Below are 223,520 nucleotides of genomic sequence, written 5' to 3'. Positions count from 1 at the left end.
TATGGGGTTCGATGCAGGACCTTTCGACCGTGTTCGCCTTCGCCGACATCACCATGACCTGCCTGGCCTTCGTCAACCTGGTGGCCCTGGCCCTGCTGTTCAAGGTCGGCCTGCGCGTGATGCGCGACTACGACGAGCAGCGCCGCGCCGGCGTCGACCAGCCTGTGTTCGACTCGCGCAAATTCGCCGATCTGGACCTGGACCTGAAGGCCTGGCCCGCCGAACCCGCGGCCACCGCCCAGGCCGAGCCGCAAGGCGTGCCCACAGCGCAACGCTGACGGGTCAACGATGGGCGCATCCTCTGCACCCGTCGATTACAGTTCGATAAATGTGCGAGCGGGTTTGCCCGCTCCCACAGGAACTCACCGTTTCGGAGAACCCCATGCACCCTTCGACCCACCCTGCCGCCCAGCACGTCATGGTGCTCTACACCGGTGGCACCATCGGCATGCAGGCCAGCGCCGACGGCCTGGCCCCGGCGTCCGGCTTCGAAGCCCGGATGCGCGACTACCTCGACACCCGTCCCGACCTGCCGGTACCGGCCTGGCGCTTTCGCGAAATGGCGCCGCTGATCGACAGCGCCAACATGACCCCCGAGTACTGGCAGCGCCTGCGCGAAGCGGTGGTCGAGGCCGTCGAGAGCGAGGGCTGCGACAGCGTGCTGATCCTGCATGGCACCGACACCCTGGCCTACAGCGCCGCGGCCATGAGCTTCCAGTTGCTGGGCCTGCCGGCACGGGTGCTGTTCACCGGTTCGATGCTGCCGGCCGGCGTGCCCGACAGCGATGCCTGGGAAAACCTCAGCGGTGCGCTGCTGGCCCTCGGCCGTGGCCTGGCACCCGGCGTACACCTGTACTTCCATGGCGAGCTGTTGGCGCCGACCCGCTGCGCGAAGATCCGCAGCTTCGGTCGACACCCGTTCGCCGCCTTGCGACGCAAGGGTGGCGGCACCCAGGTCGAGGCCATCCCGCCAAGCCTGGACTACCGCCAGGCCCGCCAGCCGGCCAAGGTCGGCGTGTTGCCGCTGTTCCCCGGCATCGGCGCCGAAGTGCTCGATGGCGTGCTCGCCAGCGGCATCCAGGGCCTGGTGCTGGAATGCTTCGGCAGCGGCACCGGTCCCAGCGACAACCCGGCGTTCCTGGCCAGCCTCAAGCGCGCCCGGGACCAGGACATCGTGGTGGTGGCCGTGACCCAGTGCCATGAGGGCGGGGTCGAGCTGGACATCTACGAGGCCGGCAGCCGCCTGCGCGGGGTGGGCGTGTTGTCGGGCGGCGGCATGACCCGCGAGGCCGCCTTCGGCAAGCTCGATGCCCTGCTGGGCGCCGGATTGCCGGCCGCCGAGGTACGGCGCCTGGTCGAACTGGACCTGTGTGGCGAGCTGAGCTGAAGCTCAGGCTCCGGAGCCGGTAGCGACTGCGCTAGCTGCCGGCTCGACGACGAACAGAGGGTGGCGGCCAGGTTACTTCTTGACCGGGTAATCCTGGCCCCAGACCCGCACCGAGCTCGAACTCTCGATCGGTCCTTCGAACACGAACTTCTGCCGCACTGCCGCCTTGGCCGGGATGGTGACTTCATCCGGGTTGTCGAGGCTGACAGTCAGGTTGTTGGCGTAACCGTCCTGGTCGATCGCCAGCAGGGCACCGGTCTGCTTGAGGTTGATCAGCCGCAACTGGCTGTCGCTGCTGTTCTTGAAACCCAGGGTAACGTTGAAGCTGTCGCCGACGGCTTCGGTCTTCAATACCTGGACATCGACGCGACCCTTCATTTGCTCACGGGAGGAAATGATCGAGGCACCGTCGACGCCTTGCGCCGATTGGCGACCATCGAGCACGCCTTCGCTGACGCCACCCAAGAGGTTCTTGCCTGCCGAAATGGCTGACGAGACGGCTGACTTGGCAGAATCCTTGAGGGTGCTTTCGCTGCCTGGCCCAGCCTCGGCCAGACACAGCGAACTCAGGAGCAAGCCGGACACCAGGAGCAGGGAACGCGCAGGAGTGAGGGTCATACATAGTCCTTTATCGAGGTTGCTGCACCGCCACCTCTGGCGGTGAATGGCAGGCAGGTTGCACCAATCAAAGCACCAAGTCACTAACCACGCACCCCCCGAAATGCCCCATGCCGCTGGCAGGCAAACGGCAGGTCCTGGCGTGGGCGGCATGCAACTTGCTCCGGTCAAGGGTCTTTCCCAGGCCGGAATCTGCGCATGCTGCATTCGCACCTCACCACCCTCAATGCGGTTTCCCTGATCCTCAACACCTTCAAGGACCAGGGTCAGGGCAGCGACGCGTTGTTGGCCGGCAGCGGTATAAACCCCGCCGACCTGAGCCGCGCCGATACCCGCATCACCACCAGCCAGGAGATGCTGGTGTGCGCCAATGCCGTGGCCTTGCAGCGCGATATCGGTCTGGAGCTGGGCCGGCGCATGCACGTGTCGTCCTACGGCATGCTCGGCTACGCCCTGCTCACCAGTGCCACCTTAGGTGACGCTTTGCGCCTGGCGCTGCGCTATCCGGCGCTGATGGGAACACTTTTCGAGCTAACCCTGGAAGCCGACGGCCCGCGTATCTGGCTGACGGCCGCCGACTATCGCGAATGCCCGGCCCTGGCCGCGTTCAACACCGAGTTCTGCCTGGCCTCGATGAAGGTCATCTGCGACGACCTGCTGGGGCATCCGCTGCCGCTGATCGGCGCGCGCTTCGACTACCCCGCACCGGACTACCAGGCACGCTATCGCGAGCGTTTCGACTGCCCCCTAGAGTTCGATGCCGCCAGCAATGCCTTTGCCTTCGACCGCCACTGGCTCGACCAGCCGCTGCCCCTGGCGGACGTGATCACCCACCAGGCCATGGCCGAGCGCTGCCGCAAGCAGAACACCGAGTTCACCGGACGCCAGGCCTGGCTCGGGCGCATCCGCCAGCTGCTGGCAGCACAGTTGGACGCCGCTCCCGGCCTGGACGGGCTGGCCCAGCAGATGAACTGCTCGGCCCGGACCCTGCGCCGACACCTCAAGGAGCTGGGTTGCAGCTACCAGGAACTGCTCGACGAACTGCGCTTCGAGCGGGCCAAGCAGATGCTCTGCCAGGACCAGTTGCCGATCTACCGCATCGCCGAGGCCCTGGGCTTCAGCGAGACCGCGAGCTTTCGCCATGCCTTCATCCGCTGGAGCGGCGTGGCGCCGAGCCAGTTCCGGCCCTGAGACAAACCCCGGCATGAAGGCGCCAATTGCATTACATTGCCGGCCTTTCATACCGGCAAGGGACGGCAGCGTTGAATCTATCCACAAGCAGCACCGCCAGGCATATCGGCCTTCGTCGAATTGGCCTGGCGCTGCTGATGCTCGCCGCAGCACCCGTCGCCCAGGCATTCGACCTGGCGAAATTCAAGTGGTGGGAGATGTCCAGCCACTTCGCCCTCGACGAGCCGGAAACCGCCACCGACCACAGCGAGTACCCCGGCCTGCTCAACGACATCGCCTACCGGGCCAATTGAAGGTCGCAGCGCCCCTGGACAACATCCCCCAGGGCCGGGCCATCGAAGGTTATCGGTTGTATTGCGGCATGCGCCTGCAACGCCAGATGAGCATCCCGCCCCGGGTACTGCAGCGCCTGGGCCTGCAATCTGCCAACCCACAGGCGTGCCAGGGTTTCTGGCCGTTGGTGGCCGCCGTGGGCCAGCGCTGCGAGAAAAAGGGCTATGCCCTGCTGCTGGAGGCCATCGCCCGGAAAAAACGCGAGGACATGCTCCAGGTCCTGCAACGCTTTGCGCCGCCACCGCCGGCAGACTGAAGCCACTGGCGCCCCGCAATGGGGCGCCACGCCCCTTCAAGGGGCGAATTGCGGTCATGCAATCTGGCCATATCGATCCTCTTTTGGCCGTTCCTGCCGTTCTCCGAAACCCCGCCTCCCGCAAGACTGTGAGCCACCGAATCAGCCTGCGGAGAACAAGAAAATGCTGACGATCTACTCGGACGATCACCATCTGCACCACGGCCGTTGCGAACTGATAGACGGGCAACTGATGCCCTGCTTCGAAATGCCCTCCCGGGCCGACCACGTGCTGGACCGAGTGAAGTACCGCAACCTGGGGCCGGTGGAGGCGCCCAAGGACTTCGGCCTGGAGCCGATCCAGCGCGTCCACAGCCGCGAGTACCTGGAGTTCTTCAAGGGCGCCTGGGAGCGCTGGGCAGCCAAGGGCATCGACGGCGACCTGCTGCCCTACACCTGGCCGGCGCGCACCCTGCGCAGCGTGATCCCCAGCAGCCTGCACGGCCAGCTCGGCTACTACAGCTTCGACGGCGGCGCGCCGATCACCGCCGGCACCTGGCAAGCAGCCTATAGCGCGGCCCAGGTCGCCCTGACCGCCCAGGCGGTGATCCAGCGCGGCGCCCATAGCGCCTTCGCCCTGTGCCGGCCACCGGGACACCACGCCGCCAGCGACCTGATGGGCGGCTACTGCTACCTGAACAATGCCGCCATCGCCGCCCAGGCCTTCCTCGACCAGGGCCATGGCAAGGTGGCGATCCTCGATGTCGACTACCACCATGGCAACGGCACCCAGTCGATCTTCTACGAGCGCAACGACGTGCTCTTCACCTCGATCCACGGCCATCCGGAAGCCGAGTTCCCGTTCTTCCTGGGCTATGCCGACGAGTGCGGCGAAGGCGCTGGTGAAGGCTACAACTTCAACTACCCGCTGGCCGCCGGTAGCGGCTGGGACGCCTGGAGTGCGGCGCTGGAGCGGGCCTGCGGGGAAATCGAGCGCTACGGTGCCGATGTCATCGTGGTCTCCCTGGGGGTCGACACCTTCAAGGAAGACCCGATCTCGCAGTTCAAGCTCGACAGCCCGGACTACCTGGCCATGGGCAAGCGCATCGCCGCCCTCGGCAAACCGACGCTGTTCGTCATGGAAGGCGGTTATGCCGTCGCGGAAATCGGCATCAACGCCGTGAACGTACTCGAAGGCTTCCAGAGCGCCCAGTAAGGAACCCGCAACATGCCAAGACTCCAACGCCTCATTGCTCCCGCCCTGTGCGCCTGCCTGCTGGGCACCGCCGCTCACGCCGAGGAACGCACCCTGCGGGTGTACAACTGGTTCGACTACATCACCCCCAAGGCCCTGGAAGATTTCAAGGCCCAGAACAGCCAGGTCAAGCTGGTGTACGACATCTTCGATACCAACGAAGCCCTGGAGGCCAAGCTGCTCACCGGCAACTCCGGGTATGACGTGGTAGTGCCGTCCAACGTGTTCCTGGCCAAGCAGATCGAGGCCGGGGTGTTCCAGCCCCTGGACCGCAGCAAGCTGCCCAACTGGAACCACCTGGACCCCAAGCTGATGCAGCTGATCGAGGCCAACGACCCGGGCAACCGCTTCGCCGTGCCCTACATGTACGGCACCATCCTGATCGGCTTCAACCCGGACAAGGTCAAGGCGGCCCTGGGCGAGCAGGCACCGGTGGACAGCTGGGACCTGATCTTCAAGGAGGAGAACATCAGCAAGCTCAAGCAGTGCGGCGTGGCGCTGCTGGATTCGCCGTCGGAGATCCTGCCCCTGGCCCTGCAGCACCTGGGCCTGGACCCCAACAGCCATAAGCCGGCGGACTACGAGAAGGCCGAGGCCCTGCTGCTGAAGATTCGCCCGTACATCACCTACTTCCACTCGTCCAAGTACATGGCCGATATCGCCAACGGTGACATCTGCGTGGCGGTGGGCTACTCGGGCAGCTTCTCCCAGGCCGCCAACCGCGCCCGGGAAGCCAAGAACGGCGTGACCGTGGACATGCGCCTGCCCAAGGAGGGAGCGCCGATCTGGTTCGACATGCTGGCGATCCCCAAGGGCGCGAAGAACCCGGAAGACGCCTACACCTTCATCAACTACTTGCTGCAACCCCAGGTGATTGCCCCGGTCAGCGATTTCGTCGGGTATCCGAACCCGAACAAGGACGCCACCGACAAGGTCGACCCGGCGATTCGCAACAACCCCAACCTCTACCCCACCGCGGCAGCCATGAACACCCTCTACACGCTCCGGCCGCTGCCCCGTGATGCCGAGCGGGCGCGGACCCGGGCCTGGACCAAGATCAAGGCCGGGACCTGATCGCTACCCCTGTGGCTTGCTCGCAGCGGATTGCGCAGCAAGCCAAGGCCGGCTAGCCGCTTGTGCCTGACACCCCGCGAGAACCGATTCACGAGTGCTACGCAGCCGTACGGGAGCAAGCGCGCTCGCCACCACCCGCCATCAGCAGCCAGTCAGGCCCTGGGGCGCCCGTTCCTCGGCGAAGAACCAGGGCCGCAACCGTACCCCCACGCCATTGCCGATGAACGCCGCCACCAGCCACAACCAGCCGTGCAGGCTGCCGGAGGCGATGCCACTGAAATAGGCGCCGATGTTGCAGCCATAGGCCAGGCGCGAGCCGTAGCCCAGCAGCAAGCCGCCGATCACCGCCGCCACCAGCGACCGGGCGGGAATCTTCAGGCTCGGGGCAAAGCGTCCCGCCAGGCCGGCAGCCAGCAAGGCCCCCAGGACGATGCCGATGTCCATGACGCTGGTGATGTCTTGCCATACCGGGGCCGCCAGGGCCTTGGCATTCGCCGCGCCTTGCCAGAACACCCACTGGCTGACATCCAGGCCCAGCCCGCCAGCGAGCTTGGCTCCCCACAGGGCGAATGCCGAAGTGATGCCCCACGGCCGCCCGGCCAGGGCCAGGGTGGCGAAGTTCAGCAGAGCCAGGGCCACCGCGCCCCAGACCAGCGGCCAAGGGCCGCGCAGCAGGCGCCGCCAGCCTTGGTGCGTACTGCCCACGGGCGCTTCGAGGCTGCCATGGCGGCGTTTTTCCAGGACCTGGGTCAGCATCGCGATCAGGGCGAACAGGCACAGGCTCAAGCCCAGGGCCGGGCCCACGCCGAAGCTCTGGACGATGGAGATCGGCGGCAGCGAAGGCAGGGCGAACCACCAGTCCACATGATGGGTGGCGATCAGCGAGCCGCAGATGAAGAACACCAGGGTCACCAGCATCCGCGCATTGCCGCCACCGACGGTGAACAGGGTACCGGACGCGCAACCGCCGCCCAGCTGCATGCCGATGCCGAAGATGAAGGCCCCGAAGATCACCGATACCCCGGCCGGCGCCACCAGCCCGGTCACCGGCTGGCCGAACAGCGTGCCGGCACCCAGGGCCGGGAAGAACAGCAGCGCCGCCAGCGCCAGCATCACCATCTGCGCGCGCAGGCCCGCGCCACGCCGGTCGCGGATGAACACCCGCCAGGCCGAGGTGAAGCCGAACGCCGCGTGGTAAAGGACCAGGCCCAGGGCCGCCCCCAGGAGCAACAGCAATACCTGGCGCGCGCCCACCTCCACTTGCAGGAACAGGGCGCCGGCCACCAGGAGCAGCAAGGCGAACAACGGCGCACTGAACTTGCGTTCAGGCGCCAGGGAAAGGGACTGGCTCATAGGGGGTCTCGAAAGGGAAATGCCCGGAAGTATACCCGTCAAACCCGCCAGGCCCGGCGCAGGCGCGCCACGGCGGCGCGGATCTCGGCCTCCGGCACCGCCGCGAACCCCAGCACCAGGCCGGCCCGCTGGTCCTCGGGCGTTACGCTGTCGGGCAGCCAGTAGCGGCTCAGGGCGCTGACCTCGACATCGACGCCGGCGGCCTGGGCCTGCAGTTCCTGCTCCCGGGCCAGGCTGTCGACGCGCACCGTCAGGTGCAGCCCTGCGCTCACCCCGGGCAGCGGCCCGACCCCGTCGATGGCCTCGGGCCAGGCTTCGAGCAGGGTATTGCGCCGGCTCAGGGCCGCGCGCCGCATGCGTCGGATATGCCGCTGGAAATGCCCGGCGGCCATGAACTCGGCCATCACCGCTTGGGTACTGACTTCCGAATGGCGCATTTCCACTGCCCGCAGCCGCACACACGCCTGTACCAGGTGCGGCGGCAACACCAGGTAACCCAGGCGCAGCGCCGGAAAGGCCACCTTGCCGAAGGTGCCGACATAGATCACCCGCCCCTGGCGATCCAGGGCCGCCAGGGGCGCCAGGGGTGCACCGCTGTAGCGGTACTCGCCGTCGTAGTCGTCCTCGACCACCCAACCCTGGGTCCGCTCGGCCCAGGCCAGCAACTCCAGGCGCCGGGCCAGGCTCATGACCACCCCGGTGGGGTACTGGTGGGCCGGCGTGACATAGGCCACACGGCAATTCTGCAGTCGTTCCAGCTGGCGGCAATCGATGCCCTCCTGGTCCACTGCCACGCCGTGCAGTTGCGCACCGGCCATGGCGAAGGCGTGGCCGGCGGCGCGGTAGCCCGGGTTTTCCACAGCCACGGGGTCGCCGGGCTCCACCAGCAGTTGTGCACAAAGGCTGATGCCCTGTTGCGCGCCACTGGTGATCACAATTTGTTCAGCCGTGCATTGCAGGCCCCGGGTACTGCGCAGGTAGGCGGCGATCATGCTGCGCAGGCGCGCCTCGCCAGCCGAATCGCCATAGCACAGGTGGCGCAACTCTGGCTTGCGCCAGAAAGCCGCATTCAGCTTGGCCCAGACCTCGAACGGGAACAGGTCGAAGGCCGGCACGCCGACCCTGAACGCTCGGGGCGGACCGCTGGGATGGGTGCTCAGATGATGTTTTTGCAGGCGCTGCAAAGTGCTGTTTGAGACCAATCCACTGGATGTAACCACAGGTAAATCGACGGATTTTGTGGATAAGTCTGTGGGTAAGTCTGTTGAAAAGCCTGTGGATTGTTTTGTGGATAATTTCTTGGCCGGCAATCGGGTTTGCGGCAACTGGGCCACGTAGGTGCCGTCGCCGACCCGTGCTTCGATGAAGCCCTCGGCATACAGCTGGTCGTAGGCCCGGACCACGCTGTTGCGCGAGAGGCCCAGGGCGCTGGCCAGTTCACGGCTGGCCGGCAAGCGCGTACCGCCAGCCAGGCGCCCGTCCAGCACCCGCTGGCTCAGGGCCTGGTAGAGCTGGCGGCTGAGGCCCTGGCGGCGGTCCAGCACGATGCCGGCAGGGTTGAAGGACAGCGGAGGCAAGGCACTGTTCATTGGCACGCACCCAGGGAATTGGACCCATGAAATAGAACGGAAATGGCTCTTACCATGAACCATTGGCCTGCCTAGGATGCAGCCAATCGCCAAGGATTTTCCACATGTACCTACCTCGCGCTTTCGCTGACCAAGACCTCTCCCGCCTGCACCAGGTAATCCATGACGGCCGCCTGGCCACCCTGGTGACCTGCGGTGCCCTGGGCCTGCAGGCCAGCCACCTGCCGCTGCTGCTGGAGGCCGGCCAAGGAGCCAATGGCACCCTCTATGGCCACCTGGCCAAGGCCAATCCGCAGTGCGCGGAGCTGGCCGCCGGTGCCGAAGCGCTGGTGATCTTCGAAGGCGGCGATGCCTACGTCAGCCCGTCGTTCTATCCGAGCAAGGCCGAGCACGGCAAGGTGGTCCCGACCTGGAACTACGTGGCGGTGCATGCCTACGGCCAGGCCGAGGTGTTCCACGACCCGCAGCGCCTGCTCAAGCTGGTCGGGGCCCTCACCGAGCGCCACGAAGCTGGCCGCCAGCAACCCTGGAAGGTCGAGGACGCCCCCGCCGACTATATCGACGGCATGCTCAAGGCCATCGTCGGTTTCGCCCTGCCGATCCAGCGCCTGGAAGGCAAGCGCAAGCTCAGCCAGAACCGTGACGCCCGGGACATGGCCGGGGTCCGCGAGGGCCTGGCGGCCAGCGCCGACCTGCGCGACCAGCAGCTGTCCCAGCTGATGCGCTAATACTTCAACAATCAAGGAGCCTTCATGAGCCAGATCCAGATCCGCCCCGTCACCGCCGCCGACCACGCCGCCTGGCTGCCCCTGTGGCAAGCCTACCTGCGGTTCTACGAGACCGAACTGGCGGATGCCGTGACCCAGAGCACCTGGCAGCGCTTCCTGGATGCCAGCGAGCCGACCCATGCCGCCCTGGCCTGGGAGGGCGTACGCGCCGTGGGCCTGGTGCATTTCATCTACCATCGCTCCAACTGGAGCATCGAGAACGCCTGCTACCTGCAAGACTTGTTGGTGACTCCAGAACAGCGCGGTACCGGGGTCGGTCGCAAGCTGATCGAGTTCGTCTACGCCCAGGCCAGGCAGGACGGCTGCGCCAAGGTCCACTGGCTGACCCACGAAACCAACGCCACGGCCATCCAGCTCTACGAGCGCATCGCCGAGCGCCCGGGCTTCATCCAGTTCCGCAAACCTCTGTGAACCTGCCCAGGAGCCATTGAATGTCGACTTCCCTCACCGATTGGCAAGGCGTCCCCGTGCCTTCGGCCACCCTCTTGCAAGGGCGCTTCATCCGCCTGGAGAAACTCGATCCGGCGCGCCATGGCGATGAGCTGTTCCAGGCCTTGCAAGGCCCGGACGCCGACCCTGTGCTCTGGGACTTCCTGCCCTACGGCCCCTACCCCGAGCGCCCGGCCTTCGACGCCTGGCTGGCGGGCCATGGACGAAGCAGCGACCCGTACTTCTTCACCGTGATCGATCTCGCCACAGGCCAGGCCCAAGGGGTGCTCAGCCTGATGTCCATCGTCCCGGCCCACGGCCGCATCGAGATCGGCCACGTGACCTTCGGCGCACCGATGCAGCGCTCGCCCAAGAGCACCGAGGCGGTGTACCTGCTGGCCCGGGAGGCCTTCGCCATGGGTTACCGGCGCCTGGAATGGAAGTGCAACAATGCCAACGCCCGCTCGCGCTATGCCGCGGAGCGGTTGGGGTTCAGTTTTGAAGGGGTGTTTCGCCAGCATATGGTGGCCAAGGGGCAGAACCGCGACACCGCCTGGTTCTCGATCCTCGATTCGGAATGGCCGGCCATCGCCCGGGGCTTCGAGCTGTGGCTTGGCGATGAGAACCAGAGCGGTGCGGGGCAGGTGAAAGGCTTGGCGGAGTGCCGGGGGGTAATCCCTGGGGCAGGCGGGGTTTGAGCTGACGCCATCGCGGGCAAGCCTCGCTCCTACAGAACCGTGTCGTACGCAACATTAAGGTTCGACGCAAACCTGCAGGCGCGAGCGGGCGGCGATCCGACTTGCCCGCGAGGCTTTTTCAGGCCAGCTGCCGCGCCAGCACGGCAATGTGTTCCGGCCCGATGCCGCAGCAGCCGCCCAGATGGCTGGCGCCGCGTTGCTTCCAGTCGATCGCCCACTGCAGGTAGCCCGGTGGGTCGAGGTCTTCGCGCAGCGGGCAGAGGCCATCGTTGGCCGTGGCCTCCTTGGGCTGCGGCGGGAAAGCGTTGGCATAGGCGCCGATATGGATCTGTGCCCCCAGCCGCTCGAAGGTGGCCCGCGCCGCATCGATCGCCGCACCTACCACTTCCGGCTGGCTGCAATTGAACAACAGGGTCTGTACTCCCAGTTCCGCGGCCACCGCCGCCGCTTCCGCCACCGGCTCGCCGGAGCGCAGGCGTGGCACCTCGTCGGGGTTCTCATCGTGCAGGGTGAACGACAGCCAGAAAGGCTTGCCGTCCCTGGGCAGGCCGGCATGGATCGCCCGGGCCTCGGCCGTGGAACTCTGGGTTTCCGCCAGCCACAGGTCGACATGCGGGGCCAGGCCGTTGACCAGCGGCGCCAGCACTTCGGCGGCACGGCCGGCCTCGAACAGGTCCGGCCGATAGGAACCGAACAGCGGCGGCAAGGAACCGGCGACCCGTACCGGCTTGCCGGAAGCCTGTACCGCACGCCGCGCCAGCTCACCGGCCAATGCCGCCAGGGCCTGCCCCTCTGCGGCAAAGCGCTCCTCGCCGATGTGGAACGGCACCACCGCATAGCTGTTGCTGGTAATCACATCGGCACCGCTCTCGATGTACGCCGCATGCACCGCTTCCACCGCCTGCGGCGCCTCGCTCAGCGCTAGCGCCGACCATTCGGGCTGGCGAAACGGCGCCCCCCGACGTTGCAACTCACGCCCCATGCCGCCATCCAGAATTACCCTGCTGCCTGTGCTCATATGCTTTTCACTCATATTCTTATGAAAATAACTCACTACCTGAGCCGTTCTTATAACTATTTAATACGCACCATTCAGTTAATAACAACCTTTTTTCCGCTCGGTATCGCCCATGACCTTCAAACCTCTACTGGCCCTTGGCCTGACGATTCTCGCTGCCTCCAGCCAGGCTTTCGCCGGCGCTACGTTGGACCGTATCGAGCAGAAGAAAGAGCTGGTGGGGGTGTTGATGGAAAGCTACCCGCCCTTCTCCTTCCTCAATGAGCAGAACCAGCTGGACGGCTTCGACGTCGAGGTGGCCAAGGCCGTGGCCGACAAGCTCGGGGTCAGGCTGCGCCTGGAGACACCCTCCTGGGACGTGATCGCCGCCGGCCACTGGAGCGGGCGTTATGACATTTGCATCTGCTCCATGACCCCGAGCAAGGCCCGCGCCGAAGTCTTCGACTTCCCGGTGCAGTACTACGCCTCGCCGGCGGTGATAGTGGTCAATGCCAAGGACCAAAGCATCCACGGCGCCAAGGACCTTAGCCACAAGAAGGTCGGCCTGACCGCCGCCTCCAGCTACGAGGGCTACCTGAACAAGAACCTGGTGATCGAAGGCGCCGAGGACACCCAGCTGCAATACCCCTTCGAGCAGGTGCAGATCGCCCCCTACGACACCGACAACGTGGCTTTCCAGGACCTTGGCCTGGGCCCCGGCGTGCGCCTGGATGCGATTCTCACCAACTTGGTCACCGCCCAGCCGCGCCTGAACCAGGACCCACGCTTCAAGCTGGCCGGCGAACCGCTGTACGCCGAGCCCAACGCGGTGGCCATCGAGAAAGGCGACGCACAGTGGCATGCCAAGGTGCGTGAGGTCTTCGCCCAGCTCAAGCAGGACGGCACCCTGAGCCGGCTCTCGCAGAAATGGATCGGTGCCGATATCAGCCAATGACTGCCTATACGCCCCCACCGCCCCCCGTGGTCGAATCCCGGCTCAGGCGCCTACTGGGCTTTCGCGCCCGCCTGTACCTGACCTGGGCGGCAATGCTGGGGTTGTTCGCCAGCTTCTTTCTCGGCTTCGAACTGAAGTTTTCGATCATCCTCGACAAGCTGCCCAACCTGATCGGTCTGCACCTGTCTCCCAGCGGCTTTCTCCAGGGCGCGGCGCTGACCCTGTTCCTCTGCGCCTGCTCGATAGTCGCTTCGTCGCTGCTGGGTTTTGCCACGGCTCTGGCGCGTTTGTCTGCGAGCGCTGTGGGCTTCGGCATCGCCAGCTTCTACGCCTCGTTCTTTCGCGGCACGCCGTTGCTGATCCAGATCCTGTTGATCTACCTCGGCCTGCCGCAGCTGGGGGTGGTGCCGGGCGCCATTACCGCGGGCATCATCGCCCTGTCGCTGAACTACGGTGCCTACCTCAGCGAGATCTTTCGCGCCGGCATCCTCGGCGTGCCCCTGGGCCAGCGCCAGGCCGCATTGGCCCTGGGCATGAATGAACGGGTGATCTTCTGGCAGGTGACTCTGCCCCAGGCCATGCGCAGCATAGTTCCACCGGCCACCAACCAGTTCATCTCGATGCTCAAGGACTCATCGCTGGTCTCGGTGATGGGGGTCTGGGAGGTGATGTTTCTCGCTCAGTCCTATGGCCGCTCCAGCTACCGCTACATCGAGATGCTCAGTACCGCGGCGCTGATCTACTGGCTGCTGTCGATCGGCCTGGAGCTGATCCAGGCGCAGTTGGAAAAGCACTACGGCAAGGGCTACGCCCGGCGCGGCTGAGGGTCAGTCGCGCGGCGGCGCTGCCGGGCCGCGCTCCAGTTCGTCGAGCCATGAACGGGCGCGGCTGGCCTTCTGCACCCTGGCCACCCCCATCTGCAGGCCGAAGGGCTTGAACACCGCATTCAGCGACTTGAGCGTCGGATTGCCGTCGTCGTGCTCGATATGCACCAGGGTCCGCAGGGACATTTTGCACATGCGGGCAAACTGGCTCTGGTGCAGGCCGGTGACTTCGGTGCGCAGGCGCCGCACCGCATCGCCCAGGGACAGGCGACCGGCGGCCAGCTCCTGCTGGATATCGTCGATCAGCGCACCCCGTTGTTCCAGGCTCATGTTCATCGCAAGCCCCACTCCTTCAGGCGTTGGTCCAGATGGCGCAGGTGAATGCGCGGATGGTTCAGGGTCACGGCGGGCAGGCCGCCAGCGCTCAGCAGGTCCGGCAGGGCCCGCAGGCGCTCGGCATCCTCGCGCAGCCGGCTCAGGGCGGCCTCGGGATCGGTCAGCGGTTTCAGGCTGGCGCAGACCAGGCGCCAGTCCACATCCCCCGCCACTTCCATGCGCCCGGGCCATTTGAGAGTGCGGGTGATGCCTTGCGCGTCCATGACCCTAGGCGCCAGGTCGTAGATCGGCGCCAAGCGCACAGCGTTGTCGCCGCGCACCACCGCGATGCTGCGCCCGTGGTTATCCGGGTTGCCGAGGATCTTGTTCAGCAGATCACGCCGCAGATAGTCCGCCACCAGTTCGGGGATCGCGGCTTCCTGGCCTGCGGCACGCCACACATCGGCAAGGATGCCCAGCACCTCGGTATGGCGCATGCCCTGGCCATGTCCCACCAGCCCGGCCAAGGAATAGATCGACTCCAGTGCCAGCCGCTCGACCCCTGCCGTCGTCACCCGACGATCGAAGCGCTGCATCCACAGGCTCGGCTTATCGGCCTCTTCCAGGGCCAGGCCCTGGGCCGGCACCGTGTCGATACCGAGCTGCTGCAGGGCCCGGTAATAGTGGAACTCGCTTCTGAGGATATCGCCGTCGTGCTCTGTAGCCGGGTTACGCGGCAGTTTCACCCGCCAATGGGCAACTGCCGCGCCATCGTCCATCAACACATCGGGGTAGAACAGGCCGTCACGCCCCTGAGTCAGCAGCAGATCGTTCGCAGCACCGCCCAGGGCCACGCGCTGCTCGTGGGCGTACTCGAGGAAGCGATTGTCGAACTGGCTCACCTGATCGCGGGAGAAGCCCCGCAGCGGACGCCGGCCCAGAGCCGCCAGCGACTCCTTGATCCGCAGATTGCCAAGCGGCGCAGCGCTGCAACGGGCCAGCAGGAACAGCTCGGCACCCACGCCATCCGGTCGCTCGTGGCCGATCTGGTCGAGGGCAAAACGGGCTGCCGCACCACTGGGGGCCAGGTCGTAGAGAAAGGCCGGGGCCCGCTCTTCCCGCCATGGTTCCCAGCCCAGCGGCACCTGTGCACTGACGGATCGCGCCAGCGGGCTGGCCACGGCATCGAGGTTGTGCACCAGGTACTGCTGCACATAACCGAAGTGGCAGGGACTGGCGAAACCTGCTTCAGGCCGCTCGAAAGCCAGGGTCATGGCGTCGTTCCATGCCCCTGCGTGGTGGAGTTGTAAGGTCAGCCGCAGCACCGAAACACCTGCACTTTAATGCACATATTGATAATAGCTATTTTGATTTATGCATTTTAATGCATGAATTACCAATATTAACCAGCTTAAATGTAGTAAAAAGCATTTTGCTTTTCACCCGAAAACCGCTCGGAACGCCGCCATTCGAGCCTTCATCGCCCCGGAGCACAGGCAAAAAAAGGAGGGCCGTAGCCCCCCCGAGGTAAACAGTTGCCGCTGAGGAGCTGAACTCAGCCCTCGATCTCGATCAGGATTTCGCCCGGGTTGACCCGGTCGCCCTTGGCCACGTGAATCGCCACGACCTTGCCGGCGATGGCCGCCTGGACTTCGGTCTCCATCTTCATGGCTTCGGTGATCAGCACGGCCTGGCCGGCCTTGACCACGTCGCCTTCCTTGACCAGTACATCGACGATATTGCCCGGCATGGTGGTGCTGACATGGCCCGGCGCGCTGGCTGGCTTGCGCTTGCTGCTGCCGCCGCCGACGAACTCGTTGAGCGGCTCGAACACCACTTCTTCCGGCATGCCGTCGATGGACAGGTAGAAGTGGCGCTTGCCTTCGGCCTTGACGCCGACACCGGTGATGTCGACACGGTAGGTCTCGCCGTGGACGTCGATGACGAACTCGGTCGGCACGCCCTCGCCGCCCGGCTTGCTGACGCCGCCCGCTTCAGGAATCGGCAGCAGCACTTCGGGAACCAGAGTGCCGGCCTCGCGCTCTTCGAGGAACTTGCGCCCGATGTCCGGGAACATGGCGTAGGTCAGCACGTCTTCCTCGGACTTGGCCAACGCGCCGATCTCGCCGCGCAGCTTGGTCATTTCCGGCTTCAGCAGGTCGGCCGGGCGCACGTCGATCACCTCTTCGCTGCCGATGGCCTGGCGCCGCAGTTTCTCGTCCACCTCGCCCGGGGCCTTGCCGTAGCCGCCTTGCAGGTACAGCTTCACTTCGTTGGTGATGGTCTTGTAGCGTTCGCCAGCCAGCACGTTGAAGAACGCCTGGGTGCCGACGATCTGCGACGTCGGGGTCACCAGCGGCGGGTAGCCCAGGTCGTGACGGACCCGCGGGATCTCCGCCAGCACTTCGTTCATGCGGTTGAGGGCGCCCTGCTCCTTGAGCTGGTTGGCCAGGTTGGAAATCATCCCGCCCGGCACTTGGTTGACCTGCACCCGGGTGTCCACCGCGGTGAACTCGCTTTCGAACTGGTGGTACTTCTTGCGCACGGCGTAGAAGTACAGGCCGATCTCCTGCAGCAGCTCCAGATCCAGGCCGGTGTCGAACTCGCTGCCCTTGAGGGCCGCGACCATGGACTCGGTGCCCGGGTGGCTGGTGCCCCAGGCGAAGCTGGAGATCGCGGTGTCGATATGGTCGGCGCCGTTTTCCACCGCCTTGAGCTGGCACATGGCGGCCAGGCCGGCGGTGTCGTGGGAATGGATGAACACCGGCAGCGACTGCTCGGCCTTCAGCGCCTTGACCAGCTCGCCAGTGGCGAACGGCGTCAGCAGGCCAGCCATGTCCTTGATCGCCACCGAGTCGCAACCCATGGCTTCCATCTGCTTGGCCTGGGCCACGAAGGCCTCGATGGTGTGCACCGGGCTGGTGGTGTAGGCGATGGTGCCCTGGGCGTGCTTGCCGGCGGCCTTCACCGCTTCGATGGCCACGCGCAGGTTACGCACGTCGTTCATGGCGTCGAAGATGCGGAACACGTCGATGCCGTTGACCGCCGCCTTGGCCACGAAGGCCTTGACCACGTCGTCGCTGTAGTGGCGGTAGCCCAGCAGGTTCTGGCCGCGCAGGAGCATTTGCAGGCGAGTGTTGGGCAACGCTGCGCGCAGCTGGCGCAGGCGCTCCCACGGGTCTTCCTTGAGGAAGCGCACGCAGGCGTCGAAAGTCGCGCCGCCCCAGACTTCCAGCGACCAGTAGCCGACTTTGTCGAGCTTGTCGCAGATCGGCAGCATGTCTTCGGTGCGCATGCGGGTAGCCAGCAAGGACTGGTGGGCGTCACGCAGGATGGTGTCGGTAACAAAGATCTTCTTGGACATTCTTATCTCCTCTTAGCAACAAGCTTCAGGCTGCAAGCTCCAAGACAAAGCCGGTCTGCTTTGTCCTGTCGCTTGTGGCTCGCAGCTTGCGGCTGCATTCATAGGCCTGCGTGGGCGGCGATGGCGGCAGCGATGGCCAGGGCCAGCTCTTCGGGTTTGCGCTTGATCGAGTAGTTGGTCAGTTCCGGGTGGCTTTCGACGAAGCTGGTGTTGAACTGGCCGCTACGGAACTCCGGATTGCGCAGGATTTCCTGGTAGTACGCCGCGGTGGTCTTGACCCCCTGCAGGCGCATGTCGTCCAGGGCACGCAGGCCGCGGTCCATGGCTTCTTCCCAGGTCAGTGCCCAGACCACCAGCTTCAGGCACATGGAGTCGTAGAACGGCGGAATGGTGTAGCCGGTGTAGATCGCCGTGTCGGTGCGCACGCCCGGGCCACCGGGGGCGTAGTAGCGGGTGATCTTGCCGAAGCTGGGCAGGAAGTTGTTCTTCGGGTCTTCGGCGTTGATCCGGAACTGCAACGCGTAGCCTCGGTGGTGGATGTCTTCCTGCTTGACCGAAAGCGGCAGGCCCGAGGCGATGCGGATCTGCTCGCGGACGATGTCGATGCCGGTGATTTCCTCGGTGATGGTGTGTTCCACCTGCACCCGGGTGTTCATCTCCATGAAGTACACCTCGCCATCGGCGAGCAGGAACTCGACGGTGCCGGCGTTCTCGTAGTTCACCGCCTTGGCCGCGCGCACCGCCAGGTCGCCGATGTAGGCGCGCTGCTCGGGGGTCAGCTGCGGGCTCGGGGCGATCTCGATGAGTTTCTGGTTGCGGCGCTGGATCGAGCAGTCGCGCTCGAACAGGTGGACCACGTTGCCGAAGCTGTCACCAAGGATCTGCGCCTCGATGTGCTTGGGATTGACGATGCATTTCTCCAGGAACACTTCCGCCGAGCCAAAGGCCTTGGTGGCCTCGGAGATCACCCGGGGGAAGTTCTGTTCCAGTTCCTCGCGGCTGTTGCAGCGGCGGATACCACGGCCGCCGCCACCGGAGGTGGCCTTGAGCATCACCGGATAACCGATGCGGTCGCCTTCACGCAGGGCTTCGTGGATATCGGCGACGTTGCCCTCGGTGCCCGGGGTCACCGGTACGCCGGCCTGGATCATGCTGCGACGGGCTTCGGTCTTGTCACCCATGCGCCGGATCACATCCGCGGCCGGGCCTATGAACTTGATTCCACGTTCGGCGCAGATGTCCGCCAGTTCGGCGTTTTCCGAAAGGAAGCCGTAGCCAGGATGCAAGGCATCGCAGCCGGTCTCCACCGCCAGGTTCACCAGCTTGCGCGGATTGAGGTAGCCGGCCAGGGGCTCGGCACCGATGCTGTGGGCTTCATCCGCGCGCTTGACGTGCAGCGCATGGCGATCGGCGTCGGAGAAGATCGCCACCGAACGGATGCCCATCTCGGCGCAGGCACGCACGATTCGCACGGCAATCTCACCACGGTTGGCAATCAGGATCTTTTTTATCACTTGGAGGTACCCTTGAGCCGTTGGAACAAACGACCCGCTAGACCGAGTCGGCGCGTGACCAAATGTTTCAAGCCAGTCGCAGCGACACACTAGCTCCGCGAAGGGATTAACAAAAATCAATAATTATTGGGATAACCATAAGTAAAGACTTATAGTTTTGCCTCCAGCCCCGGCTCGAGCCCTTGAAGCATGCGTAAATCCTTGATGCGCCTGACATTGCGCCAGCTGCAAATCTTCAACGAAGTCTGCGATCTACGCTCCTACAGCCGGGCCGCCGAGGAGATGTCCCTGACCCAGCCTGCGGTCAGCCTGCAGATCCGCCAGCTCGAGGAACTGATCGGCCAGCCGCTGTTCGACTATGTCGGCAAGAAGCTCTACATGACCGAAGCCGCCGAAGCCCTGCAACGGGCCAGCCGGGACATCTTCGGGCGCCTGGAGAACCTCGACATGCAGCTCTCCGACATGCAGGGCTCGCTGCAAGGCCAGCTCAAGCTGGCGGTGGAGTCCAGCGCCAAGTACTTCGTGCCGCACCTGTTCGCCGCCTTCAAGCGCCAGCACCCGGAAGTCCACCTGCAACTGACCGTGGTCAACCGCGCCCAGGTGATCCGCCGCCTTTCCGACAACCGCGACGACCTGGTGATCATGTCCATGGTGCCCCAGGACATGGAGCTGGAATTCCTGCCATTCCTGAACAACCCGATCGTCGCCGTGGCGCCCCCGGACCACCCCCTGAGCCACATGGGAGCCCTGCGCCTGCAAGACCTGGAACCCTACACCCTGGTACTGCGCGAGCAGGGCTCGGGCACCCGCCTGGCCTGCGAGGAGTACTTCAAGGAGAAGCGCGTGCACTTCACCCAGATCCTCGAAGTGTCGTCGGCAGAAGCGCAACGCGAGTGCGTCCGGGCAGGCCTGGGCGTGGCCTTGTTGACGCGCCACGCCCTGAACCTTGAGTTGGCGACCGGCGGCTTGATCGAATTGCCGGTCGAAGAGCTGCCATTGCTGCGCAGCTGGTGCCTGGTACAGGCCAAGGCCAAGCGCCTGTCACCGGTAGCGCATGCGTTCCTGGGATTCATCCGCAGCGAACGAGTGCAGATCAGCGGGCTGGTTGAGCGGTTTGACGGGAAGCTGCCGGAGCGGCCTGCCAGTAATTGACGGCATCCTGCTCGGGGTAGTCGTTGATCTCCTGTTGCAGGCGCCGCAGTTCGAAGCGGTGCTCGATCGCACGGCGAAATTCCATGCGGCGCTGGTCTTCCTGCTGACGACGGGTCTTGACTGCGCTGTTGCTCTCTTCGTAAGGCCGGGCCATTTCGAGTCTCCCAATGCGAGTACGGAAGCGTCACGATGCGCCAAGCCGATGACAGTTGTACGTCACTGGAGTAACAGAACGATGAAGCTTGCAGCGTCCGACAAGCGGCTGCCCGGCCGCACTCAATGGGTCCGCTGCGAATCGTGCCGGTAACGATCCGGACTCAAGGCTTGGAGGATGAGTTTCTTGCGGGCGTCCGATAACCGGTAGTACGCATGCAAGTGGGGGTTCAGCTGGAAGTACAGCTTGCGGCCACCGAACAGCGTTAGCGCGTACAGACGTTCATCGCGCAGGACTTCATAGGGTGTGGCGGTGTGCATGCTCAATACCGAGCGCTCCCGGTCCTTGCTCTTGATCGCCTTGCAGATCAGCTTGCCGAACGGGGCCTCATCGCCATTCTCCCCAAGCAACTGGAAGAACGCTCCCATGAATCCGTCGAGCTTTTTCAACGGATTGCAAAAACTCTCGAGAGGAACTCGGGTCAGTTCAGACATATCGCTGTTGAATTCCCTGATCGAAGAGAACACTGCCTGTAGCGAGGTCTGCCATTCAGGCGAGTCATTGGATGAAAGAAAAACCGTGGAAAAGTTCATGCGCAGTTCAAGGATTTGTCGCTCAGATTCAATTCTTTTGCTGATCCAGGGGTTCAAGCATCCGTAGTGCAGGGGCTTTTCCTGCGAAATCTCAAGCGCAATGACATAGGACGCGGCGAAAAACCCCAGATGCCCCAACTGCTGTTTTTCCGCGTACGGCAAGACGCTCCGATAAAGCTCCAGGGCTCGCACAGTCTCGCCTTCCTCCAGGGCCAGGGCGGCCCGTGCCTGCAACCCAAAGGCCGCGAACAGCGGGTAGTCCGGATGCCGTTGCAGCCTGGCGAACGCCTGCTCGATCACCACGGGGTCCCGGGGGACTTCCTCAGTGGCCAGGATAAGCTGGTAGAGAGGTTCGAATTCCTCGATCGAGCAGGCGGCGATCTGCTGTAAAAAGTTATCGAATATGTGCTCAAAGTAAGGATTTCCATCGGCATCCAGCAAGCGGGAAGCAATGAACCCCTTGAACAGTCCGATATGCGCAACCAGTAGGCGATCCGGCTTTCGACGCCTGCAGACACCCTCGTAGTGATGACGAAAACGTTCGACCAACGTGCTCTTCGAATCGACCTGGGCAGCGCTGTACATCTTGGAAAAACGGTTGAGGGCCGTCGCCGCCCGGTACGCGCCGCCAATGGTGTCCAGCAGTTCCTGCTGCTGCGCCGCGGTTAGCTTGCTGGATGAAATCTCCGCCCCGAGGCTCTCGATCTCGGCGTTGATCGTGGAGAGTTTCTTATGGGATTTGTCGCTGGTCTTATCCAGGGCATAGAAAAAATCCGCAGCTTCCACCGTGGCTGGAACCAGGCTTTTTACGTAGGCCTTCAGGGAGGAAGCCTGCAGGTCGCCAGCCCCGTGGCTGACCAGCAGTGTGTGGAAATGATGGAGCGTCGTTCGAGGAGAGAGCTTGTCACCCAACCGATGCAAGAGTACCGCCAGTTGCGGTAGCACCCACGTATCCAGGAACCGGGCTATTCCCGTTGGGTAGTCCTGGTAAGTGATGATCGGACGTGATTTCAGTATCGAGAAGATATGTTCGTATTGGCTCAGATAGTGCTGGAGCCTGGCGGCCAGCGCCTGGTCATCCTGCACCAGATACCTGAGCAAATCCGCTAGCAATCCCTGCTTAACGCCATTCGATTCCCGGTAGTACAGCTTCTGCTTGGCCTCATAGGACCTGAGCCCGGAAAAACCATCGGCAGTGCAAGTAACCAGTCCTGCTCCCCAGCACAACACCTCGAAGACTTCAAAATACGCTGGAATCCTGACCATCGACTGCCGCTCCCTGAAAAATGGACATCGCCTCCCCGGATTTCCGGTCAACCGGAAAATAGCCGCTCTCTATTATCGCCCTCGCAGTACCGAGCTGGACAAACCCATCCCTGTTTCCTTTTGGAGAGCATCGCCATGACCACCCCCGAACACGAAAAAACCCCCGGCGCAGCACCTGCCGGGCAATCCACGATCTTCAACCTGGACAAAGAGGCGGCCCTCGCTGCCGCTCGGAACCAGGAGCCGGCGCCCGACGCTGCGGCCGACCCCGAGGAAGTCGATGAAATCATCGACGAGATTGCCGAGCACCAGGATCTGCTGGAAAGGATCCACGCCAACCTGAGCGCCAAGCAGCGGCGCATCGACGACCTGACGGACGACGACACTGACTACGAAGGTTATGGCGAAGAGCTGGTACGGCTGGAGGAGGCCAACGAGCAATTGCTGGCCGCGCAGAGGCTGCTGGATTGCAAACCGGACATCGCCGCCGTGCGCCAGGCGCGCGGCCTCAGCGAAGACGCGGCAGGCACCCTGGCGGAAGTGAAGCCGGACGACCTCGATGACCAGGACGACGCCTCGTTGCCCTAGCCGCGATGCTGCCGGCTCAGTCGTCCAGGGCTTTGACCGCCTTGGGTGACAGGCGCAGGCTGCGCAAGCTGCGCTTCACGCTCTTGAGGTGGTTGACCAGGCTCGGCCCGCGGGCCATGGCGACGCCCATGGCCAGGACGTCGATCACCACCAGGTGGGCGATGCGCGAGGTCAGCGGGGTGTAGATCTCGGTGTCCTCGTGCACATCGATGGCCAGGTTGACCGTCGACAGCTCGGCCAGCGGCGTCTGGCTCGGGCACAGGGTGATCAGGTTGGCCCCGCTCTCGCGCACCAGGTTGGCGGTGATCAGCAGGTCCTTGGAACGCCCGGACTGGGAAATGCAGATCGCCACGTCGGTGGGCTTGAGGGTCACCGCCGACATCGCCTGCATGTGCGGGTCGGAATAGGCTGCCGCGGTCAGCAGCAGGCGGAAGAACTTGTGCTGGGCATCCGCCGCCACCGCGCCGGAAGCGCCGAAACCGTAGAACTCCACCCGCTGGGCCTGGGACATCAGGCTCACGGCCCGCTGCAGCTCCACCGGATCGAGCTTCTCGCGAACCTCCATCAGGGTATGCAGGGTGGTATCGAAGATCTTCAGGCTGTAGTCGGCGACCGAGTCATCCTCATGGATCGCGAACTGGCCGAAGCTGGCCCCGGCCGCGAGGCTCTGCGCCAGCTTGAGCTTCAGGTCCTGGAATCCCGAGCAACCGATGGCCCGGCAGAAACGCACGATGGTCGGCTCGCTGATGCCCACGCTATGCGCCAGGTCCGCCATGGAGCTGTGCATCACGGCCGCAGGATCGAGGAGCACATGATCGGCGACCTTGAGCTCCGATTTGCGTAACAGATGACGAGACTGGGCGATGTGCTGCAACAGGTTCAAGGGCGGGGACTCACGGTTATCGGCAGGTGCCGGAGGATGTAGCGAGCTTGTAGTTATACTACAGGAAACGCCTTTTTGCCTGCTCAATGCATCAGGAAATTACCCGCCTACCCCCATATTCAGCTGGGTACGCCCTATGTAGCCGTTTTTTCGCGTGGCCCAGGCCGCTAGCAGGACTGGGCCTGCAACAGCAGTGCAAGGCCCTGGGCGTCCACCGGACGGCTGATCAGGTAACCCTGCACTTCGTCGCATCGTTCGGCCCGCAGGAAGGCCAACTGGGCCTGGTCCTCGACGCCCTCGGCCACCACCTTCAGGGACAGCCCGTGGGCCATGGCGATGATCGCCCGGGTGATGGCCGCATCCTCGCCGCCTTCGGCCAGGCCGCGGATGAACGCCCGGTCGATCTTCACGTAATCCACCGGGATGCGCTTGAGGTAGCTCAGGGACGAATACCCGGTGCCGAAGTCGTCGATGGCCAGCTTGACCCCCAGGTCGCGCAGTTGCTGGAACGTCGCGATGATGTGCTCGACACTGTCCAGCAGTTGGCTTTCGGTCAGCTCCAGCTCGAGGAGGTGCGGCTCCAGCCCGGTTTCCTCCAGTACCTGGCGCACCAGGCTCACCAGCTTGCCCTGGCGCAGCTGGTACACCGAAAGGTTCACCGAGATCCGGATCGGCTCCAGGCCCTGCTGCCGCCATTGGCAAGCCTGGCGACAAGCCTGGCGCAGCACGAACTCGCCGATCGGGCCGATCAGCCCAGTCTCCTCGGCCAGGCCGATGAAGTCCCCCGGCGGCACCCGCCCCAGCACCGGATGCTCCCAACGCACCAGGGCCTCGGCGGCGTTGAGCCGACCTGTGGCCAGGCACAGCTTGGGTTGGTAGAAGACCATCAACTGGTCGTCCTCGATGGCCTTGCGCAGTTGGTTTTCCAGTTGCAGGCGCTCCAGGGTGCTGGCTTGCAGGCTCTCGGTATAGAACTGGAAATTGTTGCCGCCCAGGTGCTTGGCATGGGCCATGGCCATGTTCGCCTGGCTCACCAGCGCGGCGACCTCCCTGGCGCTGTCCGGCAGCATGCTGATGCCCATGGAGGCGCTGACCACCAACTCATGGCCTTCGATGGTGATCGGCAGGCGCAACTTGCTCAGCAGCCGCGTCGCGACCCGGGTCAGGCTCGACAGGCTGCCATAGGCATCGAACAGCACGGCGAATTCGTCCCCGGATAAACGGGCGATGGTGTCGGCCTCCGGCAGGGCGTTGACCAGCCGCCGGGCCATTTTCTGCAGCAGCTGGTCGGCCACTTCATGGCCCAGGCTATCGTTGAGCAGCTTGAAGCGATCCAGGTCGATATGCAGCAGCGCCAGGCTGCGTCCGCCCTGGCGCACCCGCTGGTGGGCCTCGCGCAGGCGTTCGCGAAACAGCGAGCGGTTGGCCAGGCCGGTGAGCTCGTCATAGTGGGTAAGGTAGCGCATGCGCTCCTCGGACTCCCGGCGGGCCGAGAGATCGGCGAAGAAGCCCACGATATGCCGGACCCCTCCCCGCTTGTCGCGCACCACGTTCAGTTGCAGCCATTGCGGGTACAGCTCGCCGTTCTTGCGCGTCTCCACCAACTCGCCCTGCCAGCTGCCGTGCTGCTCCAGGGCCTGGTGGATCAGCGAATAATGGCGCCGGGCATCGCGGCTGCAAGCCAGTTCCACCACATTGCGCCCAAGCATGTCCTCGATCTGGAAACCCGTGACCTGGCTGAAGGCCTGGTTGGCGGCGATCAGCACATAGTCGGGATCGAGGATGACGATACCCTCGCTGGCGGCCTCGAACACCGTGGCCGCCAGGTTGCGCTGGGCCTCCAGTTCCTTGTCGGCGCTGATGTCGCGGCGGGTGCCCACCATGCGCAAGACCCGGCCCTCGGGACTGCGCTCCACCGCGCGGCCACGGTCTTCGACCCAGACCCAGTGGCCGGCGCCATGGCGCACCCGGTATTCCACTTGGTAATCCTCGCTGCGTCCCTTCAAATGCTCCACCAGGGCTCGCTTGAGCACCGGCAAGTCCTCGGGATGCAGGCGCGGCTTGAGGTGGCTGAGCATCGCCGTGACCCCTTCCGGCTCCAGGCCGAACAGTTCCTTGAGATGCGTGTGGTGGACCTCGTCGGTTTGCAGGTTCCAGTCCCACAGCCCCAGCTCGCTGGCCTGCAGGGCCAGGGCCAGGCGCGCCTCGCTTTTGCCCAGGGCCTGGTTGGCGGCATCCAGCTCCAGACTGCGCTGGGCCACCCGCTGCTCCAACGCGGCCTGGGCCTGGCGCAACCGCTCCTCCACGTTGCGGCGCTGCTCGACCTCCCGGGCCAGCTCGCGATTGAGCTGGCCGCTGCGGCTCTGCGCATCCTGCAGGTGCTCGATCAGCGCCTGGTTCTGAAAGCGCCGCAACAGACCCCGGTGGATCACCCGGTTGACCTGCCAGGCCACCACGCTCAAGGACGCCAGCAGGATCAGGCCCAGCCAGCCCCAGCCGCGCTGCTGCTCGTCACCGCCCCAGAACAGGTAGGCGATGGCCGGCAACAGGCATGGCAGGGTGAACGACAGGAAGGCCTGCAGGCTGACCGCATAGGCCACGCTGGCGCAAAGGATCGCGGCGCCGATCAGGCCGAAGACCCAGGCCTGCTGCAAGAAGCTGTCGGTGGGCACCAGGGCGATGCCGGCACAGGCCAGGGTCAGGCCGCTGACCGTGGAGCCCAGCAGGAACATGCGTTGCCACACCGGTTGCGCCTGGCGGCTGGGTATCGCCGAGTCGAAGGCCGCCACCTGGATCACCCGCAGGGCCACCAGGGCCAGCAGCCAGACCATCCAGACACTGAGTAGCAGGTAGCGTGCGGGACTCCACAGCAACCAGGTGCAGACCAGGCCGTTGAGCAGCATGAACAGGGTTGGCAGCAACGAGCCCTGGTACAGCAAGCGCGTGCGCTCCACTGCCATCTCCACGGCATAGTGCTGGCGGATGACCCGGGGCTCCATGAAAGGCCCCGACAGGTCGGGAATAGGTGTCATAGGCAGTGTTCTTATAATGGTGAGCCTGAAACGTCGCCGGAGCATACACAAGCAAAGCCGCGAGCCAAACTGCCCCAAGTCATAAAATCGATAAAACCGACGGTGCCGTAAATGCCCCGCGAAGGCTCGCACCAAGAAGCGCCGAAGGCCGTGGTCCGTGACTGGCCGGTCGTCCCCACGGTTGTTTTATCGGCTAATGCGAAGCCGGGTTTGCCCGGGGTGGCGCGCGCCCCTAGAATGCGCCGATGCGCGATGATCTCTCCCTCTTGTTGAATTCCCTCAACGATGCCCAACGCCAGGCCGTAGCGGCCTCCCTGGGTCGTCAGTTGGTCCTGGCCGGCGCTGGTTCCGGCAAAACCCGTGTGCTGGTGCACCGTATCGCCTGGCTGATCCAGGTCGAGAACGCCTCGCCCCACTCGATCCTGTCGGTGACCTTCACCAACAAGGCGGCGGCCGAGATGCGCCACCGTATCGAGCAATTGCTGGGCATCAACCCGGCGGGCATGTGGGTCGGTACCTTCCACGGCCTGGCCCACCGCCTGCTGCGTGCCCACTGGCAGGAAGCCGGGCTGAGCCAGACCTTCCAGATCCTCGACAGCGACGACCAGCAACGCCTGGTCAAGCGGGTGATCCGCGACCTGGGCCTGGATGAACAGCGCTGGCCGGCCCGCCAGGCCCAGTGGTTCATCAATGGCCAGAAGGACGAGGGCCTGCGTCCGCAGCATATCCAGGCCAGCGGCGACCTGTTCCTGGCCACCATGCGCAACATCTACGAAGCCTACGAGGCCGCCTGCCAGCGCGCAGGGGTCATCGACTTCTCCGAACTGCTGCTGCGCGCCCTGGACCTGTGGCGCGACTACCCGGGCCTGCTGGCGCACTATCAGAAGCGCTTCCGCCATGTGCTGGTGGACGAATTCCAGGACACCAACGCCGTGCAGTACGCCTGGTTGCGCCTGCTGGCCCAGGGCGGCGAGAGCCTGATGGTGGTGGGCGACGACGACCAGTCGATCTACGGCTGGCGTGGCGCGAAGATCGAGAACATCCACCAGTATTCCGACGACTTCCCGGATACCGAGGTGATCCGCCTGGAGCAGAACTATCGTTCCACCGCCGGCATCCTCAAGGCCGCCAACGCCCTGATCGCCAACAACACCGGGCGCCTGGGCAAGGAATTGTGGACCGACGGCGGCGATGGCGAGGCCATCAACCTGTACGCCGCCTTCAACGAGCACGATGAAGCCCGCTACGTGGTGGAAACCATCGAGAGCGCGCTCAAGACCGGCCTGGCCCGCAGCGATATCGCCATTCTCTACCGCTCCAACGCCCAGTCCCGGGTGCTGGAGGAAGCCCTGCTGCGCGAACGCATCCCGTACCGCATCTACGGCGGCCAGCGCTTCTTCGAGCGCGCCGAGATCAAGAACGCCATGGCCTACCTGCGCTTGCTGGAAGGCCGGGGCAACGACGCGGCCCTGGAGCGGGTGATCAACGTACCGGCCCGGGGCATCGGCGAGAAGACCGTCGAGGCGATCCGCGAACACGCCCGCCACAGCCATGTATCGATGTGGGAAGCCATGCGCCAGCTGGTGGCCAACAAGGGCCTGACCGGGCGTGCGGCCGGCGCCCTGGGCGCCTTCATGGAGTTGATAGAGAACCTGGCGGCCAAGACCCTGGACATGCCCCTGCACCTGATGACCCAGACGGTGATCGAGCAGTCGGGGCTGATCGCCTACCACGAGGCGGAAAAGGGCGAGAAAGGCCAGGCCCGGGTAGAAAACCTCGAGGAGCTGGTCAGCGCCGCGCGCAACTTCGAGAACACCGAGGAAGACGAGGATCTGACGCCCCTGGCGGCCTTCCTCGGCCATGCCTCCCTGGAGGCCGGCGACGCCCAGGCGGACGAACACGAAGACAGCATCCAGCTGATGACCCTGCACAGCGCCAAGGGCCTGGAATTTCCCTATGTGTTCCTGGTGGGCATGGAAGAAGGCCTGTTCCCCCACAAGATGAGCCTGGAAGAGCCCGGCCGCCTCGAGGAAGAACGCCGCCTGGCCTACGTCGGCATCACCCGGGCCATGCAGAACCTGGTCATGACCTATGCCGAGACCCGGCGCTTGTACGGCAGCGAGACCTACAACAAGGTCTCGCGTTTCGTACGCGAAGTGCCCAAGGGCCTGATCCAGGAAGTGCGCCTGTCCAACAGCGTCAGCCGGCCTTTCGGCGGCGGCCAGTCCCAGAGCACCAGCAGCCTGTTCAGCGGCAGCGCGATCCCGGAAACCGGCCTGAGCCTGGGCCAGGCGGTACGCCACGCGGTGTTCGGCGACGGGGTGATCCTCAACTTCGAAGGCTCCGGGGCCCAGGCACGGGTCCAGGTGAACTTCAGCGAAGGCAGCAAGTGGCTGATGCTGGGCTACGCCAAGCTGGAAGCCATCTAATCTCCCGGCAAGAGCCAGCATGCCGGTGAAGGCGCACCCTGCCCCTTCATCGACACGCCGGGCCCATACCGCAATAAAGGAAGCACGAGCATGGGTTCAGGCTTTTTTTCATCGTGGACCTTCTGGGCCCTGCTGTCGGCCGTTTTCGCTGCATTGACGGCGATCTTCGGCAAAATCGGCATCGAGAACGTCAATTCCGACTTCGCCACCCTGTTGCGCACCGGGGTGGTGCTGGTGAGCCTGGCCTTGATTTTGTACGCAACGGGCCAATATCAGTCCCTGGAATCGATTTCTGCCAAGAGCTACCTGTTCCTGCTGCTGTCCGGGCTGGCCACCGGAGCTTCCTGGCTGTGCTATTACCGCGCCCTGAAACTGGGCCCCGCCTCGCTGGTGGCGCCGGTGGACAAGCTCAGCGTGGTGATCGTCGCGATCATCGGCGTGGCCCTGCTGGGAGAGAAGCTCGATCTGCGGCAGTGGAGCGCCATCGGCCTGATCACCGCCGGCGTGGTGCTGCTGGCGGTGCGTCGCTGAACGACCGCGGGATGGAACCGGACCGCCCTCGGACGGACAAATCCATATCGGCGAGCATGATTCCAAGCCAGACCGGAGCGGGTTGGCCAGGCAAAAGCCCGAAACATTATGCCGCTCGCCACTGACACGTCACCTGTGCAATATGGCGCGCGTGACATCCACAAATGGGAATCCCCTTTATGAAACGTTTTCTTAGCATCGCCATGGCGTTGTGCATCGGCCTGACGATGAGCCTCGACGCCAACGCCAAGCGCTTCGGCGGCGGCAAAAGCGCCGGCGCTGCCCCGACCCACCAGGCTCGCCAGGCGGCTCCCAGCGCACCGGGCGCCCCTGCCGCTGCAGCCACCGCTGGCGCAGCCGGTGCCGCGGGCGCCGCAGCCAAGGCTGGCGGTGCTTCGCGCTGGCTCGGCCCTCTGGCCGGCATCGCCGCCGGCGGCCTGCTGGCCTCCATGTTCATGGGCGGCGGCTTCCAGGGCATGCAGATCTTCGACATCCTGATCATGGCGGTCATCGCGTTCGTGATCTTCCGCTTCATCGCCGCTCGTCGTCGCAAGCAGCAGGAGCAATTCGCCCCGGCTGGCCATGCGCCGATGCAGCGCGAAGCCTTCCAGCCCCAGGCGCCTGCCGGCGGTTCGATCTTCGGCGGTTCGGCGGCTCCGGCTGCCCGTCCGGTGATCAACGCTCCAGCCTGGTTCAACGAAGAACGCTTCGTCGAAGCCGCGCGCAACCACTTCCAGTCCCTGCAGCAACACTGGGACGCCAATGAAATGGACAAGATCGCCGAGTTCGTGACCCCGCAGATGCTGCAATTCCTCAAGCAGGAGCGCGCCGACCTGGGCGACGGCTTCCAGTCGACCTACATCGACAACCTGCAAGTGCAGCTCGAAGGCGTGGACGACCGTGCCGACAAGACCATCGCCACCCTGACCTTCAGCGGTGTCTCGAAGACTTCGCGCTTCGACCAGGGCGAAGCGTTCAGCGAAAGCTGGAACATGGAACGCGCCCAGGGCGACAACCAGCCTTGGCTGGTGGCAGGTATCCGCCAGAACGGCTGATTCATCCTGCTGTCATAGCTGTAATGCAAAACCCCGACTCAGGTCGGGGTTTTGCATTTCCCGATTGCACTTATCGCGAGCTACTGTATAAACCGCCGTCAACCAACCGCGCCATAGAGCTAAGAGGACCCAGGCCGTGGAAGAAGTCATCGAACAACTCCGAGAAGCCAACGAACCGGTGCCCGTGCCCCTGGAGCTGCCGGACGAAGACCTGCTGGTGGAAATCGAGGAACAGCTGTTCATCAATATCCCGTTCGTCTTCAAAGAGTTCCTGTTGACGGTCAGCGATGTGGTCTACGGCAGCCTGGAGCCGGTCACCGTCACCGATCCGCAATCGCACACTTACCTGCCCGACGTGGCGGCGAACGCCTGGGACATGGGCGTGCCTCGGGACCTGATCCCGATCTGCCAGGACGGCGACGATTACTATTGCGTGGAAGAAGACGGCACCGTGGTGCTCTGGTCCGGCGAGGAAGAGCTGATCACCGAGGATTCCTGGGAATCGGTGTGGCACTGGGCGCGGGACGTCTGGCTGGAAAGCTGAAACCATGACGCCGTGACCAGCCCGGTCGCGGTGCGGGGTCCCTCGCCAGCGCCCTGCTGGCGAGAGGCAGGGTCAATGCCCGCCACCATCCTTGCTCTGGTCGAAGGTCTCGATCAACGCTACCTGCATCCGTGTATGCACGCGGATGAACCAGCGCCACAGCAGCGCCGCCACCGCCGCCGCCACGATCGCCACCAGGACCAGCAGCTCCAGGGTCGGCAGGATGCTCGCCGACAACGCCGACAACAGCAGGAAGATCACCAGCAACGACAAGACCGGGATCACCTCGGCGATCACCCGCCGCACCCGCTGGGTATGCCGCCCGGCCATTTCCGCCTTCACCCCCATCTCCGCCAGCAGCATCGATAGCGCCTTGAGCTTGCGATAGGCGGCGATCAGGAACGGCAGCGACAGCAGCAGCGCGCCCCCCCAGATCAGCGCCTTCTGCCAGCCCGGATCACTGATCCAGTCCTGCAGGTAAGTGCCGATGCGCCTGGAGAAGTAACTGCCCGAAAAGAAGATTGCCACCACCAGCGCCAGGTTGACCCCTACCTGCAGCAGGATCTTGCGGATCATCGACGCCAACAGCGCGCCCTCACCCTGGGGCTGAATACTGCGCAACCATTCGCCGTACATTCCCAGCACCCGGCTCAGTCGCTTGGGCAGCACCGCCGATAGCTTCAACGACAGCGGGTCGGCGGCCTTGATCAGGTAGGGGGTGAGCAGGGTGGTAATGGCCGAAACCGCCACCGCCACGGGATAGAGGAAGTCGCTGGTGACCTGCAAGGTCATGCCAAGGGCGGCGATGATGAATGAAAACTCGCCAATCTGTGACAGCCCCATCCCTACTCGCAACGACGTACGGCCATCGTTACCCGCGATGAAGGCGCCCATGCCGCAGGACAGCATCTTGCCCAATACCACCGCCACGGTGATCACCGCGATTGGCCAGGCGTACTGGAGGAGAATCTGCGGATCGATCATCAGGCCGATGGCTACGAAGAAAATCGCGCTGAACAGGTCGCGAACCGGTTCGATCAAGCGTTCTATCTTCAGCAACTGACGGGACTCGGCCATGATCGCGCCGATCAGGAACGCCCCCAGCACCATGCTGTATTCCAGGCGTACCACCAGCAGGCAGAATCCGAAGCACAGGCCCAGCACGGTGATCAGCAGCATCTCGTTGCTGTCGAACTTGGCCACGTAGGCCAGCAGGCGCGGCACCAGCAGGATGCCGATCACCAGCGCCACCACCATGAACAGCGAGAGCTTGCCCACCGTGGAGAACACCTCGCCGGAACTCACCGTGCCGCTGACCGCGATGCTCGACAGCAGGGCGATGATGCCGATACCCAGGATGTCCTCGACGATCAGCACGCCGAAGATCAGCTGGGCGAAGCGTTCGTTCTTCATCTTCAGGTCGTTGAGCGCCTTGACGATGATGGTGGTGGAAGAGATGGCCAGGATCGCCCCGAGGAACAGCGAATCCATGGTGCTCCAGTCGAACCAGCGGCCGATCTCGTAGCCGATCCAGATCATCAGGACGATTTCCAGGAACGCCGCGATGAACGCCGTGGCGCCCACCTTGAACAGCTTGCGCAGGCTGAATTCCAGCCCCAGGCAGAACATCAGGAAGATCACCCCGAGCTCGGCCAGGGTCTTGATGGTCTGCTCGTCGTGGATCAGCCCGAAAGGCGGGGTATGGGGCCCGATGATGAAGCCCGCGGCGATATAGCCCAGCACCACCGGCTGCTTGAATCGATGGAAGAGAACGGTCACCACACCCGCGACCAGCATGATCACGGCCAGGTCCTGAATGAAACTGATGGCATGCATGACCTAGGTTCTCCTTGAATGTTGGACGGGGGCCATCCTCGGGGAGAGCGTTTGAAAAGCCGCCTGCGCTGGCGTCAGTCGCTGCCTTGTCAGTGATCCCTGAAAAAGAAAGGTCCGAACGGTCGAAAGAAAATGCTCTGCAAGAGCGATGAAAAACCCCTGGAACGGGTGTTTTGCAGGGTAACACTGCAACTTCCAGCCAGAAGGCGATGCAATATATGGAAACAGATCCACCGGAGCGTGACGGCGCAGCACAGACCGGCGTCCCGTTATCGATGGCTTGAAATCCCTTTGGAGCAAGCGCCCGAGAGAGGTGCTCCAGCAACCCCTGCCCTGAACCCGTGAGCGTGCTATGGAACCCGGAAACGCCCAACTGTCGATGACAGTATTGATGACCCCCGACATGGCCAACTTCTCTGGCAATGTCCACGGCGGCACCCTGCTCAAGTACCTCGACGAAGTCGCCTACGCCTGCGCCAGCCGCTATGCCGGCCGCTACGTGGTGACCCTCTCGGTGGACCAGGTGATCTTCCGCGAGCCGGTGCATGTCGGCGAGCTGGTGACTTTCCTGGCCTCGGTCAACTACACCGGCAACACCTCCATGGAGGTGGGCATCAAGGTGGTGACCGAGAATATCCAGGAGCGCTCGGTGCGCCATACCAACAGTTGTTTCTTCACCATGGTGGCGATGGACGATCAGCGCAAACCGGCTCCGGTTCCACCGCTGCAACCGCAGACCGCCGACGGCAAGCGCCGCTACATCCAGGCCCAGCAGCGCCGGCAGATCCGCCAGGAACTGGAAAAGCGCTACCAGGAGATCAAGGCCGACGGCCCATGATTGCCAAACGCTGATCCCGCCGGACCACGGACGGTCCCCCTGCCCCCGAGCCGCCAGCGCTCCCCTCCCTCGCTCCAGCCCCCACCTCCCCAAGGCCGTATATACGGTCATCCCGAATGGCCATATCGATCCCTTTTTGACCACTTAGAGGGTTATACCGGCCCGATAGCGCTGCCAGAATCATCGGGCAAGGCACAAACGCACTCCCTGTCCCGGGAGCCTTCGAGCCAACGAACGCGCGAGAACAATAACAATGCCCAGCGCCAATCCCCTGCCCAGCAGTCCGTCCCTGCCGTCCACCAACAGCCTCGGCGACTTCACCCACAGTGCCCAGGGCACCGCGCTACGGCGCATCCTCGGCTTGCCGGCCCTGGTGTTCTTCGGCCTGGTGTACATGGTGCCGCTCACCGTCTTCACCACCTACGGCGTGGTCACCCAGATGACCGGCGGGCGTACCGCGGCCGCCTACGTGATCACTCTCCTGGCGATGCTCTTCACCGCCCGCTCCTACAGCGTGATGGTCAAGAAATATCCAATTGCCGGTTCGGCCTACTCCTATGCCAGCTTGAGCTTCGGCCCGGGGATCGGCTTTCTTGCCGGCTGGTCGCTGCTGCTCGACTACCTGTTCCTGCCGATGATCAATTACCTGGTGATCGGCTTGTTTCTCAACCTGGCCTTTCCCGCCGTGCCCGCCTGGGTGTTCGTGGTGGCGACCATCGCCCTGGTGACCCTGTTGAACATCCGGGGCATCGGCTCGGTGTCGAGCATGAGCAACCTGATCGTCTGCGCCCAGCTGGTATTCGTCGTGGTGTTCCTGGCCCTGGTGGTGCGCCAGTTGGCCGGTGCCCCGGAGCTGGACCTCGTCGCTCCGTGGAACGGCGATGGCAGCCAGCCCGGGCTGTTGCCATTGATGGCGGGAGCGGCGGTGCTGTGCCTGTCGTTCCTGGGCTTCGACGCGGTGTCGACCCTGGCCGAGGAAACCCGCGACCCGCGCCGGGACATCCCCCGGGCCATCCTCATCACCACCCTGGGCGCCGGCCTGCTGTTCATCCTGCTGGCCATGGCCAGCCAGCTGGCATTCCCCGGCAGCCGTTTCGACAACGCCGACTCGGCCGCCAGCGAAGTCATGCTGCGCACCGGCGGACGCTTCCTGGAAATGTTCTTCACCGCCACCTACGTGGCGGGTGCAGCGGGCTCGGCGCTGGCGTCCCAGGCTTCGGTCTCGCGCATCCTGTTCAGCATGGGCCGCGACGGCATCCTGCCGCCACGGGTGTTCGGCACTCTCTCGCAGCGCTACAAGACGCCGGTGACGGCGATTGTGCTGATTTCTCTGGTATCGCTGCTGGCAGTGGTGATCGACCTGACCACCCTGGCGTCGATGATCAGCTTCGGCGCGCTGGTGGCGTTTTCCGTGGTCAACCTGGCGGTGATCAAGAGCCACCTGGGCCAGGGCCAGCCACGCAGCGCCGGGCACCTGCTGCGCTACGGCCTGTTGCCGTTGATCGGCTTTGGCCTGATCGCCTGGCTCTGGACCAGCCTCTCGGCCCTGACCCTGGGCATCGGCCTGGCCTGGTTCGCCCTGGGCCTGGGTTACCTGGCCGCACATACCCGGGGCTTTCGGCAACCGGCGCCGACGGTGCAGTTCTCCGAGCAAGCCTGAGGCAAGTGCCGCTCAGATGCCGATCGGCACGGCCTCGAAACGTACCCGGGGATGGGCGATACGATCCTGGGCGCGTACCAGCTCCAGCTCGTAGCTGGCGCAGGCCTGGGTTTCCAGCAGCACCTCATGCACAGCCGCGGCGGTGAACTCGAATGCCGCCACCAGGCTGTCGCCCAGCAGCACCCGGGCCAGGAACAGGCCCGAAGTCAAGTCGCCCACCCCCACCGGCTGACGCGGGAAGGCCAGCAGCGGACGCCGCAGGTGCCAGCTGCCGTCGGCGGTCACCAGCAGCATCTCGAAGCCGTCGGCCAGCTTGCCGGGATAGTCCAGGTGCTTGACCAGGACCGCCTTGGGGCCCCTTTCCAGCAGCGAGCGGGCCATGGCCAGGCAATCGAACAACGATTGCGGCTTGCGCCCGCAGAAGCTGTCCAGTTCCAGCTGGTTGGGGCAAAGGAAATCCGCCATGGCCGCCGCCTCGTCGAGCAGGAAGTCGCTGACTTCCTCCGGCACGATGCAGCCCTTCTCCGGATGGCCCATCACCGGGTCGCACAGGTACAAGGCCTTGGGATTGATCGCCTTGATCCGCGCCACGCCGCCGAGGATCGCCCGGCCCTGGGCCGCGCTGCCCAGGTAGCCGGAGAGGATCGCGTCGCAGTTGCCCAGCTCGCCGATGGCGGCGATGCCCTCAACCAACTCGGGAATCTGCCTGGGCGCCAGCACTTCCCCGGCCCATTGGCCATACTGGGTGTGGTTGGAAAACTGCACCGTGTTCAAGGGCCAGACATTCACCCCAACCCGCTGCATGGGAAATACCGCAGCGCTGTTACCGGCGTGGCCGAAGACCACATGGGACTGGATCGCAAGCAGGTGGGGCGTACGTTTCATGCAGGATTTTCCATAGAACCGGGAGAATTCAAGCCGCGCAGTATGCGACTAAACGCAACCTGTACGACAGACCGGAGACGCAGTTAAGCTGATGTCACTTCGTTGGAGCACACCTTCATGCTGACCCTTGGAAACATCTTTGTCTTGATGTTGCTGGCAACCGGCGCTGCCTGGTTGTGGCACAACCACGGCCTGCGCGAGCGGGCGCTGGAGCGGGTCAAGCAGCATTGCGCCCGGCTCGATATCGAGCTGCTGGACGGCAACGTGGCCCTCAAGCGCATCGGCTTAGTCAAGGATGCCAAGGGCCGCCGGCGCCTGGCGCGGATCTACAATTTCGAGTTCACGGTGACCGGCGAGACCCGCCATTCGGGGACCATCACCCAATTCGGCGCCCATAGCGCGCATATCGAGCTGGCGCCCTATCCCTTTGAGGTCAAGGAGCCACTGCCCAGCGCCGAGATCATCGAACTGAGCCAGTGGCGCGAAGAACATCGCAAGCGTAACTGATCACTTCTTGAACAACCCCCGCTCCCGCCGCTACAGGCGGCACTGTGCCAGGCTGGCTTGCAGCGCTGCCACATCCTGAGGTTCTGCGAAGATCAGCTCCAGGCGCGAATCCCGCCGCCACTCGCTGGGCAGCCAATTGAATGGCGAGTTGTCCAGGCCATTGCCCGAACGCCAACCCTCGGCGCTATGGATCACCAGCTTGGCCCGACGCCAATCGAGGTTCTGTAGCCAGTGATCGATCCGCGCCAGGTCGAACCGCTGCCCCGGGTGCCAGCGCCAACCGATGCTCCACCCCTCCTCCTGGGCTTGGCTGAGGCAGATCGGCTGCGACGGATCGCTCCACACAGCCGGTAGTTGCGCCAGGCCATGGGGCAGCTCGGGCGGCTCCAGGGCCGCCTGGGCAGCGGCGCTCAGCCCCGGCAGCTCGGCCAGCGGCAACGCCGCGTGGCGTGTCCAGAACAGCGGCCGCCCGGGCAGCAACTCCAGCACCCGCAGCCGATCGTCGGCGCTGAGCAGTTCATCCTTGTTCAACACCAGCAGGCCTGCTTCGGGCAGCGCTTCGGACTGCGCCGCCGGCAACGGCTGGCCCGCAGCCAGGGCCTGGGCGTCGAGCACCAGCACGCATGGCTGCAAAGCCAGCACGCCTTGCCAGGGCGCCTGCGCCAGCTGCTTGAGCAGTTGCACCGGATGGCCAAGACCGGAGGGCTCGATGAACAGCCGATCGGGCCGTGCCTTGCGCAGCAGACGCCCCAATCCGACCTGGAACGGCGCGCCGCTGACACAACACAGGCAGCCACCGGCCACCTCACCAAAGGCGATGCCGTCTTCGTCGCGGCTGAGCAAAGCTGCATCCAACCCGATCTGGCCGAACTCATTGATCAATATCGCCCAGCGCTCGTTGGCCGGCCGCTGGTCCAGCAGTTGGCGAATCAGGCTGGTCTTGCCGGCGCCCAGGGGCCCGGCAATCACGTGGGTGGGGATGTTCTGCAGCATGGGGGGAAATCCGAAAAAGCCGTGAAACGATGCTACGCCCTTCCCGGCCCTGGCGAAAATCCGCTCGCCCGTAGCCTTCTGCGCACAAGCGCTACCTGGGGCCCGGGATAGCCCCGGCGCAGAAGCTTGCGCAACCTGCGGCGGCGGCCTGTCAGCCCAGCCAGTCCAGGGTCAGGATCAACCGGCGCTCGCCGGGCGCAGGCTGCGGGGAGCGGTGAATCAGGCCGAAGCCTTCGTTGCCGTGCCATTTCTCACCCTTGAACAGCGCGACCGCGCCGCTGGCGATCTGCTGGATCAGCGCCGGATCCCGGGGCTCAGCCTCGGGCTGGCCCAGTTGTCGGCGATCCATTGCGCCTTCGCGCAGCCATTGGCTACCGATACCGGCATAGGTGGTGATCAGGCGCATCGGCACATGATCGACGTGGAAACGCGGGCACATGGCCTTGTCCAGCACGCGCAAGCGCAAACCCACCCGGCGGGCGCCCAGCAGGCAGGAAAAAGCGCTGACCAGCCAGAAAACATCGGCGATGAAGCCGTCATATCCCTGCAAATCGCTGAACTCTGACGCCAATCCGCGCAAATTCGGCACCGCGTCCTCGTCGGCTAATTCCAGGCTCAGGGACTGGGCCAGCGGCTCGTTCAACGACAGCAGCAGTTCGCCGAAATCCGCGATATGCGCCGGCAACTGGCGCTGCCAGAGCCCGAGGTTGATCTCATCGGCGAGCACTTCGGCCAGCACCGCCGGGGTCGAGCCGATCGCCGCACGCCGGGCCGCCCGCGCTCGTCCGGCCAGCAGGGACCAGGCCGCTGGACGCCTGGCCAACGGCGTCAGTGGCGTACCCAAGGCCAGCATCAGGCGGCCTCCTCGTCATGCCAGGGGCCAAACGGGTCGGCCAGCAAGCTCCAGGCCTCGACGCCCAGGGCCATTTCCCCGTCATCCAGCAGGCATTGGTCCAGCTCGGCGGTGAGTTGGGCAAAGTCGATGTTCTGGCCGATGAACACCAGCTCCTGGCGGCAGTCGCCGGTGGCGGCAGTCCAGTTGGACATGATCGCCGCCGTGCTTTCCTCGTCCTGGGGCCAGTGCTGCTTGGGCACGAAGCGCCACCAACGGCCGGCGAAGCCATGGCGCATCAGGCCGCCGGCCTGGGACCAGCTGCCCGCCTCCTGGTATTTGCTGGCGAGCCAGAAGAAGCCCTTGGAACGCAGCAACTTGCCGTTGCGCCAGGGCCGGTCGATGAAATCGAAGAAGCGCTGCGGATGAAACGGTCGCCGGGCCCGGTAGGCAGTGGAGGCGATACCGTATTCCTCGGTTTCCGGCACGTGTTCGCCACGCAGTTCCTGCAACCAGCCCGGCGCCTGGGCCGCTCGCTCGAAGTCGAAGCGGCCGGTATTGAGGATCTTCGCCAGCGGTACCTGGCCCATGACCATGGGGATGATCTCCGCCTGGGCATTGAGCCTTGCCAGGATCGCCAGCAGTTCCTGGCGCTCTTGGCTGCTGATCAGGTCGATCTTGCTGACCAGGATCACATCGGCGAATTCCACCTGCTCGATCAGCAGGTCGGTGATCGAGCGCTCATCTTCCTCGCCCAGGGTTTCCCCTCGCGAGGCCAGGCTGTGCGCGGCCTGGTAATCCACCAGGAAGTTCATGCCGTCGACCACGGTGACCATGGTGTCGAGCCGCGCGATGTCCGCCAGGCTCTGGCCGGACTCATCGCGGAAGGTGAAGGTTTCCGCCACCGGCAACGGTTCGGAAATACCGGTGGATTCGATCAGCAGGTAGTCGAAGCGGCCGTCGCGGGCCAGCTTGCCCACCTCTTCCAGCAGATCTTCGCGCAGGGTGCAGCAGATGCAGCCGTTGCTCATCTCCACCAGTTTTTCTTCGGCGCGATTGAGGCTGACATCACGCTGCACTTCGCTGCCGTCGATGTTGATTTCACTCATGTCGTTGACGATCACCGCCACCCGCAGGTTGTCGCGGTTGCGCAGCACATGATTGAGCAAGGTACTTTTGCCGGCGCCGAGAAAGCCGGACAGCACGGTAACGGGAAGACGTTCGGTCATGGGTGGTTCCTCATCAGGTTCGCGGCTGGCTCAAAGCGCCCGTTGATGGCGTTCGCGCAGCTCTTGGCGTTCTTTGGCTTCGATGCACAAGGTGGCGGTGGGCCGCAGCAGCAAGCGCTTCAGGCCGATGGGCTCGCCGGTATCGCGACACCAGCCGTATTCGCCACGGGCCAGGCGCTCCAGGGCTTCATCGATCTTGTCCAGCAGCTTCTTTTCCCGCTCCAGCAGGCGCAGTTGCCATTGATGCTGTTCCTCGGCGCTGCCGATATCCGCCGGGTCGCTGTGGACCTCCTGCTCGCGCAGCAGGTCGAATTCGCCGCAGATGCGCTCCTGCAATTCATTGCGCTGTGCCAGCAGCAGTTCGCGGAAGAAGCCTTGCTGGGCTTCGTTCATGTAATGCGTATCGGGCTGGGCGAGCAGGTCTTGTTCAGTCATGACGGGTCACGGGTTGGGCTTGTTTTTATGTTATATTATAACAATGCAGATTCGCCAACCCTCTCTTGTCCGACATGACGAAGGGCGCGATGCTGCCCTCCTGCCGCCTTGAGAATCGCCATGCGCCCATTCCTGCCTGCCCTGCTTTGCGGCTTGCTGCTCACCGGCCACGCCGCAGCCGCCGTCCCCGACAGCCTGGCCAACTGCACCCGCAGCGCCAACCTGCTGGCCTGCGTCGATCCGCTGGGCAACGCCTATAGCGTCGCCACCGCCGGCAACACCCTTTACCTGCGGGGCTTCGAAGTGATCGGCAAGCGCTACTGGGCCCAGACCAGCAGCCGCTACGGCCAGCTGACCTTCTTCACCGGCCTGGCCTCCGACGGCGAAGCCTGGGTGGGCTACAGCCAGCGCGTGGGCTGGACCACGCGCAACCGGTTCTCCAGTTCCGGCGGCAGCCGTGGGCAATTCACCTGCAGCCGCATCATGGGCTGCTGAGAACGCCCTAGGCCTGGTTGCTCCTGGTTTCCTGGAGCCAGGCCATGTAGCTGTTGACCGGCGGATTCTTCTCGAAATAACGCTGCAAGCCCTGGAACAGGCCATCGGCGATCGCCTGCTGGTGCCGCGCGGTCACCAGGCGCTGGCTGTCGCGGCTGTTGGAGATGAAACCGGTCTCCACCAGGATCGAGGGCACATCCGGAGACTTGAGCACCGCGAACCCAGCCTGCTCCACGCGCTTCTGGTGCAGACTGGTAATCCCCGACAGGCTGTCCAGCACGGTGCTGCCCAACTGCAGGCTGGCGGCGATGGTGGCATTCATCGACATATCCAGGATCACCCCCGCCAGCATCGGGTCCTTGTCCTTGAGATTGAGCAAGCTGCTGGCCCCTAGCAGGTCGACGCCGTTTTCCCGCTGGGCCATGAAACGCGCGGTGGCCGACGTCGCCCCGCCTTCGGACAGGGCGAACACCGAGGCCCCGGAAGCGGTCAGGCGCGGCGCGGCATCGGCATGCACCGAAATGAACATGTCGGCCTTGTGCTTGCGAGCGATCTCCACCCGCTTGCGCAGGGGCACGAAGAAGTCGTCATTGCGCACCAGCTTCACGTCGAAACCCTTCTCGCGCTTGAGCCGCTTGGCCAGCAGTTGGGCGATGGACAGCACGACGTCCTTCTCGCGCTCGCCCCTGGCGCCCACGGCTCCCGGGTCCTTGCCACCATGCCCGGGGTCCACCACCACGATGATGTCGCGCTTGGGATGGGGCCGGTCCGCCGGGGCCTGGGGTTTGGCAGCAGGGACCGCGGCTGCGGCGATGCCGGGAGCGCCCCGGGTGCTGCTGGCCAAGTCCAGCACCAGGCGATGACCCTGGCCATCCTGGGGCGGCAACAGGAAGCTGTTGAGCTGCACGGGCTGGTTCAAGTCGAGGACGATCCGCGTGTCGCCCTGGCCGAAGTGCCCGGACCGGATCGAGCGGATCACCGTGTTGGCCAGGGCCAACTGGCTGAAGTCACCAATCAGGCGCGCGCCGCTCAGGTCGACGATCAGCCGCTCGGGAGCGCTCAAGGTGAAGGTCTTGTAGTGCACCGGGCCACTCAGATCCAGCACCAGGCGCAGCTTGTCGGCGGAGTTCCACAGCCGCGCACTTAGGATCTGCGTGGCCCCGACACGCCAGGGGAACACCAGGGCCGTACCGGCCAACAACAGGTTGAGCAATTGACGTCTATGCATGGCGACTACCGCGGATAAAGGAGCGTCCGTACTCACAAGGCAGGATGGGTGACCGTTGAGGAAAAACTTTCCATCGACTGTATTGTTATAATATAACATGTCGAATCTTTTCCAACGACGGACCTGCTCATGAACGCGCTGACTCTGCCGGATATCGCTGCGCAGGCCTCACGCCAAGCCTTGCCACTGGACTGGGTCGGCATGTGTGGCATCGCCTTACCTGTAGTGATAGATGGCCAACGAACCGCCGCCCTGGCCGACGCCGGGGTCAGCCTCGACGATGGCGAGGCCCGGGGCATCCACATGTCTCGCCTGTACCTGGCCCTGGAGATGCTGGAGCAGCAGAACCTGAACCCGGCCTTGCTGCGCCGGGTGCTGCAACGTTTCCTCGACAGCCATGAAGGCCTGGCGCAACACGCCTACCTGCGCCTTCACCTGGACCTGCTGCTCAAGCGTCCAGCCTTGGTCAGCCCATTGGCCGGCTGGAAACGCTATTCGCTGAGCATCGAAGCGCGCTTGAAAAATGCGATGTTCCACGTGGAACTAAAAATCGACGTGCCCTATTCCTCAACGTGCCCCTGCTCCGCAGCGCTTGCGCGCCAGCTGATCCAGCAGCAATTCGTCGACGATTTCGCCAACAAGACCTTGCAACATGCCGAAGTCCTGGCCTGGCTGGGCTCGTCCCACGGCATCGTCGCCACGCCCCACAGCCAGCGCAGCCACGCTGAACTGCGCCTGCGCCTGGACAACTTCGTCGACGAATTACCGCTGATCGCGGTGATCGACGATGCCGAAAACGCCCTGGGCACCGCCGTACAAACTGCGGTCAAACGGGCCGACGAGCAGGCCTTTGCCCTGGCCAACGGACAGAACCTGATGTTCTGCGAAGACGCCGCTCGCCGCCTCAACCTGGCCCTGCGTCGCTCTCCCGGAATCAACGCCTTCACCCTGCGAGTGGTCCATGCGGAAAGCCTGCACGCCCATGACGCCGTGGCCGAAAGCCGCTGGAACTGGGAGGCCTGATGCTGCGCTGCCACGCCTTGCGCTGGGGACCGCCAGGCCAGCCCCTGACTCCACCGCTGGATCTGCACCTGCCAAGTGGCAGCCTGAGCGCGATCATCGGCGCCAACGGCGCGGGCAAGAGCAGCCTGCTGAAAGTCTTCGCCGGCCTGCAAAAACCACTCTCGGGCAAGGTGGAGCGTAGCGAGCCCGGCCGTGGCGGCCTGGCTTTCCTGCCCCAGCAACAGCACCTGGACCGGCAGTTCCCCATCAGCCTGGCGGAACTGGTGATCGCCGGCCTCTGGGGCAAACGTGAAACCGCCGCCAGCCGCGCCCAAAAACTGCACGCGGTCCTCGCCGACTGGCATCTGCAAGGCCTGGAGAAACGCCCATTGATAGCCCTGTCCGGCGGCGAGCTGCAACGTGCGCTGCTGGCCCGGTTGACCCTCACCGAAGCGCCCTTGCTGTTGCTGGACGAACCCCATGCCGCCCTCGACGAGTCCGGGCAGGCCCTGCTCTGGCGCCACCTGCACAACTGGCATGCCCAAGGTCGCACCCTGGTGGTGGTCTGCCATGACCTGCCCGCGGTGCGCCAGCATATTCCCCAGGCCCTGTTGCTCAAGCACAGCGGCTGTGTGTTCGCCCACAGCCACGAGCTGATCGCCCACAGCCCCTGCGTGCAGGTGGCTTGATGCACCTGATCAGCCACCTCTGGCAGCCCTTCAACGAATTCATGTTCATGCGCCGAGCTTTGCTCGGCGGCCTGCTCCTGGCCTGTAGCACCGCTCCCCTGGGTGTGTTCCTGATCCTGCGGCGCATGAGCCTGATCGGCGATGCGGTGGCCCACGGCATTCTCCCCGGGGCGGCCCTGGGCTTCTGGTTCGCTGGCCTGAGCCTGCCGGCACTGACCCTCGGTGGGCTTGGCGCGGGATTGGGCATGGCCGGGTTGGCGGCCTGGATCACCCGGCGCACCGGGCTACGGGAAGACGCCAGCATTGCGGCCATCTACCCGATCTCCCTGGCCGCCGGCGTGTTGCTTCTCGGGCTGGCCGGAAAGCGCCTGGATCTGCTGCACCTGTTGTTCGGCTCAGCCCTGGCAGTGGATGGGCCGACCCTGGACGGCATGTTGATCGTCTCGGTCGTCAGCCTGCTGGCCATGGCCTTGATCTACAGGCCACTGCTGCTGGATACCCTCGATCCGCTGTTCCTGCGCAGCGTCAGCCGACTCGGCCCCCTGGCCCATGGATTGTTCCTGATCCTGGTGGTGCTCAACCTGGTGATCGGCTTCCAGGCCATCGGGGCCCTGATGGTGGTGGGCCTGATGATGCTGCCAGCCGCCGCTGCGCGTTTCTGGAGCCGACGCCTGCCAGCACTGATCGGGATCAGCGCAGCCCTGGGCTGCCTGTCGGTGTGGCTCGGCCTGTTGCTGTCGTTCCACTACTCGCTGCCCAGCGGCCCGGCCATCGTGTTGATCGCCGGCGGCTGGTACTTGCTGTCGGTGGTGTTCGGTCCGGTCCACGGCCTGCTGCACCGCCCGCCCCTGCCTTCATCCCTGTGAGGTTCTTGCCGATGCGCGCCCTACTCGTGCTGTCCAGCCTGCTGCTGTCCCTGTGCTTATCCAGTGCCCAGGCGGCGGACAAAATTGCCGTGGTCACCAGCTTCAGCATTCTCGCCGACATGACCCGCGAGGTCGGTGGCGAGCACGTACGGATCAGCAACCTGGTGGGGGCCGACGAAGACGCCCATACCTACGAACCCACGCCGGACGATGCCAAGGCCCTGCTCGGCGCCCGGCTCATCATCAAGAACGGCCTGGGCTTCGAACCCTGGCTCGACCGCCTGGTCGCCAGTACCGCTACCCCGGCCACCGTGATCACCGCCAGCCGTGGCGTGATCCCGCGCAGCCTGGAAGAAGACGGCGAGAACATCCCCGACCCTCACGCCTGGCACAACCTGGCCAACAGCGAACTGTATGTGAACAACATCACCAAGGCGCTGATCGCCGCCGACCCGGCCCATCGCAGCGACTACGAACGCAACAGCCAGGCCTACCTCAAGCGCATCTACCAGCTGCTGGCCGAAGCCAAGGCCAAGCTCGGCGCCCTGCCGCCGGGCAATCGGCGGATCGTCACCTCCCACGATGCCTTCGGCTACCTGGGCCAGGCCTACGGCATCGAGTTTCTCGCGCCCCAAGGCCTGTCCACCGAGCGCGAGCCCTCCGCGGCGGAAGTCGCCGCGCTGATCACCCAGATCCGCGCGGCCAGGGTCAAGGCGGTGTTCATGGAAAACATCAAGGACGCGCGCCTGCTCAAGCAGATCGCCGCAGAAAGCGGCGCGCATATTGGTGGCACCCTGTATTCCGATGCGCTGTCGGCCAGCGGCCCGGCCAGTACCTTCACCGGGCTGTTCGAATACAACCTCAATACGCTGTACGACGCCCTGAGCCGGCCATGATCAAGCACCCGCCGCTATCGCTGCTGGACCTGGAAGCTGCACCCCCGGGGCAGCCGCTGGCCATTGGCCGAGGTACTCGATGCCCTGCCCTGGAACGCCGATGGCCTGATCGCCGCCATCGCCCAATGCCACGACAGCGGCGCCGTGCTGATGCTGGCCTGGATGAATCGCCAGGCCCTGACCGAGACCCTGGCCAGCGGCCAGGTCTGCTACTGGTCGCGTTCGCGCCGCTGCCTGTGGCGCAAGGGCGAGAGTTCCGGGCATCGCCAGCGCCTGGTGGAGGCCCGCCTGGATTGCGACGGCGATGCCGTGCTGTTGCAGGTGCAGCAGAGCGGACCGGCCTGCCATACCGGGCGCCCCAACTGTTTCTACAACGCCATTCGCGATGGCGCGGTGGAAGTCATCAGTTCTCCCTTGAAGGACCCGCGCCATGATCCGTAAGAACCCCTCCGGCGACCTGCCGGTGATCGCCGAATCCGCCTATGTGGACAAGACCGCCATCATCTGCGGCAAGGTGGTGATCGGCGAAAACGTCTTCGTCGGCCCCTATGCCGTGATCCGCGCCGACGAGGTGGATGCCGACGGCCAGATGGAAGCCATCACCATCGGCGCCAATTCGAACATCCAGGACGGCGTGGTGATCCATTCCAAGTCCGGCGCGGCGGTGACCATCGGCCAGTACAGCTCCATCGCCCACCGCTCCATCGTCCATGGTCCGTGCGTGGTCGGTGATCGGGTGTTCATCGGCTTCAACAGCGTGCTGTTCAACTGCGTGGTCGGCGACGGCAGCGTGGTACGGCACAACTCGGTGGTGGACGGACGCGACCTGCCCCAGGGTTTCTACGTACCCTCCACCACCCGTATCGGGCCCAAGACCGACCTCGGGCAGTTTCCCCCGGTGAGCGTCAGCGCCTCGGAGTTTTCCGAGGACGTGGCGCGTACCAACGTCGACCTGGTGCGTGGCTACAAGGCCCTGCAGAACGAGTTTTGAACATGGGCCGAATCCTCATCCGCAACGCCCGCCTGGTGAACGAGGGGCGACAGTTCGAGGCCGACCTGCTGGTGCACAACGGTCGCATCGAAACCATCGGCAGCCTCGACCACCTGAGCGCCGAGCTGGAGATCGACGCCCAGGGCCAGTGGCTGCTGCCGGGCATGATCGATGACCAGGTGCACTTTCGCGAACCCGGCGCGCCGGACAAGGGCAGCTTGCACAGCGAGTCACGGGCGGCGGTGGCCGGCGGCATCACCAGCTTCATGGACATGCCCAACACCTCGCCCGCGACCCTGACCCTCGAGGCGCTGGAAGACAAGCAACGCCGCGCGGCCAAACACTCGGTGGCCAACTACGGTTTTCACTTCGGGGTCAGCAACGACAACCTCGACATCGTCGCCGCCCTCGATCCCACCACCGTAGCCGGGGTCAAGGTGTTCATGGGCGCTTCCACCGGCAACATGCTGGTGGACGACCCCCAGGTCCTGGATCGGTTGTTCCGCCAGGTGCCGACCATTCTCCTGGCCCACTGTGAACACACGCCGAGCATCCAGGTCCGCCAGCAACGCTGGCAGCAGTTGTATGGCGAACAGATTCCCGCCGCCGCCCATCCCCGCATCCGCGACGCCGATGCCTGTTATCGCTCCTCATCCATGGCCGTGGCCCTGGCCAGGCGCCACGGCACCCGCCTGCATGTACTGCACCTGACCAGCGCCCGGGAACTGGCGCTGTTCGAGGACCGGCCCCTGGCACAAAAGCGCATCACCGCCGAAGTCTGCGTGCATCACTTGTTATTCGATGACCGGGATTACTCACGCCTGGGGCACCTGATCAAATGCAACCCGGCGATCAAGTCCCAGGCTGACCGCGACGCCCTGCGCCAGGCCCTGAACAGCCAGTGCCTGGATGTCATCGGCACCGACCATGCGCCCCACACTTGGGCGCAGAAGCAACTGCCCTACACCCGCGCCCCCGCCGGGCTGCCGCTGGTGCAACACGCGCTGCCAGCGTTGCTGGAACTGGTGGCCGACGGTGTGCTGCCGCTGACCACCCTGGTGGAGAAGACCAGCCACCGGGTGGCCGACCTGTTCGCCATTCCCGACCGTGGCTACCTGCGAGAAGGCTACTGGGCCGACCTGGTGCTGGTTCGCCCGGAACCGTCAGGCCAGGCGGTGGACGAGCAACCGATCCTGGCCCGCTGCGGCTGGTCGCCCTTCAGTGGCCGGCGCTGGCGGCATAGCGTGAGTACTACCCTGGTTTCAGGCCAGTTGGCCTGGCACCAGGGACGCTTGAACGAGGATTGCCAGGGCCTGCCCTTGCGCTTCACCCGCTAGCCGCTCTGCCCCGGCTCAGGAAGCGCGCGGCTTGACCGTGCCGCAATCCTGGCCGAGCCACACTGCCCGGGTATCCATGCTGCCTTTTTGCTGCATGCCGGTGGCGTTGAAGGTACCGATCACGTTGGTGGTGAATTCACGGTCGCTGATGAACTTCGCCACGCCACTGCCCTGGGCCTTGGGACAGCTGAAGCGAAACTTCCACTGGTTGCCGTTGCGCTCGGTGACTTGCTGCTGGCAACCCGATTGCGGGTCCTGCAGCGGGATGGTGTCGGACTTCACCTGCTCCGGGGTCAGGCAAACGCGAATGCCCTTGCCGCCCATGGTCACGCCCTGCTTTTCCAGCATGGCCCGCTGCTGCGGGGTCATCTGTTGCTGCAACTGGCCGAGGATCAACGACAGGTCCGGCAGGTTCTGGTCATCGATCTTCATATTGCTGCTGGTCAGCTCCCACAAGCCCGGCTGCAGCACCTGTGCCTGCGCCACCACCGGCAGCGCCAATCCCGCAGCCAAGGCCCAACCCAGTAAACGAAGTTTCATCGAATGACTCCTAGACAATAGTGGCCGTTAGACTTCGGCCAGGGCCCGGCGTTGCATGGGCAAGAAAATAGCGACATTCGCCCTGGATCATGGTCTGTTAGCGGATACACCGGCATCGAATTTTCAGGAGCATGGCTGCCCCATGGATTATTTTGGCCCACACCCTTTCGGTTATCTCATCGCACTGCTGCATTTTCTCGGGCTGATCGCCGCAATCCATGCAGTGCTCACGGTCCGCACCGCCCAAGGCGCCATCGCCTGGGCCCTGTCGCTGCTGTTCATGCCCTACCTGACGCTGATTCCCTACCTAGTATTCGGCCGCAGCACCTTCGATGCCTACATCCAGGCCCGGCGCCAGGCCAACGTGGAAATGCACAAGGCCATCAACGACCTGAACTGGCGGCCCTGGGTCGAAGAAGCCCTCGCCGCCCGCGCGTCCAAGGCCTATGCCGCATTGCGGGCGATGCCCAAGCTGGGGCGCATGCCCTGCCTGGCCAATAACCAGGTGCGGTTGCTGGTCAACGGCGACGCCACCTTCGAGGCGATCTTCAATGCCATCCGCCGCGCCCACAAGGCGGTGCTGATCCAGTTCTTCATCATCCACGACGACGAACTGGGCCGGCGCCTGCAACGCCTGCTGCTGGAGAAGGCCCGGGAGGGCGTGACAATCCACCTGCTGTTCGACCGCATCGGCAGTCACTCGCTACCGGCCAGCTACGTGCAGACCCTGCGCGATGCTGGCGTCCAGGTGCACGCCTTCGCCACCCGCAGCGGCTGGCTCAACCGCTTCCAGGTCAACTTCCGCAACCATCGCAAGATCGTGGTGGTGGACGGCATGCTGGGTTTCGTCGGCGGGCATAACGTAGGCGATGAATACCTGGGCCTGAAGCCGCCCCTGGCGCCCTGGCGCGATACCCATGTGCAGGTCGGCGGCCCGGTGGTGGCCTGCCTGCAGGAGTCGTTCGCCGAAGACTGGTTCTGGGCCACCCGCGAGCTGCCGCCGCTGATCCTGCCGGACACCTACCCCGATGGCGGCGTGCTCTGCCAGTTGCTGGCCAGCGGCCCGGCCGACGCCTACGAAACCTGCTCGCTGTTCTTCGTCGAGGCGATCCACGCCGCCACCGAACGGGTGTGGATCACCAGTCCGTATTTCATTCCCGATGAAGCGGTGTTCGCCGCCCTGCGCCTGGCGGTATTGCGCGATGTGGATGTGCGCATCCTGCTGCCGGCACGCCCGGATCACCGCATCGTCTATGCCGCTTCCAGCCTGTACGCCTTCGAGGCGGTGCGCGCCGGCGTGCGGGTGTTCCGCTACCAGCCCGGCTTCCTGCACCAGAAGGTGGTATTGATCGACAACGAGATCAGCGCCATCGGCAGCGCCAACCTGGATAACCGTTCGTTCCGGCTGAATTTCGAAGTGATGCTGCTGACCGTGGACGAAGGCTTCGCCACCCAGGTACAGGACATGCTGGAAGCCGACTTCGCCAGGGCGCGAGAAGTGGCCAAGGAAGAAAGCCGCCAGACCCACCGCCTGCAACAACTGGGCATGCGGGTCGCGCGGCTGATTTCCCCGATCCTGTGAAGACGGCCCTTATGGGTTGTAGAGATCGTCGCGGGTCCATGGCAGTTCATGGCTGCCATCGGCATGGGCTTTCACCGCAAGGATCTGGTGCAGGTTGATCCAGCCCTTGGCGAAGGCGTAGGCGCAACCTGCCAGGTACACCCGCCAGATCCGCAGCGCCTGCTCCGGTACTTGCTTGGCCGCGGCCTCCAGGTTGTCTTCCAGGCGCTCGCTCCAGTGATCCAGGGTGCGGGCATAGTGCATGCGCAGGCTTTCCACATCGACGATTTCCAACCCGGCCTCGCTGATCTGCGCAGAGATCAACGACAGGTGCGGCAGCTCGCCGTTGGGGAAGACATAACGCTCGATGAAGTCCCCTGCTCCCCGGCCAACGGGGCGGCCGTCGGTGTGCTTGGCGGTGATCCCGTGGTTCATCACCAGGCCGCCTTCGCGCACGGCGCCGAACAGGGTCCGGCAGTATTCCGGCAGGTTGGCGTGGCCCACGTGCTCGAACATGCCGACGCTGACCACCTTGTCGAAGCGGCCATCCTGGGGCAGGTCGCGGTAGTCCAGCAATTGCAGTTCCACCAGGTCTTCCAGGCCCTCGGCCTTGACCCGCTCGCGGCCCAGGGCCAGTTGCTCCTTGCTCAGGGTGATGCCGAAGACCTTGGCGCCAAACTCGCGGGCGGCATAGCGGGCCAGTCCGCCCCAGCCACAGCCGACGTCCAGCAGGTAGTCGCCCGGTTGCAGCCGCAGCTTGCGACACAGGTGGCGGAACTTGGCCTGCTGGGCTTGCTCCAGGGTCTCGCTGCCGGTCTCGAAGTAGGCACAGGAATACGCCATGTCGCTATCCAGCCAGAGCTGGTAGAAGGCGTTGGACAGGTCGTAATGGTAGGAAATGGCGGCGGCATCGGTGGCCTTGTCGTGCAGCGAACGCACGGGCTGGTCGCCTTCGTCGTCATCCAGCAGGGCCTGGCTCAGTTCGTCGCAGACCCGGATGACTTCGCTGATGGAGCCCTCCAGCTCCAGCTTGCCCTCGACGAACGCGCCCCCCAGCGCATCCAGGCTTGGGTGGGTGAGTTGCGCGACCAACTGTGGGTCCTTGACCACGATGGTGACGTTGGGCTCGGGCCCGAGGTTGAACTCATGGCCGTCCCAAAGTCGCAGCCGCAAAGGCAATTGCAGATTCTGTAAGGCCGGTGGAAGTTGCGCGAGCATGGAAAATCCCCCCTTGTTCAGACGTCTGGAATGAGGGTAGACCATCCCTGAAAATTAGCAGGCTATCGATCTGATAGCGGTTTTCTATGATCAGCTGCGCTGCACCAAGCCATCCTCGACCCACTGTTTCAGCCAGGACACCGCCTGCAATGGGGCTCCCTCTTCATAAGTGACGGCCAGCTCGGCACAGAGTTCCGCGAAACTCCACTGCCCTGTGCTCATGCCCCGCAATGCCCAGGCCTCGTCAGTTGCCAGGGTGCGATAACGGCAGATCCGCTGCGCACGCCACACCAGGCAAACCTGCTCCTGTTCAAGTAAAGCAGGCAGGGGGAAATCCACCCTGTCCTTGACCGCCCGCCACTGCGCCAGGCTGTTGTAGCGCAGCGCCAACCACTGCACGCATGGCGCCAGGCGCAATTGCAAGCCGGGCCATTGCCCCGGCGCCAGGGCCGCCATGGCCGCTACATCCAGCACCGCCGCCTCGGGGGCATCGAACGCCAGGGTGAAGGCCCATTCCAGGCGCGCCAGCTCAGCCAGGGGCAGGCCCTGCTCGGTCGGCAGATGCTCCTGGAGAAAGTCGGCGAACCCCTGCCCCAGCCAGCGCAGACTGAAATGCCGGGACGGCGAGCGCTCCAGGTAGGCAGCGACCAGGGCGCCGAACTGCTGGTCGCCGAGCCAGTGGCGGATGCTGGGGAAGTCGCTGTCCATTACCTCCTGCAGTCGGGCTCGATAGGCGTGGTGGTAGATCGCCAGGCCGCTGGCCACATCCAGGCTCGGCCCGCCCACCAGGCTGCGCTGCCACCCTGGCTCGGCCACTGGCTGCTCGCCCAGCAGATAGCGCTCGAATGCTTGTTGCCAATCGTTCAGGCGCATCGCTGCCTCCCGGCCAGGGCCTGCTGCCCCAGCTCCCGGGCCTTGCCCAGCTCGGCGAGCAACTGCTCAAGCGGCGGCAACTGATCGTCACGCTCCAACAATGTCGCCACCGGCCCCAGGTGTTCGAGGGTGCGCTGGTACAGCGCCCAGACCGGGTCGCACACTGGCTGGTCGTGGGTATCGATCACGTAGTCGCCATGGTCCTGGTGGCCGGCCAGGTGCAGTTGGCGTATTCGCTTGGGTGGCAGCCCCTTGATGAACTGCCAGGGATCGAAACCATGATTGCGCGAGCTGACATAGACATTGTTCACGTCCAGTAGCAGCTCGCAGCCACTGAGCTGGCTCAAGGCCGAGAGGAATTGCCACTCGCTGAATTCGTCGTTCGCGGCCCGCACATAACTGGAGACGTTCTCCAGCACCAACGGCCGTTCCAGCACCTCCTGCACCTCACGCACCCGGCCGGCCACGTAGTGCAGGCTTTCCTCGGTATAGGGCAACGGCAACAGGTCGTGCAGGTGATGGGCATTGCCCCGGCTCCAGCACAGATGGTCGGAAATCCAGGCCGGACGCACTCGCCCGGCCAGCGTCTTGAGCTGCGCCAGGTAATCGTGGTCCAGGGAGTGGGGACCGCCGATGGACAACGACACCCCGTGCATCACAATGGGGTAGCGCTCGGCGATGGCATCCAGGTAATACAGGGCCTTGCCACCCTGGACCATGAAGTTCTCGGACACCACCTCGAACCAGTCCACCGCAGGGTGCTCATCGAGAATCTGCTGGTAATAGGCACTGCGCAGGCCCAAGCCATAACCCAGGCAAGAAGAAACATGGGACATCGCCAACTCCTCGCCGAGTGGCCGCAGCGGGCGTCCCCACCGCGGCAGCACTCGATCGCCGTTTACTCGCCGACCTTGCCGCCGGCCTTGTCACAGGCCGCCTGGGTCATGACCTTGAAGCCCTGGCCCTTGCAGGCGCCCATGCCCTTGCAGGCATGGTCCTTGGTCTTGCAGTCGTTCTGGCCTTTGCAACCGTTGACGCCGTAGCAGTGCACCTGGGCATCGGCAGCTATCGCCTGGGTGGCGACGCCGGCGAACAAGCCGGCGGCAGCGAAAGCCAGGGCGGCGCCGGCAGCGGTTTTCTTCATGTTCATCTTGGGTTTCCTCTAGTAGTCGATCGCAAGGATGGTGCCGGGGCGGCCTGGGCAGCCCCGTCATGTCACTAGAGAAAGGAAGGCGCCCGGCGTTACACCCGGGATAAAAATAAATGCCGCCTGGTCAGGACTTGGCCAGGGGCTCCTGGAAACGCAGCAAGCGCCCGGCATTGCCCAGCACCAGCAAGGTGCTGAGGTTGTGCAGCACGGCGGCGATCATCGCCCCCGCGGCTCCCAGCCAGCCGAATGCGGCGAAGGCGACGATGGCCAGGGTCCAGCCCAAGCCGATGACCACGTTGGCCTGCAAGGTACGCCGGCATTCACGGCTCAAGCGCACGCAGGTGCCCAGGCGTCGCAAGTCGCTGCCGATCAGCACCACGTCGGCCGAGGCCAGGGCGATATCAGCACCGCCCGCCCCCATGGCCACCCCCACGACCCCAGCCTTGAGAGCCAGGGAATCGTTGATACCGTCACCGACCACCATGGGCCGGAAGCCCTTGTCGATCTCTCCCAGCACACGCTCGAGCTTGCCCTGGGGCAGAGCCTGGGCCTCGACATCGCTGATGCCCACCTCCCGCGCCAGGCTGTCCGCCACGCTTTGCCGGTCGCCGGTGAGCAACAACTGGCGGCCCAACCCCAACTCCCGCAGTTCTTGCAGGGCCTGGGCCGCTTCAGGCTTGACGCTGTCGGCCAACAACAGCCAACCGAGGAACTCACCATTGAGCGCCAACCCGGCGATTGGCCCGTCATGGGCCGGCACCGGGCTGGTGTCGATCGCCAGCTGGATGAACAGTTCGGGCCGGCCCAGGGCCGCCTGGCCTTCATCGGTGCGCGCGACCACGCCCAGGCCCTGGCGCTCATGGATATCCCCAAGGGTCCACTGCTGCTCTGGCGGCACCAGTGCTGCCAGCGCCCGGCTGACCGGGTGACTGCTGGCCGCGCCGAGGCTGGCGGCAAGGCTGAGCAGTGCCCGACGATCCTCCAGGGGGGTGTCCACCGCCTGCAAGCGCAGGGTGCCGAAGGTCAGGGTGCCGGTCTTGTCCACCACCAGGGACGTCAGGTCCGCCAGCTCTTCGAGAAACGCCGAGCTGCGAATCAGGATGCCGTGCCGCGCCGCCACGGCGATCCCGGCAATGGCGGTGGCCGGCGCCGATAGCACCAATGCACAGGGGCAGGCCGCCACCAGCACGGCGAGCATGGCCTGGGCATCATTGGTAATGAACCAGGTCACCGCTGCCAGCAGCACCAACACCAGGTAGCTGCCGGCGTAGCGTTCCAGCAACCGGGTGATCGGTGGCTTGGCGCGTTCGGCGTTCTGCATCAGGGCGATCACCTTGCCCAGGGTCGATTCCTCGCCGGTGCGGGTCACTTCCAGGCGCAGCAGGCCATCGAGGTTGATCGCGCCCCCGAATACCTGCATGCCCACACTCGCTTCCAGTGGCACCGATTCGCCGGTGATCGGCGCGGTGTCCAGGCTCGCCTGCCCCGCTACCACCACGCCGTCGGCAGGCACCCGGTCCCCGGCGCGCACTTCCACCAGGTCGCCGGTCCTGAGGCTGGCGTTATCCACTTCCTGCACGCTGCCATTGGCCTGTACCTGCCGCGCCTGGCTGCGGGTCAGGCGGCCCAGGGCATCGATAGCCTCTTGGGAACCGATCACGCTGCGCTCTTCCAGCACATGGCCGAAGATCATGATGATCGGCAGCAAGGCGGCGGTCAGCAGGTCGCCCGTGGCCCAGGCGCCGAGCATGGCCAGGGCGATCAGTTGGTCGGTGATGCCGTGCAGGCTCGGATAGCGCAGGCTGAACCAGGCCGAACGCAACACCGGTACGGCCACCAGCAAGGAAGCGACGCCCAGCAGCAACTGGCTGACACCGACTTGCTCGGGCGCCAGCCAGCGCCAGGCCAGGCCCAGGCCCAGCAAGCCGAGGGCGAGCATGGCCAGGGTCAGTTGGCGGGCGGCGCTGCGCTGTTCAGCGCTGGTCAACATGCTGGCGGGCGCCGCATGGGTAGAAGCGGTCATCGTTCAGCTCCCTGGATGATCAAGCGGGAATCGTCTTTGGGGTCGACCGTCGTCACCGAGCCCGCCTGGCGCAGAATCTGTGGCAGGCGCTCACGATAGATGCGCAGCAGCATCTGCGGGTCGCTGCCATTGCGTTGCTCCTGGGCCAGGCTTTGGACCGTGGCGGTCTGCGCCCGGGCCAGGGCCAGTCGTTCGCTGGCCTGGGCATGAGCCACTTGCAGGCTGCGATCGGCCTGCTGGTTGGCGCTCTGGGTGAGTTTCTCCGCTTCGGTACGCGCATTGGCCACAGCCTTGTCGGCCTGCTGGCTGGCCGTCAGCACGGCATTGAAGGCGTTGACCGCAGGCTCGGGCAGGCTCGACTGCACGTCGACCCGGGTCGCTTCGATACCTATGCCCTGGCCAGTGGCGGCCAGCTCGGCCAGGCGCTGGTTGATGCCCTGGAGCAGATCGCCACGCAGCCGCTCACGGCGTTCGGCGGCCTGGTGATCGCTGCCGAGCAACTCCGGACGCGCCACCAGGATGGTGTCCAGGTCGCGGGCCGCAGCCAGGCTGACGGCGCTGCGGGTCGCCAGGCGGTCCAGGGCCGGCAGCACATGTTCGCCTTGCAAGACATAGGCATAGGGGTCGCTGACCTTGTAAAACACCCGGACGTCCAACTGCACCACGCCGGCATCGCCGGTGAGCAGGTAGCCCGAACCGGCCAGGGTGTCGTTCAACGGCGTGGCCAGGGTCGCTACCCGGTCCCCTTCCACTGCGGCTTGGGAGCGCAACAGCCCCTCGATGCGCCGCTCCAGCACCCGATCGGCGGCCGGCAACAACACCACCTGCTCGAACGGCCGGGGCCAGGCCAGCAGCAGCCCGGCATTCTGCACCCGGGCCAGGGCACCGAAATGCATGACCAGGGCGCGGTCTTGCGGATCGATCTGGCGAACGTTGGACAAGGCCCAAGCCAATGCGGCGAGGATTGTCACCACATACAGGCCGATGAATGCCAGGCGCCCCGCCTGGATCCACGGACTGTCCAATTGATTTGTTCCACGTGGAACGCTGTTCATGGCTGCGTTCCAGACGCTTTGTTCGGCAGGTTCGGCGGCCCGTCCACCAACACCCGGAACGGCGCGGCATCGGTACGCAGGATCAGGCGAGTGCTCGGATTGACCACCGTGCCCAAGGTGTCCAGGGAACGCAGCAGGTTATACAGCTGCGGAGAACTGGCGTAGGCACGGCCGTAGATCTGCGCCGCTTCGACCCGGGATTGCGCCTCTATATCTGCCGCCTTCACCGTGGCGTCGGCTTGCACTATGCGTGCGTCGCGCTCGGCAGCGGAACGGATCTGCGCCGCTTCACGCTTGCCCACGGCCGTGCGTTCGGTGGCGATGGTTTCGCGCTCGGCGCGCATGCGATCCACCGTGGCGGTGAGGGTCACCGACGGCAGGGTCAAGCGCTCGATACCCACCTGCACCACTCGCACGCCGTAGGTGGACAGCAATTGCTGGTCGATCTGCTGGCGCAGCCGGCTTTCGAAATCGCCAATGCGGACCTTGCCGGCATCGGTGTTCACCAGGTCGGCCAGATCGAAGCTGCTGGCGGTGGTTTCCAGGGCCGAACCAACGAAGGTGCGAATCTGCCGCGCCGCTTCGTCCGGCTGGTTCTGCACCGCCCGCATGAAGCGCTGCACATTGTCCGGGTCGCCCTGCACCCGCCAGGCCACATAGGCCTGGACGATGATCCGCAGGCCATCACGGGTACCCACGTCCTGCAAGCCGCTGGAGGTGGTCCGCAGGCGCAGGTCCACCGGGATCGCCGCTTCGAAGGGCGCCGGCCAGCGCCAGTTCAGCCCCGGCTCCAGCAGGACCCGGGCCGGGTTGCCGAAACGGGTGATCACCGTGGCTTCGCCGGAACGCACCTGCACCAGGCTCGCGGCCGCCAGGGCGAACGCCACCAGCAATGCCGCCCAGCCCATGCGCCGCCAGGGAAAGGGCCCTTCCTGCGCTGGCGCGCCATGGTGATGGTGGTGATGCCCGTGATGGTGGTGATGGCCGTGCCCATGGTCGTGGTCGGAGTGGGAATGGGTGTGGGAAGACTGGCTCAATGGGCGGCTCCTGGCTGGGCGGCTTTACGCGGCGCCAGCGGGTCGGCGGGCAAGGTGAAGGTACGCAAGTCGAGGGTTGGCGCACTGTCGGCGCCCAGACGGTGATCGAGAATCAACAACTGGGCCTTGCCCAGGCCCTGGATCAGTTGGCCGAAGTACTGTTCCAGGATGAATGCCTGGCCCGCACCGGCGTAGGCCTTCTGCTCGGCGGCGAACCGCAAGTCAGCCGTCTGGGCCTCGGCCTGGATCTCACGCGCCGTGGCCCGCGCCTTGTCGTTGACTTCGCTGGCTTGCAATTGCGCCTGGTTGGTCTGTTCAGCCGCGGCCCCGCGCTCCCGGGAAATCAGCGCCTGGGCGCCAATCTGCGCGGCCTGTACACCGTGGTAGGCATTGGCTGCGCCAGCCGGTGGGTGAATGGCCTCGACCACGGTGGCGAGAATCTCCACGCCGCTGTCGAGCCTGGACAGATCGGCCTGCACCGCGTGGCCGATATCCTCGGCCAGGCGCGTGCGGTCTTCGCCCAGCAGGCCATCGAGGGTGCGCGAGGCGAAATCGTGCACCAGTACCCGGCTGGCGGTACTGCGGATCAGCGACGGCACATCGTTGCTGTTGTAGGTCGCTGCCAGCGCCGCGGCATCATCCAGGCCGATGCGGTAGACGAAGCGCACGTCCATGTTGACGATCTGGAAGCTCTGCTGCCGGGCATTGCCACTGGCGATCACCTGGGATTTGTCATTCACGTGGCTGGCGTCCCACAAGCGATTGGCAATCGCCGGTGCCGGCCCTTCCGCCGCCGCCGGTTCGATCGGCTGCGGGGTTTCGCCCACGCTGGTGGCCAACTCATGGACCACGCCGTTTTCCACCGTCAGCACCCGCCCCAGGGGCCAGGGCAAACCCAGGTGCAGGCCGGGGCCGAAAACCGTTACCGGCTGGCCAAAACGCTCGTAAATACCGCGATTTTGCAGCGAAATCTCATGAACCCCGGTCAATAACCAACCTACCGCCAGGATCAGCCCCAGTACCGGCAGGAACGCCCGGCGCATGTAGGCAAAGGCCCAGACCTGGCGCAGATCGATGCCGAACCTGTTGTGCAGTTCGTTTTGCAGGCTCAGCAGCGGTTGCGGTGGCCAACGCAACAAGTCGGCGACGAAGCTATGGGCCAACAGCCGTGGCTCAAGGGCCTCGCGCTGGGGACTGAACAACGACAACAGCGCCCGTAGCAGCAACTCGCCGGCCACCAACGCCGGCAACAGGCCCATCAATACCGCCAGGCGCACCGGCCACAGGGCGCTGTCGCTGCCGAACAACAAGCACAAGGCGCCCACCAGCAAGCACAGGATGGCCACCCGCAGCAGTTGCGCCACGGCTCCGGCCTCCGGCCATTCACTCGGGTGCTCCTGGGCCAGCTGGCGCTCCAGCACCAGCAAGGCGAAGGCCAGTAGCAACAGCAGCACGGCGACGACGCTGGCGCTCAGGCCCAAAGCCGTGGCGGGCAGCGCCAGGTTGAAGACCTGCGCCAGGCAAGACAGGGCCAGCAGCGACCAGCCAGCGAGCCACAGGGTCGGGGCACCGATCTGCTGCAACAGGCGCCGGGCACGGGTGCCCAGGATGGCAGCGAAGAACCCGGCCGGCGTTGCCTCGGGCGTCTCCACCGGCGTCGATGGCGCCAGCACCTCCTCCCGCCAGCGGCTCACCCAGCACGCCGACTGCAGGCCCGCCACCACCACCAGCAAGGCACAGGACAGGTTCACCAGCACCACCGGCCAGAGGGTCAGCGCGGCGAACAAGTCGACGAACAGCGCCGCCACCAGCCCCAACACCGCCAACCCCAGCAGGCCACCGCCCCAGCGCTGCAGACGCCCGGCGTGGAACGCCGCGCGCTGGAAGCGTGGCAAGCCAGCCACATCCACCCTTTGCGTCTCAAGATCGACCTGCATACCACCCCGCCGCTCTGCTTCGGCGCTGTAAAGAAACCCACCGCCGAAATTTTTGGATACAACTCGTTACTGTATAACGGTTTTGGTGAAATTTTTGTCGCCCGCCATGTCTTTTCATCCAATGCATGCGTCGTAGAACCGAAAGATCGCTGTTTGCTCAAATGCCACAACTTGTGATGTCGGCCCCCGGCATTTACGGCAATAATCCAGCCCTGCTTCCCGCGTGCGACAAGGAAACGTCCCATCATGCTTTCGATCTACCAGCTCAAGCCACGCTTTCAGAACCTGCTGCGGCCATTGGTGCAACGCCTCTATGCCAACGGCACCACGGCCAACCAGGTCACCGTGCTGGCCGCGGTGGTTTCCCTGCTGGTGGGCGCGCTGGTGGCCGTGTTCGCCAACCACGCCTGGCTCTTCGCCCTGATCCCCGTGTGGATGATCCTGCGCATGGCGCTCAACGCCATCGACGGCATGCTGGCCCGGGAATTCGGCCAGCAGTCGCGCCTGGGCGCCTACCTCAACGAACTCTGCGACGTAGTGGCCGACAGCGCCCTGATCCTGCCCTTCGCCCTGCTGCCCGGAGTCAGCCTGCCGCTGGTGCTGGCGGTGACCCTGCTGGCGTTGTTCAGCGAGTACGCCGGGGTAATGGGGCCAATGGTCGGCGCCTCCCGACGCTATGACGGCCCCATGGGCAAGAGCGACCGGGCCTTCGTCCTCGGCGTGCTGGCCACCGGCATCGCCCTGGGCTGGCTCGGCGCCCTGTGGATAAACGCCGCCCTGGCGCTGGTCGCCGCCTTGCTGGTCTACACCCTGATCAACCGGGTCCGCCAGGGGCTCGAAGAAGTTCAGCACAACGCTCCCTCTGCATAAGGAAATGGCTATGCGCGAAGCCCAACACCAGACGTTCCGGACCCATGATGGTGTCGAACTGTTCTACCGCCATTGGCCAGCCACCGAAGTGGCTCCTGGCGCGCCGCGCCAGGCGGTGATGCTGTTCCACCGCGGCCACGAGCACTCCGGGCGCATCGCCCACCTGGTGGACGAGCTGGACCTGCCGCACATCGATTTCTTCGCCTGGGATGCCCGCGGCCACGGCCAGTCGCCGGGTGCCCGGGGCGACAGCCCGAGCTTCGCCACCAGCGTGCGCGACGTGCAGACCTTCTGCGACCACCTGGGCAGCGCCCACCAGATCGCCGAGGACAACATCGCCGTGGTGGCCCAGAGCGTCGGCGCGGTGATTGCCGCCACCTGGGTCCACGACTACGCGCCGCGGATCCGCTCCCTGGTGCTGGCCTCCCCGGCCTTCAAGGTCAAGCTCTACGTACCGTTCGCCCGTCCCGGCCTGGCCCTGATGCGGCGCTTTCGCGGCAACTTCTTCGTCAACAGCTACGTCAAGGCACGCTTCTTGAGCCACGACCCGCAACGAGTCGAGAGCTATGACAGCGATCCGCTGATCACCAAGGCGATTTCGGTCAATGTCCTGCTGGGCCTATATGAGGCGGCAGACCGGGTGGTGGCCGATGCCCAGGCGATCCAGGTGCCGACCCAGCTGCTGATCTCCGGGTCCGACTTCGTGGTGCATCGCAAGCCCCAGGAGCAGTTCTTCGAGCGCCTGGGCAGCCTGCGCAAGGAAAAGCACATCCTTCCCGGCTTCTTCCACGACACCCTGGGCGAAAAGGAACGCGCCCCGGCCATGGCCAGCATCCGCCGCTTCATCCTGCACAACTTCACCCTTCCTTTGCAGCGCCCTGCCCTGCTGGACGCCGACCGCCTGGGCGCCACCTGCGCCGAATCCGAGGCCCTGGCCGCGCCGCTGCCACGCAACTCGCTGCGCGACCTGTACTGGCGGGCCACCCGCGCCAGCATGCGCCTGGGCAGCCAGTTATCGGCGGGGGTCAAGCTGGGGTTCGACACCGGCTTCGACTCCGGCAGCACCCTGGACTATGTCTATCGCAACCGCCCGACCGGACATACCCCAGTGGGCCGCTTGATCGACCAGAACTACCTGAACTCCATCGGCTGGCGCGGCATTCGCCAGCGCAAGCTGCATGTGGAAGAACTGCTGCGCCTGGCCATGGAACAGCTGCGTGGGCAAGGCAGCGAGGTGCGCATCGTCGATATCGCCGCCGGCCATGGCCGCTACATCCTCGAAGCCTTGCAGGGGGTTGCGCCGTTGCCGGAATCGATCCTGCTGCGCGACTACAGCGACATCAATGTGCGCGACGGCAGCGCCCTGATCCAGGAAAAAGGCCTGGGCGACATCGCCCGCTTCGTCAAAGGCAACGCCTTCGATCGTGACGATCTCGCCGCCCTGGACCCCAAGCCGACCCTGGCGGTGGTTTCCGGCCTGTACGAGCTGTTCGCCGACAACCAGATGGTGGGCGACTCCCTGGCCGGGCTGGCCAGCGCCGTGGAGCCTGGCGGCTACCTGGTGTACACCGGCCAGCCCTGGCACCCGCAGCTGGAGCTGATCGCCCGGGCCCTGACCAGCCACCGCGAGGGCCAGGCCTGGGTCATGCGCCGCCGGACCCAGGCAGAGATGGACCAACTGGTGGAGGCCGCAGGCTTTCGCAAGGTGACGATGCGCGTGGATGAATGGGGCATCTTCAGCGTATCCCTGGCGCAGCGGGTGCAATGATGGCCACAGGCGCCCTGCCGGCGCGCGAACCCGGATTGCTCAAACCCGCGGTGCTCTGGCTGCTGTTGCTGGCACCGTTGTTCTTCGGCACCTATGGCTTCGCCACCTGGGTCACTGCGCAGCGCGACGACGTCGCCAGCCTGGTCTTCGACTGGGAACGACACATGCCGTTCTGGGCCTGGACCATCGTCCCCTACTGGTCCATCGACCTGCTCTACGGCCTGTCATTGCTGCTGCCGCGCAGCCGCGACGAACTCAAGCGCCACGCCCTGCGCCTGCTCAGCGCCCAGGTGATCGCCGTCAGTTGCTTCCTGCTCTGGCCGCTGCGGTTCACCTTCCCCCGGCCGGAACTGGACGGGCTGTTCGGCTGGTTGTTCGCGGTGCTGGCAGGTTTCGACAAGCCCTTCAACCAGGCGCCGTCCCTGCACATCGCCCTGCTGGTGGTGCTGTGGGTCTGCTATGCGCGGCATATCCACGGGGCCTGGCGCTGGCTGGTGCATGGCTGGTTCGCGCTGATCGGGATTTCGGTACTGACCACTTATCAACACCACTTCATCGATGTACCCACAGGCGCCCTGGCCGGCTGGCTGTGCGTCTGGTTGTGGCCGCTGGATCGTCCCAGCCCGCTGGCCAGCGCCCGCTTCAGCCATGACCCGCAGCGCCGCCGACTGGCCCTGCGCTATGCCCTGGGAGCGGCGGCATTCACCCTGGCGGCCTGGGCCTGGGGCGGCATCGGCCTGTGGCTGCTGTGGCCGGCGGTGGCGCTGCTGCTGGTGGCGGTGAACTATGCCTTGCTGGATGCCGCCGGCTTCCAGAAACGCGCCGATGGCCGCCTGGGCCCCGCCGCCCGCTGGCTGCTGGCGCCTTACCTGGCAGCGGCGTGGATCAACTCGCGGTTGTGGACAAGAAACCATCCACAGCCGGACCCGGTTGTGGATAACGTCTGGCTGGGACGCTTGCCGACGCCGGCCGAACTGGATGCCAGCCCGTTCGCCGCGGTGCTCGACCTGTGCGCCGAGCTGTCCCTGGACGGCCGCTCGCTGGCGGCCTACCAGAACCTGCCGCTGCTCGACCTGTGCGCGCCGAGCCCGGCCCAGTGCCTGGCCGCGGCCCAAGCCATCGAACGCCAGCGCCAGTACGGCCCGCTACTGGTGTGCTGCGCCCTGGGTTATTCGCGCAGCGCCACGGCGATTGCCGCCTGGCTGTTGCACAGCGGACGCGCGGCCACGGTAGACAGCGCCCTGGTCCAGCTGCGCCGGGCGCGGCCGCAAATCGTCCTGCATGCCGCCCATCGCCAGGCCCTGGAAAGCCTGGTCAACGCCAGGAGCCCAGCCCATGCCCACGCTCACCACTGACATGCAGTTGTACAGCGTCGCCAGCCTGCTGCGCCGAGGCCAGGCCCTGGACCAGTTATCCACAGGCCTGACCCTGCTCGGCGGCCTGTATGGCCTGGGCCAGTACCTGCTCGCCAGCGTCACCCTCGCCGGGCTGCTGCTGAGCCTCGCCCTGGTGGCCCTGGGGGTTGTGGAAAAGTACCTGGCACTGCGGGTGGCCTTCGATGCCGACCTGTTCCAGCGGGTGGCCGACGCCGCTGTTTCCCTCGACCACAGCACCCGCGCCCTGGACCAGGCCCTGAGCAGCCTCGGCCTGCAGCCCGTCGAGCACGGCGGACGGCCCTGGCACGAACGCAGCCAGGGTGCCCTGGGCCTGCTGCGGCGCCAGGCGCTGCTGCTGGCGACCCAAGTGCTGGTGCTGTTGAGCGTGATCCTGATCAGCCCCTGGCTGGCCTTTGCCGGATAAGGAATGCCCATGTTCGAACCCCTGGTTGCCAATCTCATCACCTCCGCCGCCCGCAGCATCACCGGCGCCCGCAGCCTGTGGCTGGGCTCGGCGCCGCAGGCGGTGCAACGCATCTACTTCGCCAACCACAGCAGCCACGGCGATTTCGTGCTGCTGTGGGCCTCGCTGCCGCCGGCACTGCGACGCCTGACCCGCCCCGTGGCCGGCGCCGACTACTGGCAGAAAAGCGGCGTGCGGCGCTACATCATCAACCGGGTGTTCAACGGCGTGTTGATCGACCGCGAGCGCAAGGAGGCTGTGGATAACAATCCCCTGCAGCCGATGCTCGATGCCCTGGAGCAGGGCGATTCGCTGATCATCTTTCCCGAGGGCACACGCAACCTGGAAGACGGTCTGCTGCCGTTCAAGAGCGGCCTGTATCACCTGGCCAAGCGTTATCCACAGGTGGAGGTGATCCCGGTGTGGATCGCCAACCTCAACCGGGTCATGCCCAAGGGCCGTTTCCTGCCCTTGCCGCTGCTGTGCACCACCAGCTTTGGCGCGCCCCTGGCGGTGGAAGACGGCGAAAGCAAGGAAGACTTTCTCGAACGCAGCCGCGCCGCGCTGCTGGCCCTGGCTCCGGAGCACGCCTGAAATGGATAAGCAGACCCTGATGTTGTTCGGCGGCATTGGCGCCATCCTGGTGCTGGCCTCGCTGATCGGATTGATCCTCAAGTGGCGTACCCGGGGCAGCCCCAACCCGGTGATCGACAACCTCAACGCGCGGATCAACGCCTGGTGGGTGATGGTGCTGGTGATCGGCATCGCCTTCTGGCTCGGCACGGCGGCGGTGATCCTGCTGTTCTATGCCGTGTCGTTCTATGCCCTGCGCGAGTTCCTGACCCTGACCCCGACCCGGCGCAGCGATTACCCGGCGCTGGTGGCGGCGTTCTACCTGGCCCTGCCCCTGCAGTACCTGCTGATCTATTCGGACTGGTACGGGCTGTTCTCGATCTTCATCCCGGTGTACGTGTTCCTGCTGCTGCCGATCCTCGCCTCCCTGGGCGGCGACAGCACGCACTTCCTGGAGCGCGCCTCCAAGGTCCAGTGGGGCCTGATGATCGCGGTGTTCTGCGTATCCTTCGTCCCGGCCCTGCTGACCCTGGACATCGCCGGCTACGAGGGCCGCAACCTGTTGCTGATCGCCTACCTGGTGATCGTGGTGCAGCTTTCGGACGTGTTGCAGTACGTCTGTGGAAAACTCTTCGGCAAGCGCAAGATCGCCCCCAACCTGTCGCCGTCCAAGACCGTCGAGGGTTTTGTCGGCGGCATCCTGCTGGCCTCGCTGATCGGCGGCGCGCTGTGGTGGATCACCCCGTTCAGCATCTGGCAGTCGTTCCTCATCGCCTTGCTGATCAACCTGCTGGGCTTTGCCGGCGGCATCGTGATGTCGGCGATCAAGCGCGATCGCGGGGTCAAGGACTGGGGGCACATGATCGAAGGCCACGGTGGCATGCTCGACCGCCTGGACTCGGTGTGCTTCGCCGCGCCGATCTTCTTCCACCTGGTGCGCTACTGGTGGACCTGACCGGGCACTAGCAGCTTGCACTGTGGCGAGCGTGCGCAGGCACCCTCGCCACGAGCCAGGTCAGCCCGGCAGGTGGCCCAGCGGCAAGGGGCCTGGAGTCTTCACGGTGTGGATCGCGAAATTGCTGCGGATATCGCTGACCCCCGGGATCTTCAGCAGATGGCCGGTAAGAAAGCGGTCGTAACCCCGCAGGTCGGGCACCACCACTTGCAGCAGGAAGTCCGACTCGCCGGATACCAGGAATGCCGAGATCACCTCCGGCAACTGCAACACGGCCTGGCGGAAGGCTTCGGCTTCCGCATCGTTGTGCCGCTCGACCTTGACCCCGACGAACACCGTCAGCCCAAGCCCCACTTCATCCCGGGCCAGGACCGCCTGGTAGCCGCGGATCACCCCGGCCTCCTCCAGCATCCGCACCCGGCGCAGGCAGGGCGATGGCGACAGGCCGATCTCCTCCGCCAGTTGCACATTGCTCAGGCGACCGTCGCGCTGCAGGGCGGCGAGGATCTTGCGGTCATAGGCGTCGAGTTTGATGTTTGGCATATTCGGCTGGTCCTTTGGCTGAATCCTGGAAGATTATGCCAACTTCCGCTTATTTGCTGGCTGATTACGCAAGCACCTGCCCTGCCCTCCAGCCCTAAACTGTGGGCACCGACTCGACAACGAATGGGGGTGCAAGGTGGCGCAACTGTGGATGTTTTTCCTGGCCCTGGCGGTGGTCTACCTGCTGCCCGGGCCCGACATGATCCTGCTGTTGCAGACCGGCGCCCGCCAGGGCAAGGCCCAGGCATTGGCCACGGCCCTGGGCCTGGCCATCTCCCGGGGCTGCCATGTGGCCCTGGCGGCCCTGGGGTTGGCGGCGCTGTTCAAGGCCGCGCCCTGGACCTTCGACGTGGTGCGCCTGGCCGGCGCGGCCTACCTGCTGTGGATCGGCATCCAGTGCCTGAGGAGCAACCTGCTGCCCGCGCTGGACGGCAGCGGCGCGGCGGCCACGCCCTTGCGCTGGCGCCAGGCGATCCAGCGCGGGGTGCTGACCAACCTGCTGAACCCCAAGGCCCTGCTGTTCTGCTCGGTGCTGTTGCCGCAGTTCGTCGACCCCCAGGCCGGGGCGGTGGCGCCGCAATTCATCACCCTGGGCGTGTTGCTGGTGGGCGTCGGTGGGCTGTTCGACTGCTGCTACGCCCTGGCCGGCGCCGGGCTGGGCCGCTGGATGCAACGCAGCCCTTCGGCGCAACGCCTGCAGCAATGGCTGTTCGGCAGCCTGCTGATCGGCTTCGCCCTGCGCCTGACCTTCGTCCAGCAAGCCTGATTTGTCCGCAGACCGTAGGACCTGACCTGGCGGCTCGTGCCGAGCCGTGCGCAGCACCCGTAACACCAGGCACCGCGATCCATCAGGCATACCGCGCAACCCGGTCTGGCGGCTACGCCTTGCGGCGGCGGATCAGGTAGGCGCCGCCCAGCAGCAGGAGCGCCGCGCCACCGACGGCGGCCAGCTTGTGCTGCCCAAGGCTGGAGCGGACCGCGTCGATCCATTGGGTCACATAGCGTTTGTTGGCACTGCCGAAGTCCGGCTCCTGGCAGTTCATGCCGAAGTTGCCGGCCCACTCCACGAACGGCCCGTGTTCCACGTAGCGCTTGTAGTAGTCGATCTCCAGGTCCGAGCCCCGGGTCCAGCGTGCGGCCTTGCACAGCACCGCGGCGAAGGCCTGGCTGGTGTGCGGCAGGTAATCCGCCGCGCGGTTGCCCAGCTCCCCGGCTACGTAGCGGTAGTGGTAGCGCACATCGGGCTCGGCGGTACTGGCCTGCTGGCGCTGCACTTCGTCGGCGCTAAGGAAAGGACCGGCCTGTACCGGTGGGATCTCCAGGCTATAGCTGCCCCAGAGGCTGTGGTAATCCGGCCCCATCTCGTAGCCGAGGATCTCCATGCCCGAGGTCCGCGCCAGCTGGCCGGCCTGGTAGTAGGCCTCGGCACGGCGCGTCGGCAGCCAGGCCGACTCGGCCCGCTGGCGATACTCGCCGTAGGCCTTGGCGATGGCCTGGCGTTCGGGACTGTCGAAATAGCCCCAGCCTTCCTGGTAACGGCCTTCGCGCAGCAGGCGTCGCCCCAGCAGCTCGCGCAGCTGCGCGGCGATCGGCAAGTGCTCGTAGTAGTCGTCCGCCTGCTTGGGCGTCGGTGGCGGCGCCGGGACCTGGGCGTCGACGAAACGCTTGAGCTCATCTACGGTCAGCACCCGCTCCGCGACGGTCGCCGCGTCGTGCCAGTAGATCTCGCCACTGCGGTAGAGCAACTCGAACGCCTGCACGTAGTCGCCACGTTCCAGGGCCAGCACCGCGCTTTCGCCTTCCACCCGGCAGCCCGGCTTGAGGTCTTCGTAGTTGCCGTCGTAGTCGCCGCGAAAGCCCCAGCTCTCATCCCGGGGGAAGGCCGCGGAGGCCTTGGCGTAGGCGGCCGCGGCGGCCACCTTGTCGCCGTCGCGCACGGCCATCTTGGCCCGCAGCCACCAGGCCAGGCCACCCTCGCCGGCGTGCTCGAGCAAGAGCTTGGTGGTGGCGAAGTCGCCATTCTGGTAATTCAGTGCCGACAGCCGGTCGGCATTGTCGAAACTGCCGGCGGTGCCCTGGCTCAAGAGCTTGATCAGGTTGCGTTCGGCGTCCGGTCTTTCGCCAAAGGACCAGCCCTGGTGGGACACCAGCGAAGCGGTGAGCAGGCGCGCCACCGCAGGCTTCTTGAGCTGCTCCAGCAACTGCTCGTCCGGCAGGCTGCCCAGCTCGTTCACCACTTGTTTCAGGGAGCTGTAGCCGACCTCCGAACCCTGCAGGCTCTGGCTGGCATACAGGTCGATGGCCTGGCTCCAGTCACCCTGGTCCTTGAGGATCCGGGCCTCTTCGCCGAGGCTGGCGATGCCCAGTTCCAGCGGGTCGCTGAAGCCGTCGATGCTCAGCTGGCGCGCCTGGATGAACGCCTGGCGCGCCGCCTGCAAGGTCTCGCGCCGGCCCTGCTCGTCCAGTTCGTTGGCTTCTTCATGGATGGACCTCAAGGCCCGGCCCAGGGAATAGGCGGCCCAGGTACTGCGCAATGCGCGCTGTTGAGTCGGCAGCTCCAGCACCTTGCGGAAATACTCAACGGCCAGTTGGCTGTCCCCGGCATTGAAAGCCACCGCACCGGCGGTATAGAGGCGGATCTCGGCCGGCAAGCTGGCGCCCTGCTGCTCGGCGGCGCGTCCGTCGTCGAGCTTGCGCAACTGGCCGACCAGGGTCCGCTGCGCCTCGTCCAGTCCCTGTCGTTCCGCCCAGTTGCGCTGCTGCACCTCGTAGCTCTCGGGCAGGCTGTAGTCGGAATTGAAGGCGTCCTTGGCCACCGGCTTGAGCCCGGCAACGGCCTGGCCCAGGCGGCTGATCTCGAACTTGAAGCTGCCTTCGGGCAGTTCCGCCAGGGTTTGCGGACGGTCTCCCAGCAGGCGCATGGGGAAAGTCGGCCCGCACGCCAGGGCCGGAGCCAGGGGCAGGAACAGACTCAGGCACAACAGGTGGCGAGATCTAGGGACGAACATGCACAGCTCCTTGGTCAATTTTCGTACAGCGGGCCCAACCCACGGCCCGGGTGCCACCTGCCGCCAGGCGGCCGGCCTGCTGGCGGGTCAGTAGCAGCTGGCCGTCGCGCAACTGGGCGGTATAGCCACCCAGCCCGTCGAATCCGTCGCATTGGGCAACGGCCAGGGACAGTTGTTCAGGCAGGGGACGGTCGAGGTTGCCCGAGTTGTTCAAGCGTATGTCGAACAAGCCATCCTGCTCAGTCAGGCCGATGTCCAGCCGGCTGGCCAGTACCTCGCCCCGGGCCACCGCCTTGAGGGTGTCCAGGCTCCAGGCCCGGACATCGCCCTTGAGCGGCAGGCGAAACCAGATCAAGCCGGCCAGGTGCGCTGGCGGGTCGTTGCGCAGGGTCTTGGCCAGCAGACTCAGTTGTTCGGGGTCGGCCACCAGTTCGCGACGTTCGCCGCGCTGGGCGATGGGCGCCTCGCTCTCCACCAGCGGCGCGCCCTCGCCACCTGCCAGCAGGGCCACGCCATAGGCGGGTAGAGCCAGGTAGAAGGGTTTGTCGGTGACCTGCGCCCAGCCTCGGGCCCATTGCTCGGCTTGCCCAGGGTCGAACAGGCCCTTGCGCGGGTCGCTCACTGCATGCACCTGGAGCACGCTGCCATCGACCTGGGCCAACAGCCTCGGCAGTTCAGAGCTGCCAAGCCAGGCCGGAAGCGCGGTGATGCTCAGGGCCAGGGGCGCCGGTAACTGGGCCCGCAAGCGCGCCAGCAACGCGGTATAACCCGGTAGCCGCGCGGTGGCGGCATCGTGATCGATCTCCAGGCCAGCCAGGACCAGGCCCTGCCCTTGCCAATCGGCCAGCAGTTGCTGCACCTGGGCGAGGATTTCGTCCTGATCCAGAGAGGGCAATTGCCCGTCGAGGCGAACCACCGCGATCAGCCGACGGCCATCCTGGCGCAGCACATCGGCATCGATCCGCGCCCGGCTCCAGCCCGCCTGTGGAAAAGCCTGCAAGGCCAACACCCGGACTGTGGAAAAGTCTGCCCGGGATCCTGCCAGGGCCGCAGCGTGGGCGGGGGTCCACTGCCGTTGCCAGATGTACAGCTGCTGATCCAGCGCGGGCGCCTGCTCCTGGCGGCAGGCGCTGAGCGACAGCCCGCAAAGGAGCACGGCACAAAGACAGAGCAGAACCCGGTGGAGCATGGATCGTTGATTCCCTTTAACGCTGAAAACCCTGGAACATCGCCGGGTCGATAGGCCCGGCAACCGCCACTCGCAGCCCGCGGCAGCGGCGAGAAAATTCGCGTCAGCCTACGCAGGGGGCGGGTTGGCGGCAATCGTCGGGGGAGGATTTTTTTCTTCGCTCTACAGGTCCAGCACCAGGGGTGTCGATAAGTTATCCACAACAGCCGGAACGGCGCAGCAGATCAGCACTTGCCCGGCTTCCGGCAGCTGCGCGGGGGGCTGTGGATAATTGACCCGGCCACTGAGCAGGCGGGTCTGGCAGGTGCCACAGGAGCCCCCCCGGCAACTGAATTCCGGGTGCAGGCCGGCGCGTTCCGCCAGTTGCAGCAGGCTGCCGCTGGCAGGTTGCCAGTGATGTACCAGGCCAGAACGCGCAAAGCGCACCGGCACCGTGCTCGTGGCCGCTGCCGGCTGCTGCAACGGCACGGCCTGGGGATCGGGCCGCCGACGCAGGGTCGAGGGGCCAAAGGTTTCGGCATGGATCTGCCGATCGTCGATATCCAGGTCGCGCAACTGGTCGTACAGCGCCTGGGTGAAGGCCCCGGGACCACACAGCACGAAGTCCACGGCGTCGTAGTCATCCAGTGGCAGATGTTCCAGCACTAGCCGGGTGTCGATCCGCCCCTGCCGATCGAAGGCCACGCCCGGCTGCGCCGTCGCTTCCGGCTGGCTAAGCAGGCGCAGTACCTGCAGCGCCTCCCCGGCTTGCTCGCCGAGGGTTCGCAGCTCCTCGGCAAAGGGCTGTTCGGCCAGAGTGCGCGAGCCCAGGAACAACCAGGTGGGGCGCATGCGCCGGGTGCGCAGGCCTTGGTAGACCACCTCCCGCAGCATCGACAGCAAGGGGGTGATGCCCACCCCGGCCGCCAGCAGTACCAGCGGTCGCAGCCCTTGGGGTTCGATGCTGAACTGGCCCTGGGGCGCCCTGGCGTGCAGCAGGTCGCCCACCTCGACCTTATCGTGCAGGTAGCTGGATACCCGCCCCTCGCGCTTGACGCTGATGCGCAAGAACCCATCGGACGGGGCGCAGGACAGGCTGTAGGTGCGGATCAGCGGCTGCGGGTCGAGCCCGATCCGCAGCGGCAGGTGCTGGCCGGGCAGGAAAGGCGGCAAGCCCGCGCCGTCCGCCGGTTCCAGGTAGAACGAACGGATGCTGTGGCTTTCATCCTCGATCCGCACCACCCGCAGCGGCCGCCATTGCTGGCCCAGGGCCTGGGCCCGCAGGCGCGCCTCGGCCTGGGGCCAGGAGCCGGTCAGCAGGCTGTTGGGGGACACTCCGCGCAACGGCCCACGCAGGGACAAGGCCGCCGGGCGCCGCACCATGCGCTCCACCTGGACCCGCCACAGCCGCTCGGCCCCCTGGAAGGCACTGACCAGTGGGTCGTCGAGGATGATCTGGGTGGACCCGGTGAGCTGCAGCAGCTCGCCGCTGTGGAAATCGATGAACAACAGGCCGGCCCGAGGGTTGAGCAGCAGGTTGCCCAGGGTATTGAAATGCAGGTTGCCGGCGAAATCCGGGATGGTCAGGCAATCGCCCTCGACCCGGACGAAACCGGCCTGGCCGCCCCGGTGGGACACATCCACCGAACGCTGGCCCTCCAGGTCCACGTAGCTGGCGACGAAAAAGGTATCGGCGGCAGCGATCAGCGCCCGCGCGCCATCGTCCAGGCCCTGGTGATGCTGGGCCGGGCGGCTGGCTGGATCGTCCAGCGGCACCCGTTGCAGCTCGCGCAGCTGGATGTACTGCGGGCAGTTGCCGAAGGACTGCCGCACCCTCACCTCGAACCCTTGGGCGTCGAGGGTGGCGATCTGTCCATTGAGACGGTTACGCCGCCGGGTGTGCAGCTCGATCCCCAACAGGCCCAGCGCCGCTCCCTCGTGCAGCTGCAACGGGTCATCGGCGGCCGGCAGGCTGTCCAGGCGCAGCCGGGTGTCCTGCGGGGCCCGGGCAAAACCGGGCGGCCCTTCGAGAAGGCTCGCCCAGGGGCTGCCGTCGGCATCCACCGCGCCCACCAGGATGAACGGCAGCTGTTGATAGAACTGCCGATGCTGGTCGGGCATGGCCTGGCGGATGACCTTGGCCCCGAAGGCTTCCATGCGCTCGGCCACCCCGGCCTGGGCCTGCAACTGCCGTTCACCGGCGTGCCAGGGCGACTGGGTGCTCATGCAAACCTCCCTCGGGGCGCCTCAGGCGCTTTTCAGGCCCGCCGCCGTGGATGGCATGGCAACGAAACCCGGCAGGGCTTCGATGCGTTCCAGCCAGGCACGCACATGGGGGTAGTCGGCCAGGGACACGTTGCCCTCCGGCGCGTGGGCGATGTAGCTGTAGCCGGCGACATCGGCGATGGTCGCCTGTTGGCCGACCAGGAACGGCCTGCCGGCCAGTTCCTGATCCATGACCTTGAGCAGGACATGGGCGCGGGCGATGACTTCCTCGGGGTTGAAGGTCGCGCCGAATACGGTGATCAAGCGTGCCGCCGCCGGCCCGAAGGCGATCGGCCCCGCGGCCACCGACAGCCAGCGCTGCACCTGCGCCGCTCCTGCTGGATCGGTGGGCAGCCAGCGGCCATCGCCATAGCGTTGCGCCAGGTACACCAGGATCGCGTTGGAGTCGGCGATCACCACGCCTTGGTCGTCGATGACCGGCACCTGGCCAAAGGCGTTGAGGGCCAGGAACTCGGGCTGCTTGTGGGCGCCCTTGGCCAGGTCGATGAAAATCGTTTCGACCGGCAATTCCAACAGGGACAGCATCAGTTCGACGCGGTGGGCATGGCCGGAGCGGGGAAAGTTGTAGAACTTGATGGCGGGCTGGGACATGGACGACTCCACGGGCAGGTGCACGGCCGAAGCGCCGCGCTGGAGGGGCTATCTTCCTGCCGGGACAAAAACAACAGAATCACCAGAAAACACAAACCATCATTTCATTGAGTGAAACAATCTCGCTCAAGGATTGAGCGATGGATGCTCGCGCAGGGCCTGCACTGCGAAATCGACGAAGCTGCGCACCCGCGCCGGCGCCTTGCGCCCGCCCTGGTACACCACATGGATGGGCAAGGGAGGCTGCTCGAAGGCCTCGAGGACGATTTCCAACTGCCCCGCCGCGACCTTGTCGGCCACTTGGTAGGACAGCACCCGGGTCAGGCCCAGCCCCAGGCTGGCGGCGGTAATGGCGGCCTGGCTGGCGCTCACCAGCAAGCGAGGCTCGGGGCGGATGCTCAAGGCGCGACCGGCGACGTTGAACTGCCAGTTGCGCGCCTGGCCAATGGAAGACGGCGCGATCACCGGCGCCTGGCGCAGATCTTCGGGGTGCTGCGGCCGACCATGGCTGGCCAGGAATGCCGCAGAGGCGCAGATCACCCGGCGTACCTGGCCGACGCGGATACTGTGCTGGCCGCTGTCCGGCAACTCGCCGATGCGTACCGCCACGTCGATGCCCTCGTCCACCATGTTGGCCATCCGATCCACCAACAGGGCATTGACGCTGACCTGTGGATAACGTTGCAGGTAGCGCACCAGCAGCGGGGTGACGAAGAGTTCGCCGAACAGCACCGGCGCAGTCAGGCTCAGTTGGCCCCGGGGCTGGGCATGAATGCCGGCAGCCGAGGCCTCGGCATCCTGGACCTCGGCGAGAATGCGCCGGCAATCCTCCAGGTAGCGTTGCCCGGCTTCGCTCAGGTGCACATTGCGCGTGGTACGCACCAGCAACTGGGTGCCGATGCGTTGCTCAAGGGCCGCCACGGCCCGGGTGACGCTGGCCGCCGACAGGTTCAGGCGCCGCGCCGCGGCAGCGAACCCCTGCTCCTGGGCGACACAGACGAACACCTGCATTTCCTGAAATCTGTCCATGGCCTATCTCGAATGGCGGCGCCCAGCCGACAGGCGCCACGAGCCAGCAGCATAATCCACCGCCATGGCGTCAGGGGGCGCACCAGGTCTGCACATCGTGCCGATGGAATCCCGGGCACCTGCGGGGAAGGTGTGTAGTTTTTTCGAAAACTCGACACAAGTCGATCCTGATCGATCAGGTCTTTCGGCAACGGCCGGCGACGGGTGAGCCTGTGTACCGGCGTGGAAGCGTTGGGCCCAGTGAAAAAACCTGCGGGGGGCAAAGTTGCGCGGACAAAAAAGGGAGCCTGGACAGGCTCCCTGTTGGTTGCGGCAGTGGCCGTTATCTACAGCCGGGTGCCCAACTGTGGATAACTCACTCCACGGTCACCGACTTGGCCAGGTTGCGTGGCTGGTCGACGTCGGTGCCCTTGAGCACGGCTACGTAGTAAGACAGCAGCTGCAACGGGATGGTGTAGAGGATCGGCGAGAGGATGTCGTGGATATGCGGCATGTGGATAACATGGGTGCCCTCACCGTTGGTCATGCCCGACTTCTCGTCGGCGAACACGACCAATTCACCGCCACGGGCACGGACTTCCTGCAGGTTGGACTTGAGCTTCTCCAGCAGTTCGTTGTTCGGCGCCACGGTGACCACCGGCATGTCGTTATCCACAAGGGCCAGCGGACCGTGCTTGAGCTCACCGGCCGGGTAGGCTTCGGCGTGGATATAGGAAATTTCCTTGAGCTTCAGGGAGCCTTCCATCGCTACCGGGTACTGGGCGCCACGACCGAGGAACAGGGTGTGGTGCTTGTCGGCGAACAGCTCGGCGGTCTTCTCCACCACGCTGTCCATGGCCAGGGCTTCACCCAGGCGGATCGGCAAGCGCCGCAGCTCTTCCACCAGCTCGGCTTCGACGCCGGCTGCCAGGGTGCCACGTACCTGGCCCAGGGACAGGGTCAACAGCAGCAGGCTCACCAGTTGCGTGGTGAAGGCCTTGGTGGAGGCCACGCCGATTTCGCGACCGGCCTGGGTCAGCAGGGTCAGGTCCGATTCACGCACCAGCGAGCTGATGCCGACGTTGCAGATCGCCAGGCTGGCGAGGAAGCCCAGCTCCTTGGCATTGCGCAGAGCGGCCAACGTGTCGGCGGTTTCGCCGGACTGGGAGATGGTCACGAACAGGGTGTCGGGCTGCACCACCACCTTGCGGTAGCGGAACTCGCTGGCCACTTCCACCTGGCAGGGGATGCCGGCCAGTTCTTCCAGCCAGTAACGGGCGACCATGCCGGCGTGGTAACTGGTGCCGCAGGCGACGATCTGCACATTGCGCACCTTGGCGAACAACTCGGCGGCCTGGGGACCGAAGGCCTGGACCAGTACCTGGTTGCTGCTCAGGCGACCTTCCAGGGTGCGTTGCACCACCGATGGCTGCTCGTGGATTTCCTTGAGCATGTAGTGGCGGTATTCGCCCTTATCCGCCGCTTCGGCACCATCGCGGTACTGCACCGCCTCGCGTTCCACGGCCTTGCCGTCGATGTCCCAGATTTGCACGCTGTCGCGGCGGATCTCGGCGATATCGCCTTCTTCCAGGTACATGAAGCGGTCGGTGACCTGGCGCAGGGCCAGTTGGTCGGACGCCAGGAAGTTCTCCCCCAGGCCCAGGCCGATCACCAGCGGGCTGCCGCTACGGGCCGCCACGAGGCGATCCGGCTGGCTGGCGCTGATCACGGCAAGGCCATAGGCACCGTGCAGTTCCTTGACGGTGGCCTTGAGCGCCACGGTCAGGTCGCCCAGGTCCTTGAGCTTGTGGTTCAGCAGGTGGGCGATGACTTCGGTATCGGTGTCCGAGGTGAATTCGTAGCCCTGGGCCTTGAGTTGTCCGCGCAGGGCTTCGTGGTTCTCGATGATGCCGTTGTGCACCACCGCCAGATCACCGGAGAAATGCGGGTGGGCATTGCGCTCGCAAGGCGCGCCGTGGGTGGCCCAACGGGTGTGGGCGATGCCCAGGCGGCCCACCAGCGGCTCGCCAGCCAGGGCTTGTTCCAGCTCGGCGACCTTGCCCGGGCGGCGCATGCGCTCGAGCTTGCCGGTATTGGTGAAAACCGCCACGCCGGCGCTGTCGTAGCCGCGGTATTCGAGGCGCTTGAGGCCTTCCAGCAAAATGGCGGTGATATTGCGTTCAGCAACGGCGCCAACAATTCCACACATGGTATTTCTCCTAGCTGACAGCCGCGCAAATCAGAGTTATGCCGCGGGCCTGGATCTGGTCGCGGACCTCGAGAGGCAGGCGATCGTCGGTAATGAGGGTATGGACGCTGCTCCACGGCAGCTCCAGGTTGGGAATCTTGCGGCCGATCTTGTCGGATTCGACCATCACGACAACTTCACGGGCCACCTCGGCCATCACTCGGCTCAGGCCCAGCAATTCGTTGAAGGTGGTGGTACCACGGGCCAGGTCGATGCCATCGGCACCGATGAACAGTTGATCGAAGTCGTAGGAGCGCAGGACCTGCTCGGCCACCTGGCCCTGGAAGGACTCGGAGTGCGGGTCCCAGGTGCCGCCGGTCATCAACAGCACCGGCTCGTGTTCCAGTTCGCTCAGGGCGTTGGCCACGTTCAGCGAGTTGGTCATGACCACCAGGCCCGGCTGCTGGCCGAGTTCGGGAATCATGGCCGCGGTGGTGCTGCCGCTGTCGATGATGATGCGCGCATGTTCACGAATACGTTGTACCGCCGCCCGGGCAATCGCTTGCTTGTGGCGGGATACCGGCTGGCCGAGGTCGCTGACCAGTTCCTGGGGCATGGTGATCGCCCCGCCATAACGGCGCAGCAGCAGGCCATTGCTTTCCAGGGCCGCGAGGTCCTTACGAATCGTAACTTCAGAGGTTTCGAAACGCTTGGCCAACTCATCCACGCTCACCTCGCCTTGTTCATTGAGCAAGGCCAGGATGTTGTGACGGCGCTGGGGAGTGTTGCGTTTCGATATGAGCATTTAAGTTTCGATTCGAAAGATAACGTTGGCAATAAAAACCCATGATCGAAACTTCGTCAAGCACGCGCACATAAAAAACCGGCCCTTGCTGTTCAACTGCAGGGGCCGGTTGATGCTGCATGGGTCATCCGTGCTTGTGGATAACCTCAGCTCTTGCTGATTTTCTGTGGCCGCTTCCAGCCATCGATGTTCTTCTGCCGCGCCCGACCCACGGCCAGTTGCGCTGGCGAGACATCCTGGGTGATGGTGGACCCGGCGGCGGTAGTGGCCCCGGAAGAGATATCCACAGGCGCCACCAGGGAGTTGTTGGAGCCGATGAACACGTCTTCGCCCAGCACCGTCTTGTGCTTGTTCACCCCGTCATAGTTGCAGGTGATGGTGCCGGCACCGATGTTGGTACGCGCGCCGATCACCGCGTCGCCCAGGTAGCTCAGGTGGCCGGCCTTGGCCCCGTGGCCCAGGTGGGCGTTCTTCAGCTCGACGAAGTTACCCACATGGGCACGAGCCTCCAGCACACTGCCGGGCCGCAGGCGGGCGAACGGGCCGGCATCGCTGCCCTCGCCCATCACCGCGCCGTCGATATGGCTGTTGGCCTTGATCACCACGCCCTTGCGCAGGGTGCTGTCCTTGATCACGCAGTTGGGGCCGATCACCACGTCGTCTTCGATGACCACCCGGCCTTCGAGGATGACGTTGATATCGATCAGCACGTCGCGCCCGACCGTCACCTCGCCACGCACATCGAAACGCGCCGGATCGCGCAGGGTCACGCCCTGGGCCATCAGGCGGCGGGCGGCGCGCAGCTGGTAGTGGCGCTCCAGCTCCGAGAGTTGCTTGCGATCGTTGGCGCCCTGCACTTCCATGGCGTCCAGGGGCTGCTCGGTGGCAACCACCAGGCCATCGCTGACCGCCATGGCGATCACGTCGGTCAGGTAGTACTCACCCTGGGCGTTGTTGTTCGAAAGACGGCTGGTCCAATCGCCGAGGCGCTTGCCGGGCACGGCGAGAATGCCGGTATTGCCTTCGGTGATGGCGCGCTGGGCTTCGTTGGCATCCTTCTGCTCGACGATGGCCGCAACCTTGCCATTGGCGTCACGCACGATTCGCCCGTAGCCGGTAGGGTCGTCCAGCTCGACGGTGAGCAGGCCCAGTTGCTCGGGGCCGGCCTGCTTGAGCAGGCGCTGCAGGGTCTGGACCTCGATCAGCGGTACATCGCCGTAGAGGATCAGCACGGTATCGGCCTGGATGAAGGGCACGGCCTGGGCCACTGCATGGCCGGTGCCGAGCTGCTTGTCCTGCAACACGAAATTCAGGTCGTCGGCGGCCAGGCGCTCGCGCACCGCATCCGCGCCGTGGCCGATCACCACGTGGATGCGCTGTGGATCGAGCTGGCGGGCGCTGTGGATAACATGTCCGAGCATGGAGTTGCCAGCGACCGGGTGAAGGACCTTGGGCAGTGCCGAACGCATGCGCGTGCCCTGGCCTGCTGCGAGGATAACGATTTCGAGAGACATGACTGGCTACCAATCCTGGGTGGTCCGCGAGTGTGACCAAGAGGGGAGAATGCGGAAAATAAAAAGGGTAGCCGAGGCTACCCTTTTTAATCAATCACACAAAAAGCCTGCGGCTTAGCCGCCGAACTTCTTGCGGATCTGCTGGACGGTACGCAGCTGGGCTGCGGCCTCGGCCAGACGTGCAGCGGCAGATCCGTAGTCGAAATCTGCGCCTTTTTCATTCAGGGCCTTCTCAGCAGCCTTGACGGCTTCCTGAGCGGAGGCTTCGTCCAGGTCGGCAGCGCGTTGCACGGTGTCGGCAAGAACCTTGACCATGTTCGGCTGAACCTCGAGGAAACCACCGGAGATGTAGAACACCTCGGTTTCCCCGCCCTGCTTGATCAAGCGGATCGGACCTGGCTTCAGGTTGGTGATCAGCGGCGCGTGACCCAGAGCGATACCAAGATCACCCAGTTCACCGTGCGCAACCACCATCTCCACCAGACCGGAGAAGATTTCCCCTTCCGCGCTGACGATATCGCAATGGACTGTCATAGCCATCTGCTTGCCTCAACCTAAATTAGCGCCCGTTGCCGGGCGCCGGGATTACAGTTTCTTGGCTTTCTCGATCGCTTCGTCGATGCCGCCGACCATGTAGAACGCTTGTTCCGGCAGATGGTCGTAGTCACCGTTGAGGATGCCTTTGAAGCCAGCGATGGTGTCTTTCAGGGAAACGTACTTACCTGGAGAACCAGTGAAGACTTCAGCCACGAAGAACGGCTGCGACAAGAAGCGCTGGATCTTACGAGCGCGGGATACCAACTGCTTGTCGGCTTCCGACAGCTCGTCCATGCCCAGGATCGCGATGATGTCCTTCAGCTCTTTGTAACGCTGCAGTACGTACTGAACGCCGCGAGCGGTCTCGTAGTGCTCGTTGCCGATCACGTTCGGGTCCAGCTGACGGGAGGTCGAGTCCAGTGGGTCTACCGCTGGGTAGATACCCAGGGAAGCGATGTCACGGGACAGAACGACGGTGGCGTCCAAGTGGGCGAAGGTGGTCGCTGGCGACGGGTCGGTCAGGTCGTCCGCCGGTACGTATACCGCTTGGATCGAGGTGATCGAACCTTGCTTGGTCGAAGTGATGCGCTCTTGCAGCACGCCCATCTCTTCAGCCAGGGTCGGCTGGTAACCTACTGCCGAAGGCATACGGCCCAGCAGTGCGGATACTTCGGTACCGGCCAGGGTGTAACGGTAGATGTTGTCGACGAACAGCAGAACGTCGTTACCTTCGTCACGGAACTTCTCGGCCATGGTCAGGCCGGTCAGCGCTACGCGCAGACGGTTTCCTGGTGGCTCGTTCATCTGACCGTAGACCAGGGCAACCTTGTCCAGAACGTTGGAATCCTTCATCTCGTGGTAGAAGTCGTTACCCTCACGAGTACGCTCACCCACACCGGCGAACACGGAATAACCGCTGTGCTCGATGGCGATGTTACGGATCAGTTCCATCATGTTTACGGTCTTGCCCACACCGGCACCACCGAACAGACCTACTTTACCGCCCTTGGCGAACGGGCAAACCAGGTCGATTACCTTGATCCCGGTTTCCAGCAGGTCGTTGCCGCCTGCCTGCTCCGCGAAGGAAGGAGCGGCGCGGTGGATACCCCAGCGCTCTTCTTCGCCGATCGGGCCGGCTTCGTCGATTGGGTTGCCCAGTACGTCCATGATCCGGCCCAGGGTCGCTTTACCGACCGGTACGGAGATGGCTGCGCCAGTGTTGTTGACGTCCAGACCGCGCTTCAAGCCTTCGGTGGAGCCCATCGCAATGGTACGCACCACGCCGTCGCCCAGCTGCTGCTGAACTTCCAGAGTGGTTTCGGCGCCTTGAACCTTCAAGGCGTCGTAGATGCTCGGTACGCTGTCGCGTGGAAATTCCACGTCGATAACGGCGCCGATGATTTGAACGATACGTCCGCTACTCATAGCTGGATCCTCTGAATATTTGAACCGTTAAACCGCGGCAGCGCCGCCGACGATTTCCGAGATCTCTTGGGTGATCGCAGCCTGACGCGCCTTGTTGTAGATCAGCTGCAAATCGCTGATCAAATCACCGGCGTTGTCGGTGGCGTTCTTCATTGCAATCATCCGCGCGGCTTGTTCAGCTGCGTTGTTCTCGACCACCGCCTGGTAGACCTGCGACTCCACGTAACGGACCATCAAGCCGTCCAGCAGCTCCTTGGCATCCGGTTCGTAGAGATAGTCCCAGTGGTGCTTGAGTTCTTGATCCGGGGTTGCCTCCAGTGGAATCAACTGCTCCACGGTCGGCTGCTGGGTCATGGTGTTGACGAACTTGTTGGATACCACGGACAGGCGGTCGATCCGGCCTTCCAGGTAAGCATCCAGCATCACCTTGACACTGCCGATCAGGTCATTGATCGACGGCTCTTCACCCAGGTGGCTGATAGCTGCAACGACGTTACCGCCGAAGTTGCGGAAGAAGGCCGCACCCTTGCTACCGACCACGCACAGATCGATCTCGACGCCTTGTTCGCGGTTTACCGCCATGTCCTTGACCAGGGCCTTGAACAGGTTGGTGTTCAAGCCACCACACAGACCACGGTCACTGCTCACCACGATATAACCGACGCGCTTGATGGCGCGGTCGATCATGAACGGGTGACGATATTCCGGGTTGGCGTTGGCCAGATGACCAATAACCTGGCGGATGCGCTCCGCATAAGGACGGCTAGCTGCCATGCGCATTTGTGCCTTGCGCATTTTGCTGACCGCCACTTTTTCCATGGCGCTGGTAATTTTTTGCGTGCTTTTGATGCTCGCAATCTTACTGCGAATCTCTTTTGCGCCTGCCATGTAACACCTATCAGGTTAGCAAGCGGGAGCCTTGCGGCTCCCGCTGCGGCTTACCAGGTTTGGGTGGCCTTGAACTTCTCGATACCGGCTTTGAGGCCAGCGTCGATTTCGTCATTGAAGTCACCCTTCACGTTGATCTTCGCCATCAGGTCGGCGTGATCGCGGTTGAAGTAAGCAATCAGCGCTTGTTCGAAGCTACCGATCTTGGCGATTTCGACGTCAGTCAGGAACCCACGCTCAGCGGCATACAGCGACAGCGACATGTCAGCGATGGACATTGGCGCGTATTGCTTCTGCTTCATCAGCTCGGTAACGCGCTGACCGTGTTCAAGTTGCTTGCGGGTCGCTTCGTCCAGGTCAGAAGCGAACTGGGCGAATGCCGCCAGTTCACGGTACTGAGCCAGGGCGGTACGGATACCACCGGACAGCTTCTTGATGATCTTGGTCTGAGCGGCACCACCTACACGGGATACCGAAACACCGGCGTTAACTGCAGGGCGGATGCCCGAGTTGAACATGGCCGATTCCAGGAAGATCTGACCGTCGGTGATGGAGATCACGTTGGTCGGAACGAACGCGGAAACGTCGCCAGCCTGGGTTTCGATGATCGGCAGGGCGGTCAGGGAACCGGTCTTGCCAGTCACTGCGCCATTGGTGAACTTCTCTACGTACTCTTCCGAAACGCGGGAAGCGCGCTCCAGCAGACGGGAGTGGAGATAGAACACGTCGCCTGGGTAGGCTTCACGTCCTGGTGGACGACGCAGCAGCAGGGAGATCTGGCGATAAGCCACGGCCTGCTTGGACAGATCGTCATAAACGATCAGCGCGTCTTCACCACGGTCGCGGAAGTATTCGCCCATGGTGCAACCGGAGTACGGAGCCAGGAACTGCAGGGCAGCCGATTCGGAAGCGCTGGCAGCCACGATGATGGTGTTGGCCAGGGCGCCGTTTTCTTCCAGCTTGCGAACCACGTTGGCAATGGTCGATTGCTTCTGACCAACGGCTACGTAGACGCAGAAGATACCGCTGTTCTTCTGGTTGATGATCGCGTCGATCGCCATGGCGGTCTTACCGATCTGGCGGTCACCGATGATCAGCTCACGCTGGCCACGGCCGACTGGGATCATGGCGTCAACGGCCTTGTAGCCAGTCTGTACAGGCTGGTCTACCGACTTACGCCAGATCACGCCTGGAGCAACTTTCTCGACCGCGTCGGTCTCGGTGTTGTTCAGCGGACCTTTACCGTCGACTGGGTTACCCAGTGCGTCGACTACGCGACCCAGCAGTTCCTTACCCACTGGAACTTCGAGGATGCGGCCAGTGCACTTGGCGCTCATGCCTTCGGCCAGAGTGGTGTATGCGCCCAGTACCACGGCACCTACAGAGTCTTGCTCGAGGTTGAGGGCCATACCGTAGACGCCGCCCGGAAACTCGATCATCTCGCCGTACATGACGTCGGCCAGACCGTGAATCCGCACGATACCGTCAGAAACGCTGACGACAGTGCCTTCGTTACGGGCTTGGGAGGTCACATCGAGCTTTTCGATGCGGCCCTTGATAATTTCACTTATTTCGGAAGGATTGAGTTGCTGCATTGCTCTGCTGCCCCTTCAAACTCAAGATTTCAATGCTTCGGCAAGGTTCGCGAGTTTGCCGCGAATCGAGCCATCGATAACCAGGTCGCCGGCGCGGATCACGACGCCACCAATCAGGCTGGCATCCTCCGCAGCGTGCAGGCGCACTTCCCGGCCGAGCCGTGCACTGAGAACCGTGGCGAGTTTGTCTTGCTGTTCTTGGTTCAATGCAAAAGCACTGGTCACATCCACGTCCACCGACTTCTCTTGCTCGGCCTTGTACAGGTCGAACAGAGCGGAGATCTCCGGCAACAGCAGGAGACGATCGTTCTCGGCGGCAACTTGAATGAAATTCTGTGCCTGTGCATCAAACTTGTCGCCACACACTTCGATAAAAGTGTTGGCCTTTTCTGCGCTCGTCAGTCGCGGGGCCTTAAGCACGCGCTGCATGGTGTCATCTTGTGACACCGCTGCAGCCAGGCCGAGCATGGCTGACCAAGAGGCCAGCTGCTGGTGGGCCTGAGCGTGCTCGAAGGCCGCCTTAGCGTAAGGTCGGGCCAACGTGGTCAGTTCTGCCATGATCGCCCTCGCTTAAATTTCAGCAGCCAGTTTGTTAACCAGGTCTGCGTGCGCGTTTTGATCGATTGTGGCGCCCAGGATCTTCTCTGCACCATTGACTGCCAGGCTACCCAGTTGGGCGCGCAGCGCGTCTTTGACGCTGTTCAGTTCCTGTTCGATCTCGGCCTGAGCCTGAGCCTTCACGCGTTCAGCTTCGACACGGGCCTGTTCACGGGCTTCGTCGACGATCTGAGAACCGCGCTTCTTGGCTTGCTCGATGATTTCAGCTGCCTGAGCTTTGGCTTCGCGCAGTTGCTGACCCGCTTTATCTTGGGCCAGTTCCAGGTCACGAGCTGCTCGGCTGGCAGCGTCCAGTCCATCCGCGATCTTCTTTTGACGTTCGTGCAGAGCTGCAATGACCGGAGGCCAAATGAACTTCATGCAGAACAGTACAAAAATTAAGAACGCAACGGACTGGCCAATCAGGGTTGCATTAATGTTCACGCCAACACCTCGCTCGTTCGTTGTCCGTCACACCAATCAACTCGAATACTCGAGTGATTAGCCAGCGAGTTGACCAACGAAGGGGTTCGCGAAGGTGAAGAACAGAGCGATACCAACACCGATCATGGTTACGGCGTCGAGCAGACCGGCAACGATGAACATCTTAACTTGCAGCATTGGAACCATTTCTGGCTGACGCGCAGCGCCTTCCAGGAACTTGCCGCCCAGCAGGCCGAAACCAATTGCGGTACCCAGTGCGCCCAGGCCGATCAACAGTGCAACAGCGATAGCGGTTAGACCAACTACAGTTTCCATCTTTCCTCCCGACTTTTACGTCGTATGGTTTAGGTTTTTTAGATTAAAGCGGTAAAACAAATCGTTTCATCGTGCCCGAGATGGGCCCCTCCCGCCGCAACGAGAGGGACATCAGACTAGTCGAGACTGGTCTTAATGATTCTCTTCGTGAGCCATCGACAGGTAGACGATGGTCAGCATCATGAAGATGAAAGCCTGCAAGGTGATGATCAGGATGTGGAACACGGCCCACGCCCATTGCAGAACCACACCCATGCCGCTGAGCCACAGCAGGCCGCTGCCGAACATCACGGCAATCAGGATGAACACCAGCTCGCCGGCGTACATGTTGCCGAACAGACGCAGTGCCAGGGAGATCGGCTTGGCTACCAGGGTCACGAACTCCAGCAGGAAGTTCACTGGAATCAGCAGGGCCTGGACCAGGATGTTCTTGCTACCGAACGGATGCAGGGTCAGTTCACCGATGAAGCCGCCGATGCCCTTGACCTTGATGCTGTAGAAGATGATCAACGCGAATACCGACAGGGCCATGCCCAGGGTAGCGTTCGGGTCAGTGGTGGAAACGGCACGGAATGGAATGTGCGGGTCGCCGGAAATCAGCATCGCCAGTTGCGGGATCCAGTCCACAGGAACCAGGTCAATAGCGTTCATCAGGAACACCCAGACGAAGATGGTCAGAGCCAGCGGTGCGATGACCGGGCTGCGACCGTGGAAGCTGTCCTTCACGCTGCCATCGACGAAGCCGACCATCACTTCGACGAAGTTCTGCAAAGCGCCCGGCACGCCGGAAGTCGCCTTCTTGGCCGCCATGCGGAACAGAAGAATGAAGATCACACCCAGTGCGACAGACCAGCCGAGGGTATCGACGTGGAATGCCCAGAAGCCCATTTCCTTGGCTTCTGCTGCGGAGTGGGCAAAACCCCAGCTCCCATTGGGTAGCTGACCGAAGGTCAGGTTCTGCAAGTGGTGCTGGATATAGCCCGAAGCGGTTGTTTCTGCTGACATGGTTGCCTCAAACGCCCTAAGGTCTCGAAAGTCTTGTTCTCATTAGCAGGGGAGCGAACCAGCTGACCAGCTGGGTCAGCACGAAGACGCCGAATACTGCCAGCGGCGCCAAAGGCTTCACACCTGCAAACGTCAGCGCGAACAGCACTGCCGTCAAAATCAATTTGCCCGCCTCGCCGGCATAAAAAGACCGGACGATGGCTTGGGCCGCTCGGGCGCCGGAAAACCGAAATGCCCTGTGAGCGAAATACACATTGGGTAGCAAGGCTATCAGCCCTCCGCAAAGGCCTGAATATCCGGCTACGACTCCACGCCATTGCCAAAGCGCCAGAGCGGCTATCAGTAAAATGACCAACTGAGCCAGTAAAACCGGGAAAACCGCCAAGCGATGGAACGGCAGGCGGTTTGGCGTGCGGGTTTCCATCGCTCTTGCTCCTCAAGGGTCGGCTGCCAGAATTCTGTGACTTGGCATAATTTGTGCCGACAAAATGCGCGCAGAGTATAGGGGCGGTTCAGCCCCTATTCAACTGCCGGGTAGTGATTTCCGACTGCGCGCTACACAAGGAAATGTTTCAACGGATGTGAGCGAGGACGCCCTGCAGCTCATCCAGGGAGTTGTAGCCGATCACCAGCTGCCCCTTGCCCTTCTTGCCGTGGCGAATCTGCACCGCAGAGCCTAGGCGCTCGGCCAAACGCTGCTCCAGGCGAGCGATATCCGGATCGGGCTTGACCGGTTCAGCAGGCTCTTGCTTGCCGCTGAGCCACTGGCGAACCAAGGCCTCGGTCTGACGCACCGTCAGGCCTCGTGCGACAACGTGTCGCGCCCCTTCAACCTGTTGATTTTCCGGCAATCCAAGCAATGCGCGGGCATGTCCCATTTCCAGGTCGCCATGGGACAACATGGTCTTGATCACCTCGGGCAGGGAGATCAGGCGCAACAGGTTGGCCACGCTGACGCGGGACTTGCCCACGGCTTCGGCAACCTGTTGCTGGGTCAGCTGGAACTCCTGCTGCAGGCGCTGCAGGGCCAGTGCTTCCTCGATGGGATTGAGATCTTCACGCTGGATGTTCTCGATCAGCGCCAGGGCAATGGCGGTTTCATCCGGCACATCGCGGACCACCGCCGGAATGGTTTCCTGGCCAGCCTGCTGGCTGGCGCGCCAGCGGCGTTCACCGGCGATGATTTCAAACCGACCGGCGCCGATGGGGCGCACCACGATGGGCTGCATCACTCCCTGGGTCCTGATCGAATTCGCCAGTTCCTCCAGCGCTTGCGGGTCCATGTCCCGACGGGGCTGGTACTTGCCACGCTGGATCAGGTCCAGCGGCAGGTGTTGCAGTTCACGCTGGTCGACCTGCGCGGCTTGTTCTTCCAGGGCGCTGACAGTCGGACCACTCAACAGTGCATCCAGTCCACGTCCGAGACCACGTTTCTTGACGGCCATGGGGATTCCTTAAGTTGGCTGGGCGGCTGCGATGCGCGCTTGTCTACGTTGCCGGCGAACCATCTCGCCGGCCAGGGCCAGGTAGGCCAATGCGCCGCGGGATTGCTTGTCGTACGCCAATGCCGGCATGCCGTAGCTCGGCGCCTCGGCCAGGCGGATGTTGCGCGGGATCACGGTGTCGTACAGCTGATCGCCGAAGTGTTCCTTGAGCTGCGCGGAAACATCGTTCATCAGGCTCAGGCGCGGGTCGAACATGGTGCGCAGCAAGCCTTCGATCTTCAGCTCGGGATTGAGCAGTTCACCGATGCGCTTGATGTTATCCACAAGGTCGCTCAAGCCTTCCAGTGCGTAATACTCGCACTGCATGGGGATGATGACGCCATCGGCAGCCACCAGGGCGTTGAGGGTCAGCATCGACAGCGACGGCGGGCAATCGATCAGGATGTAGTCATAGTTCTCGCGGATCGGGGCCAGGGCACTGCGCAGCCGACTTTCCTTCATCTGCATTTCCAGCAGGACCACTTCCGCCGCGGTCAGGTCGCGGTTGGCCGGCAACAGCTGGTAGCCGCCGTGTTCGGAAAAGTGCATGGCCTGGGCCAGGTCGCACTCGCCGATCAGCAAGTCGTAGACCGAGTTTTCCAGGCCATGTTTATCCACACCGCTCCCCATGGTGGCGTTGCCCTGTGGATCAAGGTCGATCAGCAGCACCCGGCGCTTGGTCGCTACCAGGGATGCCGCGAGGTTGATGCAGGTGGTGGTCTTGCCCACACCACCTTTCTGGTTCGCTATCGCGAATACCTTAGCCATTCTTGCTTGTGTTCCCAATCATGCCGTGCGGCGCAGTATCAGCAGATGGCGTTGGCCTTGGCAACCGGGTACGGCCAAGGCGTGTTCGCTATCGAGGTGGAAGTCTGCCGGCAATGCTAACAGCTCATCAGAGGGATGGACGCCCTTCATTGCCAGCCAGCGTGTATCGCTGTCCCCAAGGTGGCGGGTCCAGCTGGTGAAGTTCTCCATGCTGCTGAACGCCCGGGAAATGATCCCGTTGAAAGGCTGCTCTGGAGTGAAGGCCTCGACCCGGCTGTGGATAACTTGCAGGTTATCCAGCTTGAGTTCGAGTTTGACCTGGGTCAGGAAGCGGGTCTTCTTGCCGTTGCTGTCCAGGCAGGTGACCTGGGATCCGGGAAACAGGATCGCCAGGGGAATCCCCGGCATCCCGCCGCCACTGCCCACATCCAGCCAGCGGCCGTCCTCGATGAACGACATCACGCTCAGGCTGTCGAGCAAGTGGCGCGAAACCATTTCATCGGGATCGCGCACGGCGGTCAGGTTATAGGCCTTGTTCCACTTGATCAGCAGCGCCAGGTAGCCCAGCAGCGATTCATGCTGGCCCGGGCTCAGCTCGACACCGAGTTGGCGGGCGCCTGTGGATAATTCATCCGCATGTTGCGAGGTGACCTGTGAACTCAAGCGCTTTGCTCCAACTGACGGCCGGCGCCGCGTTTTTTCAAGTGAATCATCAACAGGGAAATGGCCGCGGGAGTCACGCCGGGAATGCGTGATGCCTGGCCCAGGGTTTCCGGACGAGTCGCGCCCAGCTTGCCCTGGATTTCCTTGGACAGTCCGGAGATGGTGGCGTAATCGATATCCACAGGCAGCTTGGTGTCCTCGCTGGCCCGCAGGCGAGCAATTTCATCCTGCTGGCGATCGATGTAGCCGGCGTACTTGGTCTTGATCTCGACCTGCTCGGCGACCTGTGGATCCTCCGCCCCCTGCCCGGTCACTTCGACCAGCCCAGCGTAGTCGATCTCTGGACGACTCAGCAGGTTCAACAGGTTGTACTCGTGGGTCAGCGGTGTGCCGAATTTTTGTGCAATCGCATCGCCCTGCTCAGTACCGGGGCGAACCCAGGTGGACTTCAAGCGCTGTTCTTCCAGGGCTATGCCCTCGCGTTTCTTGCAGAACGCCGCCCAGCGCGCGTCATCCACCAGACCCAGCTCTCGACCTTTCTCGGTCAGGCGCAGGTCGGCATTGTCTTCGCGCAGGATCAGGCGGTACTCCGCCCGCGAAGTGAACATGCGGTACGGTTCCTGGGTACCCAGGGTAATCAGGTCATCGACCAACACCCCGATGTAGGCTTCGTCGCGACGGGGGCACCAGCTGTCCTTGCCCTGGGCACGCAATGCCGCGTTGGCCCCGGCCAGCAGGCCTTGCGCGCCAGCTTCTTCGTAACCGGTAGTGCCATTGATCTGGCCAGCGAAGAACAGGCCACCGATGACTTTGGTCTCCAGGCTGTACTTCAAGTCCCGCGGATCGAAATAGTCGTATTCGATGGCGTAGCCCGGCCGCACGATATGGGCGTTTTCCATGCCCCGGATCGATTGCACGATCTGCAACTGCACATCGAACGGCAGAGATGTTGATATCCCGTTCGGATACAACTCGTGGGTGGTCAGGCCTTCGGGCTCGATGAAGACCTGGTGGCTTTCCTTGTCGGCAAAGCGATGGATCTTGTCTTCGATCGATGGGCAGTAGCGCGGGCCAATGCCTTCGATGACCCCGGAGTACATCGGCGAACGATCGAGGTTCGACGCGATGATCTCGTGGGTGCGCGCATTGGTGTGGGTAATCCAGCAGCTGATCTGCCGCGGATGCTGTTCCTTGGAACCCAGGAACGACATCACCGGGATAGGCGTATCGCCCGGCTGTTCGGTCATCACCGAGAAATCCACGGAACGGGCATCGATACGCGGTGGGGTACCGGTTTTCAGGCGCCCGACCCGTAGTGGCAGTTCCCGCAGGCGTTGTGCCAGGGCAATCGAAGGTGGGTCACCGGCACGACCGCCGGAATAGTTCTGCAATCCGATGTGGATAAGTCCGCCGAGGAAGGTACCGGTGGTCAATACCACCGAATCGGCGAAGAAACGCAGGCCCATCTGGGTCACTACACCACGGACCTGATCCTGCTCGACGATCAGGTCGTCCGCCGCCTGTTGAAATATCCACAGGTTCGGCTGGTTCTCGAGAATCTCGCGTACCGCAGCCTTGTACAGGATGCGGTCGGCCTGGGCCCGGGTGGCACGTACTGCTGGGCCTTTGCGGCTGTTCAATACACGGAACTGGATGCCGCCTTTATCTGTAGCCATGGCCATCGCGCCGCCCAGGGCGTCGATTTCCTTGACCAGATGGCTCTTGCCGATCCCGCCGATCGCGGGATTGCAGCTCATGGCTCCGAGGGTTTCCACGTTATGCGTCAGCAACAGGGTCTTTGCCCCCATGCGTGCTGATGCAAGTGCTGCCTCGGTACCGGCATGACCGCCGCCGATGACGATCACTTCAAAACGGGAAGGGAAATCCACCACGCACCTCGTGCCTGCTTCAAGTAGGAGTAATTAGGAATGGTTGTTGGGTTGGTTTTTCGACCAAGGGGGCAAGTATAGGGACTTCGCCCTTTCTAAAGAACCCTTTGCACAAAATTTAACCAGCTTGTGGATGACTGGCGAACAATAGAAATTAAAAAGAGAGAAATTTATTAAAACCTTGTTTTTATGTTTATTCTTAGGCCTCGCCTATCTGTGGATAGATTTCTATAAGCCTTTATTTTAAAGGTGTACAGAGATTTTAAACTCTGTGGTTAGGTGCTACGGAGGCCATTGGATAACCGGTTTAAGCCTGTGGATTAATGTGCCGATTATCCACAGAGGCAATTCTCCTCAGCTTTGAGGCCGGGTTATCAACTGTGCTGAAGGATGGTTATTCACAGGGCTTAATCCACAGAAAACACCTGCTTCCAGGGAAATCCAGGTACAGGTTGGCCTTGCTGTGTTCTCAATGGCTACAGCACATCGATCAGGGAGGAGGATAGACAGACAGGCTGTACAAGCCTGTCTGTGGATAACACGACGTGATGATTGGAGCGGGTTACTCGGGGCGTTTTACCAGGCGACCTTGAACCCCAGCATGACAATGGCCAGGACCAGCCAGTACTTCTGGCGCTGGCCATGTCATTGCCTGGCAGCGATTGGCTCGTCGAGAGGGTGTCGTTCAAGCTTTCGGCTTCAACCTCTAGAGTGTCCTGGGTCGAAACGGCGGGCGATTCGAAGGTGGCGACACGCAGGTCCTGGGGTTGAGCTTCGGAACAGGCTTCATTCGGCCGGGCATAACGGTGGTGACCGGCGACAAACTCCAGCGTGGACGCCCGCGCTACTCGGGCCACGGGCATCCACATGCTGCATGTTTTGCTCCGGGTTTGTGGCGTTGCGTGCCGGGTACGAGTCGAGGGCGGCCTTCAACCGGGCCTTGTGCGAAGACCTGGATGACGAAGGGCCCGCGCTCAGCCATGGCTCAGGTCCGCTCTGCCAACAACGGCAGCATCGCCTCGGCCACGCCCTTGGCAGAGGCCGGGTTCTGGCCCGTTACCAGGCGCTCGCTGACCACCACCTGGGCCAGGAAGTTCGGTGCTGAAATATGCCGGGCACCGCGCTCCTCCAAGGCATCGGCCAGCAGGAACGGCACGGTGTCGTACAGGCCGACCGCACGTTCTTCGTCGTTGGTGAAGGCCGACACGTCCTTGCCCTCGACCAGATAGCGGCCGTTGAACAGTTTGAGATTCACCAGCCCCGCCGGCCCATGGCACACAGCTGCGACCACTCCGCCACGCTCGTAAATGCGTGCCGCGATGGCGGCTATTTCGCTGCTGTCAGGGAAATCCCACATCGTAGCGTGACCGCCAGCGTAAAAGACCGCAGCGTAGGCATCAGGATCGACTTGCGCTGGTGCCAAGGTGCTCTCAGTGGCACCTCGCAGCGCCGCATTGTTCCAGAATGCGGCATTGACCGGATCGTCCAGATTTAGCCCATCGACGTGCGTCTTGCCTCCCCGGGGGCTGGTGAAATCAATGTCGTAGCCAGCAGCGCTCAAGACCTCGTACGGGTGCGTCACTTCGGAAAGATAGAACCCGCTGGGCGCAGCATCGGCAACATTTGCCGGCCCTTTGCGGTCATGGTTGGTCAGGACAAAAAGAATGCGTTGGGTCATCGGTTATTCCTCATGGGATGTGCATCAGGGCGCGCTTCGGAATGAGGTGTGCCCCGACAGCAAGGGGATAGGCGTGTCATTCTGGTGGCCTTGCTATATTCTTTAAATGACCAAAATAGACAAAGACTTTCCCTGAAATTACCCAAATGGCACTTCGAAATCTGGATGACTTGGCGGTGTTCGTGCGTGTGGTGGAGCACCACAGCTTTTCCGCCGCCGCACGCAGCCTGCACCTGGCGCCCAAGACGGTGAGCAAGCAGATCGCCCGGCTGGAACAGGCGCTGGGCACCACGCTGTTTGAGCGGAACACCCGCAACCTGCGTATCACCAGCGAAGGCCGGGCCATCGCTCAGCGGGCGCGGGTTGCCCTTGGGATATTGGAAGAGGTGCAGGAACTGGCGACTGGTGGCAGCCAGGAGCTGAGCGGCACCATCCGCTTGACGGCCCCCACGCCCTTCGGTCGAAAGTTCGTGGCCTCGGCGATCCACGATTTTTGTCGCCAGCATCCCCGCGTCGACTTCGACCTGCGTCTGTCCGACCAGGTACAGGACCTGTATAGCGGCGATCTGGACTTGGCGATTCGCATGGGCGAACTAACCGATTCGCGGCTGGTGGCGCGACGCATGACTGACAATCGGCGCATCCTGGCAGCATCGCCTGCCTATCTAAAAGTGCACGGACAACCCATGCAGCCAGAAGAGTTGGCGCTGCATAACTGCCTGGTGTTCGCCTATCCGGGGCTGCTGCAGAACACCTGGCCGCTGCACAACGGCCGCAGGGACAAGCCCGTTGCAGTCAAGGGAACCTTATCCAGCGATAGCGGCGACGTGCTGCATGCATGGTGTCTGGCCGGGTTGGGCATCTCACTGCGTGAAACCTGGGATATTTACGAAGAACTGCGCGACGGACGCCTAGTGCGTGTCTTGCCACAATGGGAAGCCACCCCCTCGCAGATCAGTCTCGTGCGGGCTCGGCGCGAACCCGTGCCGCGTCGGCTGACGGTATTCGGCGACTTCTTACTGGAACGCTGGCGTGACGCGCCGTGGGATGCGGTCTGACATCTCCAATGCCCTTGTCAATCAACGGCACTGCCAGATGCCAATCATTCATTCCCGTAAAACAATCCAATTTGCGGTAGGCACTAACGAGTCGATGGTGTCGGACCAGGCCTGCAGCGTTGGCAAGGCCGTCACGGGGTTGGCCTGAATCAGACCGCAGGTCAGCGCGTAGTCAAATATGCGCTTGAGCAAGCCGCGCACCTGACCGGCCTCAGCATCGAAACCTTGTTCCTTCTTCCTCCCGTATGTCCAAGTAGAGGATGGCTCGGGCCAAAACCGCTACTTGGACATAAAAACAGACGGCGTTCAGGGTGTTTCAGCGCAAGAAGCCTAGTATTCATGCGGGTTTCAAGGGTTTTAGTAGACCTTGATGGAGCCCGGTGGACGTCAGGTTATTTGCCGATACAGAAGCTGGAGAAGATCCGCCCCAGCAGATCATCGGAACTGAAAGCCCCGGTAATTTCCCCCAGGGACTGCTGGGCCTGGCGCAGATCCTCGGCCAGCAGTTCGCCGGCACCGGCCAGGGTCAGCTGGGCATGGCCATGCTCCAGCGCGGCACTGGCGTAGCGCAGGGCCTCGAGGTGTCGGCGGCGGGCACTGAAGCTGCTTTCCGACGTCTGTTCATAACCCATGCAAGCTTTCAGGTGTTCGCGCAACAACTCCAGGCCCGAGCCTGCGGCCTTTGCACTGAGGCTGATGGTGACATGACCGTCCTCGCAGGTTTCCAGGGCGATGGGTTCGCCGCTCAGGTCGGCCTTGTTGCGAATCAGGGTGACCTTGGCCGGATCCGGCCGCTGTTGCAGGAATTCGGGCCACAAGGCGAAAGGATCCGCGGCCTCGGCGGCAGTGGCATCCACCACCAGCAACACCCGATCCGCTTCACTGATGGCTTTGAGGGCTCGTTCGACACCGATCTTTTCCACCTGGTCCTCGGTATCCCGCAGTCCGGCAGTATCCACCACATGCAGTGGCATGCCATCGATGTGGATATGTTCGCGCAGGATGTCCCGGGTAGTGCCGGCGATATCGGTGACGATGGCTGCCTCGCGCCCGGCCAGGGCATTGAGCAGGCTGGATTTGCCGGCATTCGGACGACCGGCGATCACCACGGTCATGCCATCGCGCAGCAAGGCGCCCTGCCCAGCTTCACGCAGCACTGTGGATAACTCATCGCGCACCGCATCGAGCATGCTGAGGACATGACCATCGGCGAGGAAGTCGATTTCCTCCTCGGGAAAATCGATGGCGGCTTCGACATAGATGCGCAGGGCGATGAGTTGCTCGGTCAAGTTATGCACACGCTGGGAGAACGCCCCCTGCAACGAACGCAAGGCGTTGCGTGCAGCCTGTGCAGAACTGGCCTCGATCAGATCGGCGATCGCCTCGGCTTGGGCCAGGTCGAGCTTGTCGTTGAGAAAGGCGCGTTCGCTGAACTCCCCAGGCCTGGCCAGCCGGCAGCCCAGTTCCAGGCAACGTTGCAGGAGCATGTCGAGGACGATGGGGCCGCCATGGCCCTGCAGCTCCAGTACATCTTCACCAGTGAAGGAGTTCGGACCCGGGAAATACAGGGCGATACCCTCGTCCAGGACTTCACCTTGCTCGCCGAGAAAGGCTCCGTAATGGGCAAACCGCGGCTTGAGTTCACGGCCACTGACGGCCACGGCAGCCGTTGCCGCCAACGGCCCGGAGATCCGCACGATGCCCACGCCACCGCGCCCCTGGGCGGTGGCGATGGCGGCGATGGTTTCACGAGGGACATTCATAACCAGACATCCAGACAAAAGTGACAGATAGCAAAACGCCCCACTAGGGGGCGTCTTGTGTGGTTATCCACAGAGTAGGTCAGGCCGCTGCTTTCTTGGTAGCAGCTTCGATCCTACGGGTGATGTACCACTGTTGGGCGATCGACAGGCAGTTGTTCACTACCCAGTACAGCACCAGGCCAGCTGGGAACCACAGGAAGAAGAAGGTGAAGATGATCGGCATCATTTTCATCACCTTGGCCTGCATCGGGTCCGGAGGAGTCGGGTTCAGCTGCTGCTGGATGAACATGGTGGCGCCCATGATGATCGGCAGGATGAAGAACGGATCCTTGATCGACAGGTCGGTAATCCACAGCATGAACGGCGCCTGGCGCATTTCCACGCTTTCCAGGAGTACCCAGTACAGGGACAGGAAGACCGGCATCTGGACCAGGATCGGCAAGCAGCCGCCCAGCGGATTGATCTTCTCTTTCTTGTACAGCTCCATCATCGCCTGGGACATCTTCTGGCGATCGTCACCGAACTTCTCTTTCAGCGCGGCCAACTTCGGCGCTACTGCGCGCATGCGCGCCATGGACTTGTAGCTGGCAGCCGACAGCGGGAAGAAGATGCCCTTGATCAGCATGGTCAGGAAGATGATCGACCAGCCCCAGTTACCCACCAGGCTGTGGATATGTTGCAGCAGCCAGAAGATCGGTTGGGCAATGAACCACAGGAAACCGTAGTCCACGGTCAGTTCCAGACCTGGGGACAACTCTTTCAAGACAGCTTGGCTCTTCGGACCGGCATACAGGATGGCGCTGGTTTCGAGCTTGGCACCAGGAGCTACGGTGATCGAAGGACCGGTGTAGCCAATGATGTAGTTGCCTTTGCTGTCCTTGCGCGCCAGTACCTGGTTGTTCTCGCCCTTTGGCGGAATCCAGGCGGTCACGAAGTAGTGCTGCAGCCAGGCTACCCAGCCACCTTGCACGCTTTCAGTGATTGGGGCCTTGGTCTTGTCCTCGTTCACCTTGTCCATGTCTTTCATGGACACCTTTTTATACGGCTCTGAACTTGTCCACAGGGCAGCGCCCAGGTAAGTCGCAGTGCCGGTGGCGGTGCTGGAGGATGGATCGGAACTGGCGTCGCGCTTGAGCTGGGCGAACATCGCACCAGTCCAGGGTTGTGCGCTTTCGTTGTCGATCAGGTAGGAAACGGTGATGTCGTACAGGCCGCGCTTGAGGGTGAAACGCTTGATGTAGTTGACGCCGTCCTTGCTGAACTTCAGGTCGACTACGAGTTGGTCCTGACCGTCAGCCAGTTGATAACTTTTCTTCTCCGAGGAGTAGATCGGCCGGCCAGCCGGGTTGGCGTCCGGGCCGTTGTTGCCGATCAGGCCGCTTTGGGCCAGATAGGTCCGCTCGTTGCCGTTGTCGAACAACTGGAAAGGAATTTCCGGATGGTCCTGGCGACGTGGGTACAGAGGCAGGCGCAGTTGGGCGATATCCCCACCTTGTGGATCGACGGCGAGGTCGAGCACATCCGTTTTGATCTGGATGAGATCTTTGCTGGCGGCCACTGGCACTTCGGCGGGGGCAGCGGTATCGCTGGCCGCACGCGGAATGTCGTCATTGGCGGCTGGAGTGCCGGTTGGCGTGTCCGGCAAGCCCGGGGTGGTCGTGCTGGAAGCAACATTCTGAGTCGGCAGGGCAGCCTGGCCATAATCCTGGTTCCATTTCAGAACCATGACATAGGACACGATTGCCAGGGCGACGATCAGGATCGTGCGTTTGATATCCATGATTACTCGGCCATCGAAGAAGAACGGGAGGTGGGGATAGGTGGAACCGGGTCATAGCCACCGGGATTCCATGGATGACAGCGACCTAAACGACGAAAGGTCAGCCAACCACCGCGCAGAAGGCCATGGGTTTCGATGGCTTCCAACGCGTAGCAGGAACAACTGGGGTGAAAACGACAGTGATCGGCCATCAGAGGACTAATGGCGTAGCGGTAAAACTGGATCGGAACGAGTGCCAGTTTACGCATCGGGACTGTCTACCCCTACAGTTTCGGATTTGGCTGCGGATGCCGGCTTGTTGCGGGCCAGGCGTTTCCAGAGTTTACCGAAATGCTGGATCAATTCAGGGTTTTCTAGGTCGCCCAAACCTTTGCGCGCGACGATAACGATGTCCCACCCAACCAGTGAATCCTGGTGAAGACGGAACGATTCGCGCATTAGACGTTTGAGACGATTGCGTTCAACGGAGAGCTTCACGCTCTTCTTTCCGATCACGAGCCCCAGGCGGGGATGATCAAGATCGTTGTCGCGTGCAAGGAGCAGGAGATTCTTCCCCGGAACCTTGCCGGTAGGGGAGTCAAAGACTGCCTTGAAGTGTCGAGGAGTAAGCAGACGCTTTTCCCGACTGAAGTCCTGACTCACCTCCAGTGCCGGATTATCAAACTGCCAGACGCGCACGACCTTTGGCGCGACGACGCGACAGGACGGCACGACCGTTCTTGGTAGCCATGCGAGCACGGAAACCGTGGGTACGAGCGCGTTTGATAGTGCTTGGTTGGAAAGTACGTTTCATGTCGTGTTACCTGGTTCGTCCACAACGGGCCGGAATGGCCCCCGTTTTAAGAGATCGGCGATTCTAGAGAAAGCAAGCCTCTAGGTCAATTTCCAACCAAGGTTTCCTTTATCTATGTATGTCCGGATTTCGGGCTTGTGAACCGGGTTCAGCCAGATATAAAAATAGAGAAGGAAAGTATTTAAAGCTTTTCTGTAAAGCTTATAGAAGCTTAGCAAGGCTCCGTCTGTGGATAACTAGCTTCAGCCCTTCTATTTCGGTCTGTACAGAGGATAACAACACGGTTGAGAAACCGTGCTCTACCTGTGCTGCGAGGACGGAAAAGCTGTGTGCGGAAAGGTTTGTTATCCACAGGTGATTTATCCACTGGGTTTGGCCCCGAGTTGTGCATAGATCTCAAGCGGGGTTATCCACAGAGCTTATGTACATACCGCTGGTCGTGTTTATTCGACTTAACGCATTGATTCTTAGTGCGCGAGAGGCACGCTACATGTGGATAAGTGGACGGCCGACCGTTACAATGGCCGCTTGTTTTTGCCTCACCGGCTTTCAACTCAGGGGATATCCGTGTCAGTGGAACTTTGGCAGCAGTGCGTGGAGCTTCTGCGTGATGAGCTGCCTGCCCAACAATTCAACACTTGGATCCGTCCGCTACAGGTCGAAGCCGAAGGCGACGAGTTGCGTGTCTACGCACCGAATCGTTTCGTTCTCGATTGGGTCAATGAAAAGTACCTGGGCCGTGTGCTCGAGTTGCTGGATGAACACGGCAACGGTATGGCGCCGGTTCTTTCCTTATTAATAGGCAGCAAGCGCAGCTCGGCGCCGCGCGCCGCGCCCAATGCGCCGTTGGCCGCAGCTGCCTCCCAGGCGTTGCAGGCAGCCGCTGCGGCCAAGGCAGCGGCGGAGCCTGTAGCGCCAGCTTCGGCGCCGGTTCCTGTCCCGGCCAAGCAGGCCGTCGAGCAGAAGGCCGAGCAAACCAGCGAAGAACCCTCTCGAGACAGCTTCGACCCCATGGCGGGGGCCAGTTCGCAACAGGCTCCGGTACGCACCGAACAGCGCACCGTCCAGGTGGAAGGTGCGCTCAAGCACACCAGCTACTTGAACCGCACCTTCACCTTCGAGAACTTCGTCGAGGGCAAGTCCAACCAACTGGCCCGTGCCGCGGCCTGGCAGGTAGCGGACAACCCCAAGCATGGCTACAACCCGCTCTTCCTTTACGGGGGCGTCGGCCTGGGTAAGACCCACTTGATGCATGCCGTGGGTAACCACCTGCTGAAGAAGAACCCGAATGCCAAGGTCGTGTACCTGCATTCCGAGCGCTTCGTGGCGGATATGGTCAAGGCGTTGCAGCTCAACGCCATCAACGAATTCAAGCGCTTCTACCGTTCGGTGGACGCACTGCTGATCGACGATATCCAGTTCTTCGCGCGTAAAGAGCGTTCCCAGGAAGAGTTCTTCCACACTTTCAACGCCCTCCTCGAAGGCGGCCAACAGGTGATTCTCACCAGCGACCGTTATCCGAAGGAGATCGAGGGCCTGGAAGAGCGTCTCAAGTCCCGCTTCGGCTGGGGCCTGACGGTTGCAGTAGAACCGCCGGAACTGGAAACCCGGGTGGCGATCCTGATGAAGAAGGCCGACCAGGCCAAGGTCGAGTTGCCTCACGATGCGGCGTTCTTCATCGCCCAGCGGATCCGCTCCAACGTCCGCGAATTGGAAGGCGCGCTCAAGCGGGTGATTGCCCACTCGCACTTCATGGGTCGCGACATCACCATCGAGCTGATTCGCGAATCCCTGAAGGACCTGCTGGCGTTGCAGGACAAGCTGGTGTCTGTGGATAACATCCAGCGCACCGTCGCCGAGTACTACAAGATCAAGATTTCCGACCTGCTGTCCAAGCGGCGTTCGCGCTCTGTCGCCCGCCCACGCCAGGTGGCCATGGCCTTGTCCAAGGAATTGACCAACCACAGCCTGCCGGAAATCGGCGATGTGTTCGGCGGCCGCGACCACACCACGGTCCTGCACGCCTGCCGCAAGATCAATGAACTTAAGGAATCCGATGCGGACATCCGCGAGGACTACAAGAACCTGCTGCGTACCCTGACCACTTGATGATTCCAACGCAGCTTATTAAGGCAAGGGACTAGACCATGCATTTCACCATTCAACGCGAAGCCCTGTTGAAACCCCTGCAACTGGTCGCCGGCGTCGTCGAACGCCGCCAGACCTTGCCGGTGCTTTCCAACGTGCTGCTGGTTGTCGAGGGCCAGCAGTTGTCGCTGACCGGTACCGACCTGGAAGTCGAACTGGTCGGTCGCGTGCAACTTGAAGAACCAGCCGAGCAAGGGGAAATCACTGTTCCCGCGCGCAAGCTGATGGACATCTGCAAGAGCCTGCCCAACGACGCCCTGATCGACATCAAGGTCGACGAGCAGAAGCTGGTGGTGAAGGCCGGCCGTAGCCGCTTCACCCTGTCGACCCTGCCGGCCAACGACTTCCCTACCGTGGAAGAAGGCCCAGGCTCCCTGACCTGCCAGCTGGAGCAGAGCAAGCTGCGCCGACTGATCGAACGCACCAGCTTCGCCATGGCCCAGCAGGACGTGCGCTACTACCTAAACGGCATGTTGCTGGAAGTCTCCGCCGGCATCATCCGCGCCGTGGCCACCGATGGCCATCGCCTGGCCATGTGCTCGATGCAAGCCGACATCGGCCAGCAAGATCGTCACCAGGTAATCGTGCCGCGCAAAGGCATCCTCGAACTGGCCCGCCTGCTCACCGAGCCGGATGGCAACGTCAGTATCGTCCTGGGCCAGCACCACATCCGCGCCACCACCGGTGAGTTCACTTTCACCTCCAAGCTGGTGGACGGCAAGTTCCCGGACTACGAGCGTGTACTGCCAAAAGGCGGCGACAAGCTGGTACTGGGCGACCGCCAGGTCCTGCGCGAGGCCTTCAGCCGTACCGCGATCCTGTCCAACGAGAAGTACCGCGGTATCCGCCTGCAGTTGGCCAACGGCCAACTGAAGATCCAGGCCAACAACCCGGAGCAGGAAGAAGCGGAAGAAGAAGTGGGCGTGGAGTACAACGGCGGTTCACTGGAGATCGGCTTCAACGTCAGCTACCTGCTGGATGTGCTGGGCGTGATGACCACAGAGCAGGTTCGCCTGATCCTGTCCGACTCCAATAGCAGTGCGCTGTTGCAAGAGTCCGACAACGACGACTCGGCTTACGTTGTCATGCCGATGCGCCTGTAAACATGCTCAGCAGAAGCTAGATGTCCCTCAGTCGCGTCTCGGTCACCGCGGTGCGCAATCTGCACCCGGTGACCTTCTCCCCCTCCCCCCGCATCAACCTCCTCTACGGCGCCAACGGCAGTGGCAAGACCAGCGTGCTGGAAGCCATCCACCTGCTGGGGCTCGCCCGCTCGTTTCGCAGTGCGCGCCTGTTGCCGGTCATCCAGTACGAGCAGCTGGCGTGTACGGTGTTCGGCCAGGTCGAGCTGTCGGAGGGCGGCCATAGCAACCTGGGGATATCCCGTGACCGCCAGGGGGAGTTCCAGATCCGTATCGACGGCCAGAATGCCCGCAGCGCGGCGCAGCTGGCGGAAATCCTGCCGCTGCAGTTGATCAACCCCGACAGCTTCCGCTTGCTGGAAGGGGCGCCGAAGATCCGCCGACAGTTCCTGGATTGGGGAGTGTTCCATGTGGAACCTCGCTTCATGTCCACCTGGCAGCGCTTGCAGAAGGCCCTGCGGCAGCGGAACTCATGGCTGCGGCATGGTACACTTGACGCCGCTTCGCAAGCGGCCTGGGACCGGGAACTGTGCCAGGCCAGCGCTGAAATCGATGAATACCGCCGCGCCTATATCAAAGCCTTGAAACCAGTCTTTGAGCGGACCTTGAGCGAACTGCTGGAGCTCGAGGGCCTGACGCTTAGCTATTACCGTGGCTGGGACAAGGACCGCGAGCTGAGTGAAGTCCTCGCGACAGCCCTGCACCGTGATCAGCAAATGGGCCATACCCAGGCTGGCCCGCAACGCGCTGATTTGCGCTTGCGCCTAGGCGGACATAACGCCGCGGACATCTTGTCCCGGGGCCAGCAGAAGCTGGTGGTCTGCGCCTTGCGTATCGCCCAGGGGCACCTTGTCAGCCAGGCCCGCCGCGGTCAGTGTATTTATCTGGTGGACGACTTGCCGTCCGAGTTGGACGAGCAGCACCGCCGCGCACTTTGCCGCTTGTTGGAAGACTTACGCTGCCAGGTGTTCATCACCTGTGTAGACCACGAATTATTGAGGGAAGGCTGGCAGACGGAAACGCCAGTTGCTTTGTTCCACGTGGAACAAGGCCGTATCACCCAGACCCACGACCATCGGGAGTGAAGGCATGAGCGAAGAAAATACGTACGACTCGAACAGCATCAAGGTGCTGAAAGGTTTGGATGCCGTACGCAAACGTCCCGGTATGTACATTGGCGACACCGATGACGGTAGCGGTCTGCACCACATGGTGTTCGAGGTGGTCGACAACTCGATCGACGAAGCTTTGGCCGGCCATTGCGACGACATCAGCGTCATCATCCACCCGGACGAATCCATCACCGTACGCGACAACGGTCGCGGTATCCCGGTGGATGTGCACAAGGAAGAAGGCGTTTCCGCAGCCGAGGTCATCATGACCGTACTGCACGCCGGCGGTAAGTTCGACGACAACTCCTACAAGGTTTCCGGCGGCCTGCACGGCGTGGGGGTGTCGGTGGTGAACGCCTTGTCCGAGGAACTGGTGCTTACCGTTCGTCGTAGCGGCAAGATCTGGGAACAGACCTATGTCCATGGCGTACCCCAGGAGCGGATGAAGATCGTTGGCGACAGCGAGACCACCGGTACCCAGATCCACTTCAAGCCTTCGGCCGAGACCTTCAAGAACATCCACTTCAGCTGGGATGTCCTGGCCAAGCGGATCCGCGAACTGTCTTTCCTCAACTCCGGCGTCGGCATCGTCCTCAAGGACGAGCGCACCGGCAAGGAAGAGCTGTTCAAGTACGAGGGTGGCCTGCGTGCCTTCGTCGAATACCTGAACACCAACAAGACTGCGGTGAACCAGGTGTTCCACTTCAACGTCCAGCGTGACGATGGCATTGGCGTGGAAGTCGCCCTGCAGTGGAACGACAGCTTCAACGAAAGCCTGCTGTGCTTCACCAACAACATTCCCCAGCGTGACGGCGGTACCCACCTGGTGGGCTTCCGTTCGGCCCTGACCCGTAACCTGAACAACTACATCGAGCAGGAAGGCCTGGCCAAGAAGCACAAGGTCGCCACCACCGGTGACGACGCCCGTGAAGGCCTGACCGCGATCATCTCGGTGAAGGTGCCGGATCCGAAGTTCAGCTCCCAGACCAAGGACAAGCTGGTGTCTTCCGAAGTGAAGACCGCGGTCGAGCAGGAGATGGGCAAGTACTTCTCCGATTTCCTGCTGGAAAACCCCAACGAAGCCAAGCTGGTGGTCGGCAAGATGATCGACGCCGCCCGGGCTCGTGAAGCTGCGCGCAAGGCTCGTGAAATGACCCGCCGCAAAGGCGCCCTGGATATCGCCGGCCTGCCAGGCAAGCTGGCTGACTGCCAGGAGAAGGATCCAGCGCTGTCCGAACTCTACCTGGTGGAGGGTGACTCCGCGGGCGGTTCTGCCAAGCAGGGCCGTAACCGCAAGACCCAGGCGATCCTGCCGCTCAAGGGCAAGATCCTCAACGTCGAGAAGGCCCGCTTCGACAAGATGATCTCTTCCCAGGAGGTCGGCACCCTGATCACCGCCCTGGGCTGTGGCATCGGCCGCGAAGAGTACAACATCGACAAGCTGCGCTATCACAACATCATCATCATGACCGATGCTGACGTCGACGGTTCGCACATCCGTACCCTGCTGCTGACCTTCTTCTTCCGCCAGCTGCCGGAGCTGATCGAGCGCGGCTACATCTATATCGCCCAGCCTCCGCTGTACAAGGTCAAGAAAGGCAAGCAAGAGCAATACATCAAAGACGACGACGCCATGGAAGACTACATGACCCAGTCGGCTCTGGAAGATGCCAGCCTGCACTTGAACGAAGACGCCCCAGGCATCTCCGGCGAAGCCCTGGAGCGCCTGGTCAATGACTTCCGCATGGTGATGAAGACCCTCAAGCGCCTGTCGCGCCTGTACCCACAGGAGCTGACCGAGCACTTCATCTACCTGCCACCGGTGAGCCTGGAGCAACTGTCCGACCACGCCGCCATGCAGGAATGGCTGGCCAAGTACGACGCCCGCCTGCGCAGTTCCGAGAAGTCGGGCCTGGTCTACAAGGCCAGCCTGCGCGAAGACCGCGAGCGTAATGTCTGGCTGCCAGAGGTCGAGCTGATTTCCCACGGCCTGTCGAGCTACGTCACCTTCAACCGCGACTTCTTCGGCAGCAACGACTACAAGACCGTCGTATCCCTTGGCGCTCAGCTGAGCACCCTGCTGGATGAAGGCGCCTACGTGCAACGTGGCGAGCGCAAGAAGCCAGTGACCGAGTTCAAGGAAGCCCTGGACTGGCTGATGGCCGAAAGCACCAAGCGCCACACCATCCAGCGATACAAAGGTCTGGGCGAGATGAACCCTGACCAGCTGTGGGAAACCACCATGGACCCGACCATGCGCCGCATGCTCAAGGTCACTGTGGAAGATGCCATCGCCGCCGACCAGATCTTCAACACCCTGATGGGTGATGCGGTCGAACCTCGTCGCGACTTCATCGAAAGCAACGCCCTGGCAGTGTCCAACCTGGACTTCTGATCAGGGGACACAGCTGAAAATAAAAAGGCCGACGCTTGCGTTGGCCTTTTTTATTGGCAAATTGTTCAATCCCTCATCCATTCATCCGGCCCGGGCTGGCATGGCTGGGCGCATGGCAGGTCATGGATAAGCTGCGCGGCAATGCGGACTGGGTGCAGGCGGCAGAGCAGGTAGTCGAGTTCAAGGACCCAGGCCTGGGCAGCAGCGCCGATTATGATCTGCGCCTGACCTTCGAGAGCGACCAGGCGCTCTGGATGGAGCTGCTGTTCCGAACCGCGGCATGCACGAGTGCCTGGATCGGGCACTGCGGGGGCACCGTTTCAGGTGTTTCGAGGACGGTGACAGCGACGACGCGGTTGCACTCGAACAGGTCTTTGCGCTGGGCAGGACCTCCCTGTTTCCCCTTGATGGCTGGGCCAATGAACGAAAGACAGCAGCTGATCTGTGAACGCTACGACCTCGCCCCCCAGGCGCCGGAGCCGATGATTGCACTGGCCACCGGCTCCCTTGCGCACTCGCCCATCTATGGCACAAGGATCGAGTTGCCAGAGAACGGTACGGTCAGTTGGTTTATCCATTGCGGCGAACATTCCACCGCTGTGGATTTCTACCAACCCTTGTGCGCCGAGCACTTGGCCGAGTTGTTGCCGGAGGTGATCGATTATCTGTATCTGCCGAGCGGGACGTGTTTCATCATCGACCGCGCCGGTTACGAAGATGTCTGGCAGGACCCGGAATGATATCGAGCCGCTTATGGCGGCACGCAGTCAGTTGTCCTGCTCGCCAGGGGACGTGACGCTTTCCAGGCGGTAGCCATAACCGTAGATGGTCAACAACTGCCAGCCCCGCTCCGCAGTCAGCCCCAGCTTGTTACGCAGCCGGTAGATGTGGGTATCCAGGGGCCTGGAGGAAAGAATTTCCTCATGGGTCCAGAACCGCTCGTACAAGTATTCTCGGGACAACGGCCGGCCCAGGTTGGCGAACAGGCAACGGGCCAGGCGGTACTCGCGTTCGGTCAGGCTGATGGGCGCGCCGGCGCGGGTCACCGTCAGCTCGGCGTCGTCGAATGAAAGGTCGTTGAAGTTCAGCACTTCCTCGCTGTTGCTGCGCTGCAGGCCATGACGGCGCAGCACCGCGTTGACCCGGGCCTTGAGCTCGTTGGGACGGAAGGGCTTGCTCAGGTAGTCGTCGGCGCCGGTGTTGAGGGCCTGGACGATATCGCTCTCGGCATCACGGCTGGTGAGCATGATGGCGGCCGGTGGCGAGTCCATGTGCTCCCGGGTCCAGCGCAAGAGCGACAGGCCGCTGAGGTCCGGTACTTGCCAGTCGAGGATCATCAGGTCGAAGGTTTCCCGCCGTAGCTGGCGCAGCAGGTCTTCGCCGCGTTCGAAACGGTGCAGGGTCCAGGGCTGTTCGCCTGGCCCGGGGATATCTCGCAGTGTCTGTTCCACCCGCGCCAGTTCTGCGGGTTCGTCATCCAGTATCGCGACACGCATGCGAGGCAGGTCCTTAGGGGGTGAATGCGGTCCGAGGCATGCCTCGGGCTGGGGGAAGTTTAGGCGCCGGGGGCGAATCTGAACAATTGTGGCGAATTGCTCTCGGGGCGCTGCTCCCTCGGTACGCTGATATCAAATAGCCGGTAGCTGTTGGGAGCATCCTCAGCGCCGAACTCCTGGAAGGACGATACCGGCTCGAACGAGCAAGGAAAAGGGCAATGGGCAACATGTCGGGGATGATGGATATGGGGTGGAAAAAAATCTCCAGAGGCGCGGATCTGGCGAAGTTCGTCACCCTGTCTCTTGCTGCGTTCTTGGGGGTCGAAGCTTTTTCTACCGCTACCGTCGTTCCGTCGACCCCGCACTACGACCTTCCGGTGCAGCGTTATTTCAGTCCCTCGGTGGATCAGGTCGGCTTCAGTGATTCACCGGGCTTCGCCCCCGCGACCATTGCGCCGTCGGTGGTGTACCAGGACCAGCAACGGTGGGTGTTCTAGCCATGGGCCCGAACATTCTGAAGAAATATTGCAAAGCGACACCAGGCTGCGTCCTACCGGTAAATTCGCACTCGCTGAGTGGCACACGGGGGCAATCGGAAGTGCTCCGACACAAGGAGTGTCATCCGCCGGTTTGGCGGCTGCGGACCGAAGCTCGCTTCGATTCACCGTACAGGGGAAAACAGGGAGTGCCTCCTCAGGACGTAATACTCGACACAAGGATGTGTCTCCCTCCTGCGCTGTTTGTCGGCGATCTCACCACTCTCCCTCTCATTTCGAACATCTGTGAAGGCCTCTGATGAAAATACTCGGCGCGGAATTCTTTGGTACGTTCTGGTTGGTGCTGGGCGGTTGCGGCAGTGCCGTACTGGCTGCCGGCGTTCCACAATTGGGCATTGGCTACCTGGGCGTCGCCCTGGCCTTTGGCCTCAGCGTCTTGACCATGGCCTATGCCGTGGGGCCGATTTCCGGCGCGCACTTCAACCCGGCGGTGTCGCTGGGCCTGTGGTTAGGCGGACGTTTCCCGGGTAACCGCCTGTTGCCGTACATCGTCGCCCAGGTGCTCGGTGGCCTGGCAGCCGGTGCGGTATTGTTCCTGATCGCCTCGGGCAAGGCCGGTTTCGACGCTTCGGCCGGTTTTGCCGCCAACGGCTATGGCGAGCACTCGCCAGGCGGTTACTCGATGCTCGCGGCCCTGCTGTGTGAAGTGGTGCTGACGGCGATGTTCCTGCTGGTCATCCTGGGCGCCACCTCCAAGCGTGCCGCTCCCGGTTTCGCCCCGATCGCCATTGGCCTGACCCTGACGTTGATCCACTTGATCAGCATTCCGGTCACCAATACTTCGGTCAACCCGGCCCGCAGTACCGCAGTAGCATTTTTTGCCGGCGAGTGGGCTGTATCCCAACTCTGGCTGTTCTGGATCGCTCCGCTGCTGGGTGCGAGCCTGGGAGCCCTGGCCTATCGTCTGATCGCTACTGGCCGGGACTGACCCGTAGCGCCGGGGGGCCCCAGGCCCGACCGGTGACCCAAGGCTAGGCACGCACAACCGCTCTTGAGCGGTTGTGCCGTTCCAACAGGGATGAAAGGCTATGGACCGGTTTCGGTCGAGAGCTATGGCCAGCACGCCAACAATCTAGTTCTAATGTCACGGACTTCAGCAGAGCGCGACCACGGATCCGATGATTTCATGACGTACTTACCTATTCGCCACCGGGCCATGTTCGTCCCGCTCCTGTTCGGCGTGGTGCTGGCCTTGTCCGACTCGATGGCCAATGCCGCCGTTTCTCCAGCCAAGCGCCTGCCCTATATCGACGATAACCAGCAGTGCCGTGGCCAACCGTTGCCGGCGACGGTCGAGCACCTGACCGGCGAAGCCTGGAAGCTGGACGCCAAGGGCCGCGAGACCGCCCTGGAAGAAGGCATGGATATCGACGAGAAGGAAAGCGTGAAGACTTCGCCCTCGGCGTTCGTCAGCCTGTCCCTGGGCGATGGCTCGCGGGTGGTGTTGCCCTCCAGCTCCCAGGTCACCCTGCGGTTGAACGAGCAGTACGGCATTCCCCAGCTGGTATTGGAGCAGGGCCAGATCGAGTCCTACGTGATCAAGCGCAACAGCGATCACGACCGTTTCCAGATCGTGACCCCGGTGGGAGTGCTGGGTGTACGCGGAACCCACTTCCGCGTGCGCAACGATGACCAGCAATCGCTGGTGGAGGTGCTCAATGGCCAGGTGGCGGTGAACCGGGACGAGGACGCCATTACCCCGCCCTCCCCTCGTTCGCGCAAGCGGGTTGTGGATAAACCGGCCGGTCCGCAGCCGGCAGAAGTGCAGGTGATGGCGCGCCAGGGCATGCGGGTGCGCAAGGAGGGCGAGCTCAAGCCGGTGCAATTGCTGGCCGCGCCCCGGCTGCTGGGGCAGGCTGGGCAAACCGGTGCCCTACCCGCCTGGCAGCTGATCCTCGAGCCATTGCCCGGTGCCCGGCGCTATCGGGCCCAGGTGGCTACCGACAAGGATTTCCTGAACATCAAGCAGGAACAGTTCTCCAGTACCCCGCAAGTCAACTTCACTGGGTTGCAGGCGTTTTTCTATCATGTACGCCTTTCGGCATTCGACGAGCATGGCCTGGAAGGAGAAACCGGGGTCTATGACATTTTCTATTACCCCAGGAACAGCCGTGTCCAGTAACCCGCCAACGGGTTGCCGATGAGCCTGTGGAGCCGTCGTCGCGACGGTCGTGAACTGTCCCTGGCCCAGCAGCTGTTCCATCGCCTGGTGCGCGAGTGGCTGTGGGTCAGCCTGCTCTTGTTGCCGCTGACGGCGGCACTGTCCCTGAGCCATGGGCTGGCGCTGAGCAACCTGTTCTATGACCAGCTGCGCCGCTTTACCCCGCTGTCGGTGGATTCGCGGATCCTCTTGGTCACCATCGACGACTACAGCCTCCAGCAGTTGGGGCGCTGGCCCTGGCCACGGGCGATCCACGGCCAGTTGCTCGATCGGCTGACGACGGCCGGAGCCAAGGGCGTGCTGTTCGACGTGATCCTCAGCGAACCTGGCAGTACCGTGGAAAACGATACTCGCCTGGCCGCGGCCCTGTGCCGTGCCGGCAACGTGTTCCTGCCGGTACTGCGCGAAGGCGTGGCCCGTTATGGCCAGGACCTGGGCGAGCTGCTGCCGGTGGCGCCGTTGCGCAACTGCGCCCGTGGCCTGGGCCATATCAACGCCGAGGCCGACCCCGACGGTACGGTGCGCAGCGTCTACCTGCGCGAAGGGCCGCAACAGGCGCCCCGGGCGCAACTGACCTGGCTGATGTACCAGCTCACCGAAGCCGACACGCTGGTGCCACGGATGCCGGGCAGCGGCGAGCCGGAGCTGACCCGGGGCTGGTTGCGGGCCAACCCGGTGCGCATCCCTTTCATCGCCAAGGCTGCGGGGTTTCCCAGCGTGCCCTACGTCAGCGTTCTGCGCGGTGAAGTCCCGCCGGAGCTGCTGCGGGATCGGCTGATCCTGGTGGGGTCCACGGCCCCGGGCCTGGGGGATCGCTACGTGACCGCGCAATCCGGCAGCCAGGGCACCACCCCGGGCGTCGAGATCCAGGCCAACCTGCTCAACGGCTTGTTGCAGCACCGTACCGTGGTGGCGCTGGGGCAGTGGTCGGGGGTGGCGCTGTCGGTGATCCTGACCGCCGCCTTGCTCGGCCTGCTGCTCTGGCGCCCGCGTCATGCCCTGTGGATAACCCTGGGCTGCATGGGCCTGGCGTTGCTGGGCTCGGTATCGATGTTGCGCCTGGGCTACTGGTGGTCGCCGGTGGCCAGCTTGCTGGGCATGTTGCTGGCGTACCTGATCTGGAACTGGCGGCGCCTGCAGGTCATCTTGAGTTACTTCGGCTGGGAGCTGCAGCGCCTGGACAGCGAACCCAAGGTGTTGCCCGAACGCCGGCGCCCCCAGGAACCGGTGGGCGATGTGCTGCAAGGCCAGATCGTCGCCCTGGAGCAGGCCCTGGGCCGGACCCGGGACACCCGGCGCTTTATCGCCGACGGCCTGGAATGCCTGCCGGTGGCGACCCTGATCAGCGATCCGGAGGGGCGGATCCTGCTGGCCAACCGCAATGCCCGGGAAGTCTTCGCGCATTCACTGGTGGGGCATTCGCTGTTGGAACAACTGGCGGCCCTGGGGTATCCGGGGCTGGCCGAGCCGGCGCAGTATCCCGGCCTGGGGCAATTGCCCAGCGTGGAATTCCGCGATATCCAGCAACGCAGCCTGCGGGTGGAACTGGCGCCGTTGCTGCCGGTGGACAGCGAGACGCCGCTTGGCTGGCTGCTGAGCCTGACCGACCTGAGCGTCGAGCGCGATGCCGAACAGCAGCGCGGGGTGCTGCTGCGGTTCCTGTCCCATGACCTGCGTGCGCCCCACTCGGCGATCCTCGCCTTGCTGGATGTGCAGCAGCGCCAGCCGTCGCTGCCCAAGCAGGTCTACGGCCAGATCGAGCAGCAGGTGCGTCGGGCCCTGACCCTGACCGAGGCTTTCGTGCAGTTGGCCAAGGCCGAGTCGGAGGTCTATCAGTTCGAGCCGAGCATGTTCGCCATGCTGGTGCTGGATGCCTTCGACCAGGCCAATACCCTGGCCCAGCTCAAGCACATCCAACTGCGCCATAGCCTGGACGAGCAGGCCGAGAGCCTGGTGCTGGCGGACCAGTCGCTGTTGACCCGGGCGTTGTTCAACCTGCTGGAGAACGCCATCAAGTACAGCCCGGAAGGCTCCACCGTGAGCGTCGTGGTCAGTTGCGCCGAAGGCTGGCTGCGTTGTGAAGTCCGCGATGAAGGCCAGGGCATCGCTGCCGCGGACTTGCCCCAGTTGTTCGGCCAGTACCAGCGGTTTGCCTCGGCCCGGGGCATCGACGGGCTGGGCCTGGGGTTGTCGATGGTCAAGGCGGTGATGGACCGCCACCAGGGGCGCATCAACTGCCAAAGCGTGGTGGGCCAAGGCTCTTGCTTCATCCTCGAGCTGCCTCTGCTGGAGGAATAGCACCGGAGGAAATAACGAGGCGAAAAAACCGGCACAAAGGCCGGTTTTTTTCTTTAGGCGTAAAACTTATGCACCTTTTTCCATATTTTATGAGCTTCTGAAATATGTATATAAATCAGTGATTTATATATTTGTTTCAAGGGTGCTAGGAAAATTCGTGCACAGGTTATCCACAGTTGTTCATACAGCAACCTTATCCGCAGTAGAGCCCGATGCTGGCAATGAGCCCATTTCCTGCTGGGCCTGCTCGTTCCAGGCCGCCACCCGGTCGTTGAGATCGGCGATGGCCCGTGGGCCGCTGCCTTCGGCGTACATGGGCGCGCCAATGGTCACGGTGATGGTTCCGGGGCGCTTGCTCCAGCCTGTCTTGGGCCAGAATTTGCCGGCGTTATGGGCCACCGGCAAGACCGGCAAGCCGGCGTTCACCGCCAGGGCACTGCCACTGCGGGAGAACTTGCCGATCTGGCCATGGGGCACGCGGGTGCCTTCGGGGAAGATCAGTACCCAGACGTTGTCCTTGAGCAGTTCATCGCCCTTGCTCGCCACTTGCTTGAGGGCGGCCTTGGGGTTGTCCCGGTCGATGGCGATGGGGCGCAGCATGGCCATGGCCCAGCCGAAGAACGGCACGTACAGCAGTTCACGCTTGAGCACTTGGCTCAAGGGTTGGAAGTAGGCCGAGAGGAAGAAGGTCTCCCAGGTGCTCTGGTGGTTCGAGACGATCACGCAGGGGCGTTCCGGAACATTGTCCGCGCCCTTCACTTCTACGCGGATGTCGAGCAATACCTTGGTCAGCCACAGGGCACAGCGACACCAGTAGACATTGATAAAGCGATAGCGCGCCTTGAAAGGCAGGAACGGCGCGATGAAAAAGCTCAGGGAGCACCACAGCAAGGCGCTGGTGCTCAACAGCAGGTAAAAGAAGAAGGTTCTGATGGCCTGCAGGATCGACATAGCGGCATTTACCATTGCGGGCATGCCCGCTTTAAAAAGCGCTCTCCCGAACGGTCCTGGATCAGGATGCCAGAAGGGGCCTAATTGTGGATAAGTTCAGCGGCAACGGCCGCCAAGTCGTCAAAAATCAAGGTGCCTACCGGCAGGGTTTTCCCCAGGGTCTTTTCGCCTTTTCCGGTCTTTACCAATACGGGCTGACAGTCGACGGCTGTTGCCGCCTCCAGGTCACTGAGACTGTCACCTACGAACCATAGATGGCCGAGGTCGGCCTGGTAGTGTTCGGCGATGGTCCGCAGCATTCCCGGCTTGGGCTTGCGGCAGTCGCAGCCTTCATCCGGACCATGGGGACAATGGACGATCAGCCCGACTTCGCCGCCCTGCTCCGCCACCAGCTCGCGCAGGCGCGCGTGCATGGCGTCGAGGGTGGCCAGGTCGTAGTAGCCGCGGGCAATGCCGGACTGGTTGGTGGCCACCGCCACCGTCCAGCCGGCCTTGCTCAACTGCGCAATGGCTTCGATCGATCCGGGGATCGGTATCCACTCCTGCACCGATTTGATATAGGCATCGGAGTCGTGATTGATCACGCCGTCGCGATCGAGTATCAGCAGTTTCACAGCAGTTCCCTATCCGCTCAGCTCAGTACCGAAATGTCGGCCACGCCCAGGAACAGGCCACGCAGGCGCGCCAGCAGCGCATAGCGGTTGGCCCGTACGTTGGCGTCTTCGGCATTGACCATCACCGCCTCGAAGAAGGCGTCCACCGGCTCGCGCAGGGCGGCCAGGCGGGCCAGGGTCTCGCTGTACTGGCGGGCTGCGGCCATGGGCTGGACAGCCTGGTCCGCCTGCTGGATCGCCGAATACAGGGAGAACTCGTTGGCATTGTCGAAGTACTTGGCTTCGATGGTGGTCGGCACGTTGCCTTCGATCTTGCTCAGCAGGTTCGACACGCGCTTGTTCACCGCTGCCAGCGCCGCGGCTTCCGGCAGCTTGCGGAAGGCCTGCACGGCCTGTACGCGCTGGTCGAAGTCCAGGGCCGAACCCGGTTTCAGGGCCCGTACCGACAGGTAGGTGGCCACGTCCACGCCTTCGTCCTCGTAGCGTGCGCGCAGGCGGTCGAAGATGAACTCCAGCACCTGCTCGGCCAGGCCGGCGGCCTTGACCTTGCTGCCGAAGGCGCCGACGGCGAAGGCCACCGCTTCGTTCAGGTCCAGGTCGAGCTTCTTCTCGATCAGGATCCGCAGCACGCCCAGGGCCGCACGGCGCAGGGCGTAAGGGTCCTTGCTACCGGTGGGCAGCATGCCGATGCCGAAGATGCCCACCAGGGTATCGAGCTTGTCGGCGATGGCCACGGCGGCACCGGTCAGGGTGCTGGGCAGCTCGGCACCGGCGCCACGGGGCATGTATTGCTCGTTGAGGGCCAGGGCCACGTCTTGCGGCTCGCCGTCATTGAGGGCGTAGTAGTAGCCAGCGATGCCTTGCATCTCGGGGAACTCGCCGACCATCTCGGTGGCCAGGTCGCACTTGGAAAGGATGCCGGCACGGGCTGCGCGCTGGGCGTCGCCACCGATGCGCGGGGCGATGAAGGCGGCCAGCTTGGAAACACGCTCGGCCTTGTCGTAGACGCTGCCCAGCTTCTCCTGGAAAACCACGTTCTGCAGGCGCTGGTTGAAGTCCTCGAGCTTCTGCTTCTTGTCTTGCTTGAAGAAGAACTCGGCGTCGGTCAGGCGTGGGCGCACGACTTTCTCGTTGCCCTCGATGATCTGGCGCGGGTCCTTGCTCTCGATGTTGGCCACGGTGATGAAGCGCGGCAGCAGCTTGCCATCCACGTCCAGCAGGCAGAAGTACTTCTGGTTGTCCTGCATGGTGGTGATCAGGGCTTCCTGGGGCACTTCCAGGAACCGCTCCTCGAACGAGCACACCAGCGGTACCGGCCACTCAACCAGGGCGGTGACCTCGTCCAGCAGGTCGGCCGGGACGATGGCGGTGCCTTCCTGCAGGCGCGCCAGCTCTTCGGTGCGCTTGCTGATCAGCTCGCGGCGCTCGTTGGCGTCGGCCAGTACGTAGGCGGCACGCAGGTCGGCCAGGTAGTTGGCCGGCGCGGTGATGCGCACGCTCTGTGGGTGGTGGAAGCGATGGCCACGGGAGTCGCGACCGGCCTTCTGGGCCAGGATGGTGCAGTCGATGACTTCATCGCCCAGGAGCATGACCAGCCACTGGGTCGGACGCACGAACTCTTCCTTGCGCGCGGCCCAGCGCATGCGCTTGGGAATCGGCAGGTCGTTGAGCGAATCCTCGACGATGGTCGGCAGCAGGCTGGCGGTAGGCTTGCCCTTGATGCTCTGGCTGTAGCGCAGTTTCGGACCGCTCTGGTCGATCTCGCTCAGGTCCACGCCGCACTTCTTGGCGAAGCCCAGGGCGGCCTGGGTCGGGTTGCCCTCGGCATCGAAGGCCGCCTGGCGTGGCGGGCCGTCGAGGTTGATGCTGCGGTCCGGCTGCTGGGTGGCCAACTGGGTGATCAGTACCGCCAGGCGCCGTGGCGCGGCGTAGACGTGCTTGGCTTCAAAGCTCAGGCCAGCGCTCTGCAGGCCTTTTTCGATGCCGGCCAGAAAGGCTTCGGCCAGGGTCGCCAGGGCCTTGGGTGGCAGTTCTTCAGTGCCCAGTTCAACCAGAAAATCTTGCGCACTCATTGTGCCGCCTCCAACTTAGCCAACACTTCATCACGCAGGTCCGGGGTCGCCATCGGGAAGCCCAGCTTGGCCCGGGCCAGCAGGTAGGCTTGCGCGACGGAACGCGCCAGGGTGCGCACACGCAGGATGTACTGCTGGCGCGCGGTCACCGAGATGGCCCGGCGTGCATCCAGCAGGTTGAAGGTGTGCGAGGCCTTGAGGACCATTTCATAGCTCGGCAACGGCAGCGGCTGGTCCAGCTCGATCAGGCGCTTGGCTTCGCTTTCATAGAAATCGAACAGTTCGAACAGCTTGTCGACGTTGGCGTGCTCGAAGTTGTAGGTCGACTGCTCCACCTCGTTCTGGTGGAACACATCGCCATAGGTGACCTTGCCGAACGGGCCGTCGGCCCAGACCAGGTCGTAGACCGAGTCCACGCCCTGCAGGTACATGGCCAGGCGCTCCAGGCCATAGGTGATCTCGCCGGTCACCGGGTAGCACTCGATGCCGCCGGCCTGCTGGAAGTAGGTGAACTGGGTCACTTCCATGCCGTTGAGCCAGACTTCCCAGCCCAGGCCCCAGGCGCCCAGGGTCGGCGATTCCCAGTTGTCCTCGACGAAACGGATGTCGTGCACCAGTGGGTCCAGGCCCACGTGCTTGAGCGAGCCCAGGTACAGCTCCTGGAAGTTCTCGGGGTTGGGCTTGAGGACCACCTGGAACTGGTAGTAGTGCTGCAGGCGGTTGGGGTTCTCGCCGTAGCGGCCGTCAGTGGGGCGGCGGCTTGGCTGCACGTAGGCGGCGTTCCAGGTTTCCGGGCCGATGGCCCGCAGGAATGTGGCGGTGTGGAAAGTGCCGGCGCCTACTTCCATATCGTAGGGCTGAAGTACCACACAACCTTGCTCGGCCCAGTACTGCTGGAGGGCGAGGATCAAGTCTTGGAAGGTACGCACGGCTGGCGTAGGCTGGCTCACGAAATTCACCTGTTACTTGGGCTGCGATTTAAGGAGCGGGAGTATACCCGATTCGGTCCTGCGCACGCCCCCTGGAGCCTTATGCCACGCTGCTTTTGGTGTACCGAAGATCCGTTGTACATGGCTTATCACGATCAGGAATGGGGCGTACCGCTGCGCGATGGGCAGCGCTTGTTCGAGTTGTTATTGCTCGAAGGGTTCCAGGCCGGGTTGTCATGGATCACTGTGCTGAAGAAGCGCGAGCGCTATCGGCAGGTACTGTTCGGCTTCGATGTGCAACGGGTGGCGCAGATGAGCGATGCCGAGATCGACGAGCTGATGCTCGATCCGGGCATCATCCGCAACCGCCTCAAGCTCGAGGCCGCGCGGCGCAATGCCCAGGCCTGGCTGGAACTGGACGATCCGGTGGCGTTCCTCTGGTCCTTCGTCGGCGGCGTGCCGAAGATCAACCATTTTGCCGATCGCAGCGAGGTCCCGGCGGTGACGCCCGAGGCCGAGGCCATGAGCCGAGGCTTGCGCAAGGCCGGTTTCACCTTCGTCGGCCCGACCATCTGCTACGCGCTGATGCAGGCTTCGGGCATGGTCATGGACCACACCCGCGACTGCGATCGTTACCCCAGCCTGAGCTCCCCGGCGCCATGAGCGCCACGGCAGGCGCTTTCGCACAGGCGCCGATGGCTGGTTAGAATAGCCGGCTGCGACTAGGTCATGACCAAGAGATCAGGAGTCATCTGTGGATAAGTTCAAAGGCGCCCTGCTGGTGGGAGCCCTGCGGTTGTTTGCCCTGCTGCCCTGGCGCGCGGTGCAGGCGGTCGGCGCGGCCATCGGCTGGATCATGTGGAAGACGCCCAACCGCTCCCGCGACGTGGTGCGCATCAACCTGGCCAAGTGTTTTCCCCAGATGAACCCCGCCGAGCGCGAGCGTCTGGTCGGGCAGAGCCTGAAGGACATCGGCAAGTCCCTGACCGAGAGCGCCTGTGCCTGGATCTGGCCGGCCGAGCGCTCCATTGCCCTGGTGCGTGAAGTCCAGGGCCTGGAAGTGCTCCAGCAGGCCCTGGCCTCGGGCAAGGGCGTGGTGGGCATCACCAGCCACCTGGGCAACTGGGAAGTGCTCAATCACTTCTACTGCAGCCAGTGCAAACCGATCATTTTCTACCGTCCGCCCAAGCTCAAGGCGGTGGACGAACTGCTGCGCAAGCAGCGGGTGCAACTGGGCAACCGCGTGGCGGCCTCCACCAAGGAAGGCATCCTCAGCGTCATCAAGGAAGTGCGCAAGGGCGGCTCGGTGGGCATTCCCGCCGACCCGGAACCGGCCGAATCCGCCGGGATCTTCGTGCCCTTCTTCGCCACCCAGGCCCTGACCAGCAAGTTCGTGCCCAACATGCTGGCCGGCGGCAAGGCCGTTGGCGTGTTCCTGCATGCCCTGCGCCTGCCCGACGGCTCGGGCTACAAGGTGATCCTCGAGGCGGCTCCGCAGGACATGTACAGCACCGACACCGAAGTCTCCTGCGCGGCCATGAGCAAGGTGGTCGAGCGTTACGTGGCGGCCTACCCGAGCCAGTACATGTGGAGCATGAAGCGTTTCAAGAAGCGCCCTCCTGGCGAGGCGCGCTGGTACTGACAGAGCTGGCACGATCTGTGGATAACCTCGCTCGAGATTATCCACAGACACTGGACAAGGGCGCAGAAGATGTCCGATCACCGCAAGTCGTTCCGTATCAAGATTTCCCACGAGAGCATCGGCGAATGCCTGGGGCAGACCCGCAACCTCTCGGCCAGCGGCGTCTATGTGCAAAGCCCGCAGCTGGCGCGGTTGCCCAGGGGCGCCGTGGTCTATGGCCAGGTGCAGGGCTTGCCGGCGGCCGCGCCACGGGTGCGCATGGAAGTGGTGCAGGTGGACGCCGAGGGCATCTCCCTGCGCTATCTCTGAGCCCGCCCCTGTAGGTAGCCGCTGCCGAGCCCGCGAGGCGGCGAAAAGGACCGCAGGGCCTTGCTTGGCGGTCTTTCGCTGAGCCTTTGGTGATCTTGAGAGCCCCCGCGAGCGTTGCGCTCGTTCGCCGCCTGCGGCAGCGGTTACCGGGTGAGGGTCAGCCTTGGGACTGGCGGTCGAGTTTTTTCAGGAACACGGTCATTTCCTTTTCCGCCTGTTTGTCGCCCTGGCTCCGGGCCGCCTCCAGGCCCTGCTCCCAGGCCTGGCGCGCCGCTTGTAGCTCGCCCTGCCCTTGCAAGGCCTTGCCCAGCAATTTCCAGGCCGCGGAATACTTCGGGTCCTGGGTCACGCACTGGTGCAGGTGGGCGGCGGCCCGGGCATGCTCGCCCTGATCCAGGTAGCCCTTGCCCAGGCCGAAGCGCAGCAGTGGGTTATCCACACCCTTGGCGAGCATTTTTTCCAGCGATTCCAGCATTGTCGTCCCTCCTGTGGACAAGACAGCGTTCGATCAGAAGAAGCTCAGGCCCACGTGGAACAGCTTCTCCACATCGCGGATATGTTTTTTATCCACAAGGAACAGGATCACGTGGTCCCCGGCCTCGATCACCGTATCGTCGTGGGCGATCAGCACCTCTTCATCACGGATGACCGCGCCGATGGTGGTCCCCGGCGGCAGGCCGAGGTCGCCGATGGCCCGTCCGATCACCTTGCTCGACTTGGCGTCGCCATGGGCGACGGCCTCGATGGCTTCCGCCGCGCCCCGGCGCAGCGAGTGCACGCTGACGATATCGCCACGGCGTACGTGGGCCAGCAGGGTGCCGATGGTGGCCAATTGCGGACTGATGGCGATATCGATATCGCCACCCTGGATCAGGTCGACATAGGCCGGATTGTTGATGATGGTCATGACCTTCTTCGCCCCCAGGCGCTTGGCCAGCAGCGAGGACATGATGTTGGCCTCGTCGTCGTTGGTCAGGGCCAGGAAGATATCGGCGTCGGCGATGTTCTCTTCCAGCAGCAGGTCGCGGTCCGAGGCGCTGCCTTGCAGGACCACGGTGCTGTCCAGGGTATCGGAGAGGTAGCGACAGCGGGCCGGGTTCATCTCGATGATCTTGACCTGGTAGCGGCTCTCGATGGCCTCGGCCAGGCGCTCGCCGATCTGCCCGCCACCGGCGATGACGATGCGCTTGTAGGATTCCTCGAGCCGGCGCATCTCGCTCATCACCGCGCGGATGTGGGCCTTGGCGGCGATGAAGAACACTTCGTCGTCGGCCTCGATCACCGTGTCGCCGGTGGGCATGATCGGCCGGTCGCGGCGGAAGATCGCCGCCACCCGGGTGTCGACGTTGGGCATGTGCTCGCGCAGTTGGCGCAGTTGCTGGCCGACCAGCGGGCCGCCGTAGTAGGCCTTCACCGCCACCAGCTGGGCCTTGCCCTCGTAGAAGTCGATCACCTGCAGCGAACCGGGGTGCTCGATCAGGCGCTTGATGTAGTTGGTCACCACCTGTTCCGGGCTGATCAGCACGTCCACCGGAATGGCATCGTTGTCGAACAGGCCGGCGCGGGTCAGGTAGGCGGCCTCGCGCACCCGGGCGATCTTGGTCGGGGTGTGGAACAGGGTGTGGGCGACCTGGCAGGCCACCATGTTGGTTTCGTCGCTGTTGGTCACGGCCACCAGCATGTCGGCGTCATCGGCCCCGGCCTGGCGCAGCACCGTGGGAAAGGAGCCGCGGCCTTGCACCGTGCGGATGTCCAGGCGATCGCCGAGATCGCGCAGGCGTTCGCCATCGGTATCCACCACGGTGATGTCGTTGGCTTCGCTGGCCAGGTGTTCGGCCAGCGTGCCGCCTACTTGGCCGGCGCCGAGGATGATGATCTTCATCCACTACTCCCTAGATTCTTGTGCTTACCCGCGCGAGGCGGCGATCTTGATCAGCTTGGCATAGTAGAAGCCGTCGTGGCCGCCCTCCTGGGCCAGCAGCTGGCGGCCGTGGGGCTGGCGCAGGCCGGCTGCAGTGGCCAGGTCCAGCTCCCGGGCGCCCGGGGTGCGGGCAAGGAAGGCGCCGATCACCTCGGTGTTCTCGGTGGGCAGGGTCGAGCAGGTGGCGTAGAGCAGGATGCCGCCCACCTCGAGGGTTTGCCACAGGCTATCGAGCAGCTCGCCTTGCAGTTGCGCCAGGGCCGCGATGTCGTCGGGCTGGCGGGTCAGCTTGATGTCCGGATGCCGGCGGATCACCCCGGTAGCCGAACAGGGCGCGTCCAGCAGGATGCGCTGGAACGGCTTGCCGTCCCACCAGGCCTGGGTGTCGCGGCCGTCGGCGGCGATCAGTTGAGCGTCCAGCCCCAGGCGCTCGAGGTTTTCCCGCACGCGGACCAGGCGCTTGGCTTCCAGGTCCACGGCCACCACGCCGGCCAGGGCCGGCTCGGCTTCGAGGATGTGGCAGGTCTTGCCGCCAGGGGCGCAGCAGGCGTCCAGCACCCGCTGCCCGGGGGCCAGGTCCAGCAGGTCGGCGGCCAGTTGCGCGGCTTCGTCCTGCACGCTCACCCAGCCTTCGGCGAAGCCTGGCAGGCCGCGCACGTCACTGGCCTCGGCCAGCAGGATGCCGTCTGCGCTGTACGGGCAGGCGCTGGCGCCAACGCCCGCTTCGGCCAGCAGCGCCAGGTAGGCATCGCGGCTGTGGTGGCGGCGGTTGACCCGCAGGATCATCGGCGGATGGGCGTTGTTGGCGGCGCAGATGGCTTCCCATTGCTCGGGCCAGAAGGCCTTGAGCGATTTCTGCAGCCAGCGCGGGTGGGCAGTACGCACCACCGGGTCGCGCTCCATGCCGGCGAGCAGTGCCTCGCCCTCACGCTGGGCGCGGCGCAGCACGGCATTGAGCAGGCCCTTGGCCCAGGGTTTCTTGAGCTTGTCGGCACAACCGACGGTCTCGCCGATGGCGGCGTGGGCCGGGATGCGGCTGTAGAACAGCTGGTACAGGCCCACCAGCAGCAGCGCCTGGACATCGGCGTCGGCCGCCTTGAAGGGCTTCTGCAGCAATTGCGCGGCCAGCAGCTCGAGGCGCGGTTGCCAGCGGGCGGTGCCGAAGGCCAGGTCCTGGGTCAGGCCGCGATCGCGCTCCTCGACCTTGTCCAACTGCGCGGGCAGTGAGCTGTTGAGCGAGGCCTTGCCGCTGAGTACGGCGGCCAGGGCACGGGCGGCAGCCAGGCGTGGATTCATTGGCCGAGTACCTTGCCGCTGGCGAACTTCTCGCGGCGACTGTTGAACAGGTCGCTGAAGGCCAGGGCCTTGCCACCGGGCAATTGCAGGCGGGTCAGGCTCAGGGCGCCGGCACCGCAGGCGACGACCAGGCCGTCCTTGCTGGCGGATAGGATTTCACCGGGAGCGCCCTGGCCTGTGGAGACGTTGGCGGCCAGGACCTTCACGCTCTCGCCATCGAGGGTGCTATGGCACACCGGCCATGGGTTGAAGGCGCGGACCAGGCGTTCCAGTTCCACGGCGGGACGGCTCCAGTCGATGCGTGCCTCGTCCTTGTTCAGCTTGTGGGCGTAGGTGGCCAGGCTATCGTCCTGCACTTCGCCTTGCAGGGTGTCGGCGGCCAGGCCGGCGATGGCTTGCACCACGGCGCCCGGGCCCATGGCGGCCAGGCGGTCGTGCAAGGTGCCGCCGGTGTCTTCGGCGTTGATCGGGGTGACTACCTTGAGCAGCATCGGCCCGGTGTCCAGGCCCGCTTCCATGCGCATCACGGTCACGCCGCTCTCGGCATCGCCGGCTTGCACGGCGCGCTGGATCGGCGCCGCACCACGCCAGCGTGGCAGCAGCGAGGCATGGCTGTTGATACAGCCCAGGCGTGGGATATCCAGCACTGCCTGGGGCAGGATCAGGCCGTAGGCCACCACCACCATCAGGTCCGGCTGGAGTGCGGCCAGTTCGGCCTGGGCCTCGGCGTTGCGCAGGGTCTGCGGCTGATAGACCGGGATCGCATGCTCCACGGCCAGCGCCTTGACCGCGCTCGGCATCAGCTTCTGCCCACGGCCGGCCGGGCGATCGGGCTGGGTATAGACGGCCACGATCTCGTAGGGGCTGGCGAGCAGGGCCTTGAGGTGTTCGGCGGCGAATTCGGGGGTGCCGGCAAAGACGATGCGCAATGGCTCAGTCATGGGGAATCTCGCTTGCTGAAGATGCGAAAAAGAAAAAGGCTTGCCATGGCAAGCCTTTGCAAGACGGCCATCAAGCCTGCTGGCGATGCTGCTTTTCCAGCTTCTTCTTGATCCGGTCGCGCTTGAGCGTGGACAGGTAGTCGACGAACAGCTTGCCGTTGAGGTGGTCGCACTCGTGCTGGATGCACACCGCCAGCAAACCTTCGGCGATCAACTCGTAGGGCTGGCCGTCGCGGTCCAGGGCCTTGACCTTGACCCGCTGCGGGCGGTCGACGTTTTCGTAGAAGCCCGGTACCGACAGGCAACCTTCCTGGTACTGGTCCATCTCGTCGGTCAGGGGCTCGAACTCGGGGTTGATGAAGACCCGGGGCTCGCTGCGGTCTTCGGACAGGTCCATGACCACGACGCGCTTGTGCACGTTGACCTGGGTCGCCGCCAGGCCGATGCCCGGGGCCTCATACATTGTTTCAAACATGTCGTCGACCAACTGACGCACTTCGTCGTCCACTACGGCCACGGGTTTGGCGATAGTGCGCAGGCGCGAATCGGGGAATTCGAGGATGTTTAAAATGGCCATAGGCGTAATTGCTACACGTGTGAAATGAGGGCGGATCCGGCGTCCGGGCAGGTCCTGGACCTGGGCCGCCGATGTAAAACGTGCTCTGCAAGGGAGCGAGCCGTGCTGGCTTTGGCGTTTCACGCGAACGCACATGATAAAGGGATTCAGCCCCTGAGGAAATCACTGTTCGCCTTGCTGTCCCTGGGCTGCAGGCGCATCGCCGGCGCTTTTTCCCATCCATGCGCGTCCGTGCCAGCCTGGCTTGGCCAAGAGTGCCCGGGCAAGTGCCTGGGGTCTTGAGGGAAGGTGTTCCTCAACAAGTTACCAACAGATTTATCCACAGGTTGTTCCGGTGTATGCCGCAGCCATGACGATCAAGGATGATCCATGTCGCACTCGACCATTGGCGCCATTTCCCCTGCGGAACTGGAGGCCCGTTTACGTTTGCATGGCCTGCCTGGCCTTGGCCCCATGCGTTTCAAGCGCCTGCTCCAGGCTTTCGGTGGTGCGGCCAAGGCCCTCAGCGCCCCGGCCGCTGCCTGGCAGTCCCTGGGATTGCCGGCGGCCTGTGCCGAGGCCCGGCGCAGCGCTACGGTGCGCGAGGATGCTCGGCGTGCACTGGCCTGGATAGACGGCCAGGCCAGGCATTTGCTGATGTGGGACCAGCCCGGCTACCCGGCGTTGCTGGCCCAGTTGGAGGACGCCCCGCCCCTGCTGTTCGTGGCCGGCGATCCGACGATCCTCGAGTCGCCACAGTTGGCGCTGGTGGGCAGCCGGCGTGCCTCGCGGCCCGGCCTGGATACGGCGGCGGCGTTTTCCCGGAACCTGGCCGCGGCCGGTTTCGTCATCACCAGCGGCCTGGCCCTGGGCATCGACGGGGCCGCGCACCGGGCGGCGCTGGAGGTCGGCGGGCGCACCGTGGCGGTGCTCGGCACCGGCCTGGAAAATTGTTATCCACAGCATCACCGGGAGCTGGCCCGGGCGATGGTCGAGCAAGGCAGCGCGCTGGTGTCCGAGTTCGCCCTGGATACCGGGCCGCGTCCGGAGCATTTTCCTCGGCGCAACCGGATCATCAGCGGCCTGTCCCTGGGGGTGCTGGTGGTCGAGGCCAGTGTCGCCAGCGGCTCGCTGATCACTGCCCGGCTGGCGGCAGAACAGGGGCGCGAGGTGTATGCCATTCCCGGTTCGATCCATCACCCCGGCGCCCGCGGTTGTCACCAGCTGATTCGCGATGGCGCGGTGCTGGTGGAAAGCGTCCAGCACATCCTCGAGACGCTGCAGGGCTGGCAGCGCTTGCCGCCGCCAGCCGAGCCGGTCGCCACCGATTCCCATCCGCTGCTGGCCTTGCTGCAAGCCGCTCCCCAGGGCAGCGAGGCCCTGGCGCTGGCCAGTGGCTGGCCCCTGCCGCGGGTGCTGGCGAGCCTGACCGAACTGGAGGTCGATGGTCGCGTGGTCAATGAAAACGGGCGCTGGTTTGCGCGCCTGAGCTAGGTTTTATAAGCAGGATCGGTAAACTGCGCACAGCTTTTATCTGGAGAGTCGGCAATGGTCAGCAGTTGGCGTGTGCAACAAGCCGCACGAGAGATTCGCGCAGGGGCGGTGATTGCCTATCCAACCGAAGCAGTCTGGGGCCTGGGGTGCGATCCGTGGAACGAAGAGGCGGTGGATCGCCTGTTGGCGATCAAGTCGCGGTCGGTGGACAAGGGTTTGATCCTGATCGCCGACAATATCCACCAGTTCGACTTCCTGTTCGAGGATTTCCCCGAAACCTGGATCGAACGCATGTCCAGCACCTGGCCGGGGCCCAATACCTGGCTGGTGCCCCATCAGAACCTGTTGCCCGAATGGGTCACCGGGGTCCACGACACCGTGGCCTTGCGGGTCAGCGATCATCCGTTGGTGCGCGAGCTCTGTGCCCTGGTCGGGCCGTTGATCTCCACCTCGGCCAACCCCCAGGGGCGGCCGGCGGCGCGGACCCGGTTGCGGGTCGAGCAGTACTTCCGGGGGCAGCTGGACCTGGTCCTGAGTGGCAGCCTGGGCGGGCGCAAGAACCCCAGCCTGATCCGCGACCTGGCCACCGGCAAGGTGATCCGGCCTTCCTGAGCCGCGCTGGCGAGGGCTGCGGCGCCGATTGGAGCGCGCCACCCTCGCCCGCTGTTTCCCCAGGCTAGGGCAGCAGTACCGTGGAACCGGTGGTGCGCCGCGCCGACAGCTCGACGTGGGCCTTGGCCGCGTCCGCCAGGGCGAAGCGCTGGTTGATCTCGACCTTGATGTGGCCGCTGGTGATCATGCCGAACAGGTCGTCGGCCATGCGTTGCAGGTTCTCGGCGTTGTCGGCGTAGCTGCCCAGGGTCGGCCGGGTCACGTACAGCGAGCCTTTGGCCGCCAGGATTCCCAGATTCACCCCTTCCACCGCCCCCGAGGCGTTGCCGAAGCTGACCATCAGGCCGCGTGGCGCCAGGCAGTCCAGGGACGTCAGCCAGGTGTCCTTGCCGACACCGTCGTAGACCACCGGGCATTTGCGTCCGCCGGTCAGCTCCAGCACCCGCTGGGCCACGTTCTCATGGCTGTAGTCGATGGTTTCCCAGGCGCCGAGGCCCTTGGCGAGGGCGGCTTTTTCCGGCGAGCTGACGGTACCGATCAGCTTCACCCCCAGGGCCTTGGCCCACTGGCAGGCCAGGGCGCCGACGCCACCTGCCGCCGCGTGGAACAGCACGGTCTCGCCGCCCTTGAGTTCGTAGGTCTGGCGCAGCAGGTACTGCACGGTCAGGCCCTTGAGCATCACCGCCGCCGCCTGCTCGAAACCGATGCCCTCAGGCAGCAGCACCAAGTTGCTTTCGGGCAGTACATGCACATCGCTGTAGGCGCCCAGCGGGCCGCTGCCGTAGCCCACCCGGTCGCCGACCTTGAAGCGGGTCACCGCGCTGCCCACCGCCTCGACCACCCCCGCGCCTTCGAAACCCATGTCCGAGGGCAAGGCCGGTGGTGCATACAAGCCACTGCGGTAGTAGTTGTCGATGAAGTTCAGGCCGATCGCCCGATTGCTGACCCGCACTTCCTGCGGGCCCGGCTCGGCCGGCTGGTAATCCACATACTCAAGTACTTCGGGGCCGCCATGGGCGCGGAACTGGATACGTTTGGCCATTTTTCCTCTCTCCTCGATCGCCTGTTAAAAGTGCCCTATCGGACTCCTCTGCTTGACCTTCGTCAACTGTGGCAGGCCCCGGCGCGGTGTTATGCTACGCGCCCATTTGCGCCGGCCTGCGCGTCATCCCTAGCGCCGCGTAGCTTTGCCCGACCCAAGGTGATGCCATGACTACCCGCACCGAGGCCGTGAAGGCCTACCTGCTCGACCTGCAAGACCGTATCTGTGCCGCACTGGAAACCGAAGACGGCGGCGCCCGTTTCATCGAGGACGCCTGGACCCGCCCTGCCGGCGGTGGCGGCCGCACTCGGGTGATCGGCGATGGCGCGGTGATCGAAAAAGGCGGAGTCAACTTTTCCCATGTGTTCGGCAACGGCCTGCCGCCATCGGCCAGTGCCCACCGGCCGGAACTGGCCGGTCGCGGCTTCGAGGCCCTGGGCGTGTCCCTGGTGATCCATCCACATAACCCCCATGTACCGACTTCCCACGCCAACGTACGGTTCTTCATCGCCGAGAAAGAAGGCGAGGAGCCAGTCTGGTGGTTCGGCGGCGGCTTCGACCTGACCCCCTACTACGGCAACGAGGAAGACTGCGTGCACTGGCACCGGGTCGCCGAGCGCGCCTGCGCGCCCTTCGGCCCCGATGTCTATCCACGCTACAAGGCCTGGTGCGACAGCTACTTCCACATCAAGCACCGCAACGAGCCGCGGGGCATCGGCGGCCTGTTCTTCGACGACCTGAACGAATGGGACTTCGACACCAGCTTCGCCTTCATGCGCGCCATCGGCGATGCCTACATCGAGGCCTACCTGCCCATCATCCAGCGCCGCAAGGCCACCCCCTACACCGAGCAACAGCGCGAATTCCAGGAGTTCCGCCGGGGCCGCTACGTGGAATTCAACCTGGTCTACGACCGTGGCACCCTGTTCGGCCTGCAATCGGGCGGCCGCACCGAGTCGATCCTCATGTCGCTGCCGCCGCAGGTGCGCTGGGGTTATGACTGGAAGGCCGAGCCGGGCAGCGAGGAAGCGCGCCTGACCGAGTACTTCCTCAAGGATCGCGACTGGCTGGCCGGCGCCCACTGAGCGGACCGGGCGGATGAATCGGCAGTGCACAAAGGGGGAAGAGATGGACCAGTACGTTGTCTTCGGTAATCCGATCGGCCACAGCAAGTCGCCGTTGATCCACCGGCTGTTCGCCGAACAGACCGGCCAGCAGCTGGAATACGCCACCCTGCTGGCGCCCCTGGACGACTTCGCCGGCACCGCCCGGCGCTTCTTCGCCCACGGGCGCGGGGCCAACGTCACCGTGCCGTTCAAGGAAGAAGCCTACCGCCTGTGCGACAGCCTCACCCAGCGGGCGCAGCGCGCCGGCGCAGTGAACACCCTGTGCAAGCAGGCCGATGGCCGCTTGCTGGGCGACAACACCGACGGTGCCGGGCTGGTACGCGACTTGACGGTCAACGCCGGGGTCGGCCTCAAGGGCAAGCGCATCCTGCTGCTGGGCGCCGGTGGCGCGGTGCGTGGTGCCCTGGAGCCGTTGCTGGCCGAGCAACCGGCCTCGGTGGTGATCGCCAACCGCACCGTGGAGAAGGCCGAGCAACTGGCCGCGGCCTTCGCCGACCTGGGGCCGGTGTCGGCCAGCGGTTACGACTGGCTGGAAGAGTCGGTGGACCTGATCATCAACGCCACTTCCGCCAGTCTTTCGGGCGAGTTGCCGGCGATCTCCGGCAGCCTGGTCGAGCCGGGCAGGACGGTGTGCTACGACATGATGTACGGCAAGGAGCCGACCACCTTCTGCCGTTGGGCCAGCGCACAGGGCGCGGCCCAGGTGCTCGATGGCCTGGGCATGCTCGCCGAGCAGGCGGCGGAAGCCTTCTTCCTGTGGCGTGGCGTGCGCCCGGACAGCGCCCCGGTACTGGCCGAGCTGCGGCGCCAGCTGGCGCTCTGACGGCTCGCCTCATCGTTCATCGCCAATAGCCGGCTGGCGATGGGTTCGTCGCTATGACCCCACAGCAACCCATGCTCAATCCTCAAAGCGGATCGGGCATTTATCCGCGCCTTCGAGCTTGCGCAATTCCTCGATCACCGAGGCCCGCGCCCGGCGCAGGGTCAGGCTGCCGCCCTGGCGCCTGAGCCGGCGCGCCTCCTGGTGCAGCATCGCCACTGCCGAATAGTCGATGAAGTTGATCTGCCGCGCGTCGATCACCAGTTTCGCCCCGTGGCAGCGCTGCATCCGCACCTGCAGGTAATGGCTGGCGCCGAAGAAGATCGAGCCGCCGACCCGCAGGATGTCCTCGTCGCCTTCGCGGCTGTACTGCACCCGGGGTTGCGAGGTGCGCTTGAGGTAGAAGAACAGCGACGCCAGGACCCCGGCATAGATCGCGGTCTGCAATTCCAGGAGCAAAGTGGCGACGAAGGTCAGGCTCATCACGGCGAACTCGGCGCGACTGACCCGGAACAACGCACGAATCGCCCGGTGATCCACCAGGCCCCAGCAGATCAGCAGGATGCTGCCGGCCATGGCGGGGATCGGGATATGGGCGATCAGCCCGGCGCCGGCCACTGTGAACAGTGCCACCCAGAGCGCCGAGAAGACCCCGGCCAGGGGCGAACGGGCGCCGGCCTCGTAGCTCAGCCCCGAGCGGGTGAAGGAGCCGGAGGACAGGTAGCCGGAGAAGAAGGCGCCGACGATGTTCGACAGGCCCTGGGCGCGCACTTCCTGGTTGGCGTCGAGCAGTTGCTCCGAGCGGGCCGACAGCGAGCGGGCGATCGACAGGCTGGTCACCAGCCCCAGCATGCCCACCGCCACGGCGCTGGGCAGCAGCCGCAGGACCAGCTCCAGGTCCAGCGGCAACGGGCTCAGGGGCGGCAAGTGGCCGGCGAAGGCACTCACCAGCCGTACCTGGCCGAACAGCCCCGGCAGCAGCCAGACCGCCAGCGCACTGAGCACCAGGCTCAGCAGCAGGCCTGGCCAGCGCGGGGCCAGCAGCTTGAAGCCGACCCCCAGCGCCAGGGTACCGAGCCCCAGTAGCAGGGACGGCCGGTCGAGGTCGCCCAGGTGCTGCAACAGCAGGCCCAGGCTGCCAAGGGCGGTGGCCTGGTTCGGCAGGTCCAGGCCCATCAGGTTGGGCAGTTGGCCCAGGGCGATCACCACCGCCGCGCCGAGGGTGAAGCCCAGCACCACCGAATGTGAGACGAAGTTCACCAGCGCGCCGAAGCGCAGCATCCCCAGCAGCCACTGGAAGATGCCGGCCAGCAGGGTCAGGAGCAGGATCAGCGTGATGTAGTCCGCCGAAGCCGGCATCGCCAGGGGGCTGACGCTGGTGTAGAGAACGATGGAAATGGCCGCCGTGGGGCCGCAGATCAAGTGCCAGGACGAGCCCCACAGGCAGGCCACCAGCACCGGGACGATGGCCGCGTACAGCCCGTACTCCGGCGGCAGCCCGGCGATCAGGGCATAGGCGATCGATTGCGGCAGCGCCAGGATCGCCCCGCTCAGGCCCACCAGCAGGTCGCGGCCGACACTGGCGCGAGTCTGGCGTGGCAGCCAGCTCAGGAACGGCAGCAGTGAATGGCGGTCGGGCCAGGCCATGGGTCCTCGCGTTCAGCGTGTTCAGAGGCGTCAGGGTAAAGCATTGCCGCAGGGCTTACCCCAGTCCTTGCTCGCAATGCCGGTGGCGTGGTGCTGCCCCAGCGTAAACGCCGGGGCCGCTGATCCAGCGTTTCGTCGACTGGCTGATGGCCGAGCAAGCCACCAGCGCCCAGGCCCTCAAGGGCTTGGCGTTGCCGTCCATTGCCCTTTGACCGGGGCCTTGAACAATCCGGCCAGGGACAGCGCGCCGTTGCCCAGGCAGACCAACGCCAGCGACACCACGGCCAGGAAGGCCAGGTATTCCCAGCCACCGCCCGGGCTGGTGTAGATCCAGCCGTGGGCGCCATGGACGAAGGCGATGGCCCCCAGCAGCATCGGCAGCAGCGCCAGGGCCACCCAGCGCACGCCTATCCCCAGGATCAGCAGCAAGCCGCCCAGCAGTTCCGCCGCCACCGCCGGGTAGGTCAGCCACTCGGGCATGCCGGTGAGGCTGAACAGCTTGATCGTTCCCGGCCAGCCCAACACCAGGATCTTGAACAGCGCGTGGGCGCAATACATGGCCCCCAGGGCCAGGCGCAGCAGCAGGGTCGCCCACTGTTGCGGCGGGTTGCCGGAGGTTGGCGAGGGCATTGCGGGGGCGAACGAACGGGCAGGCATATGACAAATCCTTGTGTGGTTGGAGGTCGTTTTTGTTGCGGGTGTGGCGAAGGCCGTGGCTAGACGATGGCCACCGAGGCCCCGGCCAGCAGCAGGACGCCGATATGGCAGTTGCTGCGGAACAGGAGGTTGCAGGGTCCCGGATCGTCGGGGCTGAACAGGCTGAGCTGATAGGCCAGGGATAGCCCGATCGGCAGCAGCAGGATGAAGAATCCGGGATTGGCCCCGGCCAGCAACCCTGCCGCGCCCCAGCACAACAGCGTCATGGTGTAGAAGCCGCCGATCCAGGCCTTGCCTTGGCCAGCGAACAGGGTCGCGGTGGAGCGCAGGCCCATCTTCAGGTCGTCTTCACGGTCGCTGTAGGCATACAGGGTGTCGTAGCCCAGCTGCCAGAACAGGCAACCGAGCCACAACGCCAGGGCGCTGGGTTGCAGGGCGCCGGTGGTTTCCACGCTGGCCATCAGCACGCCCCAATTGAACACCGCGCCGAGGAACGCCTGGGGCCAGTGGGTGAAGCGCTTGAGCAGCGGATAGACCAGGGTCAGGGGCACGCAGCACAGGGCCAACAGCACCGTCAGCGGCTGCAGGGTCAACAGCAAGGCGGCGGCCAACAACAGCTGGATCGCGAGGCAGGCCAGGGCTTGATGCAGGCTCAACGAGCCGTTGGCCAGGGGGCGCTGGCGGGTGCGGTTGACCTGGGCATCGAAGCGCCGGTCGAGGATGTCGTTGATGCTGCAACCGGCGCTGCGCATCAGCAGCGCGCCGAGGCAGAACACCAGCACCAGCCAGGCCGGGGGCACCTGCCCGGCGGACAGCAGCAGCGAAGCCAGGGCCGGCAGCAGGGTCAGCCAGGTGCCGATGGGCCGGTCCAGGCGCATCAGCCGGGCGTAGGGTTGCCAGGTGCGGGGCAGCCGGGTGGCGACCCAGTCCCGGGCCGGGATGTCGTTGAGATCGGGGGCGTTCATGTTCGGTTCCAGGGTGGTCTTCCATCGCCGCTGCCGGGCCCTGCAATCCTGGGACGCAGAGGGCTTTCAGCGAACTTCGGGCAAGCCGCCAGCGTGATCGCCGGGCTTGGTCGCGGGGCGTTCTGGGTGCGGGTCGGATGCTGTTAAAGTTGCCCGCGCCCGCCCCCGGCGGCAAGCGAACAATCCGCAATAGCCTCCTGCAGGATATGCAATATGCTCCGTGACGAAGTGCCCGGCCTCCCGCGTTTCGACCTCAACCTGCTGCGGGTTTTCGCTGCGGTCTACGAGGACCGCAGCATCCTCCTGGCCAGCAAGCGCTTGCATTTGAGCCAGTCGGCGGTCAGCCATGCCCTGACCCGGCTGCGCGAATCCCTGCAGGACGAGCTGTTCATCCGCACCGCCCGGGGCATGCAGCCCTCGGCCCGGGCCGAGGCGATCGCCGGCCCGTTGCGCGAGGCGTTGCTGAGCATCCAGCGCACCGTGGGCGTGGAAGCCTTCGACCCGGCCAGCGCCGTGCGCACCTTCACCCTGGCGAGCAACGACTACCTGAGTTCGGTGCTGCTGGCGCCATTGCTGCAGCGCCTGGCCCGGCAGGCGCCGGGGGTGGACCTGGTGGTCCGGCCCTCGACCCGCCTGGACCTGGCCGAACAGATCGATGTCGGGCGTATCGACCTGGCCATCGGCATGTTCGCCGAGTTGCCGCGGCGGGTGCACAGCGCCTGCCTGTGGGAGCAGCGCGATGTATTGCTGATGTGTCCCGGCCACCCGCTGCTCGAGCTGCCGCAGGTGACGCTGCAGGCCCTGGCGGACTGCCCCTTGGTCATCCTTTCGGTCGGTGGCCAGGAGGAAGGCGCGGTCAACGGCTACATCCTCGAGCGCGGCATCGCCCGGCAATCGGAGATGTTCCACCGCCAGCAGCTGGAGCAAGCCATGGCGGCGATCGGGCGCCGGCCCCGGTACAAGGTCACCCTGCCCCACTCCCTGGTGCTGCCGCAGTTGCTGGAGCAGTCGCCGTTGGTGGCGATCGTGCCGCAACCCCTGGCTCGGGATCTTGAGCGGCGCTTGGGCCTGTGCCAGCGGCCTTTGCCGCTGGCGGTCGAGCCATCGCCGCTGCTGGCGATCTGGCATGGGCGCAACGACACCGATCCGGCCCACCTGTGGTTGCGACGACAGCTGCTGGACGTGGCGGCGAGCCTGGCCCCCCTGTCCTGAGCATCAAGCGTTTTCGTGGATGCCGACGAACTCCACGTGCTCGCGCAGGTGCAGATTCAGGCGCAGCTCGTCATTGATGCCCACGGCCACGCCGTTGAGCCGCCGCAGGGGCTCGGCGAGCCCGGGCTCGAGGCTCTCGCCCACCTGGTTGAAGTGTTCGATACCCAGCCCGGCCACCGAACGCGGGGCGTTGACCAGGGTCCAGTCCAGCGGGCTGTTGTGCAGGGCCTCGAGGATCTCCTCGGCAGCGTGACGGGGCAGGCTGGTATAGACGGGCGGGTCGTCGAGAATGGCGAAATTGCCCACCAGGACCAGCCGCTGGACCTTGGCCGCTTGCAGGCCTGCAACCAGCGCATCGGCCGCCTGCACCTGGGCCAGCGGATCGGCGACCCTGCCCGGGATCGCACTGCCCGGCAGGCCGGGAGCATCCAGCAGGCAGATCACCGCCGAGCAGCCGGCTACGCTCTGCTGCACCCCCTCGGCATCGAACAGATTACCGCCCTTGGTGCGCAAGCCAGGGCGCGGGGCCAGGGCGGTGAGATCGTCGAGAATGGCGATGACTTCATGCTGGCGCCTCAGGCTTTCCGCCATCAGCGCACTGCCCAGGCTGCTCATGGCACCATAGAGCGCCAGCTTGACCACTGGGGTTTCGGCATTTTTCATGGCCGGGCCTCCTTGTTTCCTACTGGTAGGCTTGTGACCTGTGGCGGGCCACGAGGGTTCGTCTTACATCGCGAGGGTTTGCATGCAATGCATCAAGGGCTATCACGCCCATGTCTATTTTGACGCCAGCACCATCGACCAGGCCCGGGCCTTGTGCGAGCAGGCGGCGCAATTGTTCGACCTGCGCATGGGCCGGGTCCACGAGCGGCAAGTCGGGCCGCATCCGGACTGGAGCTGCCAGCTGGCCTTCGGGCCGGAACTGTTCGGCCAGGTGGTGCCCTGGTTGGCGCTCAATCGCCAGGGGCTGGTGGTGTTCCTGCACCCGGAAACCGGCGACGAGCTACGGGATCACACCGAGCATGCGATCTGGATGGGCGCGCTGCGGCCTCTGGACCTGAGCGTGTTCTGAGGCGCCCGGCAATGAAAAAAGGGTTCCAGGACTGCTCCTGGAACCCTTTTTCGCTGCTGGCCCGGCCTTAGCCGATCCGGGCCTTGCACACGCCCTCGGACAGCGCCGAACACAGGCTCAGCACACCGTCCACGGCCTGGGCGGGAGTTTCGGCGCTGGCGATGTGGTCGATCAGCGCCGAGCCCACTACCACGCCATCAGCCAGACGGGCGATGGCCGCGGCCTGATCCGGGGTACGGATGCCGAAACCGATGCTGATGGGCAGGTCGGTATGCCGGCGCAGGCGGGCCACGGCCTGCTCCACATGTTCCAGGGTCGCGGCGCCGGCGCCTGTCACCCCGGCCACCGACACGTAGTAGACGAACCCCGAGCTGCCGTCGAGCACCTTGGGCAGGCGCGTGTCGTCGGTGGTCGGCGTGGTCAGGCGGATGAAGTCGATGCCTGCGGCCTGGGCCGGGTCGCACAGCTCGCTGTTATGTTCTGGCGGAATGTCCACCACGATCAGGCCATCGACCCCGGCGGCCTTGGCATCGGCGATGAAGCGCGGTACGCTGTAGTGGTGGATCGGGTTGAAGTAGCCCATCAGCACCAGCGGCGTGTCGCTGTTGTCCACGCGGAACTCGCGGACCATCTGCAGGGTTTTCGCCAGGTTTTGCTTGGCGCCCAGGGCTCGGATGTTGGCGAGCTGGATCGCCGGGCCGTCGGCCATGGGGTCGGTGAAGGGCATGCCCAGTTCGATCACGTCGGCGCCGGCGGCCGGCAGGCCCTTGAGGATCGCCAGGGACGTGTCGTAGTTCGGGTCACCGGCGGTGATGAAGGTCACCAGGGCGGCGCGGTTCTGTTCCTTGAGTTCGGCAAAGCGCGTTTGCAGGCGGCTCATCAGTGTTTCTCCTGCTGGGACTGTTGCATGTGGTGCATCACGGTCTGCATGTCTTTGTCGCCACGGCCCGAGAGGTTGACCACCATCAGGTGGTCCTTGGGCAGGTTGGGTGCACGCTTGAATACCTCCGCCAGAGCATGGGAGGACTCCAGCGCCGGGATGATGCCTTCCAGGCGGCAGCACTGGTGGAATGCCTCGAGGGCCTCGGTATCGGTGATCGAGGTGTACTCGACCCGGCCGATGTCATGCAGCCAGGCGTGTTCCGGGCCGATGCCGGGATAGTCCAGGCCGGCGGAAATCGAGTGGGCATCGATGATCTGGCCATCGTCGTCCTGCAGCAGGAAGGTGCGGTTGCCGTGCAGTACGCCGGGCACCCCGCCGTTGAGGCTGGCGGCGTGCTTGCCGGTCTCGATGCCGTGGCCCGCGGCCTCGACGCCGATGATCTGCACGCCCTGGTCATCGAGGAACGGATGGAACAGGCCCATGGCGTTGGAGCCGCCGCCGATGCATGCCACCAGGCTGTCCGGCAGGCGACCTTCGTGGGCCTGCATCTGCTCGCGGGTTTCCTTGCCGATCACCGCCTGGAAGTCGCGGACCATGGCGGGGTACGGGTGGGGGCCGGCCACGGTGCCGATCAGGTAGAAGGTGTTGTCGACATTGGTCACCCAGTCGCGCAGGGCTTCGTTCATCGCATCCTTGAGGGTGCCGGTGCCGGCCACGACCGGGATCACCTCGGCGCCCAGCAGCTTCATGCGGAATACGTTGGCCTGCTGGCGCTCGATGTCGGTGGTGCCCATGTAGATCACGCATTGCAGGCCGAAGCGCGCAGCCACGGTGGCGGTGGCCACGCCGTGCATGCCGGCGCCGGTCTCGGCGATGATGCGCTGCTTGCCCATGCGCTTGGCCAGGAGGATCTGGCCGATGCAGTTGTTGATCTTGTGCGCGCCGGTGTGGTTGAGCTCTTCACGCTTGAGGTAGATCTTGGCGCCGCCGCAGTGCTCGGTCAGGCGCTCGGCGAAGTACAGCGGGCTGGGGCGGCCGACGTAGTCGCGCTGGAAGTAGGCCAGCTCTTCGAGGAACTTGGGGTCCTGCTTGGCCTTTTCGTATTCACGGGCCAGGTCGAGGATCAGCGGCATCAGGGTTTCTGCGACATAACGGCCGCCGAACCCGCCGAACAGGCCGTTTTCGTCAGGACCATTACGCAATTGGGACTGGGTCATTGGAGCGCTCCCGGATGGATTCGTGAAAGAAAGCGTGGAAACAATGGACCCCACTCTACCCCTGCCATCGGGCGCTGAAAACCGATAAGATCGCCACAACCTGTCAGGAAAACTCACAAGTCAAATGAGCCGCGACCTGCCCCCCCTGAATGCCCTGCGGGCCTTCGAAGCCACTGCCCGGTTGAACAGCGTCAGCCAGGCCGCCGAGCAGCTGCATGTCACTCACGGCGCGGTCAGCCGGCAATTGAAGGTGCTTGAGGAACACTTGGGGCTGAGCCTTTTCAGCAAGGATGGGCGTGGCGTTAAACTCACAGATGCCGGAGTACGCCTGCGGGACGCCAGCAGCGAGGCCTTCGAACGCTTGCGGGATGTCTGTGCCGAACTCACTCAAGGCGGCGCCGATGCGCCTTTCGTCCTCGGTTGTTCCGGCAGCCTGTTGGCGCGCTGGTTGATTCCGCGCCTGGGCCGGCTCAATGCCGACCTGCCGGACCTGCGCCTGCACCTGTCCGCCGGCGAAGGCGATCTGGACCCACGACGGCCGGGGCTGGATGCCCTGCTGGTGTTCGCCGAGCCGCCTTGGCCGGCGGACATGCAGGTGCATGAGCTGGCCGGCGAACGCATCGGCCCGGTGCTCAGCCCGCGCTACGCCGGTTATCCGCGCCTGCACCAGGCACCGGCGACGGCCCTGGTGGCCGAGCCGCTGCTGCACACCACCTCACGACCCCAGGCCTGGCCCAGTTGGGCACGGCGCAACGGCATCGCCCCCGAGGCACTGAAATACGGCCAGGGGTTCGAGCATCTGTATTATTTGCTGGAGGCGGCGGTGGCCGGGCTGGGGGTGGCGATCGCCCCGCAACCCTTGGTGGCCGAGGACTTGCTGGCGGGTCGGCTGGTGGCGCCCTGGGGCTTTTGCGAGACCCCTGGGCAGCTGGCGTTATGGTCGCCCAAGCGCGCCGCCGACGGGCGCGCCCGGCAGCTGGCGCAGTGGCTGAAGACCGAACTGCGCCAACCGGCTTGAGTTCTGCTGTGAAGAGCCGGACTCAGTTGTTGCGCTTGCACAACAGATAGGCGGCCAGCAGGCCGATGGCCCCGACGGCGACGCCGGCGGTGGTCCAGGGGTGCTCCTGGGCGTAGTCGCGGGTGGCGATCCCGGTCTCGCGGGTTTTCACCTTGACCTCTTCATAGGCATCGCTGAGCAGGCTGCGCGAATGTTTCAGCGCGCTTTCGGCATTGCTCTTGAGGGTCTTGAGGGTCTTGCGCGACTCTTCGGACGCGTCGTCCTTGAGGCTCTCCAGGGATTTGAGCAGGCTCTCGATCTCGGCTTCCATACTTTCCAGCGAGGCTTTGCGTAACGACGAATTGGCCATGTGGGCTCTCCTGCAACGTGGTGATGAAGTGTGTAGGTTCCGACTGCACGGCCTTGGGAAAGTGCAGAAAATCTGAACTTCACCCTGAGACAAGGCGCCACAAGTGCAGCGGGCAATCACTGCTAGGCTTTAGTTCACCACCGGAAAAGGAGAGTGCCATGAGTGATCATCACACCTACAAGAAGGTCGAGCTGGTCGGTTCTTCGCCCAACAGCATCGAAGACGCGATCAACAACGCGCTGGCCGAGGCGCACAAGAGCATCAAGCATCTGGAATGGTTCGAAGTCACCGAGACCCGTGGCCATATCAAGGACGGCAAGGCGGCGCATTTCCAGGTCACCCTCAAGGTTGGCTTCCGCATTGCCAATAGTTGAGGGCTTGAGCTAGGCTCTGGAACTTGTGCGCTGGCCGAGTGCCATAGGAAATGGCAAAGCGCTACAACTGTCTTGAGCCTCTGTCAGGCTGGCATTCACGCCGCCACTGTTGATCCGACCAGGGAATGTGACCGATGAAAAAACTAGTTTTAGCTGCTGCTCTGTTCAGTCTTGCGGGAACTGCCCTTGCCGCCGGCAAGCCATGCGAGGAGCTCAAGAGCGAGATCGCCGCGAAGATCGATGCCAAGGGCGTCCCCCACTACTCGTTGGAAGTGGTCGACAAGGGCGCCGCGGCCGATGGCAAGGTGGTCGGCTCCTGCGAAGCCGGCACCAAGGAGATCGTCTACAAGCGCGGTTGATCCCTTGTAGCCTCCGGGAAAAACCAAGCCGACGCCAGGCGTCGGCTTTTTTGTGCCCGGAAACCAGGCCCGCTCAGCCCTTCATCACCTGGGACAGCAGCTCGTAGGAATGCAGGCGGTCGGCGTGCTCGTAGAGGTCGCAGGTGAAGATCAACTCGTCGGCGCCCGTCTGTTCCACCAGCACTTCCAGCCTGGCGCGGATCTTCGCCGGGCTGCCGATCATCGCCAGGCCGAGGAAACTCCCCACCGCGTCCTTCTCATGGGGCAGCCACAAGCCGTCCATGCTCTTGACCGGCTTGCGCTGGACCAGGCTCTGGCCGCGCATCAGGGCGAGGATGCGCTGGTACACCGAGGTCGCCAGGTAGTCGGCCTGCTCGTCGGTATCGGCGGCTACCAGTGGTACGCCGAGCATCACGTAGGGTTTGTCCAGTACCGCCGAAGGCTTGAAGTGATTGCGATACACGCGGATCGCCTCATGCATGTAGCGCGGTGCGAAGTGCGAGGCGAAGGCGTAGGGCAGGCCTCGCTCCCCAGCCAACTGCGCGCTGAACAGGCTGGAACCCAGCAGCCACACCGGCACGTTGCTGCCGGTGCCGGGCATCGCGATCACTCGCTGTTCCGGGGAGCGCGGGCCCAGGTAGGCCATCAGCTCGGCCACATCCTCGGGGAAGTCGTCGGCGCTGCCGGAACGTTCCCGGCGCAGGGCCCGCGCGGTCATCTGGTCCGAGCCCGGAGCCCGGCCCAGGCCCAGGTCGATGCGTCCCGGGTACAGGCTTTCCAGGGTGCCGAACTGCTCGGCGATCACCAGCGGCGCGTGGTTGGGCAGCATCACCCCGCCAGAGCCGATGCGGATGGTCGAGGTGCCGCCGGCCAGATAGCCGATGAGCACCGAGGTGGCGGAACTGGCGATGCCATCCATGTTGTGGTGCTCGGCGACCCAGAACCGGGTATAGCCGAGCTTCTCCACATGCTGGGCCAGGTCCAGGGAATTGCGCAGGGATTGGGCCGGGCTGCCGTCTTCACGCACGGGCACCAGGTCGAGGGTCGAGAACTTCACAGCGGACAGCGATTGCATAAGCCTGCTTCTCCTTGAGGTGTGCAGGCTTTTACACGCGCAAAACCTGCCGAAATCTGTCAGTCAGACCTATGCAATGTGGGCATATACCCGAGTTTCAATAGCCAGAGTGAATTTGTCGGGTGAATGGTCGCTGCAGACCGGCTGAACTTTGCCCGCGGATCTGTCCTCAGAACCCTTGAGGCGCGGGAATTCCCCTGCACCGCTTCCTCGAGGAGAGATACATGGCTATCCAGAAAAAGGCTTCGGCCCATTGGCAAGGCGACCTGAAAACCGGCGTGGGATCGATTTCCACCGAAACCGGGGTCCTGCGCGACGCCCCCTACGGCTTCACGGCACGCTTCGAAGGCGGCAAGGGCACCAACCCCGAGGAATTGATCGGCGCGGCCCATGCCGGCTGCTTTTCCATGGCGTTTTCCATGATCCTCGGCGAGGCCGGGCTCAAGGCCGAGAGTATCGATACCCAGGCTGAAGTGACCCTGGACCAGGTCGATGGCGGCTTCGCCATCACTGCCGTGCACCTGGTCCTCAAGGCCAGGATCCCGGGGGCCAGCCAGCAGCAGTTCGACGAACTGAGCCGCAAGGCCAAGGAAGGTTGCCCAGTATCCAAGGTGCTCAAGGCCAGCATCACGCTGGACGCGACCCTGCTCGGTTGAACGTGGCCGCCGGCTTCCGCATCGGGAGCCGGCAGGCCCAGGCTGTGCGCCCGTTCAGCACCGGGTCATGGAAAATGTGGTCGAATACCTGACTGCGGCTTGAGTGTGCGTTCGCACACGCCGCAACAAGGGAGTTTGCAATCATGAAACGTTTTGCCTTGGCGGTAGCAAGTTGTGCGCTGGCCACATCGGCCCTGGCCGCGCCCAAGCCCTGCGAGGAACTCAAGGCCGAGATCGAAGCCAAGATCCAGGCCCGGGGCGTCTCCTCCTACACCCTGGAAATCGTCACCAATGACGAGGTCCACGACGACAACATGGTGGTCGGCAGCTGCGAGAACGGCACGAAGAAGATCATCTACCAGAAGAACGATCGCTGAACCGGCTCAGGGTACGCAGTTGATCATCCGCTCTTCGGCGACGATCTCGCGCTGGGCGTTGTACAGCCGGGCGCTGGGGGTGAACGCCAGGTTGCGGGCTTCCAGCCGGTAGCGCTGGCCGGCCTGGAAGTGGTCGTAGCGCAGGCTCAGGTAGCACAGCCGCTCCTGTGGGTCGGTGGTCATGCCCATGCCGCCGGCGAACACTTCGAAATCGAAACGCACCATCAGCTCGTGGCTGCCGGGTGTGACCTGGAAGAACCGGCCGTCGCTCAGGCGCTGGTTGTCCAGGCGCTCGGCCATCAGCAGCCGGCCCCCCGGCGCCGGGGTGGCCAAGTCGATCCAGGCCTGTTGCGGGTCGACGCTGGGTAGTGGCGTGCTGCAGGCAGTGAGGGTGGCAAGGGCGAGGATCAGCAGTGGCAGGCGCATGAACAAGGGGCCGGGTCAGCGAAGGAGCCCCAGCATAGCGCCGATCAGCTGCGCTGGCAGCCCGCCGGTTGTGCCTTGCCCAGCAGGGTGTGCTGTTCGTCGTAGAGCCTGGCCCAGGGATGGAAGCCGATGTTGCCGGCCCGCACCTGGTAGCGCTGGCCAGCGCTGAAATCGCTGAATTTCACGTTCAACTGGCAGTCGCGCCATAGCGGCTCCTCCACGTCGGCGCCGATATTGCCCGGGGCCACGGCGAACTGGTAGCGCAGGGTCAATTCATGGCTGCCCGGCTGGACCTGGAAGTAGCGCGGGTCCCCGGCGCCCTTGGCGTCCACTTGCACGGCTTGCAAGGTGGTGTCCTGGGGTGGGGCGAGATCGATCCAGGCCTGAGCCGGGTCGGGATCGGGCAGGCTGGTACAGCCGTTGAGGGCCAGCAATCCGGTGGTCAGCAGCAACACGCGCATGGCAAAGCTCCAGGCAGGCGAGATAGTCTTGCGGGCAGACTCTCTGTGGATGATTCGATTTGACTAGGCCGTGTCCAAGCCATGGGGTACTTGATCGCGTTTGGCGCGTTTGGTTTCCGATCCTGGTGCTTTTGCTGCTCAACGGTTGCAGCAGCGCCAGCTACTACAGCCAGCTGGCCAGTGGCCAATTACAGCTGTTGCGCGCGCGTAAGCCGGTAACCCAGGTGCTGGCCGATCCATCCCGCGACGCTACCTTGCGGGCCCACCTGGTCCAGTCGCAGCGGGCCCGGACCTTCGCCAGCGAGCACCTGCACCTGCCGGACAACCGCAGCTATCGGCTGTACGTCGATATCGGCCGGCCCTATGTGGTGTGGAACGTGTTCGCTACCCCGGAGTTTTCCCTGGCCCCGCAAACCCATTGCTTTCCCATCGCCGGTTGCGTGGCCTATCGCGGCTACTACAACCAGGGCGCGGCCCGGGGCGAGGCGGCGCTGTTGCAGCAAAAGGGCCTGGATGTGGCCGTTGGCGGGGTGGAGGCCTATTCGACCCTGGGCTGGTTCGACGATCCGATCATCAGCTCGATGCTGCACTGGGGCGACGAGCGCCTGGCGACCCTGATCTTCCATGAGCTGGCCCACCAGCGCTTCTACGTAAAGGACGACACCGAGTTCAACGAGTCCTTCGCCACTTTCGTCGAGCAGGAAGGCACCCGGCAATGGCGGGCCTATCGCGGCTTGCCGCCGGCCACCGATGGCGAGCTGCGCCAGCGCGACCAGTTCACCCAGCTGGTGCTCGACACCCGCAAGCGCCTGGAGCAGCTGTATGCCCTGCCCTTGCCCGCCGAGCAGATGCGCCAGCGCAAGGCCCAGGAGTTCGAGCGCATGCGCCAGGACTACCGCCAGCTACGGGACAGCCAATGGGCCGGCTCCAAGCGCTACGACGCCTGGATCGACGCCCCCATGAACAATGCCCGGCTCTTGCCCTTCGGCCTGTACGACCAGTGGGTGCCGGCCTTCGCCGCATTGTTCAAGGAAGTGCACGGCGACTGGCCGGCCTTCTACGCGGCGGTTGAAAAGCTCGGCCGCCAGTCGCCCGATAAGCGCAAGGCGGCGCTCAAAGCCCTGATGGGTGGCCTCTAGAAGCACACCCAGGAACACGCTTGCTTTCGTAGGAGCGAGGCTTGCCCGCGATAGCGCCTTTCCGGACACATCTAGCACTACAGATACACCCCGTCTCTGCCTCCTTCGATCTAGCCTGAAACATGATCAAGGAGGATTGACCATGCCCCAAAAACCTCACGCTCATCGCCTGCGCACTGGACGCTATTCCCAGCCCGGGCACATCTATGTCCTTACCTCTGTCACCCAGGACCGAGAACCCCTATTCGACAATTTGCAAGCGGGGCGCCTGGTAGTAGCGGCTTTCAAGCAGGCCGAACAGGAGCAACTCGCCAGCTCATTGGCCTTTGTCGTCATGCCCGATCATTTTCACTGGTTGGTCGAACTGCACGACACCACGTTACCTGTGCTGATGGGCATAACACGCTCGCGCATTTGCGTATCGTTGAATCGCCAGCGGCGGCGCAAAGAGGCAGTTTGGCAACGTGGTTACCATGATCGGGGCATTCGCAAGGAAGAAGATGTACTGGCCATTGCACGGTACATCGTGGCCAATCCATTACGCGCGGGGTTAGTGAAGCAGGTAGGAGATTATTCGCTTTGGGATGCGATCTGGATCTGACGATCCGTCCTCATCGCGGGCAAGCCTCGCTCCTACCGGGATAAGCGTGCTGGCCCGCGATGCGCTCGCTTCAGCGCGGCAGGAAGGCCTGGTGCAGTTGCTCCAGGGTCTGGAAGTGATAGGCCGGTGCCTCGGCGCTCAGTTCCTCGTGGCTGCCGAAGCCGTAGCCCACCGCTGCCGCGTCCAGGCCATTGCGCTTCGCGCCGATCAGGTCGTGCTTGCGGTCGCCGATCATCAGGGTGTCGGCCGGGTCCAGGCGTTCCTGCTCCAGCAGGTGGGCGATCAGCTCCACCTTGTCGGTACGGGTGCCGTCCAGCTCGCTGCCGTAGATCACCTTGAAGTGCTTGGCGAAGTCGAAGTGACGAGCGATCTCCCGGGCGAACACCCAGGGCTTGGAGGTGGCGATGTACAGCTGCCGGCCCTGGCCGCCGAGGGTCTCGAGCAGCGGCATGACGCCGTCGAAGACGCGGTTCTCGTACAGGCCGGTGACCTTGAAGCGTTCGCGATAGAAGTTCACCGCGTCCCAGGCCCGGGCCTCGTCGAAGCCATAGAACTGCATGAAGGCCTGCAGCAGCGGCGGGCCGATGAAGTGTTCGAGCCTGGCAAGGTCCGGCTCGTCGATGCCCAGCTTGCCCAGGGCGAACTGGATCGAGCGGGTGATGCCTTCGCGAGGGTCGGTGAGGGTGCCGTCGAGATCGAACAATACGGTTTGGTAATGCATGGGAATTCCTGGGCTGTGCAACGGTTGGTCAGGGCTGGTCGTAGCCTTCGGCCAGGTGCTGGTCCTTGAGCTTCACGTAGTTGCCGGCGCTATAGGTGAAGAACGCACGTTCCTTGTCGGTCAGCGGCCGCACCTGCTTCACCGGGCTGCCGACATAGAGGAAGCCGCTGGCCAGGCGCTTGCCCGGCGGTACCAGGCTGCCGGCACCGACTATCACGTCGTCCTCTACCACCGCGCCGTCCATGACGATGCTGCCCATGCCGATCAGGACCCGGCTGCCGATGCTGCAGCCATGGAGCATGACCTTGTGCGCGATGGTCACGTCATCGCCGATCAACAACGGGAAACCCTCGGGATTGAACGGGCCGGCATGGGTGATGTGCAGCACGCTGGCATCCTGCACGCTGGTGCGGGCGCCGATGCGGATGCGGTGCATGTCGCCGCGGATCACGGTCAGGGGCCAGACCGAGCTGTCGGCGCCGATCTCGACGTCGCCGATGACTACCGCCGAGCGGTCGACGAAGGCTCGTTCGCCGAGTTTCGGCCTGTGGTCCTGATAGGTGCGGATGGCCAAGTGCAGGTGCCTCTCTGAGATTTATTAATGGGGTCTATAGCTGCGATTGCGGTCGATTGTAATTAAGATGGCTCAATGTTTCTTCCAGCCAAGGTGCCCACCGTGAGTGTGAACAACCCTCTTCTGCAGCCCTATGACCTGCCCCCGTTCTCGGCGATCCGTGCCGAACACGTACAGCCGGCCATCGAACAGATCCTGGCTGACAACCGCGCCGCCATCGCCGAGATCCTCAAGACCCAGGCCACTGCGCCGACCTGGGCCGGCCTGGTGCTGGCCATGGACGAGCTCAACGATCGCCTGGGCGCCGCCTGGAGCCCGGTCAGCCATCTCAATGCCGTGTGCAACAGCGCCGAACTGCGCGAGGCCTATGAGGCCTGCCTGCCGGCATTGAGCGCCTACTCCACCGAAATGGGCCAGAACCGCGAGCTGTTCCAGGCCTTCGACGCCTTGGCCAAGAGCCCGGAGGCGGCGGGTTTCGATGTGGCGCAAAAGACCATCCTCGAACACTCCCTGCGCGATTTCCGCCTGTCGGGCATCGACCTGCCGCCGGAGCAGCAGAAGCGCTACGCCGAGGTTCAGAGCAAGTTGTCCGAGCTGGGCAGTCGCTTCTCCAACCAGTTGCTCGATGCCACCCAGGCCTGGACCAAGCACATCACCGACGAAGCGGCGCTGGCCGGCCTGACCGATTCGGCCAAGGCGCAGATGGCCGCCGCGGCCCAGGCCAAGGACCTGGACGGCTGGCTGATCACCCTGGAGTTCCCCAGCTACTACGCGGTCATGACCTACGCCCAGGACCGCGCCCTGCGTGAAGAGGTCTACGCCGCCTACTGCACCCGGGCCTCCGACCAGGGCCCCAACGCCGGCCAACACGCTAACGGCCCGGTGATGCAGGAGATCCTCGACTTGCGCCAGGAGCTGGCCAAGCTGCTGGGTTTCGCCAGCTTCGCCGAGCTGAGCCTGGCCACCAAGATGGCCGAGTCCAGCGACCAGGTGCTGGGTTTCCTGCGGGACCTGGCCAAGCGCAGCAAGCCGTTCGCCGCCCAGGATCTGGTACAGCTCAAGGCCTATGCCGCCGAGCAAGGTTGCCCTGACCTGCAAAGCTGGGACAGCGGCTTCTATGGCGAGAAGCTGCGTGAGCAGCGCTACAGCGTGTCCCAGGAAGCCTTGCGCGCCTACTTCCCCATCGACAAGGTGCTGTCCGGCCTGTTCGCCATCGTCCAGCGCCTGTACGGCATCGAGATCGCCGAGCAGAAGGGTTTCGATGCCTGGCACCCGGACGTGCGCCTGTTCGAGATCAGGGAGAACGGCCAGCACGTCGGCCGCTTCTTCTTCGACCTCTATGCCCGTGCGAACAAGCGTGGCGGTGCCTGGATGGATGGCGCCCGCGACCGTCGGCGCACCGCCAGCGGTACCCTGCAGAGCCCGGTGGCCAACCTGGTGTGCAACTTCACTCCGGCCGCACCCGGCAAGCCTGCGCTGCTGACCCACGATGAAGTCACCACCTTGTTCCACGAGTTCGGCCACGGCCTGCACCATCTGCTGACCCGCATCGAGCATGCCGGTGTCTCCGGGATCAACGGCGTGGCCTGGGATGCCGTGGAGCTGCCGAGCCAGTTCATGGAGAACTGGTGCTGGGAGCCCGAGGGCCTGGCGCTGATCTCCGGTCACTACGAAACCGGCGAAGCCCTGCCCCAGGACCTGCTGGACAAGATGCTGGCGGCCAAGAACTTCCAGTCCGGGATGATGATGGTGCGCCAGCTGGAGTTCTCGCTGTTCGACTTCGAACTGCACGCCACCCACGGCGATGGCCGCAGCGTGCTGCAGGTGCTGGAGTCCGTGCGCGACGAGGTCTCGGTGATGCGTCCGCCGGCCTACAACCGCTTCGCCAACAGCTTCGCCCACATCTTCGCCGGTGGTTATGCCGCCGGTTACTACAGCTACAAGTGGGCCGAAGTGCTGTCGGCCGACGCCTTCTCGCGTTTCGAGGAAGAGGGTGTGCTCAACGCCGCGACCGGCCGTGCCTTCCGCGAGGCGATCCTGGCCCGTGGCGGTTCCCAGGAGCCGATGGTGCTGTTCGTCGATTTCCGCGGACGGGCCCCGTCGATTGACGCACTCTTGCGCCATAGCGGCCTCAGCGAGGACGCGGCAGCATGAGTGAAGCCCCCGTGAAGACCAAGAAACGCTTTATCGCCGGTGCGGTTTGCCCGGCGTGCAGTGAGCAGGACAAGCTGATGATGTGGAGCGAAGACGACGTGCCCCATCGCGAATGCGTGGCCTGCGGTTACTCCGACACCTTGAACGAGCAGGGACTGTCGGTACCCAAGGAATTGAGCACGCGGGTGAACACCGCGGCCCTCAAGGTGGCGGATGCCAAGGTGCAGTCGGTGCAGTTCTTCCCCAACCCCAAGTTGAAGAAGAAAACCGACGAACCCCAGTAACCGGGAACCCCTGTAGGAGTGCAGCTTGCGCGCGATAGCGGTGTGTCAGACACATCGCGGCGCGCAAGCTTGGCTCCTACGGGAAAGCCCTCTCCCGCCTCGCAATCAGTTCGCCGGCTTGCCGGCGCTGACCGTCTCGAACCAACTCTTCACCGAACAGGTGGCGAACACGCTGGTGCTGCAGTCGCCGTTGGCCAGTGCCGTGCGCAGTTTCTCCACATCGGCCTGCATCATATAGCGAATGCCGTCCTTGAAGTGGGTGCTGTCGCCGAATCCGCCCTGGGTCATTTCGCTCAAGGCTTCCTCTTTGCTCCAGCCCTGGACCACCACCCGGTACATCGCCGACATCAGTCCGGTGCGGTCCGAGCCATGCTTGCAGTGCATCAGCACCGGGCCCTGGGCTTCGGCGCTCTGGATCGCGCGCAAGGCCTTGAGCACATCGGCATCATCCACGTGGTTGGTACGGTAAGGCAGTTGCACCTGATGGATGCCTGGCGCCGCCAGCCAACTGCTGTCCGACTCGGGCAGGAAGTTGATCACCGTCCCCACCTTGAGCTTTTCCAGCAACGGCACGGCGTCTTTGTCCGGCAGGGCGCTGCGATACAGGGTCGGTGACATCTGGTACAGGTTGTACTGTTTTTCCACCGGTTGGGCCCAATGCTCGGGGCGGTCGGCGGCCTGCGCCAGGGGAGCGAGCAGGGCCAGCAATGCCAGGCAAAGAGCGGGAAGCAAGCGAGTTCTCGACATGGACGGTCACGGGTGAGGGAACGATGGCGGCAGTCTCGCCCTGTACCGGTCAATGCTCCGTGAGGCCTGTGTCAAAGAATCGTGAAGCAAATCTGATCCTGCCTTTTTTGAATCAACTGAGCTTTTTTTTGGAGCTGAAACGATTAATTCGAATGCTTAGCCTGCTATCATTTGTAACTATTGTTTGCTGATGTGTTCATAAAACCGGGTTTTGCCCGGCTTTCTGCGTTACCAAAACACAAAGCCGCGCCATGACGCGGCTGAAATCCATCAATGCCTGATGAGGTGCACCCATGTCCGATCAAGATCGCGACAACCCGCGGCGTGAGTTCTTGCGTAAATCCCTGACCTTGATCCCGGTAGTCACCGTGGCCAGTACCGGACTGGGCAGCAGCATGCTGGCCGTGGCTCCCGAGGCTGTCGCAGCCGAAAAGCCCGCCGCGCCGAGCAAGCAGGCGAGTGGCGGCCACTATGAGCCCAGCTACTTCAGCGCCGAGGAATGGGCCTTCATCAAGGCGGCGGTGGAACGCCTGATCCCGGCGGACGACATGGGGCCTGGCGCGTTGGAAGCCGGCGTTCCGGAATACATCGACCGACAGATGAACACGCCTTACGCCGCTGGTGCCCTGTGGTACATGCAAGGCCCGTTCAAGGCCGATGCCGCGCCAGAGATGGGCTGGCAGAGCAAGCTGGTGCCCAAGGAGATCTATCGCCTGGGTATCGCTGCGACGGACGCTTGGTGCAAGCAGCTCAAGGGCCAAGCATTTGCTGCTCAAGACAGCGCTACCCGAGACGAATTGCTCAAGCAGCTGGAGGCGGGTACGCCGCAGTTCGACACGGTCCCGGCCAAGCTGTTCTTCAACCTGCTGTTGCAGAACACCAAGGAGGGTTTCTTCAGCGACCCGATCCACGGTGGCAACAAGGGCCTGGTGGGCTGGACCCTGATCGGCTTCCCCGGCGCGCGCGCCGATTTCATGGATTGGGTGGAGCGTAACGAGCAGTACCCCTTCCCGGCAGTATCGATTCGCGGCGAGAGGGCTTGAGCATGGCGACAGTGATGAAGAAGGTCGACGCAGTGATCGTCGGGTTTGGCTGGACCGGCGCCATCATGGCCAAGGAACTGACCGAGGCGGGGCTCAATGTGCTGGCGCTGGAGCGTGGGCCGATGCAGGACACCTACCCGGACGGCAGTTATCCCCAGGTGATCGACGAGCTCACCTACAGCGTGCGCAAGAAGCTCTTCCAGGATATTTCCAAGGAAACGGTGACCATCCGCCACAGCGTCAACGACGTGGCCCTGCCCAACCGCCAACTGGGTGCCTTCCTGCCCGGCAATGGCGTGGGCGGCGCCGGCCTGCATTGGTCTGGCGTGCACTTTCGCGCCGACCCCATCGAGTTGCGCATGCGCAGCCACTATGAAGAACGCTACGGCAAGAATTTCATCCCCAAGGACATGACCATCCAGGACTTCGGCGTCACCTACGAAGAGCTGGAGCCGTTCTTCGACTATGCGGAAAAGGTCTTCGGCACCTCGGGCCAGGCCTGGACCGTGAAGGGCCAGCTGGTGGGCGAAGGCAAGGGCGGCAACCCCTACGCGCCGGATCGCTCGGACCACTTCCCGCTGGAATCGCAGAAGAACACCTATTCCGCCCAGCTGTTCCAGAAAGCCGCCAATGAAGTGGGCTACAAGCCCTACAACCTGCCGTCGGCCAATACCTCGGGGCCCTACACCAACCCCTATGGCGCGCAGATGGGGCCGTGCAACTTCTGCGGTTTCTGCAGTGGCTACGTCTGCTACATGTATTCCAAGGCCTCGCCCAACGTGAATATCCTGCCGGCCCTCAAGCCGCTGCCGAATTTCGAGTTGCGGGCCAATTCCCATGTACTCAAGGTCAACCTGGACAGCAGCAAGACCCTGGCCACCGGCGTCACCTACGTCGACGCCCAGGGGCGCGAGATCGAGCAACCGGCGGACCTGGTGATCCTCGGCGCCTTCCAGTTCCACAACGTGCGCCTGATGCTGCTCTCGGGCATCGGCAAGCCCTACGACCCGATCACCGGCGAAGGCGTGGTGGGCAAGAACTTCGCCTACCAGAACATGGCCACCATCAAGGCCTACTTCGACAAGGACGTGCACACCAACAACTTCATCGGCGCCGGTGGCAACGGCGTGGCGGTGGACGACTTCAACGCCGACAACTTCGACCACGGCCCCCATGGCTTCGTCGGGGGTTCGCCGTTCTGGGTCAACCAGGCCGGCAGCCGGCCGATCGCCGGGACGTCCAACCCGCCAGGCACCCCGGCCTGGGGCAGCGCCTGGAAGAAGGCCACGGCCGACTACTACACCCACCAGGTGTCCATGGACGCCCACGGTGCGCACCAGTCCTACCGGGGCAACTACCTCGACCTGGACCCGGTCTACCGCGATGCCTACGGCTTGCCCCTGCTGCGGATGACCTTCGACTGGCAGGAAAACGACATCAAGATGAACCGCTTCATGGTCGAGAAGATGGGCAAGATCGCCCAGGCGATGAACCCCAAGGCCATCGCCCTGCTGGGCAAGCAGGTCGGCGAGCACTTCAATACCGCCTCCTACCAGACCACTCACCTGAACGGTGGCGCGATCATGGGCACCGACCCCAAGACCAGCGCCCTGAACCGCTACTTGCAGAGCTGGGACGTGCACAACGTGTTCGTGCCTGGAGCCTCGGCCTTTCCCCAGGGCCTGGGCTACAACCCCACCGGGCTGGTGGCGGCGCTGACCTACTGGTCGGCGCGGGCGATCCGCGAGCAGTACCTGAAGAACCCCGGCCCGCTGGTCCAGGCATAAGGAGCGATGACCATGAAAGCACTCGTTATCGCCAGCCTGGCGCTGTTGGGCAGCGCCTCCCTCCAGGCCGCCGAGGTCGACCCGGCCCTGGTCAAGCAGGGCGAATACCTGGCCCGTGCCGGTGACTGCGTCGCCTGCCACACCGCCAAGGACGGCAAGCCGTTCGCCGGCGGCCTGCCGATGGAAACCCCGATCGGGGTGATCTATTCCACCAACATCACTCCGGACAAGACCGGTATCGGCGACTACAGCTTCGAGGACTTCGACCGGGCCGTGCGCCATGGCGTGGCCAAGAACGGCAGCACGCTGTACCCGGCCATGCCCTTCCCGTCCTACGCCCGGGTCAACGACGCCGACATGCAGGCGCTCTACGCCTACTTCATGCACGGCGTGGCGCCGGTGGTGCGGGACAACCAGGACAGCGACATTCCCTGGCCCCTGAGCATGCGCTGGCCGTTGTCGATCTGGCGCTGGATGTTCGCCCCGAGCGTGGCGCCAGCCGCCGTGGCGGCCGACAGCGACCCGCTGATCAGTCGTGGCGCCTATCTGGTGGAAGGCCTGGGGCACTGTGGCGCCTGCCATACGCCACGGGCGCTGACCATGCAGGAGAAGGCCCTGAGCGCCAGCGAAGGCAGTGCCTTCCTGTCCGGCAGCGCACCGCTGGAGGGCTGGATCGCCAAGAGCCTGCGTGGCGATCACAAGGACGGCCTGGGCAGCTGGAGCGAAGAGCAACTGGTGCAGTTCCTCAAGACCGGCCGCAGCGATCGCAGCGCGGTGTTCGGTGGCATGAGCGATGTGGTGGTCCACAGCATGCAGTACATGAGCGACCAGGACCTGACGGCCATCGCCCGCTACCTCAAGTCGCTGCCGGCCAACGATCCCGCCGACCAGCCGCACCCGTACGACAAGCAGGTGGCCGATGCCCTGTGGAAAGGCGACGACAGCAAGCCGGGCGCCTCGGTGTACATCGACAACTGCGCCGCCTGCCACCGTACCGATGGCCATGGCTATACCCGGGTGTTCCCGGCGCTGGCCGGCAACCCGGTGCTGCAATCGGAGGACGCCACCTCGCTGATCAACATCGTGCTCAAGGGCGGTACCCTGCCCGCCACCCACAGCGCGCCGTCGACCCTCACCATGCCGCCCTTCGCCTGGCGGCTGTCGGACCAGGAGGTGGCCGACGTGGTTAGCTTCATCCGCAGCAGCTGGGGCAACCAGGGTGCACCGGTGAAGGCCGCGGACGTGGCCGGGCTGCGTGACGGGCGCCTGCAGAGCACCTCCAACGACGACCTGGGCAACGTGATTCCACGTCACTAGTGGCAGGACCGGCGCCCGCAACGGGCGCCGGTTGGATGCGGCCCTTCAGCCTCGGGGGAAGGGCTGGATCCCCAGCTGGCTTTGTAGCTGGTAGCCGGCGATGCAGTCCGCCAATCCGGCGTTCATCAGGTCTTCCCAGCTCGCGGGCAGCAGGCCGATGTCGTCGTGGTGAGGGCGCCAGTGCGCCTCGGCGAACTTCGCATCGGCTGCATCGAAGGGCTGCGGGCCGCTCACTGCGGCCTGGCGGATGTCCCGGGTGCACAGATCGAACTCGCAGGCCAGGCCCCAGAGCTGGCCATCCGCGGCCCTGACGATGATCAGGTCGGCGCCTTGCCCGTAGCTCGGCAGGTAGGCGTAGGCCGCATAGAAGATCTTTTCCAGTGTGCCGGGTGTCATGGGCATTGCCGTGTTCCTTTGAGGGTCGCCCGCGTTATAGCGCAGGCAGCGTCGTTGGCGCGAATCCTTCGCAGGCCTTGGCGTCTGTCGGCCTTCTGCGAGCTCAAGGAGCAGACCGGCCCTGATCTCGATTCGAAGGTGAAGTCGAGCTTTGGCGGGAGCTACCAGGAGCTGGAAACCAACGATAAACGGATCAAGATCAACGATGGGTGGGGGCGACTGACCCGTTCGCTGACCAAGTTCGCGAGCGTTCTGCTCGACGGCGCTAGGCAGCTTGTCGCAGCTCAATTACTGTATGCGCATACAGTTATGGAGTGCCCCCATGTCCAGCCCCCTGCCGCCCCGCGGTCGCGGCACCGCGAGCAACCCGCACAACCGTTTCGCCCCCAGCCGCTCGGTGGCCGAGGATGACGGCTGGCACCAGGAAGTGCCGCTGACCCAGGGCACCGAGGTGCGCTTGGAAATCGCCAAGTCGATCATCACCCGCAACCATTCGCCGGACCTGCCCTTCGATCGCTCGATCAATCCCTATCGCGGTTGCGAGCACGGCTGCATCTACTGCTATGCGCGGCCCAGCCATGCCTACTGGGACATGTCGCCGGGGCTGGACTTCGAAACCCGGCTGATCGCCAAGAGCAATACCGCCACCCTGCTGGAGCAGCAACTGTCCAAACCCGGCTACCAGTGCGCGCCGATCAACCTGGGTTCCAATACCGATCCCTACCAACCGATCGAGCGTGAACAACGGCTGACCCGGCGCACCCTGGAGGTGCTGCTGCGCTACCGGCATCCGGTGACCATCGTCACCAAGGGTTCGCTGATCCTGCGCGACCTGGACCTGCTGGCCGAGCTGGCCCGGCAGCGGCTGGTGGCGGTGATGATCAGCCTCACCACCCTGGACGATGAACTCAAGCGCATCCTCGAGCCCCGGGCCGCGGCGCCCAAGGCCCGCGTGCGGGCGATCCGGGTGTTGCGCGAAGCGGGCATCCCGGTGGGAGTGCTGTGCTCGCCGATGATCCCGATGATCAACGACAGCGAACTGGAGGCCCTGCTGACCGAGGCCCAGGCCGCCGGGGCGCAAAGCGCGGCCTACATGATGCTGCGCCTGCCCCTGGAGGTGGCGCCTTTGTTCGAGGAATGGCTGGCGGCGCATTACCCGCAGCGGGCGGCCCATGTCCTGAGCCTGATCCGCCAGAGCCGCGGCGGCGAGCTCTACGACAGCCGTTTCGGCAGCCGCATGCGCGGCGAGGGCCCGTTCGCCGACCTGCTGGCCCAGCGTTTCGCCAAGGCACTCAAGCGCCTGGGGCTCGACCGTCGCGGCGGTTTCGACCTGGACTGCTCGGCATTCTGTCCGCCGGGCAGGCAGATGTCGTTGCTGTAGGCCCGTGGCTTTTGCGAAGGGAGGTGCCGCCCATCGTTTCGCGGCCCATAGTGGCGTTCTAGAGCGCTGCATTCAGTTTGAGTTAAGTTTTCACGGCTACCTTGCTCATCAAGTGACTTGGATGTCACTTCCGACGGTTCGGTCGTTTTTTGCTCAGCCGTTGGCGTCGTGCCGGATCATGTCTGGAACATTCACCACATCCGACAGAGAGCATCAATCATGAGTGACAAGGATAAACAGCCGCTGGCTGCGTCGGCTCCAGCCCCTACCAACGGTTCCGCCGAGACCGCCGATGCAGCGCTGCAGCATATCGTCGACGGTTTTTTGCATTTTCATCATGAAGTCTTTCCGCAGCAGCAAGAGTTGTTCAAGAAACTCGCCACGGCCCAGCGACCAAGGGCGATGTTCATCGCCTGTGCCGATTCGCGGATCGTTCCCGAACTCATCACCCAAAGTTCCCCTGGCGACCTGTTCGTGACCCGCAACGTGGGCAACGTGGTACCGCCCTACGGGCAGATGAACGGTGGTGTGTCCACGGCGATCGAATACGCGGTAATGGCCCTGGGCGTGCAGCACATCATCGTTTGCGGGCATTCGGACTGCGGGGCCATGCGCGCCGTGCTCAACCCGCAGAGCCTGGAAAGGATGCCCACGGTCAGGGCCTGGTTGCGCCACGCCGAAGTGGCCCGGACCATGGTCCAGGACAATTGCTCGTGCGCCGACGAGCCTTCGAGCATGCATGTCCTGACCGAAGAGAACGTCATCGCCCAGTTGCAGCACTTGCGTACCCATCCTTCCGTTGCCTCGCGCATGGCCAACGGCCAGCTGTTCATCCACGGCTGGGTCTATGACATCGAGACCAGCTCGATCAAGGCCTACGACGCGGACAAGAGCTGTTTCCTGCCGCTCGACGGTAGCCATCCGATTCCCGTGGCGACGCCCAAAGCGCGTTTCTGAATCCACCTCAATTCCTGGTGAGGTCTTGGCCTGGGCGGCTTGCGAGCAGTCCGGCCTTGCCACGCCTGAAGAAAATGTCGGGAGAGTTGTCATGCGTGCAGCACAGCTTAAAAGTGTCCTGCCACGGGAGCTGTTGGCTTCGGTGGTGGTGTTTCTGGTGGCCCTGCCCCTGTGCATGGGGATTGCCATCGCCTCGGGCCTGCCGCCGGCCAAGGGCCTGATCACCGGGATCATCGGCGGCCTGGTGGTGGGTTGGCTGGCGGGATCGCCATTGCAGGTCAGCGGCCCGGCCGCGGGGCTGGCGGTGCTGGTCTTCGAGTTGGTGCGCCTGCATGGGGTGGCCATGCTCGGGCCGGTCCTGTTGCTGGCCGGGCTGTTGCAGTGGCTGGCCGGGCGCCTGCGCCTGGGGTGCTGGTTCCGGGTCACGGCACCGGCAGTGGTATACGGCATGCTGGCGGGTATCGGGGTGCTGATCGTGTTGTCCCAGGTCCACGTGCTGGTGGATGCCGCGCCCCAGGCCTCGGGGCTGGATAACCTCGCCGGCTTTCCCGCCGCGCTGTCGCGGGCCCTCGATGGCCTGGGCTGGCAGGCCGGGTTGCTGGGGCTGGCGACCATCGCGGTGATGTGGGGCTGGGACAAGTGGCGGCCCCGGGCGCTGCGTTTCGTCCCCGGGGCGCTGCTCGGGGTGGGCTTGGCGACCCTGGCCAGCCTGCTGCTGGCGCTGCCGGTGAACCGGGTCGAGGTGCCGGCCAGCATGGCCGAGGCCATCGACTGGTTGCGTCCTGGCGACCTGTTGCACCTGGCGGACCCGGCCCTGCTGGTAGCGGCCGTGGCCCTGGCTTTCATCGCCAGTGCCGAGACGCTGCTCTCGGCTGCTGCTGTGGATCGCATGCACAACGGCCAGCGCTCGGACTTCGACCGCGAGCTGTCGGCCCAGGGCACCGGCAACATGCTCTGCGGCCTGCTGGGCGCCCTGCCGATGACCGGGGTGATAGTGCGCAGTTCGGCCAACGTCCAGGCCGGTGCCCGCACGCGCTACTCGACCATCTTCCACGGCCTGTGGCTGTTGGGGTTCGTCCTGCTGCTGTCCAGCGTACTGCAGCGCATCCCGGTGGCGAGCCTGGCCGGCGTGCTGGTCTACACCGGCTTCAAGCTGGTGGATCTCAAGGCCTTCCGTGGTTTGGGACGCTACGGGCGGATGCCGATGTTCACCTATGCGGTGACGGCCCTGGCGATCGTCTTCAGCGACCTGTTGACCGGGGTGCTGGTGGGCTTCGCCCTGACCTTGCTCAAGCTGGCGTTGCAGGCCGCGCGCCTGAAGATCAGCCTGGTCGACCTGCCGCAGGCGGGACAGATGGAACTGCGCCTGGTGGGGACGGCGACCTTCCTCAAGGTGCCCGCGCTGAGCCAGGTCCTGGCCACGGTGCCGGCGGGGACGACCTTGCATGTGCCGCTCAACCACCTGGGCTACATCGACCATGCGTGCCTGGAATTGCTGGAAGAATGGGAGCGGGCCAGCGCGGCCAAGGGCTCGCGGCTGGTGATCGAGTCCCGGGGCCTGAAGCGACGCCTGGAGGGGCGCTTGAGCGGTGTCGGCGGGATGGGCGTGTGAAGCATGGGCCTGGCGCCAGGCCCTTCGCCACAAGGCCCACGGTGGGCCTTGCCGGCGAGGAGTGGGTCAGGCGGCGGGCTGGTCGAGTTCCAGTTCCACGCCCAGCTGGCGTGACAGGCACGGCCAGCGCTTCCAGGCTGCCTCGGTGTCGGGGCTGCCGAGTCGGTCGCGGTAGGTTTCCACAGACTCCAGGGCGAAGCTGTCTTCGTCGAGCATGGCGTCGACCGCGTGATGCACGGCTTCGTCCAGTTGGTTGGCAAAGGTCTCGCCGATCAGCTGATGGGCGATGAGATTGGCGACCGTCATGTCCAGGGGGATCAGTGGACGGCCGAAGTGCTTGATGTACAGGTCGTTGACTTCCTCTACCAGGCGCAGGGCCAGGTAGGCTTCGTCCAGCAGGCCGTCGAGGCCGACATGCCCGGCCATGATGGCCGGCGGCTGGAGGAAGAATTGCTCGGCGATCTTGAGCACCGGCTTGATCTGCGATTCGATGCCCGCTTCGCGGGCAACGGCGTTGGCGGCGTCCAGAAGGTCTGGCACCTGATCGATGTATGCGCTGACGAAACGGGTCATGACGCCTTGTGCGTCGACTTCGGGCAGCAGGATGGCGGGGTGCAGGTGAGGGAGCTGCGCTTCCAGTTGGCGGGCCAGGTGGCCCGTGCTGGCTTCGTGCTGTTGAGCCAATAGGATCTGCTCGCGTAATGCGGCGGTGTTCATGAAAGCTCCAGGGACAAGGGCGGTCGATCGGGACAACCGAGGTGGGATGACGGCCTGCCGCCCATTAGCGACCATCCCTCGGGGGAGAACATAAGTTAGCCTGCTCATCAAAGTGTTTAAGACATATTTGTAATATTCACTTATTACTTAGTAGGGTGCGTTATATCGTCGCACCCCCTCTTTTTCGTCAATCCCTTGATTACCGTGGCCTGCAAAGCTTCCATGGGGTGTTTCAGCAGGTTTACGCCATTGCGTTGCGAGGTGAGAGTCGCTGGCTATACTCGCCAATGTATGAAGTTAGCTGATGATGCCCGACTGCAATTGCAGCGAGGCTCGACGGTCTAAGTTCGTAGTCTAGGCAGTCGCTCCCTTGCCGCAGGTGTATAGCCGGCGGGATAACAAGAACGATAAGGGGAACCCGCAATGAAGCGACATCCACACGTCTGGATGGGCCTCCTGTTGTGGACGATATTCAGTCAGGCGCAAGCCGCCTGGACGGTGAATATGGCGCCTGGGGCTACCGAGATAAGCCACGCGGTATTCGACCTGCACATGACCATCTTCTGGATCTGTGTGGTGATCGGCGTCATCGTCTTCGGCGCGATGTTCTGGTCGATGATCATTCACCGTCGTTCCACCGGCCAGGTCCCGGCCAGGTTCCACGAAAGCACCACGGTGGAAATCCTCTGGACCATCGTTCCCTTCCTGATCCTGGTGGCCATGGCCGTGCCGGCCACCGCGACCCTGATCAAGATGTACGACACCAGCGAGCCGGACGTGGACGTGCAGATCACCGGCTACCAGTGGAAGTGGCACTACAAATACCTGGGCCAGGATGTGGAGTTCTTCAGCAACCTGGCCACTCCCGCCGAACAGATCCACAACAAGAGCGCCAAGGGCGAGCACTACCTGCTGGAAGTCGACCAGCCGCTGGTGCTGCCGGTGGGCGCCAAGGTGCGGTTCCTGGTGACCGCCGCCGATGTCATCCACTCCTGGTGGGTACCGGCCTTCGCGGTCAAGCGCGATGCCATCCCCGGTTTCGTCAACGAAGCCTGGACCCGGGTCGACAAACCCGGCATCTACCGTGGTCAATGCGCCGAGCTGTGCGGCAAGGACCACGGCTTCATGCCGATCGTGGTGGAGGTCAAGTCCCAGGCCGACTACGACGCCTGGATGGGCGAGCGCAAGGCCGAGGCCGCCAAGCTCAAGGAGCTGACCAGCAAGGAATGGACCCTCGACGAACTGGTGGCCCGTGGCGACAAGATCTACCACACCACCTGCGTGGCCTGTCACCAGGCCGAGGGCCAGGGCCTGCCGCCGATGTTCCCGGCGCTCAAGGGCTCGAAGATCGCCACCGGACCCAAGGAGGCTCACCTGAGCCTGGTGTTCCACGGCAAGCCGGGCACCGCCATGGCCGCCTTCGGCAAGCAGCTGTCGGAAGTCGATATCGCCGCCGTGGTCACCTACGAACGCAACGCCTGGGGCAACAACAAGGGCGACATGGTGACGCCCAAGGATGTCCTGGCGCTCAAACAGGCGGAAAGCAAATGAGCCGGCTTCTTGGGTATCTGCGCAACCGGTCGCGGCGCGCCGCCGCCGATCGTCCAGTCCATTCGCGTGCAGGAGACAGGACATGAGTGCTGTGATCGATGACCACGGCCATGCCGGCCATGATGACCATGCCCACGGGCCGGCCAAGGGCCTGATGCGCTGGGTGCTGACCACCAACCACAAGGACATCGGCACCCTCTACCTGTGGTTCAGCTTCACCATGTTCCTGGTGGGCGGCACCTTCGCCATGGTGATCCGCGCCGAGCTGTTCCAGCCCGGCCTGCAGATCGTCGAGCCGGCGTTCTTCAACCAGATGACCACCATGCACGGCCTGGTGATGGTCTTCGGCGCAGTGATGCCGGCCTTCGTCGGCCTGGCCAACTGGATGATCCCGCTGATGATCGGCGCGCCGGACATGGCCCTGCCGCGGATGAACAACTTCAGCTTCTGGCTGCTGCCCGCGGCCTTCCTGCTGTTGCTCTCGACCCTGTTCATGGCCGGGGGCGGGCCGAACTTCGGCTGGACCTTCTACGCGCCGCTGTCGACCACCTATGCGCCGGAAAGCGTGACCTACTTCATCTTCGCCATCCACCTGATGGGCATCAGCTCGATCATGGGGGCAATCAACGTCATCGCCACTATCCTCAACCTGCGCGCCCCGGGCATGACCCTGATGAAAATGCCGCTGTTCGTCTGGACCTGGCTGATCACCGCGTTCCTGCTGATCGCGGTGATGCCGGTGCTGGCGGGCGTGGTGACCATGATGCTGATGGACATCCACTTCGGCACCAGCTTCTTCAGCGCCGCCGGCGGTGGCGATCCGGTCCTGTTCCAGCATGTGTTCTGGTTCTTCGGCCACCCCGAGGTGTACATCATGATCCTGCCGGCCTTCGGCGCGGTCAGCTCGATCATCCCCACCTTCAGCCGCAAGCCGCTGTTCGGCTACACCTCGATGGTCTACGCCACTGGGGCCATCGCCTTCCTGTCGTTCATCGTCTGGGCGCACCACATGTTCGTGGTGGGTATCCCGCTGGTGGGCGAGTTGTTCTTCATGTACGCCACCTTGCTGATCGCCGTGCCCACGGGGGTCAAGGTGTTCAACTGGGTGAGCACCATGTGGCAGGGCGCGCTGACCTTCGAGACGCCGATGCTGTTCGCCGTGGCCTTCGTCATCCTGTTCACCATCGGCGGTTTCTCCGGGTTGATGCTGGCCATCGCCCCGGCGGACTTCCAGTACCAGGACACCTACTTCGTGGTGGCGCACTTCCACTACGTGCTGGTGCCCGGGGCGATCTTCGGCATCTTCGCCTCGGCCTACTACTGGCTGCCCAAGTGGACCGGGCACATGTACGACGAGACCCTGGGCAAGTTGCATTTCTGGCTGTCCTTCATCGGCATGAACATGGCGTTCTTCCCCATGCACTTCGTCGGCCTGGCCGGCATGCCGCGCCGGATCCCGGACTACAACCTGCAGTTCGCCGATTTCAACATGGTGTCGTCCATCGGTGCCTTCACCTTCGGCGCGACGCAGATCTTCTTCCTGTTCATCGTCATCAAGTGCATTCGCGGCGGCGCGCCGGCCCCGGCCAAGCCCTGGGAAGGCGCCGACGGGCTGGAGTGGAGCATTCCGTCGCCAGCGCCGTACCACACCTTCGTCACGCCGCCGGAAGTGAAATGAACAGCCTGGCGCGGGACCTGCTGGGAGGATGGGCCGATGGCTGAGATTTCGTTGAAGAAGCTGGTCACGCGCCTGTTGCTGGTGGTGGTGGCGATGTTCGTCTTCGGGTTCGCCCTGGTGCCGATCTACGACGTGATGTGCAAGGCCCTGGGGATCAATGGCAAGACCAGCGGGCAGTACCAGGATGCGCAACGACAGCAGGTCGATACCTCGCGCCAGGTGCGGGTGCAGTTCCTGTCCACCAACGCCATCGACATGGTCTGGGACTTCTACCCCAAGTCCGATGACATCGTGGTCCACCCGGGTGCGGTGAACGAGATGATCTTCATTGCCCGCAACCCCAGCGACCACCCGATGAGCGCCCAGGCGATCCCGAGCATCTCGCCCAGTAGCGCGGCGGTGTATTTCCACAAGACCGAGTGCTTCTGCTTTACCCAGCAGGTGCTGCAACCCGGTGAGCAGATCGAGATGCCGGTGCGTTTCATCGTCGATCGCGACATGCCCAAGGATGTGAAGCACCTGACGCTGGCTTACACGCTGTTCGATATCACCGCGCGTCATCCACCGGTGGCGGCCGCCGCCAAGACTGGCGGCTAGGCGCCCTGGCGTGCCCGATAAGGAGAACAATCAATGGCGACCCATGAGCACTATTACGTCCCCGCCCAGAGCAAGTGGCCGATCGTCGCCACGCTGGGCATGTTCATCACCGTGGCTGGCCTTGCGACCTGGTTCAACGACCTCAAGGCGGCGCGCCCGGAATCCCACGGTCCGCTGATCTTCTTCGTCGGCGGCCTGCTGCTGGCCTACATGCTGTTCGGCTGGTTCGGCGCGGTGATCAAGGAAAGCCGCGCCGGGCTGTACAGCGACCAGCTCGACCGCTCGTTCCGCTGGGGCATGAGCTGGTTCATCTTCTCGGAAGTGATGTTCTTCCTGGCCTTCTTCGGCGCCCTGTTCTACGTGCGGCACCTGTCCGGGCCCTGGCTTGGCGGCGAGGGACACAAGGGCATCGCCCACACCCTGTGGCCGAACTTCCAGTTCGTCTGGCCGCTACTCGAAAACCCCGATCCGAAGCTGTTCCCATCGCCCAAGGGGACCATCAGCCCCTGGGGCTTGCCGCTGCTCAACACCGTGCTGCTGGTGAGCTCCAGCGTCACCGTGACCATCGCCCACCACGCCCTGAAGAAGGGCCATCGCGGGGCACTGAAGCTGTGGCTGGCGCTGACCGTGGTGCTGGGCTGTGCCTTCCTGGGCTTCCAGGCCAAGGAGTACATCCATGCCTATCACGAGCTGGGCCTGACCCTGGGCTCTGGGATCTACGGCGCGACCTTCTTCATGCTCACCGGCTTTCACGGGGCCCACGTGACCATTGGCACGCTGATCCTGTTCGTGATGCTGATGCGGGTGATGCGTGGGCATTTCGATGCCGAGCACCAGTTCGGCTTCGAGGCCGCCAGTTGGTACTGGCACTTCGTCGACGTGGTATGGATCGGCCTGTTCGTTTTCGTCTACGTGCTCTGAACAGCCTTACCAGGGGGAATGGGACACCAGCTGGCCGCTGAAGAAACCCCAGGCGATCAAGCCCACGGTGATCACGGCCAGGCACACTCGAATACTCAGCGAGGTCAGCAGGCGCTTGGATTGACTGTCGTCCTTGACCAGAAAGAACAGGCCGCTGAACAGGCTGACAACCGTGGCAATCAGCATCAGGACGATGGCTGCTTTGAGCATGGTGGACTCCGGGGGGAAGCGCGATGCAAGTCAGTATAGCGAGTGGATTTCTCACGTTTGCGGCGCGGCCATGAAGGGCTTTCGCCCGGGCCTGGTGCCGACCCTGGTGGTGCTTGCGTTGCTGCCGGTGCTGGTTTGGCTGGGGTTCTGGCAACTGGGGCGTGGCGAGCAGAAGCGCCAGCTGCTGGACAGCTACGCCGAACGCCGGACGGCCGCGCCGGTGCCGTTGTTCGAGCTGCTGGAGGCGTCGGACCCGGCCTTCGCGCGCGTGCGCTTGCACGGGCATTTCGATGGCGAGCACAGCCTGCTGCTGGATAACCGCCTGCACGAGGGCAAGGTCGGGGTCGAGCTGCTGCAACCCTTCCTGGACCAGGCCAGCGGCCGCTGGTTGCTGGTCAACCGTGGCTGGCTGCCCTGGCCCGACCGGCGCACACCGCCGCGTTTCGACACCCCTTCGCAGAGCCTGGACCTGGAGGCCTGGGTCTATGTCGCACCGGGGTCGGCGTTCCAGCTGCATGCCGATCCATCGGGGGCCAGTTGGCCGCGGCTGGTGACGGCGGTGCTGCCGGACAAGCTGTGGGCCGAGCTGGGTCGCACAGGTTTCGATCATGAGGTGCGCCAGGAATCCGGCCCCGGCGCCTATCTCACACAGTGGCCCGTGGTCGCCATGGGCCCGCAAAAGCACCAGGCCTATGCCGCGCAGTGGTTCGCCTTGGCTCTGGCCCTGCTCGCCCTCTACGGCTACTTCGGCTGGCACAACGCAAGGGAGAAACGCCATGGGAACGGCCATGAATCCACCCAACATCTCTGAAACCCGGATGCCCAGCCGGCGGCGCGGTCGCTGGCAACTGGTGCTGATCGTGCTGATGGTGATCGGCCCGATGATCCTCGCCACCTGCATGTACAAGCTGCAGTTCTGGGTGCCGGACAGCCGCAGCTATCACGGCGAGATGATCGGCAATGGCCAGACTCGCGCGCAGATCGGGGTTTTCGCCGAGGACAACCGGTGGCAGATCCTGGTCACCGCGCCCCGGGGCTGCCTCGAGGATTGCCAGCAACTGGTGTACCTGGCGCGCCAGCTCCAGGTGGCCCTGGGCCGCGATGCCTCGCGGGCCAGCCATGCCCTGGCCAGTGCCCAGCCACTGGACGCCGGGTTCGAGGCCAGGTTGCAGCGCGAGTACCCGCAATTGCAGCGCTACCCGCTGGACCTGGCGACCTTCGCCAAGGGTGCCAGGGACTCCCAGGCGCCGCAGCTGTGGATCGTCGATCCCCACAGCAACCTGGTGCTGCGCTATGACGCCGGGGTCAAGGGCAAGGACCTGCTCGACGACCTGCGCCACCTGCTGAAACTGTCGAACATCGGATGAGGGCATCGACATGGCCAAACCTGGATTTCGCCTTGCCTTGTTCGCCACCCTGCTGGCGTTGATCGTGGTGCTGCTGGGGGCCTATACCCGGCTGACCCATGCCGGTCTCGGTTGCCCCGACTGGCCCGGTTGCTACGGTTTCATCAGCGTGCCCAAGAGCGAGGCCCAGCTGGCCCATGCCGAGCTGCACTTTCCCGAGGCGCCGGTGGAAGCGCACAAGGGCTGGAACGAGATGATCCACCGCTATTTCGCCGGCACCCTGGGGCTGTTGATCGTGCTCCTGGCCGCGCGTTCCTGGACCCATCGGCGCTATCCCGGGCAGCCGCTGAAGCTGCCGCTGTTCCTCTTGGCGGTGGTGTTCGCCCAGGCCGCCTTCGGCATGTGGACCGTGACCCTCAAGCTCTGGCCCCAGGTGGTCACCGCGCATTTGCTCGGCGGCTTCGCCACCCTGAGCCTGCTGTTCCTGCTGACCCTGCGCTTGTCCGGCGTGCTGCCGGCGCTGATCGTGCCGCGGCGCCTGCAGCACTGGGCCACGGCCGCCCTGGTGCTGGTGATCGGACAGATTGCCCTGGGTGGCTGGGTCAGCTCCAACTATGCGGCGGTGGCCTGTATCGACCTGCCCACTTGCCATGGGCAGTGGTGGCCGCAGATGGATTTCGCCAATGGCTTCCACCTGACCCAGCACATCGGCCCCAATTACCTGGGCGGGCAGTTGGATAGCGATGCCCGCACCGCGATCCACATGACCCACCGCCTGGGTGCGGTGCTGGTGAGCCTGGTGCTGCTGGGGCTGGCCTGGCAGTTGCGCCAGGTGGGCATGAGCCGCCTGGCCGCCTTGGTATTGGTGGCGCTGGCGACCCAGGTCGGCCTGGGCCTGAGCAACGTCCTGCTGCACTTGCCGCTGCCGGTGGCCGTGGCTCACAACGCCGGGGGCGCTGCCTTGTTGCTGACCCTGGTACTGGTCAACTATCACGCCCGGACCAGCCTGGTGCAGGTCCGCGAACGCCGGCCCCTGGGCTGGCGGCTCAGTCCTCGCAAGCCGGTGTCTGGTCTTGTCACTATCAAAGGAGAGATGCCATGGCGACTCTGATCGATACCCGTCAGCACCCCCAGGCGCTGTGGCGCGATTACCTGGAACTGACCAAGCCCAAGGTGGTGGTGCTGATGCTGATCACCTCCCTGGTGGGCATGTTCCTCGCCACCCGGGCCGGCGTGCCCTGGACCGTGCTGGTGTTCGGCAACCTGGGCATCGGCCTGTGCGCGGGAGGCGCGGCGGCCGTCAACCATGTGGTGGACCGGCGCATCGATGCGCAGATGGCCCGCACGCGCAAGCGTCCACTGGCCGAGGGCCGGGTCTCGCCCCGGGCCGCGCTGGCCTTCGCCCTGCTTCTGGCCCTGGCCGGGCAGGCGTTGCTGCTGGCCTTCACCAATCCGCTCACGGCCTGGCTGACCCTGGCCTCGCTGCTGGGCTACGCGGTGGTCTACACCGGCTTTCTCAAGCGCGCGACGCCGCAGAACATCGTCATCGGCGGCTTGGCCGGCGCCGCCCCGCCGCTGTTGGGCTGGGTCGCCGCCACCGGCCACCTGAGCGCCGAGCCGTTGCTGCTGGTGCTGGTCATCTTCGCCTGGACCCCACCGCATTTCTGGGCCCTGGCCATCCACCGCAAGGAGGAATACGCCAAGGCCGATATCCCGATGCTGCCGGTGACCCACGGCGAGCAGTACACCAAGGTGCATATCCTGCTCTACACCTTCGCCCTGCTGGCGGTGAGCCTGCTGCCCTTCGTGATCCACATGAGCGGCGTGCTGTACCTGGCCTGCGCCCTGATCCTGGGCGGGCGCTTCCTGCAATGGGCGTGGGTGCTGTACCGTGGCACTCGACCACACGCGGCGATCGATACCTTCAAGTACTCTATCTACTACTTGTTCCTGCTGTTCATCGCCTTGCTCGTAGACCACTACCTACTGTTGAACCTATGACCAGAACCCAGAAAACCGTCTTCATCCTCGTTGCCGTGGTAGCCCTGATCCTGGGCCTGACCGTCAATAAAGTCCTGTCCGGCAAAGGCCAGGGCGACCCTACCGCACTGATCGACGCCGGCATCATCCTGCTGCCCCAGAGCCGCACCCTGCCTGCGGTGAAGATGCTCGACCAGGATGGCCAGCCAGTGGTGGTGGACGAGCTCAAGGGCAAGTGGTCGCTGCTGTTCTTCGGCTACACCTTCTGCCCGGACATCTGCCCCACCACCCTGGCCCAGCTACGCCAGATCAAGAGCGAACTCCCCAAGGAGGTGGTGGACCAGTTGCAGGTGGTGCTGGTCAGCGTCGATCCCAACCGCGATACCCCGCAGCAGCTCAAGCAGTACCTGGGCTACTTCGACAAGGACTTCAAGGGTTTGACCGCCTCTTCGGTCGAAGACCTGCAGAAGCTCGCCAATGCCGTGAGCATTCCCTTCATCCCCGCCGACACCAGCAAGCCCAACTACACCGTGGACCACAGTGGCAACCTGGCGGTGATTGGCCCGGACGGCAACCAGCGTGGCTTCATCCGCGCGCCGCTGAACAACCAGAAGCTGGTGGCCCAGCTACCGGCGATGGTGCAACGCAAGTAATGCTTGCCCTGTAGCCGCTGCCGGGGTTTCAGGATGCGGTTACACATAGGCGGTTGAATGCTGAAACGCAACGGGGCGCCCCAAGGCGCCCCGTTGCTGTTTCTGCGAGTCGATCAGAACGCCGGCACGATCGCACCCTTGTACTTCTCTTCGATGAACTTCTTCACCTCAGGGCTGTGCAGGGCGGCAACCAGCTTCTTCATGGCCTCCGAGTCCTTGTCGTCAGGACGGGCCACCAGGATGTTCACGTAAGGCGAGTCCTTGCCTTCGATCACCAGGGCGTCCTTGGCCGGATCCAGCTTGGCTTCCAGGGCGTAGTTGGTGTTGATCAGGGCCAGGTCGACCTGGGTCAGCACGCGCGGGATGGTGGCGGCTTCCAGTTCGCGGAATTTCAGGCCTTTGGTGTTCTCGGCGATGTCCTTGACGGTGGCCAGGATGTTGTTGGCGTCCTTGAGCTTGATCACGCCGGCCTTGTCCAGCAGCAACAGGGCGCGGCCGCCGTTGGTGGCGTCGTTGGGCACGACCACGGTGGCGCCGTTGGGCAGTTCCGACAGTTGCTTGTACTTGCTCGAATAGGCGCCCAGGGGCTCCACGTGCACGCCGGCGACGCTCACCAGCTGGGTGCCCTTGGCCTTGTTGAACTCATCCAGGTACGGCTGGTGCTGGAAGAAGTTGGCGTCCAGGCGTTTCTCCGCCACTTGCACGTTGGGCTGCACGTAGTCGGTGAAGACCTTGACCTTCAGGTCCACGCCTTCCTTGGCCAGGGCCGGTTTGACGAACTCCAGGATCTCGGCGTGGGGCACCGGCGTGGCGGCCACGGTCAGGGTTTGGGCGGCATGCGCGGAGAACGCGGCCATGGCTGCGAAAGCGACGAGTAGTTTTTTCATCGAACAAGCTCCTTGTAAGTCGCCCGACCCCGGGCGCCTGCCGGCCAGCCGGCGATTGCGTTTATTTACGGGAAAAGTGCACTACCAGCTTATCGCCGATGATCTGCAGAACCTGAACCAGCACGATCAGCAGTACCACGGTGACCGACATCACGTCGTCCTGGAAGCGCTGGTAGCCATAACGGATGGCCAGGTCGCCGAGGCCCCCCGCACCTACCACGCCGGCCATGGCGGTATAGCCGACCAGGGCGATGGCGGTGACGGTGATGGCCGCGATGATGCCTGGACGGGCTTCCGGCAGCAGGGCGTTCATGATGATCTGCCGGGTCGTGGCCCCCATGGCCTGGGTCGCCTCGATGATGCCCCGGTCCACTTCGCGCAGTGCGGTTTCCACCAGGCGGGCGAAGAAGGTCGAGGCTCCCACCACCAGCGGCGGGATCGCGCCAGCCACTCCCAGGGAGGTGCCGGTGATCAGGATGGTGGTGGGGATCATCACGATCAGCAGGATGATGAATGGCAATGAGCGGATGGCGTTGACCACGAAGCCCAGCACCGAATACACGCCTTTCTGTTCCAGCAACTGCTTGGGGCTGCACAGGAACAGCAGGACCCCCAGTGGCAGGCCCACCAGCACGGTGAAGAACAGCGAAGTGCTGAGCATGATCATGGTGTCGCTGGTGGCGATGCCGATGTCGACCCAGTCGATGTTGTCGAAGTAACTCAGTAGGCCTTGCATCAGCGCAGCACCTCCATGTGGACATCCGCCGCGGTGAAGCGGGCGAAGGCCGCTTCCATGTCGCCGCCGGTGATGGCCAGGGTCAGTTGCCCGTAAGGGGTGTTCTTGATGCGGTCGATGCGTCCGGCAAGGATGCTGTAGTCGACCCCCGTCTCCCGGGCCACGGTGCCCAGCAGCGGTGCATAGGTGGACTCGCCCTGGAAGGTCAGGCGCACGATGCGCCCCGGTACGTGGGCGAAGTCGTCACGTTGTTCGTTCTCGTCGACCTGCTCGTCTTCCTGGACGAAGCGCTTGGTGGTCGGGTGCTTGGGATGCAGGAACACCTGGGCTACATTGCCTTGCTCGACGATCATGCCGGCGTCCATCACCGCCACCTGGTCGCAGACGCGACGGATCACGTCCATCTCGTGGGTGATCAGGACGATGGTCAGCTTCAGCTCGCGGTTGATCTCGGCCAGCAATTGCAGGACCGACGCCGTGGTCTGTGGGTCCAGGGCGCTGGTGGCCTCGTCGCACAGCAGGATCTTGGGCTTGGTGGCCAGGGCGCGGGCGATGCCGACGCGCTGCTTCTGGCCGCCGGACAGCTGCGCCGGGTACTTGCGAGCATGGTCGGCCAGGCCCACGCGGGCCAGCAGTTCGGTGACGCGCTGGTCGATCTCGGTCCGTGACAGCTCGCCGGAGAGCTGCAGCGGCAGGGCCACGTTGTCGGCCACGGTCTTGGAGGCCAGCAGGTTGAAGTGCTGGAAGATCATCCCGACCTGCTGGCGGAAGCGGCGCAGGCCGCTGGCGTCCAGCGCGGTGATTTCCTCGTTGTCGACGATGATCCTGCCGCCGCTGGGGTTCTCCAGGCGGTTGATCAGGCGCAGCAGGGTGCTCTTGCCCGCGCCGGAGTGGCCGATCAGGCCGAAGACCTGGCCAGCCTCGACCCGAAGACTGGTCGGGTGCAGCGCGGGAATATCCCTACCGGCGACCCGGTAGGTTTTATGGACGTTTTGAAACTCGATCACGTAGCGAACCTTGTGAGGCGCGTTAGAAAGGGGTCAGCGGTTAGCCGGGCGCGCATTTTAGCCTGTCCGTATAGAGGTTCTTAGCATTTATTTCGTAATCATCCTGCCATTTGGCAATAACGCGATCAAAGGTCATAAAAAAGGAACGCTCGCGGCGAATCCCCAGTCACTACCTAAGCCACTCGAAAGCGCCCAGGTGCCGTGCCTTGGCGCATCCGCCCGCGAAGCCCAGGCACGCCCGGGATTTCGCCAACGAGGAGTATGTGTCTGATGAGTACCCAGAAAACCACCCGCTCGAACAGCCAGGCCGCGGGAACCGACACCCTGGACCGGGGCAACAGCAACGCCAAGCTCGAAAGCCTGGAGCGGTTTCGCAGCGACGCCACCGGACAGGCCCTGCGCACCAACCAGGGAGTGAAGATCGCCGATAACCAGAACACCTTGAAAGCCGGTGCCCGCGGCCCTTCGCTGCTCGAAGACTTCATCATGCGGGAGAAGATCACCCACTTCGACCACGAGCGGATTCCCGAGCGCATCGTCCATGCCCGCGGCACTGGCGCCCATGGTTACTTCCAGAGTTATGCCGATCATTCGGCGCTGACCAAGGCCGGTTTCCTGCGTGATCCGGGGAAAAAAACACCCGTGTTCGTGCGCTTTTCCACGGTCCAGGGACCAAGAGGCTCCGGCGATACCGTGCGTGACGTGCGCGGCTTTGCGGTGAAGTTCTTCACCGACGAGGGCAACTTCGACCTGGTGGGCAACAACATGCCGGTGTTCTTCATCCAGGATGCGATCAAGTTCCCCGACTTCGTGCATGCGGTGAAACCCGAGCCGCACAACGAGATTCCCACCGGCGGTTCGGCCCATGACACTTTCTGGGACTTCGTCTCGCTGGTGCCGGAGTCGGCGCACATGGTCATCTGGGCCATGTCCGACCGGGCCATTCCCAAGAGCCTGCGCAGCATGCAGGGTTTCGGTGTGCACAGCTTCCGTTTCATCAATGCCGAGGGGCGCTCGCACTTCGTCAAGTTCCATTGGCATCCGTCGGTGGGCACTTGTTCGCTGCTCTGGGACGAGGCGCAGAAGCTGGCGGGCAAGGACACCGACTTCCACCGCCGTGATCTCTGGGAGGCCATCGAGATCGGCGACTACCCGCAATGGGAGTTGGGCGTGCAGATCATCGCCGAGGAGGACGAGCACAAGTTCGAGTTCGACATTCTCGATCCGACCAAGCTGATTCCCGAAGAGCTGGTGCCCATCACGCCGCTGGGCAAGATGGTGCTCAATCGCAACCCGGACAACTTCTTCGCCGAGACCGAGCAGGTGGCGTTCTGTCCTGGGCATATCGTGCCCGGCATCGACTTTTCCAATGACCCATTGCTGCAGGGCCGGCTGTTTTCCTACACCGATACCCAGATCAGCCGCCTGGGCGGGCCCAACTTCCACGAGTTGCCGATCAACCGGCCGGTAGCGCCGTTCCACAACAGCCAGCGCGACGCCATGCATCGCTCCACCATCGACAAGGGGCGGGCTTCCTACGAGCCCAACTCGATCGACGGCGGCTGGCCCAGGGAGGCCCCGCCGGCGCCGGAAAACGGCGGTTTCGAGAGCTACAACGAACGTATCGATGCGCACAAGATCCGCCAGCGCAGCGAGTCGTTCAGCGATCACTTTTCCCAGGCGCGGCTGTTCTACAACAGCATGAGCAAGCATGAACAGGAACACATCATCGCCGCCTACAGCTTCGAGCTGGGCAAGGTCGACCGGCCGCAGATTCGCGAGCGGCAGGTGCAGCAGATCCTGGCCAACATCGATTTGCAGCTGGCCAAGCGGGTGGCCGAGAACCTCGGCCTGCCGGTCCCGACCAAGGGCACGGTGGCCGAGCGCAAGATGTCGCTGTCGCGCTCGCCGGCCCTGAGCCAGGCCAATTTGTTATCCGGAGACATCAAGACTCGCAAGGTCGCGGTGCTGGTGGCCAATGGTGTCGACGGCGCGGCAATCGCTGCGCTGCAAAAGGCGCTCAAGGCCGAAGGCGCCCACGCCAAGCTGCTGGGGCCGACTTCGGCCGCGGTGACGACTGCCCAAGGCAAGCCACTGGCAGTGGATGCGTCGATGGAGGGTTTGCCGTCGGTGGCGTTTGACGCCGTGTTCGTGCCGGGTGGTGCCCAGGCGATCAAGGCCCTGGCCGGCGATGGGGTCGCCCTGCACTACCTGCTCGAGGCTTATCGGCACCTGAAGGCCATCGCCTTGCACGGCGAAGCCCGTGAGTTGTTGCAGCGTCTTGGGCTGGAGGTGGACGAGGGCTTGATCGTCGGTGGCGATGCCAAGGCCCTGAAAGCGTTCTTCGCCGCTATCGCCCAGCATCGGGTATGGAGTCGCGAACCCAGGGCCAGGGCGATCCCGGCCTGAGGCGGTTGCCGGCAGCCTGCGGGCTGCCGGCCACGGTCATTGCGCCTGGCGTGGGGTCAGGACCATTTGCGCCGGCACATGGCGCACGATCTGCCGGCCGATCTGCTGCTGGAAGTCGGGGTCGAGCTTCTTCACCCGCTTGCCCAGCAGGGTCGAGAGCCAGGGGTAGTCTTCGCGGCGCGGTACCTGGATGGTCACATCGCACTGGTAATTCACCACATCCGCGGCCAAGGCATCGAGCTGCCGGCGCAGCTTGCGAATGTCGGTGACGTTCAAGGCGATGGTGCTGCTGGGCGCCGAGGGGTCGATCAACTTGGCGGCAGGGCGTGCTTCAGCAGCCTTCAGCGCGGCTTCGGCCTTGTCCAGCTCGGCTTTGCGGGCGTGGGCGATGGCGCTGTTGACCCCACCGGTCAGCGCCGGCGCCTTGGGCATCAGCGCCCGGGCACGGCTCAAGGCAGTGGCCGCGGCATTCACATCGCCTTTTTGCAGGACGATCTGGCTGCGTTGCAGATAGGCCTCGGCCAACTGGCGCTGGTACTGCACCAATTGCTGATCGTCCGGCGTTTGCCCCTGCATCGCGGCGAGCTGGTCCTCGGCGGTCGCCAGTTCGTTGCTGGCGATGCTTTGTTGCAGCTGTGCGATGGCCGTGGCCCGCGCATCGGGGACCTCGGTGGCCGCCGGTGGCGTGCTTTGGCAGGCTCCCAGCAGCAGGAAAAATGCGACAAGGAGCAGATAACGGGAGGCGAACGGCTTCATTCCTGCGACTCTCTAATTGCGCAAAAAGCGAGCAAGTCTACACCCCTCGACGGGGCAGAACAAAACTCAGCAGAAACAGTGCGGCCGCCGTGACCACGATCGACGGCCCGGCCGGGGTGTCCTTGAACCAGGACAACGCCAGCCCGCCGCCCACGGCCAGCATGCCCAGCAGGCTGGCGCCCAGGGCCATCTGCTCCGGCGAGCGGGCGTGCCGCTGTGCCGCAGCGGCCGGGATGATCAGCAGGGAGGTGATCAGCAGCACCCCGACGATCTTCATCGCCACGGCGATCACCACTGCGATCAGCAGCATCAAGGTCATGCGCAGCGAGGCCACGGGCAAGCCCTCGACCCTGGCCAGTTCCTCGTGCACGGTGATGGCCAGCAATGGCCGCCACAGCGCCACCAGCAGCAACAGGACAGCGGCGCTGCCGCCGAGGATCCACGCCAGGTCGCCGGGGCTGATCGCCAGCAGGTCGCCGAACAGGTAGGCCATCAGGTCGATGCGCACCTCATGCATGAAGCTTAGTACCACCAGGCCCAGGGACAGGGTGCTGGGTGCAAGAATTCCCAGCAGCGTGTCGGATGCCAGGGGCTGGCGCTGTTGCAGGGTGACCAGCAGCACCGCCAGCAACAGGCAGCCGACGGTGACCGCCACCGCCGGGCTGACATCCAGCAGGAACCCCAGGGCGACGCCCAGCAGCGCGGCATGGGACAGGGTGTCGCCGAAATAGGCCATGCGCCGCCAGACCACGAAGGAGCCCAGGGGGCCGGCGACCAGTGCCAGGGACAAACCTGCGAGCAGGGCGTACAGCAGGAAATCAGCCATGCTTGCAGTTTTCTCCGTGCACATGGGGCTGGACCACCACCGAGCCGTGCAGGTCGTGGGCGTGGTCATGATGGTGGTGGTAGATCGCCAGGCTCGGTGCGTTCTTGCCGAACAGCTCGACGAAGGCCGGGTCGCCGCTGACCTGCTCGGGGTGCCCGGAGCAGCAGACGTGGCGGTTGAGGCAGACCACCTGGTCGGTGGTGCTCATCACCAGGTGCAGGTCGTGGGAAACCATCAACACGCCGCAGCCATGGCGGTCGCGCAGGCGGGTGATCAGGCTGTAGAGCTCGGCCTGGCCGGCCACGTCGACACCCTGAACCGGCTCGTCGAGGACCAGCAGCTCGGGCTCGCGCAGCAGCGCCCGGGCCAGCAGCACGCGCTGCATCTCGCCGCCGGAAATGCTTTGCACCGGGCTGTCGATCACCTGCTCGGCGCCCACTTCCTTGAGTGCCGCCAGGGCCCGGGCGCGGTCCACCCCGGGCACCAGGCGCAGGAAGCGCAGTACCGACAGCGGCAGGGTCGGGTCGACATGGAGCTTTTGCGGCATGTAGCCCACCCGCAGCCGGGGCTTGCGCCAGACGCTGCCGGTATCGGGCTTGAGCAGGCCGAGCACGGCACGCACCAGGGTGGTCTTGCCGGCGCCGTTGGGGCCGATCAGGGTGACGATCTGCCCGGGTTCGACGCTGAGCTGGATGTTGTCCAGCACTGGCTGCCCGGCAAAGGTCACCCCGACCTGCTCGAGGCGGATCAATGCAGTGCCCATCAAGCCCCCTGGCAGCCCGAGCAGAGCCCGACCACTTCCACGGTCTGGCCTTCGACCACGAAGCCGACGTCGCGGGCGCTGCCGATGATCGCGTCGCTGATGGATTTCTGTTCTAGCTCGATGGCCGCGTGGCACTCGCGGCAGATCAGGAACTGGCCCTGGTGCGCGTGTTCCGGGTGGTTGCAGCCGACGAAGGCGTTGAGCGAGGCGATGCGGTGCACCAAGCCGTTTTCCAGGAGGAAATCCAGCGCCCGATAGACGGTCGGCGGCGCGGCGCGGCGGCCATCCTGCTCGCTGAGTACCGCCAGGATGTCATAGGCGCCCAGGGGCTTGTGGCTTTGCCAGACCAGCTCCAGCACCCGCCGGCGCAGGGCGGTCAGGCGCAGTCCCTGCCGCGTGCACAGGGCATCGGCCTCAGACAGTGCGTTGTGCACGCAGTGAGAGTGGTCGTGTGGTCGGCTGGCGAGGGGTGTTTTAGGCATGAGCGGCGACGAGGTTGGTGAGAGACGTTATTATGTTACCCGTTATCGCCTCTTCGAGTGTCCATCGTGCCCCGACTTTTTCGTCTTTTTGTCGCTTTTACCTTCAGCTTGTTCGCGATCGGTTCGGCCCAGGCCCAGGCCGAGGTCCGGGTGCTGACCAGCATCAAGCCGCTGCAATTGATCGCCGCGGCCGTGCAGGACGGCGTGGCGATTCCCGAGGTGTTGCTGCCGCCGGGCGCCTCGCCGCACAACTACGCGTTGCGCCCATCCGATGTGCGCAAGGTGCAGAGCGTGGATCTCTTGTACTGGATCGGCCCGGACATGGAAGGCTTCCTGCCGCGTGTACTGAAGGGCCGCAGCCTGCCCTCGGTGGCGGTACAGGACCTGCCAGGCATGAAGCTTCGGCGCTTTGCCGAAGACAGCCACTCCCACGCAGAGGAGGCCGACGAGCATGACCACGATCATCGCCCGGGCACCCTGGACGCCCACCTCTGGCTGTCGCCGGTCAACGCCCGGGTGATCGCCACTCGCATGGCGGCCGACCTCAGCGCCGCCGATCCGGCCAACGCCGCGCGCTACCAGGACAACCTGAAGGCTTTCAGCGAGCGCCTGGACGCCCTGGATACCCGCTTGAAGGCGCGCCTGGCTGGCATCGCCGGCAAGCCGTATTTCGTCTTCCATGAAGCCTTCGACTATTTCGAGGACGCCTATGGCCTCAAGCACGCCGGGGTGTTCAGCGTCGCTGCCGAGGTGCAGCCGGGGGCCCAGCATGTGGCGGCCATGCGCGCGCGCCTGCAGCAGGTGGGCAAGACGTGTGTGTTCAGCGAGCCGCCGCTGCGTCCGCGGCTGGCGGAAACCCTGGTGGCCGGGCTGCCGGTGAAGCTGGCCGAACTGGATGCCCTGGGTGGCTACACCCCGGCTTCGGCGACAGGCTATGAGCAGGTGCTGGAGAAACTAGGCAACGACCTGGCCGGCTGCCTGGAGCAGTTGTAACCGGGTTTCCAGCACGGGCTTGATCCTTCGCGGGCCAGTCCGCTCCTGCTCGTTCATGGCAGGGGCGGCTGGCCCGCGATGCGTTTCAGAGGGCGAACGGCAGGGCCACGCTGACCTGCTGGCGCTGGGCCAGGTAGCGCTGGAACTCCATCGGATCGTGGATCAGTACGTCCTGGCCGGCGAAGGTCTCGGCGGCGATCAGGCGCGACAGCCAGAAGCGCACGCAGGCCACCCGCAGGATGGTTGGCCACAGCTCGGCCTCGGCGGCGGTGAATGGTCGCAAGGTCGCGTAGGCACCGAGCAGGGCCCGGGCGCGCTGGCCGTCGAGCACGCCTTGGGCATCGGAACACCAGTCGTTCAGGGCGATGGCCACGTCATACAGCATCGGCCCCGAGCAGGCGTTGTAGAAGTCGATCAGGCCGGTCAGGTGGGTGCCTTCGAACATGGCATTGTCGCGGAACAGGTCGGCGTGGATGTTGGCCCGCGGCAGGGCGAGGATCCTGGCCTGGTGTTCGACGATCTCTTGCAGCGCACGTTGCAGCAGGTCCTGGGCGGCGCTGTCCAGGCGCGGCAGCAGCTTGGCGCCCTCTTCCTGCATCCAGTCCAGGCCACGATCGGTCTTGCGCTGGATCATGTTGTCCTTGGTGGCCACGTGCAGGTGGCCCAGCAGCTCGCCGACCTGGACGCAGTGCTGGGCGTTGGCCTGCTTGATGTGCTTGCCGGCCAGGCGCGGTTGCAGCAACGCCGGCTTGCCCGCCAGTTCCCGCAGGGCGATGCCGTCGGTGGTGCGCAGCGCGTAGGGCACCGGGAGGTCGGCTTCGTGCAGCACGTCCAGCAGTTCGATGAAGAACGGCATTTCCTGGACCGGGCCGCGCTCGACCAGGGTCAGGACGAACTCGCCCTGTTCCAGGCTGATGAAGAAGTTGGTGTTTTCGCTACCAGCGGCAATCCCCTGGAAGTCAAGCAGGCGGCCGAGCCCATACGGGGCGAGAAAGGTTTCCAGCTCGGGCCGAGCCAGGGGGGTGAACACAGACATGGTTGAGAACTGCCAGTACCGGCGCCGCTATCGAGACGGCGCCATTGAGTTGAAATGGGAGTGGCTTACCACTCGAAGATTTTCCACGAAGGGATCAGCATATCCGGCTGGTCCGAACGGATGAAGTTGCCGTCGGAGCCATCGGCGCGCACCAGGAAGTAGGGCTTGCCACCTTTTGGCGTGACCTTGATCGCATACAGGAAGCCATTTTGCCGGTATTCCTGGATGGTCTTGTCGCCTTCCGTGCGAATGGTGACTTCCGGGTCGGCCGAAGGCGCGTCTTGCGCGGCGATCGCTGCCATGGAGGAGACTGCAATCAAGCCGGCCAGCAGCAAGCGATTTAGTGTGCGCATGATAACCTTGTCCCTTTGTCGTCAACGGTCCCGCTATTCTAGCGCCGGACCCGCCCAAAAGGTTGATCCTACTCATGAGCCAAGCCCCCCTCGTCCTGGTGGACGGTTCGTCCTACCTGTACCGCGCCTTTCATGCGCTGCCGCCGCTGACCACCTCCAAAGGCATGCCGACCGGCGCGGTCAAGGGCGTGCTGAACATGCTCAAGAGCCTGCGCAAACAATATCCGCAAAGCCCCTTCGCCGTGGTGTTCGACGCCAAGGGCGGAACCTTCCGCGATGAAATGTACGCCGAGTACAAGGCCAACCGCCCGAGCATGCCCGACGACATGCGGGTGCAGATCGAACCCCTGCACGCCAGCGTGATCGCCCTGGGCTTCCCGCTGCTGTGCGTCGAGGGCGTGGAGGCCGACGATGTGATCGGCACCCTGGCCCGCAGCAGCGCGGCGGCGTCCCGGCCGGTGGTCATCTCCACCGGCGACAAGGACATGGCGCAGTTGGTGGATGGGCACATTACCCTGGTCAACACCATGTCCGGTAGCAGCATGGACGTGGAGGGCGTGAAGGAGAAATTCGGTGTCGCTCCCGAGCAGATCATCGATTACCTGGCGCTGATGGGCGACTCTTCCGACAACATTCCTGGTGTCCCGGGCATCGGCCCGAAGACCGCCTCGGGCTTGCTGGTGGGGGTCAACGGCGGCCTCAAGGAACTCTACGAGCAACTCGATATCGTGCCTACCCTGCCGATTCGCGGGGCCAAGACCTTGCCGGCCAAGCTCGAAGAGCACAAGGAAATGGCGTTCCTTTCCTACCAGCTGGCCACCATCAAGGTCGACGTACCGCTGGAGGTGGGGCTGGATGACCTGCACCTGCGCGAGCCGGACCGCGAGAAGCTGGCAGAGCTCTACAGCCTGATGGAATTCAAGAGCTGGCTCGACGAGTTGCAGCGTGATGCCAAGCGTGTCGAGCTCGATTTGGCTGCGGCTCCGGTCGCTGCCGAGCAACCCGCGACCGAGCAGGCGCCGCTGGAATTGCAGTACGAAACCATCCTCGACCAGGCGCGTTTCGATGCCTGGCTGCACAAGCTCAAGGGCGCCAGGCTGATCGCCTTCGACACCGAGACCACCGGCATCGATGCACAGCAGGCGCAACTGGTGGGCCTGTCTTTCGCGGTCCAGGCGGGCGAGGCGGCCTATGTTCCCCTGGCCCATAGCTACTTCGATGCGCCGCAGCAGCTGGATCGCGACGCGGTGCTGCTGGCCCTGAAGCCGCTGCTGGAAGACCCGAAGCTGCTCAAGGTGGGCCAGCACGCCAAGTTCGACATGAACATCCTGGCCAACTGCGCCATCGGTGGCGACCCGGCCAATGGCATCACCATGCGCGGCGTGGCCTTCGATACCATGCTCGAGTCCTATGTGCTCAATTCCACCGCCACCCGCCATGACATGGACAGCCTGGCGCAGAAATACCTGGACCACACCACGGTGAGTTTCCAGGACATCGCCGGCAAGGGCGCCAAGCAGCTGACGTTCGACCAGATCCCGCTGGAGCAGGCCGGCCCCTACGCCGCCGAAGACGCCGATGTGACCCTGCGCCTGCACCAGGCCCTGTTCGAGAAACTCAGCGCCATCCCGAGCCTGGCCAGCGTGCTGACCGATATCGAGATGCCGCTGGTGCCGGTGCTGGCGCGCATCGAACGCCAGGGCGCGCTGGTGGATGACAAGCTGCTGGGCGTGCAGAGCATCGAGCTGGGCGACAAGATGGTGGCCCTGGAGCGCGAGGCCTTCGCGATCGCCGGCGAGGAGTTCAACCTGGGCTCGCCCAAGCAGCTGGGCAGCATCCTCTACGACAAGCTGGGCCTGCCGGTGCTGAAGAAGACCGCCAAGGGCCAGCCATCCACTGCCGAAGAGGTCCTGGCCAAGCTGGCCGAGGACGACTACCCGCTCCCCCGGGTGCTGATGCAGTACCGCTCCATGAGCAAGCTCAAGAGCACCTACACCGACCGCCTGCCGGAGCAGATCAACCCGCGTACCGGGCGGATCCACACTTCTTATCACCAGGCGGTGGCTTCCACCGGGCGCCTGTCGTCCAGCGACCCGAACCTGCAGAACATCCCGGTGCGCACGGCAGAGGGGCGGCGCATTCGCCAGGCCTTCGTCGCTCCGGCCGGGTACAAGCTGCTGGCCGCGGACTACTCGCAGATCGAGCTGCGGATCATGGCCCACCTGTCCCAGGACGAAGGCCTGCTCAAGGCCTTTCGCAACAACCAGGACGTGCACACCGCCACGGCCGCGGAAGTGTTCAAGGTCGAGCTCGGGGACGTTACTTCCGAGCAGCGCCGCAGTGCCAAGGCCATCAACTTCGGCCTGATCTACGGCATGGGCGCGCAGAAACTGGGCAAGGACATCGGCGTCGATACCAAGCAGGCCAAGGCCTATATCGACACCTACTTCGCCCGTTATCCGGGGGTGCGCGAGTACATGGACCGCACCCGCGCCCAGGCGGCCTACCAGGGCTACGTGGAAACCATCTTCGGTCGTCGCCTGTATCTGCCGGAGATCAACTCCAACAAACCCCAGGAGCGGGCGGGCGCCGAACGCACCGCGATCAACGCACCGATGCAAGGCACCGCCGCGGACATCATCAAGAAGGCCATGGTGGCGGTGGACAACTGGCTGCAGGCCTCGGGCCTGGATGCCAGGGTCATCCTCCAGGTGCACGACGAACTGGTCCTGGAAGTCCGCGAGGACCTGGTGGACCAGGTGCGTGAGGACATTCGCGGTTACATGAGTGGCGCCGCGACCCTGGATGTACCGCTACTGGTCGAGGTCGGGGTGGGAAATAACTGGGATGAGGCCCATTAAGGGGACTTTTTGCCGATGTTTGCCGCGGCATAGTGTCGCGGCAAACATGCCTGAAGAACCATTAGCACGAAAAATTTCAGTGTTTATCGCCAATAGTTTTTGTTCGTGGCCGGAACTAAACCGGGAAACGCCCACTCAGAGTTACTGAATGGCTGGTGAAGCCCTTCAATGCTCCTATGTTGTGTTAAGTGTTGGCAGATATCTGGACCCCGCCCTAGCGGTCTAGAACTTGAACCCCGAACTTCCCCCTCCCCATATGAAGTCCGGGGTTTTTTTTGCCTGAAAATTGCCTGGGTGGCGACCATGCTGCGTTAAAAAACGGCGGGAAATGCTCATTTAGGCCCCTAAACTCCGCTTTCCCGCCGCTTTTTGCCTTGCCTGATCACCGCGCAGACAATTTTTATCTCTCTCAGGCCTCGATCTCGGCGCCTTTGTCGGCCAGTTCCAGCCAGCCCGCCAGCACGGTGTAGGCCTCTTCCAGTCCCATGCGCTTGGGTGCGGAGAACAGCTGGATGGTGATGGCGTCGCCCCAGCCCTTGCGGATCTGCGACTGGACCTTGAGCAGGGTGTTCTTGCCCGCGCCATAGGTCAGCTTGTCGGCCTTGGTCAGCAGGATATGCATCGGCATGCCGCTGGCCACGGCCCAATCCAGCATCAGGGTGTCGAAGTCGGTCATTGGATGACGGATATCCATCATCAGGATCAGCCCCTTGAGGCTCTCGCGGCTGCCCAGGTAGGCCTCGAGGTGGCGCTGCCAGTGCTGCTTGAGCGGGATCGGTACCTTGGCGTAGCCGTAGCCCGGCAGGTCGACCAAGCGGCGATCGTCGTCTAGCTTGAAGAAGTTCAACAACTGCGTGCGCCCCGGGGTCTTCGAGGTGCGTGCCAGGCTGGCGTGGGTCAGGGTGTTCAGGGCGCTGGACTTGCCGGCGTTGGAGCGCCCGGCGAAGGCCACTTCGAAGCCGGCGTCATCGGGACATTGGTCGACCTTGGCGGCGCTGAGCATGAAAGTGGCCTGTTGGCACAGACCGAGGATGGGGTTCTTCAGTTGCATGGGATTTCCGAATAGGGGCGATGCCGGGGATGGGTGCGGCGAGCGGTGTCGTTTCCGTTTCAGTAACGCCAGTATATAATGCCGCAGATTTTGTGTGCGCTTTGTCCCAGCGTAGGATGAAGCTCACGAGAGCGATAAACCTTGTATGCGCATTAGAACGCAGCACGCTCTCAACCCTGAAAAGGTCGTTTTATGACGAAATGGCTGCTGGCTACCGGTCTCTTGATGCCGCTTTACAGCGCGCAGGCTACACCGGATCCGGAAGCTGTGTACAACCGTGTTTGTGGGGCATGTCATTCCGGCCAACTACCCACGGCGCCCCGCAAGGGCGACCAGGAAGCTTGGGCGCCGAGGCTGGTGCAAGGTATGGAGACGCTGGTGCAACACGTGACCCAGGGTTTCAAGGCGATGCCGCCGCGTGGTTTGTGCATGGACTGCAGTGCCGAGGATTACCGAGCCATCATCCACTGGATGAGCGAGTGATCCCGGTCCATAACTCTTAACCCTTAGCCGTAGTTGGATTAGCTGATGAACAAATTACTCGTGAGTCTGCTGTTGACCCTGGGCATCACCGGTGTTGCCCATGCCGCAGGCGACGCTGCTGCCGGTCAGGCGAAAGCCGCAGTCTGTGGCGCATGCCACGGCCCTGATGGGAACAGCATGGCGCCAAACTTTCCCAAGCTGGCGGGTCAGGGGGAAAAGTACCTGGACAAGCAGCTGCACGATATCAAGTCCGGCAAGCGGCAAGTACTGGAAATGACCGGCTTGCTGACCAACCTGAGCGATCAGGACCTGGCCGACATCGCCGCCTACTTCGCCAGCCAGAAAGGCAGCGTCGGCGCCGCCGATCCCAAGCTCGTGGCCCGTGGCGAAGAGTTGTTCCGCGGCGGCAAGCTGGACCAGGGCATGCCTGCCTGCACCGGTTGCCACTCGCCGAACGGCGTGGGTAACGCAGCCGCCGGCTTCCCGCACCTGGGCGGCCAGCACGCTCAATACGTAGCCAAGCAGCTGACCGACTTCCGCGAAGGCGTCCGTACCAACGACGGCGACACCATGGTCATGCGCAGCATTGCCAGCAAGCTGAGCAACAAGGACATCGAAGCCGTGTCCAGCTATATTCAGGGCCTGCACTGAGGCCGCTGCGATCAGTGGCCGGCAGGTGCATGGCCACGGCAAGGTTAATGATCGATTAATCTGACGGTGCAAGCATAAAGGGTGGCTCAGGCCGCCCTTTTTTATGGCGCCAGCCGCTACACTAGCGAACTCAAGCCCGCCATGATCTGTCTGAAATCAGGTCGCGCGAGGCGCCTAAATCGTCCAGGAGTAAAGCATGCGTAATCTGATCCTCAGCGCCGCTCTCGTTACCGCCAGCCTGTTTGGCGTGACCGCTCAAGCCGCCGAGCCGCTTGAAGCCGGTAAACAATATGTCGAGTTGAGCAGCGCCGTTCCGGTTGCCGTGCCTGGCAAGATCGAAGTGGTGGAACTGTTCTGGTACGGCTGCCCACACTGCTACGCCTTCGAACCCACCATCAACCCATGGGTCGAGAAGCTTCCGGCCGACGTCAACTTCGTGCGGATCCCGGCCATGTTCGGCGGCATCTGGAACGTTCACGGCCAGCTGTTCATCACCCTGGAAGCCATGGGTGTCGAGCACAAGGTGCACAAGGCCGTTTTCGAGGCCATCCACGGTGGCAAGAAACTCGCGACTCCTGAAGAAATGGCCGACTTCCTGGCTGGCGAAGGCGTCGACAAGGACAAGTTCCTCAGCACCTACAACTCCTTCGCCGTGAAGGGCAAGGTCGAGGACGCCAAGAAGAAGGCCCAGGCCTACCAGATCAGCGGCGTACCGACCATGGTGGTCAACGGCAAGTATCGCTTCGACCTGGGTACCTCCGGTGGTCCTGAAGGCGCGCTGAGCGTGGCCGACCAGCTGATCGCCAAAGAGCGCGCAGCCAAGTAAGCGCCGCCGCCATGCCGCGCTGGGGCTCGGAACGCATCGTTGGCCTGCATGATCCGCAGGTCAACGAACACCATTTGGCGTCGACCGGCTTGCCGGCTGACAGCCGCCTGCGCTTACTCAGTTTCAACATCCAGGTCGGCATCAGTACCGAACGCTATCGGCATTACCTCACCCGCGGCTGGCAGCACCTGCTGCCCCACAACGGCCGGGCGGACAACCTGCAGAAGATCGGCAGCCTGCTGGCGGATTTCGACCTGGTGGCCCTGCAGGAGGTCGATGGCGGCAGCCTGCGTTCGGGCTACGTCAACCAGGTGGAGCACCTGGCCCAGCTGGGTGCCTTCCCCTACTGGTACCAACAACTCAATCGCAACCTCGGACGCTTGGCCCAGCACAGTAACGGTGTACTCAGCCGCATGCGTCCCTGGGCCATCGAAGACCACCCCCTGCCAGGCCCCAAGGGTCGCGGTGCGATCCTCCTGCGTTTTGGCGAAGGTCCGGAAGCGCTGGTGGTGGTGATGATGCACCTGGCGCTCGGCGCCCGGGCCAGGACCCGGCAACTGGCATATATCCGCGAGTTGATCGGTGGCTACAAGTACCAGGTGCTGATGGGGGACATGAATACCCACGCCAGCGACCTGCTGGAGCATTCTCCCCTGCGTGACCTCGGCCTGCTGGCGCCGCAATTGCAGGCGACCTTCCCTAGCTGGCGTCCGCAACGCTGCCTGGACCACATCCTGCTCAGCCCCGGCCTGGCGCTGGAGCGTGTCGAAGTCCTGGCCCAACCCATTTCCGATCACCTGCCGGTCGCGGTAGAGATTCGTCTGCCGGGTTCGCTCACGGCTGATGCATTGCCCGCGTTGAGTCCTGCCCCTCGCGGAACCGATGAATGAGCGACGACGCCCAACGCTGGAAAGAAAAATACCTCAAGAGCATCGAGCAACAGGAAAAGCTCGAGCGTCGTTGGGCTGCCCGCCTCGACTTGCTGCGCCGTGGCCTGGTGCGCAGCACCCTGGCGGCTGAAGGCACCGACCGCGCGGTCGACCAGTGCATGAAGGAAATGCGCGAGGTCGTGCGCACCGATGATATGGACGCCGGCCTCGCGGCCTTGATTCCGCGCCTGGAAAAGGCCGTGCTGGATTCCGAGCAGCGCCGGGAGACCCGCATCGACCAGATGAGCAGCGCCCTGACGGCCCTGGTCGCCCAGTTGCAGACCTTGCCCCTGCCCCGTGAGGTCAGTCGTCCGCTCAAGGCCTTCGCCAAGCAATTGGATGGCCGGGTCGGCCAAGCGCGGGAGATCCCACTACTGCTCGGCGAGCTGAGCGCCCTGCAGGGCAAGGCCCTGAGCCAGCTGGAAAACCCGGTGGAACCGGGGCGTCCGAGCCTGCTGCAACGCTTGTTCGGAACGCGAGATGCCAGCGCAGAAGCTGCACCTGCGAGCGAAGCCGGTGCGCCGCCGGTGTCCGCTCCAGCGCCGGAGCAGACACTCCAGCCACAAGACACTGCGGATGACATGGCGCCGGAGCATGAGCCAACGCCTGCTCCCGCACCCACTTCTGCTGCCCCCGCAACCGGTGCCGCTACCCAGGTCCCCGCCGTTGCAGCGGCGGAACCGGCGCCGGGGCATGTCCTGCCCGAGCCTGCCTTCGAGCCTGTCGCGAGTGTCGAGTCCAAGCCAGAGCCAGTTGCCGACACTGACGCCGAGGTTGCGGCCCAGCCTGCAGTGGCGGCCTTTGTGCCGCCGGTCCTGGTTCGGGAAGATGCCGCACCACAACAAGCAGTGGAACCCCAGGCCCAGGAACCTGAAGCGGATGCAGCACCCGTGGCACCCTCAATCGAGATGGCGCCTGAGCCGTTAGCCGAGGCCCAGGCCGCCAGCACACTTGAGACCAGCAATCCCGATGAGCTGTTGCCCATTCCCGCAGCGGCGTTGCTCGACAGCCTGCCGTTGCCGGTGGCCATGGCCGAGGCCCTGGCGGCCATCGATCCCGAGCAGCCAGAGCAGGACGTACTCTATGCCCTGCCGGACTCCCCCGAGCCGTCCTACAGCTCGGTGGCCAAGCACATCGAGCACACCCTGCTGGGCCTGCTCGATGACCTGAGCCTGCCGGAGCGGCACCGGCCCCAGGCCGAGGCCATGCGTGACCGCCTGCAGCATGGGCTGAACTGGTACGAGCTGCTGCCGATCCTCGATGATCTGGCGGTCTTGATGCTGGCCATCACCGACTCCGGCCAGCATGAGTTCGAGGATTACCTCAAGCAGCTCAACGAGCGCCTGGAGGCCTTCCAGAGCAACCTGCAGGCTGCCAGCGACGGGCATGCCGACATCAGTTCGGCGGCGCGTGCCATGGACTCGCAGATCCGCGAGCAAGTCGACGGCCTGCAAAGCAGCATGCAGGAAGCGGCCGACCTGGATGACCTCAAGCAGGTCCTGGAAAGCCATCTCGAAGGCCTGCTGGGCACCATGGACCAGCACCAGAAGCAACGCGACCAGCGCGAGAAGGACATGGCCACCCGCCTGCAAAGCCTGGCGGCACGGGTGTCGAGCATGGAACAGGAAGCCCAGGGTTATCGCGAGCACCTGGAAGAGCAGCGGCAGAAGGCCCTGGTCGATCCGCTCACCGGCCTGCCCAACCGTGCGGCCTGGAGCGAGCGCCTGGAACATGAGGTCGGCCAATGGCAACGCCACGGCAACAGCCTGTTGCTGGCAATGCTCGACCTGGATCACTTCAAGCGGATCAACGACAGCTATGGCCACTTGGCGGGTGACAAGGTGCTCAAGATCATCGCCAATGTGCTGCGCAAGCGCCTGCGTGGCACCGACTTCATCGCCCGCTTCGGCGGCGAGGAGTTCGTCCTGCTGATGCCCGACACCCCATGGGCAGTGGGAACGCGTTTGGTGGAAACCCTGCGGGCGGCGATCGAGGCCTGCCCGTTTCACTTCAAGGGCGAGCCGGTGACGGTCACGGTTTCCATCGGCTTGAGCGCCTTCAAGGCGGGAGATCGCAGCGAACTGGTGATCAAAAGAGCCGATCAGGCGCTGTACCGGGCCAAGGATGCTGGTCGCAACCGGGTCGAGGCCGGCTAAGGCGCCACTCGCCTGCGCAGTTTTGCCCATGATCTGGGGAGCAGTACGTTACACTGTTGCATTAATGTCCCAAGCGTATTGTTCCCTGCCATGAAAGTCCCTGTCCTTGCCTTCTGCTTCCTGTTGATGCTCGCCGGCTGCGCCAGCGGCCCGCGTATCGACACCAGCCACCCCTCGGTCAATTACGACCAGCGTGCCCAGTTCATCATCGTCCACTACACCTCGGCATCCATGGAGCGCTCCCTGGCCCTGCTGACCCACGGGCAGGTCAGCAGCCACTACCTGATCGGCGACGACAAGTCCGCCACCATCTACAAGCTGGTGGACGAGCAATACCGCGCCTGGCATGCCGGTGAGAGTCAGTGGCAAGGCCGGACCTGGCTCAACTCCAGCTCCATCGGCATCGAGATCGTCAACCCGGGTTTTCGCGATGGCCCCAATGGGCGCCTGTGGTACCCCTACAGCGAGGCGCAGATCCAGAACCTGATCGTGCTGCTCAAGGACATCAGCAAGCGCAACAATATTTCCCCGCGGCACATCATCGGCCACAGCGACATCGCGCCGCTACGCAAGCTCGACCCGGGCCCGCTGTTCCCCTGGAAGCGCCTGGCCGAAGCTGGCCTGGGCCTGTGGCCCGATGCCCAGGCCGTGGCACGCCAGCAAGCGTTCTATGCGGTCAACCTGCCGAGCATCGGTTGGTTCCAGCAACAGTTGGCGCGGCTGGGCTATGCCACCCCGCAGACCGGCGAGCTGGACGTGGCCACCCGGCATGTCCTGGCGGCCTTCCAGATGCACTACCGGCCAGGTCGTTTCGATGGCACCCCGGACGCCGAGAGCGCGGCGATCCTGCAGGTCCTCAACCAGACAAAATAATGACGCCGCCGGACGGTCCGCGCCGATGGCCCAATCAGTTGCTATAACTCATTGGTAATCCTTCGGATCTTCCATGATGCCGGCCGCCCGCGAGACCCCGCGCACCTGGTTTTATCGCCCCTGGTTGCTGGCGATGCTGGCGGCTGTCCTGAGCGCGGCGGTGCTGATGCTGTGCAGCATCGGGGTGGCCATGCACGAGGTCCAGCAGCGCGAAAGCGAGCAGATGAACGCCCAGGGCCGGCGGTTCCTGGAGCGCCTGGAGCAGCTCTTCAGGCAACTGCGCGAGGGCCTGGACACCCTGGAAGCGCAGCCGCTGCGTGGGTGCAGCGCGGACATGACTGCCGTGCTGCAACAGGTCAGCTTCAACTATCGCTTCATCTACGAGGCGGCCTACATGGATGCCGACCAGACCTGCTCCAATTGGCCCCGGCAGAACCTTGCGACTTCTCCCCGGCCGGCGGACATCCGCGGACCCACCTACAGCTACTGGCTCAATACCTCCGCCCAGCCCAACGAAAACCTGGCGGCGCTGATGCTCGGCCGGGGCAATTTCCGCGTCGCCACCTCACGCGGACACCTGACCGACGTGGTCGACCTGCCGCCCGGCGGTAGCCTGATGGTGGTGGTCGACCACGGTGCCCGGGCCATACCGGTACTGGGCCAGGCCCGTTCCTGGCCGCCGGCGCAACCCTGGCAGGACGATCGCAGCCGGCCGTTGCAGGTGACCCGCGACTTGTTGGTGTACCGCATGCCGACCCGTAATCCCGAATACCAACTGGTGCTGATCACGCCACGGGCCAGCATGCAGGCCGAGTTGCTCGATGGCTGGTGGTGGCTGCTGCCGACCAGCCTGCTGCTGGCGCTGTTCATCGGTGCCCTGGTGTATCAGTTGGCGCGCCAGCGCCAGTCCCTGGGGGCCGAATTGCAGGGGGCCTTGCACCGTGGCGAGCTGCAGGTGCTGTACCAACCGATCTTCGACCTGAACAGCCGGTTGTGCGTGGGGGCCGAGGCGCTGCTGCGCTGGCGGCGTCCGGACGGCACCTTGACCAGCCCCGACCTGTTCATCCCCTTGGCGGAAAACACCGGGCAGATCCGCCAGATCACCGATTTCGTCCTGCAACGCCTGCTGGAGCAACTGGGGCATGTGCTGCGGGCCAATCCGCAACTGTATATCTCGGTCAACCTGGCGGCCTGTGACGTGATGGTGCCGCGTGTCGGCCGGGTCATGGCCAGGCTGCTGGCGCTGCACCGGGTCGCGGCGCGGCAGATCGCCTTCGAGGTGACCGAGCGTGGGTTGATCGACGTGGTGGTGGCGCGCAACAACCTGCAAGCCCTGCGGGATGTCGGGCACAAGGTGCTGATCGATGACTTCGGCACGGGATACTGCAGCCTGGCCTACCTGCAGAACCTGCCGGTGGATTGCCTGAAGATCGACAAGGCGTTCGTCGACGCCCTTGGCCACGACGCCGCCAGCAGCGGTGTGGCGCCGCACATCATCCGCATGGCCCATGCCTTGAAACTCAAGGTGATCGCCGAAGGCATCGAGTGCGAGGAGCAGGCCGTGCTGCTGAGCAGCGAAGGCGTGAGCTTCGGCCAGGGCTGGCTGTTCGCCCATGCCCTGAGCGCCTTGCAGTTCACCGAGTTGATCACCCGTGGCCGACGCCTGGTGGCCAGGCGCCTGGACGATGAAGCCTGAGCCCTAGAGCGGCAGCGCCAGGTAGAACTGGGTGCCCTGCCCGGGCCGTGAGTAAACGCCCATGCGCCCGCCATGGAGCTGGACGATTTCCTTGCACAACGCCAGCCCCAGGCCGGCGCCGCCCTTCTTGCGCCCCACCTGGACGAAAGGTTCGAAGATCCGCCCCTGCTGGCCATAGGCGATGCCTTCGCCGTTGTCCTCGACGCTGATGATCACCCGTTCGCCGTGGCGCCGGGCCTGCAGGCGGATCTGCCCGCCGCTGGCGGTGTGGCGCAAGGCGTTGCCCACCAGGTTGTCCAGGACCCGTTCCAGTTGCGGGCGGTCGGCATGCAGGCGCGGCAGCGGTGCCTGGATCTCCAGCAGCAGCGCTATATCCTGTTGTTGTGCCTGCTCGCTGAAGCGCCACTGGGTCTGCTCCAGCAACTCGTCCAGGGAGCAGGGCGCGAGGGTCAGTTTTTGCAGGCCGTTCTGGTAGCGGGAGAAGTTCAACAGGTCGTTGATCAGTTGCATCAAGCGCTGCATTTCTTCGTTGACGGTATTGAGCAGGTCGGTTTCCCGGGACTCCTCGGCAAAGTGCAGGCGCTCCTGGAGCAGTCCGAAGGCCATGTGCATGCCGGTGACCGGGGTGCGCAGCTCGTGGGAGGCGCGCAGCACGAACTCGCTGCGCACGCGCTCGAAGGCCCGCTGCTCGGTGACATCGTGCAGCACCATCACCGCTCCGAGGATATGCCCCTGGGTATGGCACACCGGAGTCAGGCTGTAGGTCAGCAGGCGTGCTTCGCCGTCGACCTCGATATCCAGGTCCTCCGGCGCCCGTTCCAGGTTGCCGCCGCGCAGCACCAGCTGTAGCTGCTCGTCCAGCTCCGGGCGTTGCAAGGCGCTTCCCAAGCCTTGGCCAAGGCGCTCCTGGTCCCAGCCGAGCTGGCGCTGGGCCACCGGGTTGAGGTGCTCCAGCCGACCCTGGCGGTCGATCATCAGCAAACCGTCGTCGATGCTATCGAGTACCGCCTGCAGGCGTTGCTGGCCGGCCAGCAGTTCATCGACATTGGTGGCCTGATGCTGGCGCAGGACTTCGGCCATGATCCCGAAGCGCCGCGCCAGCAGGTTCATTTCCGCCGGCCCGGAGATTGGCAGGGTGACGTCGAAATTGCCCTGGCTGATCTTGTCCGCCGCCTTGGCCAGGGCCTCGATCGGGCCGCCGAAGCGCCGGGCGATGGAGTGGGCGGTAATGAAGCCGATGATCAGCACCGCCAGGCCCACCAGCCCCAGCAGGCCGGCCACCAGCAGCGCCCGGCCACGGGTCTGGTGCTCCACTTCGCTGATGTTGTCCAGGGCGCGCTTGTGTTCGTTGATCAAGCCACCGCGCAAGGTATTGAAGCGTTCGGTCAACTCGTCGTTGTTACTCAGGCTGGAGGTGCTGTGCTCGAAAGCCTCGAAGAAGCTGACGTAGTCGCGGCGCGCCTGCTGAAAGCCATTCTGTTCCTTTTGTTGCTGTTCATGGGCGATGCCCTGGTCGAGCAATTCCAGGTAGTGCTGTCGGGACGCTTCCAGGGCCGCCGGATCGGGCTTGTTGCCGAGCATGAGGATCAGTTGGTCGCCGAGGGTCTGGCGCAGCTTGAGCCCCAGGTCCAGGGTGATGAAGTTGTTGCGGATCAGCGATTCCTGGGTACTGGCCATCTGCATCACACTGACCAGCCCCAGCACCAGGCCGAGCAAGGCCACGGTGATCAGGGCGGAGATGCTGAGAAACAGCCGGGTCCGCAGTTTGATCGCGAGCTTCATGAGGTCCTGTTCATAGGTTGTACTGCTTGCGCTTGCGATACAGCGTCGAAGCGTCGATGCCCAGGGTCCTGGCGGCCTGGTCCAGGGTGTCGCTGGTGGCCAGTACCGCGCCGATATGGGCCTTCTCCAGTTCGTCCAGGCTCAGCGCGGCGCCGATCCGTGGGGCGTTGTTGGTGGGCTGCTCGGCCATGCCCAGGTGGCTGATTTCCACTCGCTCCTGGGGGCAGATGATGCTCGCGCGTTCCACCACGTTGCGCAGTTCACGGATATTGCCCGGCCAGCGGTAGTTGAGCAGCGCTTCCCGGGCCTCGTCGCTGAAGCCGCGGGCCGGCCGCGAGTATTCCTTGACGAAGCGTGCAAGGAAACGATCGGCCAGGGTCAGGATGTCCTCGCTGCGTTCGCGCAACGGCGGCAGGTGCAAGGTGATGACGTTCAGGCGGTACAGCAGGTCTTCGCGAAAGCGCCCGTCGCGCACCATGTCTTCCAGGTTGAGGTTGGTGGCGGCGAGGATGCGTACGTCGGCCCGACGGGTCACCGGATCGCCGACGCGCTCGTATTCCTTGTCCTGGATGAAGCGCAGCAGCTTGGGTTGCAGGGTCAGCGGGAAGTCGCCGATCTCGTCGAGGAACAGGGTTCCGCCGTCGGCCTGGTTGACCCGGCCCAGGGTACTTTCGCTGGCGCCGGTGAAAGCCCCCCGGCTGTGGCCGAACAGTTCGCTTTCCATCAGTTCGGCGGTCAGCGACGGGCAGTTGATGGTTACGCAGGATTTCTTCGCGCGCTTGCTCCAGCCATGGATGGCCCGGGCCAGCTCGCCCTTGCCGGTGCCGGACTCGCCGAGGATGAGGATATTGGCGTCGGTGCTGGCCACCTGGCGAGCGGTTTCCAGCACCACCTTCATGGCGGGGCTGTGGGAGTCCAGGCCATCGCTGGATTTACGCACTTCGCCTTCCAGGGCTTCCAGGCGCGCCGAGAGCTGGCGCACCTCCAGCTGCTTGGCGGTGGCCAGGCGCAATTGATCGGGGCTGCAGGGCTTGACCAGGTAGTCGGCCGCGCCGGCCTGGATCGCGTCCACCGCGGTATCCACGGCGGAGTGGGCGGTGACGATCACCACCCGCATCCAGGGAGCCTGGATGCGCATCTGGGCCAGGACGTCGAGACCGTTGTCTTCGCCCAGGCGCAAGTCGAGGAAGCACAGGTCGAACACCTGGCGTTGCAACAAGGCATCCGCCTGGGCCGCGCTGTTGGCGGTGGCGACGGTATAACCCTCATCCTCCAGGCAATAACGAAAGGTGCGAAGGATGGCGGATTCATCATCCACCAACAGGATGCGGCCTTGATTTTCCGGCGCTGACTCCATTTTTCCCAGGCTCCTTAAATGAACGATCTTTATTTAGTCCCGGAAAAATCGGGCAAGTTGCAAGGTTGATTCTGATCCATTCTGTGGCTTGCAGGTTAGATCTCTGCGAGACGAATAGCTAACCCACTGAAACAAATGATGTTTTCAATAATGGGGCGGTACTGCTCAGATGTCGGTCTGTATCAGGCCGCTCGCCATTCGGCAAAGTTCCCATCGCAAGCTGGAAGGTATTCGATTCTGCACGAGGAGATCGTGCATTTCGCACGGCCCGGCAAGCGGGCATCGTGCAGGATGCGTCTCATCAGGTTTCGATGAATATTAATAACTATATGATTTTATTGGTATTTTCATTTGTCACAAAGCTGGCATGCCGCCTGCAATACCTCTCCCAAGTCGCATAACAACATCTCAACCGCTGTGGGAGGTATTTCAGGATGAATCGCCAACGTCTCGCCCAAATGCGTATCGCGCCGCGGCACTTGCAACAAGGCCTGTTCGCCAGCCTTGCCCTGCTGGTCACCCTGATTGCCGGGCAGCAATTGCAGCGCTGGCAAGACAGCGAGGCGCAGGCTCCCCGTGTGGTGGTCCAGCATATGGCCCAGACCCATTTCGCCCCGGTGAACAGCCCGTTCGCCGAAGCCCCCCTTGCACACCTGATGACCGTCGACCAGGCGCAGCCGGTGCTCGAGTTGTCCCGCGACGAGCGTTGGGTGTTCTAGACGGCCTGGGCACCACGGTGGTGCCTGCCCTGCGGCGGCGTCGACTGCCATGCAGGTAGCGTTTCCAATAGAGAAAAGTAAGGAGAATCATCATGCTGAGTTGGGCAATCACATTCCTGATCATCGCCATCGTCGCTGCCGTTCTGGGGTTCGGTGGTATTGCGGGTACTGCCACCGGGATCGCCAAGATCCTCTTCGTGGTGTTCCTGGTGATGTTCATCGCTTCGTTCTTCTTTGGCCGTCGCGGCCGGGGCTGACCATGGGGTTCTCCTATAAGACCCTGGCCGCTGTCGTGCTGCTGGGCGCCAGTACCCTGGCGAGCGCAGCCAACGACGGCCAGGCACGCGCCAACCAACTGCTGAACTCGGATCCACAGTTCCGTAAGACCTGGCAAGACGTCGTGCAAAAGGAAGAGCGCCTCCCCGAGTGGGTGATGAACCTGTCGGGCGAGGCCGAGCAAATGAATGCAGTGCAGGAGGATGGCGACAAGTACCTGGTGGGGCCCCTGTGCGAAACCGCCCAGAGTTGTCGCAGCCAGCGCCTGATCGTGGCCTTCGGTTTCGATAAAAAGCATGCCTACGCCTTGCTGGTGGAAGTGCCTGCGGGGCTGCCCGCCGACAAGTCGCCCACCCGGCATGCCAACTACCGGTTTCTCGGCAAGCCCGAGCCCGGTATGCAGGAATTGCTTAAAGAGCAGCTGAGAAAGGACCCGAACTGGTATTGAGTCCGGGTCAGTCGAATAGACGAAAGGGCCTGGTGCGCTTTCGGCTGTTGCACGACCCGAGGAGGGCTTGTGCATGACCAGGGGGCCGGGACGTTCTGATCCACTGGAGATCGGAGTGACCTAGGGGTACAGGGAGTGCCTCCGCAAGGGCCGGGTCAGGAAAAAGCGGCGGCGCAAGCTCCCAGGTCGGCATCGACCTGACGAGCTTGCGGCGTGCTTGGACAGGAAAAAGACCCGATCTAGAGCCCTTGGCAAGAAAACCCACAGTGCGAACTGAAAAATCTTCCTTTGACGCCGGTCAAACGTTACCTGGTATTTCTCTGCGACCGTATATCGAGAAACTTTCCGGAAAATCCGGAAGGCTCGAGGGCACCCGAAACAGAAGATTCCTAAATTTTTTTAGACCTTTCCTGACCCTTCCGACAAGCCCGGACACCGCCTGAAATGGCCGTTTCACGGTATTCTGGCCTGCCGAAATGTCGTATTCGAACCGGTTGGGACGCTCATTTTGTTTCGAAAAACTCATGCCGATTCGGCATGGGGTAGGCGTTTACGGCATTAGACGCGCCCCCCTTGCATCGGAATAGTTGCGCCTTTTTTCGCCCGCGCAGAGTCGTCATTGCTCGCTCGGGATGACCTTATACGGGGGCCGATGCACAGACTTTTCCGCCATTGAGCGTTGCAGTTCGCGCATCTGCCCGAGACCAACTTAAGTAAGGGTAATGATATGAAGAAGGCCAAAATAAGCCTCGCCTGGCAGATCCTCATCGGTCTGGTCCTGGGTATTGCGATCGGCGCACTGCTCAATCATTTCAGCGCTGAAAAGGCCTGGTGGATTAGCAACGTCCTGCAACCTGCGGGCGATATCTTTATCCGCTTGATCAAGATGATCGTGATCCCGATCGTCATCTCCTCGCTGGTGGTCGGCATCGCCGGTGTCGGCGACGCCAAGAAACTGGGCCGCATCGGCCTCAAGACCATCATCTACTTCGAGATCGTGACCACCATCGCCATCGTCGTCGGCCTGCTGCTGGCCAACCTGTTCCATCCGGGCGCAGGCATCGACATGAGCACCCTGGGCACCGTGGACATCTCCAAGTACCAGGCCACCGCGGCCGAAGTGCAGCATGAACACGCCTTCATCGAGACCATCCTCAACCTGATTCCGTCGAACATCTTCGCGGCCATGGCCCGTGGCGAGATGCTGCCGATCATCTTCTTCTCGGTGCTGTTCGGCCTGGGCCTGTCGAGCCTGCAGGCCGACCTGCGCGAGCCCTTGGTGAAGATGTTCCAGGGCGTTTCGGAAACCATGTTCAAAGTCACCCACATGATCATGAACTACGCCCCCATCGGCGTATTCGCACTGATCGCGGTGACCGTCGCCAACTTCGGTTTCGCCTCGCTGCTGCCGCTGGCCAAGCTGGTGATCCTGGTCTACGTGGCCATCGCCTTCTTCGCCTTCGTGGTCCTGGGCCTGATCGCACGCCTGTTCGGCTTCTCGGTGATCAAGCTGATGCGCATCTTCAAGGATGAGCTGGTGCTCGCCTACTCCACCGCCAGCTCAGAAACCGTGCTGCCGCGAGTGATCGAGAAGATGGAAGCCTACGGCGCGCCGAAGGCGATCTGCAGCTTCGTGGTGCCTACCGGCTACTCCTTCAACCTCGACGGTTCGACCCTGTACCAGAGCATTGCGGCGATCTTCATCGCCCAGCTGTACGGCATCGACCTGTCCATCAGCCAGCAGCTGCTGCTGGTCCTGACCCTGATGGTCACCTCCAAGGGCATCGCCGGGGTTCCGGGCGTGTCCTTCGTGGTCCTGCTGGCCACCCTGGGCAGCGTCGGCATCCCGCTGGAAGGCCTGGCCTTCATCGCCGGTGTCGACCGTGTGATGGACATGGCGCGTACCGCCCTGAACGTGATCGGCAACGCCCTGGCGGTGCTGGTGATCGCTCGTTGGGAAGGCATGTACGACGAGGCCAAGGGCCAGCGCTACTGGAACTCCCTGCCGCACTGGCGCAGCAAGGAGAAGCTGCCAGCCGGCGAGATCTCCAAGGGCTGAGACCCCTGACGCTCGCCCACCAACCCGGTGGGCCCGCGCAACAGACAAACCCCGGTCGATCCGGGGTTTGTCGTTTCTGCAGCCCCCGCTATCATTCGCCGCATCTTCCGAGGGATATGACCGATGCTCAATGGCCTGTGGCTTGGCTTCTTTATCGTTGCAACCGTTTCCGCCCTGGCGCAGTGGCTGGTGGGGGGCAACGCCGGGATCTTCGCCGCCATGGTGGAAAGCATCTTCGCCATGGCCAAGCTGTCGGTGGAGGTCATGGTGTTGCTGTTCGGTACCCTGACCCTGTGGCTGGGCTTCCTGCGGATCGCCGAGAAGGCCGGCATCGTCGAGTGGCTGGCCAAGGTCCTCGGCCCACTGTTCAAGCGCCTGATGCCGGAAGTGCCGCCGGGTCATCCGGCCCTGGGCCTGATCACCCTGAACTTCGCCGCCAACGGGCTGGGCCTGGACAATGCCGCCACGCCCATCGGCCTCAAGGCCATGCGCGCCCTGCAAGAGCTCAACCCCAGCGCCACCACCGCGAGCAACGCGCAGATCCTGTTCCTGGTGCTCAACGCTTCGTCCCTGACCCTGTTGCCGGTGACCATCTTCATGTACCGCGCCCAGCAAGGCGCGGCGGACCCGACCCTGGTGTTCCTGCCGATCCTGCTGGCCACCAGCGCCTCAACCTTGGTGGGCCTGCTGTCGGTGGCGGTGATGCAGCGCCTCAAACTGTGGGACCCGGTGGTGCTGGCTTACCTGGTTCCCGGTGCCCTGGCCCTGGGAGCCTTCATGGCATTGCTGGCGAGCCTGTCGGCGGCGGCCCTGGCATCGCTGTCGTCGATCCTCGGCAACCTGACGCTGTTCGGCCTGATCATGCTGTTCCTGGTGGTCGGCGCGCTGCGTAAGGTCAAGGTCTACGAGGCCTTCGTCGAGGGTGCCAAGGAGGGGTTCGACGTCGCCAGGAACCTGCTGCCATACCTGGTGGCCATGCTGTGCGCCATCGGCGTGCTGCGGGCGTCCGGCGCCCTGGACTTCGGCCTCGACGGAATCCGCCACCTGGTGGCCTGGGCCGGTTGGGATACGCGCTTCGTCGATGCCCTGCCCACCGCCATGGTCAAGCCGTTCTCGGGCAGTGCGGCCCGGGCGATGCTGATCGAGACCATGAAGAGCCAGGGTGTGGACAGCTTCCCGGCACTGGCGGCGGCGACCATCCAGGGCAGCACCGAAACCACCTTCTATGTGCTGGCGGTGTATTTCGGTGCGGTGGGCATCCAGCGGGTCCGGCACGCCGTGGGCTGCGCCCTGCTGGCGGAGTTCGCCGGCGTGGTCGCGGCGATCGCCGTCTGCTACTGGTTCTTCGGCTGATCCTGCGCCGGCCTGCCGGCGCCACGGACCTCAGCGTTTCCTCACCTGGTTGCCCTGCCCCACGGCCCAGTCCACCACCTGGCGGGCCAGCACGTCGCTGGCCTGGCCGAACCCGGCCACTACTGCCGGCACCCGGGTCTCGGCCAGCGGCTGGCGTACCTCGAAGCGTCGGCTGGCGAGGATCTTCTGGTCGGCACCCCGAATCAGCCGCGCATCCAGGCGTATCACCACCTGGGCGGCCTTGCCCTGGTATTCGGTCTGGAACGCTTGCAGGTCGCCGCCCAGGGCCAGGTCGGTCTGCAGGTTGCTGTCGTCGGTGCTCAACAGCTGGACCCGGCCATCGCGCTGGAACCCGTCCAGCAGCCGGTTGCGCAGCAGGATCGGCGCCGGGTCGGTCCAGCGCGAGGCCTTGTAGCTGCTGAGCAGGTCGCCCTGGGGAATCACCGCGATCCGCGCACTGTTCAAGGCGTCGCTGGCCTGGGGCTTGAGCAGTTGCAGCGACCACGGCAGGGCCTTGCCCGGAGTGCTGGCCTGGCCCACGGGCAAGCGGTAGACATCCAGTGGCTCGCTCTGGGGCAGGATCGAGCAGCCACCCAGGGCCAGGACGGTCCCCAGGGCCAGGGGGGCAAACAGGCGGCTGGCACGCATCATGGGGTGAACTCCTTGCTCTTCTCGTTACCCAGCAGGTAACCACCGGGGTTGGCTTCCAGGCGGCGGGTGATGGCCCGCAGCGAGCTCATGGTCTCGCGCAGTTCGCGCACGGCCGGCGCCAGGCCATTGAGGCCCTGCATGCCGTTGCTCAGCGAGTCCTGGTTGTCGTTCAGCAGCTGGTTGAGGGTGGCGCTGCTTTGCTCCAGGGAGCGCATGGCCTGCTGGGCGCTGCCGAACATTTGCCGGCCCTGGTCGTTGAGCAGGCCGTTGGCGTTGCGCATCAGCGCGGTGGTCTGCTCGAGCATGGCGCTGGTCTGCCTGGTGATGGTCCCCAGTTGCTGCATCAGCTGGCGCAGGTCGTTGCGCTGCTCGGCGATGCTGGCGGTGGTCTTCTGCAGGTTATCCAGGGTACTGCCGACCCGGTCCACGTTCTCCGGGGAGAACAACTGGTTGGCGTTGTGCAGCAGCTGGTTGACCCCGGTCATCAGGTCGTCGCTGTTGTTCAGCAGCCGGGCGATGGGCGATGGCGAGGCGGTGATGCTCGGCAGATGGCCGTTCTTGCCCTTGAGCGGCGGGCTTTGCGGGGTGCCGCCGCTGAGCTGGATGATCGAGGTGCCGGTGATGCCGGTCAGCGCCAGCTTGGCCTGGGTGTCTTCCTTGATCGGCGTGTCGCCGCCCAGGCGGATCTGCGCCAGCACCCGGCGCGGGTCCTTGGGGTCCAGGCGCAGGTTGACCACGTCGCCGACCTTGATCCCGCTGTACTGCACCGAGCTGCCCCGGGACAGGCCGCTGACCGCTTCGTTGAAGACGATCTCGTAGTCCTGGAAGGCGCTGTCGACGCTGGACTTGGCCAGCCACAGGCCGAACAGCAAGGCGCCGGCCACCAAGATCACCGTGAACAGGCCGATCAGTACGTGATGGGCTCGGGTTTCCATATCATCCCTCGTTGGTCGGTGTCGCGGCCTGGTACGCCGCGCGGCCCCGGGGGCCGTGGAAGTATTCGTGGATCCAGGCGTCCGCCGTCTCGGCGACGATATCGATGGCATCGGCCACCAGCACCTTCTTCTGCGCCAGTACCGCCACCCGGTCGGTGATGGTGTAGAGGGTATCCAGGTCATGGGTGACCAGGAACACGCTCAGGCCCAGGGCATCGCGCAGGGTCAGGATCAGTTGGTCGAAGGCGGCGGCGCCCACCGGGTCCAGGCCGGCGGTGGGCTCGTCGAGAAACAGGATGTCCGGGTCCAGGGCCAGGGCGCGGGCCAGGGCGGCGCGCTTGATCATGCCGCCGGACAGCGACGCCGGGTACTTGTCCGCCGCCGACAGCGGCAGGCCGGCCAGGGCCAGCTTCACCGCCGCCAGGTGCTCGGCGTCGGCGCGCGACAGGCCGGCGTGTTCGATCAGTGGCAGGGCGACGTTCTCGGTCACCGTCAGCGAAGTGAACAGCGCGCCCTTCTGGAACAGCACGCCGAAACGTCGTTCCACCAGCGAGCGTTGTTGCTCCGGCAAGCTCGGCAGGTCCTGGCCGAATACCCGCACCGAACCCTCGCTGGGCTGGCGCAGGCCGACGATGCTGCGCAGCAAGACCGACTTGCCGCTGCCCGAGCCACCGACCACGCCGAGGATCTCGCCCTTGTACACGTCCAGGTCGAGGTTCTCGTGCACGCTCTGCTGGCCGAAGCGGTTGCACAGCCCGCGAACCTCGATCACCGCCTCGGCGGGCGCGCGCGGCGGGCGGCTCACCAGCCCATCTCCATGAAGAACAGCGCGGCCACGGCGTCGATGACGATCACCACGAAGATCGACTGCACCACCGCGGACGTGGTGTGCGCCCCCACCGACTCGGCGCTGCCGCTGACCTTGAAGCCCTCCAGGCAGCCGATGGCGGCGATCAGGAAGGCGAATATCGGGGCCTTCACCAGGCCCAGAAGGAAGTGTTTTACGCCGATATCCGAATGCAGCAGCGAGAGGAACATCGCCGGTGAGATGTCCAGCGACAGCGCGCAGACCACGCCGCCGCCGATGATGCCCGAGAGCATCGCCAGGAAGGTCAGCATCGGCAGCGCCACCAGTAGCGCCAGGACCCGAGGCAGCACCAGCAACTCCATGGGGTCCAGGCCCAGGGTGCGAATCGCGTCGATTTCCTCGTTGGCCTTCATCGAGCCGATCTGCGCGGTGAAGGCGCTGGCGGTACGCCCGGCCATGAGGATGGCGGTCAGCAGCACGCCGAATTCGCGCAGGAAGGAAAACGCCACCAGGTCCACGGTGAAGATGCTGGCGCCGAATCCAGCCAGCACCGTGGCGCCGAGGAAGGCCACCACCGCCCCCACCAGGAAGGTCAGCAAGGCGACGATGGGCGCGGCGTCCAGGCCGGTCTGCTCGATATGCGCGACCATCGGGGTGATGCGCCAGCGCCTGGGATGCAACAGGCCGCGGGCCAGGGTTTCGAGGATCAGGCCGATGAAGCCCAGGGCCTTCAAGGTGTCGTGCCAGACGGTGTAGACCGAGCCGCCGATGCGCGAGAGCAGTTGTATGCCCACCGGGACTTCCGGCTGCTTGACCGGCACGCAGAAGTCGTTCAGCGAGCTGTAGACGGTTTGCAGCAGGGCGCGGTCGGCGGCGGACAGGGTGCAATCCGGATGCTCGGCGCTGCGTCCCAGGCGCTCGGCTCCCAGCAGTTCCACCAGCAGCGAGGCGCCGGCGGTGTCCAGGGCGCCGAGGCCATTGAGGTCGATATGGGTATCGCTATCGTAGCGCCCGGCCAGGGATTGGCTGAGGCGCTTGAGGTCGCTGTAGTGCGCCAGCGTCCAGTCGCCGTGGATGCGCAATTGCGCCGGAGAGTGGGCAAGATCCAGTTGAGCGGTGCCGGGCGTCACGCTGGTAGTCATAAGCTCCAAGCTTGTATGGCCATTTTGCAGTGCTACGTAATAGCACGATCCGCATTACTTTGCCTCGCCGGGCTTGGCCGCCTGTTGATCTGGATCGTCGATCTGGAAACGCAGCACGCCGATCACCTGGCCGTCCTCGGTGACGACCCGGACCTGCCATTTGCCGGCGGGGTTGGCCGGGAAGTTCTGCTTGCGGGACCAGGCGCGGTAACCCTCCTTGCGCCCGCCGTGGATGTCCAGGGCGATGCGGTCCACCTCGCTGCCGTTGAACTGCCAGACATGATAGATGCGCTCGTCCAGGCCCCGTGGCGCATTGATCGCGGTGTAGGCGTACAGGCCATTGCCGCGCACCTGGCTGGCGCTGAGGGTTTCCAGGCTGGCGCCTGGAGTACGGTCCTGGAGCTGGGTGCTGATGGCGTCCTCGGTCAGCCACAGGGTGGCCGGTGGTACCCAGGAGCGCAGCAGCCAGCCGGTGCCGCCGATGGCCAGGGTGATGCACAGCACGGTCAGGGCGCTGCGCACACTGCGGATCGGCAGGATCGAGGCCAGGCTCGGGAAGGACAGCAACATGGCGGTGCCCAGGGCCAGCTTGAAGCTCTGGGCGGTGGTCAGGTGCAGGATCAGCGGCAGCGCCGTCAGCAGTACGGCGAACAGTGTCAGCGTATGCAGGGCCAGGAACAACCAGCGGCGCGGGGCCAGCCACTTGTAGTACAGCGGGTCGGTGATGGACACCAGCGCCGCAGCGCCCAGCAGCCCGGTGAACGCCAGTTGGCCGCTGTTCCAGCTGGTGGTGATGAAAAAGAACGGCAGGACGAAGAACAGGCTCTCCTGGTGGATCATCTGCGTGGCATAGCGCAGCAGCGGCTGCGGGATCTCGCGCTTGAAAACCTGGGCGAACAGCTGGGTCAGGCTGTTTTCCAGCATCAGCCAGACCCAGCTCACCAGCATGATGACGGCGATCCATGAGGCCAGGCCCTGTTGCCGGTCCACCAGGATGAAACTGCAGACCCCCGAGATGAAGCCGCCGAGTGCGATGACCCCGGGGTAGCGCTTGATCAGCTCCAGCAGGCGCTGTATGTGTCGGTTCCAGTCGGGCATCGGCTGCAGGTCACGGTCAGGGTGGGAAAAAGCGCGACAGGATAACGTCGGTGGCGGCCCGTGGCGAGGGAGTCGACCCGCTCCCGGATGGGGCGGGTCGACCCGGTCGATGGCATGGCGGCGCCGTTTTTCAGGCTGTCATGCAGCGCCCTGCCAGGCTCGGTTGGCGCGCCGGCGCCACAGGCCGGCGCCCGCGCCACCCAGGACTATCAGGACCAGCAGGCCGCCCAGCAGCCAGAGCAGTTGCTCGTCGCTCAGCAGGGGTTTTTCGATCCGCAGGTAACCCGGTTGTTCCAGCAGCTGGCGCAGGGCCTGGTTGGCCTGGGCCAGGGTCACGGCGCGCAGGGCCTTGGCCGGGTCGCTGAAACGCCCATCGTCGAGATCCCCCAGGGCGCTCCAGTAGTAGTCCGCCAGGGCGCTATTGCCCTGCACCGCCCAGGCCTGGCGGTCGATGGCGGCCTGCTTCAGGCGGGCGAAGGCGACGGGGTCCAGGCCGTCCTTCAGCAAATGTGCCCGCAACTGCTCGACCACCTGCCGTGCTTCGTCCAGGTCATCGCGTTCCAGGTCGGCGTTGAGGCTGAGGAACCCGACACCACCGAAGACTTCGCGATCGCTCCAGGGGCCGTAGGACAGTTCATGCTCCAGGCGCAGCTGGCGGTACAGGGCCCAGTCCAGGTAGTCCTTGAGCAGGTCGAAGGTCTGGCTGTGCTGTCGCTCCAGCACCGGCTCGGGGAACAGCCAGTGCAATTGGGCGCTCTGCCCCACCCAGCCACGGATCAGGCTGCGCACCGCTGCGGCATGGCCCTGCATTTGCGGCAGCTGCGGGTGTTCGCTGGGCTCCACCGGCTCCAGGGCGCCGTAGGTGCGCTCCAGATAGGCGGGCAGCAGGCGATCCAGTTCGCCCACCACGATCAGGCTCATGTTGTTGGGGGCGTACCAATCCTTGCGCACCTGCTCCAGCCGGGCCAGGGTCAGGTGACTGACTTCGGCTCGCTCGGCGCACTTGAGCCCCAGTTCCACCGCCAGCTGGTTGCTGGCCTTGTGGCCCAGGTCCTGGCGGTCGAGCCAGCGTTGCAGGTGCGAGTAATGGCCGCCGTCCTCACGCTCCACCACGCGCTTGGCGCTGGCCAGGGCCTTGTCGTCCAGGCGAGTGTGGGTCAGTAGCGACAGCAGCAGGTCGAGGACCTTGCGCTGGTTGCGCGCCGGGGCCTCGATCACGAAGGTGGTATCGGCGTTGCTGGTATAGGCGTTCCATTCGCCGCCCAGGGCTTGCATGCGTTCTTCCAGGCCGCCCTCGCCGCTGGCGTCGATGCCGCTGAACAACAGGTGCTCGAGCAGGTGCGGCAGTTCCTTGTCGGTGCAGGGGAAGTCATCCAGGCCTACGCCGACTACCAGGCGGATCGCCACGTGGCCGCGTTCGCTGCCGGGCTTGAGCAGCACCTGCAAGCCATTGGGCAGGGTGTAGTCTTCGACCTGGAAGCGATCCAGGGCCCATCCTTGTGCACTGCCCAGCAGCAGGCAGGCGAGTAACAGACAACGCATAACAAGAACTTCCTTACGGCGTGCGCAAGTTGTAGAGACTGCACATGACCCTGGACGTTCAGGGCGAGTGGGTGATGTCGACCATGTCCTCGACTTCCAGCGCGCCGGTATCCGAGGTTTCCAACACCACATAGGCGCTGCTGCAGAACAGCGAGTTCAAGCGCTTCATGTCGGCGATCAGTTCCAGGTGCAGGGAGCTGGTCTCGATGCTCTGGACGATCTTGCGTTGCAGGCGGCTGACGTGGGCGTGGGCCAGGCGCCGCTCCTGGGCGCGGAAGCGGCGCTTCTCGCGCAGCAGTTGCCGGGCGCTTTCCGGATCGGCGCTGAGGAACACCGAGAGCCCCAGGCGCAGGTTGGCGATCAGCTGGGCATGCAGGCCGGTCAGCTCCTCCAGGCCGACCTCGGAGAAGGAGCGGCGCTGGGAGGTCTTCTGCTGCTGGACCTTGCGCAACATGCGCTCGATCAGGTCGCTGGCCAGCTTGAGGTTGATCGCCAGCTCGATGATTTCCGCCCAGCGCCGGCTGTCCTGCTCGCTGAGGTCTTCGCGGGGCATCTGTGCCAGGTACAGCTTGATGGCGCTGTACAGCGCCTCGACGTCGTCGCTCAGGGCCCGCAGTTCCTGGGTGATGGCGGTCTGCTTGCCGCGCAGTACGTCGCCCATGGCTTCGAGCATGCTGTCCACCAGGTCGCCGATGCGCAAGGTTTCCCGGGCGGCGTTGGCCAGGGCCAGGCTGGGCGTGACCAGGGCGGTGGGGTCCAGGTGGCGCGGTCTTGCCCGGCCATTCTCCTGGGCGCGCTCGGGCAGCAGCCAGGCGCAGAGCCGCGCCATGGGGCCGACGCTGGGCAACAGCAACAGGCAACGGGCGGTGTTGTAGAGCAGGTGGAAGCCGATCACCACTTCCTGGGCGCTGAAATCCAGGTTGTCCATCCAGTGGGCCAGCGGATCGAGGACCGGGATGATCAGCAGCAGGCCGATCAGCTTGTACAGCAGGCTGCCCAGGGCCACCTGGCGCCCGGCGGCGTTCTGCATGCTGGTGCTGAGAAAGGCCAGCACGCCGCTGCCGATATTGGCCCCGATCACCAGGCCGATGGCCACTGGCAGGCCAATGACCCCGGCTCCGGCCAGGGTGGCGGTGAGCAGCACGGCGGCCAGGCTGGAATAGGAGACCATGGCGAACACCGCGCCCATCAGCGCATCCAGCAGGATGTCGCCGGTGAGCGAGGCGAACAGTACCTTCACGCCTTGGGCGTGGGTGATGGGCGCGGCGGCTTCCACGATCAGTTGCAGGGCCAGGATGATCAGGCCCAGGCCGATGCCGACCCGGCCCAGCTGGCCGGCGCGGGTCTGCTTGCGCGAGAGGAAGAACATCACCCCGATGAAAATCAGCAGCGGCGACAGCCATGACAGGTCGAAGGTCAGCACCCGGGCCATCAAGGCGGTACCGACGTCGGCGCCGAGCATGGTGGCCAGGGCCGGGGTCAGGCCCATCAGGCCCTGGCCGACGAAGGAGGTCACCAGCATGGCCGTGGCGTTGCTGCTCTGGACCATGGCCGTTACCAGGATCCCGGCGATGAACGCCAGCGGCCGGCGGCTCATGTTCTGGCCGATCACGTGCCGCAGGTTGGAACCGTAGACCCGCAGGATCCCGGTACGCACGATATGCGTGCCCCACACCAGCAGGGCCACGGCGGAAAGCAGATTGAGCAGGGTCAGCATGCACGGCCCCCCTGGGGTGAAGAGCCCCAAGTGGGGCCAGTGGACGTTGCTGCGCGCGGTTCTAGGTTATGTATGTAAGCTTTAGTCGGGTAACGCACAGGGCGCCAGCATCGCATAGCTGTTCTGGTGACTGAAACATAACTGTTATGAAATCGTCATGTTTCAGGTAAGCAAAAGGGGCCCGAAAGCCCCTTTTTCATTTCAGCGATTCCAGCGCATTCGGCTTATTGACCGGGAATGTCCTTGCGCAGTTTCACTGGATCCTGCTGTTTCTTCTTCGCCAGGTTGGTGCGCAGCTTGATGTTGATGACCTCAACCGCCAGGGAGAAGGCCATGGCGAAGTATACGTAGCCCTTGGGCACATGCACGTCGAAGGCTTCGGCGATCAGTACGGTACCGACCACCAGCAGGAACGACAGCGCGAGCATCTTCAGCGATGGGTGCTTGTCGATGAATTCGCTGATGGTGCCCGAGGCCAGCATCATCACCAGCACCGCGACGACGATCGCCGCCACCATCACCGGTACGTGGGAAACCATGCCCACCGCGGTGATCACCGAGTCCAGGGAGAACACGATGTCGATGATCGCGATCTGGATGATGGTGTAGATGAAGTTGCCGCCCTTGCCCTTGGGTTCGTCGTTGGACTCATCCTCGCCTTCCAGGGCGTGGTACATCTCCTGGGAGCTTTTCCACAGCAGGAACAGGCCACCGAAGAACAGGATCAGGTCACGCCCGGAGATACCCTGGCCGAGCACGGTGAACAGGTCGTCGGTCAGGCGCATGACCCAGGTGATCGACAGCAGCAGCATGATCCGCGTGATCATCGCCAGGGCCAGGCCGAAGATCCGGGTGCGGGCCTGCATGTGCTTGGGCATGCGACTGACCAGGATCGAGATCATGATGATGTTGTCGATACCCAGGACGATCTCCAGGGCCGTCAGGGTGAAGAAGGCAACCCAGATCTCCGGGTTGGTCAGCCATTCCATGTGTGTTCCTTTGAGCGAGGGTTATGGCCCCGTCCGACGATCGGCCAGGGCGCAGAATCTGTGGTCTTTTATAGAGTGCTGAACAGGGGAAATATTCCCATCAGCAAGGCGGCGAGCATTATGCACAGGCAGACCAGCACTGCCCACTTGAGGGTGAAGCGCTGGTGATCGCCGAACTCGATGCCGGCCAGGGCCACCAACAGGTAGGTCGAGGGTACCAGCGGGCTGAGCAGGTGCACGGGCTGGCCGACGATCGACGCGCGAGCCATCTCCACCGCGGTGATGCCGTAGTGGCTGGCAGCCTCGGCCAGTACCGGCAGGACCCCGTAGTAGAAGGCATCGTTGGACATGAAGAAGGTGAACGGCATGCTCACCAGCGCGGTGATGACCGCGAGATAAGGGCCCAGGGCCTCGGGGATCACCGCCAGCAGGCTCTTGGACATGGCGTCGACCATGCCGGTGCCGGACAGGATGCCGGTGAAGATCCCCGCGGCGAAGATCAGCCCGACCACCGCCAGCACGCTGCCGGCGTGGGCCGCGACCCGGTCCTTCTGCTGCTGCAGGCAAGGGTAGTTGACGATCATCGCGATACTGAAGGCCACCATGAACAGCACAGGCAGCGGCAGCAAGCCGGCGATCAGCGTGCACATCAGGGCCAAGGTCAGGGCACCGTTGAACCAGATCAGCTTCGGCCGGCGGGCGTCGGGGAACTGCGAGACGCTGATTTCGCTATGCTCCACCTCGTCGCCGACCAGGTGCAGTTCACCCAGGCGGGCGCGCTCGCGCCTGCCGTACAGGTAGGCGATGGCCAGGATCGCCACCACGCCGGCCAGCATCGCCGGGATCATCGGCACGAAGATATCCGAAGGGTCCACGTGCAGCGCACTGGCGGCGCGGGCGGTGGGACCGCCCCATGGGGTCATGTTCATCACCCCGCCGGCGAGGATGATCAGGCCGGCCATGATCCGCGGGCTCATGCCGATGCGGCTGTACAACGGCAGCATGGCGGCCACGCAGATCATGTAGGTGGTGGCACCGTCACCGTCCAGCGATACCACCAGGGCCAGTGCCGCGGTGCCTACCGAGACCTTCAGCGGGTCGCCCTTGACCAGCTTGAGGATCTTGCGCACGGCCGGGTCGAACAGGCCGGAGTCGATCATTAGGGCGAAGTACAGGATGGCGAACATCAGCATCACGCCGGTCGGCGCCAGCTTGGTGATGCCTTCGAGCATCATCGGGCCGATCTTCGGTGCGAAGCCGCCGAACAGGGCGAACAGGATGGGCACGATGATCAGGGCGATCAGCGCGGACAGGCGCTTGGTCATGATCAGGAACATGAACGTGATGACCATGGCGAAGCCAAGGAAAGTCAGCATGGGAATACTCCAGGCGTAGCGCGGCTAGGGAATGGCGGAACGGGTGGGTTCAGCGCGGGATGGCAAGTACTAGGCGTACGGGAGCAGGGATAGCGAACAGGCGGGTACGAGCGGACATCAGAATCACCATTGTTGTTGTTAATTGGGCCGGGAGCGCGCGAGCGCCCGCTGTGGCCAGCCGGTCTGTCGCCGGCGGTGGGAGGCGATGCTAATGGGGCAAGCTTTCAGCCAGCTTTCGCCGGAGAAAGGAATCAGTGGATGTGTCATCGCCCGACAAGCGGCCTAAAGTGCAAGGCATGACGATAAAGGAGAAGAGATATGGAGCAGTTGCACAGCGGGGGCTGCCACTGTGGGCGGCTGCGTTATGAGTTCAGCGGGCCCTTGCGGGACATTGCCCATTGTCATTGTTCGATCTGTCGCCGGGTCAGCGGTGGCTTGGTGACGACCTGGATCACCCTGCCCGCCTCGGCTTTCAGGTGGCTGGCGGGCAGCCCGGCCCGCTATGACTCGTCCGCCAGTTGCGCCCGGTATTTCTGTAGTACTTGCGGGGCGCACCTGGCACTCATCACCCAACTGAGTCCGGACAGCATCGATGTCACCATCGCCACCCTGGACCATCCGGCACAGGCCCCGGCGCAGCGGCATATCTGGACCGACAGCCGCCTGCCCTGGCTGCACCTGGATGAGCAGTTGCTAGGTGAGGCGCAAGAGACGTTATAGGGCCTTGGGCACTCTCTTCAATCGAGAAGAAGGTTCCTGGCAAGGTTCGGGCAGGTCCGTCCTTGAGGGCTTCAGTGGGTGGAAGCCAGGATGGCGCAAGCCAGGGCAAGATCATCGTAGTGATCCAGGTTGCCCTTCTGACGCAGCATCAGCAGGGCAGACTCCAGTAGCGCCCCACGAACGGCGGTGTCGGTGGCGACAAAGGCCGCGGCGTCATCGCGGGCCAGCAGCAGTCGCTTCCGATCGCGGTCACTCAGTTCGTTGAATGTCACTGTGGTGCCGATAAATGGGCCGGTTGTGGTGAGGGCTCCCCAGAACACCGTGGCCATGCCAGGCTCTGTATCGAAGTCGGGGACTACCTTGATGGCTTGGGCAGGGGTGCTAAATGCCAGGGTGCCTAGAATGCTGAAGCCTAAACGCGCGGCGATAGTCTTGGGGCTTTTCATGGTGACATGCATCCTGTAGCCGTAGGTGCGGACCTGCTGCAAACGAGGTGCTTTCTGGCGGCTAGCAGGCACAAAGCACCGAATGTGGATCAGGGAGTCAAGGCAGTTCCAGGCCGCCTGCAGCCTTGTGCAAGGCCCGCAGGTGCTCGCCCACCTGTTTCAGGTTGGCCTCGTTGGCGGCGATCTCGGCTGCCCGGGCTGGTTCGAGCAACGCCCGTACTTCCTTGTCCAGGTCACCGGTCAAGGACTGCAGTTGCTTCTGCCGCTGGCTGCTCTCGGCCTCCAGGCGCTGCCATTCTCCAGGTTGCGGCAAGCCATAGCCGCTGCTGCCCAGCAGCTCCGCCGGGCGGCTGAGGAAACCGCTGTTGGCAAGAATCTGCTGCAGGGTCTGGTTGGCCTTCTCCATACCGCCATTCTTCAGCTCGCGGGCGCCCAGGTAGCGTTGTTTGACCTCGTCCTGGGCCAGCAACAGCTGGCGGCGAAAGCTCGCCTGCTCCAGGAGCAGCAAGGCGGCGCTGGTGCGCAGGTCGGCCTGGGCGAACCACTGGCGGCGTTGTTCGGCGCTGAGCGATAGCCAGTCCTCGACGTTGGCCTGCTTGATCGGCAGGTTCTTCCTGATGACTTCGAACATCGCCTGGTAGCGGTCGCGGAACGAGTCGAAGCGATAACCCAGGCGCAGGGCCTCGCGGGGATCGTCGAGCACGCTGGTATCGGCCAGCCCCCTGCCCTTGAGCACTTCCAGCAAGCCATTGGGCATGATGCTGTCCAGGCCGACCAGTTGCTTGTTGTTGCTGCCGCTGCGCAGCAGCTTGAGGCTCTCCACGGCGCAGTTGTTGGACAGGAAGTAATAGTTGCCGTCGTAGCTCCAGTGCATCTCGGCGGCGTGTTCCACCACTTCCTCGATCTCGCTGCGCGAGAGTTTCAGGGGCACCGAGGCCAGGCTGCGCAGCTCGGTCTTGGTGTATTCATCGATCACCTGGGCCAGCGGCAGGATGAACAGCCGCGACGGGTACTTGCCTACCAGGCCATCCCAGCTGGAGAGCTGCACGTCGCCGACGAAGGCGCGATAGGACAGCACCAGGTGCTGGTCCAGGTCCAGTCGGCAATCCGGCCCACGAGGCCGGCCCGGTGCGCAGATCACCAGGCGCAGCATGCTGTGGCCCCAGCGGCTGACCCAGTTCTGGTTGGCTTCGGCCAGCAGGTAGTCCACCGCGTAGACCCGCTCCGGGTCGACCTTCCCCAGGGGCGTCTTGGCGAAGTCGTTGCCGGCATTGAGGAAGGCGAAGGACTTGGCGCAGGTGTCCTTGGCGGCGGGCGCCCAGCCGAAATGTTCCTGGTAGTAGCGGTAGAGCGCCGGACGCCGGCAGGCGTAGCTCGGGTCCAGGAGGAAATACTCCATGTTCACCGCGACGAACTCTTTGGGGTTGGTCGTTTCGTAGAGGTCGGGGCTGCGGGCGACCTGGCGGTTGTGCTGCTCGCGCTCCCCGCGGCGGCCGACGTACTGCTGCCAGCCGGCCAGGTCCAGCAAGCGTGGGTCGTCGCTCAGGGTGAAGCGGCGATCGTTCTGGCCGCGGCAGGCGTCCGGCAGGCCCACCAGGCCGGTGGTGCCGTTGTTGCGGGTGCAGCGCTGGATCAGGCGGCGCTCGGCGCTGGGCCAGAGGCGCGCCCGATCATAGATATGGGTCAGCTCATGGAGCACGGTGGCGAGCAGTTCCCGGCGCACAGTGCCATGGGGACGACTGGTTTTCTGGGTCGCGGCGGAACCGTCGGCCAGGCTCGTCAGCAGCGCCCGGTTGAGGTCCAGCTCCGCTACCAGGGAGGCTTCACCGTAGGCGTTGTCGGGCATGCGGTCGGTCCAGCCGACGGCGATGGTGCGATCCAGCTGCTGGATGAAGCGCGGCGGCAATGCCTGCATCGCTTCGTCCAGCAGGGCCTGGCTGGCTTGTTGCTGCTGCGGGGTCAGGCCATCGGTCTTCAGGCGCAGCTGGAGGTCGGCTTGGGCGGTGCCGCAGAGCAGACCCAGGGTCGCGGCCAGCAGCCAGGCGCGCAGCGGCTTCACAGGGCGAGGATGGCTTCGGCCAGTACCTGGTCGCTGGCATCGCGGGCTTCCGGTACGCGGGCCCGCAGGGTGTCGAAGGCGGCTTCCAGCTGGGCGCCACGGATATCGCCGTTGCTGGCGACGAAGCTGGCGGCATCGTCATGGGCTTCGCGCACGAGCTTGGAGTCACGGATCGAGGTGGTGGTGTCCGAGGTGAAATCGATGGTGCGGCCGAAGGCACGGACGATGATGTTACTGGTGGCCACCAGGGTATGTGCCTGGGCCACATCGGCCAACAACAACAGGCCGAGGGTGGCGGCAATCAGTGGGCTACGCATGGAACGACTCCGGAATGACAGGGGTGGCTATTGGACGAGAATTGCCTGCGCCAGTTCAAGGTCGCCGGCATGCAGTTTCGCCGGGGTCGCGCGCAGGTATTTCAGCGCGGATTCCAGGCGGGCGCCACGCAGCTGGCCGTCGGTTGCAACGAAGGCGGCGGCATCATCCTGGGCGGCGAGTAGCAGTTTATGGTCGAAGGGCGCGGAGGTCACCTGGCTTGTGGCGTAGACGCTGACGACCGAGCCTTGGGTGATCACGTCGAACGCCTGGGCCGGGTTGGCCCAACAGATCAGGAGCAGTACTGGAGCGGAAAGCGCAATGCGAAACAAACCTATGGATCCCGACAGCTGAAAACCAGCGCGAAGGCTAGCGCAACGGGGCGCGCAGGACCAGCGCAGAGCGGTTCAGGCGCGCTGGCGCACCTGAACCGTATGCTCCTCAGATCGCCAGGATGGCCTGGGCCAGCTGGGTATCGGTGGCTTGTTGCAGCTGTGGCGCTTGCTGGCGGATGTGGGCGAAGGCGCTTTCCAGTTTCACGCCGCGAATGGCGCCATCGGTGGCGACGAAGCTGGCGGCATCATCCCGGGCAGCACGGACGATCTTGTGGTCGCGCAGGGAGGATGTGGCGTCGGAGGTAGCATCGGAGGTGGCCTTGAGCGCGCCGACGATGGCATCGGTGGTCACGATCAGGCTGGTGGCGTGGGCGTTGGCGGCCAGGGCCAGCAGTGCGGCAGCGCTAAGCAAGCGGAGACGGGACATGGATAACTCCTGTAGATGAACAGACAGATGAAGGGCGCTGAGTGAGACGCCGGGCAGTCACTGCGAGGTGCTGTGTCTGATAGCTCTGACGCAGCTCGAGTGAGAATCGCCACGTCAGGGTTGATATTAGGCTCGGCCGTTCTGTTCGCCCATACCTGCTCAGGTCCGCCAGAAAGGTTTGCGCAGTTCTGCTGCCCTTTCGCAATGACTGATGCCGCTGTCTGCCAGTTGTCGCTCATCCAGTTGGGCCAGCAGCCGACGGGTCCTGCTTCGTTCCTGCATGTTCCTGAAGGCGTCCAACCAAGAGTGCAAGGCCTGGAGGCCGGTGTGCCTGACTGATGAGTTCATGATGCGATCCTCGATGAAAGGCCGGGCATTGTTCCCGTAGGTCACATGATGAGCAGTGCCAGTAGGCGCGGACAGGTACACCCAGGAAAAATTGTACTGGTTCAGTCTTTATTTATTTAAAACTGTACTTGTCGCTATCGACCGAGGCTGTACGCAGGGCTCCAGGGTTTTTCAGGCCAGAAACGACAAGACCCGCCGCGGTTTCCCGCGGCGGGTCTTGTTAATGCAATTCGGGGTGCTGGCGGTGGACCCGGTGGGTCAGGGCCAGCGACGCTGAGTTAGCGCCAGAACGGCTTGCTCAGCTCTTCGTAGCGTTGTGCTTCGCTGATCCCGGCATCGGCCAGCAGACGCGAATCCAGGCGAGCCAGTTGGTGGCGGCTGGAGATGCGGCGCTGCCACAGCATCAGGTTGGCGAGAACGCGCAGAGGCAGGGAAGCCTGGGATTTAACAGCCTTGTCTTCGAAGAACAGTTCGGAACTGAGTGTACGTTCCATGGTTGACATCCTTCCGCTTGTGGCGGGATCAGGTAGTGGTTTAACTGGTGCCCATGATCCTCTTCCGGTGCAAGACTCTGTAGATACAGTTCACGTGTATTGTGAAAGACCAGTTAACTGTTTATAGGGGCTGTACTGTTCCGAAATGGCGCAACTGTACCTGTCAGCACTATTTTGGTGCATTTCGTAGGTTTTTGATCGATGAGGGGCGATTTCAGGCGGGGAAAAGACCGGTACAGCAGTACAGTTTTTGCAGCTTTCTGGCGATGGAGTCGGCGGGCTGGCGCAACTGTGCGTGCGTCAGCCGCCGACTGTATTCATCACTCGGCGAGCATCTTCCCGGTTTCTTCCAGGTTGATGTGCCAGCTCAGGGCTTCACGCAGGATGTGCGGGGTGTGGCCACCCAGGGCGCAGGCCTTGGTGAAGTAATCGTTGAGGGCGTCGCGGTAGGACGGATGCACGCAGTTGTCGATGATCACCCGTGCCCGCTCCCGTGGCGCCAGGCCGCGCAGGTCGGCCAGGCCGATCTCGGTGACGAGGATGTCGACGTCGTGCTCGGTGTGGTCCACATGGCTGACCATGGGCACCACGCTGGAAATCGCGCCACCCTTGGCGATCGACTTGGTGACGAAGATCGCCAGGTGCGCGTTACGGGCGAAGTCACCCGAGCCGCCGATGCCGTTCATCATCTTGGTGCCGCAGACGTGGGTGGAGTTGACGTTGCCGTAGATGTCGAACTCCAGCGCGGTGTTGATGCCGATGATGCCCAGGCGCCGTACCACTTCGGGGTGGTTGGAGATCTCCTGCGGGCGCAGCACCAGCTTGTCCTTGTAGCGCTCCAGGTTGCCGAACACATCGGCGTTGCGCCGGCTCGACAGGGTGATGGAGCTGCCCGAGGCGAAGCTCAGCTTGCCGGCGTCGATCAGGTCGAAGGTCGAGTCCTGCAGCACTTCGGAATACATGGTCAGGTTTTCGAAGGGCGACTCGATCAGGCCACACATCACCGCGTTGGCGATGTTGCCGATACCGGCCTGCAGCGGGCCGAGCTTGTTGCTCATGCGCCCGGCTTCGACTTCCCGCTTGAGGAAGGCGATCAGGTGGTTGGCGATGCCTTGGGTCTCGCTGTCCGGGGTCGAGACGGTGGACGGCGAGTCGGACTGGTCGGTGATGACGATGGCGGCGATCTTGTCCGCCGGGATCGGGATGGCGGTGCTGCCGATGCGGTCGTCGACCTTCACCAGCGGGATCGGTGTGCGGGTCGGGCGATAGGTCGGGATATAGATGTCGTGCAACCCTTCCAGGTTCGGGTTGTGCGCCATGTTGATCTCGACGATCACTCGCTTGGCGAAGATCGCGAAGCTGGCGGAGTTGCCCACCGAGGTGGTCGGCACGATATGCCCCTGCTCCGTGATGGCTACTGCCTCGATCACGGCGATGTCCGGCAGCTTGAGCTGCTGGTTGCGCAGTTGTTCGACGGTTTCCGACAGGTGCTGGTCGATGAACATCACCTTGCCGGCGTTGATCGCCTTGCGCAGGGTGCTGTCCACCTGGAACGGCATGCGCCGGGCCAGCACGCCGGCCTCGGTCAGTTCCTTGTCCAGGTCGTTGCCCAGGCTGGCGCCGGTCATCAGGCTGATTTTAAGCGGTGACACCTTGGCCCGTTCGGCCAGGGCATGGGGCACGGCCTTGGCTTCACCGGCGCGGGTGAAACCGCTCATGCCGACGGTCATGCCGTCCTCAATCAGAGCGGCAGCGTCTGCGGCGCTCATCACCTTATCCAACAACGAAGGCAAGCGGATACGATCACGGTACATGGATGGTTATCTCGGGCAACGAAAGCAAGAAGCGCAGTCTAGTGATTTCCAGAAAAAACGCCCCGCGACAAAGGTCGAATGAAAGACCCTGTCCTAGAGCCTTCCGTCGGCTTTCTGGAGTAAATAAAAAACCCCAGCCTACTAAAGGCTGAGGTCTTGGGTATTGCGCTACGGCAGGATTATTCGACGGCCTTGACCATGTCCTCGATGACCTTCTTGGCGTCGCCGAAGACCATCATGGTCTTGTCCAGGTAAAACAGTTCGTTGTCCAGGCCGGCATAACCGCTGGCCATGGAGCGCTTGTTGACGATGATGGTCTTGGCCTTGAAGGCCTCGAGGATCGGCATGCCGGCGATGGGCGACTTCGGATCGTTCTTCGCCGCCGGGTTGACCACGTCGTTGGCGCCGAGCACCAGCACCACGTCGGCCTGGCCGAACTCGGAGTTGATGTCCTCCATCTCGAACACCTGGTCGTAGGGCACTTCAGCCTCGGCCAGCAGCACGTTCATATGGCCAGGCATGCGCCCTGCCACCGGGTGGATCGCGTACTTCACGGTTACGCCACGATGGACCAGTTTCTCGGTGAGTTCCTTCAAGGCGTGCTGGGCGCGCGCCACCGCCAGGCCGTAGCCGGGCACGATGATCACGGTGTCGGCGTTGGTCAGCAGGAAGGTCGCGTCGTCGGCCGAGCCGGACTTCACCGGGCGGGCCTCCTGGGCGCCTGCCGGACCACCGGCATCGGCGCTGTTGCCGAAACCGCCGAGCAGCACGTTGAAGAACGAGCGGTTCATCGCCTTGCACATGATGTAAGAGAGGATCGCGCCGCTGGAGCCCACCAGGGAGCCGGCGATGATCAGCATCGAGTTGTTCAGCGAGAAGCCGATACCCGCCGCGGCCCAGCCCGAGTAGCTGTTGAGCATCGACACCACCACCGGCATGTCGGCACCGCCGATGGGGATGATGATCAGCACCCCCATGACGAAGGCCAGGGCCAGCATCAGGGCGAAGGCGCCCAGGTTGCCGGTGACCATGAAGGTGACGCCCAGGCCGAGGGTGGCCAGGCCCAGTACCAGGTTCAGCTTGTGCTGGCCAGCGAACTGTACCGGTGCGCCCTGGAACAGGCGGAACTTGTACTTGCCCGACAGCTTGCCGAAGGCGATCACCGAACCGGAGAAGGTGATGGCGCCGATGGCCGCGCCGAGGAACAGCTCCAGGCGGTTACCGGTGGGGATCGAGTCGCCCAGGTGCTTGACGATGCCCAGGGACTGCGGCTCGACCACGGCGGCGATGGCGATGAACACCGCGGCCAGGCCGATCATGCTGTGCATGAAGGCCACGAGCTCAGGCATCTTGGTCATTTCGACGCGCTTGGCCATGATCGAACCGGCGGTGCCGCCGATCAGCAGGCCGACGATCACATAGCCGATGCCCGCGGTGGCCAGCTCGGCGCCCAGCTTGTAGATCAGGCCGACGGTGGTCAGTACCGCCAGGGCCATGCCCAGCATGCCGAACAGGTTGCCGCGGCGCGACGTGGTTGGGTGCGAAAGCCCCTTGAGCGCCTGGATGAAGCACACCGAGGCAATCAGGTAGAGGATGGTTACCAGGTTCATACTCATTACTTTTGCACCTCTTCTTTGGCTTTGGGCGCTTTCTTCTTGAACATTTCCAGCATGCGGCGGGTGACCAGGAAGCCACCGAACACGTTGACCGCGGCCAGGGCCACGGCCAGGGTGCCCATGGTCTTGCCCAGCGGGGTCACGGTCAGGGCGGCGGCCAGCATGGCGCCGACGATGACGATTGCGGAAATGGCGTTGGTCACCGCCATCAGCGGCGTGTGCAGTGCGGGTGTGACGTTCCAGACCACGTGGTAACCGACATAGATCGCCAGCACGAAGATGATCAGGTTGTAGATACCGGGGGAGATGAGCTCTTCCATCGTCTGAATCCCTGCTTAGGCGTTTTTGCGGATGACCTGGCCGTCGCGGCACATCAGGCACGCGGCGACGATGTCGTCTTCGAGGTTGACGTCGAACTGCCCTTCTTTGGTGAAGACAAGCTTCAGGAAGTCCAGCAGGTTACGGGCGTACAGGGCCGACGCGTCGGCGGCCACCGCGCCGGCGAGGTTGGTCGGGCCGACGATGGTCACCCCGTGCTCGACCACCACTTGGTCTGGCACGGTCAGCGGGCAGTTGCCGCCCTGGGCGGCGGCCAGGTCGATGACCACCGAGCCGGGCTTCATCTGGGCCACGGTATCGGCGCTCAGCAATGTCGGCGCCTTGCGACCGGGTATCAGCGCGGTGGTGATGACCACGTCGGCCTGCTTGGCGCGCTCGTGCACGGCCAGGGCCTGGCGCTGCATCCAGCTGGCCGGCATGGGGCGGGCGTAGCCACCGACGCCTTCGGCGCACTCGCGTTCTTCGTCGGTTTCGTAGGGCACGTCGACGAACTTGGCGCCCAGGGACTCGATCTGCTCCTTGACCGCCGGACGTACGTCGGAAGCCTCGATCACTGCACCCAGGCGCTTGGCCGTGGCGATGGCTTGCAGGCCAGCCACGCCGGCGCCGAGGATCAGCACGCGGGCGGCCTTCACGGTGCCGGCGGCGGTCATCAGCATCGGCATGAAGCGTGGGTAATAGTGGGCTGCCAGCAGCACGGCCTTGTAGCCGGCGATGTTGGCCTGGGACGACAGCACGTCCAGGCTCTGGGCCCGGGAAGTGCGCGGCGCGGCTTCCAGGGCGAAGGCGGTGATCCCGCGCTCGGCCAGCTTGGCGATGGTTTCATTGCTGAAGGGGTTGAGCATGCCCACCAGGACGGTCCCGCTCTTGATCAGGGCCAGTTCGCTGTCATTGGGGGCCACGACCTTGAGGATCAGCTCGGCGCCGAAGGCATCGCTGGCGCTGCCAATGGTTGCCCCTGCCGCTTCGTAGGCACTGTCCACCACGCTGGCATTGATGCCGGCGCCGCTTTGCACGGTGACCTTATGACCCTGGCCGATCAGCTTCTTGATGGTTTCCGGGGTTGCAGCAACCCGTGTTTCACCCGTTTGGGTTTCGAGAGGAACACCAATGTGCACGTCAAATCTCCTGCTTGATCTTATTGCTTGCGATCTTTCTTAGAAGGCCAGCGCACTACGCAGGGGCGCTGGGGCGGCCGATCAGCACGATCCCGCTGAAATCACAGCGGGGCGCGGCATTTTGCAGGCGAACTTTGAGGCCTTCAAGGCATTCTGACTAGTGACGGAAAATTAACTACAAGTCACCCCGTGACCGAATGTCGCAACCCCCTGGGCTTAGGCCTTGTAGGCCGTGGCTTTCAAGGGTTTTACCGCAAATTTAAGTTTTTTCGCATTGGTGACATGAATGCACATACATTGTCTGCCAATAAACCCTACAACCCACGTGGTTAGCTGCTTGGAGAAGGTTTTTGGTCGATGTCGGTACAGTCTGTCTATATGCGACAAATAGTTATATCTGTAGTGCTTTGATTTTTCTGACTACGAAGTCAAGTAAGGCTGGAGGCCTTAGTTTTCCAGGGTGTAGCTGTGTGCCTGGTGTACCAGCCAATCGCGAAATGCCCGTAGCGAGGCTGATTCGACCTTCCGCTCGGGAATCATCAGGTAATACGCCTTGATGCTCGACAGGGCCTTGGGGTTGGCGATCACCAGGCGCTTCTCCGCCAGTTCACGCTGGATCAGGAACGGCGGGATCAAGGCGATGCCCATGTCATGCATGGCGGCCTGGGCGAGCATTGAGAATAGCTCGTAGCGTGGGCCTGTCATGTCGCGGGGGACGTTCAACTGTTGGGAGTTGAACCATTGGCGCCAGGCGTAAGGTCGGGTGGTCTGCTGCAGCAAGGGCAGCTCGGCAATGGCTTCGGGGGATAACTGTTGAAGTCCGCCCAACAGGGCCGGGCTGCATACCGGCATGGGGTGTTCATCCATCAAACGGTGGGACTGGGTGCCGGACCAGTCGGCGTCGCCGAAGTAGATGGCGGCGTCGAAGGGAGTATCGGCGAACAGGAACGGCCGGGTGCGGTTGGTCAGGTTGACCGTGACGTCCGGGTGCCGTTGCTGGAAGTCCTTGAGACGTGGCAGCAGCCACTGGGTGCCGAAGGTCGGGACCACGGCCAGTTCGATGACGTTGGCGCCCTGCTGCCCCATCACTGATAGCGTGTCGCGTTCCACCGCATCCAGCTGGGTGGCGACCCGGCGGCTATAGGACAGGCCGGCCTCGGTCAGCTTGACCCCGCGTCGGGAGCGGCGGAACAGCTCGACGCCGAGGAACTCCTCCAGGCTGGCGATCTGGCGGCATACCGCGCCCTGGGTCAGGGAAAGCTCCAGGGCGGCCTTGGTGAAGCTCTCGTGACGAGCGGCGGCTTCGAAGCTGATGAGCGCGGCGGTGCTGGGGATTTTTCTGCGCATGTACGGCAATCTCACTAATGAATGCTGTAAATGGCACTTGTCGCCATTTCGAAGTGAGAAATTAGCACAACAGTATGCGAAATCCTCGTTTGCCCGGGGCGACGACCAGGCCTAGGATCAATCCACGATAGTTGGCCTACTTCACGAGGACTCTCCCATGGGCGGCAAAGCAAGCTTCAACTGGATCGATCCCCTTCTGCTGGATCAGCAACTGACCGAAGAAGAGCGCATGGTGCGTGATAGCGCCGAGCAGTTTGCCCAGGGCAAGCTGATGCCGCGGGTCCTGGAGGCTTTCCGCCATGAGCAGACCGATCCGGCGATCTTCCGCGAGATGGGGGAAGTGGGCCTGCTGGGGGCGACCATTCCCGAGCAATACGGCGGTAGCGGCCTGAACTACGTGTGCTACGGCCTGATCGCCCGTGAAGTGGAGCGCGTGGATTCCGGTTACCGGTCGATGATGAGCGTGCAGTCGTCCCTGGTGATGGTGCCGATCAACGAGTTCGGCACCGAGGCGCAAAAGCAGAAGTACCTGCCGAAGCTGGCTTCCGGTGAGTGGATCGGCTGCTTCGGCCTGACCGAACCTAACCATGGCTCCGATCCGGGGGCCATGGTGACCCGGGCGCGCAAGGTGGATGGCGGCTACAGCCTGACCGGCAGCAAGATGTGGATCACCAACAGCCCGATCGCCGATGTGTTCGTGGTCTGGGCCAAGGACGATGCCGGCGATATCCGCGGCTTTGTCCTGGAGAAAGGCTGGAAGGGCCTGAGCGCCCCGGCTATCCATGGCAAAGTCGGCCTGCGGGCGTCGATCACCGGCGAGATCGTCATGGATAACGTGTTCGTGCCGGAAGAAAACATCTTCCCTGATGTGCGTGGCCTGAAAGGTCCTTTCACCTGCCTGAACTCGGCACGCTACGGTATTTCCTGGGGCGCCCTGGGCGCCGCCGAGTTCTGCTGGCACACCGCTCGCCAGTACACCCTGGATCGCCAGCAGTTCGGCCGTCCCCTGGCGGCGACCCAGCTGATCCAGAAGAAGCTGGCGGACATGCAGACCGAGATCACCCTCGCCCTGCAAGGCTGCCTGCGCCTGGGCCGGATGAAGGATGAAGGTACTGCGGCGGTGGAAATCACTTCGATCATGAAGCGCAACTCCTGCGGCAAGTCCCTGGAGATTGCCCGCATGGCGCGCGACATGCTGGGCGGCAACGGTATTTCCGACGAGTTCGGCATCGCCCGTCACTTGGTGAACCTGGAGGTGGTCAACACTTATGAGGGCACCCATGACGTGCATGCGCTGATCCTGGGGCGCGCGCAGACCGGTATCCAGGCGTTCTATTGATAGGAGAGCGGCCATGGGCGCGTTATCGCATCTGCGGGTACTGGATTTATCGCGCGTCCTGGCCGGGCCATGGTCCGGCCAGATCCTGGCGGACTTGGGGGCCGAGGTCATCAAGGTCGAGCGCCCGGGCAACGGTGACGACACCCGCGCCTGGGGCCCGCCCTTCCTCAAGGACGCCTATGGCGAGAACACCACGGAGGCTGCCTATTACTTGTCGGCCAACCGTAACAAGCAATCGGTGACCATCGACTTCACTCGCCCGGAGGGCCAGCAACTGGTGCGCGAACTGGCGGCCAAGTCGGACATCGTCATCGAGAATTTCAAGGTGGGCGGCCTGGCGGCCTATGGCTTGGACTATGAGTCGCTGAAGGCGATCAATCCGCGCCTGATCTATTGCTCGATCACCGGGTTCGGCCAGACGGGGCCTTATGCCAAGCGGGCGGGTTATGACTTCATGATCCAGGGGCTGGGTGGGCTGATGAGCCTGACCGGTCGCCCCGAGGGTGATGAAGGTGCCGGGCCGGTGAAGGTCGGCGTGGCCTTGACCGACATCCTGACAGGGCTCTATTCGACGGTGGCGATCCTGGCTGCCCTGGCTCACCGGGACCAGGGCGGTGGCGGGCAGCATATCGACATGGCGCTGCTGGATGTCCAGGTCGCCTGCCTGGCGAACCAGGCGATGAACTACCTGACGACGGGAGTCGCGCCCAAGCGCCTGGGTAATGCCCATCCTAATATAGTGCCCTATCAGGATTTTCCGACGGCGGATGGCGACTTCATCCTTACCGTGGGTAATGACGGGCAGTTTCGCAAGTTTGCCGAAGTGGCGGGCCAGCCGCAGTGGGCGGATGACCCTCGGTTCGCCACCAACAAGCTACGGGTGGCCAATCGCGCGGTGCTGATTCCGCTGATCCGCCAGGCGACGGTGTTCAAGACTACGGCGCAGTGGGTCAGCCAGCTGGAGCAGGCTGGGGTGCCGTGTGGGCCGATCAACGACCTGGCCCAGGTGTTCGCCGATCCGCAGGTGGTGTCCCGTGGCCTGGCCGTGGAGTTGCCGCATGCCTTGGCGGGGAGGGTGCCCCAGGTGGCCAGCCCTATTCGTCTCTCCGAGACGCCGGTGGAATATCGTCAGGCCCCTCCTCTGCTGGGCGAACATACGCAGCAAGTTCTGCAGCGCGTGCTGGGCATGCAGGCCGAGGCCGTGGATAGCTTGAAGCGGTCGGGAGTGTTGTAGGGCTTTCCTTCTTATATATAGAGAAGCGCTTTGCGTTCCATGTAACGCTGCCCGGGACAGCCTTTTAAGGCGTTCCGGGCGTTATTCATGGAAAACTGAAAATAAGTGTTGACGGCGAGTTTAATGTCTCTATAATTCGCCCCACTTCCGGCGCAGTCGAAACGGAAAACTCCTTGAGATTCAATGAGTTACGAAGATTTCGACAGCGGTCACGCTTCAGTTCATCGAAGCCCGAAAGCAGCTGGTGAGGCAGCGAAAGTGGCCTTGTCAGCGTTTCGATCCTCTCGATCGAAAGCGGTTAAAAAGAGGTGTTGACAGCAGCGAGTAACGCTGTAGAATTCGCCTCCCGCTAACGAGAGATCGGAAGCGCAAGTGGTTGAAGTTGCAAAGGAAACTTTGAAAACTTCTTAAAAAATCACTTGACAGTAAATGAGGCTGCTGTAGAATGCGCGCCTCGGTTGAGACGAAAGATCTTGACCAACCGCTCTTTAACAACTGAATCAAGCAATTCGTGTGGGTGCTTGTGTAGTCAGACTGATAGTCAAAAAGATTATCAGCATCACGAGTGACCATGCGAGAAATCACATAGTCATTTGAGATTGCTGAGCCAAGTTTAGGGTTTCTTAAAAACCCAAGCAGTATTGAACTGAAGAGTTTGATCATGGCTCAGATTGAACGCTGGCGGCAGGCCTAACACATGCAAGTCGAGCGGATGAAGTGAGCTTGCTCACGGATTCAGCGGCGGACGGGTGAGTAATGCCTAGGAATCTGCCTGGTAGTGGGGGATAACGTCCCGAAAGGGGCGCTAATACCGCATACGTCCTACGGGAGAAAGCAGGGGACCTTCGGGCCTTGCGCTATCAGATGAGCCTAGGTCGGATTAGCTAGTTGGTGAGGTAATGGCTCACCAAGGCGACGATCCGTAACTGGTCTGAGAGGATGATCAGTCACACTGGAACTGAGACACGGTCCAGACTCCTACGGGAGGCAGCAGTGGGGAATATTGGACAATGGGCGAAAGCCTGATCCAGCCATGCCGCGTGTGTGAAGAAGGTCTTCGGATTGTAAAGCACTTTAAGTTGGGAGGAAGGGCAGTAAGTTAATACCTTGCTGTTTTGACGTTACCGACAGAATAAGCACCGGCTAACTCTGTGCCAGCAGCCGCGGTAATACAGAGGGTGCAAGCGTTAATCGGAATTACTGGGCGTAAAGCGCGCGTAGGTGGTTTGTTAAGTTGGATGTGAAAGCCCCGGGCTCAACCTGGGAACTGCATCCAAAACTGGCAAGCTAGAGTATGGTAGAGGGTGGTGGAATTTCCTGTGTAGCGGTGAAATGCGTAGATATAGGAAGGAACACCAGTGGCGAAGGCGACCACCTGGACTGATACTGACACTGAGGTGCGAAAGCGTGGGGAGCAAACAGGATTAGATACCCTGGTAGTCCACGCCGTAAACGATGTCAACTAGCCGTTGGGGTCCTTGAGACTTTAGTGGCGCAGCTAACGCATTAAGTTGACCGCCTGGGGAGTACGGCCGCAAGGTTAAAACTCAAATGAATTGACGGGGGCCCGCACAAGCGGTGGAGCATGTGGTTTAATTCGAAGCAACGCGAAGAACCTTACCAGGCCTTGACATGCAGAGAACTTTCCAGAGATGGATTGGTGCCTTCGGGAACTCTGACACAGGTGCTGCATGGCTGTCGTCAGCTCGTGTCGTGAGATGTTGGGTTAAGTCCCGTAACGAGCGCAACCCTTGTCCTTAGTTACCAGCACGTTATGGTGGGCACTCTAAGGAGACTGCCGGTGACAAACCGGAGGAAGGTGGGGATGACGTCAAGTCATCATGGCCCTTACGGCCTGGGCTACACACGTGCTACAATGGTCGGTACAGAGGGTTGCCAAGCCGCGAGGTGGAGCTAATCCCACAAAACCGATCGTAGTCCGGATCGCAGTCTGCAACTCGACTGCGTGAAGTCGGAATCGCTAGTAATCGCGAATCAGAATGTCGCGGTGAATACGTTCCCGGGCCTTGTACACACCGCCCGTCACACCATGGGAGTGGGTTGCACCAGAAGTAGCTAGTCTAACCTTCGGGAGGACGGTTACCACGGTGTGATTCATGACTGGGGTGAAGTCGTAACAAGGTAGCCGTAGGGGAACCTGCGGCTGGATCACCTCCTTAATCGACGACATCAGCTGCTTCATAAGCTCCCACACGAATTGCTTGATTCATTGAAGAAGACGATAGAAGCAGCTTTAAGCTCCAAGCTGATAGCTCCAAGCTAACAGTTACAAGCTCGAAATTGGGTCTGTAGCTCAGTTGGTTAGAGCGCACCCCTGATAAGGGTGAGGTCGGCAGTTCGAATCTGCCCAGACCCACCAATTTTGTTATGGGGCCATAGCTCAGCTGGGAGAGCGCCTGCCTTGCACGCAGGAGGTCAGCGGTTCGATCCCGCTTGGCTCCACCATAAACTGCTTCGGAAAGCTTAGAAATGAGCATTCAAATCGAATGTTGATTTCTAGTCTTTTGATTAGATCGTTCTTTAAAAATTTGGGTATGTGATAGAAAGATAGACTGACCACTACTTTCACTGGTGGTGGATCAGGCTAAGGTAAAGTTTGTGAATTCAAACTTTCGGCGAATGTCGTCTTCACAGTATAACCAGATTGCTTGGGGTTATATGGTCAAGTGAAGAAGCGCATACGGTGGATGCCTTGGCAGTCAGAGGCGATGAAAGACGTGGTAGCCTGCGATAAGCTTCGGGGAGTCGGCAAACAGACTTTGATCCGGAGATCTCTGAATGGGGGAACCCAACCATCATAAGATGGTTATCTTGCACTGAATACATAGGTGCAAGAGGCGAACCAGGGGAACTGAAACATCTAAGTACCCTGAGGAAAAGAAATCAACCGAGATTCCCTTAGTAGTGGCGAGCGAACGGGGACTAGCCCTTAAGCTTCTTTGATTTTAGCGGAACGCTCTGGAAAGTGCGGCCATAGTGGGTGATAGCCCTGTACGCGAAAGGATCTTAGAAGTGAAATCGAGTAGGACGGGGCACGAGAAACCTTGTCTGAATATGGGGGGACCATCCTCCAAGGCTAAATACTACTGACTGACCGATAGTGAACTAGTACCGTGAGGGAAAGGCGAAAAGAACCCCGGAGAGGGGAGTGAAATAGATCCTGAAACCGTATGCGTACAAGCAGTGGGAGCAGACTTTGTTCTGTGACTGCGTACCTTTTGTATAATGGGTCAGCGACTTATATTCAGTGGCGAGCTTAACCGAATAGGGGAGGCGTAGCGAAAGCGAGTCTTAATAGGGCGTTTAGTCGCTGGGTATAGACCCGAAACCGGGCGATCTATCCATGGGCAGGTTGAAGGTTAGGTAACACTGACTGGAGGACCGAACCGACTACCGTTGAAAAGTTAGCGGATGACCTGTGGATCGGAGTGAAAGGCTAATCAAGCTCGGAGATAGCTGGTTCTCCTCGAAAGCTATTTAGGTAGCGCCTCATGTATCACTCTAGGGGGTAGAGCACTGTTTCGGCTAGGGGGTCATCCCGACTTACCAAACCGATGCAAACTCCGAATACCTAGAAGTGCCGAGCATGGGAGACACACGGCGGGTGCTAACGTCCGTCGTGAAAAGGGAAACAACCCAGACCGTCAGCTAAGGTCCCAAAGTTATGGTTAAGTGGGAAACGATGTGGGAAGGCTTAGACAGCTAGGAGGTTGGCTTAGAAGCAGCCATCCTTTAAAGAAAGCGTAATAGCTCACTAGTCGAGTCGGCCTGCGCGGAAGATGTAACGGGGCTCAAACCATACACCGAAGCTACGGGTATCACGTAAGTGATGCGGTAGAGGAGCGTTCTGTAAGCCTGTGAAGGTGAGTTGAGAAGCTTGCTGGAGGTATCAGAAGTGCGAATGCTGACATGAGTAACGACAATGCGAGTGAAAAACTCGCACGCCGAAAGACCAAGGTTTCCTGCGCAACGTTAATCGACGCAGGGTTAGTCGGTCCCTAAGGCGAGGCTGAAAAGCGTAGTCGATGGAAAACAGGTTAATATTCCTGTACTTCTGGTTATTGCGATGGAGGGACGGAGAAGGCTAGGCCAGCTTGGCGTTGGTTGTCCAAGTTTAAGGTGGTAGGCTGAGATCTTAGGAAAATCCGGGATTTCAAGGCCGAGAGCTGATGACGAGTTACCTTTTAGGTGACGAAGTGGTTGATGCCATGCTTCCAAGAAAAGCTTCTAAGCTTCAGATAACCAGGAACCGTACCCCAAACCGACACAGGTGGTTAGGTAGAGAATACCAAGGCGCTTGAGAGAACTCGGGTGAAGGAACTAGGCAAAATGGCACCGTAACTTCGGGAGAAGGTGCGCCGGTGAGGGTGAAGGACTTGCTCCGTAAGCCCATGCCGGTCGAAGATACCAGGCCGCTGCGACTGTTTATTAAAAACACAGCACTCTGCAAACACGAAAGTGGACGTATAGGGTGTGACGCCTGCCCGGTGCCGGAAGGTTAATTGATGGGGTTAGCGCAAGCGAAGCTCTTGATCGAAGCCCCGGTAAACGGCGGCCGTAACTATAACGGTCCTAAGGTAGCGAAATTCCTTGTCGGGTAAGTTCCGACCTGCACGAATGGCGTAACGATGGCGGCGCTGTCTCCACCCGAGACTCAGTGAAATTGAAATCGCTGTGAAGATGCAGTGTATCCGCGGCTAGACGGAAAGACCCCGTGAACCTTTACTATAGCTTTGCACTGGACTTTGAGCTTGCTTGTGTAGGATAGGTGGGAGGCTTTGAAGTGGGGACGCCAGTTCTCATGGAGCCATCCTTGAAATACCACCCTGGCAACCTTGAGGTTCTAACTCAGGTCCGTTATCCGGATCGAGGACAGTGTATGGTGGGTAGTTTGACTGGGGCGGTCTCCTCCTAAAGAGTAACGGAGGAGTACGAAGGTGCGCTCAGACCGGTCGGAAATCGGTCGCAGAGTATAAAGGCAAAAGCGCGCTTGACTGCGAGACAAACACGTCGAGCAGGTACGAAAGTAGGTCTTAGTGATCCGGTGGTTCTGTATGGAAGGGCCATCGCTCAACGGATAAAAGGTACTCCGGGGATAACAGGCTGATACCGCCCAAGAGTTCATATCGACGGCGGTGTTTGGCACCTCGATGTCGGCTCATCACATCCTGGGGCTGAAGCCGGTCCCAAGGGTATGGCTGTTCGCCATTTAAAGTGGTACGCGAGCTGGGTTTAGAACGTCGTGAGACAGTTCGGTCCCTATCTGCCGTGGACGTTTGAGATTTGAGAGGGGCTGCTCCTAGTACGAGAGGACCGGAGTGGACGAACCTCTGGTGTTCCGGTTGTCACGCCAGTGGCATTGCCGGGTAGCTATGTTCGGAAGAGATAACCGCTGAAAGCATCTAAGCGGGAAACTCGCCTCAAGATGAGATCTCACTGGGATCTTGAATCCCCTAAAGGGCCGTCGAAGACTACGACGTTGATAGGTTGGGTGTGTAAGCGCTGTGAGGCGTTGAGCTAACCAATACTAATTGCCCGTGAGGCTTGACCATATAACACCCAAGCAATTTGCGAACTCGACAGAGACCAGATTGCGGTGTGTGAAGATGACCAACCGAAAGTTTGACACACGAACCTATTGCATGCCCATTCGCTGGAACGTTGCCCAAACAACGGCTCAGCTACAGAATTTCTTGACGACCATAGAGCATTGGAA

213 protein-coding genes, 2 tRNA genes, 2 rRNA genes and 2 pseudogenes (1 of these 219 running past the window's edge) are annotated in these 223,520 nt (G+C 63.7%); 103 read left to right on the top strand and 116 right to left on the bottom strand.

Annotated features, from left to right (window positions below; all coding sequences use genetic code 11):
• Window positions 1-278, top strand: the end of a protein-coding gene (locus H7A76_RS01085) for an alanine/glycine:cation symporter family protein (protein WP_185696826.1). Its footprint begins 1,162 nt before the window's first position; 278 of the gene's 1,440 nt are visible here — the last part of the coding sequence; its start codon lies beyond the left edge, outside the window; its stop codon occupies window positions 276-278.
• Between the two features lie 104 nt (window positions 279-382).
• A complete protein-coding gene (locus H7A76_RS01080; RefSeq protein WP_185696825.1) occupies window positions 383-1,387 on the top strand; it encodes an asparaginase in 1,005 nt (334 codons plus the stop codon).
• A 72-nt stretch (window positions 1,388-1,459) separates the two neighbouring features.
• Here the strand turns inward: H7A76_RS01080 and H7A76_RS01075 are convergent, their stop codons facing one another.
• On the bottom strand, window positions 1,460-2,005 hold the full coding sequence (locus tag H7A76_RS01075; RefSeq protein ID WP_260497888.1) for a hypothetical protein: 546 nt from the start codon (window positions 2,003-2,005) through the stop codon (window positions 1,460-1,462).
• A 198-nt stretch (window positions 2,006-2,203) separates the two neighbouring features.
• Between H7A76_RS01075 and H7A76_RS01070 the strand changes: the two genes are divergently transcribed.
• From H7A76_RS01070 to H7A76_RS01055, 5 genes are all read left to right on the top strand, one after another.
• A complete protein-coding gene (locus tag H7A76_RS01070; protein WP_185696823.1) occupies window positions 2,204-3,196 on the top strand; it encodes an AraC family transcriptional regulator in 993 nt (330 codons plus the stop codon).
• A 71-nt stretch (window positions 3,197-3,267) separates the two neighbouring features.
• Window positions 3,268-3,489 (top strand): hypothetical protein, encoded by a 222-nt coding sequence (locus H7A76_RS32670; protein WP_260497887.1) that lies wholly within the window; start codon window positions 3,268-3,270, stop codon window positions 3,487-3,489.
• Entirely contained in the window at window positions 3,486-3,785 is a 300-nt protein-coding gene (locus H7A76_RS32665) for a hypothetical protein (protein ID WP_260497886.1), read from the top strand. The genes H7A76_RS32670 and H7A76_RS32665 overlap by 4 nt, the downstream gene beginning before the upstream one ends.
• 163 nt (window positions 3,786-3,948) lie before the next feature.
• Complete coding sequence (locus tag H7A76_RS01060) at window positions 3,949-4,980, top strand: histone deacetylase family protein (protein WP_185696822.1); 1,032 nt, start codon at window positions 3,949-3,951, stop codon at window positions 4,978-4,980.
• A gap of 12 nt (window positions 4,981-4,992) precedes the next feature.
• The gene (locus tag H7A76_RS01055; protein ID WP_185696821.1) at window positions 4,993-6,093 is read left to right on the top strand and encodes a polyamine ABC transporter substrate-binding protein; all 1,101 of its coding nucleotides are present in this window, start codon (window positions 4,993-4,995) and stop codon (window positions 6,091-6,093) included.
• A gap of 141 nt (window positions 6,094-6,234) precedes the next feature.
• Here H7A76_RS01055 and H7A76_RS01050 read toward each other — a convergent pair whose 3' ends face one another.
• Window positions 6,235-7,446 (bottom strand): YeeE/YedE family protein, encoded by a 1,212-nt coding sequence (locus tag H7A76_RS01050; RefSeq protein ID WP_185696820.1) that lies wholly within the window; start codon window positions 7,444-7,446, stop codon window positions 6,235-6,237.
• A 38-nt stretch (window positions 7,447-7,484) separates the two neighbouring features.
• Window positions 7,485-9,035 carry a PLP-dependent aminotransferase family protein gene (locus tag H7A76_RS01045; RefSeq protein WP_185696819.1) on the bottom strand — a complete coding sequence of 517 codons (1,551 nt, stop codon included), beginning with the start codon at window positions 9,033-9,035 and terminating at the stop codon, window positions 7,485-7,487.
• A gap of 104 nt (window positions 9,036-9,139) precedes the next feature.
• Between H7A76_RS01045 and H7A76_RS01040 the strand changes: the two genes are divergently transcribed.
• The 3 genes from H7A76_RS01040 to H7A76_RS01030 are packed head-to-tail and all read left to right on the top strand — an operon-like array spanning window position 9,140 to window position 10,950.
• Window positions 9,140-9,763, top strand: coding sequence for an FMN-binding negative transcriptional regulator (locus tag H7A76_RS01040; RefSeq protein ID WP_185696818.1), 624 nt, complete (start codon window positions 9,140-9,142; stop codon window positions 9,761-9,763).
• 24 nt (window positions 9,764-9,787) lie between these two features.
• A complete protein-coding gene (locus H7A76_RS01035; protein WP_185696817.1) occupies window positions 9,788-10,234 on the top strand; it encodes a GNAT family N-acetyltransferase in 447 nt (148 codons plus the stop codon).
• Window positions 10,235-10,254: 20 nt separating this feature from the next.
• Complete coding sequence (locus tag H7A76_RS01030) at window positions 10,255-10,950, top strand: GNAT family N-acetyltransferase (RefSeq protein WP_185696816.1); 696 nt, start codon at window positions 10,255-10,257, stop codon at window positions 10,948-10,950.
• 118 nt (window positions 10,951-11,068) lie between these two features.
• Here H7A76_RS01030 and H7A76_RS01025 read toward each other — a convergent pair whose 3' ends face one another.
• Entirely contained in the window at window positions 11,069-11,968 is a 900-nt protein-coding gene (locus H7A76_RS01025) for a homocysteine S-methyltransferase family protein (RefSeq protein WP_185696815.1), read from the bottom strand.
• 112 nt (window positions 11,969-12,080) lie between these two features.
• Between H7A76_RS01025 and H7A76_RS01020 the strand changes: the two genes are divergently transcribed.
• Both H7A76_RS01020 and H7A76_RS01015 read left to right on the top strand, forming a co-directional pair.
• Complete coding sequence (locus tag H7A76_RS01020; RefSeq protein ID WP_185696814.1) at window positions 12,081-12,902, top strand: ABC transporter substrate-binding protein; 822 nt, start codon at window positions 12,081-12,083, stop codon at window positions 12,900-12,902.
• Window positions 12,899-13,726: an amino acid ABC transporter permease gene (locus tag H7A76_RS01015; protein ID WP_185696813.1), complete on the top strand. Its 828-nt coding sequence runs from the start codon at window positions 12,899-12,901 to the stop codon at window positions 13,724-13,726. The genes H7A76_RS01020 and H7A76_RS01015 overlap by 4 nt, the downstream gene beginning before the upstream one ends.
• A 3-nt stretch (window positions 13,727-13,729) precedes the next feature.
• Here the strand turns inward: H7A76_RS01015 and H7A76_RS01010 are convergent, their stop codons facing one another.
• The 4 genes from H7A76_RS01010 to H7A76_RS00995 all read right to left on the bottom strand — a co-directional run bounded on the left by H7A76_RS01010 (window position 13,730) and on the right by H7A76_RS00995 (window position 18,919).
• Window positions 13,730-14,062 carry a helix-turn-helix transcriptional regulator gene (locus H7A76_RS01010; RefSeq protein ID WP_185696812.1) on the bottom strand — a complete coding sequence of 111 codons (333 nt, stop codon included), beginning with the start codon at window positions 14,060-14,062 and terminating at the stop codon, window positions 13,730-13,732.
• Window positions 14,059-15,315 (bottom strand): HipA domain-containing protein, encoded by a 1,257-nt coding sequence (locus tag H7A76_RS01005; protein ID WP_185696811.1) that lies wholly within the window; start codon window positions 15,313-15,315, stop codon window positions 14,059-14,061. Before H7A76_RS01005 ends, H7A76_RS01010 begins: the two co-directional genes overlap by 4 nt.
• 281 nt (window positions 15,316-15,596) lie before the next feature.
• A complete protein-coding gene (oadA, locus tag H7A76_RS01000) occupies window positions 15,597-17,405 on the bottom strand; it encodes a sodium-extruding oxaloacetate decarboxylase subunit alpha (protein ID WP_185696810.1) in 1,809 nt (602 codons plus the stop codon).
• A 98-nt stretch (window positions 17,406-17,503) separates the two neighbouring features.
• Window positions 17,504-18,919 carry an acetyl-CoA carboxylase biotin carboxylase subunit gene (locus H7A76_RS00995; protein WP_185696809.1) on the bottom strand — a complete coding sequence of 472 codons (1,416 nt, stop codon included), beginning with the start codon at window positions 18,917-18,919 and terminating at the stop codon, window positions 17,504-17,506.
• A gap of 189 nt (window positions 18,920-19,108) precedes the next feature.
• On the opposite strand from H7A76_RS00995, the gene H7A76_RS00990 reads away from it, so the two are divergent.
• Entirely contained in the window at window positions 19,109-20,071 is a 963-nt protein-coding gene (locus tag H7A76_RS00990; RefSeq protein ID WP_185696808.1) for a LysR family transcriptional regulator, read from the top strand.
• Here H7A76_RS00990 and H7A76_RS00985 read toward each other — a convergent pair.
• Complete coding sequence (locus tag H7A76_RS00985) at window positions 20,013-20,225, bottom strand: PA3496 family putative envelope integrity protein (RefSeq protein ID WP_053133504.1); 213 nt, start codon at window positions 20,223-20,225, stop codon at window positions 20,013-20,015. The two genes, H7A76_RS00990 and H7A76_RS00985, sit on opposite strands and share 59 nt — an antisense overlap.
• A 122-nt stretch (window positions 20,226-20,347) precedes the next feature.
• Window positions 20,348-22,084 (bottom strand): hypothetical protein, encoded by a 1,737-nt coding sequence (locus H7A76_RS00980; protein WP_185696807.1) that lies wholly within the window; start codon window positions 22,082-22,084, stop codon window positions 20,348-20,350.
• 135 nt (window positions 22,085-22,219) lie between these two features.
• Here H7A76_RS00980 and H7A76_RS00975 point away from each other — a divergent pair, with 135 nt between their 5' ends.
• Window positions 22,220-22,672 carry a hypothetical protein gene (locus H7A76_RS00975; protein ID WP_185696806.1) on the top strand — a complete coding sequence of 151 codons (453 nt, stop codon included), beginning with the start codon at window positions 22,220-22,222 and terminating at the stop codon, window positions 22,670-22,672.
• A gap of 16 nt (window positions 22,673-22,688) precedes the next feature.
• Here H7A76_RS00975 and hexR read toward each other — a convergent pair whose 3' ends face one another.
• Together hexR and H7A76_RS00965 are read right to left on the bottom strand one after the other, a co-directional pair.
• Complete coding sequence (hexR, locus tag H7A76_RS00970; RefSeq protein WP_022641942.1) at window positions 22,689-23,555, bottom strand: transcriptional regulator HexR; 867 nt, start codon at window positions 23,553-23,555, stop codon at window positions 22,689-22,691.
• A 167-nt stretch (window positions 23,556-23,722) separates the two neighbouring features.
• Complete coding sequence (locus H7A76_RS00965) at window positions 23,723-26,587, bottom strand: EAL domain-containing protein (protein WP_185696805.1); 2,865 nt, start codon at window positions 26,585-26,587, stop codon at window positions 23,723-23,725.
• A gap of 245 nt (window positions 26,588-26,832) precedes the next feature.
• On the opposite strand from H7A76_RS00965, the gene uvrD reads away from it, so the two are divergent.
• The 4 genes from uvrD to H7A76_RS00945 all read left to right on the top strand — a co-directional run bounded on the left by uvrD (window position 26,833) and on the right by H7A76_RS00945 (window position 31,146).
• Window positions 26,833-29,016: a DNA helicase II gene (gene uvrD, locus H7A76_RS00960; protein ID WP_185696804.1), complete on the top strand. Its 2,184-nt coding sequence runs from the start codon at window positions 26,833-26,835 to the stop codon at window positions 29,014-29,016.
• Between the two features lie 90 nt (window positions 29,017-29,106).
• Window positions 29,107-29,547, top strand: coding sequence for an EamA family transporter (locus H7A76_RS00955; RefSeq protein ID WP_185696803.1), 441 nt, complete (start codon window positions 29,107-29,109; stop codon window positions 29,545-29,547).
• A 179-nt stretch (window positions 29,548-29,726) separates the two neighbouring features.
• A complete protein-coding gene (locus H7A76_RS00950; protein WP_185696802.1) occupies window positions 29,727-30,602 on the top strand; it encodes a Tim44 domain-containing protein in 876 nt (291 codons plus the stop codon).
• 136 nt (window positions 30,603-30,738) lie between these two features.
• A complete protein-coding gene (locus H7A76_RS00945) occupies window positions 30,739-31,146 on the top strand; it encodes an SMI1/KNR4 family protein (protein ID WP_185696801.1) in 408 nt (135 codons plus the stop codon).
• A 72-nt stretch (window positions 31,147-31,218) separates the two neighbouring features.
• Here H7A76_RS00945 and H7A76_RS00940 read toward each other — a convergent pair whose 3' ends face one another.
• Entirely contained in the window at window positions 31,219-32,982 is a 1,764-nt protein-coding gene (locus H7A76_RS00940) for a cation:proton antiporter (protein ID WP_185696800.1), read from the bottom strand.
• Between the two features lie 352 nt (window positions 32,983-33,334).
• Here H7A76_RS00940 and H7A76_RS00935 point away from each other — a divergent pair, with 352 nt between their 5' ends.
• Both H7A76_RS00935 and H7A76_RS00930 read left to right on the top strand, forming a co-directional pair.
• The gene (locus H7A76_RS00935) at window positions 33,335-33,820 is read left to right on the top strand and encodes an acyl-CoA thioesterase (RefSeq protein WP_031320745.1); all 486 of its coding nucleotides are present in this window, start codon (window positions 33,335-33,337) and stop codon (window positions 33,818-33,820) included.
• A gap of 253 nt (window positions 33,821-34,073) precedes the next feature.
• Window positions 34,074-35,480 (top strand): APC family permease, encoded by a 1,407-nt coding sequence (locus H7A76_RS00930; protein WP_185696799.1) that lies wholly within the window; start codon window positions 34,074-34,076, stop codon window positions 35,478-35,480.
• Window positions 35,481-35,492: 12 nt separating this feature from the next.
• On the opposite strand, the gene pdxY is transcribed toward H7A76_RS00930, so the two are convergent.
• Window positions 35,493-36,365 (bottom strand): pyridoxal kinase PdxY, encoded by an 873-nt coding sequence (pdxY, locus tag H7A76_RS00925; protein ID WP_185696798.1) that lies wholly within the window; start codon window positions 36,363-36,365, stop codon window positions 35,493-35,495.
• A gap of 117 nt (window positions 36,366-36,482) precedes the next feature.
• Between pdxY and H7A76_RS00920 the strand changes: the two genes are divergently transcribed.
• Window positions 36,483-36,872: a DUF3301 domain-containing protein gene (locus tag H7A76_RS00920; RefSeq protein ID WP_185696797.1), complete on the top strand. Its 390-nt coding sequence runs from the start codon at window positions 36,483-36,485 to the stop codon at window positions 36,870-36,872.
• A 30-nt stretch (window positions 36,873-36,902) separates the two neighbouring features.
• Here H7A76_RS00920 and H7A76_RS00915 read toward each other — a convergent pair whose 3' ends face one another.
• From H7A76_RS00915 to dksA, 4 genes are all read right to left on the bottom strand, one after another.
• Window positions 36,903-37,865: a CobW family GTP-binding protein gene (locus H7A76_RS00915; RefSeq protein WP_185696796.1), complete on the bottom strand. Its 963-nt coding sequence runs from the start codon at window positions 37,863-37,865 to the stop codon at window positions 36,903-36,905.
• Window positions 37,866-38,016: 151 nt separating this feature from the next.
• Complete coding sequence (locus tag H7A76_RS00910) at window positions 38,017-38,718, bottom strand: DUF1826 domain-containing protein (RefSeq protein WP_185696795.1); 702 nt, start codon at window positions 38,716-38,718, stop codon at window positions 38,017-38,019.
• Window positions 38,718-39,926, bottom strand: a complete 1,209-nt coding sequence (zigA, locus tag H7A76_RS00905) for a zinc metallochaperone GTPase ZigA (protein ID WP_185696794.1) — start codon at window positions 39,924-39,926, stop codon at window positions 38,718-38,720. Before zigA ends, H7A76_RS00910 begins: the two co-directional genes overlap by 1 nt.
• A gap of 30 nt (window positions 39,927-39,956) precedes the next feature.
• A complete protein-coding gene (gene dksA, locus H7A76_RS00900; protein ID WP_185696793.1) occupies window positions 39,957-40,361 on the bottom strand; it encodes an RNA polymerase-binding protein DksA in 405 nt (134 codons plus the stop codon).
• Between the two features lie 120 nt (window positions 40,362-40,481).
• On the opposite strand from dksA, the gene H7A76_RS00895 reads away from it, so the two are divergent.
• Window positions 40,482-40,856, top strand: coding sequence for a glutamine synthetase (locus H7A76_RS00895; protein WP_185696792.1), 375 nt, complete (start codon window positions 40,482-40,484; stop codon window positions 40,854-40,856).
• Between the two features lie 7 nt (window positions 40,857-40,863).
• Here the strand turns inward: H7A76_RS00895 and H7A76_RS00890 are convergent, their stop codons facing one another.
• Window positions 40,864-42,084: an N-acetylmuramoyl-L-alanine amidase gene (locus H7A76_RS00890; protein WP_185696791.1), complete on the bottom strand. Its 1,221-nt coding sequence runs from the start codon at window positions 42,082-42,084 to the stop codon at window positions 40,864-40,866.
• A 129-nt stretch (window positions 42,085-42,213) separates the two neighbouring features.
• Here H7A76_RS00890 and folE2 point away from each other — a divergent pair, with 129 nt between their 5' ends.
• The 7 genes and pseudogenes from folE2 (at window position 42,214) to H7A76_RS00855 (ending at window position 47,865) form a co-directional block, all read left to right on the top strand.
• Window positions 42,214-43,107, top strand: coding sequence for a GTP cyclohydrolase FolE2 (gene folE2, locus H7A76_RS00885; protein ID WP_185696790.1), 894 nt, complete (start codon window positions 42,214-42,216; stop codon window positions 43,105-43,107).
• Complete coding sequence (locus H7A76_RS00880) at window positions 43,107-43,775, top strand: metal ABC transporter ATP-binding protein (protein ID WP_185696789.1); 669 nt, start codon at window positions 43,107-43,109, stop codon at window positions 43,773-43,775. The genes folE2 and H7A76_RS00880 overlap by 1 nt, the downstream gene beginning before the upstream one ends.
• On the top strand, window positions 43,775-44,641 hold the full coding sequence (locus H7A76_RS00875; RefSeq protein ID WP_185696788.1) for a metal ABC transporter permease: 867 nt from the start codon (window positions 43,775-43,777) through the stop codon (window positions 44,639-44,641). The genes H7A76_RS00880 and H7A76_RS00875 overlap by 1 nt, the downstream gene beginning before the upstream one ends.
• An 11-nt stretch (window positions 44,642-44,652) precedes the next feature.
• Window positions 44,653-45,537 (top strand): metal ABC transporter substrate-binding protein, encoded by an 885-nt coding sequence (locus H7A76_RS00870; protein ID WP_185696787.1) that lies wholly within the window; start codon window positions 44,653-44,655, stop codon window positions 45,535-45,537.
• Window positions 45,534-45,978 (top strand): annotated as a pseudogene (gene hisI / locus H7A76_RS00865) (phosphoribosyl-AMP cyclohydrolase). The gene H7A76_RS00870 and the pseudogene hisI overlap by 4 nt, the downstream one beginning before the upstream one ends.
• Complete coding sequence (locus H7A76_RS00860; protein WP_022641958.1) at window positions 45,968-46,528, top strand: carbonate dehydratase; 561 nt, start codon at window positions 45,968-45,970, stop codon at window positions 46,526-46,528. The pseudogene hisI and the gene H7A76_RS00860 overlap by 11 nt, the downstream one beginning before the upstream one ends.
• A gap of 2 nt (window positions 46,529-46,530) precedes the next feature.
• Window positions 46,531-47,865: a dihydroorotase gene (locus tag H7A76_RS00855; RefSeq protein WP_185696786.1), complete on the top strand. Its 1,335-nt coding sequence runs from the start codon at window positions 46,531-46,533 to the stop codon at window positions 47,863-47,865.
• A 15-nt stretch (window positions 47,866-47,880) separates the two neighbouring features.
• On the opposite strand, the gene H7A76_RS00850 is transcribed toward H7A76_RS00855, so the two are convergent.
• Window positions 47,881-48,405, bottom strand: a complete 525-nt coding sequence (locus H7A76_RS00850) for a DUF3617 domain-containing protein (RefSeq protein WP_022641960.1) — start codon at window positions 48,403-48,405, stop codon at window positions 47,881-47,883.
• A 142-nt stretch (window positions 48,406-48,547) separates the two neighbouring features.
• On the opposite strand from H7A76_RS00850, the gene cls reads away from it, so the two are divergent.
• Window positions 48,548-49,987, top strand: coding sequence for a cardiolipin synthase (cls, locus tag H7A76_RS00845; protein WP_185696785.1), 1,440 nt, complete (start codon window positions 48,548-48,550; stop codon window positions 49,985-49,987).
• A gap of 9 nt (window positions 49,988-49,996) precedes the next feature.
• Here cls and cfaB read toward each other — a convergent pair whose 3' ends face one another.
• The 8 genes from cfaB to hflK (H7A76_RS00805) form a co-directional block, all read right to left on the bottom strand.
• The gene (cfaB, locus tag H7A76_RS00840) at window positions 49,997-51,184 is read right to left on the bottom strand and encodes a C17 cyclopropane fatty acid synthase CfaB (protein WP_185696784.1); all 1,188 of its coding nucleotides are present in this window, start codon (window positions 51,182-51,184) and stop codon (window positions 49,997-49,999) included.
• A gap of 90 nt (window positions 51,185-51,274) precedes the next feature.
• Entirely contained in the window at window positions 51,275-52,057 is a 783-nt protein-coding gene (locus tag H7A76_RS00835; protein WP_185696783.1) for a putative DNA-binding domain-containing protein, read from the bottom strand.
• Entirely contained in the window at window positions 52,048-52,893 is an 846-nt protein-coding gene (locus tag H7A76_RS00830) for a DUF692 domain-containing protein (RefSeq protein ID WP_185696782.1), read from the bottom strand. Before H7A76_RS00830 ends, H7A76_RS00835 begins: the two co-directional genes overlap by 10 nt.
• Window positions 52,894-52,955: 62 nt before the next feature.
• Complete coding sequence (locus H7A76_RS00825; protein WP_185696781.1) at window positions 52,956-53,207, bottom strand: hypothetical protein; 252 nt, start codon at window positions 53,205-53,207, stop codon at window positions 52,956-52,958.
• A gap of 124 nt (window positions 53,208-53,331) precedes the next feature.
• On the bottom strand, window positions 53,332-55,230 hold the full coding sequence (locus tag H7A76_RS00820; RefSeq protein ID WP_185696780.1) for a heavy metal translocating P-type ATPase: 1,899 nt from the start codon (window positions 55,228-55,230) through the stop codon (window positions 53,332-53,334).
• Entirely contained in the window at window positions 55,227-56,285 is a 1,059-nt protein-coding gene (hflK, locus tag H7A76_RS00815; protein ID WP_185696779.1) for a protease modulator HflK, read from the bottom strand. The genes H7A76_RS00820 and hflK (H7A76_RS00815) overlap by 4 nt, the downstream gene beginning before the upstream one ends.
• Window positions 56,282-57,322, bottom strand: a complete 1,041-nt coding sequence (hflC, locus tag H7A76_RS00810; protein WP_185696778.1) for a protease modulator HflC — start codon at window positions 57,320-57,322, stop codon at window positions 56,282-56,284. Before hflC ends, hflK (H7A76_RS00815) begins: the two co-directional genes overlap by 4 nt.
• Complete coding sequence (gene hflK, locus H7A76_RS00805; protein WP_185696777.1) at window positions 57,319-59,259, bottom strand: protease modulator HflK; 1,941 nt, start codon at window positions 59,257-59,259, stop codon at window positions 57,319-57,321. The genes hflC and hflK (H7A76_RS00805) overlap by 4 nt, the downstream gene beginning before the upstream one ends.
• A gap of 246 nt (window positions 59,260-59,505) precedes the next feature.
• On the opposite strand from hflK (H7A76_RS00805), the gene H7A76_RS00800 reads away from it, so the two are divergent.
• Genes H7A76_RS00800 through H7A76_RS00775 form a run of 6 tightly spaced genes read left to right on the top strand, consistent with a single transcriptional unit; the run spans window position 59,506 to window position 65,264 of the window.
• Window positions 59,506-60,129, top strand: coding sequence for a CDP-alcohol phosphatidyltransferase family protein (locus H7A76_RS00800; protein ID WP_185696776.1), 624 nt, complete (start codon window positions 59,506-59,508; stop codon window positions 60,127-60,129).
• Window positions 60,130-60,139: 10 nt separating this feature from the next.
• Complete coding sequence (locus tag H7A76_RS00795; RefSeq protein WP_185696775.1) at window positions 60,140-61,897, top strand: bifunctional alpha/beta hydrolase/class I SAM-dependent methyltransferase; 1,758 nt, start codon at window positions 60,140-60,142, stop codon at window positions 61,895-61,897.
• Complete coding sequence (locus H7A76_RS00790; RefSeq protein ID WP_185696774.1) at window positions 61,897-63,252, top strand: phosphatase PAP2/dual specificity phosphatase family protein; 1,356 nt, start codon at window positions 61,897-61,899, stop codon at window positions 63,250-63,252. Before H7A76_RS00795 ends, H7A76_RS00790 begins: the two co-directional genes overlap by 1 nt.
• Window positions 63,233-63,697, top strand: a complete 465-nt coding sequence (locus H7A76_RS00785; RefSeq protein ID WP_260497885.1) for a hypothetical protein — start codon at window positions 63,233-63,235, stop codon at window positions 63,695-63,697. Before H7A76_RS00790 ends, H7A76_RS00785 begins: the two co-directional genes overlap by 20 nt.
• A gap of 9 nt (window positions 63,698-63,706) precedes the next feature.
• A complete protein-coding gene (locus H7A76_RS00780) occupies window positions 63,707-64,330 on the top strand; it encodes a lysophospholipid acyltransferase family protein (protein ID WP_185696773.1) in 624 nt (207 codons plus the stop codon).
• Window position 64,331: 1 nt separating this feature from the next.
• Window positions 64,332-65,264 (top strand): phosphatidate cytidylyltransferase, encoded by a 933-nt coding sequence (locus H7A76_RS00775; protein WP_053137755.1) that lies wholly within the window; start codon window positions 64,332-64,334, stop codon window positions 65,262-65,264.
• 60 nt (window positions 65,265-65,324) lie between these two features.
• Here the strand turns inward: H7A76_RS00775 and H7A76_RS00770 are convergent, their stop codons facing one another.
• Complete coding sequence (locus tag H7A76_RS00770; RefSeq protein WP_031320754.1) at window positions 65,325-65,798, bottom strand: Lrp/AsnC family transcriptional regulator; 474 nt, start codon at window positions 65,796-65,798, stop codon at window positions 65,325-65,327.
• Window positions 65,799-65,943: 145 nt separating this feature from the next.
• On the opposite strand from H7A76_RS00770, the gene H7A76_RS00765 reads away from it, so the two are divergent.
• A complete protein-coding gene (locus H7A76_RS00765; RefSeq protein WP_031320755.1) occupies window positions 65,944-66,573 on the top strand; it encodes a LysE family translocator in 630 nt (209 codons plus the stop codon).
• A 112-nt stretch (window positions 66,574-66,685) separates the two neighbouring features.
• On the opposite strand, the gene H7A76_RS00760 is transcribed toward H7A76_RS00765, so the two are convergent.
• The 22 genes from H7A76_RS00760 to H7A76_RS00655 all read right to left on the bottom strand — a co-directional run bounded on the left by H7A76_RS00760 (window position 66,686) and on the right by H7A76_RS00655 (window position 91,663).
• On the bottom strand, window positions 66,686-68,815 hold the full coding sequence (locus H7A76_RS00760; protein WP_185696772.1) for a hypothetical protein: 2,130 nt from the start codon (window positions 68,813-68,815) through the stop codon (window positions 66,686-66,688).
• On the bottom strand, window positions 68,802-70,004 hold the full coding sequence (locus H7A76_RS00755) for a DUF3142 domain-containing protein (protein WP_185696771.1): 1,203 nt from the start codon (window positions 70,002-70,004) through the stop codon (window positions 68,802-68,804). The genes H7A76_RS00760 and H7A76_RS00755 overlap by 14 nt, the downstream gene beginning before the upstream one ends.
• A 162-nt stretch (window positions 70,005-70,166) precedes the next feature.
• Window positions 70,167-72,209 carry a pyridoxamine 5'-phosphate oxidase family protein gene (locus tag H7A76_RS00750; protein ID WP_185696770.1) on the bottom strand — a complete coding sequence of 681 codons (2,043 nt, stop codon included), beginning with the start codon at window positions 72,207-72,209 and terminating at the stop codon, window positions 70,167-70,169.
• Between the two features lie 21 nt (window positions 72,210-72,230).
• Window positions 72,231-72,860 carry a glutathione S-transferase family protein gene (locus H7A76_RS00745; RefSeq protein ID WP_185696769.1) on the bottom strand — a complete coding sequence of 210 codons (630 nt, stop codon included), beginning with the start codon at window positions 72,858-72,860 and terminating at the stop codon, window positions 72,231-72,233.
• A gap of 126 nt (window positions 72,861-72,986) precedes the next feature.
• Window positions 72,987-73,889: a LysR family transcriptional regulator gene (locus tag H7A76_RS00740; RefSeq protein WP_185696768.1), complete on the bottom strand. Its 903-nt coding sequence runs from the start codon at window positions 73,887-73,889 to the stop codon at window positions 72,987-72,989.
• Between the two features lie 355 nt (window positions 73,890-74,244).
• Complete coding sequence (glmS, locus tag H7A76_RS00735; RefSeq protein WP_185696767.1) at window positions 74,245-76,077, bottom strand: glutamine--fructose-6-phosphate transaminase (isomerizing); 1,833 nt, start codon at window positions 76,075-76,077, stop codon at window positions 74,245-74,247.
• Between the two features lie 10 nt (window positions 76,078-76,087).
• Complete coding sequence (locus H7A76_RS00730) at window positions 76,088-76,861, bottom strand: DeoR/GlpR family DNA-binding transcription regulator (protein ID WP_185696766.1); 774 nt, start codon at window positions 76,859-76,861, stop codon at window positions 76,088-76,090.
• Between the two features lie 146 nt (window positions 76,862-77,007).
• Window positions 77,008-78,375 carry a bifunctional UDP-N-acetylglucosamine diphosphorylase/glucosamine-1-phosphate N-acetyltransferase GlmU gene (gene glmU / locus H7A76_RS00725; protein ID WP_185696765.1) on the bottom strand — a complete coding sequence of 456 codons (1,368 nt, stop codon included), beginning with the start codon at window positions 78,373-78,375 and terminating at the stop codon, window positions 77,008-77,010.
• 114 nt (window positions 78,376-78,489) lie between these two features.
• On the bottom strand, window positions 78,490-78,915 hold the full coding sequence (locus H7A76_RS00720) for a F0F1 ATP synthase subunit epsilon (protein WP_058438442.1): 426 nt from the start codon (window positions 78,913-78,915) through the stop codon (window positions 78,490-78,492).
• A 45-nt stretch (window positions 78,916-78,960) separates the two neighbouring features.
• Window positions 78,961-80,337 (bottom strand): F0F1 ATP synthase subunit beta, encoded by a 1,377-nt coding sequence (gene atpD / locus H7A76_RS00715; protein ID WP_047290153.1) that lies wholly within the window; start codon window positions 80,335-80,337, stop codon window positions 78,961-78,963.
• 27 nt (window positions 80,338-80,364) lie between these two features.
• Window positions 80,365-81,225: a F0F1 ATP synthase subunit gamma gene (gene atpG / locus H7A76_RS00710; RefSeq protein ID WP_031320767.1), complete on the bottom strand. Its 861-nt coding sequence runs from the start codon at window positions 81,223-81,225 to the stop codon at window positions 80,365-80,367.
• Between the two features lie 50 nt (window positions 81,226-81,275).
• Window positions 81,276-82,820, bottom strand: a complete 1,545-nt coding sequence (atpA, locus tag H7A76_RS00705) for a F0F1 ATP synthase subunit alpha (RefSeq protein WP_185696764.1) — start codon at window positions 82,818-82,820, stop codon at window positions 81,276-81,278.
• Window positions 82,821-82,841: 21 nt separating this feature from the next.
• Window positions 82,842-83,378: a F0F1 ATP synthase subunit delta gene (locus H7A76_RS00700; RefSeq protein WP_185696763.1), complete on the bottom strand. Its 537-nt coding sequence runs from the start codon at window positions 83,376-83,378 to the stop codon at window positions 82,842-82,844.
• Between the two features lie 12 nt (window positions 83,379-83,390).
• The gene (locus H7A76_RS00695; protein WP_185696762.1) at window positions 83,391-83,861 is read right to left on the bottom strand and encodes a F0F1 ATP synthase subunit B; all 471 of its coding nucleotides are present in this window, start codon (window positions 83,859-83,861) and stop codon (window positions 83,391-83,393) included.
• A 57-nt stretch (window positions 83,862-83,918) separates the two neighbouring features.
• Window positions 83,919-84,176, bottom strand: a complete 258-nt coding sequence (atpE, locus tag H7A76_RS00690) for a F0F1 ATP synthase subunit C (protein WP_002555987.1) — start codon at window positions 84,174-84,176, stop codon at window positions 83,919-83,921.
• A gap of 132 nt (window positions 84,177-84,308) precedes the next feature.
• Entirely contained in the window at window positions 84,309-85,181 is an 873-nt protein-coding gene (gene atpB, locus H7A76_RS00685) for a F0F1 ATP synthase subunit A (protein WP_053137789.1), read from the bottom strand.
• Between the two features lie 16 nt (window positions 85,182-85,197).
• Window positions 85,198-85,605, bottom strand: a complete 408-nt coding sequence (locus tag H7A76_RS00680) for a F0F1 ATP synthase subunit I (RefSeq protein ID WP_016964883.1) — start codon at window positions 85,603-85,605, stop codon at window positions 85,198-85,200.
• Window positions 85,606-85,753: 148 nt separating this feature from the next.
• The gene (locus H7A76_RS00675; RefSeq protein WP_185696761.1) at window positions 85,754-86,626 is read right to left on the bottom strand and encodes a ParB/RepB/Spo0J family partition protein; all 873 of its coding nucleotides are present in this window, start codon (window positions 86,624-86,626) and stop codon (window positions 85,754-85,756) included.
• Window positions 86,627-86,635: 9 nt separating this feature from the next.
• Window positions 86,636-87,433 (bottom strand): ParA family protein, encoded by a 798-nt coding sequence (locus H7A76_RS00670; protein ID WP_185696760.1) that lies wholly within the window; start codon window positions 87,431-87,433, stop codon window positions 86,636-86,638.
• Between the two features lie 18 nt (window positions 87,434-87,451).
• Window positions 87,452-88,096, bottom strand: coding sequence for a 16S rRNA (guanine(527)-N(7))-methyltransferase RsmG (rsmG, locus tag H7A76_RS00665; protein ID WP_185696759.1), 645 nt, complete (start codon window positions 88,094-88,096; stop codon window positions 87,452-87,454).
• The gene (gene mnmG / locus H7A76_RS00660; protein ID WP_185696758.1) at window positions 88,093-89,985 is read right to left on the bottom strand and encodes a tRNA uridine-5-carboxymethylaminomethyl(34) synthesis enzyme MnmG; all 1,893 of its coding nucleotides are present in this window, start codon (window positions 89,983-89,985) and stop codon (window positions 88,093-88,095) included. The genes rsmG and mnmG overlap by 4 nt, the downstream gene beginning before the upstream one ends.
• Before the next feature lie 985 nt (window positions 89,986-90,970).
• Window positions 90,971-91,663 carry a type 1 glutamine amidotransferase domain-containing protein gene (locus H7A76_RS00655; RefSeq protein ID WP_185696757.1) on the bottom strand — a complete coding sequence of 231 codons (693 nt, stop codon included), beginning with the start codon at window positions 91,661-91,663 and terminating at the stop codon, window positions 90,971-90,973.
• Between the two features lie 146 nt (window positions 91,664-91,809).
• Between H7A76_RS00655 and H7A76_RS00650 the strand changes: the two genes are divergently transcribed.
• The gene (locus tag H7A76_RS00650) at window positions 91,810-92,721 is read left to right on the top strand and encodes a LysR family transcriptional regulator (protein ID WP_185696756.1); all 912 of its coding nucleotides are present in this window, start codon (window positions 91,810-91,812) and stop codon (window positions 92,719-92,721) included.
• 392 nt (window positions 92,722-93,113) lie between these two features.
• Here H7A76_RS00650 and mnmE read toward each other — a convergent pair whose 3' ends face one another.
• The 5 genes from mnmE to rpmH form a co-directional block, all read right to left on the bottom strand.
• Entirely contained in the window at window positions 93,114-94,484 is a 1,371-nt protein-coding gene (gene mnmE, locus H7A76_RS00645; RefSeq protein ID WP_185696755.1) for a tRNA uridine-5-carboxymethylaminomethyl(34) synthesis GTPase MnmE, read from the bottom strand.
• A 79-nt stretch (window positions 94,485-94,563) separates the two neighbouring features.
• Window positions 94,564-96,264, bottom strand: a complete 1,701-nt coding sequence (yidC, locus tag H7A76_RS00640) for a membrane protein insertase YidC (RefSeq protein ID WP_185696754.1) — start codon at window positions 96,262-96,264, stop codon at window positions 94,564-94,566.
• Between the two features lie 2 nt (window positions 96,265-96,266).
• Window positions 96,267-96,512 carry a membrane protein insertion efficiency factor YidD gene (gene yidD / locus H7A76_RS00635; protein ID WP_083235628.1) on the bottom strand — a complete coding sequence of 82 codons (246 nt, stop codon included), beginning with the start codon at window positions 96,510-96,512 and terminating at the stop codon, window positions 96,267-96,269.
• Window positions 96,505-96,906 (bottom strand): ribonuclease P protein component, encoded by a 402-nt coding sequence (gene rnpA / locus H7A76_RS00630; RefSeq protein WP_312026234.1) that lies wholly within the window; start codon window positions 96,904-96,906, stop codon window positions 96,505-96,507. Before rnpA ends, yidD begins: the two co-directional genes overlap by 8 nt.
• A gap of 16 nt (window positions 96,907-96,922) precedes the next feature.
• Window positions 96,923-97,057 (bottom strand): 50S ribosomal protein L34, encoded by a 135-nt coding sequence (rpmH, locus tag H7A76_RS00625; protein ID WP_003213577.1) that lies wholly within the window; start codon window positions 97,055-97,057, stop codon window positions 96,923-96,925.
• Between the two features lie 567 nt (window positions 97,058-97,624).
• Between rpmH and dnaA the strand changes: the two genes are divergently transcribed.
• The 5 genes from dnaA to H7A76_RS00600 all read left to right on the top strand — a co-directional run bounded on the left by dnaA (window position 97,625) and on the right by H7A76_RS00600 (window position 104,594).
• Window positions 97,625-99,166, top strand: coding sequence for a chromosomal replication initiator protein DnaA (gene dnaA / locus H7A76_RS00620; protein ID WP_185696752.1), 1,542 nt, complete (start codon window positions 97,625-97,627; stop codon window positions 99,164-99,166).
• Window positions 99,167-99,204: 38 nt separating this feature from the next.
• Complete coding sequence (gene dnaN / locus H7A76_RS00615; protein ID WP_185696751.1) at window positions 99,205-100,308, top strand: DNA polymerase III subunit beta; 1,104 nt, start codon at window positions 99,205-99,207, stop codon at window positions 100,306-100,308.
• Between the two features lie 20 nt (window positions 100,309-100,328).
• On the top strand, window positions 100,329-101,432 hold the full coding sequence (gene recF / locus H7A76_RS00610) for a DNA replication/repair protein RecF (protein ID WP_022638828.1): 1,104 nt from the start codon (window positions 100,329-100,331) through the stop codon (window positions 101,430-101,432).
• 4 nt (window positions 101,433-101,436) lie between these two features.
• Window positions 101,437-103,854 (top strand): DNA topoisomerase (ATP-hydrolyzing) subunit B, encoded by a 2,418-nt coding sequence (gene gyrB / locus H7A76_RS00605; protein WP_185696750.1) that lies wholly within the window; start codon window positions 101,437-101,439, stop codon window positions 103,852-103,854.
• 419 nt (window positions 103,855-104,273) lie between these two features.
• On the top strand, window positions 104,274-104,594 hold the full coding sequence (locus tag H7A76_RS00600; RefSeq protein WP_185697249.1) for a hypothetical protein: 321 nt from the start codon (window positions 104,274-104,276) through the stop codon (window positions 104,592-104,594).
• A gap of 27 nt (window positions 104,595-104,621) precedes the next feature.
• On the opposite strand, the gene H7A76_RS00595 is transcribed toward H7A76_RS00600, so the two are convergent.
• The gene (locus H7A76_RS00595; RefSeq protein WP_185696749.1) at window positions 104,622-105,350 is read right to left on the bottom strand and encodes a response regulator transcription factor; all 729 of its coding nucleotides are present in this window, start codon (window positions 105,348-105,350) and stop codon (window positions 104,622-104,624) included.
• Window positions 105,351-105,568: 218 nt separating this feature from the next.
• Between H7A76_RS00595 and H7A76_RS00590 the strand changes: the two genes are divergently transcribed.
• From H7A76_RS00590 to H7A76_RS00575, 4 genes are all read left to right on the top strand, one after another.
• Entirely contained in the window at window positions 105,569-105,847 is a 279-nt protein-coding gene (locus tag H7A76_RS00590) for a hypothetical protein (RefSeq protein WP_185696748.1), read from the top strand.
• Between the two features lie 298 nt (window positions 105,848-106,145).
• Window positions 106,146-106,835: an aquaporin Z gene (gene aqpZ / locus H7A76_RS00585; RefSeq protein WP_185696747.1), complete on the top strand. Its 690-nt coding sequence runs from the start codon at window positions 106,146-106,148 to the stop codon at window positions 106,833-106,835.
• A gap of 198 nt (window positions 106,836-107,033) precedes the next feature.
• Window positions 107,034-108,029 (top strand): FecR domain-containing protein, encoded by a 996-nt coding sequence (locus H7A76_RS00580; RefSeq protein WP_185696746.1) that lies wholly within the window; start codon window positions 107,034-107,036, stop codon window positions 108,027-108,029.
• Window positions 108,030-108,047: 18 nt separating this feature from the next.
• Window positions 108,048-110,366 carry a CHASE2 domain-containing protein gene (locus H7A76_RS00575; RefSeq protein WP_185696745.1) on the top strand — a complete coding sequence of 773 codons (2,319 nt, stop codon included), beginning with the start codon at window positions 108,048-108,050 and terminating at the stop codon, window positions 110,364-110,366.
• 180 nt (window positions 110,367-110,546) lie between these two features.
• Here the strand turns inward: H7A76_RS00575 and H7A76_RS00570 are convergent, their stop codons facing one another.
• The 4 genes from H7A76_RS00570 to glyQ all read right to left on the bottom strand — a co-directional run bounded on the left by H7A76_RS00570 (window position 110,547) and on the right by glyQ (window position 114,953).
• Window positions 110,547-111,317, bottom strand: a complete 771-nt coding sequence (locus H7A76_RS00570; protein ID WP_185696744.1) for a lysophospholipid acyltransferase family protein — start codon at window positions 111,315-111,317, stop codon at window positions 110,547-110,549.
• A gap of 80 nt (window positions 111,318-111,397) precedes the next feature.
• Window positions 111,398-111,931: a D-glycero-beta-D-manno-heptose 1,7-bisphosphate 7-phosphatase gene (gmhB, locus tag H7A76_RS00565; RefSeq protein ID WP_185696743.1), complete on the bottom strand. Its 534-nt coding sequence runs from the start codon at window positions 111,929-111,931 to the stop codon at window positions 111,398-111,400.
• Window positions 111,932-111,948: 17 nt separating this feature from the next.
• Window positions 111,949-114,003: a glycine--tRNA ligase subunit beta gene (glyS, locus tag H7A76_RS00560; protein WP_185696742.1), complete on the bottom strand. Its 2,055-nt coding sequence runs from the start codon at window positions 114,001-114,003 to the stop codon at window positions 111,949-111,951.
• Entirely contained in the window at window positions 114,000-114,953 is a 954-nt protein-coding gene (gene glyQ, locus H7A76_RS00555; protein WP_022641565.1) for a glycine--tRNA ligase subunit alpha, read from the bottom strand. The genes glyS and glyQ overlap by 4 nt, the downstream gene beginning before the upstream one ends.
• A gap of 81 nt (window positions 114,954-115,034) precedes the next feature.
• On the opposite strand from glyQ, the gene H7A76_RS00550 reads away from it, so the two are divergent.
• The 3 genes from H7A76_RS00550 (at window position 115,035) to H7A76_RS00540 (ending at window position 116,883) form a co-directional block, all read left to right on the top strand.
• The gene (locus H7A76_RS00550) at window positions 115,035-115,595 is read left to right on the top strand and encodes a DNA-3-methyladenine glycosylase I (RefSeq protein ID WP_185696741.1); all 561 of its coding nucleotides are present in this window, start codon (window positions 115,035-115,037) and stop codon (window positions 115,593-115,595) included.
• 91 nt (window positions 115,596-115,686) lie between these two features.
• Entirely contained in the window at window positions 115,687-116,574 is an 888-nt protein-coding gene (locus H7A76_RS00545; protein ID WP_185696740.1) for a lysophospholipid acyltransferase, read from the top strand.
• Window positions 116,575-116,643: 69 nt separating this feature from the next.
• Entirely contained in the window at window positions 116,644-116,883 is a 240-nt protein-coding gene (locus H7A76_RS00540) for a PilZ domain-containing protein (protein ID WP_185696739.1), read from the top strand.
• Window positions 116,884-117,040: 157 nt separating this feature from the next.
• On the opposite strand, the gene H7A76_RS00535 is transcribed toward H7A76_RS00540, so the two are convergent.
• The 5 genes from H7A76_RS00535 to def form a co-directional block, all read right to left on the bottom strand.
• A complete protein-coding gene (locus H7A76_RS00535) occupies window positions 117,041-117,358 on the bottom strand; it encodes a tetratricopeptide repeat protein (RefSeq protein WP_185696738.1) in 318 nt (105 codons plus the stop codon).
• A gap of 33 nt (window positions 117,359-117,391) precedes the next feature.
• Window positions 117,392-118,765 carry a Trk system potassium transporter TrkA gene (trkA, locus tag H7A76_RS00530; RefSeq protein WP_053137831.1) on the bottom strand — a complete coding sequence of 458 codons (1,374 nt, stop codon included), beginning with the start codon at window positions 118,763-118,765 and terminating at the stop codon, window positions 117,392-117,394.
• 24 nt (window positions 118,766-118,789) lie between these two features.
• The gene (gene rsmB / locus H7A76_RS00525; RefSeq protein ID WP_185696737.1) at window positions 118,790-120,100 is read right to left on the bottom strand and encodes a 16S rRNA (cytosine(967)-C(5))-methyltransferase RsmB; all 1,311 of its coding nucleotides are present in this window, start codon (window positions 120,098-120,100) and stop codon (window positions 118,790-118,792) included.
• Window positions 120,097-121,041, bottom strand: coding sequence for a methionyl-tRNA formyltransferase (fmt, locus tag H7A76_RS00520; RefSeq protein ID WP_185696736.1), 945 nt, complete (start codon window positions 121,039-121,041; stop codon window positions 120,097-120,099). Before fmt ends, rsmB begins: the two co-directional genes overlap by 4 nt.
• 70 nt (window positions 121,042-121,111) lie before the next feature.
• Complete coding sequence (def, locus tag H7A76_RS00515; protein ID WP_185696735.1) at window positions 121,112-121,618, bottom strand: peptide deformylase; 507 nt, start codon at window positions 121,616-121,618, stop codon at window positions 121,112-121,114.
• 369 nt (window positions 121,619-121,987) lie between these two features.
• Between def and dprA the strand changes: the two genes are divergently transcribed.
• Together dprA and H7A76_RS00505 are read left to right on the top strand one after the other, a co-directional pair.
• Window positions 121,988-123,091: a DNA-processing protein DprA gene (gene dprA / locus H7A76_RS00510; RefSeq protein WP_185696734.1), complete on the top strand. Its 1,104-nt coding sequence runs from the start codon at window positions 121,988-121,990 to the stop codon at window positions 123,089-123,091.
• Between the two features lie 54 nt (window positions 123,092-123,145).
• Window positions 123,146-123,703, top strand: a complete 558-nt coding sequence (locus H7A76_RS00505) for an L-threonylcarbamoyladenylate synthase (protein WP_185696733.1) — start codon at window positions 123,146-123,148, stop codon at window positions 123,701-123,703.
• Window positions 123,704-123,767: 64 nt separating this feature from the next.
• On the opposite strand, the gene H7A76_RS00500 is transcribed toward H7A76_RS00505, so the two are convergent.
• Window positions 123,768-124,745: an NADPH:quinone reductase gene (locus tag H7A76_RS00500; RefSeq protein WP_185696732.1), complete on the bottom strand. Its 978-nt coding sequence runs from the start codon at window positions 124,743-124,745 to the stop codon at window positions 123,768-123,770.
• Between the two features lie 167 nt (window positions 124,746-124,912).
• On the opposite strand from H7A76_RS00500, the gene hemF reads away from it, so the two are divergent.
• Both hemF and aroE read left to right on the top strand, forming a co-directional pair.
• Entirely contained in the window at window positions 124,913-125,830 is a 918-nt protein-coding gene (gene hemF, locus H7A76_RS00495) for an oxygen-dependent coproporphyrinogen oxidase (RefSeq protein ID WP_185696731.1), read from the top strand.
• A gap of 43 nt (window positions 125,831-125,873) precedes the next feature.
• A complete protein-coding gene (aroE, locus tag H7A76_RS00490) occupies window positions 125,874-126,695 on the top strand; it encodes a shikimate dehydrogenase (protein WP_185696730.1) in 822 nt (273 codons plus the stop codon).
• A 75-nt stretch (window positions 126,696-126,770) separates the two neighbouring features.
• Here the strand turns inward: aroE and H7A76_RS00485 are convergent, their stop codons facing one another.
• Window positions 126,771-128,339 (bottom strand): SulP family inorganic anion transporter, encoded by a 1,569-nt coding sequence (locus H7A76_RS00485; RefSeq protein WP_185696729.1) that lies wholly within the window; start codon window positions 128,337-128,339, stop codon window positions 126,771-126,773.
• Between the two features lie 81 nt (window positions 128,340-128,420).
• On the opposite strand from H7A76_RS00485, the pseudogene H7A76_RS32250 reads away from it, so the two are divergent.
• A pseudogene (locus H7A76_RS32250) lies at window positions 128,421-128,551 on the top strand (LysR family transcriptional regulator); the annotation flags it as partial.
• Here H7A76_RS32250 and H7A76_RS00480 read toward each other — a convergent pair.
• The gene (locus H7A76_RS00480; protein ID WP_185696728.1) at window positions 128,517-128,996 is read right to left on the bottom strand and encodes a DoxX family protein; all 480 of its coding nucleotides are present in this window, start codon (window positions 128,994-128,996) and stop codon (window positions 128,517-128,519) included. The pseudogene H7A76_RS32250 and the gene H7A76_RS00480 overlap by 35 nt on opposite strands.
• 59 nt (window positions 128,997-129,055) lie before the next feature.
• Window positions 129,056-129,961 (bottom strand): 4-hydroxybenzoate octaprenyltransferase, encoded by a 906-nt coding sequence (gene ubiA, locus H7A76_RS00475; protein ID WP_185696727.1) that lies wholly within the window; start codon window positions 129,959-129,961, stop codon window positions 129,056-129,058.
• Window positions 129,962-130,174: 213 nt separating this feature from the next.
• On the opposite strand from ubiA, the gene H7A76_RS00470 reads away from it, so the two are divergent.
• Window positions 130,175-131,173 carry a LysR family transcriptional regulator gene (locus tag H7A76_RS00470; protein ID WP_185696726.1) on the top strand — a complete coding sequence of 333 codons (999 nt, stop codon included), beginning with the start codon at window positions 130,175-130,177 and terminating at the stop codon, window positions 131,171-131,173.
• Between the two features lie 3 nt (window positions 131,174-131,176).
• Here the strand turns inward: H7A76_RS00470 and H7A76_RS00465 are convergent, their stop codons facing one another.
• Window positions 131,177-131,836: an NAD(P)-dependent oxidoreductase gene (locus H7A76_RS00465; RefSeq protein WP_185696725.1), complete on the bottom strand. Its 660-nt coding sequence runs from the start codon at window positions 131,834-131,836 to the stop codon at window positions 131,177-131,179.
• An 82-nt stretch (window positions 131,837-131,918) separates the two neighbouring features.
• Here H7A76_RS00465 and H7A76_RS00460 point away from each other — a divergent pair, with 82 nt between their 5' ends.
• Window positions 131,919-132,245, top strand: coding sequence for a DOPA 4,5-dioxygenase family protein (locus H7A76_RS00460; protein WP_185696724.1), 327 nt, complete (start codon window positions 131,919-131,921; stop codon window positions 132,243-132,245).
• A gap of 67 nt (window positions 132,246-132,312) precedes the next feature.
• Here H7A76_RS00460 and trpA read toward each other — a convergent pair whose 3' ends face one another.
• A complete protein-coding gene (gene trpA / locus H7A76_RS00455; protein ID WP_185696723.1) occupies window positions 132,313-133,125 on the bottom strand; it encodes a tryptophan synthase subunit alpha in 813 nt (270 codons plus the stop codon).
• Entirely contained in the window at window positions 133,125-134,345 is a 1,221-nt protein-coding gene (gene trpB, locus H7A76_RS00450) for a tryptophan synthase subunit beta (protein ID WP_022642233.1), read from the bottom strand. Before trpB ends, trpA begins: the two co-directional genes overlap by 1 nt.
• A 124-nt stretch (window positions 134,346-134,469) precedes the next feature.
• Here trpB and H7A76_RS00445 point away from each other — a divergent pair, with 124 nt between their 5' ends.
• On the top strand, window positions 134,470-135,363 hold the full coding sequence (locus H7A76_RS00445; RefSeq protein WP_185696722.1) for a LysR family transcriptional regulator: 894 nt from the start codon (window positions 134,470-134,472) through the stop codon (window positions 135,361-135,363).
• Between the two features lie 22 nt (window positions 135,364-135,385).
• On the opposite strand, the gene H7A76_RS00440 is transcribed toward H7A76_RS00445, so the two are convergent.
• Window positions 135,386-135,712, bottom strand: coding sequence for a YqjD family protein (locus H7A76_RS00440; protein ID WP_022642235.1), 327 nt, complete (start codon window positions 135,710-135,712; stop codon window positions 135,386-135,388).
• 158 nt (window positions 135,713-135,870) lie between these two features.
• On the opposite strand from H7A76_RS00440, the gene H7A76_RS00435 reads away from it, so the two are divergent.
• Window positions 135,871-136,086, top strand: coding sequence for a dodecin (locus H7A76_RS00435; protein ID WP_022642236.1), 216 nt, complete (start codon window positions 135,871-135,873; stop codon window positions 136,084-136,086).
• A 134-nt stretch (window positions 136,087-136,220) separates the two neighbouring features.
• Window positions 136,221-136,445: a DUF1161 domain-containing protein gene (locus tag H7A76_RS00430; RefSeq protein WP_185696721.1), complete on the top strand. Its 225-nt coding sequence runs from the start codon at window positions 136,221-136,223 to the stop codon at window positions 136,443-136,445.
• 73 nt (window positions 136,446-136,518) lie between these two features.
• Here the strand turns inward: H7A76_RS00430 and H7A76_RS00425 are convergent, their stop codons facing one another.
• The gene (locus H7A76_RS00425) at window positions 136,519-137,520 is read right to left on the bottom strand and encodes an LLM class flavin-dependent oxidoreductase (protein WP_185696720.1); all 1,002 of its coding nucleotides are present in this window, start codon (window positions 137,518-137,520) and stop codon (window positions 136,519-136,521) included.
• A 224-nt stretch (window positions 137,521-137,744) separates the two neighbouring features.
• On the opposite strand from H7A76_RS00425, the gene H7A76_RS00420 reads away from it, so the two are divergent.
• Entirely contained in the window at window positions 137,745-138,176 is a 432-nt protein-coding gene (locus tag H7A76_RS00420; RefSeq protein ID WP_185696719.1) for an OsmC family protein, read from the top strand.
• 143 nt (window positions 138,177-138,319) lie between these two features.
• Window positions 138,320-138,553: a DUF1161 domain-containing protein gene (locus H7A76_RS00415; RefSeq protein WP_022642240.1), complete on the top strand. Its 234-nt coding sequence runs from the start codon at window positions 138,320-138,322 to the stop codon at window positions 138,551-138,553.
• A gap of 6 nt (window positions 138,554-138,559) precedes the next feature.
• Here the strand turns inward: H7A76_RS00415 and H7A76_RS00410 are convergent, their stop codons facing one another.
• Both H7A76_RS00410 and H7A76_RS00405 read right to left on the bottom strand, forming a co-directional pair.
• Window positions 138,560-138,979 (bottom strand): hypothetical protein, encoded by a 420-nt coding sequence (locus tag H7A76_RS00410; protein ID WP_185696718.1) that lies wholly within the window; start codon window positions 138,977-138,979, stop codon window positions 138,560-138,562.
• A 44-nt stretch (window positions 138,980-139,023) separates the two neighbouring features.
• Window positions 139,024-139,440, bottom strand: a complete 417-nt coding sequence (locus H7A76_RS00405) for a hypothetical protein (protein ID WP_185696717.1) — start codon at window positions 139,438-139,440, stop codon at window positions 139,024-139,026.
• A gap of 59 nt (window positions 139,441-139,499) precedes the next feature.
• Here H7A76_RS00405 and H7A76_RS00400 point away from each other — a divergent pair, with 59 nt between their 5' ends.
• Together H7A76_RS00400 and H7A76_RS00395 are read left to right on the top strand one after the other, a co-directional pair.
• Window positions 139,500-140,579, top strand: coding sequence for an aminopeptidase (locus H7A76_RS00400; RefSeq protein ID WP_185696716.1), 1,080 nt, complete (start codon window positions 139,500-139,502; stop codon window positions 140,577-140,579).
• Window positions 140,580-140,721: 142 nt separating this feature from the next.
• Entirely contained in the window at window positions 140,722-141,180 is a 459-nt protein-coding gene (locus H7A76_RS00395) for an REP-associated tyrosine transposase (protein ID WP_185696715.1), read from the top strand.
• 70 nt (window positions 141,181-141,250) lie between these two features.
• Here H7A76_RS00395 and H7A76_RS00390 read toward each other — a convergent pair whose 3' ends face one another.
• The gene (locus H7A76_RS00390; RefSeq protein WP_185696714.1) at window positions 141,251-141,901 is read right to left on the bottom strand and encodes an HAD family hydrolase; all 651 of its coding nucleotides are present in this window, start codon (window positions 141,899-141,901) and stop codon (window positions 141,251-141,253) included.
• 28 nt (window positions 141,902-141,929) lie between these two features.
• A complete protein-coding gene (locus H7A76_RS00385) occupies window positions 141,930-142,475 on the bottom strand; it encodes a gamma carbonic anhydrase family protein (RefSeq protein WP_185696713.1) in 546 nt (181 codons plus the stop codon).
• A 102-nt stretch (window positions 142,476-142,577) separates the two neighbouring features.
• Here H7A76_RS00385 and prlC point away from each other — a divergent pair, with 102 nt between their 5' ends.
• Both prlC and H7A76_RS00375 read left to right on the top strand, forming a co-directional pair.
• On the top strand, window positions 142,578-144,629 hold the full coding sequence (prlC, locus tag H7A76_RS00380) for an oligopeptidase A (protein ID WP_312026228.1): 2,052 nt from the start codon (window positions 142,578-142,580) through the stop codon (window positions 144,627-144,629).
• Entirely contained in the window at window positions 144,626-144,913 is a 288-nt protein-coding gene (locus H7A76_RS00375) for a YheV family putative zinc ribbon protein (protein ID WP_022642248.1), read from the top strand. Before prlC ends, H7A76_RS00375 begins: the two co-directional genes overlap by 4 nt.
• A 105-nt stretch (window positions 144,914-145,018) precedes the next feature.
• On the opposite strand, the gene H7A76_RS00370 is transcribed toward H7A76_RS00375, so the two are convergent.
• Window positions 145,019-145,660: a tyrosine-protein phosphatase gene (locus tag H7A76_RS00370; protein ID WP_185696711.1), complete on the bottom strand. Its 642-nt coding sequence runs from the start codon at window positions 145,658-145,660 to the stop codon at window positions 145,019-145,021.
• Window positions 145,661-145,953: 293 nt separating this feature from the next.
• Between H7A76_RS00370 and H7A76_RS00365 the strand changes: the two genes are divergently transcribed.
• Genes H7A76_RS00365 through H7A76_RS00355 form a run of 3 tightly spaced genes read left to right on the top strand, consistent with a single transcriptional unit; the run spans window position 145,954 to window position 149,807 of the window.
• Window positions 145,954-146,703 carry a gluconate 2-dehydrogenase subunit 3 family protein gene (locus tag H7A76_RS00365; RefSeq protein ID WP_185696710.1) on the top strand — a complete coding sequence of 250 codons (750 nt, stop codon included), beginning with the start codon at window positions 145,954-145,956 and terminating at the stop codon, window positions 146,701-146,703.
• 2 nt (window positions 146,704-146,705) lie between these two features.
• On the top strand, window positions 146,706-148,490 hold the full coding sequence (locus tag H7A76_RS00360; protein WP_031320868.1) for a GMC family oxidoreductase: 1,785 nt from the start codon (window positions 146,706-146,708) through the stop codon (window positions 148,488-148,490).
• 12 nt (window positions 148,491-148,502) lie between these two features.
• A complete protein-coding gene (locus H7A76_RS00355) occupies window positions 148,503-149,807 on the top strand; it encodes a cytochrome c (RefSeq protein ID WP_185696709.1) in 1,305 nt (434 codons plus the stop codon).
• Window positions 149,808-149,852: 45 nt separating this feature from the next.
• Here the strand turns inward: H7A76_RS00355 and H7A76_RS00350 are convergent, their stop codons facing one another.
• Window positions 149,853-150,209, bottom strand: a complete 357-nt coding sequence (locus H7A76_RS00350) for a hypothetical protein (protein WP_185696708.1) — start codon at window positions 150,207-150,209, stop codon at window positions 149,853-149,855.
• Between the two features lie 316 nt (window positions 150,210-150,525).
• Here H7A76_RS00350 and H7A76_RS00345 point away from each other — a divergent pair, with 316 nt between their 5' ends.
• The 3 genes from H7A76_RS00345 (at window position 150,526) to H7A76_RS00335 (ending at window position 154,153) form a co-directional block, all read left to right on the top strand.
• Window positions 150,526-151,584, top strand: coding sequence for a PA0069 family radical SAM protein (locus H7A76_RS00345; protein ID WP_185696707.1), 1,059 nt, complete (start codon window positions 150,526-150,528; stop codon window positions 151,582-151,584).
• 219 nt (window positions 151,585-151,803) lie between these two features.
• On the top strand, window positions 151,804-152,541 hold the full coding sequence (locus H7A76_RS00340) for a carbonic anhydrase (protein WP_260497882.1): 738 nt from the start codon (window positions 151,804-151,806) through the stop codon (window positions 152,539-152,541).
• A 91-nt stretch (window positions 152,542-152,632) separates the two neighbouring features.
• Window positions 152,633-154,153: a SulP family inorganic anion transporter gene (locus tag H7A76_RS00335; RefSeq protein WP_185696706.1), complete on the top strand. Its 1,521-nt coding sequence runs from the start codon at window positions 152,633-152,635 to the stop codon at window positions 154,151-154,153.
• A 66-nt stretch (window positions 154,154-154,219) separates the two neighbouring features.
• Here H7A76_RS00335 and H7A76_RS00330 read toward each other — a convergent pair whose 3' ends face one another.
• Complete coding sequence (locus tag H7A76_RS00330) at window positions 154,220-154,870, bottom strand: hypothetical protein (RefSeq protein ID WP_022642257.1); 651 nt, start codon at window positions 154,868-154,870, stop codon at window positions 154,220-154,222.
• Window positions 154,871-155,293: 423 nt separating this feature from the next.
• Between H7A76_RS00330 and coxB the strand changes: the two genes are divergently transcribed.
• From coxB to H7A76_RS00310, 4 genes are all read left to right on the top strand, one after another.
• Entirely contained in the window at window positions 155,294-156,421 is a 1,128-nt protein-coding gene (gene coxB, locus H7A76_RS00325) for a cytochrome c oxidase subunit II (RefSeq protein ID WP_185696705.1), read from the top strand.
• An 82-nt stretch (window positions 156,422-156,503) separates the two neighbouring features.
• Window positions 156,504-158,099, top strand: a complete 1,596-nt coding sequence (gene ctaD, locus H7A76_RS00320; protein WP_185696704.1) for a cytochrome c oxidase subunit I — start codon at window positions 156,504-156,506, stop codon at window positions 158,097-158,099.
• Between the two features lie 36 nt (window positions 158,100-158,135).
• Window positions 158,136-158,696 carry a cytochrome c oxidase assembly protein gene (locus H7A76_RS00315; RefSeq protein WP_185696703.1) on the top strand — a complete coding sequence of 187 codons (561 nt, stop codon included), beginning with the start codon at window positions 158,136-158,138 and terminating at the stop codon, window positions 158,694-158,696.
• 33 nt (window positions 158,697-158,729) lie between these two features.
• Window positions 158,730-159,617 carry a cytochrome c oxidase subunit 3 gene (locus tag H7A76_RS00310; protein ID WP_185696702.1) on the top strand — a complete coding sequence of 296 codons (888 nt, stop codon included), beginning with the start codon at window positions 158,730-158,732 and terminating at the stop codon, window positions 159,615-159,617.
• Window positions 159,618-159,623: 6 nt separating this feature from the next.
• On the opposite strand, the gene H7A76_RS00305 is transcribed toward H7A76_RS00310, so the two are convergent.
• A complete protein-coding gene (locus H7A76_RS00305; RefSeq protein WP_185696701.1) occupies window positions 159,624-159,827 on the bottom strand; it encodes a twin transmembrane helix small protein in 204 nt (67 codons plus the stop codon).
• 70 nt (window positions 159,828-159,897) lie between these two features.
• On the opposite strand from H7A76_RS00305, the gene H7A76_RS00300 reads away from it, so the two are divergent.
• The 5 genes from H7A76_RS00300 to H7A76_RS00280 are packed head-to-tail and all read left to right on the top strand — an operon-like array spanning window position 159,898 to window position 163,806.
• Window positions 159,898-160,638: an SURF1 family protein gene (locus H7A76_RS00300; RefSeq protein ID WP_185696700.1), complete on the top strand. Its 741-nt coding sequence runs from the start codon at window positions 159,898-159,900 to the stop codon at window positions 160,636-160,638.
• Complete coding sequence (locus H7A76_RS00295) at window positions 160,604-161,194, top strand: hypothetical protein (protein ID WP_053137961.1); 591 nt, start codon at window positions 160,604-160,606, stop codon at window positions 161,192-161,194. Before H7A76_RS00300 ends, H7A76_RS00295 begins: the two co-directional genes overlap by 35 nt.
• Before the next feature lie 10 nt (window positions 161,195-161,204).
• The gene (locus H7A76_RS00290) at window positions 161,205-162,284 is read left to right on the top strand and encodes a COX15/CtaA family protein (protein WP_185696699.1); all 1,080 of its coding nucleotides are present in this window, start codon (window positions 161,205-161,207) and stop codon (window positions 162,282-162,284) included.
• On the top strand, window positions 162,272-163,174 hold the full coding sequence (cyoE, locus tag H7A76_RS00285) for a heme o synthase (RefSeq protein ID WP_185696698.1): 903 nt from the start codon (window positions 162,272-162,274) through the stop codon (window positions 163,172-163,174). Before H7A76_RS00290 ends, cyoE begins: the two co-directional genes overlap by 13 nt.
• The gene (locus H7A76_RS00280; protein WP_185696697.1) at window positions 163,171-163,806 is read left to right on the top strand and encodes an SCO family protein; all 636 of its coding nucleotides are present in this window, start codon (window positions 163,171-163,173) and stop codon (window positions 163,804-163,806) included. Before cyoE ends, H7A76_RS00280 begins: the two co-directional genes overlap by 4 nt.
• Before the next feature lie 113 nt (window positions 163,807-163,919).
• Here the strand turns inward: H7A76_RS00280 and H7A76_RS00275 are convergent, their stop codons facing one another.
• The 3 genes from H7A76_RS00275 to H7A76_RS00265 all read right to left on the bottom strand — a co-directional run bounded on the left by H7A76_RS00275 (window position 163,920) and on the right by H7A76_RS00265 (window position 166,436).
• A complete protein-coding gene (locus H7A76_RS00275; protein WP_185696696.1) occupies window positions 163,920-164,693 on the bottom strand; it encodes a MetQ/NlpA family ABC transporter substrate-binding protein in 774 nt (257 codons plus the stop codon).
• Between the two features lie 61 nt (window positions 164,694-164,754).
• A complete protein-coding gene (locus tag H7A76_RS00270) occupies window positions 164,755-165,429 on the bottom strand; it encodes a methionine ABC transporter permease (protein WP_085593931.1) in 675 nt (224 codons plus the stop codon).
• Window positions 165,429-166,436 (bottom strand): methionine ABC transporter ATP-binding protein, encoded by a 1,008-nt coding sequence (locus H7A76_RS00265; RefSeq protein WP_185696695.1) that lies wholly within the window; start codon window positions 166,434-166,436, stop codon window positions 165,429-165,431. Before H7A76_RS00265 ends, H7A76_RS00270 begins: the two co-directional genes overlap by 1 nt.
• 213 nt (window positions 166,437-166,649) lie before the next feature.
• On the opposite strand from H7A76_RS00265, the gene katE reads away from it, so the two are divergent.
• Window positions 166,650-168,845 (top strand): catalase HPII, encoded by a 2,196-nt coding sequence (gene katE, locus H7A76_RS00260; RefSeq protein ID WP_312026233.1) that lies wholly within the window; start codon window positions 166,650-166,652, stop codon window positions 168,843-168,845.
• Between the two features lie 36 nt (window positions 168,846-168,881).
• Here katE and H7A76_RS00255 read toward each other — a convergent pair whose 3' ends face one another.
• From H7A76_RS00255 to zur, 4 genes are read right to left on the bottom strand one after another with little or no spacing between them, the layout of a single operon-like run.
• Entirely contained in the window at window positions 168,882-169,601 is a 720-nt protein-coding gene (locus H7A76_RS00255) for a PA5502 family lipoprotein (RefSeq protein ID WP_185696693.1), read from the bottom strand.
• A 37-nt stretch (window positions 169,602-169,638) separates the two neighbouring features.
• Window positions 169,639-170,427 (bottom strand): zinc ABC transporter permease subunit ZnuB, encoded by a 789-nt coding sequence (gene znuB / locus H7A76_RS00250; RefSeq protein ID WP_185696692.1) that lies wholly within the window; start codon window positions 170,425-170,427, stop codon window positions 169,639-169,641.
• Entirely contained in the window at window positions 170,420-171,190 is a 771-nt protein-coding gene (gene znuC / locus H7A76_RS00245) for a zinc ABC transporter ATP-binding protein ZnuC (protein WP_185696691.1), read from the bottom strand. The genes znuB and znuC overlap by 8 nt, the downstream gene beginning before the upstream one ends.
• The gene (zur, locus tag H7A76_RS00240) at window positions 171,190-171,672 is read right to left on the bottom strand and encodes a zinc uptake transcriptional repressor Zur (protein ID WP_185696690.1); all 483 of its coding nucleotides are present in this window, start codon (window positions 171,670-171,672) and stop codon (window positions 171,190-171,192) included. Before zur ends, znuC begins: the two co-directional genes overlap by 1 nt.
• A 57-nt stretch (window positions 171,673-171,729) precedes the next feature.
• On the opposite strand from zur, the gene H7A76_RS00235 reads away from it, so the two are divergent.
• Window positions 171,730-172,665 (top strand): metal ABC transporter solute-binding protein, Zn/Mn family, encoded by a 936-nt coding sequence (locus H7A76_RS00235; protein ID WP_312026227.1) that lies wholly within the window; start codon window positions 171,730-171,732, stop codon window positions 172,663-172,665.
• Between the two features lie 85 nt (window positions 172,666-172,750).
• On the opposite strand, the gene H7A76_RS00230 is transcribed toward H7A76_RS00235, so the two are convergent.
• Together H7A76_RS00230 and H7A76_RS00225 are read right to left on the bottom strand one after the other, a co-directional pair.
• The gene (locus tag H7A76_RS00230; protein WP_185696688.1) at window positions 172,751-173,701 is read right to left on the bottom strand and encodes a homoserine kinase; all 951 of its coding nucleotides are present in this window, start codon (window positions 173,699-173,701) and stop codon (window positions 172,751-172,753) included.
• A gap of 65 nt (window positions 173,702-173,766) precedes the next feature.
• Window positions 173,767-174,054 carry a DUF2782 domain-containing protein gene (locus tag H7A76_RS00225; protein WP_185696687.1) on the bottom strand — a complete coding sequence of 96 codons (288 nt, stop codon included), beginning with the start codon at window positions 174,052-174,054 and terminating at the stop codon, window positions 173,767-173,769.
• A gap of 74 nt (window positions 174,055-174,128) precedes the next feature.
• Here H7A76_RS00225 and polA point away from each other — a divergent pair, with 74 nt between their 5' ends.
• Complete coding sequence (gene polA, locus H7A76_RS00220; RefSeq protein ID WP_185696686.1) at window positions 174,129-176,915, top strand: DNA polymerase I; 2,787 nt, start codon at window positions 174,129-174,131, stop codon at window positions 176,913-176,915.
• 409 nt (window positions 176,916-177,324) lie between these two features.
• Here the strand turns inward: polA and yihA are convergent, their stop codons facing one another.
• Window positions 177,325-177,966 carry a ribosome biogenesis GTP-binding protein YihA/YsxC gene (yihA, locus tag H7A76_RS00215; RefSeq protein WP_185696685.1) on the bottom strand — a complete coding sequence of 214 codons (642 nt, stop codon included), beginning with the start codon at window positions 177,964-177,966 and terminating at the stop codon, window positions 177,325-177,327.
• Between the two features lie 192 nt (window positions 177,967-178,158).
• Here yihA and H7A76_RS00210 point away from each other — a divergent pair, with 192 nt between their 5' ends.
• The 7 genes from H7A76_RS00210 (at window position 178,159) to H7A76_RS00180 (ending at window position 185,580) form a co-directional block, all read left to right on the top strand.
• Window positions 178,159-178,449, top strand: coding sequence for a c-type cytochrome (locus tag H7A76_RS00210; protein ID WP_185696684.1), 291 nt, complete (start codon window positions 178,159-178,161; stop codon window positions 178,447-178,449).
• A gap of 45 nt (window positions 178,450-178,494) precedes the next feature.
• A complete protein-coding gene (locus H7A76_RS00205) occupies window positions 178,495-179,100 on the top strand; it encodes a cytochrome c (RefSeq protein ID WP_185696683.1) in 606 nt (201 codons plus the stop codon).
• Between the two features lie 196 nt (window positions 179,101-179,296).
• Window positions 179,297-179,926 (top strand): thiol:disulfide interchange protein DsbA/DsbL, encoded by a 630-nt coding sequence (locus tag H7A76_RS00200; protein ID WP_185696682.1) that lies wholly within the window; start codon window positions 179,297-179,299, stop codon window positions 179,924-179,926.
• Window positions 179,927-179,937: 11 nt separating this feature from the next.
• Window positions 179,938-180,816, top strand: a complete 879-nt coding sequence (locus H7A76_RS00195; RefSeq protein ID WP_185696681.1) for an endonuclease/exonuclease/phosphatase family protein — start codon at window positions 179,938-179,940, stop codon at window positions 180,814-180,816.
• Window positions 180,813-183,011, top strand: coding sequence for a GGDEF domain-containing protein (locus tag H7A76_RS00190; protein ID WP_185696680.1), 2,199 nt, complete (start codon window positions 180,813-180,815; stop codon window positions 183,009-183,011). Before H7A76_RS00195 ends, H7A76_RS00190 begins: the two co-directional genes overlap by 4 nt.
• Window positions 183,012-183,101: 90 nt before the next feature.
• Complete coding sequence (locus tag H7A76_RS00185) at window positions 183,102-183,884, top strand: N-acetylmuramoyl-L-alanine amidase (RefSeq protein WP_185696679.1); 783 nt, start codon at window positions 183,102-183,104, stop codon at window positions 183,882-183,884.
• 73 nt (window positions 183,885-183,957) lie between these two features.
• Window positions 183,958-185,580 (top strand): EAL domain-containing protein, encoded by a 1,623-nt coding sequence (locus tag H7A76_RS00180; RefSeq protein ID WP_260497881.1) that lies wholly within the window; start codon window positions 183,958-183,960, stop codon window positions 185,578-185,580.
• 3 nt (window positions 185,581-185,583) lie between these two features.
• Here H7A76_RS00180 and H7A76_RS00175 read toward each other — a convergent pair whose 3' ends face one another.
• Complete coding sequence (locus H7A76_RS00175) at window positions 185,584-187,362, bottom strand: KinB sensor domain-containing domain (RefSeq protein ID WP_185696678.1); 1,779 nt, start codon at window positions 187,360-187,362, stop codon at window positions 185,584-185,586.
• Between the two features lie 10 nt (window positions 187,363-187,372).
• Complete coding sequence (gene algB, locus H7A76_RS00170) at window positions 187,373-188,719, bottom strand: sigma-54-dependent response regulator transcription factor AlgB (RefSeq protein WP_185696677.1); 1,347 nt, start codon at window positions 188,717-188,719, stop codon at window positions 187,373-187,375.
• Window positions 188,720-189,153: 434 nt separating this feature from the next.
• Here algB and H7A76_RS00165 point away from each other — a divergent pair, with 434 nt between their 5' ends.
• The 5 genes from H7A76_RS00165 (at window position 189,154) to H7A76_RS00145 (ending at window position 193,574) form a co-directional block, all read left to right on the top strand.
• Window positions 189,154-189,438, top strand: a complete 285-nt coding sequence (locus tag H7A76_RS00165; protein WP_185696676.1) for a hypothetical protein — start codon at window positions 189,154-189,156, stop codon at window positions 189,436-189,438.
• A 92-nt stretch (window positions 189,439-189,530) separates the two neighbouring features.
• On the top strand, window positions 189,531-189,695 hold the full coding sequence (locus H7A76_RS00160) for a DUF1328 domain-containing protein (RefSeq protein ID WP_003170804.1): 165 nt from the start codon (window positions 189,531-189,533) through the stop codon (window positions 189,693-189,695).
• Window positions 189,696-189,697: 2 nt separating this feature from the next.
• Window positions 189,698-190,162, top strand: coding sequence for an inhibitor of vertebrate lysozyme family protein (locus H7A76_RS00155; protein WP_085593908.1), 465 nt, complete (start codon window positions 189,698-189,700; stop codon window positions 190,160-190,162).
• Between the two features lie 727 nt (window positions 190,163-190,889).
• Window positions 190,890-192,221, top strand: a complete 1,332-nt coding sequence (gene gltP, locus H7A76_RS00150) for a glutamate/aspartate:proton symporter GltP (protein WP_185696675.1) — start codon at window positions 190,890-190,892, stop codon at window positions 192,219-192,221.
• Window positions 192,222-192,344: 123 nt separating this feature from the next.
• Window positions 192,345-193,574 (top strand): nucleoside recognition domain-containing protein, encoded by a 1,230-nt coding sequence (locus H7A76_RS00145; RefSeq protein WP_185696674.1) that lies wholly within the window; start codon window positions 192,345-192,347, stop codon window positions 193,572-193,574.
• Between the two features lie 30 nt (window positions 193,575-193,604).
• On the opposite strand, the gene H7A76_RS00140 is transcribed toward H7A76_RS00145, so the two are convergent.
• The 9 genes from H7A76_RS00140 to H7A76_RS00100 form a co-directional block, all read right to left on the bottom strand.
• Window positions 193,605-194,225, bottom strand: coding sequence for an ABC-type transport auxiliary lipoprotein family protein (locus tag H7A76_RS00140; RefSeq protein ID WP_185696673.1), 621 nt, complete (start codon window positions 194,223-194,225; stop codon window positions 193,605-193,607).
• Window positions 194,222-195,160 carry an MlaD family protein gene (locus H7A76_RS00135; protein ID WP_185696672.1) on the bottom strand — a complete coding sequence of 313 codons (939 nt, stop codon included), beginning with the start codon at window positions 195,158-195,160 and terminating at the stop codon, window positions 194,222-194,224. The genes H7A76_RS00140 and H7A76_RS00135 overlap by 4 nt, the downstream gene beginning before the upstream one ends.
• 1 nt (window position 195,161) lies before the next feature.
• Window positions 195,162-195,965: an ATP-binding cassette domain-containing protein gene (locus H7A76_RS00130; RefSeq protein WP_185696671.1), complete on the bottom strand. Its 804-nt coding sequence runs from the start codon at window positions 195,963-195,965 to the stop codon at window positions 195,162-195,164.
• Complete coding sequence (locus tag H7A76_RS00125; RefSeq protein WP_185696670.1) at window positions 195,962-197,110, bottom strand: ABC transporter permease; 1,149 nt, start codon at window positions 197,108-197,110, stop codon at window positions 195,962-195,964. Before H7A76_RS00125 ends, H7A76_RS00130 begins: the two co-directional genes overlap by 4 nt.
• A 54-nt stretch (window positions 197,111-197,164) precedes the next feature.
• Window positions 197,165-198,208 (bottom strand): DUF5924 family protein, encoded by a 1,044-nt coding sequence (locus H7A76_RS00120; RefSeq protein WP_185696669.1) that lies wholly within the window; start codon window positions 198,206-198,208, stop codon window positions 197,165-197,167.
• A gap of 138 nt (window positions 198,209-198,346) precedes the next feature.
• Window positions 198,347-199,750 (bottom strand): pitrilysin family protein, encoded by a 1,404-nt coding sequence (locus H7A76_RS00115; protein WP_185696668.1) that lies wholly within the window; start codon window positions 199,748-199,750, stop codon window positions 198,347-198,349.
• A gap of 58 nt (window positions 199,751-199,808) precedes the next feature.
• Window positions 199,809-201,467: a Na/Pi cotransporter family protein gene (locus H7A76_RS00110; protein WP_185696667.1), complete on the bottom strand. Its 1,659-nt coding sequence runs from the start codon at window positions 201,465-201,467 to the stop codon at window positions 199,809-199,811.
• 224 nt (window positions 201,468-201,691) lie between these two features.
• Complete coding sequence (locus H7A76_RS00105; RefSeq protein ID WP_185696666.1) at window positions 201,692-202,456, bottom strand: TerC family protein; 765 nt, start codon at window positions 202,454-202,456, stop codon at window positions 201,692-201,694.
• 68 nt (window positions 202,457-202,524) lie between these two features.
• Complete coding sequence (locus H7A76_RS00100; RefSeq protein WP_185696665.1) at window positions 202,525-203,832, bottom strand: CitMHS family transporter; 1,308 nt, start codon at window positions 203,830-203,832, stop codon at window positions 202,525-202,527.
• Window positions 203,833-204,150: 318 nt separating this feature from the next.
• Between H7A76_RS00100 and H7A76_RS00095 the strand changes: the two genes are divergently transcribed.
• Window positions 204,151-204,552 carry a GFA family protein gene (locus tag H7A76_RS00095; protein ID WP_185696664.1) on the top strand — a complete coding sequence of 134 codons (402 nt, stop codon included), beginning with the start codon at window positions 204,151-204,153 and terminating at the stop codon, window positions 204,550-204,552.
• A 71-nt stretch (window positions 204,553-204,623) separates the two neighbouring features.
• Here the strand turns inward: H7A76_RS00095 and H7A76_RS00090 are convergent, their stop codons facing one another.
• The 12 genes from H7A76_RS00090 to H7A76_RS00035 all read right to left on the bottom strand — a co-directional run bounded on the left by H7A76_RS00090 (window position 204,624) and on the right by H7A76_RS00035 (window position 215,210).
• Complete coding sequence (locus H7A76_RS00090; RefSeq protein WP_260497880.1) at window positions 204,624-204,998, bottom strand: DUF2388 domain-containing protein; 375 nt, start codon at window positions 204,996-204,998, stop codon at window positions 204,624-204,626.
• 97 nt (window positions 204,999-205,095) lie between these two features.
• Window positions 205,096-207,057: a DUF4105 domain-containing protein gene (locus tag H7A76_RS00085; RefSeq protein ID WP_185696663.1), complete on the bottom strand. Its 1,962-nt coding sequence runs from the start codon at window positions 207,055-207,057 to the stop codon at window positions 205,096-205,098.
• Window positions 207,054-207,374, bottom strand: coding sequence for a DUF2388 domain-containing protein (locus H7A76_RS00080; RefSeq protein ID WP_022642733.1), 321 nt, complete (start codon window positions 207,372-207,374; stop codon window positions 207,054-207,056). Before H7A76_RS00080 ends, H7A76_RS00085 begins: the two co-directional genes overlap by 4 nt.
• Window positions 207,375-207,401: 27 nt before the next feature.
• Entirely contained in the window at window positions 207,402-207,710 is a 309-nt protein-coding gene (locus H7A76_RS00075; protein WP_185697245.1) for a DUF2388 domain-containing protein, read from the bottom strand.
• Window positions 207,711-207,813: 103 nt separating this feature from the next.
• Window positions 207,814-208,134, bottom strand: a complete 321-nt coding sequence (locus H7A76_RS00070; protein WP_185696662.1) for a DUF2388 domain-containing protein — start codon at window positions 208,132-208,134, stop codon at window positions 207,814-207,816.
• A gap of 159 nt (window positions 208,135-208,293) precedes the next feature.
• The gene (locus H7A76_RS00065; protein WP_185696661.1) at window positions 208,294-208,482 is read right to left on the bottom strand and encodes a DUF1127 domain-containing protein; all 189 of its coding nucleotides are present in this window, start codon (window positions 208,480-208,482) and stop codon (window positions 208,294-208,296) included.
• Between the two features lie 278 nt (window positions 208,483-208,760).
• Window positions 208,761-208,976: a DUF1127 domain-containing protein gene (locus H7A76_RS00060; RefSeq protein WP_022642737.1), complete on the bottom strand. Its 216-nt coding sequence runs from the start codon at window positions 208,974-208,976 to the stop codon at window positions 208,761-208,763.
• A gap of 320 nt (window positions 208,977-209,296) precedes the next feature.
• Window positions 209,297-210,790: an acetyl-CoA hydrolase/transferase family protein gene (locus tag H7A76_RS00055; RefSeq protein WP_185696660.1), complete on the bottom strand. Its 1,494-nt coding sequence runs from the start codon at window positions 210,788-210,790 to the stop codon at window positions 209,297-209,299.
• A 179-nt stretch (window positions 210,791-210,969) separates the two neighbouring features.
• Entirely contained in the window at window positions 210,970-212,406 is a 1,437-nt protein-coding gene (locus tag H7A76_RS00050) for an NAD(P)(+) transhydrogenase (Re/Si-specific) subunit beta (RefSeq protein ID WP_185696659.1), read from the bottom strand.
• Window positions 212,406-212,726, bottom strand: a complete 321-nt coding sequence (locus tag H7A76_RS00045) for an NAD(P) transhydrogenase subunit alpha (RefSeq protein ID WP_003233786.1) — start codon at window positions 212,724-212,726, stop codon at window positions 212,406-212,408. Before H7A76_RS00045 ends, H7A76_RS00050 begins: the two co-directional genes overlap by 1 nt.
• A 15-nt stretch (window positions 212,727-212,741) precedes the next feature.
• On the bottom strand, window positions 212,742-213,863 hold the full coding sequence (locus tag H7A76_RS00040) for a Re/Si-specific NAD(P)(+) transhydrogenase subunit alpha (protein WP_185696658.1): 1,122 nt from the start codon (window positions 213,861-213,863) through the stop codon (window positions 212,742-212,744).
• Between the two features lie 447 nt (window positions 213,864-214,310).
• The gene (locus tag H7A76_RS00035) at window positions 214,311-215,210 is read right to left on the bottom strand and encodes a LysR family transcriptional regulator (protein WP_185696657.1); all 900 of its coding nucleotides are present in this window, start codon (window positions 215,208-215,210) and stop codon (window positions 214,311-214,313) included.
• Between the two features lie 157 nt (window positions 215,211-215,367).
• Between H7A76_RS00035 and H7A76_RS00030 the strand changes: the two genes are divergently transcribed.
• The 6 genes from H7A76_RS00030 to H7A76_RS00005 all read left to right on the top strand — a co-directional run bounded on the left by H7A76_RS00030 (window position 215,368) and on the right by H7A76_RS00005 (window position 223,356).
• Complete coding sequence (locus H7A76_RS00030) at window positions 215,368-216,549, top strand: acyl-CoA dehydrogenase (protein WP_022642742.1); 1,182 nt, start codon at window positions 215,368-215,370, stop codon at window positions 216,547-216,549.
• Between the two features lie 13 nt (window positions 216,550-216,562).
• A complete protein-coding gene (locus H7A76_RS00025; RefSeq protein WP_185696656.1) occupies window positions 216,563-217,783 on the top strand; it encodes a CaiB/BaiF CoA transferase family protein in 1,221 nt (406 codons plus the stop codon).
• Window positions 217,784-218,426: 643 nt separating this feature from the next.
• Window positions 218,427-219,963 (top strand): 16S ribosomal RNA (locus H7A76_RS00020).
• 123 nt (window positions 219,964-220,086) lie between these two features.
• A tRNA-Ile gene (locus H7A76_RS00015) sits at window positions 220,087-220,163 on the top strand.
• A gap of 10 nt (window positions 220,164-220,173) precedes the next feature.
• Window positions 220,174-220,249: transfer RNA gene (locus H7A76_RS00010), tRNA-Ala, on the top strand.
• A 215-nt stretch (window positions 220,250-220,464) separates the two neighbouring features.
• Window positions 220,465-223,356: ribosomal RNA gene (locus tag H7A76_RS00005) — 23S ribosomal RNA — on the top strand.
• Together the 16S and 23S rRNA genes with 2 tRNA genes alongside form the textbook arrangement of a ribosomal RNA operon.
• The last annotated feature ends 164 nt before the right edge of the window (window positions 223,357-223,520 follow it).

It is taken from the genome of Pseudomonas sp. MSSRFD41 (assembly GCF_014230245.1).
Taxonomy (GTDB): Bacteria; Pseudomonadota; Gammaproteobacteria; order Pseudomonadales; family Pseudomonadaceae; genus Aquipseudomonas; species Aquipseudomonas piscis.
Note: the sequence above shows the minus strand (reverse complement) of the source record. Positions and strands in the feature narration are given on the sequence as shown.

Excerpts from the sequence above, each read along its gene's own strand:
- H7A76_RS00465 (WP_185696725.1), bottom strand. The coding sequence starts at position 131,836 with ATGAAAAATGCCGAAACCCCAGTGGTCAAGCTGGCGCTCTATGGTGCC.
- H7A76_RS00550 (WP_185696741.1), top strand. The coding sequence starts at position 115,035 with ATGCCACGCTGCTTTTGGTGTACCGAAGATCCGTTGTACATGGCTTAT.
- H7A76_RS00195 (WP_185696681.1), top strand. The coding sequence starts at position 179,938 with ATGCCGCGCTGGGGCTCGGAACGCATCGTTGGCCTGCATGATCCGCAG.
- H7A76_RS00100 (WP_185696665.1), bottom strand. The coding sequence starts at position 203,832 with ATGCTGACTTTCCTTGGCTTCGCCATGGTCATCACGTTCATGTTCCTG.
- H7A76_RS01070 (WP_185696823.1), top strand. The coding sequence starts at position 2,204 with ATGCTGCATTCGCACCTCACCACCCTCAATGCGGTTTCCCTGATCCTC.
- cls (WP_185696785.1), top strand. The coding sequence starts at position 48,548 with ATGGATTATTTTGGCCCACACCCTTTCGGTTATCTCATCGCACTGCTG.
- H7A76_RS00835 (WP_185696783.1), bottom strand. The coding sequence starts at position 52,057 with ATGCGCCTGAACGATTGGCAACAAGCATTCGAGCGCTATCTGCTGGGC.
- H7A76_RS00225 (WP_185696687.1), bottom strand. The coding sequence starts at position 174,054 with ATGCGCACACTAAATCGCTTGCTGCTGGCCGGCTTGATTGCAGTCTCC.
- H7A76_RS00305 (WP_185696701.1), bottom strand. The coding sequence starts at position 159,827 with ATGCTCAAAGCAGCCATCGTCCTGATGCTGATTGCCACGGTTGTCAGC.
- H7A76_RS00095 (WP_185696664.1), top strand. The coding sequence starts at position 204,151 with ATGGAGCAGTTGCACAGCGGGGGCTGCCACTGTGGGCGGCTGCGTTAT.
- H7A76_RS00200 (WP_185696682.1), top strand. The coding sequence starts at position 179,297 with ATGCGTAATCTGATCCTCAGCGCCGCTCTCGTTACCGCCAGCCTGTTT.
- ctaD (WP_185696704.1), top strand. The coding sequence starts at position 156,504 with ATGAGTGCTGTGATCGATGACCACGGCCATGCCGGCCATGATGACCAT.
- H7A76_RS00120 (WP_185696669.1), bottom strand. The coding sequence starts at position 198,208 with ATGCCCGACTGGAACCGACACATACAGCGCCTGCTGGAGCTGATCAAG.
- H7A76_RS01050 (WP_185696820.1), bottom strand. The coding sequence starts at position 7,446 with ATGAGCCAGTCCCTTTCCCTGGCGCCTGAACGCAAGTTCAGTGCGCCG.
- H7A76_RS00680 (WP_016964883.1), bottom strand. The coding sequence starts at position 85,605 with ATGGAAACCCGCACGCCAAACCGCCTGCCGTTCCATCGCTTGGCGGTT.
- H7A76_RS00190 (WP_185696680.1), top strand. The coding sequence starts at position 180,813 with ATGAGCGACGACGCCCAACGCTGGAAAGAAAAATACCTCAAGAGCATC.
- H7A76_RS01010 (WP_185696812.1), bottom strand. The coding sequence starts at position 14,062 with ATGAACATGAGCCTGGAACAACGGGGTGCGCTGATCGACGATATCCAG.
- H7A76_RS00035 (WP_185696657.1), bottom strand. The coding sequence starts at position 215,210 with ATGCGCAGAAAAATCCCCAGCACCGCCGCGCTCATCAGCTTCGAAGCC.
- H7A76_RS00280 (WP_185696697.1), top strand. The coding sequence starts at position 163,171 with ATGACCAGAACCCAGAAAACCGTCTTCATCCTCGTTGCCGTGGTAGCC.
- H7A76_RS00460 (WP_185696724.1), top strand. The coding sequence starts at position 131,919 with ATGCAATGCATCAAGGGCTATCACGCCCATGTCTATTTTGACGCCAGC.
- H7A76_RS00090 (WP_260497880.1), bottom strand. The coding sequence starts at position 204,998 with ATGAAAAGCCCCAAGACTATCGCCGCGCGTTTAGGCTTCAGCATTCTA.
- H7A76_RS00875 (WP_185696788.1), top strand. The coding sequence starts at position 43,775 with ATGCACCTGATCAGCCACCTCTGGCAGCCCTTCAACGAATTCATGTTC.
- H7A76_RS01030 (WP_185696816.1), top strand. The coding sequence starts at position 10,255 with ATGTCGACTTCCCTCACCGATTGGCAAGGCGTCCCCGTGCCTTCGGCC.
- H7A76_RS00750 (WP_185696770.1), bottom strand. The coding sequence starts at position 72,209 with ATGAGCACCCAGTCGCCCTGGCACGCCGGTGAACGGCAGTTGCAGGCC.
- H7A76_RS00065 (WP_185696661.1), bottom strand. The coding sequence starts at position 208,482 with ATGAACTCATCAGTCAGGCACACCGGCCTCCAGGCCTTGCACTCTTGG.
- cfaB (WP_185696784.1), bottom strand. The coding sequence starts at position 51,184 with ATGCTCGCGCAACTTCCACCGGCCTTACAGAATCTGCAATTGCCTTTG.
- oadA (WP_185696810.1), bottom strand. The coding sequence starts at position 17,405 with ATGTCCAAGAAGATCTTTGTTACCGACACCATCCTGCGTGACGCCCAC.
- H7A76_RS00540 (WP_185696739.1), top strand. The coding sequence starts at position 116,644 with ATGTCCGATCACCGCAAGTCGTTCCGTATCAAGATTTCCCACGAGAGC.
- H7A76_RS00410 (WP_185696718.1), bottom strand. The coding sequence starts at position 138,979 with ATGCGCCTGCCACTGCTGATCCTCGCCCTTGCCACCCTCACTGCCTGC.
- H7A76_RS00480 (WP_185696728.1), bottom strand. The coding sequence starts at position 128,996 with ATGCCTGCCCGTTCGTTCGCCCCCGCAATGCCCTCGCCAACCTCCGGC.
- def (WP_185696735.1), bottom strand. The coding sequence starts at position 121,618 with ATGGCCATTTTAAACATCCTCGAATTCCCCGATTCGCGCCTGCGCACT.
- H7A76_RS00300 (WP_185696700.1), top strand. The coding sequence starts at position 159,898 with ATGAAGGGCTTTCGCCCGGGCCTGGTGCCGACCCTGGTGGTGCTTGCG.
- H7A76_RS00930 (WP_185696799.1), top strand. The coding sequence starts at position 34,074 with ATGCCCAGCGCCAATCCCCTGCCCAGCAGTCCGTCCCTGCCGTCCACC.
- glmU (WP_185696765.1), bottom strand. The coding sequence starts at position 78,375 with ATGTCTCTCGAAATCGTTATCCTCGCAGCAGGCCAGGGCACGCGCATG.
- H7A76_RS00315 (WP_185696703.1), top strand. The coding sequence starts at position 158,136 with ATGGCTGAGATTTCGTTGAAGAAGCTGGTCACGCGCCTGTTGCTGGTG.
- H7A76_RS01060 (WP_185696822.1), top strand. The coding sequence starts at position 3,949 with ATGCTGACGATCTACTCGGACGATCACCATCTGCACCACGGCCGTTGC.
- H7A76_RS00860 (WP_022641958.1), top strand. The coding sequence starts at position 45,968 with ATGATCCGTAAGAACCCCTCCGGCGACCTGCCGGTGATCGCCGAATCC.
- H7A76_RS00790 (WP_185696774.1), top strand. The coding sequence starts at position 61,897 with ATGGCCACAGGCGCCCTGCCGGCGCGCGAACCCGGATTGCTCAAACCC.
- folE2 (WP_185696790.1), top strand. The coding sequence starts at position 42,214 with ATGAACGCGCTGACTCTGCCGGATATCGCTGCGCAGGCCTCACGCCAA.
- H7A76_RS00155 (WP_085593908.1), top strand. The coding sequence starts at position 189,698 with ATGGGGTTCTCCTATAAGACCCTGGCCGCTGTCGTGCTGCTGGGCGCC.
- H7A76_RS00740 (WP_185696768.1), bottom strand. The coding sequence starts at position 73,889 with ATGGACAGATTTCAGGAAATGCAGGTGTTCGTCTGTGTCGCCCAGGAG.
- trpB (WP_022642233.1), bottom strand. The coding sequence starts at position 134,345 with ATGACCCAGTCCCAATTGCGTAATGGTCCTGACGAAAACGGCCTGTTC.
- H7A76_RS00850 (WP_022641960.1), bottom strand. The coding sequence starts at position 48,405 with ATGAAACTTCGTTTACTGGGTTGGGCCTTGGCTGCGGGATTGGCGCTG.
- H7A76_RS00575 (WP_185696745.1), top strand. The coding sequence starts at position 108,048 with ATGAGCCTGTGGAGCCGTCGTCGCGACGGTCGTGAACTGTCCCTGGCC.
- H7A76_RS00600 (WP_185697249.1), top strand. The coding sequence starts at position 104,274 with ATGAACGAAAGACAGCAGCTGATCTGTGAACGCTACGACCTCGCCCCC.
- zur (WP_185696690.1), bottom strand. The coding sequence starts at position 171,672 with ATGCCTAAAACACCCCTCGCCAGCCGACCACACGACCACTCTCACTGC.
- H7A76_RS00720 (WP_058438442.1), bottom strand. The coding sequence starts at position 78,915 with ATGGCTATGACAGTCCATTGCGATATCGTCAGCGCGGAAGGGGAAATC.
- pdxY (WP_185696798.1), bottom strand. The coding sequence starts at position 36,365 with ATGAAACGTACGCCCCACCTGCTTGCGATCCAGTCCCATGTGGTCTTC.
- H7A76_RS00825 (WP_185696781.1), bottom strand. The coding sequence starts at position 53,207 with ATGAACATGAAGAAAACCGCTGCCGGCGCCGCCCTGGCTTTCGCTGCC.
- H7A76_RS00445 (WP_185696722.1), top strand. The coding sequence starts at position 134,470 with ATGAGCCGCGACCTGCCCCCCCTGAATGCCCTGCGGGCCTTCGAAGCC.
- H7A76_RS01020 (WP_185696814.1), top strand. The coding sequence starts at position 12,081 with ATGACCTTCAAACCTCTACTGGCCCTTGGCCTGACGATTCTCGCTGCC.
- H7A76_RS00350 (WP_185696708.1), bottom strand. The coding sequence starts at position 150,209 with ATGCCCATGACACCCGGCACACTGGAAAAGATCTTCTATGCGGCCTAC.
- H7A76_RS00060 (WP_022642737.1), bottom strand. The coding sequence starts at position 208,976 with ATGGAACGTACACTCAGTTCCGAACTGTTCTTCGAAGACAAGGCTGTT.
- H7A76_RS00730 (WP_185696766.1), bottom strand. The coding sequence starts at position 76,861 with ATGCTCATATCGAAACGCAACACTCCCCAGCGCCGTCACAACATCCTG.
- H7A76_RS01075 (WP_260497888.1), bottom strand. The coding sequence starts at position 2,005 with ATGACCCTCACTCCTGCGCGTTCCCTGCTCCTGGTGTCCGGCTTGCTC.
- H7A76_RS00210 (WP_185696684.1), top strand. The coding sequence starts at position 178,159 with ATGACGAAATGGCTGCTGGCTACCGGTCTCTTGATGCCGCTTTACAGC.
- H7A76_RS00180 (WP_260497881.1), top strand. The coding sequence starts at position 183,958 with ATGATGCCGGCCGCCCGCGAGACCCCGCGCACCTGGTTTTATCGCCCC.
- znuB (WP_185696692.1), bottom strand. The coding sequence starts at position 170,427 with ATGGCTGATTTCCTGCTGTACGCCCTGCTCGCAGGTTTGTCCCTGGCA.
- H7A76_RS00295 (WP_053137961.1), top strand. The coding sequence starts at position 160,604 with ATGGGAACGGCCATGAATCCACCCAACATCTCTGAAACCCGGATGCCC.
- zigA (WP_185696794.1), bottom strand. The coding sequence starts at position 39,926 with ATGACCGAACGTCTTCCCGTTACCGTGCTGTCCGGCTTTCTCGGCGCC.
- polA (WP_185696686.1), top strand. The coding sequence starts at position 174,129 with ATGAGCCAAGCCCCCCTCGTCCTGGTGGACGGTTCGTCCTACCTGTAC.
- H7A76_RS00855 (WP_185696786.1), top strand. The coding sequence starts at position 46,531 with ATGGGCCGAATCCTCATCCGCAACGCCCGCCTGGTGAACGAGGGGCGA.
- H7A76_RS00500 (WP_185696732.1), bottom strand. The coding sequence starts at position 124,745 with ATGGCCAAACGTATCCAGTTCCGCGCCCATGGCGGCCCCGAAGTACTT.
- H7A76_RS00985 (WP_053133504.1), bottom strand. The coding sequence starts at position 20,225 with ATGGCCCGGCCTTACGAAGAGAGCAACAGCGCAGTCAAGACCCGTCGT.
- dprA (WP_185696734.1), top strand. The coding sequence starts at position 121,988 with ATGTCGCACTCGACCATTGGCGCCATTTCCCCTGCGGAACTGGAGGCC.
- glyS (WP_185696742.1), bottom strand. The coding sequence starts at position 114,003 with ATGAGTGCGCAAGATTTTCTGGTTGAACTGGGCACTGAAGAACTGCCA.
- H7A76_RS00590 (WP_185696748.1), top strand. The coding sequence starts at position 105,569 with ATGGGCAACATGTCGGGGATGATGGATATGGGGTGGAAAAAAATCTCC.
- H7A76_RS00920 (WP_185696797.1), top strand. The coding sequence starts at position 36,483 with ATGCTGACCCTTGGAAACATCTTTGTCTTGATGTTGCTGGCAACCGGC.
- H7A76_RS01025 (WP_185696815.1), bottom strand. The coding sequence starts at position 11,968 with ATGAGCACAGGCAGCAGGGTAATTCTGGATGGCGGCATGGGGCGTGAG.
- H7A76_RS00670 (WP_185696760.1), bottom strand. The coding sequence starts at position 87,433 with ATGGCTAAGGTATTCGCGATAGCGAACCAGAAAGGTGGTGTGGGCAAG.
- recF (WP_022638828.1), top strand. The coding sequence starts at position 100,329 with ATGTCCCTCAGTCGCGTCTCGGTCACCGCGGTGCGCAATCTGCACCCG.
- H7A76_RS00420 (WP_185696719.1), top strand. The coding sequence starts at position 137,745 with ATGGCTATCCAGAAAAAGGCTTCGGCCCATTGGCAAGGCGACCTGAAA.
- H7A76_RS01080 (WP_185696825.1), top strand. The coding sequence starts at position 383 with ATGCACCCTTCGACCCACCCTGCCGCCCAGCACGTCATGGTGCTCTAC.
- H7A76_RS00440 (WP_022642235.1), bottom strand. The coding sequence starts at position 135,712 with ATGGCCAATTCGTCGTTACGCAAAGCCTCGCTGGAAAGTATGGAAGCC.
- H7A76_RS00675 (WP_185696761.1), bottom strand. The coding sequence starts at position 86,626 with ATGGCCGTCAAGAAACGTGGTCTCGGACGTGGACTGGATGCACTGTTG.
- H7A76_RS00125 (WP_185696670.1), bottom strand. The coding sequence starts at position 197,110 with ATGACTACCAGCGTGACGCCCGGCACCGCTCAACTGGATCTTGCCCAC.
- H7A76_RS00795 (WP_185696775.1), top strand. The coding sequence starts at position 60,140 with ATGCGCGAAGCCCAACACCAGACGTTCCGGACCCATGATGGTGTCGAA.
- hflK (WP_185696779.1), bottom strand. The coding sequence starts at position 56,285 with ATGAACAGCGTTCCACGTGGAACAAATCAATTGGACAGTCCGTGGATC.
- H7A76_RS00185 (WP_185696679.1), top strand. The coding sequence starts at position 183,102 with ATGAAAGTCCCTGTCCTTGCCTTCTGCTTCCTGTTGATGCTCGCCGGC.
- H7A76_RS00360 (WP_031320868.1), top strand. The coding sequence starts at position 146,706 with ATGGCGACAGTGATGAAGAAGGTCGACGCAGTGATCGTCGGGTTTGGC.
- H7A76_RS00910 (WP_185696795.1), bottom strand. The coding sequence starts at position 38,718 with ATGCTGGCCTTGGGTACGCCACTGACGCCGTTGGCCAGGCGTCCAGCG.
- H7A76_RS00140 (WP_185696673.1), bottom strand. The coding sequence starts at position 194,225 with ATGATGCGTGCCAGCCGCCTGTTTGCCCCCCTGGCCCTGGGGACCGTC.
- algB (WP_185696677.1), bottom strand. The coding sequence starts at position 188,719 with ATGGAGTCAGCGCCGGAAAATCAAGGCCGCATCCTGTTGGTGGATGAT.
- H7A76_RS00505 (WP_185696733.1), top strand. The coding sequence starts at position 123,146 with ATGGTCAGCAGTTGGCGTGTGCAACAAGCCGCACGAGAGATTCGCGCA.
- H7A76_RS00700 (WP_185696763.1), bottom strand. The coding sequence starts at position 83,378 with ATGGCAGAACTGACCACGTTGGCCCGACCTTACGCTAAGGCGGCCTTC.
- H7A76_RS00880 (WP_185696789.1), top strand. The coding sequence starts at position 43,107 with ATGCTGCGCTGCCACGCCTTGCGCTGGGGACCGCCAGGCCAGCCCCTG.
- H7A76_RS01040 (WP_185696818.1), top strand. The coding sequence starts at position 9,140 with ATGTACCTACCTCGCGCTTTCGCTGACCAAGACCTCTCCCGCCTGCAC.
- H7A76_RS00050 (WP_185696659.1), bottom strand. The coding sequence starts at position 212,406 with ATGAGTATGAACCTGGTAACCATCCTCTACCTGATTGCCTCGGTGTGC.
- hflK (WP_185696777.1), bottom strand. The coding sequence starts at position 59,259 with ATGCAGGTCGATCTTGAGACGCAAAGGGTGGATGTGGCTGGCTTGCCA.
- H7A76_RS00800 (WP_185696776.1), top strand. The coding sequence starts at position 59,506 with ATGCTTTCGATCTACCAGCTCAAGCCACGCTTTCAGAACCTGCTGCGG.
- H7A76_RS00975 (WP_185696806.1), top strand. The coding sequence starts at position 22,220 with ATGACCACCCCCGAACACGAAAAAACCCCCGGCGCAGCACCTGCCGGG.
- H7A76_RS00830 (WP_185696782.1), bottom strand. The coding sequence starts at position 52,893 with ATGTCCCATGTTTCTTCTTGCCTGGGTTATGGCTTGGGCCTGCGCAGT.
- H7A76_RS01005 (WP_185696811.1), bottom strand. The coding sequence starts at position 15,315 with ATGACCCTGGCTTTCGAGCGGCCTGAAGCAGGTTTCGCCAGTCCCTGC.
- cyoE (WP_185696698.1), top strand. The coding sequence starts at position 162,272 with ATGGCGACTCTGATCGATACCCGTCAGCACCCCCAGGCGCTGTGGCGC.
- H7A76_RS00870 (WP_185696787.1), top strand. The coding sequence starts at position 44,653 with ATGCGCGCCCTACTCGTGCTGTCCAGCCTGCTGCTGTCCCTGTGCTTA.
- H7A76_RS00780 (WP_185696773.1), top strand. The coding sequence starts at position 63,707 with ATGTTCGAACCCCTGGTTGCCAATCTCATCACCTCCGCCGCCCGCAGC.
- H7A76_RS00045 (WP_003233786.1), bottom strand. The coding sequence starts at position 212,726 with ATGGAAGAGCTCATCTCCCCCGGTATCTACAACCTGATCATCTTCGTG.
- H7A76_RS00915 (WP_185696796.1), bottom strand. The coding sequence starts at position 37,865 with ATGCTGCAGAACATCCCCACCCACGTGATTGCCGGGCCCCTGGGCGCC.
- H7A76_RS00290 (WP_185696699.1), top strand. The coding sequence starts at position 161,205 with ATGGCCAAACCTGGATTTCGCCTTGCCTTGTTCGCCACCCTGCTGGCG.
- H7A76_RS00115 (WP_185696668.1), bottom strand. The coding sequence starts at position 199,750 with ATGCGTTGTCTGTTACTCGCCTGCCTGCTGCTGGGCAGTGCACAAGGA.
- aroE (WP_185696730.1), top strand. The coding sequence starts at position 125,874 with ATGGACCAGTACGTTGTCTTCGGTAATCCGATCGGCCACAGCAAGTCG.
- H7A76_RS00165 (WP_185696676.1), top strand. The coding sequence starts at position 189,154 with ATGAATCGCCAACGTCTCGCCCAAATGCGTATCGCGCCGCGGCACTTG.
- H7A76_RS01045 (WP_185696819.1), bottom strand. The coding sequence starts at position 9,035 with ATGAACAGTGCCTTGCCTCCGCTGTCCTTCAACCCTGCCGGCATCGTG.
- H7A76_RS00890 (WP_185696791.1), bottom strand. The coding sequence starts at position 42,084 with ATGCATAGACGTCAATTGCTCAACCTGTTGTTGGCCGGTACGGCCCTG.
- H7A76_RS00485 (WP_185696729.1), bottom strand. The coding sequence starts at position 128,339 with ATGGCCTGGCCCGACCGCCATTCACTGCTGCCGTTCCTGAGCTGGCTG.
- coxB (WP_185696705.1), top strand. The coding sequence starts at position 155,294 with ATGAAGCGACATCCACACGTCTGGATGGGCCTCCTGTTGTGGACGATA.
- H7A76_RS00105 (WP_185696666.1), bottom strand. The coding sequence starts at position 202,456 with ATGGAATGGCTGACCAACCCGGAGATCTGGGTTGCCTTCTTCACCCTG.
- H7A76_RS00205 (WP_185696683.1), top strand. The coding sequence starts at position 178,495 with ATGAACAAATTACTCGTGAGTCTGCTGTTGACCCTGGGCATCACCGGT.
- H7A76_RS00980 (WP_185696807.1), bottom strand. The coding sequence starts at position 22,084 with ATGGTCAGGATTCCAGCGTATTTTGAAGTCTTCGAGGTGTTGTGCTGG.
- ubiA (WP_185696727.1), bottom strand. The coding sequence starts at position 129,961 with ATGAACGCCCCCGATCTCAACGACATCCCGGCCCGGGACTGGGTCGCC.
- rpmH (WP_003213577.1), bottom strand. The coding sequence starts at position 97,057 with ATGAAACGTACTTTCCAACCAAGCACTATCAAACGCGCTCGTACCCAC.
- H7A76_RS00570 (WP_185696744.1), bottom strand. The coding sequence starts at position 111,317 with ATGTCGATCCTGCAGGCCATCAGAACCTTCTTCTTTTACCTGCTGTTG.
- yidC (WP_185696754.1), bottom strand. The coding sequence starts at position 96,264 with ATGGATATCAAACGCACGATCCTGATCGTCGCCCTGGCAATCGTGTCC.
- atpE (WP_002555987.1), bottom strand. The coding sequence starts at position 84,176 with ATGGAAACTGTAGTTGGTCTAACCGCTATCGCTGTTGCACTGTTGATC.
- H7A76_RS00950 (WP_185696802.1), top strand. The coding sequence starts at position 29,727 with ATGAAACGTTTTCTTAGCATCGCCATGGCGTTGTGCATCGGCCTGACG.
- H7A76_RS00335 (WP_185696706.1), top strand. The coding sequence starts at position 152,633 with ATGCGTGCAGCACAGCTTAAAAGTGTCCTGCCACGGGAGCTGTTGGCT.
- H7A76_RS00340 (WP_260497882.1), top strand. The coding sequence starts at position 151,804 with ATGAGTGACAAGGATAAACAGCCGCTGGCTGCGTCGGCTCCAGCCCCT.
- mnmE (WP_185696755.1), bottom strand. The coding sequence starts at position 94,484 with ATGAATGTCCCTCGTGAAACCATCGCCGCCATCGCCACCGCCCAGGGG.
- H7A76_RS00435 (WP_022642236.1), top strand. The coding sequence starts at position 135,871 with ATGAGTGATCATCACACCTACAAGAAGGTCGAGCTGGTCGGTTCTTCG.
- trkA (WP_053137831.1), bottom strand. The coding sequence starts at position 118,765 with ATGAAGATCATCATCCTCGGCGCCGGCCAAGTAGGCGGCACGCTGGCC.
- H7A76_RS00650 (WP_185696756.1), top strand. The coding sequence starts at position 91,810 with ATGGCACTTCGAAATCTGGATGACTTGGCGGTGTTCGTGCGTGTGGTG.
- H7A76_RS00255 (WP_185696693.1), bottom strand. The coding sequence starts at position 169,601 with ATGAAGCCGTTCGCCTCCCGTTATCTGCTCCTTGTCGCATTTTTCCTG.
- yidD (WP_083235628.1), bottom strand. The coding sequence starts at position 96,512 with ATGCGTAAACTGGCACTCGTTCCGATCCAGTTTTACCGCTACGCCATT.
- H7A76_RS00415 (WP_022642240.1), top strand. The coding sequence starts at position 138,320 with ATGAAACGTTTTGCCTTGGCGGTAGCAAGTTGTGCGCTGGCCACATCG.
- uvrD (WP_185696804.1), top strand. The coding sequence starts at position 26,833 with ATGCGCGATGATCTCTCCCTCTTGTTGAATTCCCTCAACGATGCCCAA.
- znuC (WP_185696691.1), bottom strand. The coding sequence starts at position 171,190 with ATGGGCACTGCATTGATCCGCCTCGAGCAGGTCGGGGTGACCTTTGCC.
- hemF (WP_185696731.1), top strand. The coding sequence starts at position 124,913 with ATGACTACCCGCACCGAGGCCGTGAAGGCCTACCTGCTCGACCTGCAA.
- H7A76_RS00230 (WP_185696688.1), bottom strand. The coding sequence starts at position 173,701 with ATGTCTGTGTTCACCCCCCTGGCTCGGCCCGAGCTGGAAACCTTTCTC.
- gltP (WP_185696675.1), top strand. The coding sequence starts at position 190,890 with ATGAAGAAGGCCAAAATAAGCCTCGCCTGGCAGATCCTCATCGGTCTG.
- H7A76_RS00345 (WP_185696707.1), top strand. The coding sequence starts at position 150,526 with ATGTCCAGCCCCCTGCCGCCCCGCGGTCGCGGCACCGCGAGCAACCCG.
- H7A76_RS00940 (WP_185696800.1), bottom strand. The coding sequence starts at position 32,982 with ATGCATGCCATCAGTTTCATTCAGGACCTGGCCGTGATCATGCTGGTC.
- H7A76_RS00145 (WP_185696674.1), top strand. The coding sequence starts at position 192,345 with ATGCTCAATGGCCTGTGGCTTGGCTTCTTTATCGTTGCAACCGTTTCC.
- yihA (WP_185696685.1), bottom strand. The coding sequence starts at position 177,966 with ATGCAACTGAAGAACCCCATCCTCGGTCTGTGCCAACAGGCCACTTTC.
- H7A76_RS00965 (WP_185696805.1), bottom strand. The coding sequence starts at position 26,587 with ATGACACCTATTCCCGACCTGTCGGGGCCTTTCATGGAGCCCCGGGTC.
- atpB (WP_053137789.1), bottom strand. The coding sequence starts at position 85,181 with ATGTCAGCAGAAACAACCGCTTCGGGCTATATCCAGCACCACTTGCAG.
- fmt (WP_185696736.1), bottom strand. The coding sequence starts at position 121,041 with ATGACTGAGCCATTGCGCATCGTCTTTGCCGGCACCCCCGAATTCGCC.
- H7A76_RS00535 (WP_185696738.1), bottom strand. The coding sequence starts at position 117,358 with ATGCTGGAATCGCTGGAAAAAATGCTCGCCAAGGGTGTGGATAACCCA.
- H7A76_RS00955 (WP_185696803.1), top strand. The coding sequence starts at position 29,107 with ATGGGTTCAGGCTTTTTTTCATCGTGGACCTTCTGGGCCCTGCTGTCG.
- dnaN (WP_185696751.1), top strand. The coding sequence starts at position 99,205 with ATGCATTTCACCATTCAACGCGAAGCCCTGTTGAAACCCCTGCAACTG.
- atpD (WP_047290153.1), bottom strand. The coding sequence starts at position 80,337 with ATGAGTAGCGGACGTATCGTTCAAATCATCGGCGCCGTTATCGACGTG.
- H7A76_RS00160 (WP_003170804.1), top strand. The coding sequence starts at position 189,531 with ATGCTGAGTTGGGCAATCACATTCCTGATCATCGCCATCGTCGCTGCC.
- H7A76_RS00895 (WP_185696792.1), top strand. The coding sequence starts at position 40,482 with ATGCGCCCATTCCTGCCTGCCCTGCTTTGCGGCTTGCTGCTCACCGGC.
- H7A76_RS00275 (WP_185696696.1), bottom strand. The coding sequence starts at position 164,693 with ATGAAAAAACTACTCGTCGCTTTCGCAGCCATGGCCGCGTTCTCCGCG.
- H7A76_RS01055 (WP_185696821.1), top strand. The coding sequence starts at position 4,993 with ATGCCAAGACTCCAACGCCTCATTGCTCCCGCCCTGTGCGCCTGCCTG.
- trpA (WP_185696723.1), bottom strand. The coding sequence starts at position 133,125 with ATGAGCCGCCTGCAAACGCGCTTTGCCGAACTCAAGGAACAGAACCGC.
- H7A76_RS00755 (WP_185696771.1), bottom strand. The coding sequence starts at position 70,004 with ATGCTCCACCGGGTTCTGCTCTGTCTTTGTGCCGTGCTCCTTTGCGGG.
- H7A76_RS01035 (WP_185696817.1), top strand. The coding sequence starts at position 9,788 with ATGAGCCAGATCCAGATCCGCCCCGTCACCGCCGCCGACCACGCCGCC.
- H7A76_RS00430 (WP_185696721.1), top strand. The coding sequence starts at position 136,221 with ATGAAAAAACTAGTTTTAGCTGCTGCTCTGTTCAGTCTTGCGGGAACT.
- H7A76_RS00425 (WP_185696720.1), bottom strand. The coding sequence starts at position 137,520 with ATGCAATCGCTGTCCGCTGTGAAGTTCTCGACCCTCGACCTGGTGCCC.
- H7A76_RS00355 (WP_185696709.1), top strand. The coding sequence starts at position 148,503 with ATGAAAGCACTCGTTATCGCCAGCCTGGCGCTGTTGGGCAGCGCCTCC.
- H7A76_RS00025 (WP_185696656.1), top strand. The coding sequence starts at position 216,563 with ATGGGCGCGTTATCGCATCTGCGGGTACTGGATTTATCGCGCGTCCTG.
- rsmB (WP_185696737.1), bottom strand. The coding sequence starts at position 120,100 with ATGAATCCACGCCTGGCTGCCGCCCGTGCCCTGGCCGCCGTACTCAGC.
- H7A76_RS00390 (WP_185696714.1), bottom strand. The coding sequence starts at position 141,901 with ATGCATTACCAAACCGTATTGTTCGATCTCGACGGCACCCTCACCGAC.
- H7A76_RS00990 (WP_185696808.1), top strand. The coding sequence starts at position 19,109 with ATGCGTAAATCCTTGATGCGCCTGACATTGCGCCAGCTGCAAATCTTC.
- aqpZ (WP_185696747.1), top strand. The coding sequence starts at position 106,146 with ATGAAAATACTCGGCGCGGAATTCTTTGGTACGTTCTGGTTGGTGCTG.
- H7A76_RS00785 (WP_260497885.1), top strand. The coding sequence starts at position 63,233 with ATGCCCACGCTCACCACTGACATGCAGTTGTACAGCGTCGCCAGCCTG.
- H7A76_RS00270 (WP_085593931.1), bottom strand. The coding sequence starts at position 165,429 with ATGCAAGGCCTACTGAGTTACTTCGACAACATCGACTGGGTCGACATC.
- H7A76_RS00395 (WP_185696715.1), top strand. The coding sequence starts at position 140,722 with ATGCCCCAAAAACCTCACGCTCATCGCCTGCGCACTGGACGCTATTCC.
- H7A76_RS00370 (WP_185696711.1), bottom strand. The coding sequence starts at position 145,660 with ATGTCGAGAACTCGCTTGCTTCCCGCTCTTTGCCTGGCATTGCTGGCC.
- H7A76_RS00110 (WP_185696667.1), bottom strand. The coding sequence starts at position 201,467 with ATGCTGACCCTGCTCAATCTGCTTTCCGCCGTGGCCCTGCTGGTGTGG.
- H7A76_RS00580 (WP_185696746.1), top strand. The coding sequence starts at position 107,034 with ATGACGTACTTACCTATTCGCCACCGGGCCATGTTCGTCCCGCTCCTG.
- H7A76_RS00775 (WP_053137755.1), top strand. The coding sequence starts at position 64,332 with ATGGATAAGCAGACCCTGATGTTGTTCGGCGGCATTGGCGCCATCCTG.
- atpA (WP_185696764.1), bottom strand. The coding sequence starts at position 82,820 with ATGCAGCAACTCAATCCTTCCGAAATAAGTGAAATTATCAAGGGCCGC.
- H7A76_RS00375 (WP_022642248.1), top strand. The coding sequence starts at position 144,626 with ATGAGTGAAGCCCCCGTGAAGACCAAGAAACGCTTTATCGCCGGTGCG.
- H7A76_RS00330 (WP_022642257.1), bottom strand. The coding sequence starts at position 154,870 with ATGAACACCGCCGCATTACGCGAGCAGATCCTATTGGCTCAACAGCAC.
- H7A76_RS01015 (WP_185696813.1), top strand. The coding sequence starts at position 12,899 with ATGACTGCCTATACGCCCCCACCGCCCCCCGTGGTCGAATCCCGGCTC.
- H7A76_RS00055 (WP_185696660.1), bottom strand. The coding sequence starts at position 210,790 with ATGTACCGTGATCGTATCCGCTTGCCTTCGTTGTTGGATAAGGTGATG.
- H7A76_RS00070 (WP_185696662.1), bottom strand. The coding sequence starts at position 208,134 with ATGTCCCGTCTCCGCTTGCTTAGCGCTGCCGCACTGCTGGCCCTGGCC.
- H7A76_RS00030 (WP_022642742.1), top strand. The coding sequence starts at position 215,368 with ATGGGCGGCAAAGCAAGCTTCAACTGGATCGATCCCCTTCTGCTGGAT.
- H7A76_RS00935 (WP_031320745.1), top strand. The coding sequence starts at position 33,335 with ATGGAACCCGGAAACGCCCAACTGTCGATGACAGTATTGATGACCCCC.
- H7A76_RS00820 (WP_185696780.1), bottom strand. The coding sequence starts at position 55,230 with ATGACCGCTTCTACCCATGCGGCGCCCGCCAGCATGTTGACCAGCGCT.
- H7A76_RS00655 (WP_185696757.1), bottom strand. The coding sequence starts at position 91,663 with ATGACCCAACGCATTCTTTTTGTCCTGACCAACCATGACCGCAAAGGG.
- atpG (WP_031320767.1), bottom strand. The coding sequence starts at position 81,225 with ATGGCAGGCGCAAAAGAGATTCGCAGTAAGATTGCGAGCATCAAAAGC.
- H7A76_RS00365 (WP_185696710.1), top strand. The coding sequence starts at position 145,954 with ATGTCCGATCAAGATCGCGACAACCCGCGGCGTGAGTTCTTGCGTAAA.
- H7A76_RS00470 (WP_185696726.1), top strand. The coding sequence starts at position 130,175 with ATGCTCCGTGACGAAGTGCCCGGCCTCCCGCGTTTCGACCTCAACCTG.
- H7A76_RS00310 (WP_185696702.1), top strand. The coding sequence starts at position 158,730 with ATGGCGACCCATGAGCACTATTACGTCCCCGCCCAGAGCAAGTGGCCG.
- glmS (WP_185696767.1), bottom strand. The coding sequence starts at position 76,077 with ATGTGTGGAATTGTTGGCGCCGTTGCTGAACGCAATATCACCGCCATT.
- H7A76_RS00595 (WP_185696749.1), bottom strand. The coding sequence starts at position 105,350 with ATGCGTGTCGCGATACTGGATGACGAACCCGCAGAACTGGCGCGGGTG.
- H7A76_RS00745 (WP_185696769.1), bottom strand. The coding sequence starts at position 72,860 with ATGTCCCAGCCCGCCATCAAGTTCTACAACTTTCCCCGCTCCGGCCAT.
- H7A76_RS00175 (WP_185696678.1), bottom strand. The coding sequence starts at position 187,362 with ATGAAGCTCGCGATCAAACTGCGGACCCGGCTGTTTCTCAGCATCTCC.
- H7A76_RS00760 (WP_185696772.1), bottom strand. The coding sequence starts at position 68,815 with ATGTTCGTCCCTAGATCTCGCCACCTGTTGTGCCTGAGTCTGTTCCTG.
- H7A76_RS00135 (WP_185696672.1), bottom strand. The coding sequence starts at position 195,160 with ATGGAAACCCGAGCCCATCACGTACTGATCGGCCTGTTCACGGTGATC.
- H7A76_RS00405 (WP_185696717.1), bottom strand. The coding sequence starts at position 139,440 with ATGCGCGTGTTGCTGCTGACCACCGGATTGCTGGCCCTCAACGGCTGT.
- dksA (WP_185696793.1), bottom strand. The coding sequence starts at position 40,361 with ATGACTGAACAAGACCTGCTCGCCCAGCCCGATACGCATTACATGAAC.
- gyrB (WP_185696750.1), top strand. The coding sequence starts at position 101,437 with ATGAGCGAAGAAAATACGTACGACTCGAACAGCATCAAGGTGCTGAAA.
- H7A76_RS00080 (WP_022642733.1), bottom strand. The coding sequence starts at position 207,374 with ATGCGTAGCCCACTGATTGCCGCCACCCTCGGCCTGTTGTTGTTGGCC.